Below are 230,686 nucleotides of genomic sequence, written 5' to 3'. Positions count from 1 at the left end.
TCGAAAACGCCGCCCGTGCCGCCCGCGCCGTGCTCAATACCGAACCCGGCCGGGCCAGCGGCAACGTGGTCAGCGCACGCAAAGGCGGGGCCACGCTGATCATCGAAGTCAGCGGCCGCGCGGCGCATGCCGGGGTCAACCATGCCGACGGGGCCAGCGCCATCGAGGCCCTGGCACGCAAGATCGTCAAGCTGCATGCCTTGACCGATTACCCGGCCGGCATCACCACTAACGTTGGGCTGATATCCGGTGGTACGTCGAGCAATACCGTCGCGCCCAGCGCCTGCGCGCGGCTGGACGTGCGCTTCATCGAACTCAAGCACTGGGATCGGATCTTCAGCGCAATCCAGGCCATCGTCGCCGAAGAAGAACTGATCGGCACCCGCGCCGTCCTCAAGGAAGCGACGACCTTTCTACCGATGGAAGCACGCCACAGCGAACGACTGCTGCACCTCTACCAACAAAAAGCACTGGCACTGGGTTTCAGCGTCGAAGGCGAATTCACCGGCGGTTGCGCCGACTCCGGCTTTACCGCGAGCCTGGGCGTTCCAACCCTGTGCGGGCTCGGCCCAGTGGGCGGCAAGGTCCACACCGATCGTGAATACCTGGAGCTGGACACCCTGGTACCTCGCGCCCTGGCCCTGGTGGCGACCATTCTGGCGGTCGGCGACAGCGTTTGAGGTCATGGTTTTCTACGCGTCGCCGAGGTCAGGGTATCCGACAGGTTCACAGGCAGCTCCTGGCGCTGTCGGGTATCGTTTCAAGGTGACGGGAATGGCTCACTCGGGCGAAGTTTTTGACCTGTTCTACTGCTGCAATCACCGAACATTCGGCCGACCCGTCTGGCGCTATGGAGTAGAGGCATCGCTTACCCATGGAAAGGCTATGCAATACACGTTCATCCAGTTCACCGAGCACGACAAAAGAACAGTCACTCCTGGTCACTTGCACATCAACGCGCTTGCCAGGCACGGTGTCCACATCATCGACATGGAGCAGCGCAACATTGTCAAAACAGCTGAACCCTTGATGAATCAAGTCAATATGAGCGCTATCAAGTCCGCACACGATGACCACGATGCGCGTGCAACTTGATGGCTCGCGCATCCACCTCATTGCGTTGGGACGACAATCGACAGTTTGGCTCATAAGCGATGCCTTTATGGTTCCAACCGGCGAATGGACCAGGTCATTGGTTAAATGACGCCGCGTGCCTGCAACACGCTTTTCGCCAGGCTTCGGGTCGCCGCTAACACCGCCTCCACCTGTTGATCCATCTGCGCAGTGGAGGAAGCTATTGTTCCAAGTTCGACCACGCGCAACGGATGACCAAAGACGGACCCCAGCCACGTCATGCCGGAATCCGTGCCCATTTCGACATCCAGTAAAAAGCTGCCGTGGGAGACGCCGCGCAACAGTTGACTGGCATGGCACGCGTAGGCCCCGTCGGACGGCTCCGGGCTGGACCCGACCTGCAACCAATCGAGCCTCAAAGCCTCGGACTGTTTGACGGCTAGATAAGCCACCTGGTCCCACTCATCTATCGCCACATGCAGCTTGTCGATCATGTACGGGGGCAACGCGGCGCTGGTAACGATCACTACTCCGGCATCCGCCGAAGGCTCCTTGATCCAGACTGCGGATTGCGTTATCGCATGCATGGCGGTACTCCCGGCGGTTGGATAGGAGCAACGTGCTCCGGGTGGCGATTCGACGATGGGATCGTGACATTCAATATTGATGCCGACTCACCCATCGCTTCGTGAGCTCCCTGGTTATTGGCGTTAATCAGCCATTGCGAAACAGGAAGCTGTAGGCATTCAGCGCAGGCGCCCCACCCAAGTGCGCATACAGCACTTTGGAGCCTTCGGGGAACTCACCACGGCGGACCATTTCAATCATCCCGTGCATGGATTTGCCCTCGTACACTGGATCGGTCAGCACACCTTCCAGGCTCCCGCACAAACGAATGGCTTCCAGCGTGCCTTCGTTGGGCAAACCGTATTCCGGGTAGGCAAAACGTGTATCGAGCACCACATCGTCTTCGGTGATCTCACGGCCCAGTTCCACCAACTCTGCGGTGTGCCGGGCGATACGCAGGATCTGTGCCTTGGTTTGCTCCGGCTTGGCCGAGGCATCAATGCCGATAACGTTCTTCGAACGGCCGTCCGCGGCGAAACCGACGACCATGCCGGCCTGGGTACTGCCGGTCACAGAGCAGACCACGATGTAGTCGAACGTGAACCCCAGTTGTTTTTCCTGCTCTCGTACTTCCTCGGCAAAGCCGACGAACCCAAGGCCGCCGTAGGGATGTTCGGAACAACCCGCCGGTATCGGGAACGGCTTGCCACCCCGCGCCACCACATCGTCCATGGCCTTCTCCCAGCTGGGCCGAATGCCGATATCGAACCCGGCGGCGTCCAGTCGTACCTCGGCGCCCATGATGCGAGACATTTCGATATTGCCAACGCGGTCATACACCGCATCGGAGTAGTTCACCCAGTTTTCCTGCACCAGCACGCACTTCATGCCCAGGTGAGCGGCAACGGCGGCCACCTGGCGAGTCTGGTTCGACTGGATGCCGCCGATGGAAACCAAGGTATCGCAGCCTTGCTCGAGCGCTTCGGGAATCAAATATTCGAGCTTGCGCGTTTTGTTCCCGCCGAAGGCCAGGCCACTGTTGCAGTCTTCACGTTTGGCATACAGCTCGACCTTGCCACCCAAGTGTTCACTGAGGCGCTTCAAGGGCGTGATGGGAGAAGGACCGAAGGTCAACGGATAACGTTTAAAACGATTCAGGTTCATGACGCGGCTCCTTGATTACTGGACATCAAAGCGCCAGACCGAAAGGCAAAGGTTGCCTTCCAGGTTCTTTCAGGCGGGCTTCGATGAGTTCAATATTAAGAAGATTTCCAAAAAGATGTGTTGCAAACTTCTAGCACTTGAAGAACTATAATTTCTCGCTATAAATAGCGAACATACTTTAATTGCGAACAAACAGTCATGAACGCAACAAACACTCGCAAGAAGCCAAGCGTATCAGCCCCGGTGCCGCAGCCGCTGGATCGAACCGACCGCGCCATTCTCAAGGCCCTGCAACGAGATGCCTCCATCTCCAATGTGGCGCTGGCAGAGAAGGTGAAATTGAGTGCACCGGCGTGCCTCAGGCGCGTCGAGCGGCTCAAGCAAGCCGGCCTGATCAAAGGCATAGTCGCGCTGCTCGACAATGTCGCGCTGGATGCGGGGATGGTGGTGTTGATCGGCGTGGTGCTGGACCGCTCCACACCGGAATCCTTCGCCGCATTCGAGGCAGCCGCACAAAAAGTGTCCGGCTGCATGGAGTGCCATGTGGTGACCGGGGAGTTCGACTACTTCATGTTGATACGAACCAAGGACAGCAACAGCTTCAACCGGCTCCACGCGGAACAGTTGCTTTACCTGCCTGGGGTTCGCCAGATTCGATCGTTCATGGGCTTGCGTCAGGTCTTGTCGACCACCCACATTCCCCTTTGAAGCGTCGCTAGTCGAGCAGTCCGCCCTGCTCCCGTACGTGCTTGATGTCTCTCGAGGGCGGGGCTCCGAAACGCCGGGCATATTCACGGCTGAATTGAGCGACACTTTCATAGCCGACGCGCAACGCGGCGGTGTTCACGTCAACACGATCGGTCAACATCAGGCTGCGTGCGGCTTGCAGCCGTAACGCCTTTTGATACTGGACAGGGCTGGTGCCTGTCAGCTTGCGAAAACTGTGATGCAGCGTAGAGCTGGCCATTCCTGATCGTTCGGCGAGATCGGCCACGTGCAGCGGTTTGTCGTAGTGATGTTTCAGCCATTCAATGGCTCTCACGATGCCCTTGTCTCGGTAACCGTCGCGGGTGACGCTGCGCAACCACTGCCCTGCACCACTTAACAACAGCCGAACGCATATTTCCCGCTTGATCAGATCCGACATCAAGCCTGCTTCAAGCGGCCGTTCGATCAGCGTAGCGAGTCGAGCGAATGCATCGAGCATCTCACTCGACGCCGCGCCGGATACGAAGCCCCGTGCTTGAGTAGCCATTTCCTGCGTGGGGGGGTCCAAGGTCTGGATCACCTCGTTGAGCATGGAAAGGTTGAGCTTCAACACCACGGATAAATAGGGGGTTGCCTCGCTGGCGGCGGTAACGCGGGCCAGTGTGGGGATGTCGACCGACGTGACGAAGAACGCCCCCTGCCCGAACTCACAGGCCTCCTCGCCGAACGTGATCTCCTTCGCCCCCTGCAGAATGATGGCCACGCAAGGCTCATAAATGCAGTAAGTGGGCGTACCCAGATCAGCCATTCGATAAAAGACCAGACCTGGAATCGATGTCTTGCAGACCTCGCTCAGACCAATCTGCCGGGTGACTTTTTCGATCAGCTGCCTGAGTGCCTGGAGACGCTCGTTGGGCTGTATGGGATCGCGCAACGTCAGAGAATGCAGGTGGCCGGAACCGAACTGCGAGAAGGAACCGCTCGTCATCACATGCGCCCCTGTTTACGGAATGTTCGAGTCTGCTGAGAGTGCGTGACCAACACAAGCGCATCGGCAGGATTGTGCAAAAAATATGGCGTATTAGGGTCACCCGGCCAACCCTCGTTGTTCTAACTTCCAGTACGAATACCGGCTTCGATGATCCCGTGAAACCTCGGTCGCGAAAGGAACGTTGGATGGACAGACGAGATTTTCTTACTTACTCGGCAGTGGGTACTGTTGCAGCCGCTTTGCTGCCAGCCTCGAGTGTCGCCAGTCCGGCAGCCCCAGCGCCCTCTTTACTGACAGAGCGCGGGAGCGTGATGCGTACGGAAGGCCGGCCAGTGCGCACAGGCCTGCCCCTTAATTCACCTTCGCCTACCCTGCGATACATGACGCCTCAACGCTTTGGCATGGGCGGGACACAGATTGGCAATATCTTTGCGCCGCTCAGCGACGAGCAGGCGGGCCTGGTTCTACAGGCCGCCTGGGACGCGGGTGTAAGGCTTTACGACACGTCGCCGTTCTACGGGTTTGGTTTGAGTGAATATCGGGTAGGCCGCTTTCTGCACGGCAAAAATCCGAACGACTATGTGGTCTCCACCAAGGTAGGACGGGTTTTGACTGCTGCGGGTGGCCCGCGCGCGGACCATGCCATCTGGAAGTCACCCGCGCCCTTCAACTACCGGTATGACTACACCGCGGCAGGCGCGCGTCGCTCCGTGGAAGACAGCCTGCAGCGGCTGGGGCTGCCGCGTATCGATATCGTGTTTATCCATGACATCTCGCCCGATAACAGCGAACTGGAAGGCGGTTGGGAAGCGGCGTATCGCATTGCGCGCACAGGGGCGATGGTCGAACTTGAAAAGATGCGTGACGAGGGGCTCATCAAGGCTTGGGGCTTCGGCGTCAATACGCCGAATGCTGTGGTCCAGGCGATGGCCGGTGATGACCCGACTCCCGACATCGTGTTGCTTGCCTGCCAGTATTCCCTGCTCGAGCACGGCGATGCGTTGCGCAACACCTTTCCGGCGTTGAGCAGGAAGGGCACCAGCGTTGTGGTTGGAACACCACTGAACGATGGATTCCTGGGAGGACGCAGCCGATACAACTTCAGTTTGGATCTGCCTGCCGGAGCGGTGGAAAAGCGCGCGCGAATCATGGCGGTTGCCAAACGACATGGCATCGACATTCATACTGCCGCCCTGCAGTTCGCGGCAGCACATCCGCAAGTGTCAGCGATCATTCCGGGTGCCCGCACGCCGGGGCAGATCGTTTCCAATGTGCAGGCGATGAAGGTTGGTATCCCGGCAGCCTTTTGGGAGGAACTGAAGAGCCGGAGCCTGATCGATGCCCAAGCACCGGTCCCTTCCTGAGCAGGGTCTACGCCCGTGCAACCTGCTGATGTGGCGCTATCGTCGCTGGCCTCATTTAACCCGAAACCTATCTTCCTGGTTGCAGCAACGCTGCTGATAGCAGCCGCTTGATCTGCCTGTTCCGGTAAATAAACTGCGCACGCGTCCAACTAAAAACACTCGCCCAAGGCCGTAATAAATGAAGATACGCACGTCTTTCATGATTTTAGGCGGCCTGCTTGCGCTGTTCGGCAGTGGCTACTTACTCGCCGACACACTCGCGCTGAGCGTTCCATTGCCGGCTCCACTCCCACAGCTAAAGGTGCTGACACTCCTTATAGGTATACACCTGCTCGGCATGTGCTTCGGTCTCGGTGGGGCGACGATGCTGGACCTCTGGATCTTGCGTTGGATGCGCCGGGGCAGCCTCCCGGTTGAAATCGGACGCACCTTTCACTTCATCAGCGACGCGGTCACTATTGGACTCTGCCTCCTGTGGCTTTCAGGCTTTGGTTTCCTTGCCCTTTACGCGATGGAGTCGCCGGAAAAGTTTGAAAACCCCAAACTCTGGGCGAAAGTCATTGTGGTGATCGTCCTGACCATCAATGGAATAATCATCCACGCGCTTGTGCTGCCAGAAGCCCTACGCGACCTGAGTCGCCCCCTGCTCTTTGGCGTGTCCCGCAAAAGAGCGGCCTTGTTTCTCGCCTCCGGTGCAGTTTCGGGGGTGTCTTGGTACACGGCTTTTGCCTTCGGCATTTTTCGTGAATTAAACAACAGTGTCACCTTCACCCTGCTGGTCATCATGTGGCTTACGCTGATAGTCGCCGCCTCTCTCGCCGCAATGCTGCTCTGGTTAAACTCTGCTGCGGGAACCAGAAAACCTCCGTCGCTCAGTCATCCGACGTGAAGATAAAGACCCGCTTGGGCATTGCGTGTAACTGCAACGCTTGCCAATCACGGCAAAGCGGCCGGGTCGTCCGCACGCATAGCCTTACCTGTAGCTCGCAAGCCCGTTATGAAATCTGGCGAGAGCGTTGTTCCTCCAGAATCTTTGGCAGATTGCCTTCGATCCAGTCAACCAGGCCTTCGACATGGCGGGCTACTTCAGTTCCCATAGAGGTGAGGCTGTACTCAACGTGGGGTGGCACGACCGGATAGGATTTGCGCAGGACGAAACCATCGAGTTCCAAAAACTGGAGGGTCTGCGCAAGCATCTTTTCGCTGACGCCTCCAATCTTGCGACGCAGATCGCTGAAGCGATGCGTACCCGCGAGCAAGGCCACCAATACTAATACTCCCCAGCGGCTGCTGACGTGCTGGAGCACGACCCTCGAGGGACAATCCGGGTCGAATAATTCACCGCTGCGCAGTCGGTCGGCCACTGTTGCGGGACGGGTTGCTCCAGAGGACTCGGAATCCGGCATGCTTACTTACCTTTAGGTACGTACTTACGAAAAGTTAGTTAAGGCCCTACTCTGCCTGCTCCATCACTTTTTGTAAAAGGAACCCCTCATGATCGCCGTCACCGGAGCCACAGGCCAACTTGGCCGCCTCGTTGTCCAGCAACTCAAGCAAAAAGTACCCGCGTCCAACCTGGTCGCGCTGGTGCGCAGCCCTGACAAGGCGAGTGATCTAGGCGTGGAGGCACGTGTTGCCGACTACGACAATCCGCAAACCCTGGTCGCGGCGCTCAGCGGAGTCGACACGCTTCTACTCATTTCCTCAAGCGAAATAGGTAAGCGACTCTCACAGCATCGAAATGTCATCAACGCCGCAAAGCAGGCTGGTGTGAGTCGCGTCGTTTATACCAGTGTACTGCACGCGGATACCTCTTCATTGAGCCTCGCCGAGGAGCATCGGCAAACGGAAGCCGAGCTCACAGCATCGGGGTTGGCATTCACGATATTGCGTCATGGTTGGTATACCGAGAACTACACCGGCTTTATCGCTGGCGCGTTATCGGCCGGTGAATTTATCGGCAGCGCAGGTGACGGAAAGATTGCCGCGGCGACACGGGAAGATTTCGCCCAGGCCGCTGCCGTCGTGCTCACCCGCGACGATCAAGAGGGGAAGGTCTACGAGCTGGCGGGTGACAGCGCCTGGACGTTATCGGAACTCGCAGCCGAGGTTTCTCGGCAAACGGGCAGGAACATTCCCTACAAGAACTTGCCTGAAACTGACTACGCCTCTGCGTTAATCAATTTCGGCCTCCCGGAGCCACTCGCACAGGCCCTGGCTGGCTACGATGTCAACGCATCCCAAGGCGCACTTTTCGATGATAGCCATCAGCTTTCGACGCTGATCGGCAGGGCCACGACTTCAATTTCAGCAGCAGTGGCAATCGCTCTCAAAGGGCAATGATCGCAGGACACCGTGGCGCCGCCTCGAAGGCTACTGCTGATCTCCGAGGCGGCGGTTGGTAACGCCTGCATGCGGCATAACCACACTGTTCAAGAGCAATAGCGTGCTGCAGGTGAGGACGTGGTGTCGGTGATTCAGCCGATATCGACATTCATGGCGATGTTCCAGGTGCCGGCGCCGTTTTTAGCCAGGCCGATCATCATCAAACCAAGCCACTCGAGCGCCTGGGCCATCGGTAGGCCGCCGACATCCAACGGACGCAGCCCGAGACTCTCAAGGAGGGTCGAGACGCTCGCCTTGGCGTGCGCATCGTCCGCCGCGATGAACGCGTCGAGGCGTTTATCCTTGGCAAGTACATGGCCGAAGAGGGTATTGAACGCCTTGACGACATGCGCGCTGACCGGGGCGACCTTGGCGATTTCCTGCGCGCCGGAACTGCCGTGAGGGGTAACGAGGCCCGAGAGATCGGGAGCCACCGGGTTGGTGATATCGATGATTACCTTACCGTCTAGCGCTTTCCCAAAGTCGGCCAGTACCGCCAGCGCATGGGTGTACGGTACGGCGAGAATGACGATCTCGCCCGCCGGGGTGGCGCCGTAAGTCCCTGTGATCGCTCCGGATGCGAGCGTGTCGGCAAGCACCTGTGCCTTGGCGGGATCGCGGCTGACCACCTCGACGGTGTGTCCGGCCTTGGCGATACGGCCGCCGACAGCCGCGGCCATGCCTCCCGAACCGATGATGCTGATAGTGCTCATGTGCAGTCTCCGTTTGAAATCGGGTGGTTTTCCGTCGTTTCTGGACGGGTTACGCCGTCACTTCATCAGTCGGCCGGGAAGTAGTGACCACCATCAAGATCGGCGAAGAGTCCGGGCTGCGTCGGTTCCCAGCCAAGCAACCGGCGCGTGATGGCGTTCGATGTCGGAGTGTCCAGCGTGACCAGATTTGCAAGGAACCCGAAGTAGCCGGGCAGCATCAGCACGTCCGCGGGAATAGACACCGCCGGCAGATTCAACCGGCTGGCAATGGCTTCGGCGATCTGGCGGTACGGGATAGCCACGTCGGCGATTGCATGCCAGCTTCTGCCCGCCGCACCTTTTTCCAGCGCCAGGCGAAACACGGCGGCGAGGTCACGGGCATGCACGGCCCCCCAACGGTTGGTACCTTCTCCGGGGTAGCCGACAACCCCCTTTTCCTTGGCCAGCCCGATCAACATCGGTAGGAAGCCGGTGTTATCGGTGGAGCTGTGCATGATCTCGGGGATCCGCACGATAGAAGACCGTATGCCCTTTTCCGCAAGACCGATCACCGTGGTTTCCACGATGTTCCGAACTCGCAGGGTATTCTTGTACGGATCGCCGCCTGGAAGGGGCGGATCCTCCTCGGTGGCCGGCCGGCCCAAGCCTTCCCACCCTGGCGAGCCAACGCTTCCAGACACGACCAACGGCTTTGCGCTCCCGGACAGTGCTTCGCCATAGGCGAGCATGATCTCAAGCTCCGCGGCCGCAACAGCGTTGATCCCTCCGGTTGGAATCAGGTCCTGCCGATGCGCGAGGTGAATGACGCCGTCCGAGGCTGCGGCCGCTTCCTTTAGCCCGTCGAGATCCTCGAGATTGCCACGACGTACCTTGGCGCCGAGCGCAGCAGCCTGCGCCGCGGCCGTGTCAGACCGAGCCAGGGCAGTGACCTCATGGCCGGCGGCGATAAGCTCAGAGATGATGTACGGACCGGAATGGCCGGTGCCGCCGGTAACAAAAACATGCATATGCGTGTTCCTCTTGGGTGATGGGGTGCGGAAAAGGTGCTGGCGGACTGTGCCAGGTGCATTAACGATCCAGCGCCCCGCCGTCAGCTCAAGTCCGTCGGCGGGAAATAATGGCCGTTGTCGAGGCCTTCGATCAGACCGGGCTGAACGGGATTCCAGCCAAGAGCCTGCCGGGTGATGGCGCTCGACGCGGGCAGGTCCAGAGCGGCTACTGCCGCCAGGAACCCAAAGTAGCCCGGCAGCATTAACTCGTCCGCGGGGATGCTCACGGCGGGTATTTCCAGGCGAGCGGCTATGGCCTCGGCGATCTTGCGGAACGGGATGCCCTCGTCGCCGATCGCGTGCCAGGTTTTGCCTGCGGCTCCCTTCTCGAGCGCCAGGCGAAACAGGGAGGCAAGATCGCGGACGTGCACGGCGGGCCACCGGTTCCTGCCGTCTCCCGGATAGCCGACAACCCCCTTTGTTTTCGCGAGCATGATCAGCTGCAGCCGACCGGTTGCACTGTGCAAGAGAGTGGGAATCCGCACGACCGACGACCTGACACCCCGCTCGGCGAGGCCCACGACGGCGGTTTCCACGACATTGCGTGCCAACAGAGTGCCTGAATCGTTCGGGCCGTTAGGCAGAGCGGGATCATCCTCGGTCGCCGGGCGGCCCAGGCTGACCGGGGCGCCGATAGACGCCGCCCTGCCCGCGTTCATGGGCGTGCCGATACTGCCTGCAACGACGAGTGGCTTATCCGTGCCCGCCAGCGCTTCGCCGAACGCGAGGACGGTCGCGAGTTCCGATTCGACTAAGGCGGCGATCCCGCCGGACGGAAGCAGTTCGGCCCTGTATCCGAGGTGGATGACGCCGTCGGACTCGACCGCCGCCGCCTTGAGCCCTTCGAGGTCGGCAAGATCTCCACGACGCACCCTGGCGCCGAGCGCGGAGGCCGTGGAGGCGGACGCGTCTGACCGTGCCAGAGCTACGACCTCATGGCCGGCTGCGATAAGGTCGGGGATGACGTACGAACCGACGTGGCCGGTGCCGCCAGTGACAAAAACGAGCATGTTATTGACCCTTCTGAGCAGAGTGATACGAGACGCGCTGGTGCGATCCGGTGAACTCACTCAACGTAGGATCCATGCTGGTCTTTTCACTTGTAAAAAGCAAGTGATCAGGCGAATTTTACTTGCGACATGCAAGTGATGCTAATATCCAGCCATGAAAACGACTCTTAAAGAAGACTTTCGGTCCCATTGCGCGGTGAACTACGGCGTGGAGATTTTCGGCGACCGGTGGTCGCTCCTGATCATTCGCGACATCATTTTTGTCGGGAAGAAGACGTATGGGGATTTCCTGAAATCGGAAGAAGGAATCGCGACCAATGTGCTTGCTTCCCGACTTGCCTTTCTGGAGGAGCAAGGCGTTCTCTCGAAGGCGCCCAGCCCCGACGATAGGCGCAAGGACTTTTACACGTTGACCGAGAAGGGCCTGGACCTCATTCCAATAGTGATCAACATCGTGCTCTGGAGCGCGAAGCATGATTCGAAGTCATACGTGCGGCGCCGCGAGGAGTTTGTTGCTCGATTAACTCAAAACCCGATGCAGGTGAGCGAGGAAGTGAAAGCACTGGTCCGCAACGGCGGGTGCATCTTTCCTGAGAGTGGGGGATAAATCAGGCGACAAACGCGCCTTGTGGGGGCGCAGTTGGCACTTGTCCAAACGTATAAGCGCCATCAATCGAACTTGACCAAGTCCTTGAAGATCAGCTGACCCCAGCTATTTCCGCGCGCCTGCACAAGCATTCCACCTTCCGAAAGCCCGCCCAGTTTGATCGGCGAGAAACCGAGATTTTCCGCGAGCGCACCAATCTCCGCTGCGGCACCGTCATCGTCGCTCGCCAGGAACACCACTCTCCTGCCACCCTGTACGGCCGGGTCCTGGTCTAAAACGGCAGCGACCAAATGGTTGAAGCCTTTGACCAGTCTTGCCCCCGTAAAGGCCTGCGCGACGACCTTGGAGGAAGGTTGTCCTCCCAGTTCCTCAGGGGGCACGCCGTAGGCATTGGTCACATCGATGACAGTCTTGCCCTTCCAGGTCGACAGTGCCTTCGCGACTTCCCCGTGCGACTCGTAACGGACAGCCAAAAAGACAATGTCCGCCTCGAGGGCTTGCGCCAGTGTTTTTGCAATAATCCCGGGGCCGATCGCGGCCGTATCGGCTGCAAAACGTTGCGGATCGCGCGTGGTTGCAACGGACACTTCGATGCCTTTGCGGGCAAACGCCTTGGCAAGCGCCTGGCCGAGTTTGCCGAAGCCGATAATTGCGTAGCTCATAAAAATCTCCTTTGGTTTACCACGCCGTGCGGGCTCCGAAGAGGGAATGGAGTGACCGCTCGGGCGTAGCGAATCAGATTTGTGCCAGACCGCCATCGACGGCGACCTCACTGGCGGTCATGAAGCTGCTGTCCTGGGAGGCGAGAAACGCGGCTGCCGCTCCGATCTCCGCCGGATCGGCCATGCGCTGGAGCGGATTCATCGAGGCGAAGACCTTCATGCCCTCCTCGCCTAGCGCCGCCTTCGCGAGTTCGGTCGCCGTCGGCCCGGGCGACAACACGTTGACCCGGATACCGCTGCCCTTCAGGTCCTGTGCCCAAGTCCGCGCGAGGTTGCGCACGGCCGCCTTGCTTGCGCTGTAGACGCTGAATGCCGGGGCGCCCGTGGTGCCGGCGCTCGAGCCGGTCAGGATGATCGAACCGCCCTGCCCCATCAGCGGCAGCGCCTTCTGGACCGTGAAGATCAAGCCCTTCACGTTGGTCTCGAAGGTTTCGTCAATGTGCTCGACGGTGATCTTTCCGAGCGCAAGCGGGCTTCCCGCGCCGGCATTGGCGAAGACGATGTCGAGGGTTCCGCGCTCGGCCTTCACCGCCGCGTAGAGCCGGTCCAGGTCGGACTGATCAGAGACCGAGCCCTTCACCGCACGGGCATTGGGCCCAAGCTCGGCGATGGCCGCGTCAAGCGCTTCCTGGCGGCGGCCGAAGATGAAGACGAAAGCGCCTTCCTCGATGAAGCGCTTCGCTGCGGCGAGGCCGATACCGGTAGCGCCGCCGGTGATCACGGCGGTCTTTCCATTCAATCTGGTCATGACGTGCATCCTTGGTTGGCGTTGTACCCAAGCAGGAAATTGCTTGCTTGAGACAAGGATGCAGCGCTGATAACCTAAGGACAAGTATGCACCTTTTGGTAAGTATCAAAAAATGAAGACGACATCTGAAATCTGCGACACCGGTTGCGGGCTCAACGCCACGCTACGCATCATCTCGGGCAAGTGGAAACCGCTGGTCCTGTTTTTCCTGCGCGGCGGGCCGAAACGCTATGGCGAACTCAAGCGTTTGATCCCTGGCGTCAGCGATAAGGTGCTGATCCAGCAGCTGAAGGATCTGGAAGCCGATCAGGTGCTTGCACGCAACGACTACAAGGAAGTCCCCCCGCGCGTGGACTACACGCTGACCCCGCTCGGCCGTAGTCTGGCTGATGCGATCATCCCGCTGTGCACCTGGGGAACCGAGAACGCGGCGCAAATGGCAAGCATCTTCGCCGAGCGCGACGCGTTGGCCTAACGGGATGACGATCAGGCGACCAGCAAGGCTGAAGGTTATTGCTGGTGCATGATTGCTCCATACCGGCGCCCGTCAAAAATCGACGGTCGCCGATAGTTGCAAGGTACGCGGATACCCCGGGGAAAACGCACCATAGGAGGCCACGCCGGACCAGTACTCACGGTCGAACACGTTCTGTACCGTGGCGCGGAATGTCGTCGGCCGCCCTTCTATCTTGGTGGCGTAACGCGCACCGGCGTCAATGCGGGTCCAGGCGTCGAGTTCCTGGGTGTTGGCCTGGTTGACGTATTGGCTGTCGGTGTAGATCGCACCACCGGTGAGGGTGAAACCTTCCAGCCAGGGGGTGTCGTATTCCGCCCACAGGTTGGCCTGGATATCGGGCACGCCGACCGGCTTGTTGCCCTGGTTAGCGGCAGTCGCCGACTTGGTCAGCTCGCCATCGAGGAAGGTCACGCCCCCCATCAAACGGGTGCCGGTGGCCACTTCGCCGAACACGCTGAGTTCCAGGCCACGGTTGCGCTGTTCGGCCTGCACCGAATACACGCCATTGGCACCCAGTTCACCGGCAGGTTTCTCGATCTGAAACAACGCCAGCGTGGTCATGAAGGTGCCGTGTTCATACTTCACCCCCAGTTCGTGCTGCTTGGACTCATACGGCGCAAAGGTTTCCCCGGCATTGCTCGCCGTGCCCGGTGCCGCATCGCCTTTGCTCAGCCCTTCGACGTAGTTGTAGTAGAGGGAGACGTCCTCCCAGGGCTTGACCACCAGCCCCAGCAACGGCGTGGTGGCGTTGGCGCTGTAACGCGAGCTGACGGTGCCGGCGGCATTGTAGTTACGCGACTCGATAAACTGCCGACGTACGCCGAGGCTCAGTTGGAGACGGTCATCCAGCATCCCCAAGGTGTCGGTCAACGCCACGCCGGACAGCTCCGACTCGGAGATTCGCAGCACCTTGGGCGTGTTGATGTATTGCTTGGGCGTGTCCACCGGGTGGTAGATATTGGAGAGGATTGTGGTGCCGTTGTTGATGCCCCGCGACAGCTCATCCTGGTAACGGGTCGCCATCAGCGTGGTGGTATGGGTTACCGGGCCGGTGGCGAAGAGCCCGCGCATCCCCACATCGGCGGTAGAACGGTCGACGTTGAATTTGTAATAGCCCGGGACGTTGCTGGTGTCGCCCGCGTCATTGAGGATGCGCGGCACCTGGTCGGACATGCGTTTCACATCCGACTTGCCGCCCCCTGCATGGGCGAACACGGTGAGGTTGTCGCTCAGATCATATTCACCGCCGAGCAATGCGGACTGTTCCTTGGTATCCGACCAACCCCACTTTTGCGGCAGGCTGGTGCGGCCATTGGGGGCGGATGGCACGTCAACGCCCGGCGCGATGGTGAACGGGCGTGAGGCACCGTCGAAGCTTTCTTTCTGGCTGATGTAGTCCAGGTTCAGGCGCAGCCGCTCGCCACGATAATCCAGGGCAATCGCACCGATCCCTACGTCGCGATGCTGGTCGTTCACCGCCGTATCACCGCCCTGCAAGCTGCCGTTAAAGCGCACGCCGAACTGGTTTTCCTCACCAAAACGCCGACTGATATCCAGGTGCCCGCCCGCCTGGGAGTCTGACGCGTAGCTGCCGGTAAACCGGGTCAGGTCTTCCTCCAGCGGCCGTTTGGGAACAATGTTGATGACCCCACCCACGCCACTGTTGGGCGAGATGCCATACATCAAGGCACCCGGCCCCTTGAGCACTTCGACCCGCTCGGCGTACTCGGTAAACGCCCGGTAATTGGGGGCCACGCCATACACGCCGTCGTAGGCCAGCTCACCCAGGTTGCCTTCGCCGATGGCAAAACCGCGAATGAAAAACGAATCGACGATACCGCCGGTCTGGCCGGTCGAGCGCACCGACGGGTCGCGCTCCAGGGCATCGGCAACGGTGACGGTTTGCAGGTCGGCGAGGGTTTTGGCGGTGTAGCTGGTGACGCTGAACGGCGTGTCCATCACGTCTTTGTTGCCCATCATGCCCAGCCGCGCGCCGCGCGCCACCTGTCCACCGGGGAGGACTTCGGGCAACGCCGTCGGGCCGTTGTAGCGGCCGTCGATCGTGGTGGTGTCGAGGGTCAGGCTGGGCGTGCTGTCATCCGTGGCGGCAGGCGTTGGTGTCTCAGCCCAGGCGTTGGCGCCCGCTGCGACCATGACGAAATTCAACAGGGCGGTTCGAATAGCGAGGGTTAACGCGCGTTCACCGCAAGGCCGACTGACAACAGGCATGACGAGAGGATCCTTTCAACGAGAGAAAATGGGAATCACTCCTAATGCCAGTCGACGTGCGAAAAAGTATCACCCACTCACTTGATTTTTTTACACGACTCATTCGTACAGGCGGTCCAGCGGGATCGCGATGACCGGTAGCGCCGGATCAAACACATGCCGTGTGGTCTTGTACGGAAAGATCTCGCCGCGAGCGATGGTGTTGAAAATCCGCGCGACCTCGAACGCGTGCCCCGTGTGCCAGTGCCGTACGCACACCCGTGGGTCCGCGTAGTCGAGCTGGATGCACGGCACCCGACACAGACCCAACTGCAACGCTGCATTCAGGCGATGGTTACCGTCCATCACGATGCCTTGCGAGCGCTCGACAATGATCGGTTCCAGCCAATGCCCTGCGCGGATAATCGAGTCGCATAGCCACTGCACATTCGCCGGGTCCACCTGTTCCGATTGCAGCACTTCGCACACCGGTCGCAGCGCAATCTGATAGGTCTGCTCAATGGTCCCTTCCTGTCCCGGCAGCATGCTCAGCAAGCTCCGGTTTTGGCGACCGCTGCGTGTCGGCGGGCCATGTCCAACAGGCGTTGCGCCTGTTCGATCAGCGGCAGGTCGACCATTTCGCCGTCAACTTGCACCGCATGGCTGCCCCCGGCCACGGCACTCATCACCCGACCGGCCCAGGCCAATTGCTGCGCATCGGGTAGAAATGCGCGCTGCACCGTCGCCAGCTGCGCGGGATGGATGCACAGCTTGGCCCCGAACCCGAGGGAGCGAGCGTAAAGCGAGTCCTGGGCGACCACCGCCAGGTCGTTGATCGCCGGCGTGACTCCGTCGATCGGCGCCGGCAAACCCGCAGTGCGAGAGGCCAGCACGATGCGGTTGCGTGCGTACACAAACGCCTCAGGCACCTGGCCGCAATTGATATCCAGGGAAAAATCCAGCGAGCCAAAGGCCAGGCGTGCCAGGCCGGGAACCGCAGCAATCGCCTCCACCTGCTGCAAGCCTCTGGCCGTCTCGATGATCGCGACAATGTGCAATTGGGGTTGCCACGCCAGCAACTGCTCGACCACCCGCGCCAACGCTTGCGGCGCCTCGGCCTTGGGCAGGAATACTCCGGTGCAACGCTCGGGGTAACGCATGTCGCCCAACCACGTCAGGTCCTGGCGGAACAACGCGCTGCCGACGCTGTTGAGCCGGATAAACCGCTGGCACGCGACACTTGGCGCACTCTCCTGCCACGCCCAGATGGCAGCTCGAGCAGCGGCTTTGCTATCGGGATGAACCGCATCCTCAAGGTCCAGGATGATTGCATCCGCTCCGGCCTCAGCCGCTTTGGCAAAGCGCTCCGGACGGTTCCCCGGAACGAACAGGTAGCTGATGGGAAGCAGGGCAGTCGTGATCGGACGATCAGTGTTCATAGCAGTTCTCCTTGGCGTGCATCAGTCGTGGTTTTTGCAAAATTTTCAGGGGCCTCGGGGCGGCTGAATTGCGCCTCTGTCAGCGCCCTCGCCGATCAACGTTTAACCCCTTATTGATCAATGAATTAACAACGCTTTCAAACTTGGGACGAACGCCCGCAAGAGCGTGCAAATACACGTTCGCGCAACGCTGTTCGGCCGGGATCAATAAGAAATATTTGAAAACCTTACTTGATAATCGTTCTCGGTAGCAATATTGTTCACGCCGCCAAGAGAAACTTTTCATGACCCTAGGCAAGTCTTAACGCTCACCGAAAGTATGGCCTCGCGACATCATTTAACCATCACTCAGCGGTGAGTCAGATTAAGAAAAACGGCAGTTAGTGGCCGATCGCTACACCCGTATAAACCTTATGGAATGGGGTTCTTATGCAATTGTTTTATGAACCGATTATTACCATCAAAGCCACAGTTTCGCCTGCAGGATTCGTGTGGCATCCACCGCCAAACGCATAAGCGTTAAAAACACGACGAACGACAAGACCACATTCATCGATCTCTTCCAGAGATTTAAATATGAATGACGACGCTATAAGCGCCAGGTGATAGTTATGTCTATTGCAATAACGCGCCTCAATGAAGCGTGTACAGAAGTTCATCTTTCGAAAATGCTTAATCCATTATTGGACGCATGCATCGCACAGCTGTTACATAACCAACCCGACAAACTGCTTGAACTCGTTGCGCAACATGGCTCCCCCCTGAATCTTGTATGGCCGCACGCCTTTGCACTGAACACCGGCGCATTGCAATCCGTGCTGGAACAGCATGAAGTCCGACATGCGATCTTCTATGGCGCCAAAGCCAACAAGTCACAATGTTTACTTGGCGCAGCCAAGGCGTCCGGTATCGGCGTCGACGTTTCCAGCATTTACGAGATGCAAGCAGCACTGCGCGCCGGTGTGCCGGCCGCTCAGTTGTGTGCCACCGGCCCGGCCAAAACCGAAGATTTTCATCGGGCGCTGGTCCATGCCGGTGCACTGATCTGCGTGGATTCGCTGGAAGAGTTCGACCATTTGAAAACACTGGTCGAAGCCAGCAGCGAGGCCATAAAGGCCAGGGTTTTACTGCGTTACAGGCCTAAAGCCTGTGGGACCAGCCGCTTCGGAATGGGGGCCGCAGACCTGCTGGTGTGCTTGCACTTACTGACCGGACTCAGGGCATTTTTTGACTTCGAGGGTTTCCATTTCCACCTCGGTGGCTATGGGTTCGAATCTCGAGCACAGGCCTTTCGTGAAGTGACCGATTTCGTCGATGTGGCTCGGACGATGGGGTTGGCGCCGACCATGATCGATATCGGCGGAGGTTTGCCCATCCGCTATGTCGAGCCACACGCCTACGAGCGCTTTCTACAAAACGACAATACACCCAATCACTATTACAACCAGTCAGTGCCCAAGTCTTATTACCCTTACGGCAGCAACTTGACGGCGAGCCAATGGTTGACGTTATTTCTGGAAAGTGCCTTCTCGCCGCGGCAAAACATTGCCCAGTACTTGAAGGCCAACAGCATCACCCTGGCATTGGAGCCGGGCCGAAGTCTGGTGGACCAAGCCGCAATTTCGGTATTTCGCATTACACGCAGCAAAAAACTGGCCAATAACAAAACGGTGTTATTTGTTGAAGGCAGCAGCTTCAGTGCCTGTGAAACATGGTTCGCGTCGGAATATCTGGTCGACCCGATTTTAATCAGCGCAGCGCCAACATCCGCCACACCGATGCAAGCCTATATTGCCGGACATAGTTGCCTGGATGATGACGTCATCACCCACCGCCTGATCAACTTTACGACTTCCCCCAAGGCCGGCGACTTATTAATTTATGCCAACACCGCCGGCTATCAAATGGACTTATTGGAGAACGAGTTCCATCGTCACCCCCTGCCCCGGCGAATGGTGGCGACCTGTTGCACGTACGGTAACTACGCGTTTTCACCTGACGACTAAAGGAAGTACTTCATATGATACTGACTAAAGTTTCCGAGCTGATCGGCAATACGCCTATGTTGGGTATTTATATTCCGGGCACTGATGCCCGGCTGTTATTAAAGATAGAGAAAAACAATCCCGGCGGCAGTATCAAAGACCGCATGGCGCGCAACATGGTACTCGCCGCGCTCAAGTCCGGACGCTTGAAACCAGGAGGCGTGGTGGTTGAGTCGTCGTCGGGCAATACCGGCATCGGCCTGGCCATGGCCGCCGTCGAATTCGGCCTGCAATTTATCGCCGTGGTCGACCATCACGCGGCGCAGGACAAGATCGCGGTGATGAAGGCACTGGGCGCCGATATTCGGTTTGTCGCGGGAACTTATCGTGAAGATGAAGTCGCGGTGGTAGAGCGCCAGCGCCTGGCGGCCGAACTCGCCGAGCAGATCCCGGGGGCCGTGTTCATGAACCAGTCCGACAACGCGGCCAACGCCGGCGGCTACAGCGACTTTGTGCGGGAAACCATCGTTCAGGCCGAAGGTGTGATCGGCGCGTATGTCGGTTGCGTCGGTACCGGCGGGTCGATGACCGGGATTGCCCGAGGCCTTAAACAGCACAACCCCGACATTGTGACCGTGGCGGTGGAGCCCGCAGGTTCCATCGTTTTCGGGCATCCCGGCTATCCGTACTATCAGTCCGGTACCGGCACGCCTGCCGGGGACACAGTGGGGCTGGTGCTCGATTACAGCTGCATCGACCTGGGCGTGCAGGTCACCGACTCACAAGCCTTCGAGACCTCGCGCTATATCGCCCGCCACCTCGCCCTGCTGGTAGGCGGCTCGACCGGTGGCGCAATTTTCAAGGCCCTGGAGCTGATTCACAAAGGTGTACTGAACGGCAATGTAGTGGTGCCGATTGCCGATGGCGGCGAAAAATACCTGCACACGGTCTTCGATGATAAGTGGCTGGAGGAACGCGACTTGCTCGACCCCGGCGTCGCGTCGCAACTGGATGCCTGGCTGGGCAAGAACCACTGGCAGGAGTCCAGCTCCGCCCCGCTGCAACTGAGCGTCGCATGACCCTCTTTCGACCAAGGAGCGCCTCTGAATGAAACCGCTGAAAGTCGCCATTTGCGGCGGTGGCCGAACAGGTCATCTCAACGCCATCCTGTTCAAGCAACTGCCTGACGTCCAGGTTTCGCTGCTGACCAGCAACCTGGAAGTCGTCGACCACCACACGCGGCAGGTGCCGCTCCAGGCTCTGCTGCCGGACGGCTCCACGCTGAACGCCCGGCTGGATCGGGTGACCGCCGAGGCCAGGCCCGCCGTCGAAGACGCCGACATCGTCATCATCACGGTGCCAGCCCATGCCCGCGCCAAAACCCTGCAGGCCATCGCGCCGCATTTGAGCACGAGCAAACCGGTGTACATCGGTGCGATTCCGGGCTTCTGCGGATTCGACTGGCTGGCCGAGGCCACACTGGCAAACCACCCGAACCTGGTGATCTGGGGCATGAAGGACGTACCTCATACCGCCTTCGACCTCACCCCCGGTCGGTCGATAAAAATGGGCGGCGGCAAAAGCCAGTTATATGTCGCGACCCATGCCCGAGAATCCCAGGCGTCGCGCCAGCAGTTGCACGACATCCTCATACGCCTCTACGGCCCTTGCGTCACGCTGCTCGATCACTACCTGGAGATCACCCTGACGCCCGGCAACCCGATCATGCACAGCTCGGTGATCTACGGGTTGATCGGCCCCTATGGGCAATGGCACCGGAAGATCTTTCCCCAGCGCCTGTGCTGGTGGACGGAGTGCCCCGAACTGGGCGCCTACTTCCTGGAACGCATGGATCAGGAGAGCCAGGAACTGTGCGCGGTCATCAGTGCGCGCATGGGCGTCGACCTGTCGTCCGTCAAATCCTTGAAACAGGAAATCGTCGAGGCGTACGGCGATCAGATTCGCGACCAGAGCAGCATGTTGTCCATTCTGCGCACCAACCAGGCCTACAACGACATCCTCGCGCCCATGGTGCCAGCCGGTGATAACCGCGCCGGGTATGTGATCGAGCGTGAGAGCCGTGCGTTTAACGAAGACGTCGCCTATGGCCTGGTGCTGCTGGTGGAAATGGCCAGGCGTTTTGAACTGAAAGTGCCCTATATCGAAGAAGTCCTGCACTGGAGCGTTGCCTACATGCAAGGCCTGCGCGACTCGGCGCTGGATTACTTCCCGAGCCAATGGCCTCGCACGGCATAACCCTTTTAATGAATGATTCAACGAGCAGAGAGCTGATATGGATGACCTCAACACCTTGATCGCCTACTCCCGCAAGAACGCCCTGCGCCGGCTGATTCGTTGCTTGTTTGCGGAAAATATCCTGGATCGTTCTGCGCTGGCGTTTACCCACGACGGCCAGCAGGCCACCTACCCGCTCAAGCAGAAAGGCGCGCAGCTGTTTTTCTCCGAGATTGCGCTGGGCCCGGCCGACACGCTGGTCAATGACGGCGACGTGGTGCTGCTGACGGCCGAAGGCGTGCGCCAGGTGATCACCCGCCATCAGGACCTGCTGGATGTACTGCGCGACAGTTTCGACTTCGAGCCCAGCGACGAAGGTGTGGCCGGTCTCAAGTCGGATATGGAAAACAGCCTGCTGAACGACGCCCACGCCCGTCAGTTCCGCCAACACTGGAACGCGCGACTGGCGCAGGCCGCTCAACGCCAGGGCCTCAGCAGCCTCACCGATTACCTGCGTCGGCATGCGAGCATCAAGGACGCCGCGATCTTGCTGGATCAGTGGGGCTCGCTGGAAGGCCACCCCTACTACCCGACCTGGAAAGCCCGCCCCGGGCTGAATGACGCTGAGGTCGAGCAACTGTCTCCGGAATTCAACGCCCAGGTGCCCCTGCGGATAGCCGCCTTGCGTGCCGACATGGCCAAAAGCGAAAGCATGCCTCACGTGACCAACTACCCCGCCTGGTTCGCCAGCAATTTCCCGGCACAATGGGAGCAATGGAAAGCGGCGCTCAACGCCAAAGGCCTGGATGAAACGCAATGGCTGCCCCTGCCGATTCATGCCTGGCACTTGCAGGCCTATGTGCTCAAGACGTTTGCTGCGGAAATCGAAGAAGGCCTGCTGATCACTGAGGGGCCGGATATTCAGACGCTGCCGACCATGTCATACCGCACGATGATGCCGGTCCTGGACCACGCTGCACCGCTGATCAAATTGCCCATCGCGTTGTGGATGACCAGCGAGTTGCGCAGCCTGCAAGCCAAGTCGATCCATATGGGGCCGCGCATCAGCACGGTGATTACGCAAATCCTGGAAGCCGAAAACGGTTTCGACCAGCAACTGGAAATCTTCCCGGAAGAAATCGGCGTGCGCTATCGCCACGCAATCACCCAGGACGACGTACCGGGAAAACACCTGTCCGTGGTGTTTCGTGCCAGCCGGCAAGCGTTCGAACGCAACGATGAGCGTCTGCCAATCACGGTGGCTTCGTTGTTCACCCGTTTACCGGGCAGCGGTCGGCCGCTGTTTACCGACCTGATCGAACGCGACGGGGTGCGTGCCGACGCCGCCAGCGTAGAACAGTGGTTTCGCCACTATGCCAAGGTCGTCACCCACCCCGTGGTGGCAATCTATCTGCTGTACGGTATCGGGCTCGAAGCGCACCAGCAGAACACCATGGTGCTGTTCTCACCCGATGGCGTGCCGCGCAGCCTGCTGATCCGCGATTTTGGCGATGGCAGAACCTACGCCCCGCTGCTGGAAGAACGCGGTTATACGTTACAGCCGCATGTACAGCCTGGCATTCTGCCTACGGTATTTAGCGGCGATATCGAACCGGTGCGCATGTTTGTACTGGACGCCGCGTTCCTCACCCACTTGCATGAAATGGCCCTGTGGCTGACCAAGGAGTACGGCATGGACAACACACGTTTGTGGGCAATATTGCGCGAGGAAACCGAAAACGCCTTTGCCGCCGTGCGCGAGCGGGTCTCGCCGCAGGTGTGGGAGGTCGAGCGCCAGGCCTTTGTCGAGGATCCATGGCCTACCCGTTCGTTACTGCGTATGCATTTGATGCAGTATTCCAACTACCGTTTGCAGCACACCCTGACCAACCCGCTAGCTGCCGTTTAATCACCGAGGCCGTCTCATGTCCCAAGCAGGTGCCATCCAGGGTTCGCGTGTAAGAATCCTCATTTATCTTCTGTTCGCGATCCAGCTGGTCTCCATGGGCGCGATGGAAATGAGCGGGCCGTTCTGGCCCGTGCACCTGCGCGGGCTGGCGTCCTCGGAGTCGGTATTCAGCTTCGCCAGCATCGCCGTGTACGTCGGGCCGATGCTGGGCATCATGCTGACCAGTGCATTCTGGGGCCGTATCGGCGATCGCTACGGCCACAAGCTGATGATGATCCGCGCACTCGCGGGGTTGTCCCTGACCCAGCTCGGGCTGGCGTTTTTCAGTGACATCTGGGTCATCCTGGTCCTGCGTTTTCTGCAGGGCGCCTTTGCCGGCTATATAGCCCCGGCGCAGGCTTACGGGGTCAGTATCGAAGCGCCGTCGCGGCGGGCGCGGTTATTCGCGATCCTGCAGATATCGACCAATGTCGGCTCACTGCTCGGTGCGGTCGTAGGCGGCTTGATCCTCGATTACGCGACGTTTTTCTGGATCAACATCGTCGCCTCGGTGCTCTGTGCACTCTGTACCGTCATCGCCGCCGTGACCTTGCCGGATGTGCCTCCCGTACCAAAAAAACCGACGGCGGCCACCCGCACGCCGGTCGCCGGCACCGACAGCGTATGGCGCAGCTCTCCGCTGCTGTCGCTGCTGTGCGTCATGGGGATCCTGCTGCTGGCGCGCATGCTGCCGCAGACCTCGTTCTCGCTGTACGTGAGCTCGACGTTCGAGGTCAACAACTCCGTCGTCGGCTTGTGCTACGGGTTGCTGGCGCTGGGCTTCATCCTGTCGGCAACGGCATGGTCGCGCTACTTCGAGCATCGTTCCCAGGCAGAAACCCTGCAACGCATCACATATGTCGTCATGGGCTGCATCGCCCTGACCGCCGTGGCGGGCGTAACGCGAAGCCCCGTGGTATTTATCGTCGCCTACTTCATTTGGGGGGTGCTGCTGGGGGCGACCACCCCCGTGCTGATGGCGTTGGTCTCGAAAACCGCCGACAGCTCGCGACAAGGCTACGTACTGGGTATTGCCCAAAGCACTGCGCAGTTCGCCTCGATTGCCGGCATCTCCATCGGTGGCTTGCTGAGCCAGGTCTACGGTCTGCAATACACCTATCTTTTCGTGTGCCTGGCCTATGCAGTGGCGCTGATTCCCATGGTCGCGCTGCGGTACTGGTCGGTGTCCGCGCCTTCCAATGGCGTTGCAGGCAGCGACTGAACAAGGAGTAAGGGTTTGAACATTGAACAACTGCGTGCCGATACACCGGGTGTCGAGCATCTGATCCATTTCAATAATGCCGGTGCGGCGCTGATGCCTGAGCCGGTGGTCCAGGTCATGACCGGGCACCTGCAACAGGAGGCCCGCCTCGGCGGGTATGAAGCGGCCGCCCGATGCGCGCCTGAACTGGACAATGTCTACACCGCCATCGGGCGCCTGATCAATGCGCACCCCACTGAAATCGCAGTGGTCGAAAACGCCACCCGAGCCTGGGACATGGCCTTCTATTCACTGGCGCTCAAGCCCGGCGACGCGGTGCTGACCTCCACGACCGAATACGCCGGCAACTACATCCCATACCTGCAATTGAGGCAGCAGCGCGGGATCGAGATCCGGATCATCCCCAACGATGAACACGGCCAGGTGTGCCTCGCAGCCTTGGCGGCCATGCTTGAAGACGAGCGCGTCGCCCTGGTATCGCTGCCGATGATCGCCACCAACGGCGGGCCTGTGCAACCCGTCGAGCAGATCGGTGCCCTCGCCCGGGCGGCGGGTGTGTTATTCCTGCTGGACGCTTGCCAGGGGGTGGGCCAGGTGCCGATCGATGTGCAAAAGATCGGCTGCCATATGCTCGCCGCCACCAGTCGAAAATACCTGCGCGGGCCGAGGGGCGTGGGGTTCCTGTACGTAGAACAATCCCTGTGCCAACGCCTGGAGCCGATTTTTCTGGACCTGCATGCGGCGTCCTTGCTCACGGCAGACAGCTTTGAAATTCGTGCGGATGCGCGACGCTTTGAAAATTGGGAATGCAACGTCGCGGCCAAGCTGGGCCTGGGGGCCGCAGCGGAGTATGCGTTGGCGCAGGGTATCGAACCGATATGGCAGCGCATCCAGCACCTGGCGGGTTACTTACGCCATCGACTGACCGACGTGGCGGGTATCACCTCGCAGGACCTGGGCCCTGTAAAGTCCGGTATCGTCACCTTCAGTCATCGCCACCACAACGCCCCACAGGTGCAGCAGTGGCTCGCAGCGCAACCCAAACGCATCAACGTGAGCACTTCGACAGCAGGCTCGACCCTGCTCGACATGCAGCATCGGGGCTTGCTTGAGGTCAGCCGTGCATCGGTTCACGCTTACAACACCGAAGCTGAAATCGATTCGCTGATTGACGCCTTGATACGCCTGTCACACGCCTGATCACGGGACACGATGGCGCTTGCGCTCAAGCTGGTTTGTCAACTAGCATTGGGAATACTTCTCAATTACAAACAAATCGGCCGCCATGAGCGAAACCTCTTCCGCGAATCACCTCAATCACCTGCGCGCCATCGAGGCCCTGTACAGCGGGCATCACGGCTGGCTGTATGCCACGCTGAAGAGAAAACTGGGTAACGCCATGGATGCGGCGGATCTGGCCCAGGACACCTTCACCCGGATCCTCGCCTCACAGGTCACGGTGATTGACCAGCCACGGGCGTACTTGAGCTGCGTGGCCAAGGGCATCCTGGTCAACTGGTACCAGCGCAAGGCACTGGAACGCGCGTACCTGGATGCACTGGCGAACGTGCCTGCCCACGAAGCGCCGTCGCCCGAAGCGCACTTCATGGTGCTGGAAACCCTGCACGAAATCGACGCCATGCTCGATACCCTGGCGCCCCTGGTCAAGCGCGCCTTCCTGCTGTCGCAGATCAACGGCCTCAAGTACGACGACATCGCCGAGCAGCTGGGTGTATCGCTGATCACCGTCAAGCGCTACATGAAACAGGCCTTCGTACAGTGCCTGATGCTGGTGGAGTGAATGCTCGGTCTGCGCAGGGAGCCGCCGCTGGACCCGCAGGTACTCGAAGAAGCCGCCGAGTGGCTGATGCGCTTGAGCGAACGCGAACTGAGCGAGCACGAGCGCGCCGAATGGGAGCGCTGGAAGGTCAGCAGCCCGGAACGGGATCGCGCCTGGTCCCGTGCGCAATTGCTGCAGAGCAAGTTCGGCGGCCTGCCGCCCGCCCTGGCGATGTCGGCGCTCGACCGGCCAGACAGCCCTGAACGTCGTGCAGCACTGGGCAAGCTGGCGATCCTGCTGGCGCTGGCGCCCGCAGGTTGGGGGAGCTGGAAGCTGGCGCAATCGCAGCAATGGTCAGCGGACTACCGCACCGACGTTGGCCAGCGCCGCGAACTGACCCTGGCCGATGGCTCGCGCATCACCCTGAACACCGCTACCGCCATCGACGTCGTATTCGACGACCGCCAACGGCTTATTCACCTGCGCGAAGGCGAAATCCTGGTGCAGACCGCCGTGGACACCGCCCCCCTGCCCCGGCCGTTCCTGATCAGCACCCGCCAGGGAAGCATGCAGGCGCTGGGCACACGGTTTACCGTGCGTGAAGTCAGCCCTCGCACCCATCTTGCGGTCATCGACGGCGCGGTGCGGGTGATATTGGCCGATAACCGCCAGACCCCGCCGCTGATCGTCAATGCAGGGCAGCGCACCGACTTCTCCTCACAGACCTTTGGTGAGCTGGCGCCGACCGATCGCTACATCGGTTCATGGACCCAGGGCATGTTGATGGCCGACAAGATGCGCCTGGCGGATTTCGTCGCGGAACTGACGCGCTACCGCCGAGGTTTCCTGCGCTGTGATCCGGCCATCGCCGACTTGCGCATTTCCGGGGCCTTTCCGATCAGTGATACCGATCGCACCTTGAGCATGCTGGTGCACACCTATCCCGTGCTGGCGAACAGTCATTTGCGCGGTTACTGGGTCACCCTGTCGCCCGCCTGATCCCACGCAAAAATAAACGGCGGCCGGGGTGATACTTTTTTCGATCTCGACTGGCAAAGACAGGAACAGCCTTTTCCTCTCGTCCATGGATCATCCTTTCATGCTCGTAGCACGGCCCCTGCGTCCGGCTCGTCCGCTCAAACCGATGGTGCACGGCGTCGTGCTCAGCCTGCTGCTGGCCGGTGCCATATGCCCGGTGGCATTGGCGGAGGCACCGGCCCAATTGGATTCGGTCGCTGTGCAGGCCTACCACATCGCCCCCGGCCCGCTCGGCGCGACGCTCTCGAGCTTTGCCGTGGACGCCGGTATTGCCCTGTCGTTCCAGCCGTCGATCACGGAGGGCCTGATCAGCCCCGAACTGAACGGCACCTACTCCACGCAGGAAGCCGTCACGCGTTTGCTCGAAGGCAGCGGCCTGGAGATGGTGTTGCGCAGCGATGGCAGCTACACCCTGGTACTGCGCCGGCTGACGCTGTCGGCGACCACGGTGGAGGCTGCGCAAAAACACGCCGATAGCCTGCCGCCGGTGTACCCGGGCGGCCAGGTGGCCGAGGGCGGGCGTCTCGGCCTGCTGGGCAATACGGATGTGATGGACGCACCGTTCAGCATCAGCACCTATACCGCGTCATTGATCAAAGACCAGCAGGCGACCACCGTGGGCGACGTGCTGGAGCGCGACTCTTCAGTCCGCTCCACCGGCCAGACGGGAGGGATCGTCGACTCATTCTTTATCCGCGGCTTTCCGGTGGGCGAAGGCAACCTCGGGGAACTGGCGTTCGACGGTGTGTACGGCGTGGCCTCCAATTACCGGGTATTCACCGACTACGCCGAACGCATCGAAGTGGTCAAAGGCCCCGGCGCCCTCCTCTACGGCATGTCCCCCAACAGCGCCGTCGGTGGCGTGATCAACGTGGTCCCCAAGCGCGCCCTGGACGAGGACCTGACCCGCGTCACGGCCTCCTATGCCCAGGACCTGCAACTGGGCACCCATATCGACCTGAGTCGGCGGTTTGGCGAGGACCGGCGATTCGGCATGCGCGTCAACGGCCGCGTGCAGCAGGGTGACACTGTCATCGACAAGCAATCGCGGGATGTCGGGGTCAGTGCCATCGCCCTGGATTACCAGGGTGATCGCCTGCGCACCAGCCTGGACCTGATCAACCAGCAAGAGCAATTCGACGCGGCGTCACGGCCCTTCCTGATCGCGCCCGGCGTGCCGATTCCCCACGCCGCCAACGGGCGTACCAACGTCAGCCAGGCGTGGGGCTGGTCCAAGACCCGCGACGAGTCGGCATTGCTGGGTGGCGAGTATGACGTGAGCGACGCACTGACCCTGTTTGCCCATGCCGGCGGTGGGAAGTCGAACGTGGCACGCCTTTCCGACCAGACCCCGACCATCATCAACACCGCCGGCGACACCTCGTCGATCCCCGGCTATTACAAATTTAAAGTACGGCGCTACACGGTCGACAGCGGTGCCCGACTGCGTTTCGACACCGGGCCGATCAGCCACAGCACCACGCTGCAAGTCACGCGCTATCGCGATGAGTTGTCGCGCGGCATTATTTCCGGCCCGCCGATCCTGTCGAACATTTACCACCCTGTCTCACGACCCGAGGCCGACATTGCCACGCCGGCCACGCCGAAAGTCTCGGCGACCGAATTGTCCGGCGTCGCGGTTGCCGACACCTTGTCGATGCTCGATCAGCGCCTGCAGGTGACGGCCGGCCTGCGCAAACAGACCATCCGCTCCAACAACTACGACGCGGCAGGTGCGGTGACCACGGCTTACGACGACGGCAAGACCACGCCGCTGTTCGGCGCAGTTGTCCGGCCCTGGGAGCATGTGTCGTTCTACTACAACTACCTGGAAGGCTTGAGCAAAGGCGATATCGCTCCCGCCACGGCCTCGAACGCGGGCCAGATCTTTGCCCCCTACGTTTCACGCCAGCATGAGGTCGGGGTCAAGCTCGACTACGGCACGGTCATGTCCACACTCGCGCTGTTCCAGATCACCAAACCCAGTGGCGAGCTGTCAGGCACCACCTTTGCGGTACAAGGCGAACAGCGCAACCGGGGCCTGGAGCTGAACGTATCCGGTGAGGCCGGCCAAGGCACACGCCTGCTCGGCGGGGTGACGCTGCTGGATGCGCAACTGACCAAAAGCACGGTTGCGGCCAACCGGGGCAATACCCCGGTGGGGGTGCCGAAGGTGCAAGCCAACCTCTGGGCCGAGTGGGACGTGCCCTGGGTCGAGGGGCTGACGCTAACCAGCGGGGCGTTGTACACCGGCAGTCAATATGTGAACCAGGCCAACACCCAGCAGTTGGACCCCTGGACCCGCTTCGACATGGGCGTGCGCTACAGCACGCGCATCGCCCAGCGGCCGACGACCTTCCGCGCCACGGTACAGAACGTGTTCGACCGTGAGTATTGGTCGGGGGTCGCTTCCTATGGTGCGTTCTCTCAAGGCTCGCCACGCACCCTTCTACTGTCGACCACGGTCGATTTCTGAAACCTTCGGCCCGGCACGGCAAGCTGCACCGCCACCCGGCCCGACCACTGCAAAGGCTTTAACCATGGTTACCATTGTTCGACGCAGCCACGCCTTCGCCGGGCTGCTGCTTGCGGGTTTGTTGGGATGGGCGCTGCCGTCAACTGCCGCCGAGCCGCAGGCACCACGCAGCACCGTCACCGATTTGCTCGGGCGCCAGGTCAAGGTGCACCTGCCGGTCCGGCGCGTGATTCTCGGGGAAGGCCGTCAGTTGTACCTGGTTGCCGCGCTGGATACGCAAAACCCCATTGAGCGAATCGTCGGCTGGCGCAAGGACCTGATCCAGTCCGACCCGGACACCTATGGCGCTTACCTGCGTAAATTTCCCGCCATCGCCAAAATCCCCACCTTTGGCGGTTTTGAAGACGGCACCTTCGATATCGAGCAGGCCATCTCCCAGCGCCCGGACGTGATCATCCTCAATATCGAGGCCCAGCACGCGACCGAGGACGCCCGCTATATCGAAAAGCTCGATGCCCTGGGGATTCCAGTGGTGTACGTCGACTTTCGCAACCACCCGATGCAGAACACCGAACCGACCATGCGCCTGTTCGGCCAGTTGTCCGGCAAAGAGGCGCGTGCCGAAGCGTTTATCGACTTTCGCAATCAGCAGATCCGCCGCGTCACCGACGTGATCAACGCGCAACACCCTTCGCGCCCCAGCGTGTTCATCGAGCGTATCGGTGGCTACACCGACGATTGCTGCCTAAGTTTCGGCAATGAAAATTTTGGTCTGTTTGTCGATATGGCGGGGGGCAATAACATCGCCAGAGGCGTTATTCCCACCACCTTTGGCCAGCTGAATCCCGAGCAAGTGATCGTCGCCAACCCGGAACAGGTAGTGGTCACCAGTGCCAACTGGGAAGCCTTTGCCCCCGGTGGCCACTGGGTCGGTGTGGGCCCCGGCGCCGACATGGCCCAAGCCCGGCGCAAACTGGCCTGGTATACCCAACGCCCGGCCTATGCCGGGATCAAGGCGCAGGATGACCAGGCGTTCCATGCCATCTGGCACCAGTTCTACAACAGCCCTTATCAGTTCGTGGCCATCCAGCAGTTGGCCAAGTGGTTTCATCCGACACTCTTTACCGACCTGGACCCTGAAGCCTCGTTTCGCCAATTGCACGAGCGATTCCTGCCGGTGCCCTATGAGCCGGGTTACTTCGTGAGCCTCAAGCCATGAGTGCCGTGATCCAACGCGACACTTACCGGGCCCTGGTGCTGCGCAAACGCCTGATCCTCGGTGGCCTGCTCTTGCTGCTGTTGTGCAGTGTGCTGCTTGACCTGGCCCTGGGGCCGGCGAGCTACAGCTTCCATGAAGTGCTCGGTGCACTGTTTGCGCCGGACAGTGCGCCGGCACAGGTTCGCGTGGTGATGTGGGACATCCGCCTGCCGATCGCGCTGATGGCGGTTGCCGTGGGTGCGGCGTTGTCACTGGCCGGCGCGCAGATGCAGACCATCCTCAATAACCCGCTGGCCAGCCCCTTCACCCTGGGCATTTCCGCCGCCGCCAGTTTTGGTGCAGCCATGGGGCTGGCGTTTGGTGTGGCGCTGTTTCCGTTGGCGGCGCAGTACATGGTGCCGGTCAACGCGTTCATCATGGCCATGCTGTCGGCGTTACTGATTCACTTCCTGAGCATGCGTCGCGGGGTCACTGCGGAAACCATCGTGCTGCTGGGTATCGCCCTGGTCTTCACGTTTAACGCGTTATTGGCCCTGGTGCAGTTTTTCGCCACCGAGCAAGCCGTGGCGGCCGTGGTGTTCTGGACCATGGGCAGCCTGACCAAAGCCACCTGGCCCAAACTCGGGGTGATCTGCCTGGTGATCGTGATCACCCTGCCGATCTTTGCCAAGCGCGCCTGGGCCCTGACCGCACTGCGACTGGGTGACGACAAGGCCGCCAGCTTCGGGATCAACGTACGCAGCCTGCGTTTTCAGACGCTGATCATGGTCAGCCTGCTCGCCTCGTTCCCCGTGGCCTTTGTGGGCACCATCGGCTTTATCGGGCTGGTCGGCCCGCATATTGCGCGGATGTTGATCGGCGAGGACCAACGCTTCTTCCTGCCGGCCTCGCTGCTGACCGGCGCACTGATTCTGTCCGCCAGTTCAGTAGTGAGCAAAACCCTGATCCCCGGCGCCATCTTCCCGATCGGGGTGGTCACTTCGCTGATCGGCGTGCCGTTCTTCATATCACTGATCCTCAGCGGGAAGAAAAACACATGGTGAAGATTCAGCTGCAAGACCTGGGTGCTCGCTACGGCCAGCGCACGATCATCCGTGGCGTTACCACCGCCGCGTTCACCGGCGGCCAGGTGGTCGCGGTGGTGGGGCCCAATGCGGCGGGCAAGTCCACCCTGTTCAAACGCATGGCCGGGCTGATCGACGGGCCTGGACAGGTGATCCTGCAGGACTCGAAAAAGGGCCGGCAGGGCATCTGCTACATGCCCCAGGGCTTGAATGCCAGTGCGCGGTTGACGGTCTACGAATCGGTACTCCTGGCCCGTAAGCAACTGTCTCCGCAATGGACTGTCCACGATGACGAGTTGAACCTGGTGGACGAAATGCTCGAGGCCCTTGGCATCAGCGACTTGTCCTTTCGCAACTTGGGCGAACTCAGCGGCGGCCAGCAGCAACTGGTGTCCATCGCCCAGACCTTGGTGCGCGAACCGGAAATCCTGCTGATGGACGAACCCACCAGCGCCCTCGACATGCATCGCCAGGTGCAAGTGTTGAACTTCATGGGCGCACTGGCCCGCCAACAGCAGGTCATCGTGTTTATTGCCCTGCATGACCTGAACCAGGCGTTGCGCTTTGCCGACCAGGTATTGGTGATTGCCGACGGCACCGCCCAGGGCAGCGGCGCGAGTCATGAGGTGATCACCGAACACATGCTGCGCGAGGTGTACCAGGTTGAGGCACGGATCGAGCAGTGCAGTCGGGGACAACGGCATATTTTGATCGACGGCATAACTTGACTGCGTACCCAAGGCGAACCACAGCTTGATGCGAGAAACCGATATTTGCACCTTCACAGGTCAGGCAACGACACGCTCTGGAGCGCCGTCAGCCCAAGCAACAGGGACCCTGGCCACTGCCGACGGCGCCAGGTCACTCACGCTATCAAGTCGACCAATTTGCTCCGCAGAGAGCTGCAGTGTCAGCGCTCCAAGGTTATCGGTAAGTTGGCCAAGTGAGCGCGGGCCGATGATGGGAACCGCACCATGCGTGCCTGCCCAAGCAATGGCAACCTGGCCCGGGCTGACGCCGTGTTCACCCGCTATAGCGACTACAGCGTCCAGCGTCTGCGTGCGCTGTGCCGAGTTCTCCGGCTGGAACACACGGCCTGCGAACCCTTCAGCACGCCCGGTTTCACCTTGCCGGTACTTTCCGGTCAACATACCGCCCCCCAGGGGCGACCACGTCACGATGCCGAGACCGAGCGCATGCGATGCCTTGAACAAATCGGCCTCGGGCTCGCGATGCACCAAGCTATGTTCGAACTGCGCAGCCGCAATCGGAACGGCATGGGACAGTTCGGCCAGCGTGACCGCACGGGCGAGGCGCCAGGCGGGGAAGTTCGACAGGCCCGCGTACAGGATCTTGCCGGCACGCGCCAGGTCCTCGAAGCCTCGGACGATTTCCTCAAGGGGCGTGGTGCCATCCGGGTGATGCGCCCAGTAAATATCAATCCGATCGGTTTTGAGCCGTTTCAGGCTTGCCTCCACGGAAGCCACCATGGCCTTACGGCTGTTGCCGGTGACCAGTCGGTTCGCATTCTGCACTGCGCCACTGCTGAACTTGGTGGCGAGCACAAAATCCTCACGCCGCCCTTCCAGCAATGTACCGAGCAGTTCTTCGGATTGCCCGAATTGGTAGACGTCGGCCGAATCGATGAAGTTGCCGCCAGCTTCGGCATAAGCGTTGAACACAGCTTTGCTGGCGTCGGGATCGGCGCCATAACCCCAGCCTGTGCCGAAGTTGCCCGTGCCGAGCGCCACCTGTGAAACCTGCAAACCGGTCTTTCCAAATGATGTGTACTTCATGCTGTGCTCCGTCAATTGAATCGGCCCTGTTGTCGGGATCGACTGGGCGCATGACCGCCTTGATAGCGTTCCCCTGAGCTTTAGTGACTTTCATCTTCAAGATCTGTGTAGATAGACCAGCAGTGAAGCCTACAGCCATCATTGATGTCAATCGCAATCAAAGATCTTGACGACGAAGATTATGATCGACATCATTGAAGTACTTGCCTCACAAGGGTGCTGGCAATTCGCGCGCCCATCTGACCGCGCCCACCTGCTTTCGTCGAAGCGGGCTTGGCCTTCGAGTTTGCCGCCATGGTCCAGGAAAACCTCGCCGGGACGCGCAAGGACAAGGGCATCGTCACCTTCAACTACCCTCAGGTGGGTCGCAGGCGAACCCAAGGTTTCCAGCTGGGTCAACTGATTTAGCACAACGCACGTGGTCACCTGACCAGGAGAAGACGATGACATTCAAGGCACTGCTCGCCAGCAAGACCGGTGACACCCTTTCAACCCGCTTGGTTGACTTTGAGGACGAGGATTTGATGCCGGGCGACGTCACCGTCGCGGTCGAATACTCAACGGTGAACTACAAGGACGCGATGGCACTCAGTGGCCGGTCACCGATCATCCGCACGTTTCCGCTGATTCCGGGGATCGACTTTGCCGGTGTCGTAGAGTCGTCGACCTATCCCGGCATTGTGGCCGGCGACCGTGTGCTGGCCAACGGCTGGGGGCTCAGCCAGACTCACCACGGCGGCTTCGCCCAGAGGGCACGGGTGAGCGGTGATTGGCTGGTCAAGATTCCCGCAGCGTTTTCGGCCCGGGATGCCATGGCCATCGGCACAGCGGGGTACACCGCAATGCTGTCCGTGCTGGCACTGGAACATGGCGGTCTGACGCCTGCGCGCGGCGACATCCTGGTGACCGGCGCCAATGGCGGCTCTGGATCGGTGGCGATTGCCCTGCTGTCCAAACTGGGCTATCGCGTGATCGCATCGACCGGGCGGCTTGAAGAAGCCGATTACCTGCGCGCGCTCGGCGCGAACGAAATCATCGACCGCCACACCCTGTCCGCACCGGGCGCACCGATTTCCGAAGAGCGCTGGGCGGGCGCCATTGACTCGGTCGGCAGCCATACGTTGGCTAACGTACTGGCGCATACCCAGTATCGTGGCGTAGTCGCGGCCTTCGGACTTGCACAAGGCGCGGATCTGCCCGCCTCTGTACTCCCCTTCATCCTGCGCAACATCAGCCTTGCTGGCATTGATTCGGTCAATGCGCCTCAGCAGATACGGCTGCAGGCTTGGTCGCGCCTTGCCAGTGACCTGGATCTGGACAAGCTTGCCCGAACCTCAAAGGTGGTTGGCCTCGGCGATGTTCCTGACATCGCCAGCCGCGTGCTCGCAGGGAAAATTCAGGGGCGTACCATCGTTGACGTGAACGCGTGACGGGGCGGCGGGGTTTTCCAGTGCCACCACGCGCTCTTGTCCGAGGCGCTGCCTCTGCTGGCGAAAATCGATGATCAACCGAGGATCGACCGCCTGCTCTCTCGCACGCCCATGAAGCGCATCGGCAGGCGCGCTTGAGGTCTCCCGGACTATTGCTCGCTGCCTGGCGATACCGGCAAGGAAGCCGATATCCGGGCGTGGCAAACCTCGAGTATTTCATCGGCGAGCGGCGAATCATCCGGACACGCTCGCGACAACACCACCGCACCAACGGCATGAGCCAGTACGTCGATCATCTTCGCTCTCGTCTCGCCCGGCGCAGCGTCTTCGACGGTCGGAGACTTTTGCACCAGCGTTTGCAGCATGCGGTCTATGCCTTCGGCGAATACACGCTTCAGCTCATCCGACTGACGCGCCGCGTCTCCACACAGGGCCGCCATGGTGCAGCCCTCGCCACGCCGGTCACGGTGATCCCTCGACACGTAGATATCGATGAACGTCTGAATATCAAGCGCCTCGGTACCGGCGAGCGACCGGGAAAGACTGCCGGCTGCAGCCTCGGCCATCAAATCGGCCTTTGAGCCGAAATGCTTGTAGAAACCTCCGTGGGTGAACCCGGCGGCCCCCATGAGATCCACCAAACCTACGCCGTCAAACCCCCGCTCACGAAACAACACGGAGGCCGTCTCGACGATGTGCTCGCGATTTGCCTGCGCCTGCGCTTTGGTCACTTTCACCTGCGATACCTCGAACTTGCACAAAAAACCTACGCCCATAGTACATAGATGTTGATTGCAATCAAAATAATTGACAGTTTTGATTATGATCACCATCATAAAGACAAACCAATCCCTCTTCCGCCACAGCCACAGAAGACACCTCACATGACCGATCAAAATCTGTTTACTGCCTATACCCTTGGCTCACTGCCCCTCGCCAACCGCATCGTGCTCGCGCCCCTGACGCGCAATCGCGCCGGCACTGGACTGGTGCCCAGCGAGTTCGCCCCCACTTACTACAGCCAGCGCGCTTCAGCCGGGCTGCTGATCACCGAGGCCACCCAGATTTCGGCGCAGGCCCAGGGTTACCAAGACACGCCCGGTCTTTACACCCAGGCGCAGATCGACGGCTGGCGCCGGGTCACCGAAGCGGTGCATGCCAAGGGCGGCAAGATTTTTGTGCAGCTGTGGCACGTTGGCCGGGTTTCCCATGTGGACCTGCAACCGGGCGGTGCCGCCCCAGTAGCGCCGTCGGCGATCCGTGCCCAGACCAAGACCTTCGTCAATAACGGCTTTGCCGACGTGTCCGAGCCACGCGCACTCGAACTCGACGAACTGCCAGGCATCGTCAACGATTTCCGCCAAGCGGCGGCAAACGCCATTGCGGCCGGCTTCGACGGCGTGGAACTCCACGGTGCAAACGGTTATTTACTCGATCAATTCATCAAGGACGGCGCCAACCAGCGTACCGATGCCTACGGCGGTTCGATCGAAAATCGTGCGCGCCTGTTGCTGGAAGTGACCGCTGCAGTGGTCGCCGAGATTGGCGCGGACCGCACGGGCATTCGCCTGTCGCCGGTCTCGCCCGCCAATGGTGTGTCGAGCAGTGAGCCGCAGGCTCAGTTCGATTACATCGTCGACCAACTCAATGCGCTCGACATCGTTTACCTGCACGTCGTCGAAGGCGCGACCGGTGGGCCACGCGACGTGGCGCCGTTTGATTTCGACGCGTTGCGCCAGCGCTTCCAGAACACCTACATCGCCAACAATGGCTACGACCAAAACCTGGCCAACTCGCGGCTTGCGCAGGACAAGGCTGACCTCATCGCCTTTGGCCGCCCGTTTATCGGCAACCCGGATCTGGTGGAGCGGCTCAAGGCCGGTGCGCCGCTGTCCGCCTTCGACCCCACCACCCTCTACGGCGGCGGTGCGACGGGCTACATCGACTACCCGACACTGGCCGAAGCCAGCGCTGCCGCCAACTAGGCAGTGCCTGACCGGGCCAGGTTTTATTTGTGCACACCTCTCACTGAGTGACCGAAGCTTGTATTCGGGAAGGTCCAGGTAACTCCGTATAAATGGCGCGCTTGGTGTCGTTACCTGTGTTCTGGCACCAAACGAGCCAGCGTCGATTACAGAACGACCCCGACTGGGGGCACAAGGGGTAAGGCAGGAGCGCGTAAAAGGCTGGAAAGATGAAGTTGAATAACGATAAGTGCGACATCAATGAGTGCGTTGAATCAACCGCAGCCGCACCGCCCGATACAGGACACACAGGCCCACATCAGGATCAAGCGACACCCGCGAAATCACCGACCAGCAAAGTACCTGAAGACGCGGCTCAGCCTGTAATCGTCTGGCGTAGCTTGATGTTGCAGCAGTAACACTGCGAAGTCGCATTGCTCCGTCAACACCCGTCGCCGTGCAACCAGACATCGAGCCCGGTGCGGACAACCCGCGCGGGTGCAATCTGTACCCAAAGCCATGGTTTGCTGCATCAGATGACAACCCCTTGGAGGACTTCAAAATGAGCTATAGCCATCTAACCGCCCCTACCCTGTATATCGACGTCGATGGCGAGACATTTGCCTATCGCCGCTGGGGCAATGGCAAGACAGATCAGCCTCCGCTGTTCCTCCTCCAGCATTTCCGTGGCGGCATGGATCATTGGGACCCCATCATGACGGATGGGCTGGCGGCAGGGCGCGAGGTCATCCTCTACAACGGTCGCGGCATTGCCTCTTCTTCCGGAGAGCCGCGTAACCGAATTGAGCTGATGGCAGACGACGCTGCCGCAGTGATCCGCGCACTCGGTCTATCAACAGTCGATGTGTTGGGTTTCTCGCTTGGCGGTTTTATCGCCCAGGACCTGACACGACGCCATCCCGACCTCGTGCGCAAACTGATGCTGCTGGGTACCGGGCCTCGTGGCGGTAATCCGGACTCAGACCCTGGCGTGCTGGAGGCCGCACCACGGCCCATTCCCACAGTGGACGATTTTCTGTTTCTGTTTTTCGGTCGCTCCGAGACGGCGCGGCAGGCAGGGCTCGAGTTCTGGGAGCGCCGTCATCAGCGTGTCGACCAGGATCCACCCAGCTCTGTGCAGGTGATGCAGGCACAGATCGAAGCCCACATGCACTTTATGCCCAAGCTGGACCCAAATGATCCCTTCAATCATCTGCGCGCTATCAAACAGCCAACGTTCATCCTGAACGGCATGAATGACGTCATGATTCCAACAGTCAACTCCTGGTACATGGCCCAGAACATCCCGAACGCCCAGTTATTCCTGTACCCGGATGCGGGCCACGGCGCCCAATTCCAATGCCCTGAGCGCTTTCTGAAACACGCCATCGCGTTCCTCAGCGAATGACAACTTACGGAGCCAGCACATCATGCTGAAGTTTAAATTTTTGTTGTGGGCGCTGACCAAGCTGTTACAGCGAGCCATCAAGAAAAACCCCGGCTGCGCAAAATTTGTTAATGGCAAGTCGTTGGTCTTTCAGATTCGAACAGAGGATGGCGTGGGTCGCTACTTCACCGTTGCGAACGGAAAGATAAAATCCGCCGCAGGTTTAACGCAAAAGCCGGCATTCACGCTGTCGTTCAGAAACGCAGAAAGAGGCTTCGCCATTCTGTCGGCTAAAGACAGCAAGGATGAATTCCTGACGGGCTTGCGTACAGGCGATCTGAAAATCAGCGGTGATTTTGTCGAGGTGATGTGGTTCCAGGGATTAACAGAATACTTGCAGCCGGCTAAAGACCCCGCGCAGGTCTTTTCACGACGCCTTGCATCGTGCGGCTGCCGATCATCACGATTCGGGCGCCGGGGTGCAGCCTGGCGTGCAGGGTGTTGACCAAATGGCTCGCCGCCGCCACGTGAACCTGCCACATGGCTTGGCCATCCTGCGGCTGCAACTGCCCCAACGGGGCGGTACGCATGAAACCTGCCGCGTGGACGATGGCATCCACCGTTTCGATGGGCTGCAAGGCTTGATCCAAGGCCTGCAAGTCACTCAGATCGCATTCAGTCCAGTGAAAGCGCGGATGGTCGATAACGGCAGCGCGGCGACTCAGCCCCTGCACACGCCAGCCTTCTGCCAGCAGGCGTTGCGCGCTGGCCATTCCAGGCCCAGTCGCCAGCGAACGTATTCGCCAGCGCCTGGGCAGGCCATCGGTTTACAGCGCCGGGGGTTTAGGGAATGCGCCGCGGGCGTGTTCGTAGGCCTGGGCAACGCGCAGCGCGAGGGCGTCCTGGAAGCGCGGAGCAACGATCATCATGGCGACCGGCAAACCGTCCGCAAGCCCCGCCGGGATCGATGTCGCGGGGTGCCCCGTGAGGTCAAACGGCGCGGTATTGGCGAGCATGTCCAGTGCACTGTGCACGTACTCCTCGACGGAGGCGTCCGCGGCGGTCAACGGCGTGGCTACGAAGGGCATGGTGGGCATCACCAATACGTCAAAATCCTTGAATGCCTCGTCGTACTGGCGCGTCAGTTCCGGTACCAGCATCCGCGCCTTGGCGTAGTAGGCGCCATGCAGTTTTTTCAGGCTGTAGTGACCGGTCAACGCAACCGCTCGCACGCTACTGGACAATGCATCGGCGTGTTCGCGGCGTTTTTCGCCGAAGTAACTCATGATGTCCGGGTCGTAATAACCGTCGACGTTCATGCCGTAGCCATTGCCCTGCAACATCTGATACGCCGCGCCGTCAGTGGCAATCACGTTCCACAGATCCAACGCCACGCCGGTGTGCCACGGAGCACTCGCTTCGCCGACGCTGGCGCCCAGGCTTTCAAGCTGGGCAACCGCCGCCTTGACCAGGGCGTCCACCTGCGGCTCGGACATTCCCGGGATCGCAAAACCTTCTCGCAGCAAGCCGATTTTCAAGCCGGCTACGCCCTGCTCCAGCGTCGCGAGGCAGTTGACCGCTGGCGGATTTTTTTGCCGGGAATCAAGCCCATCAGCCCCCGCAATGACATCGAGCATCGCTGCCACATCGCGTACGTTATTGGCCATCGGGCCCACATGGTCGATGGTCCGCTCAATCGGAAAAGCGCCGGTGTAAGGCACCAGGCCGTAAGTCGGTTTGTGCCCGACGATGCCGCTCCAGGCCGACGGCATCCGGATCGAACCGCCCTGATCGCCGCCGATGGCCATGTCGACTTGGCCAAGCGCCACCAGCACCGCACTGCCGCTGGACGAACCGCCTGCGTTGCGCGTCAGGTCCCAGGGGTTTTTAACCGGGCCGCTGGCGGAGGTAAAACTTGCCCCGGAAAAACACAAGTCTTCACACACCGACTTGCCCACCACCGTGGCCCCGGCCGCCAGCAAGCGTTTGACCACAGTGGCGTCTTCGGACGGGATATAACCGTCCAGGCTTAATGAGCCGTTAGCCATGGGCACGCCAGCCACCGACACATTGTCCTTGATGACCACCGTCTTGCCGGCCAACGGGCCTTGCGCCGCGCCGACGATTCGGGCTTTCACGTACCAGGCGCCGTGCAGGTTGTCTGCCTCGGCGGCTTTGTTGTATTCGCGTTCAGGCGGTTGCTGCGCGACGTTGGCAGCGTAGAGCGCATCGATGGCTTCGTAGGAATTCAACGTTTCATCGGCCAGGTTGAGGAAGGCCTCCATCTGGCTATCTGTCAGGTGATAACCGTGGTCTTCGGCGGCAATCAGAAAGTCGGCTTTGCCGGGGCGTTTTACGGACATGGTGTTCTCCAAATGACGTTAAGAACCACCCGATCTCGGGCGATCATTGACGCGTGCCGCCCGTGCCCACTGCACAGGTTACGGCTCGCTCCGGAGGACTCCATTGTCCACGCCGGTCGCCACGCGGTGATCCATACCTGCCAAGGGAGGCGTATGGCAAACGTCCACGCAGAAGAGGATCAAGCCCTCACAAGCTTGATGCTCAAAGGCTGTTCAGGAACAGGCTTGTCGGAACAACTCATGGGCCTTGACCAGCGCTTCGGCGATTTTTTCCACCGGTTCGCGCTTGGCCATGGCTTGGTCTCGCAAGGCGTTGTAGGCATCGGTCTCCGACATGCCCTTGGTTTCGATAAGGATTATTTTCGCCTGCTGCACGGTGCGCATGACCGCCATGCGCCCTTCCAGGCGCTTGACGTGTCGTTCCCGTTCGCGGGCCTTGCGTGACTGACTCAGCGTGATCGCCAAAGCGGTCAGCAACCCGAACGACTTCACGGGCGAAGGAATGACAGAGCAAGCGTTCAACTGCACCAATGCCTCGACGATGATCGGGTTCTCATAGGCAATCACCGGAATGATCGGCGGCGTGCTGGCGTGCAACAGCCATGGTGTGTTGGTCGACAGGCTTTCCGGCGACACCGCCAATACGATCACGTCCGCCTCGGCGCTCAAGCGCTCCGGGATCGGCCATTGCACACGCACCTGACAACCGATGCGCTGCAGCTGCTCGATCAGGTTGCGTCCATCCTCGTCATCCGGGTGCATCACCAATACGCTGACGTCGCGCAGGTCCTTGATACCTGTGGCGCTGTCGTTGCGCAGGCGTTTCTTGGCGGCGCGCAAGGTCATGGACGTCTCCCCACCGAGCCGGACCATTCATTGAAATTGGGTGCAATGGCGTAAGGGTCAGGCTTGAGTGCACTCTGGCTTTCGTAAAGGATGTCGAATTGGCCCTCGACGTTGGCCCGGCCAATCCGCGAAAACAGGTACGTGTGGTGATTGTTGGCATCGACCCGAATGCGTCCTTGTGGCGCTTCGAATTCCAGCCCGCGCATGGCCTGCAGCACATCCTCCACTTGCGTGCTGCCAGCTCGAACGATCGCCTTGGCCAGCAAGTGCACCTGAAAGTACGCCGCCTCCCAGCAACGGTCAGTGACCTGGTGTTGACCAAACAACTCGCGGTATTGGGCGATGCATTGGCGGTTGGTCGGCGTGTCCACCGACTGAAAATACGTAGCCGCCGAAATATGTCCCGCCCCCAGGTGAATCCCCATTTGCTGGATGTCGGTTTCGCTGGTCGTCAGGCTGGCAATCGGCATCACCGAGGGGTCAAAGCCTGCATCGGCGTAGGCCTGGTACAAATGCCCCATGGTTTCGCCGACGACCGTCGAGAAAATAAACGAGGGCTTGAGCTCCCTGGCCTTGACCATCAGCTTGGCAAAATCTTCCGGACGTGCGTTTTTCAGCGGCAGGTAATACTCGCCCAGCTTGGTGCCGCCACGCTCGTACAACAGATCGCTCATCAAGCGATTGGTTTCGTACGGGTAGACGTACTCGGAACCGATCATCAACACGCGATTGCCGAAGTTGTCGAGCATGTAATTGCCCAGCGGCAGGGCATTGTGATTCGGTGTGGCGCCGGTGTAGATGATGTTGCGCGAATACTCGAAACCTTCGTAATACACCGGGTACAGCAACAGGGCGTCGTAGCGCTCGACAATCGGCAGTGCCGCCTTGCGTGCGGCCGAGGTGTAGCAACCAAAGAAAAACCGCAGGTGTTCTTCGCGGATCAGCGATTCGATGTGCATGGCGTACAGCGCAGGCGTTGAATCGGGGTTACGGGTGATCAACTGCAGCGGGCGACCACCGACCCCGCCTGCCGCATTGATCTGCGCAATTGCAAACTGCGCGCCGCGCATCGTCGAGCCCTCGGCAGCCGCCGTGACACCGGTATCGGAAAACAGACCGCCTATGCGGATCGACTGGTCAACCATGCCTATAAACCTTGTTCAACGTGAGAAAAGACACCCGCTCGTGGATGGGGGTCTGGAGGCCTGTGCAAATAATGATTGAGCGAGACGCCGTATAACAAAATGGCTGCTCTCAGGCGGGTTGTGCCTGGGGCTGGCGCGACAACACTGTCAGGGCCAGTCATGCGAGGGGCCTTCCACACCTGCCGAGGATGGGCGTGTGACAAGGGACCCTGCGAGGGTGTTGCCTGTCGCTCATGCAGATAGTGGGCCACACGCAATGGGCGAGCTGCACCCGCGGCGCCGGCCGGTTTCAATCCTTGCCGTGGAGCCCATCCATGCCGCCCACACGCTCACGGTATTGGTGCATTTAGGGTGCATTCGCGCCAAAGCAGCGCAGGCCAGTGACACGCGGCAATAGATGCAGGCGTCACTCGCACGCCCCTTCGACTGCCCGGAAAACGCCCTGGTCGCAATTGGCACTGCCCTTGCTATAACTCTCCAGAGACATCGCGCCAGCTGTTTGCCCTACGCCCCCTTGGCAAGTAGGGAAGCACCTCGCGTACGACTGGATCGGACACAGCTGTCCCGCCAGATTCGGCACAAGAAGCCTGATTTCCCGACTATTGATTTAGCCGGGATGTCGGGCTTTTTTTATTCCTGGAGAGAAGTGAATGCACAACGACAAACGCCGTTTGATCAAGCATGCCCTGTTGCTGGGCGCCTTCAGCCTGTTGCCGTTTTCCCTGGTCAGCCAGGTGCAGGCAGCCGAGACCGTGAAGGTCGGCATCATCCACTCGCTGACCGGCACCATGGCCATCAGCGAGGCCTCGGTGGTGGATGCGGAAAAACTCGCCATCGACGAAATCAACGCCAGCGGTGGCGTGCTCGGCAAGACCATCGAACCGATCGTCGAGGACGGTGCCAGCGATTGGCCGACCTTCGCCGAGAAGGCGCGCAAGCTGTTGGAAAACGATCACGTTGTCGCCACTTTCGGCGCCTTCACCTCGGCGTCGCGTAAAGCGGTGTTGCCGGTGTTCGAACGCAACAAGGCGTTGCTGTATTACCCGACATTCTATGAAGGCCTGGAAAAATCCCCGGCCATCATCTACACCGGCGCCGAAGCGTCGCAGCAAACCCTGGCAGCCGTCAGCTGGTTGATGGCCAACAAAGGCAAGACCGTCTACCTCGTGGGCTCGGACTACATCTGGCCGCGCACCACCAACAAGCTGGCACGGGCGTCGGTGACCAAGCAGGGCGGATCCATCGTCGGTGAGGATTACCTGCCCCTTGGCAACATCGAGTTCTCCTCGGTGATCAACAAAATCAAGGCCGCCAAGCCCGACATCGTGCTGTCCACCATCGTCGGTGGCTCAAACGTGGCGTTCTACAAACAGCTCAAGGCCGCCGGCATCGACAGCAGCAACCAGACGCTGATGGCGCTGGCCGTCACCGAAGAAGAAGTCACCGGCATCGGCGCCGAAAACCTCACCGGCTTTCTCACCTGCATGAGCTACTTCCAGAGCCTGAAAAACCCGGTCAACGAGAAATTCGTCGCCGCCTTCAAGGCCCGCTATGGCGATAAACGCGTGGTCGGCGACCCGATGGCGGCCGCGTACACCGCCGTGTACCTGTGGAAGAAAGCCGTGGAAAAAGCCGGCAGTTTCGACGTCCCGGCCGTGATCGCCGCGTCCTCGGAGCTGACCCTCGACGCGCCTGAAGGCGAGGTCAAGGTCCACAAGGACAACCACCACCTGTGGAAGCGCGCGCGCATCGGCACCCTCAACGCCCAGGGCCAGGTTGACGTGATCTACGAGTCCGCGCCCATCGAGCCCAACCCTTTCCCGAAACTGTGATGCAGGGTCGGGCGCGATCTGACTCGCGCCCTCTCCCGCCCACGCGGTCCGCCAACGTGCAGCGACAGGTAGCGACGCAATGACTTTCGATATTTTGGTGATGCAGGTCTTCAGCGGGTTCTCGCTGTTCTCGGTGTTGGTGCTGATGGCCCTGGGGCTGACCATCGTGTTCGGCCTGATGGGCGTAATCAACATGGCCCACGGTGAGTTGATGGCGATGGGGTCTTACATGACCTATGTGACCTCCGTGGTGTTTGCACGCTACTTTCCCGACTACATGGGCTGGTATTTCGTGATCGGCATCGGCGTGGCCTTCGTGGTGACCTTCGCGTTTGGTTTCTTGCTCGAACGCTGCTTTATTCGCTTCATGTACAACCGCCCGCTCGACACGCTCCTGGCGACCTGGGGCCTGTCGATCGTGCTGCAGCAGGTGTTCCGCCAGGTCTTCGGGCCCAAGGAAGTCAGCGTGCCCACGGTGCAATGGCTGCAAGGCGCGTGGAAGATCAGCGAAGGCCTGGAACTGCCGCTGAATCGGATTTTCATCATCGGCCTGACACTGGTGATCGCCGGCGCCGTGTTTCTGTTTTTGTACCGCAGCCACTGGGGGCTGCGCATTCGCGCGGTGACCCAGAACCGCGCCATGGCCGGGGCAGCCGGCATTAACACCGCCCGTGTCGATGCGGTCACGTTTGCCCTGGGCTGCGGGCTGGCAGGGATCGCCGGCAGCTCGTTCACCATGCTGGCCTCGACCGGCCCGGTCAGCGGCCAGCAGTACCTGGTCGACACCTTCATCGTCGTGGTGTTTGGCGGGGTGGAGAGTTTGCTGGGCACCTTCCTGTCGGCCTTCGCCATCGGCCAGACGCAGATTTCGCTGGAATACCTCACCACCGGGTCCATGGCCAAAGCCATCACGCTGCTGGTGGTGATCGTGCTGCTGTTCTTCCGCCCCAACGGCTTGTTCGCCGCGAAAGTGAGACGCTGAGATGAACGATATGACTGAGACGCCCCTCACCCGCCCCAACACGTCGACGCAGACCACGCGCCGGCTGCGCAACAGGTTGCTGCCGTTGCTCGAGCGCCACAGCCTGGTCTGGCTGTCGCTGCTGTTGCTGGTGATATTGCCCCTGAGCCTGGGCGACTTTCGCCTGGGCCTGGCCGGCAAATACCTGAGCCTGGCGTTCTGCGCCGTGGGCATGGTGATGATCTGGGGCTACGGCGGGATACTCAGCCTGGGCCAGGGCATCTTCTTTGGCCTTGGCAGCTACATGATGGCGATGTACCTGAAACTTGAAGCCACCGCCAACGACGAAGCGGCGAGCGCGCTCGCCGCCTTCTACGGCTCGGCGTTGCCCGACTTCATGATCTGGAACAGCGTCGACGCGCTGCCCTGGTGGTGGAAGCCTTTCGAGTCGGCGACATTCACCTTTGCCGCGATCCTCGTCCTCCCGGCATTGCTCGCGTTTGTGTTCAGCTACGCGTATTTCAAGAAGCGCGTGGGCGGCGTGTACTTCTCGATCATCACCCTGTCGTTGGCGGCGATCATGTCAATCATGATCATCGGCCAGCAAGGCTACACCGGCGGTGTCAACGGCCTGACCGACTTCAAGACCGCCTTTGGCCTGAGCCTGCAAACGCCTCAAACGCCCTGGATTCTGTACCTGATCACCACCCTGTTGCTGCTGGGCTGCGTGGCGTTGTGCGGGTTCATCCTGCGCAGCCGGCTGGGCAAAGTGGTGGTGGCGATCCGTGACCGTGAGGACCGCGTACGGTTTTCCGGCTACAACACGGCGCTGTTCAAAGCGTTCATCTTTGCCGTGGCGGCACTGATCTCGGCGCTCGGCGGGGTGATGTTCACCCTACAGGTCGGCCTCGCGTCGCCGTCGCTGGTGGGCATCATTCCTTCGACCGAAATCGTGATTTACGCAGCCCTCGGCGGGCGTCTGTCGCTGGTCGGTGCGGTGTACGGCACGCTGTTGATCGGCGTGGCCAAAACCTACCTGTCGGAAAATTTCGTCAACTTCTGGCAGTACTTCATCGGTTTCCTGTTCATGGGCGTGGTGCTGTTCTTGCCGACCGGGCTGGCCGGTTTGCTGCAACGCCTTGGCCACAACAAACAGGAGGTGCAGTCATGAGTGGCCTGTTGCTGAGTGTCGAAGACCTCACGGTGTCGTTCGACGGTTTCAAGGCAGTGGACAGCCTTAATTTCTACGTCGAAGAAAACCAGGTGCACGTGGTGATCGGGCCTAACGGCGCGGGCAAGACCACCCTGCTTGACATGATCTGCGGCAAAACCCGCCCGAGTGCCGGCAGCATTCGTTTCAAGGACCTGCAACTGGCCAACATGATCGAATACCAGATCACCCGCGCGGGCGTCGGGCGCAAGTTCCAGAACCCTTCGGTGTATGAAGACCTCACCGTGCGCGAGAACCTCGACATCTCGTCGCCCGGCAAACGCGGCATTTTCAACTGCCTGTTCGCCCGCAAAGACCCGGCCCTGCAAGCAGAGATCGAGCAGACCGCCGAGATGATTTTCCTGCAGGACCAGTTGGGGCGCAAAGCCGGGCTGTTGTCCCACGGGCAAAAGCAGTGGCTGGAGATCGGCATGCTGCTGATGCAGCGCCCGGAACTGTTACTGCTGGACGAGCCGGTGGCCGGCATGAGTGCAGGCGAGCGAGAAAAGACCGCAGGCCTGCTCAAGCGCATCGCCAAGGGCCGCGCCATGGTGATCATCGAGCACGACATGGAGTTCGTGAAGTCAGTGGCTGACAAAGTCACCGTCCTGCACCAGGGCAAAACCCTGGCCTACGGCTCGATGGATCAGGTGCAAAACGATCCTCGCGTCATCGACGTCTACCTGGGGCACTGAGCATGCTGACCGTCAATAACCTGAACGTGTATTACGGCGACAGCCATGTGCTGCGCAATCTCGACCTGACCCTCGCACCGGCCGAGTCCCTGGCGATCATGGGTCGCAACGGCATGGGCAAGACCACCCTGCTCAGAAGCCTGGTGGGCATGCTGCCGGCGCGCAGCGGCAGCATCACGCTGGCGGGCCGGGAACTCACCGCCAGCAAGAGCTATGAGCGGGTCGCCGCCGGGGTGGGCTTCGTGCCGCAGGGGCGGATGATTTTTCCGTACCTGACGGTGGAGGAAAACATCCTCACCGGCATGCAGGGCGCCCCTGCCGCACCGATTCCCGACTACATCTACGAGTACTTCCCGGTGCTGTTCGAGATGCGTCGACGCAAGGGCGGCAACCTCTCCGGCGGCCAGCAACAACAGCTGGCGATTGCCCGCGCGCTGGTCTCCAACCCCAAAGTGTTGATCCTGGATGAGCCGACCGAGGGCATTCAGCCGTCGATCATCAAGGACATCGCCCGGGCCCTGAACCTGCTGAAAAAAGAACGGGGATTTTCGCTGATCGTCTCCGAACAGGTGCTGTCGTTTGCGATGGCGGTGGCCGACCGTTACCTGATCATCGAGAAAGGCGAGTTCGTGCACAGCGAGGTCCGCGAAACCGTCGACCGCGAGCGCATCCTGCGCTACCTGACCATCTGAAACCGGACCTGGGAGTACACACCATGTTGATCCTCGACCGCATTCTGGGCCAGGCCAGCGACCCTGCCCTCGCCGACCGTTTGCATGACCTCAGCCACGCAGGCCTGGTCGAAACCCTCAGCCTGTCGGCCAGCGACATTCAGCGTCATCGCCTGCGCATGGCCAGTGATCGCGGCACCGACTGTGCGATTCGGCTGGAGCGCCATCAGCAGCTGCGTAACGGCTCGGTGCTGATGCTCGACGGTCAGCGCGCCATCGTCGTGCACATGCAGGACGTGCACTTTCTCGACCTACAACCGCGGGACGCTGCCGCAGCGCTGGAGCTGGGGTATTTCGCCGGCAACATGCACTGGACCGTACGCTTTGCAGGCACTGCGTTACGGATCCCGCTGAATGGCCCGGAGGCCGACTACCTCGAGCGTCTGGCGCCGCTGCTCGCGGACGGCCGGGTGCTGCGCCTATGAACACCGCACCGGCCGAGTTGCGCAGCAGCCTGTTGGCGCTGCAACAGGCAGACAGTTTTTTCCCCGGTGGCGCGGTTGCCTGGTCATGGGGGCTGGAAACGCTGGTGGCCGATGCGCGCCTGGGGCAGAACGCCGCGATGACCGACCCAGTCCCTGTCAGGCGCCGTCAGCGCGGCCTGCAGAATGATCGCAGCGTTCAGGTGCGGGCCTTCGTCGAAGGTCAATTGCGCCATCGCTGGAACAGTTTTGACCGGGTGTTTTTATGCGCCGCCTGGCATGCAGCGGCTGACCTCACCACCCTGATGGACCTGGACAGTCACATCGAGGCCCTGACCCTGGCCGAGGAACTGCGCCAAGGCTCGCGTCGCGTCGGCCAATCGTTGCTGGGCGTGCATGTCGCGCTCGGTACCCCCGGCGCTGCCGCTTACCAGCAACACGTGCTCGCCCGGGCAACGCCGGGGCATTTGCCGGTGTTGCAAGGGTTGCTGTGGCAACAACTCGGCATGCAACTCGAGCACTGCCAACTCGCCGCCGCCCATGGGCTGTGCACCGGACTGGTCAGCGCCGCTGTGCGCCTGGGCGTAATGGGGCATGTGGATGCGCAGCGGGTACTCACCGACATCCAGCCCTTGCTGCTGCAACTGCTTGCTCAGGCGCCGCTCGCCCTCGACGACGCCAGCGGCTTCACGCCCATGGCCGAGATCGCCGTGATGCGGCACGAAACCCAGGACCTCCGTCTTTTCGCCAATTGAGGTGGCAGGCACGAAAACGCCTGCTGCCGACACAGGAGCTTGAACATGCTGCTGACGCCCACCGAACTTGAGCGGCTGACGCTGTACACCGCCGCCGAACTCTCGCGCAAACGCCGCGCCAAAGGGCTGCGCCTGAACTTTCCGGAAGCCTCGGCGCTGATTGCCGATGAAATCCTCGAAGGCGCCCGTGAGGGACGCAGCGTGGCCGAGCTGATCGGTTTCGGCTCGACACTCCTCAACACTGACGACGTCATGCCTGGCGTGGCCGAGCTGCTGCCGGTACTGCAGGTGGAAGGTACGTTCCCCGATGGCACCAAACTGGTCACCGTGCATCAGCCGATTCGACCCGGCCGGTTGCCGTTGGCCGTCATGCCGACGCCTGGCGAAATCATCTCGCCCAAGGGCGATATACAACTCAACAGCGGTCGCCCCACGTCCACCGTACGGGCCATCAATACCGGCGACCGGCCGGTGCAAATCGGCAGTCACTACCACTTTTTCGAAGTCAACAAGGCGCTGGATTTCCCGCGCGCCGCCGCCTTCGGCATGCACCTGGACATTCCTGCGGGCACCGCCGTGCGTTTTGAGCCGGGGGAGCTGCGCGAAGTGCAGCTGGTGCAATTCGGCGGTACGGGGGACATCCACGGTTTCAGCGGTTTGACCAATGGCAACCTGCACGATCCGGCCTGCAAAGCCATCGCGCTCGATCGAGCCCGCGCACAACAGTTCAAGGGGGCGTGACCCATGGCAACGATGACCCGCAAGGAATACGCCGCGATGTACGGCCCCACCACCGGCGACGCCGTGCGCCTGGGGGATACGTCGCTGCTGGCCGAGGTGGAATTCGACTACGCGGTGCCCGGCGATGAATGCCTGCACGGCGGCGGCAAGACGCTGCGCGACGGCATGGGCCTGATGCCGGGGCATGACACCGCAGACGGCGCGCTGGACATGCTGATCTGCAACGCGCTGATCATCGACCCGGTGATCGGCATCGTCAAAGGCGACATCGGCATCAAGGACGGCAAGATCGTGGCCATCGGCAAGGCCGGTAATCCGCAGGTCATGGACGGTGTCCATGCGCAGCTGATCTGTGGCGTCGCAACCACCGTGCGCGACGCAGAAGGCCTGATCGTCACGCCGGGCGGGATCGACGTGCACGTGCATTTCGACTCGGCGCAACTGTGCGATCACGCGCTGGCGGCGGGCCTGACGACGCTGATCGGCGGCTCGCTCGGGCCGATTACCGTGGGGATCGACTGCGGCGGCGAATGGAACGTCGGCAAGATGCTGCAGGCCTCTGAAGCCTGGCCGATCAATTTCGGCTTTCTCGGCAGGGGCAATTCCAGCAAGCCGGAATCGCTGCTCGGCCAAATGCGCGGTGGCTGCCTGGGATTGAAGATCCACGAGGACTGGGGCGCGATGCCCGCCGTGATCGATACCTGCCTCAAGGTGGCCGATGAATACGACTTTCAGGTGCAGTTGCACACCGACACCCTGAATGAATCGGGTTTTCTCGAAGACACCCTGGCCGCCATCGGCGACCGCACAATCCACATGTACCACACCGAAGGCGCAGGCGGCGGCCACGCCCCGGACATCATCAGCGTGGCGGGAAAATCCAACTGCATCCCCTCCTCGACCAACCCGACCAATCCGTACACCGTCAACACCTTCGACGAACACCTGGACATGATCATGGTCTGCCATCACCTCAATCCGGACGTGCCGGAAGACGTGGCGTTCGCCGAATCCAGAGTGCGTCCGCAGACCATCGCCGCCGAAGACATCCTGCACGACACCGGCGCAATTTCGATCCTGGGTTCCGACAGCCAGGGCATGGGGCGCATCAACGAGGTGATCTGCCGCACCTGGCAACTGGCCTCGAAGATGAAAGACCAACGTGGCCGTCTACCGGAAGAAAAAACCGGATTGGGCGACAACGAACGCATCAAGCGTTACATCGCCAAGTACACGATCAACGCTGCGCGGGTGTTCGGCATCGACAGTTACATCGGCTCGCTGGAGCCGGGCAAGCTCGCTGACCTGGTGCTGTGGCGGCCGGCCTTTTTTGGCATCAAGCCGGAGCTGGTGGTCAAGGGCGGTTTTATCGTGCATGGCGTGATGGGCGACTCGGCAGCCTCGTTGTACACCTGCGAGCCGCTGATCATGCGCCCGCAATGGGGGGCCTTTGGTGAGGCCAAACAGGCACTGTCGGTGAATTTCGTCAATCGCCTTGCGGTGGAGGCCGATACCGCTGAGAAACTGGGCCTGAAAAAAGCCCTGTTGCCGGCCTTCGGCACCCGCACGCTGCGCAAGTCCGACATGCTGCACAACGACGCCTGCCCGGACATTCGCGTCGACCCCCAGACCTTCGATGTGTACGCCGACGGTGTGCGCCTGACCTGCGAGCCGGTCAGCGAAGTGCCCCTGGCCCAGCGCTACATGCTGCGCTGATCACAGCCAATAAAAGGAACCTGCTAATGAGCACTGCATTCAACGCCGCACCGCAGCCGCAACCCCACCCCGGCGCCGCGCGCGTCGGGATCGGCGGCCCGGTCGGCTCGGGCAAGACTCGCCTGCTGGAGCAACTGATTCCGCGCTTCATCGCGCGCGGCACCGAGCTGGCCATCATCACCAACGACCTGGCGACCCGCGAGGACGCCGAACGCGTGCAGCGCAGCGGCCTGATCGACCCACAACGGGTGCTCGCGGTGGAAACCGGCGCCTGCCCGCATACGGCGATCCGCGAAGACCCGACGCTGAACCTGCAAATGGCCGACGAGCTGGAAGCGCGATTCGAGAACCTGGACCTGATTCTGATTGAGTCCGGCGGCGATAACCTGGCCTCGACCTTCTCGTTGGATCTGGTGGATTACTGGATCTTTGTCATTGATGTCGCCGGCGGCGATGACATCCCGCGCAAACGAGGGCCTGGCGTGTTGAGCTGTGATCTGCTGGTGGTCAACAAATATGATCTGGCGCCCTATGTGGGCGTGGATCTGCCACGCATGCGTCGCGAATCAGCCGAAGCCCGCAACGGCCGGCCCGTGCTGTTCACCAACTGCGCGACGGGTGACGGGGTCGACGCGGTCGTCGACGCCATCAGCCGCGCCGTGTTGTTTGACCGACCATGAACGCGCCGCAGGAACTGTTTCGCCCGTTGATTGCACCGCCCAAGGCATCGTCGCAGGTGCAGGCCCGGATTGCCTTCAGCAAAGCGCCGTCCGGCGCCAGTTATATCAGCGAACAGCACGTGGGCTATCCCTTTCATCTGGGCCGCACCCTGAAGCTGCCGGACGACCCGAAAGGCATGGCCGCCGTGTATGTGCAGTCGTGCTCGGGCGGGATTTTCGCAGGCCAGGATTTGCGGATGCGCCTGCATGCCGGGCCGGACACTCAAGTGCATGTCAGCACTGGCGCGGCGACGGTAGCCCACAGCATGCTCGAGCAATCGGCACGGCAGACCGTCAGCCTCACCGCCGAACACGGAGCGCTACTGGAGTACCTGCCCATGGCGACGATCCTGTTTCCCCAGGCAAAACTGCACAGCCAGGTAAGGGTGAATCTGCACCCGGGCGCCAGGGTGATGCTGTGCGACGCGTTTTGCCTGCACACCCCCCAGGACAGTGCCGGCCTCTTCGATGTCTACCGCGCCGACCTGGAAGTGCGCTGCCCGGCAGGCCGTTTGCTGGCCGGCGATCGCCTGGCGCTGAACGGGCAAGACCTGCTGCGGCAATTACCGGGCGTCAGTGGTGCCTTCCAGACCCTGGCGACATTCATGCTCGTGGGTCAGGGCTTGCCTGTCGAAGCGCTGAAAACCGCATTGCGCAATGCCCTGCCCACTCACCCCGACAGCTATCTGGGTGTCAGCGCACTACCCAACGATTGCGGGTTTTCATTACGCATCATGACCCTTGATGCCGTGTCACTGCGCAACAGCCTTCACATAGCCTGGGCGTGTGTACGTGAGCATCTGACCGGTGTGGTACCGCGTATGCGCCGCAAATGAGGAGTGACGATTGCAACCCACGCCGGCTGACGGCGTTCAGCGATTTTCTGTTCGACCGCTGGCAGGAGGCGCCGTGGGATCAATGACCTCATTCGCCGCAGCCGATGCATCGTAGGCATCTCGAACAGCCGCTAAGTTTCGTAGGAAATTTTGTAGGTCTTGCCTATCCGCTCGACATGTGCAAATCCAAGCTCGCCAAGGTGGATACCCGCGATAAGAATCTTGTCCGAGCGCATGGACCCCTTCGTCCTGGGGGCGGATTCGATGCTGCCATCCATTTCGAGCACCCAGCCTGGACGGGTATGCGGACTCACCACCTTTTGCATGAAGTGCTGGTTCCTGTTTGTCATCCTGCATTGCTCCAAGAGAGCACAGGAGCAGCAACACTGGACATGCTTCCACGCCTGCACCGACGGCAGAACCCGGATGCCTGGCAGCGCTATTCCCTGGAAACGGGGATCCCACTTACCAATCCAGCGATTGGTGCGCGCTACGATCTTCACGGCATGTTGATCGAGGCGGCATTGGCCGGCCTCGGAGTTGCGCTGGTCCCGCGTCTTTACGTTGAAACTGAACTGGCGTTAGGACGTCTGGTCGCTCCGTGGCCAGGGGGGAAAACCATTTCCAAAACCTTCTGCCTCATCCTCCCCGAGCCCATCGCATTGAGCAGAGAACCAATACAAGCGTTTGCTCAATGGATGCTGGACGAAGCGAAGAAAGCAACGACGGTTGAGTCGTAGGGAACCTCCTTTTGCAGGCCTGCCACCAGGTTGTCCCATACGCTTTTATGTATGCATCGATGCATGCAAATTAGATACCGACCGCAACGTGGCCTTACGTACCACAGTTATATCGAGTGTGAATCAAGATCTGTGTTGAAGGTGGCGTTGTCGCCGCTCCCTCAATCGCTCCTCGTATCCAGCGCACCGCTGCGGCAGTCTCGCCAACGAAATCATGAGAGATAACATAATCCATGACGCCGGACTCAAGCATCGCCCGCGTATGAACCGTAAGCTCATGACCGACAAAAATAGGCCGATCCTCAACCGCAATGGTATCTATCGCTTGAGCAACGCCCCGATTGGCGCCGGCCACGTTGTAGATGGCTGCCGGGTAGTAGTGCTTGGAAAAATAACGCGTCAATTGCTCAGTAGTGGTATAGGGGCGATCATCGGAAATCACCCGCTCGTCGATCTTCAGATAGGGAAACTCCGAGCGAAGCACCCTGCGAAACCCCATCTCCCGCTCTTGCTGGCAGCGAAACGGCACACTGGTCACTAACAGAATTTTTGCCGGCTCCTTGGGTAACGCATTGCCTATCAGTAGCCCGGCGACACTGCCTGCCGCATATTGATCGTTGCCTACGTAAGCGCTTCGCCCGGAATTAGGCAGGTCGGTGGTCAGGCAAACGACGGGGATACCCAGGCTGCACAGTTTGCGAATCGCTCGGTTGATCGCCGGATGCTCGCGCGATACGACAATCACACCATCCGCTGAGGCCCCCTCAGCCTGAACCTGATCAGCAAACGCGGCGGGATCGACCTGGTTAGTCGGTACATAGTAGCCATGCACGACGACACCAGGTGTCGAGGCGTTCACCACTGTCTCGGCGCCGGCCAGCGTCGCATTGAAGGTTTCGCCCGAGTCGCAGAATAGCTTGATCTGCAACGTTGCCATGCCGTCAGCCAAATCTTTCTTTAGCTTATCCAGCGCCGCCAGCACTTTCAGACGAGTATTTTCCCGTACGCCGGGGCGGTTATTCAGCACACGATCGACGGTCGCTGCCCCGACCCTGGCCACCTTAGCGACCTGTTGAACAGTGGGGCCCTTCCATAAGCGCGCCGATGTTTGCATGGTCATATAGCCAGCCCTTTTTTGATGTTATTTACACCATATACACATTGCTGATGATTGTTTTCAAGAGCAATGACAGGCATCAATGCATCTTCGAATTTGAGGTGTTTTACATCATAAACCGCCTATGGCGCTGCTTGATGATTGCTTTTTCGGTGCTAATAATCGAGGCATAACAAACACAACAAACCGCCAGGATCGCCCCATGAGTAACTCGACCCCACCGGTTGATTTCGACCGCCACGGCTACGCCGCTTGTGCCCCATTGTGCACCTCCTTTCTCAATCAACACGCTCGCGAGTTCGACGCCGCGTTGATGACTTTCGCCCATTGATAGGTAGTTGAATATGAGCATACGAATCGCCGTTATCGGCGCAGGGATTATGGGGGAAGATCACGCCCGCATCATTGCCCAGGACCTTCCGGGAGCCACTTTGCATGTGGTGTGTGATGCGTCGCCAGAGCGAGCGAAGCTGATAGCTGACCGTTATGGCGCCGCTGACGTTTCCACTGATCCACTGTTCACGCTTTCAAGGTCCGATGTCGATGCAATCATCATCGCCAGCCCGGACGAAACCCATGCGGTCCTGACCATGGCAGCCATTGATGCTGGGAAACCTGCACTGTGTGAAAAGCCGCTGTCTCAAAGCCCGGACCAGTGCCTGGCGGTCATCGACAAAGAGGCCTCCCGGGGTCGCCAATTCGTGCAACTGGGCTTTATGCGCCGGTTTGACCCTTCGTACAGGGAAATGAAAAGTGCATTGAGCGACGGCGTGATCGGTCGGGCTGTGATGATGCACAATTTCCATCGCAACGTAGAAGCTCCCGCCAACTTCAGCGGGCAAATGGCGATCAGTAACTCCGCGCCTCATGAATTCGATGTGGCACGTCACGTGCTCGATACTGAATACGTTGCCATTTCAGTGTTCCAACCCACCCACACGTCTAAGGACGGCGTCGGCGCCCCGGTATTCATGGTGCTGGAAACCCGGGAAGGACATCTGGTGAACATCGAAATCAACAACAACGCCCATTACGGGTACGACGTCCGTGGCGAGCTGGTGGGCGAGCGGGGTTCCGTGCAACTGGCCACCCCCGTACATGCTCGCTTCAACACCTGTCTTCAGGGTTTTGAACGGTACGCTGCCGATTGGCGGCCGCGTTTCGCCGACGCCTACCGCCTGCAGAACAAAGCATTCGTGGAGTTCATCACCACAGGAAGGTTCCCCGTCCATGCTGCGAGTGCCTGGGACGGCTATTGCGCAGCCATTGTCGCTCAAGCTGGCATCGAGGCGCTCAATCAGCGTCGCCGGGTCGTTTTGCCGACGCTGGAAACACCGCCCCTCTACCGATCGAGAGAAGGAGCTGCGTCATGAAGCTGGGATTCGTCACCGATAGCCTCGGTCACCTGCCATTGCGGGAGATGCTCAAGCAGGCGGAACGCCTGGAAGTGTCGGGCCTGGAGATCAACACCGGCGGATGGTCGACCGCACCACACTTTAACTTGGCACAGATGCTCGCCAGCGCCGACGACTGCAAGGCACTCAAACGCAGCTTCCAGGAGCACAATCTGGAAATCATTTCCCTGAACGCCAACGGCAACCCTTTGCATCCTACACAGCCCGAACAAGGCCAATGCCTCCGGGACACGATACGCGTAGCCGGTGAACTGGGAGTCAAGACCGTCTGCACCATGTCTGGCTTACCGGAAGGTCGGGCCGGCGACAGGATGCCGAACTGGGTAGTTGCCTCATGGCCTCCCGAAACCCAGACAATGCTGCGCTATCAATGGGAAGAACGCCTGCTGCCCTTCTGGAGCGAGATCGCTGATCTGGCCAAGGAAAATGGTGTGGAGCGTATCGCGTTGGAATTGCACGGTAACCAATGCGTCTACAACGTCCGTTCGCTTCTGAAACTACGCAATGCGATCGGACCGGTGATAGGCGCCAACCTGGATCCCTCTCATCTGTTCTGGATGGGCGCTGATCCGCTGGTAGCCGCCGAGGCACTGGGCGATGCCATCTACCACGTACATGCCAAGGATACCTTGCTTAATGCGCCAGTCCAGGCCGTGGACTCACTCCTGGAAAATGGCTCATTGATGGATATCTCATCCCGTAGCTGGTCCTACATCACACTTGGATTCGGCCACGGCGAGCAATGGTGGAGGCAGTTCTGCTACCGCTTGAAAATGGCTGGCTACGATGGCTGGCTATCGATTGAGCATGAGGACGTTTTACTCAACAGCCTCGAGGGCTTGGAAAAGTCCGTAAGACTGCTAAAGAGCGTCATGCCGGTTGCCGCCAGCGATTTCAAACCCCAGTCCATCTGAATCGCACCACGAGAAAAAGCCAATGTAATTCCATATTAAATCGCTCACCGCAATGGCGAGTGAGCCTCCCCATGAGTTTCAGTCAGGAATATCACAATGACAATTAATTCCTACGGAAATACGGCAGACACTTCAGTCGCCTATGTAAGTCCTGAAAAACGCCAGGCACAGCGCTACCTGCAAAAAGTGACTTGGATCGCCACATTTGGCGGCCTGCTGTTCGGCTTCGATACCGGCGTCATCAATGGCGCCCTGCTCTACATGAAGGATGACCTGGGCCTGACGCCATTTACGGAAGGCTTGGTCGCCAGTGCCTTGTTGATCGGCGCAATGATGGGGGCGCTGTGCAGCGGTCGCTTATCAGACCTCAAGGGGCGCCGCCGTATCATTCTTTTCCTCGCCGTGCTGTTTTTTCTTGGCGCATTGGCTTGTGCGCTGGCGCCCACCCTCAATGTCATGGTGGCCGCCCGCTTCACGCTCGGGTTAGCGGTGGGCGGCGCATCGGTCGTCGTGCCGGCGTATCTTGCAGAGATGGCTCCGTCCAGCATCCGCGGTCGCATCATTACCCGTAACGAGTTGATGATCGTCACCGGGCAATTCCTGGCCTTCACCACTAACGCCACATTGGGCAATTTGTTCAGCGATCTCGATGGTGTGTGGAGATGGATGCTTGCCTTGGCAACCCTGCCAGCAGTGGCACTCTGGTTGGGAATGCTCTACATGCCCGAAAGCCCGCGCTGGCTGGCAACCAAAGGCCGCTTCAGAGAGGGCCTGGAAGTACTGAAACTAGTACGGGAAGAGTACTATGCCAAGGCTGAAATGGAGGCCATTACCCAACAGATCAGCAACGAACGATTCATCAAAAAAGGTGGCTGGCGCGACCTGTCTCAAAAGGGCGCGCGACGAATCTTTTTGATTGGCATCGGTATCGCTGTTACGTCGCAGCTGACCGGAGTCAATTCAATCATGTACTTCGGCACCCAGATCCTCACAGAAGCAGGCCTGGAACAACGTAGTGCACTGATCGCCAATGTCGTAAACGGCGTTATCTCGATTGGCGCAACGTTCGTGGGTATTGCTCTGCTGGACCGCGTGGGCCGTCGCCCAATGATGCTGCTCGGTTTCACCGGCACCACATTGTCTTTATTGTTGATTGGCCTGGTTTCAGTTTTTGTCGACCCCTCCGTTACCCGCGCCATGCTCATTCTCGGAGCCATGGCGATGTTCCTTGCCTCCATGCAAGGGCTGATCGGGCCTGCTTTCTGGGTACTTTTGGCAGAAATTTTCCCAATGCGCATCCGCGGCGGATGCATGGGTATGGCTATCGCGGCCTTCTGGTTGACCAACGTGATGATCGGCATGTTCTTTCCAACGCTGGTTGCGACGATCGGGATCGGCCAAACCTTCTTTGTATTCGTGGGAGCAGGACTTCTGTCCCTGACCTTTGTCGCAGTGTGGGTACCGGAGACACGAGGCAGCACGCTCGAAGAGATTGAACAGCGGTTGTATGGTTAGACGAGATCGAGTATGACGCGCCCATGACCATGGTTCAGTTTCGACGAAAAATCCCTCGACATGAAAATCGCGCAGTCGCCGGCCGACGACTCCCCCTGAACGGAGCCCGCTAAAAAGGATGCGTATCTTGAATCGCTTATCACCACCGCCGATGTCTGCGCAAGAAACCCAGCGCACTGTCGATTGGGCAATCATGTCACGGCGCAGCATCAGGGCCTTTTTGCCGACAGCCGTGCCCCATGAGGAAGTCGAAGCGATTCTGGATGTCGCACGCTTCAGTGCCTCGGGTGTGAACATGCAGCCCTGGCAAGTGCACGTTGTAACCGGTGAAGCGAAAGAGCGCCTGTCAATGGCCATCAGCGCGATCGACAACGACCCACGACTCAGCAGCGATATGCAGGAGCCCTACGCCTACTACCCGAACGAATGGATCACGCCTTACATCGATCGCCGGCGCAAGGTGGGTTGGGACCTCTACGGGCTGCTTGGGATTGCCAAAGGTGAAAAACAACGCATGCACCAACAGCACGGGCGCAATTACCGGTTCTTCGACGCGCCGGTTGGCTTGCTGTTTACCGTGGACAACGTGTTGGAGCAAGGCAGCCTTCTGGACTACGGCATGTTTTTGCAAAACATCATGCTGGCGGCACGCGGGCGGGGGTTGCACACGTGCCCGCAGGCCGCCTTCCTCAAATACCACAACGTCATTTCAGAGATGTTGAGCATTCCCGCCGACCAGATGCTGGTGTGTGGCATGAGCCTTGGCTATGCCGACCCCAAGGCCGTTGAAAACACTCTGGTAACAGCCCGGGAACCGGTCAGCGCTTTCGCCGTTTTTCACCATAATAATAAGGAGACCCACCCATGATCAGTGATGCATACGCAGCCAGGGCATCGGCGTCGGGCCATTGGGCGTTTTGCAGTAGGGACTTGAACACATACAGACGATTGCGACGAGTCAGGTGTTCTTCGACACGTAAATCAAGGCTTCACCCAGCAACGGATCGCGGCTAACCTTGGCCACCGGCCAAGCCTGCGATCCGCGCTTGCCGAACATAATGATTTCGGAAGCTGCTGCCACCATGGATATTTCTTCGACGCCTTCTCCGCCTGCCAGTAACAAGGAAAATACCGGTGGGCGCGTACAGGTCATCGACCGCTCGATTGTACTGCTGCGCACCCTCTCGGGGCTCAAGCATGGCGCCAGCGCTCTGGACCTGGCGCGGCTGACCGGTATAGACCGCACCACCATTCATCGCCTGCTCAAGACCCTGACCCACTGGAGCCTGATCGAGTCCCAGGGCGGCACCTATCGCATCGGCCCGGAATGCCTGATCTATTCGGCGGCGTACCTGAACCGCCTGAACCTGCGCAAGATCGCCCTGCCCTACGCCATCGAGTTGCAACGGGTGATCGGCGAGCGCCAGGCAATCGTGTCGCTGTCGGTGCCGGTAGGTGACCAGGTGGTGTTGATCGAGCGGATGTGGACGCCGACCACGCCGCTCAACGTGATTGTCGACCTCGCCGACCAGTTCCCCATCGACGGCAGCCCCAGCGGGCGTGCGGTGCTCGCCACCTACAGGGAGGCGGCCGCGCAGGCGATCCTGGGCGAAGCGCGGTATGCCAAGGTACGGCCGGCGTTGGAGTTGATCCGCAGCCAGCAGGACTTCGCGTTTGGCCATGGCGAGTTCAAGCCAGGCCTGTCGTCGGTGGCGTTTCCGATACGCGTGGAAGCCGGGCAGGCCATTGGCGCGGTCGTCGTGGCCGGGCTTGAGATGGAAGACGAAACCCACCCCGGCTCGTCCCTGGCCAGCCATGTGCGCCGCGCCTGTGAAGGTATCGCGGCGCAGTTGGGCAACCTTTAGGGCCTGAGGCCCAGGGCGGCGAGCAGGCGGTTTTTCTGCACCTTGCCGTAGTGGGAGCGCGGTAGTTCGTCGATGAAGTAAATGCGGCGCGGCACCTTGTAGCGCGACAAGCCCGCGCGGCAGTGGTCCATCAACTGCTGCGCCGACAGGTCTTGCGAACCCCCCAATACCACGGCTGCGCACACTTGCTCGCCCCATTCCAGGTCCGCCAGGCCAAACACGTGGGCGTCCTGCACGCCGGGATGGCTCAGCAGGTTCTGTTCGACTTCACCGGGCTGCACGGATTTGCCGCCGCTGCGGATGATGTCCTTGCAACGCCCCAGCACGCGCAGCAGCCCATCGGCACCAATGCGCCCGAGGTCACCGCTGCGCAGCCAGCCGTTGTCCAGGGTCTTGGCACTGAGGCCCTCGAGCTGCCAGTAACCACTCATCAATTGCGGCCCGCCGAGCAGAATCTCGCCCACACCGTTTACGTCCGGTTGATCGATGCGGATCGCAGCGCTGAACAACGGTCGACCCACCACGCCTTCGCCACCGTCGCCGGCCGCGCGCACCGTCGCCATTTGCGCGGGCGAGAGGTAGCAACTCCAGGGCGCTTCGGTCATGCCGTAGAGCACGCCGATGCGTTCACTGAACAGGCTGCATGAGCCTTCCAGCACTTCGCCGGTCAACGCGGCAGCGCCGACATCGAGGCTCTTGAATACCGGAAGATCGGCCGCTGCAGGGCCGGTTTCGCGCAACAGACGCAGTAATTGCGTTGGCACCAGGGAACTGAACGCCACCCGGTACTCAATAAGCTGCGCGATGAATGCCTTGCCGTCGAAGCGACCACCCAACACCACTCGGCCGCCGCTGAGCAAATGGGCCAGCACCGCCACCGCTGCAATCGGCCATAGCGGACGGACGTTGAGCAGTACATCGCCGACCACGGCGCCCCGGCCCATGACGATGTTCTGCAACACCGCGCACAAGCTGGCATGCCGATGCATCACCGCCTTGGGCGTGCCGGTGGTGCCGCCGGTGTAGTTGAGCGAGGCGAGTGCCTGGGGGGATTGCGCCGGGCGTGGGAGGATGTCGACGGGGCTGGATTCGGTGACGGTATGCAGCGGCAGGCAACGGATGCCCAAGCCTTGCGCCACACCGGCGTACTGCTCGGAAAACAGCAGCAAGGCAGCGCCCGCGTCCTGTAGCTGAGCAAGCAATTCGTCAAGCGCCAGGGCCGGGTCCAACGGCACGCGCACGCGGCCGCTGGCCATGCAGCCATAGTCGGCCAGCAGGTAGTCGATGCTGGCGTCGGCCAGTAAGGCCACCCGCGCACCGACCGGGATTTGCAACCGATCCAACGCTTGGCCGACGCCGCTGAGGGCGCGGTCCAATTCGTCAAACGTGAGGGTGCGAGCACTGGCCGGTTCGTGCAGTGCGATGTGGTCCGGCCATTTAAAGGCCGCCTGGCTGAGCAGCGTACTGATGTCCATGCTTACCACCCGCTCAACACAATGCGCCCATTGACCTGACGCGACTCCAGCAGCGCATGGGCCTCAGCCACTTGGTGAAACGCCAGCACCCGGTCGATCAGCGGCTTGACCTGCCCGCCCTTGATCAACGCCAGTGCCAGGCGCACCTCTTCCAGCGTCGCGCTGCCCGAACCCTGCACCCGCAGGCGTCGGCCGATCAACAGCCCCGGGTTGATCGGCACACTGGCGGGCGTCACATTGCCCAACACCACCACGCGCCCTCCGAGGGCCATGCTGCGCAGGGTGTCTTCGAGGGTGCTGCCGAGGTTTTCCATGGCAACGTCCACGCCGCGTTTGCCGGTGAGTTTCCAGACCTCGGCGCTGTAGCTGCCGCTGCTCACAATCACGTCATCGGCGCCCAGGCTGTGGAGAAAGTCACGCTTGTCCGCACTGCCCGTGACGGCAATGACCCGCGCGCCCGCTGCCTTGGCCAATTGAATCTGATGGGCGCCCAGGCCACCGCTGGCGCCATTGATCAACACGCTTTCGCCGGGTTTGAGCGCGGCCTCGCCGTGCAAGGCGCGCACGCTGGTGCCGATCGGGCAGGACGCCAAGGCGGCCTGGATGTAGTCCAGACCGTCGGGCAGTTCGATGGCGGAGATCGCCGGTACTCGCAGGTATTCGGCATAGGCGCCTTCAGTATCCACCGATGGCAGGCCCAGGGCCCGGCACAGATCCTGGCGACCGCGCAGGCAGTCACGACACTGACCGCAAAAGCGTCGCTGGTAAACCACCACCCGGGCGCCGACCGTCAAGTGGCGCACACCCGCGCCCACCTCAACCACTTCACCCGCTACTTCATGGCCCAGTACCACGCCGGTATGGGCTCCCGCTAACCGCCCGGCGCGATGCAACAGGTCGTGATGGCAAACCCCTGCTGCCGCGACCTGGACCAGCACTTCACCCGCACCAACCTGCGGGGTCGGCACCTCCTCGACCTGCAATTGCTCCGGCCCGCCGAAGGCTTTTAGAACTATGGCTTTCATTTTTTATAACCGTTTTTGACCCGATAAGAATATGTTCATATAACAAACATATTGTTTGCATTGTGCACATCGATTAAGTTTTCCTCACTTTGACGCAGACCTCAAGGGGCAATCGCGTCTTTCTTTCTCTCTCAATGAAAAGCACACCATGACAGTCGAGTACCAAGCTATTGGCGAAGGAATTCTGGTCGTCACCCTCAACCGCCAGGAGCGCCTGAACGCGCTGGACAGCCAGGCCAAGCATGAGTTGGCCGAGGTTTGGCAACGCGCTCAACACGACCACGCGGTGCGCGCCATCGTGCTGCGCGGTGCCGGCGAGCGGGCGTTTTGCGCCGGCTCCGACCTCAAGGAAATCGACGCCACCGGCGAGACGGTCAGCAGTGACGTCTTGGCTCGCGCCCTGCCCGGCGTCGGCAACGACCTGAGTAAACCGGTGATTGCCGCGTTGCACGGCCACACCTTGGGCCTGGGCATCAGCCTGGCGATTCATTGCGATTTCCGTATTGCGCGGCATGACACGCGGTTCCACTTTCCGGAAGTGCAGCACGGCATGTTGTCGGGTTTCAGTGCGATCACCCTGCCCAGCCTGATCGGCGAAGCAGCGGCCCTGGACATCATGCTCAGCGCGCGCAAGTTCAACGCCCAGGAGGCGCTGGCCATCGGCCTGGTCAATCAGGTGGTGGACGACGCCTACGCCAGCGCGCTGGAACTGGCCGCACGCCTGGCCAGCCATTCATCTAAGGCCGTGGAATGGACCAAGACCTTGCTGCTGGCCGAACGCAAAGGCCGACTGACGCGGCAGATGGCACTGGTCGACCAGGCCCGCCAGGACGTGATGCTAGGGCGCGATGCGAAGGTGTAGCCCCCACCCCTATAACTAGAAACAGCCAACACATAAGCCTCCCCAGTACTGTCAGGAACTCCCACCATCAGGAATGGAAAGCGGCACCTAACCATTGGAGCCTCACCATGTCTCGCCCTTACACCCGCTTTCGTCCCAGGCTCAGCCTGCTGACTGTCGGCATCCTCGGGCTGTGCGCCCAACCGGCAGCCCACGCTGAAGAGAACCCGTCACGACCGTCGGCGGCCAGTGACACCGCCCTGCAAACCGTGGTGGTCACCGGTGCCCGGGACAGCGGTCGCACCGTGGCCAAGAGCCTGGCGCCGATCGATGTGATCAGCGCCGACGACCTCGCCCGCTCCGGTAAACAGAACCTGCGCGACGCCCTGGCCGCCAGCGTACCGTCCTATACCAATGCTGCAGGGTTTACCGGCGGCACCGGGTTGTCGGTCAAGTCCGCGACTTTGCGCGGCCTGGGCGGTAACCATGTGCTGGTGCTGGTCAACGGCAAGCGCCGCCACAATACGTCGCTGATCTTTGTGCAGACCGCCGCCACCTCAAGCGGCCAGTCGCCCGCCGACCTCGACCTGATCCCCATCGCCGCGGTGGACCACGTGGAAGTGCTGCGCGACGGCGCGGCGGCGCAATACGGTTCGGACGCGATTGCCGGGGTGATCAACATCATCCTCAAGACCAACCGCTCCGGCGGCAGCGGCAGCGCCCTCTATGGGCAGTACGCCAACCGTGTGGGCGGCAAGGGTAATTTCGGTGCGCGGGGCCAGGGCCAGATCAACCAGGGCTTCGAGCTGCCCAATGACGGCTTTTTCAGCCTCAGCGCCGATATCGGCCTCCAGGAAAGCTCCAACGTGGCCGGCGCCGTGCCGGACCGCACCAGCATCTATTTCCGCCAGAACGGCCAGCCCGACCCGCGCGAAACCAGCGAAAGCCGCTACCGCCAGCAACTGGGACAGCCCCGTTCGCAAACCTATAACTTCGGCTACAACGCCGAACTGCCGCTGAACGAGGACTACACGCTGTACTCGTTCTCCACCCTCAGCCACCGCAACTCCACCAGTTGGGGCACCTACCGCACCGCCAACTCGCCGCAGAACATTGTCTCGGTGTACCCGGACGGTTTCTCGCCGCGTTTCGTGGTGGAAGAAGACGACTTCCAAAGCGTGTTCGGCGTGCGCAACGACGACCTGCTGGGCTGGGCTTGGGACCTGAGCAGCAGCTACGGCTACAACAACGCCAACACCCGCAACGAACGTTCGCTGAACCCGTCCCTGGGACCAAACAGCCCTCAGGATATGGACGGCGGCAACCTGATCGCCAGCCAATGGACCAATAACCTCGACCTGACCCGTGCGTTCGATACCGGGCTGTTTGCCAAGCCGCTGAACGTCTCGACCGGCCTTGAGTTCCGCCGCGATGGGTTCGAGATCCAGGCGGGCGAATACGCCTCTTATGCCGATGGCGGCTACGTGTTCCCCACCGGCAGCCCACTCGCCGGCCAACGCCCCAACCCCGGCGCGCCAGGGTTGGTGGGTTTCACCCCGGCCGACGCGCACAACTACTCACGCACCAACACCGCAGGCTACGTCGACTTCAGCCAAAGCCTGACCGACCAATGGGACGTGAGCCTGGCCGGGCGTTTCGAGCACTACAGTGATTTCGGCGACACCGGCAGTGGCAAGTTCTCCACGCGTTACGCGTTCACCCCGCAATTCGCCGTGCGCGGCACCGTGAGCAACGGCTTCCGCGCGCCGTCCCTGCAACAGCAGTTCTATTCGTCGTCGCTGACCGCCTGGCGCACCAGTCCGCTCACCGGGCAACTGGAGCAGGCCACCACGCGCTACGTCACCGTCAACGACGCCGCCGGCCAGGCCCTGGGCGCCAAGGAGCTCAAGCCTGAACGCTCGATGAACTACAGCCTCGGCTTTGTCGCCACACCGACCGAGAACCTGGACATTACGGTCGACCTGTACCAGATCGACATCAAGGATCGCATCCTGCAGACCAGTAACCTGCAAGGCACGGCGGTCTCCAACGTGCTGGCCGCCCAGGGCCTGAACCCGAACCAGATCGTCTCGTACTTCGGCAACCTGGCCGATACCCGCACCCGTGGCATCGACCTAGTGGCCGACTACCGCTATGACCTGGGCCGCTACGGCAAGACCAAATGGACCTTGCTCAGCAATCAGAGCCTGCAGACCATCGAGAAGATCAAGGAGCCCGCAGCACTGGCCGGCACCGGCGTCAGCGTGATGGGCCGTGACCGCCAGGGCAACCTGACCTCGGCCTACCCGAAAAACACCACGTCGCTGAATGCCGCCTGGCAACTGGGAGATTTTGAGGTGAATCTCAAGGAAACCCGCTATTCCAAGGTCACCGGGCGTAACCAGATTTCGGCCAGTCGCGATGAAAAAATTCGCCCGGCATTCATCACCGACCTGAGCGTGGGTTACTGGTTGAGCGACGCGGTGAAAGTCACCGTCGGCGGCGAAAACATCTTCGACCGGCGCCCGCAGCAACTGAATGACGAGGCCAAGCGCTTCTACTTCTTCCCCACCGACAACCCCACCTACAGCTGGTACTCGCCCTATGGCCTGGAAGGCGCCTACTACTTCGCTAAAGTCGACGTGAGCTGGTGATGACGAACTTCGAACGCCCGCAGGCGACCTTCGACCAACGCCTGTATCGCAAACTGGCGTGGCGGATCATGCCGTTCCTGTTCCTGTGCTTCGTGCTCAACTGGCTGGACCGGGTCAACATCAGCTTTGCGCATTTGCAGTTCAAGACCGACCTGAACATCAGCGACGCCACGTTCGGCATCATCGTCGGGGTGTTCTCCATCGGTTACCTGCTGTTCGAGATTCCCAGCAACCTGCTGCTGGAAAAGATCGGCGCGAAAAAAACCATGATGCGCATCATGGTGCTGTGGGGACTGGTGACCATCGCCACCGCGTTTGCCCAGACCCCGGCGCAGTTCTATGTGCTGCGGGTGTTGCTGGGCGCCGCCGAAGCCGGATTCTTCCCAGGGGTGATCCTGTACCTCACCTACTGGTTCCCGGCCAGCCACCGCGCGCGCATTACCTCGCGCTTCATCATGGCGATTGCGGTGTGCGGAATTATCGGCGGGCCGCTGTCGACCAGCATCATGGCGCACTTCGCCGGTATCGGCGGCTTTACCGGCTGGCAATGGCTGTTCGTGATCACCGGCATTCCGCCGGTGCTCGCGGGGTTGTTCGCCTGGTACTGGCTGGACGACAAACCGGCGTCGGCCAAGTGGTTGAGTGCGGATGAAAAACGCGCCATCGAACAGGCCCTGGCGCGTGAACGGCTACAGCGCAAACCCGGTGGGCATTCGCGTTTTGTAGAGGCGCTGAAGGATCGCAAGGTGTGGTTTATCACCCTGGCCTACTGCCTGACCATCATGTGCACCGGCAATGTCACCAACATCTGGGCGCCGTCGATCATTCGCGATTCCGGGGTCAGCAACCTTGGGCAACTGGGCTTGCTCTCGGCTTTGCCCTATGTGATCGGCGTGTGCGTGATGCTGTGGGCGTGCCGCCACTCGGATGTGAATCAGGAGCGACGCTGGCACTTCGCGCTGGGCGGCCTCACGGCGGCGCTGGCAATGCTGGTGCTGCCCAACTTTCTGTTCAGCCCGTACTCGGCAATCGCCGTACTGACCCTGATGACCAGCGGCTACCTGGTGGCCACGGCGATTTTCTGGACCATCCCAACGTATTACCTGTCGGACCACGCCAAGGCCGCAGGCCTGGCGCTGGTCAACTGCTGCGGGCAGATCAGCAGCCTGCTGACGCCCATCATGATCGGTGCGATCAAGACCTCCACCGGCAGCATCAGCCTGGCGCTTTATATCGTGGCGGCGCTGGTGGCCTGCGGCACCTTGATCCTGTTGCTCGGCGTCCCGCGCAGCGCTCTGCGCGACGCTTCCTGACCTCTTTGATGGACCTTTCCATGACCGATTACCTTGCCCTCGCCCACCAACTCGCCGCGCAGATCCAACCCGGTGCCGCCGAACGCGACGCCGGCAGAATCCTGCCTTATGCGCAGCTCGACCTGATCCGCGAATCCGGCCTGGGCGCCGCCCGGGTCCCCACTGAGCTGGGCGGCGGCGACGTCAGCCAACTGCAGGTGGCACAGATTTTCATCACCCTGGCCAAGGCCGATCCGAGTGTGGCCCAGGCGCTGTTTCCACATTTCGCCACGGTCGAGCACCTGCGCCTGATCGCCAACTCCGACCAGCAGCGCGAGTACCTCGGTGCCTTTGCCGAGCGCCAGTTGTCATCGGGCGCGATTGCCGAACGCAGCGGCACCTTTCGCGGAGAAATCCACACGCGCCTGGAGCGTCGCGGCGATCAACTGGTGCTCAATGGCAGCAAGTTCTACAGCACCGGTTGCCTGTTTGCCGACCTGCTGAAGATCCAGGCCGTGGACGAGGCCGGCAACGCGGTCTACGTGATGCTGCCCGCCGATACCGCCGGGATCACCCTGCTGGATGACTGGGACGGCATGGGCCAGCGCGTCACCGCCAGCGGCAGTACCGTGCTGGACAATGTGCCGGTGCGCCCCGAGCAAGTGATCCCGTTGGCGCAGTGGTATCAACGCCGCAACTATGTCGGCGCCAGTGCGCAACTGATCCACTGTGCCCTGGATGTCGGCATCGGCCTGGCGGCCTTGGATGACGCGGTAGCGTGGGCGCGCACTGGATCGCGACCGGTGCGCGAAAGTGGCGTGGACCAGGCGCGCCACGACCCGTACATCCTGCACACCCTCGGCGATCTGGCCGCGCGCATCCATGGCGCCGAAGCGCTGGTGGAGAAAGCCGCCGGGGCGGTCGACCTGGCCGCGCGCACGCAGTTGCAGGGGCTGGCGCAGGGTGAGGAACTGGAAGCCATTTTGGTAAAGTCCTCGATTGCCGTGGCCGAAGCCAAGATCGCCTCAACCCGCGCCGCCCTCTTCGTGTGCGAGCGCCTGTATGAAGTCGGTGGCGCAGCCACCACCCAGTCGCGCTACAACTTCGACCGTCACTGGCGTAACGCACGCACCCACACCACCCATGACGCCCTGGCGTACAAGTACAAGGCAATTGGCGATTATTTGCTGAACGCGAAAGCACCGCCGATTGCGTTTACTTATTGAGCCCTGGATATGTTGAAGCTACCGATTTCCCTGCTGCTGCTGTCCGGCTCCGTGTCGGCCGCCGAGCCTTGGGACGACCTGGACGCGCAGATCAGCCAGGCATTGCCCGGCGTGATAGAGCTGCGCCACGCGATTCACCAACAACCCGAGCTGGGCAATCGCGAGTTCCACACCGCCGAGCGCATCGCCCAACGCCTACGGGAACTGGGGCTGGAGGTGCAGACCGGCATCGCGCATACCGGTGTCATTGGCATTTTGCGTGGTGGCAAACCTGGCCCGGTGGTCGCGATTCGCGCCGAACTGGACGCGCTGCCGCTCACCGAGGAAACCGGCCTGCCGTTCGCGTCGACAGTGCGCAGCAAAGATGAAGGCGCTGACTTTCGCAGCCGTGGCAAGGACGTCGGGGTGATGCACGCTTGCGGTCACGATGCGCATATGGCGATGGCGCTAGGGGTTGCCGAGGTGTTGGCGGCCCATCGCGAGCAGTTGCCGGGCACCCTCAAGCTGATCTTCCAACCGGCCGAAGAAGGGCCGCCGCTCGGCGAACAAGGCGGCGCGCAATTGATGATCAAGGACGGCGCGCTGCAAAATCCCGCGCCGGCGGTGATCTTCGGCATCCACGTAACTGCGGGTACGGCGGGGACTTTCACGCTCAGCCGGCAACGCACCACGGCGGCAGCCGACACCTTTGTCGCGCGCATCATCGGCCGCCAGACCCATGCGGCCTTCCCGTGGACCGGCATCGACCCTGTGCCCGTCGCCGCCCAGGTGATCCTGGCCTGGCAGACCATTCCCAGTCGCCAATCCAACCTCAGCCTGTTACCGGCGCCGGTGATTTCCGTGGGCCGTATCGAAGCCGGGGACCGCCACAACATCATCCCCGCCGAAGTGCGCCTGGAAGGTTCGATTCGCACCGTCAGCGATGAACAGCGCGAGGACGTGTTGCAGCGCATGACCCGCACCGCCGAGCACATCGCCGAAGCCTCGGGGGCCACCGCCAAGGTGGACTACCTGCCGGGCAATTACCGCGCCGGCTACAACAACACTGCGTTGGTCGACCAGTTGATGCCGGTGCTGCAACAGGTGTCGACCACGCCAGTACGGATCGACAACGGCACTTACGGTGCCGATGACTTCGCTGAATACGCCCGCCAGATTCCGGGGATTTTCATGCGTATGGGCGTGACACCGCCTGCGCTGGAGGGCAAAAACGTGTGGCCTACCCATTCGCCGGGCTTCCAGGTGGATGACCCGAGCCTGGCGGTGGGGATCCGGGCACTGAGTCGGATGACGTTGAGCTACATGATTGACGCTCCTCGGTTGTCGCCCTAGGGGCCGGAACGGTGAATTCAGACCGCGCTGCGGTTATATCCATAGCAATAAAGGATATTGGTATATACCAGATCACTCCCTTATAAATCGCTTCCATCAAAAGACGTTGGACTGGAGTGGCAAGCGATGGTGTCGGTAAAGGTAATGCTCGAGTACTTCCATCCCTGGCCGAATTCGGCGGGTTTGTACCTGGCGCGGGAGCGCGGCTGGTATGAAGAGCTGGGCCTGGATGTGGAATTGGTGGTGCACGACCCCTACCGTGGCGACACCCTGCAGCACCTGCTGGCCGGTGCGGCGGATTTTGGCGTATTTCCCAGCAACCGCCTGCTGGTGCGCCGTGCCCTGGGCCAACCGTTGCAAGGCATCGCGGCGATCAACCATGCGGGCCTGGAGTCGATCCAGACCCTCACCGATTCCGGCATCCGTCGCCCGCGAGATCTGGTCGGCAAGCGCCTGGCCCTCAACCCGACACCACGTGGCCTGGCCATGGTGCGCCACTTGGTGAGCCGCGACGGAGGTGACTTCGACGCGGTGATCCTGGTGGACAGCGGTGTGCGCGAACTGCGCCCCGAGCAGCTCGCCGAAGGTATCGCCGACGCCAGTTTTGGCGGTTACTGGGCCTGGGAAGCGTTGATGCACAGTCCCATCGAAGCGGCGCGCCGCGTGGTGTTGCCGGTGGACGACATCGGCGCTCCGGCCTATCACAGCTACCTGCTCGGCACCCACGAACGCACCCTCGCCGACAAACCTGAAGTGGTGCGTGATTTCCTCGCGGCCACCGCCCGCGGTTACCTGGCCGTGGCGCAGGATCCATCGATTGCCCTCGCCGCCTACGAACACACCACGCCGTATTTCCCGGCCGAATTGCTAAGTGCCTCGCTGCATAAAATCGCCCCGACATGGCTACATGAAGGCCGCTGGGGTGAGCAACGCCAGGCGCTGCTGGCCCCCTACGCTGAATGGCTGCACGAGCATGCGGTGCTCGACAATCCGCACGTGTGGCAAGGCGCAACCAGCAACGCTTATCTGCCCGAGGTGAGCGCATGAATCCCCAACGCACCGCTCATGGCCTGGGGCTGGAGCCGGTTGCCGCCGACTGGCCGGCCCTGCACGAAACCGACATCGCACACCTGCTGCGGGAGTACCCGCAACTGGGTCCGCTGCATAGCCTGCATTGGCATAGCCCACGGCCGTTTTCCGCCGCCGGATTGATCACCACCGGTAACGCGACGCTGTTCGTCAAACGACATCACCAACGGGTGCGCCAAGCCGCGTGGCTGCACGAAGAACACCAACTGATCGCCCACCTGCATCGCCGGGGCGCCCCGGTGGCGGCGGTAGTGCCGAATCGACATGGCGCAACGGCCACGGTGCAAGGCGAGTGGACCTATGAAGTGCACCACGTTGCCGAGGGCCTGGACCTGTACCGCGATGCGCTGTCGTGGTCGCCGTTCCAGAATCTTCAGCATGCCTTCGCCGCCGGCCAGGCGTTGGCCCGTTTGCATCAGGCCGCCGAACACCATGAAGCGCCCCGACGCCAGACCCATGTGCTTCTGGCCAACGCACGACTGATCGGGCAGTCTGCGCCCCTGGAAGCCATCGCCAATATCGCCAGCCCTTACCTGGCAGGCAAGGATTGGCGAGCCCAACTCAGCGAACTGTTGTTGCCGTGGCACAACGCGTTGTACCCGTTACTACGTGAACAACCACCGTTGTGGACTCACAACGACTGGCACGCCTCCAACCTGTTATGGAATGCTGACGGTAGCGTTTCGAGCGTGCTGGATTTCGGCCTGGCCGACCGCACCTTCGCCCTCTTCGACCTGGCCACGGCCATCGAACGCAACGCCGTGCCCTGGCTGGAACTGGACACTGGCGGTGCGGCTCGCGCCGATCTCGACAGCGTCGATGCGCTGCTTACCGGTTATCACCAGGTGCGCCCGCTGGGCGCGAAGGATCTACATACCCTCAGCGCCTTGCTGCCGTTGGTGCATGTAGATTTCGCGCTGTCCGAAGTGGCGTATTACCAGGATGTGGTGGGCTCCACGGCCAGTGCAGATGTGGCGTACTACAGGTATCTGCTGGGCCATTTGCGCTGGTTTGCCGGGCTGCAAGGGCAACGTCTGCTCGGCCATATCCGACGTAAAACCGTATGAGTATTCTGGTCGATAGCCAATGGCTGCAGGCGCATCTGGACGACCCTGGAGTAGTGGTGCTGGATGCCACCGTCGTGCTGCCCTCACCCGAGTTCGATGGCGATTACCGCGTCGATAGCGGTTACGACGGCTGGTTGCAGGCACATATCCCAGGCTCGCGGCATGCCGATCTCTTTACTGAACTGGCGGACACCCAGGCCAGTTTCAGCTTTGCCCTGCCGCGCCCCGAGGCACTGGTGAACGCCCTGGCAAACCTTGGCGCAGGCGAGGAAAAAGCCGTGGTCATCTATGACCGTGCCGACGGCTTCTGGGCCGCACGGTTGTGGTGGATGCTGCGTGGAGCAGGTATCGACGCCAGGGTGCTGGATGGCGGTTTCAACGCCTGGCGTGAAGCCGGCCTGCCTGAACACAGCAGCTCTGCCAAGCCGATAACGCCTGTGCCCCCTTGGTCAATCAACCCACGCCCAGAGCTATGGATTGACCGCGGCGGCGTAGAAGCAATCGTCGCTGGCAACGCACGGGGACAACTGATCTGCGCCCTCGGCGCGGCCCTTTTTGAAGGTACCGCTGCCACCCGCTACGCCCGACACGGGCATATCCCCGGCAGCCTTAACCTGCCGGCCCGCCTGCTGTTCGACGCCCACGGCCGCTACCTGCCCAAGGATGCCCTGGCCCTGGCGATTGGCCCCACGCTGCTGCACAGCGAAGGTCCTTTGATCCTGTATTGCGGCGGCGGTATCTCCGCGGCTGCCAACGCGTTGGCCCTGACCCTGCTGGGTCGCCAGGACATCGCGATCTACGACGGTTCCTTGCAGGAATGGGCCGCCGACGCACGTTTACCAATGACTACCGGAGCAGCTCCGGCCTGACGCCACTTTCGGCGAATTCGGCTTTTTCATCACGAACTGGCAACCCGTCCGTTGCGCAGCGCCGGGCTTCTTTGCGCCCGATAAAAGCGTACGGCAATGGCCGGCAGACCTTTGGAGCGCTCTTTATATGGCTACACCTTACCGTCACACGCTGCTCGCCCTGAGCATCACCCTCGCCGCTGCGGCGGCCCATGCCCAGGATGCGACGCTGGACACCGTCACCGTCGTCGGCCAGGAAACCACCGACTATCAGGCAAAAAAAGCCGCCGTGGCCGGCTTCGATAACGCGCCGTTGCTGGACACCCCGGCGTCCGTCGCCGTGATCACCGAAGCGCGCCTGAAAGACCAGCAGGCACGCCTGCTCAGTGAGGTGTTGAAGAACGACGCCTCGGTGGGCGACAGCTATGCGCCGGTAGGCTACTACGAGAATTTCGTGATCCGTGGCTTCGCCCTCAACCCGGCCAGCAGCTACAAGATCAACGGCCGCACCATCACCGGCGAGCAGAACGTCGCGCTGGAGAACAAGCAGCAAGTGGAAGTGCTCAAGGGCCTGGCCGGTTTGCAAAGTGGCGTCTCCGAGCCCGGCGGACTGGTCAACTACGTGAGCAAGCGCCCGGAAAATGTGCGCTCGGTGACGGTGTCGACCAACGAACAGGGCGAGCGTTACCTGGCCACCGACATCGGTGGCTGGCTCGGCACCGAGCAGCAGGTGGGCGTACGCATCAACCTGGCCCACGAAGACATTCGCTCCTACGTCGACCACGCCGACGGCAAGCGCGACTTCGCCTCCTTGGCGCTGGACTGGAACATCAGCCCCAACGCCCTGCTGCAACTCAACGCCGAGTACCAGGACCGCGAGCAGCGCTCGGTGCCGGGCTATCAATTGCTCGGCGGCACCGACGTGCCGCATCACGTTTCGCCCAAGGACCTGCTGGCGTACCAGAGCTGGTCGAACCCGGTGGGCATCCGTTCCCTGAACCTCGACGGGTTGTTCGAATACCGCTTCAACGACGCCTGGAAGGCCAGCTTCAGTGCCTCCCGCAGCCGCGTGGTGATCGACGACTACAGCACCTTCGCCTGGGGTTGCTACGGTGCCGCCAGTTGCGCCAATACTGCTGTGCCCAACCACTTCAGCGCCGAGGGCGACTATGACATCTCCGACTACCGCAGCCCGGACGACACCCGCCGCAACGAAGAGGCCCAGGCTGCGCTCAATGGTCAATTCGACACCGGTTTCCTCAAGCATGACCTGACCTTCGGCACCACCGCGTTCCGTCGCCTGGTGGACCGGCGCACGTCGGTCAACGCGTATATCGGCGAGGGCAATATCTACCAGCCGTCACCGGTACTGGAACCCTACGACGGCCCGCTTGGCCACACCTACCGGCGCCTCGACAGCCGCCAGTACGGCCTGTTCGCCAGCGACCGCATCAGCTTCAACGAGCAGTGGCAAACCATCCTCGGCGGGCGCCAGGTACGCCTCGATGAAGAGACTTACAACCAGGCCGGCGCCACCACTCGGCACACCCAGCGCAGCCTGTTCCTGCCCCAGGTGGCGCTGATCTATAAACCGCGCCCGGACACCTCGTTGTACGCCAGCTACAGCAAGGGCCTGTCCCTGGGTGGCGAGGCCGCGTGGTTCAGCAGCAACGCCGACGAGGTGCTGCCGCCGACCACCTCGCGCCAGCTGGAGGTGGGGGTCAAGCGTGACTTCCAGCGCCTGAGCCTGACCGCGGCGCTGTTCCAGATCACCCAGGATTTGCAATACAACCGACCGAACGACGACGGCACCATCACCTTCGTGCAGCAAGGCAAGCAGAAAAATGTGGGCCTCGAATTGTCCGCCAACGGCCACCTGACTTCCGACCTGCAAGTGTCAGCCAGCGTTGCAGCGATCCGCGCCCGGGTCAGTGGCAGCGGCACCGATGACTATGACGGCCACCAGGCAATCAACGTGCCCAAGCTGCGCGCCAGCTTGCACGGCGACTACAGCATTCCCGGCGTCCCTGGCCTGGCCTTGCTCGGCGGGGTGCAATACAGCGCGAGCAAATACGCCAACCGCGAAGCTACGGTGAAGGTCGACGACTACGCGGTGTTCGATGTGGGCGGTCGCTACAGCACCAAGGTGGGCGATTACGCCACTGTGCTGCGCCTGACTGTCGACAACCTGTTCGACAAACGCTACTGGCGCGATGTGGGTGAATCCGCAGGCGACGGCTACCTGTTCCTGGGTGCGCCGCGCACGGCGCGGCTGTCGGCCACCGTCAATTTTTAAGGCCGAGCGTTACCCTGGCCGACCAACGCAAGCGCCAGCTCAAGCAACAGGCGTTGCACCTGGAAAATTGGTTTTTGAGAGAACCCTATGTCGCCACTCGAAATCGTCGCCGTACTCTTCAACATCGTCGGGGTCTGGCTCACCGCACAACGGGTGCGCTGGTGCTGGCCCGTCAGCGTGGTCGCGGTGTTGTTGTATGCCTGGATCTTCTTCGATGTGAAGCTGTATTCGGACATGCTCCTGCAACTGGTCTTTGCCGTGCTGCAAGGCTATGGATGGTGGCGCTGGAGCACCGGCCGCGTTAATGCCGGCAAGGTGCGGGTGGAACGCCTGCCGCTTAAGGAAGCGTGGCGGCACGTGCTCGCGGGCGTGATCGGAGCCGTGGCCCTGGGTGCGGTGATGCACCACTTCACCGACGCCGCCCTGCCCTGGCTGGATTCGCTGCTCACGGCCTTCAGCCTGGTCGCCAGCCTATGGGCGGCGCGCAAGTACGTGGTCAGTTGGTGGCTGTGGATCATGCTGGACGCGGCCTATGTGGGCTTGTTCCTGTACAAGGACCTGCAACTGACCGCTGCGCTGTATGCCGGTTTTGTGCTGCTGGCCGCCTACGGTTTGCGTGCCTGGCAACGTGACCTGCAGCAGCAGGAGCATATAACCAAAGTGTCGGTTCACAGCGTTTAATATCATTAAACACAAAGCGTTTATCACGTTTAAATATAAACAAACGCCCGGCTGTTCTTAGGCAGCAGACCCGCCCCCCCCGCGTGTCCCCCAACCTTTTTGCCCGCAGGAAGCACCATGTCCGATCCCACCCCGCTGTTATTCGGCCTTTATGAACAAGCCAGTGTCGGCTGCGGCGGCGCGCCCAGCCTGTGGACCCACCCGGCGGATGAACGGCTGAACATCAACACTCTCAAATACTGGTCGAACCTGGCCCGCACGGCGGATGAAGCTAACCTGGACCTGATGTTCTTCGGCGATGTGCTGGGCTTTTACGACGTCTTTGGCGGCTCTGAAGCGATGGCATTGAAATGGGCCGTCGAAGCCCCCGCCAACGACCCGCTGACGATCATTCCGGCGCTGGTGGCCCTCACCGAAAAACTCGCGTTTGGCGTCACCGTCACCACCAGCTACGAGCACCCGTTCACCCACGCCCGACGCTTCAGTACGCTGGATCATTTGTCCGATGGGCGCATCGGCTGGAACATCGTCACCTCGTACCTGTCCAGCGCCGCGCGCAATTTCGGCCTGGAGCAGATGATCAAGCACGATGACCGCTATGAGCGCGCCGAAGAATTCCTGGAGGTGGTCTACAAGCTCTGGGAAGGCAGCTGGGCGGATGACGCCGTGGTTGCCGACAAACGCTCGCAGACCTATGCCAATGGCGCGCGGGTGCGCCCGATCCAGCACGCGGGTGAACATTACCGCGTCGCCGGCCCGCACCTCAGCTCGCCATCGCCACAGCGCACGCCGTTGCTGATCCAGGCCGGCTGGTCGGCACGGGGCCGGGAGTTCGCGGCCAAGCACGCGGAACTGGTGTTTATCGCCAAGTCCAACCCGCTGGATATCCGCCAGGGCCTTGAAGATATCTGGCGCCAGGCCGAGGCCCGTGGCCGTCAGGCCGCCGATGTGAAGTCGCTGACCGTGCTGCGCATCGTCACCGCTCCCACCGCCATCGAGGCACAGAAAAAATACGACACCCTGCAAAGCAACTATCACCTGCAAGCACAGTTGGTGAGCTATGCCGGCGACACCGGCATCGACATCAACCGCTACGCCGACAACGAAGCGCTGTCGACCCACACCGAAGGCATGACCTCCTACGTGATGCGACCCGATGGCAGCGGCAAACCGTTGACCGCAGGCGAGGTGCGCCAACGCTTTGCCAATGTCACCCGTGGCAGCGACCTGATCCTGGTGGGCACCCCGGAGCAGATCGCAGAAAAGATCGAGGAGCACGCACGCATCTCCGGCACCAGCGGCTACATGCTCAACCCGCTGATCAGCCCAGGTTCGTTGAATGACTTCGTCGAACTGGTGATCCCGGCCCTGCAAAAACGCGGGCTGTACCGCACCAACGCGCAAAGCGGCACACTGCGCTCGCGCCTCAGCGTCGATGGCAGCGATCGCCTGCCAAGCTCGGCCCATGGCGCGTCGTTCCGCTTTGCCTGAAGCCTGCGTGGGACCAGGTGACCTGCACCAACAGGAACGGTAGAGTCACCCCCACGCCATGCCTGCACACGGAACCCCAGGATGCCTTTCGACCCTATTTCCCCGCACTACCAGCGTATCCGCGAACAGATCGCCAGCGACATCGCCGCAGGTAGGCCCCAGGCCGACGAGAAATTCCCCTCCGAGCGGGACATGATCGAACGCTTCGGCTGCACCCGCGTCACCTTGCGCCAGGCCCTGCAGCAGCTGGAAGCAGAGGGCCTGGTGTATCGGGAAAATCGCCGGGGCTGGTTTGTCAGCCCGCAGCGTATCCGCTACGACCCGACGCGCATCAGCGGTTTTATGGATTACGTCAGTGCCCAGGGTCGCACACCGCGCACCGAGTGCCTGCACGCCGAACTGCGCCCGGCTGGCCCGTGGCTGGCCAAGCGCATGGGTTTGGCTTCGGTGGATGAACCGGTGTTTTTCCTGCAACGCCGCCGCTGGATCGATCGTCGCCCGGTGCTGCTGGAATTCAACGCGCTGCTGGCCAGCTGGTGCCCAGGCCTGCTGGAAGCCGACCTCAATACCTCGCTGACCCAACTGCTGCGCGAGCGGTTTGCACGGGTGCAATCCCGCTGCGAGCTGGAGATGCACATCGGCACGGTGAATGAAGAACAGGCCGAGCTGCTACAACTGTCGCCGGGTTCCACCAGTGTGTACCTGGAGCGTTTGAATTTCGGTGAGGACAACCGGCCGGTGGAATTCGACCAGGAATTCTGGCGCCCGGATGCGTTGTCGATTGTGATGGAGACTCGGTATCCGGGGACTCACTGAGACGTCAACACGTCGCTGACAAGTCCAGTGCAGTTGATATTTATTACTTCTTGTCGAAGCATCCTGCTGAGTAGCCCAGCGGTCGCGCATAAACGTCAGTCCGGCTGTGAAAAGCTGTCGAATCCACTAAGCCGCAGAGAAGAACGCCACTTTAGCGGTAAGACGATCCGCTAAATCTGATAGCTCGATGCTGGATGCTGCCACTTGGCGCGCGCCATTGGCCGACTCAACCGTCGAGCCATGAATGCGGTTGATGTTTTCAGCGACCTCGTCGGTCACGCTACTCTGCTGCACGGAGGCACTCGCGATCTGGGCGTTCATATGACTGATAGCGGCAACCTGCTCACTGATCCTTGCCAACGCCTCCTGCGCACTGCGTGTTTGTGTGACCGTTTGGCTCGCCAGCTCACAACTATCGCGCATGGTTTGAGATGCTGTTTCGGTACCCGATTGCAACGTACTGATCATCTCTCGAATTTCTTCGGTCGACTGCTGTGTCCGGTTGGCCAAAGAACGTACTTCGTCAGCTACCACCGCAAATCCACGCCCGTGCTCGCCAGCTCTAGCAGCCTCGATAGCTGCGTTCAAAGCAAGCAAATTGGTTTGCGAGGCGATGGAGTTGATTACGTCGATCACTGACGCAATATTTTCACTATGTTTGGACACCTGGTTCACGGTAGCAGTCGTTTGCTCGAGGGTTAATGCCAGCTGTTCGATAGCAACCGTGGTGCTTGCAACCAATTTGTTCCCACTTCCCACGTCAGTATCAGCCAACCGGGAGGCATCAGCTGCCTGCGCGGCATACCCGGATACTTCATTAACCGTCGCCGCCATTTGCATGATGGCTGCGGCTACCTGCTCGGCTTCGCGGTTTTGCAAGCTGGTCTGCTCATTATTAGCCGATGATGCGGCAGACAACTGGGTGGCCGAGTAATTGACTTCTTGGGCCGCCTTGCGTACTTGACGAATGGTCTCTGCGAGATGGCCCAGCGTGTCTTTCAGGACGCCCATGACACTGCCGGGATACTCTGTGGAAATCGTTTGATTCAGATCACCAGCTGCCAGTCGCTCGATGGCCAATGCAACGTCTGTGGGCTCAGCACCCAGCGTGGATTTAACAAAGCGAATAAGTACAGCCGACAACGTGATGCTCAGCAGCAGGGCAATACCTGTCGCGATAAGCATCAGCATACTGAACTGGCTGGCGGTTGCCTGCACTGCGCCCAACTTCGCCTTGATTGATACTTCCTCGTAGTCGATCAATGCATTGACGCGCTTGAGCCACTCACTGTAATCCAAAGACGTTTGACGCATCAGCAGCGCCTGAGCCCCTGGTATGTCACCCGCCTGGCGCAAGGAGATTACCGCCCTGGTGGAGTTAAGGGTTTGTTGTTCGATGTCCTTGATAGCGCTCAGTAATCGAACCTCCTCGCCAGTTACGCTTGCGCCCTTGAACAACTGATCCATTGGAGCTGCCGAGTCAGAGTAGGCCTTTTCCAAGGCTGAGACTTCCGATAAGTGTTTTGCCAAATCCAAATCAGTCGTTACCAGCACGGCATCCCGAATAGCGATGGCACGGTTATGGACACTGCCTCGGAAATTGATTGCGTAGCGCTGCACCTTTGCGGCATTTTCGCTTACGTCGCCCAAGGTGGAGTCAATGAACGCGACGCGGTGAATGCCGATGGTGGTTATCAATATGAGCAGCGCCAGGATGGCCGCGAAACTAAGCCCTATGCGTGTGGCCAACGAAAGCGTTTTCTTCATGGAGATCTCGGAAACATGACCTGTACAGGCCTGTGTTGATTTGGAAGACGCGAACGGTGCTACCGGCCCATTACGCTTAATGCCTCTACGATACGTAGACGCAGAATGGTCATCTAGTTAGTAATACGCACGGCCATGATAGCTCATGGCTATCATGGCCGTGCGTATGCTTCACAGTGGGCCTCGCGAGTTAGACAGCAGGTACCGAGGCAGAGAGCGTATGGGCAAACGTCGCGCCCGAGGAGCTTCACCGGAACCGTACTTAGCGAGCAATCATCCCGGCAGCTTGTTCTGTTGCTTCAGTCGTGCGAGTTGCGAGCTTGCGAACTTCGTCTGCAACGACCGCAAAGCCACGGCCCGCTTCGCCCGCGCGCGCCGCCTCAATTGCCGCGTTGAGCGCCAAGAGGTTTGTCTGGCTCGCAATGCTCTGAATAGTCCCAACGATTTGCGATAATTGAGCAATGTTGTTCTCAAGCGTCCGCTGATGCTTGACCTCTGCCTGTCGTAACGCCTCCTGCTCATGCTGCAAATGGACATCCACAAGGGCACCTACTACCCGAAGCGGTGAGCCGGAGGAGTCGCGCCGAGTCTGACCTCTAGCTCTGAACCACCGATACTCGCCGCTCTTCATCTTCAAGCGATACTCGATGTCAAAGGGCGTTTTACCAGAACGGTCGCTTAGGTGAGCACCAAAGGCGTTGAGGCTTTGCTCCTTATCGTCCGGATGCAGCCTGGACGCCCAGCTATCCAAAACATCCGGGAACTCCTCCACCGTTTCAAAGCCGAGCAATCGCCGGAACTGAGGAGACCACCAGAAAGGGTTCTTTGGATTTACCGGGTCTCCCGAGATAACTTCCATATCCCACAACCCGTCCGAGAGCATCTCCCTGGCCAGTTCAAATCTGGTGATGATTACGTCGTGCTCCTGGTCACGCTCAAGCTGATCATGGATATCACGCAGAGAACCAGCTACACGTATAGGCATGCCGCGATCATCCCGTAGAGTTTCTCCTTGGGCATAGAACCAACGGTATGAACCGTCTTTCATCGCGAGCCGATTTTTCACTTTATAAGGTGTGTGCCCGGACTTATCGTTCAGATGGCGGGCAAAAGCATCAAGAGTGGCTTGCTTGTCCTGCGGATGCAGGCGATCAGCCCAACTGGCTAAAACATTTGGGAAATCGCGCTCATCTCTGAACCCCAGAAGGTTTCGTAGTTGCTGAGACCACCAAAAGCGATTTTTAGGGTTCACGGGGTCGCCGGCAACTACTTCCATATCCCAAAGCCCCTCGCTAGAGGCTCGGTTCACAAGATCAAACCTGACCTCATGCGCAGAAGCGGACAACGCGGCCTCGCGAAGCAGCTCACGGGCTGCTTCCAATTCATGCTCAAGCTCGGATATACGGGACTTGGAGCCGCGATCAAGTGAGTCAAAAGTCCTCCAAGCACCAAGAACTGCAGCGCTTTCAGCGCACCCGTCTACTTGTGGCGGTACTCCGCAAGTGATTGCAGCTACCAGTTGTTGAATAGCGCGACGATCACGGCGCCTTTTGAAGAAGATAGTCATGACGATTGGACTCATAGATGTTGCGGGCCCTATCCATGGCACCTTGCCATCTATATCGTCATGAACGAAAAAAACTGTACACAGATTTTATACTTGTACATATTTATCCAACGATTATTTTTAAGCTCGACGAAAACCTTTGACTGATCCTTTCACTGGAATGAGTAAGCAGTCGATCAGAGGTAACCGTGCGGTAGACACGTATTGACGAAATCATCTTAGGCGGAGTATTTACGAGCTTTTGGTGTCCGGGAGAGAGCCTTTGGTCAGATGCTTCGCCGCCCAGATAAGGCAGAGCCTCGCGGGCCGCATCTGCGAACCGAGTAGTACTGTTCGCTCCTTGCCGTTGTCTTTTGGAATGCGCTTTCCCGTAGAGGTGGCAGGAAATACGACCCTGAACACAACCGGTTCCAGATGCGGTAGAGGTTATGATCGCGTTGCCGATCAAAGTCCGTGTGCTCTAACGCATTACGCACAGAGCGACGTAAACCGATTCAGTGTGCGTCCGAATTCAAGACTCTCATTCAGGACTTAAAAACACTGGATTATGCTGGATTTCAGGGGTTCTTGCCGGAACGAAAAAAGGACCCGAAGGTCCTGATTTCAATCGCTTGCAGAATTCAATGGAACTCTGTAGCGCAATATTTGGAGCGGGAAACGAGACTCGAACTCGCGACCCCGACCTTGGCAAGGTCGTGCTCTACCAACTGAGCTATTCCCGCTTGGTGATGCGCATTCTATAGAATCCTCAGCACCCGTCAACCCCTTGATTCAAAAAAGTTTTATTTCTTTTCAACGGTGGTGCGCAGATGCGGCCAGGCGGCGCGCAGATATTGGAGCATCGACCACAGGGTCAGGCCCGCGGCGATCAGCAGCAAAGCATAACCCGTGAGGACCCAGAACGAGAAGTCCGACGGATTGGCCAGCAGAATGACCAGCGCAAGCATTTGCGCGGCGGTTTTCCATTTGCCCATGTTGGACACGGCCACGTGGGCGCGGGCGCCGATTTCGGCCATCCATTCACGCAGGGCCGAGACGACGATCTCGCGGCCGATGATGACCGCTGCCGGCAGGGTCAGCCACAGGTTGCCGTGTTCCTGCACCAGGAGGACCAAAGCGACGGCCACCATAAGCTTGTCGGCCACCGGGTCGAGGAACGCGCCGAAAGGCGTGCTTTGTTCCAGGCGGCGCGCCAGGTAGCCGTCGAGCCAGTCGGTGGCGGCGGCAAAGGCAAACACTGAACTGGAAGCCAGATAACTCCATTCGTACGGCAAATAGAACAACAAAATGAAAATAGGGATGAGCAGGACGCGTAGAACGGTGATCAGATTAGGGATATTCATCGGCACAACTGGCTACGAGGTGGAAAGGCATTCTATTCGCTATGCAGATTCGCATAAATCAGCTCAGCGAGCTTTTTACTGATACCGGGTGCTTTGGCTATCTCGTCAATGCTGGCACGGGACAGCTCCTGCAAGCCACCAAAATGTTTAAGCAAGTCGCGACGCCGCGTCGGGCCTACCCCTGCCACCCCTTCCAGGGTTGAGGTTCGCCGGGTTTTGCCACGGCGGGCGCGGTGGCCGGTAATGGCGAAACGGTGGGCTTCGTCGCGAATCTGTTGAATCAAATGCAACGCGGGTGAGTCGCCCTTCAAAGTGAACTCATGGGCGGCATCATTCAAGTACAACGTCTCGAAACCCGCCTTGCGCGTCGTGCCCTTGGCCACGCCCAACAGGATCAGGTCAGGCACCGCCAGCTCATTGAGCACGTCGCGGGCCATGGACAGCTGGCCCTTGCCGCCGTCGACCAGGAGGATATCCGGCAACTTGCCCTCGCCATCCTTCAACTTACTGAAGCGGCGCGTGAGGGCCTGATGCATGGCGGCGTAGTCATCGCCGGCGGTGACGCCTTCGATGTTGTAGCGCCGGTAATCGGACTTGATCGGCCCTTCCGGCCCGAACACCACACAGGATGCCACCGTGGCCTCGCCACTGGAGTGGCTGATGTCGTAGCACTCCAGGCGCTGGGGCGGCTCTTCCAGGTTAAGGACCTCAGCCAGGGCGTCAAAGCGGGCGGCGACGTGCTGCCGGTTGGCCAGGCGCGCGCTCAGGGCTTGCTCGGCGTTGGTCACCGCCAGTTGCTGCCAGCGTGCGCGGGTGCCACGCACGCGGTGGCTGATGTCCAGCTCGCGGCCGCGCAATTCGTGGATGGCTTCGATCAACGCGGGGAAGTCTTCGTGCACCACATTGACGATCAACTCCGACGGCAGGTCGCGCTCGGGGCTGCTCACGTAGTATTGGCCCAGGAAAGCGGCCATGACTTCAGCGACCTCCTCATCAATACCGGTCTGCGGAAAGAAGTTCTTGCTGCCCAGCACTCGCCCACCGCGCACGCTGATCAGGTGCACACAGGCACCGCCCGGATTGACGAAGGCCGCGATCACGTCGACGTCGCCGGTGCCGCCTTCCATGCTTTGCTGGTCCTGGACACGGCGCAGCAGCGAAATCTGGTCGCGCAGCTCGGCGGCCCGTTCGAAATCCAGGGTGCTGGCCGCCTGCTCCATGGCAGTGGAAAGCTCATCGGTGAGGGCATTGCTGCGCCCTTCGAGGAACATCACCGAATGGCGTACATCCTCGGCGTACTCCGCCGGCTCAACCAACCCCACACAGGGCGCCTTGCAGCGCTTGATCTGGTACTGGAGGCAGGGCCGGGTGCGGTTCTTATAGAAGCTGTCCTCGCACTGACGCACAAAAAAGGTTTTTTGCAGCAGGCTCAGGCTTTCACGAATGGCCCCGGCGCTGGGATAAGGCCCGAAGTACTTGCCCTTCGCTTTCTTCGCCCCACGGTGAATGCTCAGGCGTGGGAAGTTGCCGTCGGATAAAAACACATAGGGATAGGATTTATCGTCACGCAGCAGAATGTTGTAGGGCGGCCGCCATTCCTTGATCAGCGTCTGCTCAAGCAGCAGCGCTTCGGTTTCGTTGGCGGTGATGGTGGTTTCGACCTGGGCGATACGGGCCACCAGGGCGGCGGTTTTCGGCGCGAGACCGGTCTTGCGAAAGTAGCTCGCCAGACGGCTCTTGAGGTTTTTGGCTTTGCCGACATAAAGCAGGCGCGCCTCGCTGTCGAACATGCGGTACACGCCAGGGCGGCCACTGCAGGTTGAGAGAAAGGCACTCGGATCAAACGGTGTGGTCATGTCAGGCGCTGGCGTCCACCATGCCGTGGCGCACCGCGAGCAGGGTCAATTCAACATCACTGCTGATGGCGAGCTTCTCGAAGATGCGATAGCGGTAAGTGTTGACGGTCTTGGGCGACAGGCACAGCTTGTCGGAGATCGTCTGTACCTTCTGGCAACCGACGATCATCAGGGCAATCTGGATTTCCCGCTCCGACAGCGCATCAAACGGCGAGTCGCTGGTGGGCTGGAAGGACTTGATAGCCAATTGCTGGGCGATCTGCGGGCTGATATAGCGCTGGCCGGCAAACACCAGGCGAATGGCCTGGACCATTTCCGCCAGGCCCGCACCTTTGGTGAGGTAGCCGGCAGCGCCAGCCTGCAGCAGACGTGTCGGAAACGGGTCTTCCTCGCACACAGTCACCACCACGACCTTGATGTCCGGATGACTGCGCAGCAATTTGGTCGTCGCGCCAAGACCGCCGATGCCAGGCATCTTGACGTCCATCAACACCACATCGGGTTTCAACTCCCGGGCCTTGATCAGGGATTCCTCGCCTGACTCGGCCTGACCGACTACTTGCAGGCCATCGATGTCAGCCAGCATTCGTGTAATGCCTGTACGAACGAGATCATGGTCATCGACTACTAGCACCCTAATCAAGCAGACACCTCGCGAAATGGTCTTATAGGTTGCTGAACACCTTAGCAAAAAACCAAGGCACAGACCTAATAGCACGCGTCATATAGAGAGAGATTGATTGAGCGACAGCCAACCGCCGGGCGGCGGATGGCTCAATTTGCTGGGCGAAGGGTCAGGAATCCTGGGGCTGTGGCTTGGGTTTTCCATTCATCGCAATCGAATGCTCGGCCAACGTCGAGGTCAGGCGACGGATCGCAGCCTGGTCTTCCTTGAACATTGCGCGATAGTCCCCGAGGACTTTTTCTTCAATCTGGCTCAGATTCTCCAATTGAATCGGCGTGGCTGCGCCGGTCAACACGTAAAGCACATCCACGCCTCTTTCGGCGACACGAGACAGGTAATCCGCTTTAGGCGCACGCCCTCCACTTTCATATTTACCTTGTGCGTTGGCTTCAACGCCTCCGATTTCACCAAACACTTTTTGCGACAGGCCAAGTCGCTCCCTTTCTTGCCGTAAACGCGAACCGATTCCACTCATTTGGATGTATGATCCTATTTGGCACACCCCAAGAGGTGACACATTCATCTCTTATTAAACAAACTTGAACGGTTTTGAACTATGCCCGGAATCCGTACCGCTGCACAAGCCAAGGCCTGGCTGGAACATCAAGGAAAGTCAGTTCAAGCGTTCGCCCGTGAACATGGCGTAGATCCGGCAACCACCTATCAAGTGCTCGCTGGGCGCAAAAAGGGACGGCGTGGGGAAGCCCATAAGGTAGCGGTCCTTTTGGGCATGAAAGAAGGGATCATCCTTGCTGAGACGGGAGACCTGAACAACGATCAGGAAGTCGGCGCCTGAGGCCAGTATGCGCTTATAAGGAGTGGGTGCACGTTTTAGCTTGAGCGACAAACACGCTCCATACGCCAGAAGTAGTCTTCTTCACCTACGATGCTGAGCCCCATGCGCTGATAGAGCCTCCTGGCCGGGTTGGTCTTGAATACGGTCAAACGCAACAGTCCCAACGTTTGCGCCTTGAGCGCCATCTGCTCCAACACCCAGCCACCCGCGCCCAACCCGCGATACGCCTCGAGCAGATGCAACTCGCGAATATAGAGGGCCCGGCTGTCGCGGCTCAGGCTGATAAAACCCAAGACCCTGTCGTCTCGGCAAATCAGCCAGTTTTCCCGACCGGCCCAGGCCGTATCAAAGCCTTCGTTGGACCACCACAACCCGTACTGCACGTAGTAGCGGGCCATGGCCTCGTGGGTCAACTTCCGCGCAAAGGGCAGGTCCTGGTCCGTTGCAGCGCGCAGGTGAAAAGCCATTAGAGAGCCGTCACGTGGCTGACCCAACTCCCGCCATCGCGACGGGCAATCAGCAACGCATCCCCCACGCCAGGTACAGCAGCAAGCAAACGGCCATTGGCGGCCCAGATCGCACTGCGACCGGCGCAGGCCCAGCCACCCGATGGGCCGCCATGATTGGCCATCAACACCAGCAGGCCATGTTCAACGGCATAGCCTTGGAGCAGCGCACTGTCCGTGGCGTAGCCGCCCTCACTGATCAACACCCCGGCGGCATACACCGTGGCGCCCGCTCGCGCCGCGGCACGGGGATGGCTGGCCTGGGAAAAATCTGCGCACACCGCCAGCGCAATCCGCTCATCCCCACGTTCAAGGACCGCACCGCCCTGCCCTGGGACAAACACAGCCTCTTCGCCGGCATGCAGATGCTGCTTGGTGTAGACCGCCAGGGAGCCATCCGCTCCGAGCACCAACGCACCGATCAGCACGCCCGCCTCTGGCGTCAGTCGGATCGGCATTCCCACCACCGCCGTCATTCGCAGCTCACACGCCATCTCGCGCAGGGGGGCCAGCACCTTGTCCTCTGGTGCAATCGCTAATTCAGCGGCCAGCGACGGCTCATACCCCGTCAACGACAACTCGGGGAACACCAGTAATTGCACACCCTGTTCCGCCGCCGTGCGCATAAATGCGAGGTGCCGTTCAATATTGGCCGGGACATCGCCCGCGATGGAAATGGATTGAGCAGCAGCAAGGGTGAAGGCAGTCATGGTCGCGTCCAAGCAATCAGTATCAAAGTGCAAACAGCATATCGGCACTCCCCCCATAGTCGTAAGTCCCCCACCGCAATAGAAATTACTGATTGAATCTGCCTGCGTGCCTCGAGTAAGCTCCCTCCATACATTTGGAGACACACCATGTTGCAACTCACCCACACTCAGGTTTGCCTTGCTGCCAGCGCCCAGCGCTCGGTGTCGGCTACCCGCGTGAACGGTTCGAGCGCACTGGTCAGCTTTTATTTTGGGTATTGGTTTAGCCACTGGCGCGCCTGATACCTGAAATCGGCGCCCACTTACCAAGGGGTCGCCTACCAGAGAAATCTAACCCCCGGTCGGCTCCCCGACCGGGGGTTTTGTTTTTTCAGGTCTCCATAAACCTTTCAACTTGATCAAGAACACTTAAGGGAATCACGACATGAACTACGCCACCTATTACCGCTACGACCTGTGCACTGCCTGGCGATTTAGCCAGCTCCGCTCGGGACAGCCTGCCGCCTCCGATCGGTCACCTATCGGTGGCAAACCAACACACATCGCCGATACGGCGAATTGTCGAACACCCCAGTAGGCCGAGCGCGCGGGAATAGCCCGCCGCTTGCCCAGGAAACCTTGAATATGAACTCCTCCGTCGCCGCTCTGCCCCTCTCTGCCTTGAACAGTGCCAATGAAGCCCTGACCCAGCGCCTGCCCAGCTCGCTTGAGCTCAAGCACCAGTTGCCCCTCAGCCCCTTCCTCAACGAACAGATCCACGCCCACCGCCAAGCCGTGCGCGCCATCCTCAATGGCGAAGATTCACGCTTGCTGGTCATTGTCGGTCCGTGCTCGATCCATGACCCGGAATCGGCCATGGAATACGCCCGCAACCTGAAGAAGCTGGCCCTCGACGTCGGCGACCAGATGCTGCTGGTGATCCGCGCCTACGTCGAAAAACCCCGCACGACGATCGGCTGGAAAGGCCTGGCCTACGACCCTCGCCTGGATGGCAGCGATGACATGGCCGCCGGCCTGACCCTGTCCCGCGAGCTGATGCGCGAAATGCTGCGCCTGGGCCTGCCGGTCGCCACCGAGTTGCTGCAACCCATGGCCGCCGGTTACTTCGATGACCTGCTCAGTTGGGTGGCGATTGGCGCGCGTACCACCGAGTCGCAGATCCACCGCGAGATGGCCAGCGGCCTGGGCATGCCCGTGGGTTTCAAGAACGGCACCGATGGCGGCGTCGCGATTGCCTGTGACGCCATGCGCTCGGCGTCCCACCCGCACCGCCACTTCGGCGTCGACAGCCAGGGCCATCCGGCGATCATCCAGACCCCGGGCAACCCCGACACCCACCTGGTGCTGCGCGGCGGGCATCACGGGCCGAACTACGATGTGCAGAGCGTGGCGCGGGTAAGACACGACCTGGCCAAGTCCAAGGTCACCCCGCGGATCATGGTCGACTGCAGCCATGCCAACAGCAACAAGGACCCGCTGCGCCAACCGGCCGTGTTCAACGATGTGCTGGAGCAACGCTTGCAGGGCGATACCTCGCTGATCGGCATGATGCTCGAAAGCCATTTGTTCGAAGGCTGCCAGCCATTGAGCCCGTCGATGAAATACGGGGTGTCGGTGACCGATGGCTGCCTGGGCTGGACCGCCACCGAGCAGTTGCTGCGTGCGGCTGCCGAGCGCCTGCGCGCTTAAGGCTGATCGATCGAGGCGCTGCTGCCGCAGGTACAGCGCCTCATGAGAACCTGCGGCCCACAGGCCATTCGTGACGTGCAGGCAAGAGTCCTTTTCGGCGTCGACGGTGTTTCCGAAGCAACGACGAGGGGATACTCAACGCCATTGCCTACGGCCCTATTGGAGTTACCGATGTCTACCCTCACGCCAAAAGTCCCTGCCTTCGGCCTCGGCACCTTTCGCCTGCAAGGCCAGGTGGTGATCGATTCCGTCAGCACCGGCCTGGAACTGGGCTACCGTGTCATCGACACCGCGCAGATCTACGAAAATGAAGCAGACGTTGGCCGGACCATCGCCGCCAGCGGCATCCCGCGGGACGAGTTGTTTATCACCAGCAAGATCTGGATTGCCAACCTTGCTGAAGGCCAACTGATCCCAAGCCTCAAGGAAAGCCTGCGCAAGCTCGAGACCGATTACCTGGACCTGACCCTGATCCACTGGCCATCGCCGGAAGACCAGGTGCCCGTCACCGAATTCATGGAGCAGTTGCTGGAAGCCAAACGCCTGGGCCTGACACGCCAGATCGGTGTTTCCAACTTCACCATCGCCCTGATGAAGCAGGCCATCGCAGCCGTGGGTGCCGAGCACATCGCCACCAACCAGATCGAATTGCACCCTTATCTGCAAAACCGGCAGGTTGTGGATTTCGCCACCGCCAACGGTATCCAGATCACCTCATACATGACCCTGGCCTACGGTGAAGTGCTCAAGGACCCGGTGATCCAGCAGATCGCCGAGCGCCATCAGGCTACCCCGGCGCAAGTGACCCTGGCCTGGGCCATGCAATCGGGCTATGCGGTCATCCCGTCCTCAACCAAGCGTGCCAACCTGCAAAGCAACCTCAAGGCCCTGCAACTGACCTTGAGCGCTGCTGACATGGCGCACATTGCCGGGCTGGAACGGGGCCAGCGCTTGACCAGCCCCAAGGGCATCGCGCCGAAGTGGGACTAAACCCCCGCCACCGGTGTGCGGGATAACTCGCGCAGCCATGGCAACACCCGCAGGCCGGCAGTGGCCTCGGGTGGGTCGATGATGTCCATGAAGTGTTCGAGATTGACGTTGTCCGGCACGCCGGGCAGCCGCACCAGCACCGCCGGCGTTACGCCTGGATGCGCGCCCACATCCAGGTGATCGTAGACCAATACATGGCGCACCTGGGGCTGGGGCCCACGGGCCTGGGCCGTCAGCCCCGCATTGATGATCAGCACGTCGAAGGGTTCGGCCGGGATGGCCGTGAGTATCTGGACTTCCTCGAAGGTTTGTACCGGCACGATCCGGTGGTACCCCAACTGATTGAGCATTTTTTCGATGTACAACCGTTGCAGGTGCTGTTCATCGGCAATCAGGATGGTCAGTGCTTTGTTCGGCATGGCAAACCCCTGGGCAGGCAGCGCTCGTCAGTGAGCGAGGCCCATTTTCCAGACATATACCGAAGACAAAATCAGGCATGTTCCCCCTTCGCGTAGGAGTTCTCCCAAATCAACCGAATGGCCAGCTCCCGCAGTCAAGCCTGATTGCCATACCGGCCCAGGCTGTGATGCAACTGTTCGATGGCCGAAGCAACCGCCTCTACCGCAGCGTCCGATGCATCGCTGTCATGCCGCTCACACACGCTTTCCAATGTCTCGCAGCACGTGATCAACACCTGAGCCTTGACCATGCGCGCGCCCCCTTTAACGCGGTGAGCCAAGTCATGGAGCTTGGCGAAATCAGCCGGCGATTTCAGGGACGGCAACAGCGCACGGTCTTCCTCGAGGCTCTTGAGCAACGGCGTCAGCAGCTCGTTGAGAGCATCCTTATCACCCTGCGTCAGCATGATCAGTGAACTTAAATCAAACGCCACTTCCACTTCATCCGTTAGCGCGCCAGCGGTCCGTGATGCCAAGGCCAGGCGCAAGTCCTCAAGCCCGGTCGGCTTGAACAGGCAACCGTCCATGCCTGCTTGCCGGCAGCGTTCGGCTTCCTGCGACAAGGCATTGGCGGTGAACCCGAGGATCAGGCACGGCGCCAGCCCACGCTGGCGTTCCTGTGCGCGAATATCACGCGCCAATGCATACCCGTCCTTGAAGGGCATATTGCAATCGGTGATCACGCCGTCAAAATGCCCGGCCTGCCACAGTGACAATCCTTGGGCGCCGTCCTCGGCCAAGGTGATGCGATGCCCCAGGAAACTCAGCTGTCGAGCCAGCAACAAGCGGTTGGCCGGGTAGTCATCCACCACCAGGATATTCAACCCGAGCGCTGGCGGAACATGCGGGACCGGTACATTGGCTGGCACGGCCGAGGTCAGCGCCAACGTCAACGTCACATCCACCCGCGTGCCCTTGCCCAGCACACTGCTCAAGTGCAATTGACCGCCCATCATCTCGCACAGGTTGCGACTGATCACCAACCCCAGGCCCGATCCGCTTCGCGCCGGCTGTTCGTTGTTGCTGCCCTGGATAAAGGGGTTGAACAAACGCTGCTGATCTTCGGCACTGATGCCAATACCCGTATCCTCCACCCACAACCGCAGGTGCAACTGGTCGTCGGCCAACACCGGTGCACCCTGGGCGCCCAGGCGCACCTGGCCCGAGGCGGTGAACTTGATCGCGTTACCCAACACATTGGACACCACCTGCTTGAAGCGCAGCGGGTCAACCAGCACCGGCCGGTCGATCAACGGGTCGAGCTCCACCTGCAGCACCAGGCCCTTGTCCCGCGCCAGCCCCTCGAACACCCGCGCCACTGAGGCCAGCAGTTCGTACAGATTGGCCGGCTCCAGGCTCAGGGACAGGTGGCCGGATTCGATTCGCGCAATGTCGAGAATATCGCCGATCAACTCCAGCATGCTCCGGGACGCAACCGACGCAACCTCCAACGCATCGCGGTCAGCCACGCCCTGCTCGGCGTTCTTCAGGGCCAGTTCGATCATGCCGATCACCGCATTCATGGGCGTGCGAATCTCATGGCTCATGGTCGCCAGGAAAGTGGTCTTGGCACGGTTTGCAGTGTCGGCCTCCTCCTTGGCCACCTGCAACTGCCCCAGCAAGCGCTGGCGCTCGCTGACATCCACCCAGCCGGCGATCATGCCCACGACGCTGCCATTGCTGTCACGGTACGGGAGCATCCATTGGTAGATGGTCAACACCTCGCCGCCGGGCACCTTGAGCACACGGTCATGAACCTGCGGCTCGCCCAACTCCATCAAACGCAAATAGTCGGCATGGAACGACTGGGCCTGGGGCGCGTTACCCGTGTCGGTTTCCACCACGGTCTTACCGATGACGTCTTCCAACTTGAAGCCGAACACATCCAGGTAGGCGTTATTGCAGGCCATCAGGCGGCCCAGGCGATCGCGCACATAGATCGGGTGCGGCGTGCCGTCGATCAACACACTCATGAACCGCATCTGGTCGCTCAACGCACGTTCGGCCTGGGCGCGCTTGCGAATCAGGCTGCGCAGGTAGAACACCCATCCCAGGGTGACCAGCAGCAGCAGCGCGGCCAAGCCAAACCCCTGGAGGATGATGTTGCGGTGACGTGTCCAGTAGTTGTCCTCGATGATGATCTCGCTGCGCCAATGGTTGGTCAGCTCGTCCATTTCTTCTGGCGTAATGCTCAACAACGCCTTGTCGAGGATCGAGTACAGCTCCAGTTGGCTGCGGTTGACCCCAAAGGTCACGCGCGCAGGCTCGCTCCCGATAGTGCTGGTGATGCGTAGCCGCTTGCGGTAATTACGGGCGATCATGTAGCGCGCGCTGATCAGTGAAACCGCGGTCGCATCGACACTGCCGTTGACCACCAATTCCATGGCCTGCTCCGGGTTCTCCACGTCGACAAACCCGATGCCTGGGTAGTCCCGGCTGATTTGCGCGGCCAGGCTGTTGCCGCGAATAAGCGCCATGCGTTTGCCTGGCATATCTTCCAGGGTCACCAGATGCTCGTCGTGGGTGCGCACCACCAACACATAAGGACTGGACAGATAAGGGCGAGTAAAACGGATCTTTTCAGACCGCTCGACACTCGGCGTGACGACCGCCAGCATGTCCACGCGACCGGTACTGGCCTGTTCAATTTGCCGGGGCAGCGAACTGCCCCGCTCCACGTCAAACTTCAAACCTGTGCGCAAACTGATGCGCGACAGCACCTCGGCGCTCAACCCTTCGAATTGCGCTTGTTCGTTGAAAAAAGACAACGGCACGAACTTGTCGAGCACCGCCACTTTCACCCGCGGATGCTTCTCCAGCCAGCGCTGTTCACTTGCGCTCAAGCGCAGTTGCTCCGCCTCCAGGAATCCGCTGCCACCGGCACTCCAACGGCGCAGGATTTCCATTTGCTCGCTGGCCGTAACGGCAGCCAGCGCGGTGTTGATGATGCCCAACAGGCGGGTATTGTCCTTGGCGAATGCAAACCCGAAAGGGTTGACCTCCAATGCGGAAAAATCCGCCATACGCACGTTATTAAGGTAGTTCTTGTTGATCAGATAGCGGGTGCTGATGGCGTCACCCAGGTACACATCCGCCTGGCCGAACGCAACGGCACCAAGCGCTTCGAAGGTCGAGGCAAACAAGAGCAATTGCGCATCGGGGTAAAAGGCCTGGACGGCCTCAGGCTGCATATAGTGGTAGAGCATCGCCAGGCGCTTGCCTGAAAGGTCAGCCTTCAGCGCCTGGTTTTCTCCCGCACGCGTCACCAATGCGGGTTGGTCGTTGGCGTAGGATCGGGACAGCACCAACTCCGGGTCGGCCGCCTCGAACCCGTTGGCCGACCCCACGAAATCCACTGCGCCCGCCTTGAGCGCGTCGATCACCTCATCGCGGGTGTCGTAGCGCTTCACGTCGATGGTGATATTCAGCGCCTGGGCAACCAGTGCCGCAAAATCGGCCGTGATGCCTTCAAGCTCCTGGTTGTTACTCAGGTCAAAGGGCGCGTAGTCGGGCGCCGACACCCCCATCGTGAGTGTGCGGCGCTCGCGCAACCAGCGCCAGTCGGCTTCGTCCAACACCAGGGAAGAGTTTTCAAGGGTGGAGTGGCCCAGAAGTTTCAGATCGTGCGGTTCCTCCAGGGCCATCACCGCCCACGGCAACAGCCCCATCAGCAGGATGGCCGCGCGTTTCACACGCCGGGAGGTGACCATTTCAGATCAGATGATTGCGCTGGGCGAACTTGGACAGATGCACCACCGACGACATACGCAACTTCTCCTTGAGCCGCGTCTTGTAGGTACTGATAGTCTTGTGGCTCAACAGCATGTCGTCGGCAATATCCTTGTTGCCCAGGCCCAGCGCCAGCTTTTGCAGGACGGTCAATTCGCGATCGGATAGCGCCTCCACCAACTCCTGCTCGGTCGATTGCAGGTCGTCGCGACGCACCGAACTGGTGGGCAGGCTGGGGAAGCAACTGTAGCCGGACCTGATCGCCCTGATCGCCTTTTGCAGCTCATCCAGCTCACCGGTCTTGGCGACAAACCCCATCGCCCCGGCGCGCATGCAGCGAGTGGAAAAAAACACCGCCAGATACGAGGTCAGCACCAGGATCCTGCAGGGCAACTCCAGTGCCTTGATCCGGCTGATCACCTCCAACCCACCGAGCTTGGGCATCGCCAGGTCGAGAATGACCAGGTCCGGACGTTCTTCACGAGCAATCTGCATGGCGTCAGCGCCGTTCCCCGCTTCGTAGATGGTATCGAAGCCTTCCTGCTTCAACAGATACTTCACGGTGGCGCGTATAAAAGGGTGATCATCCACGATTAAAGCTTTGTTGCTCATAAGACTCCCCTGGGAAGATCAGTACGCTTACATATCACGCGAGACCCCACTACCTGTGAAAAGTAACAGTTCCGACAAGCGGCACTGATTACTCGGTCAAACACCTCAGGCAGTACAGGCCCCTCCTTTTGAAAAACACAGTAAACATGTGAAGCCACGCCTTAATTCCTGAACAGGCGCAAGCGCGCAACCTTAGCAACCGCGTGCTTTTTCAAATGAAGGGATAATCTCGACTAAATGTAGGACTTTTCCTCAGAGTCCTCCAGAAGCTACTCGGTGGTGCTGGGGCTCCAGAACGCCTGTACCACCAGGGTCGACCGGGAAATACGTGCCACCAGGGCGTCCAACTCGTCACCGTCTACCGAGGTCACCGCCAGTGTGGCTTCGATTTCAACCTCCTCGGCGCCGAACGGTCGTACATCGACATCGCTGGCCGGGTAGTTACAGCGCGCCAGTTCAGCTTCCAGCAACGCCAATACCGCGGTTTGCTGGGTACGCCGGGCAATCACATAGAGGATGTTGGTGACCTCCGCCGACACCACATCCAGGGGTTGGCGGTTGATGTTATTGACGATGGGCCGCAGCAGCGTGTTGGCCGCCAGCACGAACAGCGTGCCCAACAGCGCCTCGAGGACCAGGTCGGCACCGGCGCACGCCCCCACCGCCGCCGACGCCCAGAGCGTGGCGGCGGTGTTGAGACCGCGCACATTGCCTTCTTCACGCATGATCACACCGGCCCCCAGAAAGCCGATGCCCGATACCACATACGCCACCACCCGCACGGCGCCTTCCGCACCGCCGAGGCGGTTGGCCATGTCAACGAAAATCGCCGCGCCCACCGCCACCAGTACGTTGGTGCGCAGGCCCGCCGTGCGTTGGCGGTACTGGCGCTCGAAGCCGATCAAGCCACCGAGGATAAAGGCAGCGGTGAGGCTGACCAGGGTATCGACCAGGGAGTTGATGTTGATGTTGTCGATTGCTTGCATGGGAAACCGTCCCTGTTCATTGCCAGCCAAACTTACGGATGTAGTAGCCCTTCACCGCCTGGGTCAGCGCCATGTACGCCAGCAGGATCACCGGCAGGAACACAAAGTACAGCGACGGCAGCGCCTGCAATTTGAAGTAATGCGCCAGCGGCCCCATCGGCAGGAAGATCCCCACGGCCATGATCACAGCGGTCATCACCATCAACGGCATCGCCGCGCGGCTTTGCAGGAACGGGATTTTCGGGGTGCGGATCATGTGCACGATCAGCGTCTGGGTCAGCAGCCCCACCACGAACCAGCCGGACTGGAACAGCGTCTGGTGGTCAGGGGTGTTGGCATCGAAGACATACCACATGAGTGCGAACGTGGTGATGTCGAAAATCGAACTGATCGGCCCGAAAAACAGCATGAAGCGCCCCACATCCCCTGGCTGCCAGCGTTGTGGTTTGGCGAGCATTTCCTCGTCGACGTTATCGAACGGAATCGCGATCTGCGAGATGTCATACAGCAGGTTTTGCACCAGCAGGTGCATCGGCAGCATCGGCAGGAACGGGATAAACGCACTGGCCACCAGCACCGAGAACACGTTGCCGAAGTTGGAACTGGCGGTCATCTTGATGTACTTGAGCATATTGGCGAAGGTGCGCCGGCCCTCCAGCACGCCCTCCTCCAGGATCATCAGGCTCTTTTCCAGCAGGATGATGTCGGCGGCTTCCTTGGCGATATCCACCGCGCTGTCCACCGAAATCCCAATATCCGCCGTCCGCAGCGCCGGCGCGTCATTGATGCCGTCCCCCATAAAGCCCACCACATGCCCGTTGGCCTTGAGCAGGCGCACGATGCGTTCCTTGTGGCTGGGCGTCAGGCGGGCGAACACATTGGTGGTTTCCACGGCCTTGGCCAACTGGGCGTCGGTCATGTCCTCGATGTCGTTGCCCATCAACAGGCCCTGTTGCTCCAAGCCCACTTCGCGGCAGATCTTGGCGGTGACCAGCTCGTTGTCGCCGGTCAGCACTTTGACCGCCACACCATGGGCTTTCAGCGCCTTGAGAGCGGGCGCAGTGCTTTCCTTGGGCGGGTCGAGGAACGCGACGTAGCCGATCAGCGTGAGGTTGTTTTCATCCGCCAGGCTGTAAGTGTCGCGCCCCGGGGCCATCGGTTGCGCAGCCACGGCTACCACCCGCAGGCCTTCTTCGTTGAACGCGGCAGTGACCTGGCGAATGCGCGCCAGCAGCTCGTCGGTCAGCGCTTCGTTGACATCACCATGACGCACGCTGTTGCACACCGAGAGGATCTCCTCCACCGCACCTTTGCAGATCAGCAGATGCGGCCGGTCCTGCTCGGCCACCACCACCGACATGCGGCGGCGGTTGAAGTCGAACGGGATTTCATCCACCTTCTGGAACGCGGTGCCGACCTTCAGTTCGCGATGCACCTCCACGTGCTCCAGCACCGCCACGTCCAGCAGGTTTTTCAGGCCGGTCTGGTAGTAGCTGTTGAGGTAAGCCATCTCCAGCACATCGTCAGACTCTTCGCCCCACACATCCACATGACGCGCCAGGAAAATCCGGTCCTGGGTCAGGGTGCCGGTCTTGTCGGTGCACAGCACATCCATCGCGCCAAAGTTCTGGATCGCATCCAGGCGCTTGACGATGACCTTCTTGCGCGACAGGAACACCGCGCCCTTGGCCAGGGTGGACGTGACAATCATCGGCAGCATTTCCGGGGTCAGGCCCACGGCGATCGACAGCGCGAACAGCAGCGCTTCGGTCCAGTCGCCCTTGGTGAAACCGTTGATGAACAACACCAGCGGTGCCATCACGAACATAAAGCGGATCAACAGCCAGCTGACCTTGTTGACGCCGTGCTGGAACGAGGTGGTCGCACGGTCGGTGGCCGTCACGCGTTGGGCCAGCGCACCGAAATAGGTGCTGTTGCCGGTGGTCAGAATCACCGCCGTCGCGGCGCCGGACACCACATTGGTGCCCATGAACAGGATGTTCTCCAGGTCCAGCGGGTTGCGGGTGTTGGTGTCGCGCTGCTGGGCGAACTTCTCCACCGGCATCGATTCACCGGTCATCGCCGCCTGGCTGACGAACAGGTCCTTGGCGCTGAGCACGCGGCAGTCGGCGGGGATCATGTCCCCGGCAGAGAGCACGATCAGGTCGCCCGGCACCAACTGCTTGATGGGCAATTCGACGCGCTTGGGATCATCGCGGCGCAGCACCGTGGCGGTGTTGCTCACCATGGCTTTCAAGGCATCGGCGGCCTTGTTGGACTTGGCCTCCTGCCAGAAGCGTAGCAGGGTCGAGAGCACCACCATGGAGAAAATCACCGTGGCGGCCTTCATGTCTTCGGTCAGCCAGGAGATCACCGCCAGCAAGGTCAGCAGCAGGTTGAACGGGTTCTTGTAGCAATGCCACAGGTGCACCCACCACGGCAGCGGCTGCTCGTGCTCGACTTCATTGAGGCCGTATTGCACGCGCAGGGCATCGGCTTCCAGGCTGCTCAAGCCCTCGGTATGGCTGCCCAACGTACCGAGCAATTGCACGGCACTGCTATTGGCCGCGACCACCAGGGTTTGCGCCAGGGTGGGCGGCACTTCGCGGCTGACGCTGGCATCGGTGACGGTTTCGAGCATCGCCAGGCGACGGAAATGCCGGGCGATATGCCGGGTCCGCAGGAAGCCGGCGAAGAACTCTTTCAACAGAGTGAGGTTCATGGTGTGTTACTCCTGCGCGAGGAAAAAACCGTCGTGCAGGTACTGCCTGCCCCACCGCGCCCGCTTCGTAGGCACAGTCAGCCCGGCCCGCCCGCCGTAAAAGGCAGGCGCGTCCGTAGCATCCCGAGGCTAATCGGGTGCTGGTCAGCGTCGATGAGAGGGATCGCACAGGGGCCAGGACTGGCCGCTGTCGGGATGCCGCTTCTCGCTAGGTGGCGAGACAACGGCATCGAAAAAAATGCGCGTTATCTTGCCAAGTATGTGCCGGTTACCGAGACCGGCCGACAACTGTCACTCGAACAAGTACCCACTGAGGGTCTCCGCTATTGATGAAAACGCGCGAAGCTTACGCCCCGATTTAAGGAGAGTAAACCGTAGGAAAGTTTCCATATGGTGAATAAGAAGATTCTTCAGGGAGGGTTCAGGAACCCCCAGCCTGAAGCCGCCGATGCTTGAATGTGAGGTGGCAGCTGCGTACGAGGTGGTGGGCCAGGTTTTTGCGAAATTAATCGTCCCGCGTCAGCACTTCCAACAACTCAATCTCAAAGCGCAGATTGCTGTTGGGCTTGATATGCGCGCCCATCGACCGTTCGCCATAGGCCAGGTGCGCCGGCACAAACAACCTGCGCACCCCGCCGACCTGCATGCCCATCAACCCCTGGTCCCAGCCCTTGATCACCCGCCCGGTGCCGATCACACACTGGAACGGCTTGCCCCGCTCCCAGGACGAATCGAAGACCGTACCGTCTTCCAGGGTGCCGGTGTACTGGGTGGTGATCAGTGCGCCCTTGACCACGGCTTTACCGGTGCCTGGGCGAGTATCGGTGATCTGGAGTTCGTCGGGGCTCATGGTGGTTCTCGTTGAAGGCGTAAAGGCTGGGGTTTTCCCAGAATCGGTGGGGTTTGGCAAGTGCAGGAACAGTCGCAGCCGTGACATTTCCCTTTAACTCGCAGGACGTTTCCGAGAGAATCCCAAGCGCTTGCGTCGCTCAAGCGAGGGAGCTTGCTTCCGTTGGGCTGCGCAGCGACCCCGTGGCTTTAGTACTGCCCCCCACAAAAATCCCGTAAATATAGCGTCGGCCCGACTTGAACACGCCATAAGCCGATACAGAGTGCTCGCTTGTGCTTACTTACGCAGAGAGCTCACGCAGCGCTGCCGTCGCCAAAAAACCTGACCGCGATGCATAGCGATGATCCTTTTGCACACGCTCGTCAATCCGCTGCAAGAGGTGTTCCGGCAGAGAGGCATTGAACCGCACTGATTTCCCCAGATAAGGCGTGAGGTCAAAGTCGACTATCGCCCAGACACCACCGGCAAAATCCGGATTACCCAAATGGGCATCAACCTCCAGCGCCTGAGGAAGCTGTTCCTGATCGGCAACCAGGCCTTCGAGGTGGAGAGCCAATGCCTCACGTACATTGTCCAGCGCTTCGGAAAAAGACCCGCCCGCCGAGAAACACCCCGGCACATCAGGGACGGTCACGCTGTAATCCGAATCAGCATCTTTGTGTACTACCACTGGGAATTTCATTGTTCCTCCTCTGACCGAGCCCGTGGGAGCTCGCCCAATTCATCCAGCAGGCAATTATTTGAGACCGGCTGATTTGAGAATACTGTGCAGAGTGCCCTTGGCAATCTCTGACTTGGGATGAGGGACGGTGACTCTTCCCCGCTTCACGGGGTGCTTGAACTGATGATGACTGCCCTTCACCGCCACCTCAAACCAACCATCCGCAACCAGCAGGTCAATCACCTCTCGACTTCTCATCGCCTCACCCTTAGGTGTGTATATTACACACCGCCAAATGGCAATGCGTTTTTTGTACACACGAGACACACCAATAAAAAAGCCCGCTCTACCGTCAAGCGGGCTTGTGTGACGTAATGATGACGGTGTCCAAAACCCTTATGCCAGCGCACTAGTGTGAGTTTTTGTGCCCCGATCTTTTGTCGACCATGCTTTCGGTCATGCGCCTGGTGGACTGTTGCTTCAGCTCATCGACCTTTTGGATGGCCTGCTTATAAGCCTGGCGTAATTGTCGACGATGTGGCTCGCTTCCTCTTTGCTATTGCAGGTACGGGCGGCAACGATGTTGACCACCGCGTCTCTATCCTCCGCCTTCAACGCAGGTTCACCAGAGGCTTTCACACGCTCGAACCATTGTTTCAGCGCGTCGCCCGCTTGAGCAGTACACCGTGCAGGCCACCACGATCCTTTTACAGTGATTGACCGTCTCAGTCTGGCGAGCCAGACACCCGCTCATCCTCGCGCAAAGGCACCAGGCCATCTGGTGCATTCGCACCCCACGCCGCGCAATTACCCTGCACTATCCTGACACCGGGCTGTCGTACTTCCATGCGCCTAAAACCCGGAGAAACCATGACCCAGGATGTCCTCGCCAAAGAAACCAATCGCCGCCAACTGCAGCAGATCATCTCCGGGCTGTCCGACGGGATCATCCTGGCCGAAGTCGACCAGACCATTCTCTGGGCCAATGAAGCCGCGCTGGCCATGCACGGTGTGGAGGACGTCACGGCACTGGGTGCCAATACCCAGGAATACGCCGAACGGTTTAGCCTGCGCTATCGCAATAATCATCCCTTGCCCCTGGAGAATTACCCCCTCGCCCGCGCGGCGGCAGGCGATGAATTCAGTGACGTGGTAGTGGAGGTCATGCCCACCGCCGATGAAGAAAAAACCTGGGTGCACCGCCTACGCAGCCTGGTCATCAGCGATTCCCACGGCACGCCTGAATTGCTGGTGCTGATCCTCAGCGACGCCACCGAATGGGCCAGCGCCGAACAGCGCTTCGAGAAAACCTTCAACGCCAACCCGGCGCCGGCGGTGATCTGCCGCCTGAGCGACCTGCGCTATATCAAAGTAAACCAGGGCTTCCTGGAGATGACCGGCTACACCCGTGACCAGGTGATCGGCCGTTCAGTGTATGAACTGGACGTGCTGGAGCATGCCGAACGCAGGGAGCTGGCCGTTCAGCGCCTTGGGGAAGGCGCGACCATCCCGCAGATGCAGGCCGAGCTGAAACTGCCCGGAGGCGGCAGCAAACTGGTGATCGTCGCCGGCCAGCCGCTGGACATGAACGAGGAAGACTGCATGCTGTTTTCCTTCACCGACCTGGAGCCACGCCGCAAGGCCGAAATCGCCCTGCGCCAGAGTGAAGAGCGCTTCGCCAAGTCGTTTCGCCTGACGCCTGTGCCCACCTTGGTGTGCAGCGCCGCCAACCGCCAGGTGGTGGATGTCAACGAAGCGTTCATGACCATTACCGGGTACACCAGCGAAGAGCTGATCGGTAAATCCATCGAAGACATCAACTTCATCGACAACCAGGAGGCGGCCGCGCAGTTGTTCGCCACCCTGGAGAAAGCCGGCAACCTCGATGGCCAGGACCTCAAGGTGCGCAAGAAAGGCAACGAGGTCATCGACTGCGTGGTCTCGGCAGACACGGTGATCATTGAGGATGTGCCCTGCTATCTGCTGGTGATGATGAACATCACCGAACGCAAGCGCTCGGAGCTGGAGTTGGTGGCGGCCATCGAGGAAGTGATGCAGGACGCGTCCTGGTTCAGCCAGACCCTGATCGAGAAACTGGCCAATGCCAAGAGCGTCAACAGCCCCAACCTGCCGAACGTGGCCTTCACCGACCTGACCGCCCGCGAGCGCGATGTACTCGGCCTGATCTGCGAGGGCCTGGCCGACAAGGAGATCGCCTCACGCCTGAAATTGGCGCCCAACACGGTGCGTAACCATGTGGCCACGGTGTACTCGAAACTGGGGGTGCATAGCCGTAGTGCAGCGATTGTCTGGGCCCGTGAACGCGGGCTGTTTGCCGGTGAACTGCGGGTTAAGAAAACCCGATAAAAGTGCAAATGCACTAGTGCGGTTAGTGCGAATTCGCCTTATCCCGCGCAGTTCCAATCCCTAACCTTCAGGGTGTGAGTACAGGGCTTTCAACCTGTGCCGTCGTAAAACGACACCCTGAAGGAACCCACATGTTTACGCTCTCTCAACTGCGAAATTGCATCGAAGAAGGCCTCGCGCCGCTGACATGCGAGTTCACCCTGTGCCGGGATGCGTCGCTGACCCTCAAGGTCTACGACGCCGACACCGGCCGGGTGGACCTGGTGGTGACGGGGATCAGCACCAACCGGCTGCAGACCCCGCAAGACGTGGAAAAGATGGTGGAAGAACTGCGCTACGAACTGCAAAGCAACAACATGGGCAAGGTCACGCTGGAAGACGCGCCTTCAACGACGAACCAATGAAATAGAACACCCCGCCCGCGACGATGAACGCCCCCAGCATGTAGAACATGTAATGGGCCGGCAGGCTGGCCAGCACCAGCCCGCACAACACCGGCCCCAGCGCAGCCCCCAGGTTTGACAGGTTCTGCGCCCCGTAGTACATGCCGCGCAGGTGGTCCGGGGCGATCCGGTCGATAAACATGTATTCGGCCGGAAACACGATGATTTCCCCCACGGTAAATACCGCCATCGCCAGCACCCACCAGAGCACGCTGGTGGACAGCGCAAAACCAATCAAGCCCAGCATGAACATGCCCAGGCCGGCGATCAGCCATTGGCTGAGGTAACGGTGGGAAATACGTCGACCAATCACGTACTGCAAGGCGATCACCAGCACGGCGTTGGTGGTGAGCACGGCGCTGATGACGGTGTAGGTGTATTCAGGGCTGGTGGTGGTGACCAGGTACTGCGAGAGGTAGGCAGTAAACTGGCCGAACACCACGGCGCTGAGCACACCACCGAGGGTGAAGCACACCAGGCGATGGTCACGCAGCAGCACGCGGCCGACGGCCAGGAACGGCACCGGCTTTTGCGTCACATCGATGGTCGCCAGGGTGCGATCGCCCCAGCGCCAGTACAGCAGGAAAAAACCCGCCCCCAACAACGCCGACAGGATGAACGGCAGGCTGATGTCCAGCTTGGCCACCATCGCCCCAAAGAACGGCCCCGCGGCATAGCCGATATTGGTCAGGGTGTACTTGATGGAAAACACTTCACTGCGCGCATCTTCCGGCAGCAAGCTGGCAAAACCGGCCTTTACCGCAATATCGATGACCGCGTAGGCCAGGTTGATCAGGATCAGGCAGCTGTAGAACGCCCAGATGTTCTGCGCCAGCACCGTACCGATAAATCCCAGCCCAAACAGCACGCTCAACCCCAGCAACAGTCGATAACTGTTGATGCGGTCGACCAGAAAACCGCCATATACGCTGAGCAGCGAGCCAAGGATCAACGAGCTACCGATCACCAGCCCGACCTGGGTGATGTCTAGGGCAAATTGGCGGGTGAGGTAGATCACCAGGTAGGGAAAGGTAATCGCCTTGGCCAGCGTCAGCAGCAGCGTGGCGGACAACAGCAGGTTCACGGCGCGGGGGTAGTTTCTTATTGTGGCAAGCATCCTGCTCTCTTTCGTCTAAGGTAACGCGGTCTTGATGGCCGGTTACCTTAACGCAAGAGCGAGGAAAAAACGCGGGTCATTTCTTGACGGGTGTGATCTCCAGGATGGTGCCGTTGGTGGTTTTGAGCAGCACGAACCTGTCACCCACACGGGCCCACTGGCTGTCGGCCTCAGGCTGCTTGAGACCGCGTTTCTTCCAGTCGCTGACCGCCGACTCCTTGCGCATCAGGATGTCCGGGGCACGGTCGCCTTCTTTCAAATCACGGGTATTGATGTTCGAAGGCTGCACGGTTTCCTGGGGAGTATCGCCGGCCTGCACGACAAAGCTGGCGGTGGACAGGCTGGCGGCGACCAGGACACAGGCAGCGAGGGTTTTGGACTTCATGGGTACTCCTTCAATGAATGATGCGTACCCAGGTTCCGACCGCAGGCGCATGAAATCATTCAGCCTGTTGAACCTTGATCGCCTGTGATGAGCATAGGTATCTACACAACTTTTCAGACCCTGACAAATCTCCCTGTGGTGAGCGGGCTTGTCCCGCGTTGGGCTGCTACGCAGCCCCCAAAACCAGCCGCTACAGAGTGTCTGATACACCGCGTCTTCTTTAATGGGGCTGCTACGCAGCCCAACGCGGGACAAGCCCGCTCGCCACAGGGTATTCACTGGCTTACGCATCTCGCCCATTGCCGCCATGAAATAAATCCTGTAATTTTTCATGAAATTATTAGATATAAATTTCATGAACCAGCAAGAAGAACTCGACGCCCTGGCGATCCTTATCCACGACCTGCGCAAGTACAAGAAGCTCACCCTCGCCCAACTCGCACAGAAGATCGAGCGTTCGGTGGGCTTCCTGTCCCAGGTGGAACGGGGTTTGTCGCGTCCGACCGTGGCGGATCTTACCGCCATCAGCCATGCCCTCGATGTGCCCACCACCTATTTCTACAGCCTGTCCAAACCCAAGGCCGTGAGCTGGGTCACCCGTCCCAACGAACGCCGCACGGTGTATTACGCCAACGGCATCACCGACATCCTGGTGTCCCCCAGCATGAATGGCGCCTTCTCGATGCTCGATAGCCTGCTGGCACCCGGTGCCAACAGCGGTGAACAAACCATGAGCGACCGCGCCGAGCAGGCCGGTTTTGTGCTGGAAGGGGAATTGACCCTGTGGGTAGAGGGCGAGGCCGATTCAGTCACCCTCGGCCCCGGTGACAGCTTCCACCTGGCCAGTTTCGCCCACTGCCGCTACGCCAACCTCACCGACCTGCCCGCCCGCGTGCTGTGGGTTTACAACTAGGAGCAACACCCGTGAAAAGCCAAGCCTCCACGTTACTGGCCGAAGTACGGACCTTTCGCCAGAACCATCCCGACGTGCGCTATGTCGACCTGATCGCCCTGGACATTCCCGGGCATTTCTACGGCAAGCGCTACCCCATCGAGATGCTGGAAAAAGTCGCCGCCGGCAGCCCCTTGAAGCTGCCGCAGAACGCCGTGCTGCTGGGGGTTCAGGGCGGGCTGTTCAAGATCGGCGACTACTGCTTCCACGATGGCGACCCGGACGCCAACCGTCGCCTGGTACCGGGCACACTCAAGCCGGTGAGCTGGGAGTCGCAGCCGCTGGGGCAGATGTTGATCACCTCGGACGGTACCGAGGCGCCGATCGAATTCGAACCTCGCGAAGTTTTGGCCAAGGTGCTGGAGCGCCTGCACCACAAAGGCATTCACCCGGTGGTGGCCTTCGAACTGGAGTTCTACCTGTTCGACAAAAAACTCGACAACGGCCTGCCGCAATTCGCCCGCGACCCGCTCAGCGATGACACCGACGACCAACCCAACCTGCATATCGAACGGCTGTCGCGCTTCAGCGAGGTGCTGGACGACATGGCGCAGACCGCCAAGGACCAGGGCATCGACATCACGGTGATCACCGCCGAACTCGGCCCCGGCCAGTTCGAGATCAATTTCGGTCACCTCGACGACGGCCTGCGCGCCGCCGACTGGGCGGCCCTGTTCTGCCGCAGCACCCGCGGCGTGGCGCTCAAGCACGGCTACCGCGCCAGCTTCATGGCCAAGCCTTACCTGCAATTTCCCGGCAGCGGCATGCATGTGCATGTCAGCCTGTACGACGGTGCGGGCAACAATGTGCTCGCGGCGCACCAGCAGCAACCCCTGCGCCACGCCGTGGCCGGTTGCCTGGAATTGCTGCCCCACTGCATGCCGATCTTCTCGCCCAACCACAACGCCTTCCGCCGCCTGGGCGGTACGGTCAACGCGGCCACCCGCGCCTGCTGGGGGTTTGAAGACCGCGATGCATGCGTGCGCATTCCCGACTCCGACCCGCGCAACCTGAGGATCGAACATCGCCTGGCCAGTGCCGACGCCAACCCGTATCTGGTGCTGGCGGCGATCCTGGTCGGCCTTGAACATGGCCTTGAAGCCAGGCAAGAACCTATCGCGCCACTGAACGAGGACCGCAATAGCGGCACCGATTTCCCTGTGGAAATGCTCGATGCCGTGCGCGCCATGCAGCATCAGCCGGTAGTGCGCGATAAGCTGGGCGCCGAATTTGTCGACGTGTACTGCGAGAACAAACGCCAGGATCACCTGGCCTTTCAACAAGAAATCCATGCGCGGGAATACCGCTGGTTTCTCTAACGACGGAATAACCGATGACCGACCAAAGCGCCCCGGCCCTCAAGGACATCTTCAACGTCGAACGCCTGGAACACATCGCCAGCCAGATGACGGCGGTGTACCCGGCGTTCGACGCCAAGGGGTTTCTCAAGCACGCCAAGGCCGGGCTCGCCGAGTTATCGGTAATGCAACGTGTGGCGCGAGTCAGCGAAAGCCTGCACGCAGTGATCCCGCTGGACTATGCCCAGACCCTCAAGCTGCTCTACGCCCTGGCCCCGCGCCTGAACAGCGGGTTTGTCAGCCTGTGCCTGCCGCACTACGTGGCGAGCTACGGCCTGGATGACTTCAAGCGCTCCATGGCCGCGCTCAAATACTTCACCCCCTTCGGCTCGGCTGAGTTCGCCATAAGACCCTTCTTGCTCCACGACTTCGAACGCACCCTGGCGGTCATGCAAACCTGGTCGCTGGATGACAACGATCACGTGCGCCGCCTCGCCAGCGAAGGCTCGCGCCCGCGCCTGCCGTGGTCGTTTCGCCTGGCCAAGGTGCAGGCCAACCCCGAGCTGTGCGCGTCGATCCTCGACAACCTCAAGGCCGACAGCAGCCTCTACGTACGCAAATCCGTGGCCAACCACCTCAACGACATCACCAAGGACCACCCGGATTGGGTGCTCAGCCTGATCGAAGGCTGGAACCTGGATAACCCGCACACCGCCTGGATCGCCCGCCATGCGCTGCGCAGCCTGATCAAGCAGGGCAACACACGCGCGCTGACGATCATGGGCGCAGGCGCCAAGGCCGAGGTGAAGCTCCATCACCTGAGCGTGACGCCGGCGGTGATTACCCTGGGCGAGCGGATCAACCTGTCATTCAGCCTGGAATCCACCGCTGCCACTGCACAGAAACTGGTGGTGGACTATGCCATCGATTACGTCAAAAGCGCCGGGCACAGCGCGACCAAGGTGTTCAAGCTCAAGGCATTTACGCTGGGCGCGGGTGAACGGCAGAGCATCCGCCGCGAGCAGCATATTCGCGCGTTGACCACGCGCAAGCACTATCCCGGCAGGCATGCGGTGCATGTGCTGGTGAATGGAGAGCGATTGGGCAGTGCCGAATTCGAATTGCGCGATTAACCCGATGTCACCCACACCACAGATCACTGTGGAAGGGTTTCATCCGTTGGATTCGCCGAGCAACAGTGGCTGCTCCCGCGCGCACAATTCCACCACGTAATCCCACAGCACCCGCAACCGCACCGACTTGTGCAACTCCCGGCGCGAGCTGATCCAGTAGCTGCGCTGGATCCCCTCCCCCGGCAGCAACGGCACCAGCTGCGGGTCGCCCGACGCCATGAAGCACGGCAACACCGCAATCCCCAAACCGGAACGCGCGGCCTGGTGCTGGGCGATGACGCTGGTGCTGTGGAACACCACCTTGGGGTTACGGCAGAAGCTGCTGAGGAACTTCAGCTCCTGGCTGAACAGCAGGTCGTCGACGTAATCGATCCATGAATGGGCCGCGAGATCTTCGCGTTTTTCAATCGGTGGGGTGCGCGCCAGGTAGGCACGGCTGGCATAGAGCGCCAGGCGGTAATCGGTGAGTTTGCGCGTGACCAGTTGATCGACGCTGGGGCGCTCAAGGTGGATGCTGATTTCCGCCTCGCGGTTGAGGATGCTGACGAAACGCGGCACGGCAAGCAGTTCCACTTCCAGGCCGGGATAACGCTCGAACAGCCCGCCCATGCGGCCGGCGAGGAACATCACCCCCAACCCTTCGGCCACCCCGAGGCGGATCTTGCCCAAGGGCGCAGCGGCGTGGGTCAGTTCGTCCTCGGCCAGCAACGCGACGTTTTCCATGGCCTCGGCGTGTTTGAGCAGGGCTTCGCCGGCGGGGGTCAGTTCGTAGCCCTGGGCGTGCTGCACGAACAGCGCGGTGCCGAGGCTCTTCTCGATGGCTTCGATATGCCGGGCCACGGTAGCGTGCGTGGTTTTCAGGCGCTGCGCGGCGGTGAGCAGGCGGCCGCTGCGCTGCAACTCCAGAAAATACCGCAGGTCATTCCAGTCGAACATGTCGCCTCCATTGCATGGCCCGGATAGCGCTGTTTAAAAACGCACAGCAGCTGGGTAAAAACTAACATTTTTAAGACGAAAACTAACAACTAGGATGGAGCCAATAAGAAAAACAAGCGAGACCTCAGATGCCCATTGCAGCTGCTGAATACGATTATGTGGTAGTAGGCGCCGGCCCCGCAGGCTGCCTGCTCGCCAATCGATTGTCCGCCAACCCCGCCCACCGCGTGCTGCTGCTTGAAGCCGGTGGCCGCGACAACTACCCCTGGATCCATATCCCCGTCGGCTACCTGTTCTGTATCGGTAACCCGCGCACCGACTGGTGCTTCAAGACCGAAGCACAGGAAGGCCTGCAAGGCCGTGCGTTGAGTTACCCACGGGGCAAGGTGCTCGGCGGCTGCTCGTCCATCAACGGCATGATCTACATGCGCGGCCAGGCCCAGGACTACGATGGCTGGGCGGCGGCAGGCAACGGTGGCTGGGCCTGGAAAGACGTGCTGCCACTGTTCAAGCAGAGCGAAAACCATTTTGCCGGCAGCTCGGAATTCCACAGTGACGGCGGCGAATGGCGAGTCGAGCAGCAGCGGCTGCATTGGCCGATCCTGGACGCCTTTCGGGACGCTGCAGCGCAAAGCGGCATTGCCACGATCAGCGACTTCAACCAGGGCGATAACGAAGGCTGCGGCTACTTCCAGGTCAACCAGAAGGCCGGGGTGCGCTGGAACGCGGCCAAGGCGTTTCTCAAGCCGATCCGCCAGCGGCCCAATCTCACCGTGCTGACCGAGGTCGAGGTAGACCGCGTGGTCCTGGAAAACGGCCGCGCCTCGGCGGTGATCGGGCGTCAAAACGGCCAGCAAGTGAGCTGGAAGGCCCGCAAGGAAATCGTGCTGTGCGCCGGCTCCGTGGGCTCGCCGGGCATCCTGCAACGCTCGGGTATCGGCCCGTCCAGCGTGCTCAAGCCGCTGGGTATCGACGTGCGGCATGAACTACCAGGCGTCGGCGGCAACCTGCAGGATCACCTACAGCTGCGGCTGATCTACAAGCTGGAAAACGCCCGCACCCTGAACCAGATCGCCGGTACCGTATGGGGCAAGATGGGCATGGGCCTGCGCTACCTGTACGACCGCAGCGGTCCGCTGTCGATGGCGCCCAGCCAGCTCGGCGCATTTGCCCGCTCGGGCCCGGAACAGACCTCGGCCAACCTCGAATACCACGTGCAGCCGCTGTCCCTGGAGCGCTTTGGTGAACCACTGCATGGGTTCCCGGCGTTTACCGCCTCGGTCTGCGACCTGCGCCCGCAAAGCCGTGGCCGCATCGATATACGCTCGGCCAATCCGGCGGATGCGCCGCTGATCCGGCCCAACTACCTCAGCCACCCGGAGGACCTGCGGGTGGCCGCCGACGCGATTCGCCTGACCCGACGCATCGTCGCCGCACCGGCCCTGAGCCAGTTCAAGCCGGTGGAATACCTGCCGGGTGATTCGCTGCAAACCGAAGAACAACTGCACGAAGCCGCTGCGCGTATCGGCACGACGATCTTCCATCCGGTCGGCACCTGCCGCATGGGCAGCGATAAAGACGCGGTGGTCGACGCCCAGTTGCGCGTGCATGGCGTGCCCGGCCTGCGTATCGCCGATGCCTCGGTCATGCCGCGCATTACCTCCGGCAATACCTGTTCACCGACGCTGATGATCGCGGAAAAAGCCGCGCAGCTGATCCTTTCGCCGAACACAAGGAGTCTCGCCCCGGAGAAAGAACTGGTTCATGCAATCTGAATAGCGGCGCCAAACCTGGCGCCGACAGTGGAACAACAATAAATAATCACTGTGAGGGCTTCCCGATGTCAGAACATGCTCAAACCCTGGGCTCGGCCACCAACGCGAGCACCGGTAACGAATCAAGAAAAGTCATCTTCGCCTCGTCCCTGGGGACGGTGTTCGAGTGGTATGACTTTTTCCTCTACGGCGCCCTGGCGGCGGTGATCAGCAAGCAGTTCTTTGCCGGGGTCAACGACACCACGGCGTTTATCTTTGCCTTGATGGCCTTTGCGGCCGGCTTTGTGGTACGCCCGTTCGGTGCGCTGGTGTTCGGCCGCCTGGGCGACATGATCGGGCGCAAGTACACGTTCCTGGTGACCATTATCCTGATGGGCGTGGCGACCTTCTGCGTCGGCCTGCTGCCAACCTACGCCAGCATCGGCATCGCGGCGCCGATCATCCTGATCGTGCTGCGCATGCTGCAAGGCCTGGCATTGGGCGGCGAGTACGGCGGTGCGGCCACCTATGTGGCCGAGCATGCGCCGGCCGGCAAACGCGGCCTCAACACCAGCTGGATTCAATCCACCGCGACCCTCGGTTTGCTGCTGTCGTTGCTGGTGGTGCTGGCATGCCGGTACTTCACCGGCGATCAGTTCGAAGTCTGGGGCTGGCGTATACCGTTCCTGTTCTCCATCGTGCTGCTGGGCATCTCCACCTGGATCCGCATGAGCCTGCATGAATCGCCGGCGTTCCTGAAGATGAAAGAGGAAGGCAAGGCCAGCAAGGCGCCCATCCGTGAATCCTTCGGCAAGTGGGAAAACCTCAAGGTCGTGTTGATCGCCTTGTTCAGCATCAACGGCGGCCAGGCGGTGACCTTCTACGCGGCGCAGTTTTACGTGTTGTTCTTCCTCACGCAGTTCCTGCGGATGGACCCTGCCCTGGCCAATATGCTGCTGATTATCAGCGTGGTGATCGGCGCGCCGTTCTTTATCTTCTTTGGCTGGCTGTCCGACAAGGTGGGTCGCAAACCGGTGCTGATGCTTGGCTTGCTGCTGGCCACTGCGCTGTACTTCCCGATCTTCAAGGGCCTGGCGCACTACACCAACCCGGCGATGGACCAGGCCAGCCGCCAGGCACCGATCACCGTGCTGGCCGACCCGGCCACCTGTACCTTCCAGTTCGATCCGGTAGGCAAGGCAAAATTTGACAGCCCGTGCGACAAGGTCAAGACCTTCCTGGTCAAGCAAGGCCTGCCCTACAGCAGCGCCGCCGCCCCGGCCGGCAGCCCGGTGCAGGTCAGCGTGGGTGAAGTGCGCATCGACGGCTTCGACGAGGCAGCGCTGCGCGGTGCAGTGACCCTGGCCGGCTATCCGACTTCGGCGGATGTGGCCCAGGTCAACAAGGTCATGGTGGTAGTGCTGATCGTGGTGCTGATCCTGATCGCCGCCATGTGCTATGGCCCGCTGGCGGCGCTGATGGTGGAGCTGTTTCCAACGCGTATTCGCTACACCTCGATGTCCCTGCCCTACCACATCGGTAACGGCTGGTTTGGCGGGTTCCTGCCGACCGTGTCGTTTGCGCTGGTGGTGTACACCGGGGATATCTTCTATGGCTTGTGGTACCCGGTGGTGGTGACGGGGGTGAGCCTGATTGTCGGATTGTTTTGCCTTAAAGAAACGCGGCATGTGGATCTCGACAACAATTAAACCGATCGCCTGAACACAGGAGATCCCTTGTGGGAGGGGGCTTGCTCCCGATAGCGGTGGTTCAGTCACAGTTGCGTTGACTGATATGGCGCTATCGGGAGCAAGCCCCCTCCCACATTTATCCCGGCACCGCTTACACGAATTGCTGTACATCCATACAGATAATAGTTGCTCAAATTCCTCTGACTGAGCATCCTGCAAAGCATCAACCCGATCTGATGTGATGACCATGCGGCTGTACCTCTGTGAAAAACCCTCCCAGGCCAAGGATATTGCGGCCGTGCTCGGCGCCAGTCGCCGCGGCGACGGTTGCTGGTTGGGCAATGGGGTCACCGTCACCTGGTGCATCGGCCACCTGCTGGAAACCGCCCCGCCCGACGCCTACGACGCCAAATACAAACGCTGGGTACTGGCCGACCTGCCGATCGTCCCGGAACAATGGAAGATGCTGGTCAAGCCCAAGACCGCCAGCCAGTTCAAGGCCGTCAAGCGCCTGCTGGGGGAAGCCCAGGAACTGGTGATCGCCACCGACGCCGACCGTGAAGGCGAGATGATCGCCCGCGAACTGGTCGAGCATTGCCGCTATCGCGGGCCGATCCAGCGGCTATGGCTGTCGGCGCTGGACGATGCCTCCATCCGCAAGGCCCTGGCGGCGCTCAAGCCCGGCGCCGAAACCTTCAGCCTGTACCACTCGGCCCTGGGCCGCTCCCGCGCCGACTGGCTGATCGGCATGAACATGAGTCGCCTGTTTACCCTGCTGGGGCGTCAGTCCGGCTATCAGGGCGTGCTGCCGGTGGGCCGGGTGCAAACACCGACCTTGCGCCTGGTGGTGGACCGCGACCGCAGCATCGCCGATTTCGTGCCCGTGGCGTACTGGGCCATCGATGTGGACCTGCGCCACGAATCCATGACGTTTACCGCACAATGGCGCGCGACCGAGGATGCCTGTGACGACCAGGGTCGCTGCCTTGACCCGCAGTTGGCCCGGGACGCTGCCGACGCCATGAGCAACGCCGCCGGCGCACGCCTGATCAAGCTGCGCACCGAACGCATGCGCGAGGTGGCCCCCCTGCCCTTCGACCTCGGCACCCTGCAGGAAATCTGCTCGAAGAAGCTCGGCCTCGGCGCCCAGGAAACCCTGGATATCGCCCAATCCCTCTACGAAACCCACAAGGTCATCACCTACCCCCGCAGTGACTGTGGTTACCTGCCATTGAGCCAGCACAGCGAGGCGCCGAAGATTCTCGCCGCATTGGGCCGTGGGGATGCGGCAGTCCATGAGCTGATGCCCCATATCGATCCCCAACGCCGCTCACGGGCCTGGAACGATGCCAAGGTCAGCGCGCACCACGGCATCATTCCCACCGGCGCCGGCAAGGACGTCGGCCAACTCACCGGCAAGCACCGTGCGGTCTACACCTTGATTCGCGCGCGTTACCTGGCGCAGTTCCTGCCCAACCATGAATACGATCGCACCCAGGCGGATTTCGACTGTGCGGGCCAGGCGTTGCGTGCAGTGGGCAAAGTGGTGATCGAGCCGGGCTGGAAACGTGCCTTGCCCGAAGCCCTGGCCCCGGCAAAGGGCCGTGAAGCACCGGCGCCCCAGGCCTTGCCGACACTGGTGCAGGGCCAGGATTACGGCGTGGCCAAGGTCAACCTCAAGGACCTGTGGACCCAACCACCCAAGCCCTTCACCGAGGGCGACCTGATCAAGGCGATGAAAAACGTCGCCAAGCTGGTGGAAGACCCGCTGCTCAAGCAAAAGCTCAAGGACACCACCGGCATCGGCACCGAAGCCACCCGTGCGGGGATTATCCAGGGGTTGCTCGACCGCGGTTACCTGGTGAAGAACGGCAAGGCGCTGTCGGCCACCCCGGCAGCCTTCAGCCTCATCGACGCGGTACCCCGCGCCATTGCCGACCCTGGCACCACCGCGATCTGGGAGCAGGCGCTGGACATGGTGCAAAGCGGTGAGATGAGCCTGGAAGAATTCGTCGCCAAGCAAGCGGCGTGGATGAGCAAGCAAGTGGCGCGTTGCAACGGCATGCGCATGACCATCACCGGGCCGGCCAGCCCGGCAGGCCGAGGTGCTGCGCCGTGGAAAAAGAAGCGCAAGGCGGCCCCTCGCAAGACCGCCACTGGCCCAGAGCGCGCCAGGAAACCGAAAAAAACCGGGTGAAAGGCGAAAAAAACCGGCGAATGACGTTTTTCGACGGGTTTAACGCCGCATTGGACCTTGCCCCGACGCGGGCCGTCTAGGATTCTGTAGGGGATAACAACAACACCGGAGTGGCCGCCATGAAAACCGTCGCACAATTGCTCAAAGCCAAGGACCAGAAAAACCAGGACGTCCACACCATCCAATGGGACCACACTGTGTTTGAGGCGCTGGTGCGGATGTCGGAGAAAAACGTCGGCGCCTTGCCGGTGGTCAAGGAAGGCACGGTGGTAGGGATCATCAGCGAACGCGATTACGCACGCAAAATCATGCTCAAGGGCCTGTCGTCGGTCACTACAAAGGTCCATGAGGTCATGAGCTCGCCGGTGATAACCGTCGATACCCATAAAAGTGTCGAAGCGTGCATGAACATCATGACCGACAGTCACCTGCGCCACCTGCCGGTGGTCGAAGACGGCAAACTGCTGGGCCTGCTCTCCATCGGTGACCTGGTCAAGGAAGCCATCGCCGAACAGGCAGACCTGATCAAGCAGTTGGAGCAGTACATCCGCGGCGAATAGGGGACCCCATGCTCGACACCCTGGAACATCAACAGGACCACCTCGACACCCTGCACCGCGCCATGGCCGAACGGCGCTTCCTGGTATTGACCGGTGCGGGCATCAGCACGTCCTCGGGAATCCCCGACTACCGCGACAGCGAAGGCGTGCGCCGGGGCAAGGCGCCGATGATGTACCAGGAGTTCCTCGCCACCGCCCAGGCGCGGCGGCGCTATTGGGCACGGGCGATGCTGGGGTGGCCGAGGGTACGTATCGCCCAGCCGAACAACGCTCACCGGGCACTGGCGACCTTGCAACAACGCCAGCACATCAGCGGCCTGATCACGCAAAACGTCGACACCTTGCATGACCAGGCCGGCAGCCATGACGTGATTGAACTGCACGGCAGCCTGCACCGGGTGCTGTGCCTGGATTGCCAGTTGCACAGCACCCGCGACCTGATCCAGCGCCAGATGGAAATCGATAACCCGTACCTGGCCCAAGTCCATGCGGTACAGGCGCCTGATGGTGACACCCTGCTTGATCCCGCGTTTGAAGAGCGCTTCCAGGTCCCCCGCTGCCCCCATTGCCAGGGTGAGCGACTGAAACCGGACGTGGTGTTTTTTGGCGAGAACGTCGCACCGGCGACGGCGGCCAGGGCGATGGCGGCGGTAGCGCATGCCGAGGGGCTGCTGGTGGTAGGTTCATCGCTGATGGCTTACTCCGCATTTCGCCTGTGCAAGGCAATGGTCGAACAGGGCAAACCGGTACTCGCCATCAACCTGGGCAAGACCCGGGGTGATGAGTTGTTGCAGGTAAAGATCGAAACCTCGTGCGAACAGCTTCTGCCCTTGTTGGCAGACCGCCTGCAGTCAACCCCTCCTCAGCCATAGCGACCGTCCAGCGCAAAAAATGACGCTCGAGTCACGCATTTGCCGTATCTCCCCATAGCCACGACGAATTATGTAGTGATCAAAAATAATCACTACATAAGCGTTGACGTAACCTTTTTGTCCTTGCATGATCTAGACGTCTCCCGGATCGGGAGCGTTGGTAACAAGCGTTTTGAACAAGCTCGTCTGACCGCCGAGCTGTTTTTTCCGGATGTGCACTGCCCACAAGGCAGATTGATGGAGCTGACCGACCCGAAAGGATCGGTACAAGGCGCTCAAATGCGGCTTGTCTTCGTTATGAAACCATTGCGTAGCAGTTCATCAGCAAGACTACATGCATCAGGTTCAAGACCCTGCCCGTATTCGGCAGACCGTCACTGACGCCCGGTTTTCCAAGCCGGAGACAACTAAGCAGTTTTAACGGAATCAACTGATAGATCGCCAACTGGTCAAGGGGCTTACACATGAATCTGAACAACCAACCAACTATCGATGAATTGGCTGAGATGTTCGCAGCGCAGAAAGACACACTCGACGACCATATCCTGTGGATTGGCAAATCGGGCGAAGTGCAAATCGACTGCCTGGCGCCCCACACCGAAGAAGCCGAGTTCGACCGCAATAACCGTGAACTGGCGGCGCGCCTGAAGATGTACCGCCGTGGCCAGGGTTATGTCGGCAAGAAGGCCGCGGCCGATCGCAACTTTATCGAGCAAGTATTCCACACACTTAATACCGAATGGCAGAACCTCAAAGGCCAATCGCAAGTTAAAGTGATTGATAGATACTGCTGATAACAGTGCACCTTTAAATTTAAGCCCGCTGGTTTATTCGAGCGGGCTTTTTAATACCTGTTTTATAACACCGCCGGAAACCTGCCCTTCCCCGCCTCATCGCGAAAAATATCAAACAATACCTGCGCCGCCGCCGACAGTTCATGCCCAGGCTTGGTCAGCACGCCAATCGGCCGCTCGATCACCGGATCGGTCAAAGTGATGCAATGCGCCCCCGCCTCCTGCATCTGCTGCGCACACAAGGCGGGTACGGCGCTGACACCCAGGCCGCTGGCGACCATCTTGCCCACGGTTGCCAATTGATGGCTTTCCAACGCCACCGGCAACTTCATCTTCAAGGCCCCCAGGTGCTCCTCCAGCATCACCCGCACCGTGGAAGGCCGCTGCAACGTGATGAACGGGTGCTCCAGCAAGGTTTTCCAGTCGACCTCGGCACACTGTGCCAGCCGTGAATCACCGGGCACCACCGCAATGAAGCGGTCCAGGTACAACGGCGTAAAGGCCAGCGACGAGCCTTCCGAGGGTTCAAACGCGACGCCCAGTTCCACATGGCGGTCGCGAACCATCTCCAGCACTTGCTCGTTGATCAAGTCATGCACCGTCACGTTCACCTGGGGGTAGCGTGCGCGGAATATCTTCAGGATCGGCGGCAGCAGGTTGCCGGCAAACGACGGCATCGCCGCCACGGTCACCCGCCCGCGTTGCAGGGTGAACAGCTGACGCAGTTCGTCCTCGGCATTGTCCCAATCGGCCATCAGCCGACGGGCCAGGGGCAGCAGGGATTCGCCCTCGGGCGTGAGGGCCACGTTGCGCGTATTGCGGCTGAACAAGCGCCCGCCCAGCCCTTCCTCCAAGCCCTTGATGGTCAGGCTCAACGCCGATTGAGAGAGGTGCAGGCGCTCGCAGGCGGCGGCAAAACTCAGGCTTTGGGCCACGGCCAGAAAGGCACGCATCTGTTTAACGGTCATGACGCTACTCCGGGCGGCGGGTTGACTATGCTGTTTTCTAAATCAATCAACCTTAAAAAACAACTTAACAAATCAATCCGCCGGCGCAACACTCGATTCATTGGCTGGCCCACAAACAATAAAAGAGGTGCATATGGCAGGTTTCGATAAACGCGTGGCTTCCTACGAGGAAGCACTGGCAGGCCTGGAAGACGGCATGACCGTGCTCTCCGGTGGTTTCGGCCTGTGCGGCATTCCGGAAAACCTCATCAATGAGATCAAGCGCAAAGGCACCCGTGACCTCACCGTGGTTTCCAATAACTGCGGCGTCGACGGCTTTGGCCTGGGCGTGCTGCTGGAAGAAAAGCAGATCAGCAAGGTGATCGCTTCCTACGTCGGTGAAAACGCCCTGTTCGAGAAACAATTGCTCAGCGGCGAAATCGAAGTGGTCCTCACCCCCCAAGGCACCCTGGCGGAAAAAATGCGCGCAGGCGGCGCCGGTATCCCCGCCTTCTTCACCGCCACCGGCGTCGGTACTCCGGTTGCAGAAGGCAAGGAAACCCGCGAATTCAACGGTCGCCCGTACCTGATGGAAGAATCCATCACCGGCGACTTCGCCATCGTCAAAGGCTGGAAAGCCGACCACTTCGGCAACGTCATCTATCGCCACACCGCCCAGAACTTCAACCCGCTGGCCGCCACCGCCGGCAAGATCACCGTGGTCGAAGTCGAGGAAATCGTCGAACCGGGCGAGCTGGACCCGGCGCAGATCCACACCCCTGGCATCTACGTCGACCGGATCATCTGCGGCACGTTCGAGAAGCGCATCGAACAGCGCACCGTGCGCAAATAATCCGCTCCCAGCCCGAACAATAAGGACTCCTAAAATGGCTCTTACCCGCGAACAAATGGCTCAACGCGTCGCCCGCGAAATGCAGGACGGTTTCTACGTCAACCTGGGCATCGGCATTCCGACCCTGGTGGCCAACTACATCCCCGAAGGCATGGAAGTCATGCTGCAGTCGGAAAACGGCCTGCTCGGCATGGGCCCGTTTCCTACCGAAGACACCATCGATGCCGACATGATCAATGCCGGCAAACAGACCGTGACGGCGCGCATCGGCGCCTCGATCTTCTCCTCCGCCGAATCCTTCGCGATGATTCGCGGCGGCCACGTCGACCTCACCGTGCTTGGCGCCTTTGAAGTGGACGTACACGGCAACATCGCCTCATGGATGATCCCCGGCAAACTGGTCAAGGGCATGGGCGGCGCCATGGACCTGGTGGCCGGTGCGGAAAACATCATCGTGATCATGACCCACGCCTCCAAGGACGGTGAGTCCAAGTTGCTCAGCCAATGCAGCCTGCCGCTGACCGGTGCCAACTGCATCAAGCGTGTACTGACGGACCTGGCGTACCTGGAAATCGAAAATGGCGCTTTTGTCCTCAAGGAACGCGCACCTGGCGTCAGCGTTGAAGAGATTGTGAGCAAGACCGCCGGTAAACTGATCGTCCCGGACCACGTTCCAGAAATGCACTTCCAGTGAGGACAGACTCCATGCAAGACGTCGTGATTGTTGCTGCCACCCGCACCGCCGTGGGCAGCTTTCAAGGTTCACTGGCCACCATTCCAGCACCGGAGCTGGGCGCCGCCGTGATCCGTCGCCTGCTGGAGCAGACCGGTCTGGACCCAGCCGAAGTGGATGAAGTCATCCTCGGCCAGGTACTCACCGCGGGTTCCGGCCAGAACCCTGCACGCCAGGCCTCGATCCTCGCCGGACTGCCCCACGCCGTGCCGAGCCTGACCCTGAACAAGGTCTGCGGCTCGGGCCTGAAAGCCCTGCACCTGGGCGCCCAGGCCATCCGTTGCGGTGACGCCGAGGTCATCATCGCCGGCGGCATGGAGAACATGAGCCTGGCACCGTACGTACTGCCTGCTGCGCGCACGGGTTTGCGCATGGGCCACGCCAAGATGATCGACAGCATGATCACCGACGGCCTCTGGGATGCATTCAACGACTATCACATGGGCATCACCGCCGAGAACCTCGTGGACAAATACGGTATCAGCCGTGAAGCCCAGGATGCTTTCGCCGCCGCGTCCCAGCAGAAAGCCACCGCCGCCATCGAGGCCGGGCGTTTTGTCGATGAGATCACGCCGATCCTGATTCCCCAGCGCAAGGGCGACCCGATTGCCTTCGCCGTCGATGAGCAACCTCGCGCCGGCACCACCGCCGAATCCCTGGCCAAGCTCAAGCCGGCGTTCAAGAAAGACGGCAGCGTCACCGCCGGTAATGCTTCCAGCCTGAATGACGGCGCCGCTGCGGTGCTGCTGATGAGTGCCGACAAGGCCAAGGCCCTCGGCTTGCCGGTATTGGCCCGTATCGCCAGCTACGCCAACGCGGGCGTCGACCCAGCAATCATGGGCATCGGCCCGGTTTCAGCCACCCGCCGCTGCCTGGACAAAGCCGGTTGGAGCCTGGCCGACCTGGACCTGATCGAAGCCAACGAAGCCTTTGCCGCGCAATCCCTGGCGGTAGGCAAAGAGCTGGAGTGGGATGCGGACAAGGTCAACGTCAACGGCGGCGCCATCGCCATCGGCCACCCCATCGGCGCCTCAGGCTGCCGCGTGCTGGTCACCCTGCTGCATGAAATGATCAAGCGCGATGCCAGGAAAGGCCTGGCGACCCTGTGCATCGGTGGCGGCCAGGGCGTAGCCCTGGCCCTCGAACGCAGCTGATAAAAGAGCAACACGGAAAAGGCCCGGCTCCACGAAAAGCCAGGCCTTTTCTTTATGCGGTTTCCCTGAAGAAACACAGTCCAAATGTGGGGGCTTGCCCCCGATGAGCATGGGTATCAACACAACTTTGTCTAAACGCTGCCTCCCCCGGCAGAAAGGGCTTTTGTGGCGAGCGGGCTTGTCCCGCGTTGGGCTGCGAAGCAGCCCCAAAACCAGCCTCTACAGAGTGTCAGATACACCGCGTTCTTCTTTAGGCGCACGGTAATCCACTCCGCGACCACCATCAGCCCTGCAAATCCTGCACGATACTTTGCGTTAATTCTCCGGACCCGCTTTAATCGCCACCAATGTCCCCCGCACACCTCAAGGAACTGCAATGCGCCATCCGGACGGCACCCTTCAATCGCTTCGCGCGCCCCTGTTGATCCTGTTGGCCGGCCTGGCCCTGCTCGGCTGTTCACCCAAGGACCACTCCCGCGCCACGGTGATCAATGGCGAACAAGGCCGGGCCGGTGCGCAACTGGCCTATGAGCACGAACTGACCCTGGCCCTGCCCGGCGCCCTGCTCGCGCCGCGCATGCAAGCCACCCGCGAGGCCTGTGAGTCGGCGCGGTTTGGCGCGTGCAATATCCTTGGCATCACCGAAGACAGCAACGGCGGCGAGATCATCCTGCGGATCGTGCCCACCGGGGTCGAACCGATGGTCGCCATGGCCGCTGAAGGCGGCAAACTCGGCCAGCGCATCACCACCGCCGAAGACCTGGCCGACGCGGTCGCCGATGTACGTCGCCGCCAGGATCGCCTGCAAGCCCAGCAACAGCGCCTCGATGAACTTGCCAAGCGCAAGGACATCAGCGTCAGCGACCTGATTGCCTTGAGCAAGGAGCAGGCGGGCATTGAAAACGAACTGCAGGAACTCGCCCAGGTTGCCGCCGGCCAGCAGCGTCGCCTGGATACCAACCGCGTCACCCTCAACTTCCGCTCTGCCGACGGCGCCAACCAACCGTCACGCTTCAGCCGGATGTTCAGCAACCTGGGCACTAACCTGGTGGACGGCACCGCAGACGCCCTGGAACGCGCCAGCTATGTGCTGCCGTTCGTAATCCTGGCGTTTCCGGTGGTGTGGTTGTGGGTGTGGCTGTGGCGCAAATTTGTCCGGCGCCGCAGCTGATCAGCGCCTCATACAGCGCTGGTACCGCTCATCCACGCGCTTGGCAAACCACGCCGTGGTCAGGTTGCGGGTGATCTTCGGGCTTTTGAGCACGATGCCCGGCAGGATCGCACGGGGCATCGGCTTGCCGGCGGCCTGGTCGGCCAGGGCAAACACGCGTTTGTAGAGGGTGGAATCTTCAAAGTCCAGCTGTTCGCCCTGTTCCAACTGGCTGCGGATGCTGGGGTTGCGCATGTCCAGCTTCGCGCCCAATGAGCGCACCGCCAATTCGGTGGTGCCTGGCAGCAATGAGCCGTAGCGAATCAAATCCCCGTCCAGCGCCAACTCAGTGCCCGACGCGCGGCTGACCGCCGCCTGGAACGCCGCATTACGGCTGGCGTACCAACCCGCATTGAAGTCGGCAAAGCGGTACAGCGGCTGGTCATAGCTCACCGGGTAACCGAGCAAATGGGCGATACCGAAGTACATGCCGCCGCGCCGGGTGAAGACTTCCCGACGAATCGTGCCATCCACCGTGTAGGGATAACCCCGCGCCTGTTTCTGGGCGAAGTCGATACTGACCTGCATGGGACCGGCGGTGTGCACCGGATTGAAACCGCCAAACAGCGTATTCCCCAACGGCACCATGCTGATGAAATCATCGAAGATGCCACTCAAGTCCTTCTCCGTACGCGCGGCATTCAAGCGGTCGGCATAGGACTTGCCGGAGGGCGAGCGCAGTTGCAGGGCGCTGCGCACCACAAAAGCGGGCACATGCACCTTGGCGGCACGGCGCAGGATTTCTTCCTGGGCGATCTTGCCCATGTTGGGCACGGGCGGGTCGACCTGATAGGTGGACTCCTGCTCGGTCACCGCCAATACGGCACAGATATTCTCGGTACTGGGGTAGATCTTTTGAGTGTCAAAGGCGGTGTAGATGTCCTGGGCCCAGCCGTTGCGGTCTGGAACCTTCGCCGGGAGCAAACGCACGATCTCGGCCTTCACCTCGGCTTCGCTGCGCGCTGGTTGCTGCGGGCCGCGTGACGTGGAACAGCCGGCCAGCACCACCAATGAGGTGAGGCAGAGGATCAGGCAGCGTGGGGACATGGGGCTTCCTTGAGGACGATGGGCCAGGCGTTGCGGATATGGACCGGTAAGTCTAACGCGGGTTCGACGATTCGCCTTCTCGCCAGCCGGGGCCGAACGTGACAGGATCTGTCATTCCACATTCGTACACGGAGTTTGAATGCCATGCTCAGCCTGAACTTCCTCGTCACCTGCCTGATTGTCGTACTGATCCCCGGCACCGGCGTGATCTTTACCGTGTCCACAGGCCTCACCGCTGGCAAGCGCGCGAGTGTGTTCGCCGCGCTGGGTTGTACGGCCGGTATCCTCCCGCACTTGCTGGCATCCGTGCTCGGCCTTTCCGCACTGCTGCATACCAGCGCGCTGGCCTTCGAAGTCCTGAAATACGCTGGCGTCGCCTATCTGTTGTATCTGGCGTACGCCACCTGGCGTGATCGCTCGGCCTTCGCCATGAATGACGCACCGGCAGTCGCCACCGCGTGCAGTTTGATGCTGCGCGGTTTCCTGCTGAATATTCTCAACCCCAAACTGACCATTTTCTTCCTGGCCTTCCTGCCACAGTTCGTCACGCCCGGCAGCACGGCACCCGCCGTGCAAATGCTGGTGCTGAGCGCGGTGTTCATGGCAATGACATTTGCAGTGTTTGTGATCTACGGCCTGCTGGCCAACGAGTTTCGCCGCGCGGTAATCGAGTCGCCGCGGGTGCAGAACTGGCTGCGCCGCAGTTTTGCGGCGGCGTTTGCAGGGCTGGGGTTGAACCTGGCGTTCGCGCAGCGCTGAAGGCTTTTTGATACGTCGCCAAAAAGGGACGATAGCCGCTGAAACCTCCCACGTAACGGCAAGATAAGCTCTACAGCCCCTGCCTGAAAACCGCTGCAAAGTCCCTCGCCTGAATACACAGTGCGAGGGATTGCAGATGGTTGTTTTCGTTAAAGCCCCGGTTGAAGGGGCGGCGTCTTGAACCCGGCCATCGGCAGGCTGGCCCTGACCCCGATGGATGTGAAGACGGTCGACGTTGAAAGCGTCTTCCGTGACTTTCGCGAATGCCTGAATACGTTCGATGACTGGGCGCAAAGCTTCTGGCGCTTCTCGGCGCTGGAGGTCGAGCAGGTCTTCAAGGTCGGCGATGAGGTGGCGCTGGTTGCGCCGATCAATCGCTCAATCATCCCCAGCAGCACCGTCGCCACGTGCCCGGCCAATGGCACCCTGACGCTGGTGCATATGTTCCAAAGCACGCGCTTCGTGCCCATCGGCGACACGCCGGTGATGCTGCAGCGCGTCGATCCCAATGGCGGCCCATTGGGCGAGCCGATCCACAAGACCATCGGCCCCAGCGGCCTTCTCGAAATCACCGAGTGTGATCGCAACCAGCCGTACCGAATCAGTTTCTACCCCAACGTTTCCAGGGATCACGTCCAGGCGCTGTATGGGTCTTATCAGTCGGTGATCGCGGGGTTGGAGGCGCGCCTGCGTGAAGAGTGGGCCCGCACTTTCCAGGACCAGTGGAAAGACTATGCCGAAGCCAAGCCCCTCGATCGGCGCCGAATGCTGGAAGCAGCGTTTTTCAGCGGCCTTGGAAAAGCCCTCTTCAATTTGTGGGACAACATTACGCAGTTGTCTGACCTGCTGGCGGACCTCAAGCCCAACAGCGAAAAGCTGTTGGCCTACCTCTCCCAGGCCGAACTCGATGAACTGCTGAGGCTCGGCAACGACACGATTGCCAATGGTTTGCTGGTGCTCAGCGATGAGCCGCTGTTGTTTATCTACCTGTCGGCGATGGTCAGTTGGATGCGCCTGCTGCCACCGCCGCAGATGAATGAACTGTGGGGTGAGATCACTGGCGAGGTCCTGATCAATCTGCTGTTGATTCGTGTATTGGGTGCGATGGGGGTGGTGGCGCGGCTGGGGGCCCAAGTGCTGAGCGCTATCAAATCCAAGCGCGCGCGGGAGTTGTTGGAGTTGCTGGCCAGGCAGCTTGTAGAGCCGGGGTTGGCGCCGCATGTCGAAGCGGTGAAGCCTTTGCTGCTCGGTGGCCCCGCGACAGAGATCAAGACTGTGCCGGTTGCGCCGTTGAAGACGGGGGAGAATGTGGTTTCGAACCCGGTGTCGGCGGTTCGTAACAAGACACAGAAGACCGTGTTGGTCAGGCAGGAGCCTGTCGATGATGTGCCTGCTGTATCGACGAATCCGAAGGGCGATGCGGCAGCGGCTTCGGATAAGACCGTCACCAACGGCTGCCCGGTGTCGATGGTTTCCGGGGAGGAATTGCTCACTCTCACCGATGGCACGTTGGATGGGATCTTGCCGTTCGAGTGGACCCGGCTGTATCGCACCAGTGCGGTGGAAGTGGATGTCGGGTTGGGGTTTGGCTGGAGTCATTCGCTGGCGCATCGGCTGGTGGTGTCGGGCGATTCGGTGGTGTGGACGGACCATGAGAATCGCTCGATTGGGTTTCCACTGCCGACTGTTGCTCGACCTGCAATCACCAATAGTTTGGCCGAAGCCGCGATCTATTTAGGGTCTTCGCCGGATGAACTGGTGCTGGCCCAGGCATCACGGTTCTATCACTTTCGCGACGGGGTGTTGGTCTCCATCAGCGATGCGTATGACAACCGGCTGCGGATTTCTCGGGATTATTTGGGGCGCATCGAGCGGCTGGATAACGGCGTCGGGCGTTCGCTGTTCCTGCGCTATGCGTTCGGCCACATCGTCGCGGTGGACTATCAGATTCAGCGCGCCAAGGGGCATGAACCCTTCGAGTGGGTGACCGAGCAGACCGTTGTTTCCTACGACTATGACGACCTGGGACGGTTGGTTTCGGCGACCAATGCGGTCGGCGAAAGCGAGGTTTATCGCTACGACGAGCAGCACTTGATTCTTGAGCGTGGGCTGGCCGGTGGGGCGAGTTTCTTCTGGGCGTGGGAACGGGCTGGCAAGGCCGCGCGATGTGTTCGGCATTGGGCCAGTTTTTCCCAGATGGATACGCGGTATGCCTGGGGGGACGACGGCCGTGTCACGCTGCACAACGCCGATGGCAGCCAGGAAGTGTACGCCCATGACGACCGGGCGCGGCTGGTGCAGCGGATTGATCCGGACGGTGCCCAGCATTTCAAATCCTACGATGCCAAAGGCCGACTGACGGTTGAGCAGGACCCGCTGGGGGCGGTGACGGCGTATCAGTACGACGAAGCCGGACGTTTGGTGGCGTTGTTTCCCGGGGATGATGAGCCGACGTCCTACGAGCATGACAATGGCTTCGTACGGGTTATGCGCCGTGGTGAGGCGGTCTGGAAGTACGAGCGCAATGACCAGGGCGATGTCATCCGCAAGATCGATCCCGATGGTCATGTTACGGATTACAGCTACGACCAATACGGGCAACTGGTTGGGGTTTGGTACCCGGATCACAGTTGTCAGCGGCTGGTGTGGAATGAGCGCGGACAGTTGCTTGAAGAGCAACTGCCGAATGGCGGGATCAAGCGTTATCGCTATGACGATCTTGGCCGGCAGGTGGCGCGCGAGGATGAGCATGGCGCGCTGACCCAGTATCAGTGGGACAGCGTGGGTCGCTTGGTTCGCGTGGTGCTGCCCGGTGGGGCGTGTCGGGAATACAGCTACAACCCCTACGGCAAAATCACCGCCGAACGCGATGAGCTGGGGCATGTCACCCGCTACGAATACGCCAACGGCCTGCACCTGATCAGCTGCCGTATCAACGCCGACGGTAGCCAGGTCAAGTACCGCTACGACAATGCGCGATTACTGCTGACCGAGATCGAAAACGAAGTTGGCGAGACCTACCGACTTGCTTATCACCCCAATGGCCTGATCCAGCAGGAAACCGGGTTTGACGGGCAGCGTACGGCCTACGTCTACGACCTCAATGGCAACCTGCAGGAAAAGACCGAACACGGCGACGATGGTAGTCAGCTCGTTACTCGCTACGAGCGCGATCACGCCGGGCGCCTCGTACGAAAAACCCTGCCTGATGGCAATAGCGTCGATTACGCCTACGACCGTCAGGGCAACCTCCTCAGCGTCGATGACGGCCACTGGGCGCTGGCCTACGAATACGACCGCCAAAACCGCCTCACCGCCGAACATCAGGGCTGGGGCACCTTGCGCTACGGCTACGACGCCTGCGGCCAGCTTCAACACCTGCGCCTGCCCGACAACAACCGGCTGGTTTTTAATCATGCGAAAGGCGGCCACCTCGCCACCGTCGAATTAAACGGCGCGCTGCTGACCTCTCATCTGTTCAAGGCCGGCCAGGAGCACCAGCGCCAACAAGGCCAACTCCTCAGCCACTACCACTACGACGACCAGCACCGCCTCCATGCCCACGCGATCACCCAGCAACAAGACCACCTTTACCAACGCCAATACGACTACGACAAAACCGGCAACCTCACCCGCCTGCTCGACACCTGCAAAGGCGAACACCACTACCACTACGACCCACTAGGCCGCCTCACCCGCGCCGACCACTCCCAAGACCTGCAGGAACGCTTCGGCCACACCCCGGCCGGCACCCTGCTGATGCAAGACCGCCCCGGCCCCGACATCGTCGCCGGCAACCGCCTGATGATCCAGGGCGACCGCCACTATGACTACGACGCCTTCGGGAACCTGATCCGTGAACGACGCGGCAAAGGGCATCAACTCGTCACCGAATACCGCTACGACTGCCAGCATCGGCTGATCGGCATTACCCAGCCCAACGGCCAAACCGCGAGCTATCGCTACGACCCGTTTGGGCGGCGTATCAGCAAAACCGTGGACGGCCTAACCACGGAGTTTTTCTGGCAAGGCGACAAGCTGATTGCCGAGCACCATTCGGACCGCCATCGCAGCTATCTTTATGAACCCGACAGCTTTCGCCCGCTGGTTCTGTTGAAAGGCTTTGGGCCGCAAGACACCAAAGCCTACCACTACCAACTCGACCACCTCGGCACACCGCAGGAACTCACCTCTCCAGACGGCGACATCGTGTGGTCCGCCCACTACCGCGCCTACGGCCAGATCAGCCGACTCGACAAAGGCACAATCGACAACCCGCTGCGTTTCCAGGGTCAGTACTTCGATCAGGAAAGCGGACTGCACTACAACCGCCATCGCTACTACAATCCAGATATTGGGTCTTACCTGACGCCGGATCCGGTGAAGTTGGCGGGTGGGATCAACGCGTACCAGTACGTGCCCAATCCTACTGGGTGGATTGATCCGCTGGGCTTAAGCACCTGCCCTGGTGACGAATGCAAGCCTAATGCTCCTCCTATTTTTCCGAAGCCTAGCGTTAATGAAGGGGCGCCCGCTCTACCTCAACTGCCGAGCACTCAGCGACAGGCGAAAATAGATGAACTGACAGAGGTTAATGCAAAACAAAAAGTACTGGGTTGGGAGCAGGAATACGATATGCACTCGGTTGAAAAGCATGGCCCAGAGATACCAGACAACGCTTTAAGGCAACGATCTATTGATGGAACGAATCCAACCACAGGGGAGAGGGAAACTATCAGTTCCAGCTCCCAATTTAAAACCTGGAGAATGCAGCTTCACGCTCTAAACAAAGCCATGGGTAGGATGCAAAGCAATTCACCATCTCCTACAGGTCTTGATGGAGCGGGTAACCCAGTGGTTATAGTCGAGCTACCCGGAGCTGGACGAGGCTACAAACCTAACCGGCGGGACGCAAACGATCCTAAGTACATTGAAAATATGGACAGAGCGGAGGTCAGATTTGATATAAACAATCCAACTCGGCCATTTACCGCATTCCCTAAGTGAGCAGACAATGCTGAAATGCCCATTCATGAATACAACTTACACTCCTAATATTTCTCATATATTGGGAGCCTTATCAATATACGACCTTGAGGATACAGTTGGCAAAGAACTATGGAAGTACGACCCTAACAATGAGAAAGACAGAGAGATAATTATTATTTCTTTTGTCCTGAAGAAACTTATGTATTTGTCATACAGACATCGCTTCGTATTGATGTCTGCACTCCGAGATGTGCTAGACAAACCCGACTTTGACTTTTCGAAAGAATTCGAAAGCGATTACGACGAATACATAACTATGGCTTGGGACGAAACAGAAATCGCCGACCCTAGAGGCTTCTTCGCCGATATCTACCGTTTAGCCAATGAGGTCTGGAAAGACGACCTGCAAAAAGCCAGCCTCGAAGACCAGTCAACGTGGTAGCGCCACCATTCTCCCTGACACCCCGACGCCCCCTGTGGCGAGCGAGCTTGCTCGCGTTGGGCCGCGAAGCGGCCCCAGTCAAGGCAATACGGTGTTTAAGGTAGATTGGCGGTGTCTGGTTTAGGGCTGCTACGCAGCCCAACGCGAGCAAGCTCGCTCACCAGGGGGGTTACGTTGCCCTTAGATCCCAGCCAACGCCAAGTCCATAGCAAAGTAAGTAAAGATCAAATCCGCCCCCGCACGCTTGATCGACCCCAACGTTTCCCGCACAACCCGATCCTCATCGATCGCTCCCGCCTGGGCGCCGAACTTGATCATCGCGTATTCGCCGCTGACCTGGTACGCCGCCACCGGCAGGCGCGAGGCTTCGCGGATGTCGCGGATGATGTCGAGGTAGGCACCGGCCGGCTTGACCATCAGTGCGTCCGCGCCTTCCTGTTCGTCCAGCAGTGATTCGCGCACGGCTTCGCGGCGGTTCATCGGGTTCATCTGGTAGCTTTTGCGATCGCCCTTGAGCGCGCTGCCGCCTGCTTCGCGGAAGGGGCCGTAGAGGGCCGAGGCGAATTTGGTGGAGTAGGCCATGATCGGGATGTGAGTGAAACCGGCTTCATCCAGCGCACGGCGGATGGCCTGGACCTGGCCGTCCATGGCGGCCGAGGGGGCGATCACGTCGGCCCCGGCGCGGGCAGCGGCAACGGCCTGCTTGCCGAGGTTGACCAGGGTCGCGTCGTTGTCGACATGGGCGCCGTGCATCACGCCGCAGTGGCCGTGGTCGGTGTATTCGCAGAAGCAGGTGTCGGACATTACGATCATGTCCGGCACCGCGTCCTTGATGATCGAGGACATCCGCGAGACCAGGCCGCGTTCCTTCCAGGTGTCGCTGCCGTTGGCGTCCAGATGATGGGACACGCCGAAGGTCATCACCGACTTGATACCGGCACGGGCATAGCGCTCGATCTCGGCAGCCAGCTTCTTTTCCGGGATGCGTTGCACACCGGGCATGCTGGTGATCGGCACGAAGTCGTCGATTTCTTCTTCGACGAAAATCGGCAGCACCAGGTCGTTGAGGGTGAACTCGGTTTCCTGGAACAAGCCACGCAGCTCCGGGGAGCGGCGCAGGCGGCGTGGGCGGGCTTGGGGGAACTGGCTGGTCATGGCTGTCCTGAAAAAGTGGCGGGAAATCTTTGGGGCGAAAGCTTATGCCCCAAGGCCCCGGCAGCACAAATGCCCAGGGGCCAACAGTGTATTGCGGGGGCCGTAATAATGTATTGATCTAGAGCTGTAGACGCCCTTCGATGCACACCGCAACGGCGCCGCCGACCCAGATTTCATCACCCTGGCGCTCGACGCGAATACGCCCCGCACGCCCCATGGCCGTGCCCTGGCTGACCACGTAGCACTCAGGTGCGAGTCCTTCGCTGAGCAGCCATTGCGCGACGCCGGCATTCAGGCTGCCGGTGGCCGGGTCTTCCTGGGCCCCGTCGCCTGCGACAAAGGCACGCACCTCAAACTGCGCGTCCACGTCGTCAGCCGGGTTGCAAGGAGCAATCACGCCGACGGCCAGCCCAAGCAGCTGCGAATAGTCCGGCTGCAAGGCCAGGACCTGATCACGGTCAGCCAGCATCACCGCGAGCCACCCCGCGCCATTGTCGACCCACTGGCTGCGCACAATGGCCCCCGGCACCAGGCCCAACCCCAGGCGAACGCGCTCCAGCAACGCGGAGTCCACAGCGCCGGCGCGCATCAACGGCGGTGCAATAAACGCCAGTTCATCGCCTTGACGACGAATACGCACCAGGCCGATTTCACACTCCTGGATAATCTCTTCGCCTTGGGGCACCCCACCCGCCTTGAGCCACGCATGGCAACTGCCCAGGGTCGGGTGCCCGGCGAATGGCAGCTCCTGCAAGGTCGTGAAGATCCTCACCCGGTAGTCCGCCCGAGCATCGCGCGGTGTCAGCAAAAACGTGGTTTCACTGAGGTTTGTCCATTTGGCGAAGTCAGCCATCTGTTGGTCGCTGAGGCTGTCGGCGCCCAGCACGACGGCCAGCGGATTGCCCTTGAGCGACACGCTGCTGAATACATCCAGTTGTTTGAAATCGAAAGTCGGCATGTGTCAGCTCGGAATATTCAGGCCACGGATGACCGCCGGCCGGGCGACAAAGCCGTCCAGCGCGCGCAGTACGTTAGGGAAGTCGGCAATGCCGACCAGATCGCCCGACTCATAGAAACCGATCAGGTTGCGAATCCAGGGGAAGGTGGCGATGTCGGCGATGCTGTAGTCGTCGCCCATGATCCAGGTGCGGCCGAGCAGGCGTTTTTCCAGCACGTCCAGCAGACGACGGGATTCGGCGGCGTAACGGTCGCGGGGGCGCTTGTCTTCGTAGTCCTTGCCGGCGAACTTATTGAAGAAACCCAGTTGGCCAAACATCGGACCGATGCCCCCCATCTGGAACATCAGCCATTGAATCGTTTCATAACGTGTCGCCGGATCTTCGGAAAGCAACTGGCTGGATTTTTCCGCCAGGTAGATCAGGATTGCGCCTGACTCGAACAGCGCCAACGGCTGACCCGCCGGGCCGTCGGGGTCGATGATCGCGGGGATTTTGTTGTTGGGATTCAGGGACAGGAACTCGGGGGAAAACTGGTCCTGGGTCTCGAAACTGACCTTGTGCGCCTCATAAGGCAAGCCCAGCTCTTCGAGCATGATCGAGACTTTTACCCCGTTGGGCGTGGGCAACGAGTACAGTTGCAGGCGCTCCGGATGCTGGGCGGGCCATTTGCTGTTGATCGGGAACGCGGCGATCGGGTTCATCGGGAAACTCCCTGGCGGAAAGCCCCCATGATAATCATCTGTCCCACGTCCTGCATGGGTCATCAATGCGCAACATCAGCGGGCTATTATCCCCCGTGGGCGAACCAATACGCCCGCGTGCACTCTTAAGTGCGCTCAAACGGTGAATGGAGGCACCTCGCTATACCGACACGGAACACCCGCAGGACGCCCCAGGCGTCATTGGGGCCAGGCTTGTCCGCCTTAACGTGACGCACGAAGACTCGAACCCATAATGACGATCAAGCCTCTGCGCCTTGTGCAACGACTGAAACACTACGCCTACATCCTGTTGCCCCTTTTGCTGGTGAGCGGCGCCATGGTTGCTGCCCTCGACGCCCGGGAAAGCCGCGCCCAACCGGTGGATGGAGTGCAAACCCTGGTGTTCCTGCGCCACGCCGAGAAACCGGCCGGCGGCCTGGGCCAACTCAATTGCCAGGGGTTGAACCGAGCAATGAACCTGGCCACCCTGCTGCCGGAAAAATTCGGCAAGGCCAACTTCGTGTTTGCCGCCAACCCGACGCGCAATGTCGAGGAAGGTGAGCTGGACAACTCCTACAGCTATATTCGCCCGTTGATGACCATCAGCCCCAGCGCCATCAAGCTGGGCCTGCCGGTGAACATCAAGTTCTCGGCCAACGACACCAGCGACCTGGCCGACGAACTGGTGGAAGACAAATACCACAATGCCACCATCTACACCGCGTGGTCCCACGGCTACCTGCCGGAGTTGATCAACAAGGTGGCCAGTGAGGCCTCCGGCGAAAAACACACGATTACCGACGACTGGTCCGGCAGCGACTACGACACGCTGTACGTACTGACGCTGACCTGGCACAACGGCAAAGCCTCCCTGCTCAGCCGCAACTACAAGCAGGGCCTGAACGACGGTGAAGAAACCTGCCCGCAGCCAACACAGGTGAGTGCCGATAGCTGAGGGCGTATGATGAACCGCTATTGACTCATCTGCGGACCCTCCCCCATGCCCAACCTCGCCTCCACCCAGCCCGTCCGGGGCTGGTCGTTCTGGTGGAAACCTGCCCTCTTCCTACTGGTAGCCTGTGTCGGCCTCTACTACGTGAAGTGGTCGCCCTACTACTTCAAGGCGTTTGTTGCCGCTGACAACCACAGCATCGGCGCCTCGATCCTCAACGATCAACAAAGTTCGCCATTGGCGGCAGCGCTGGCCTACGCCCAGGTGTATTTCCTGGCGATCTGGAAAGCTGCGGTACTGGCGGTGATCCTCGGCTCGTTGCTGCAAGTGCTGATTCCCCGCGACTGGTTACTGCGCCTGTTTGGTCGTGCCGGCCTCGGCTCGACCTTGCGCGGCGGGCTGTTTGCCTTGCCGGGGATGATGTGCAGTTGCTGCGCGGCCCCCGTCGCGGCAGGTATGCGCCGCCAGCAGGTGTCGGTGGGCGCGGCGTTGGCCTTCTGGATTGCCAACCCGGTGCTGAACCCGGCCACGCTGGTGTTCATGGGCTTTGTGCTGGGCTGGGGCTTTACCGCCTTGCGGCTGGTGGCGGGCATTGTGCTGGTGGTGGGTGTGTCACTGGTGGCACAGCGCATCGCACGGCCGGACCAGGTGCCGGAAGTTGCCTTGGACGCGGTGGCCGAGGCCAGCCAGGTCGAAGCACAACCCTTCTTCAGTCGCTGGCTGCGTACCCTGTGGCAGCTGTTCTGGAGCACCATACCGATCTATATCCTGGCGGTGCTGGTGCTCGGTGCCGCACGGGTGTGGCTGTTCCCCCACGTGGACGGCGCCATGGCCAACAGCCTGGTGTGGCTGGTGCCCCTGGCGATTGTCGGCACGCTGTTTGTGATTCCTACAGCGGCAGAGATCCCAATCGTACAAACCATGATGACCCTGGGCATGGGCACCGGCCCGGCCGTGGCCTTGCTGATGACCCTCCCCAGCGTGAGCCTGCCGTCGCTGTTGATGCTGCGCAAGGATTTCGATGCGCGGGTACTGGTGACGGTGGCCGGGCTGACCATGCTGATGGGCGTGGTGTGCGGGTTGATCGGCGCGCTTATCCTCTAAGGGCGCGCTCGCGCAGATAGGCCGTGACGGCGCCCTGCTCTCCCGCAAACTCGATGCGTGCGCCTTTGCTTTCACGCTGGAAGGCGTACATCGGGTCGTAATACTCGCGCAACAGCCCTTCAATCCAGGCGCGATGCAGGTCCACGGCGCCGCTGCGCAGCTGTTCCGCCAGGGCATCCTGCATGATCGCCTGTAACCGCTGGAAACGCTCGCCGCCCAGGCGCTTGTGGATATTGGCCAGGCCCTGGGTCAGGCGTTCGGCAAACAACGCCTGGCCCTGTTCACCAAACACCGCGATAAATTCTGCACAAAGGTCAATCACGTAATCGCGCAGGATGCGCTCGACACGGCCTTCGACGCTGTCTTCCAGCCACACCATCGGAAAGGTCTGCATGCCCTTGTGCAACGGCAACGGCAGCGCGCAGCTGCCGATCATGCGGCTTTCATCCTCGACCACGAACTGCTCGATACCGCCCGCGCGTTTTTTCAGCAGGTCCACCGCCAGGCGGTTTTCGAAGTCGATAGTGGAGGGTTGCGCCGTGGCGCGTTTGCCGAAGCTGGAACCGCGGTGGTTGGCATGGCCTTCCAGGTCCAGGGCGTTGCGCAACTGGCCCAGCACCTCGGTCTTGCCGGTGCCGGTCATGCCGCCCAGCAACACGAAATCACATTGAGCTGCCGCCTGGTCAAGGGTATCCAGCAGGAAGGTCCGCATGGCCTTGTAGCCACCGCCGACCCGCGGGTACTCGATGCCGGCTTCGGTCTTCAACCATTGCTGCACGATCTGCGAACGCAGCCCGCCCCGGAAGCAATACAAGTAACCATCAGGATTGGCCTGGGCAAACCGTGCCCATTGTTCGATACGCTCAGCCTTGATCGCCCCCGACACCAACTCATGCCCCAGCACAATCGCGGCTTGCTGGCCCTGCTGCTTGTAGCAGGTGCCGACGCGCTGACGCTCGTCATCGGTCATCAACGGCAGGTTGATCACGCCAGGGAACGCGCCCTTGGCGAACTCGACCGGCGCGCGGGTATCCATCATCGGCCGGTCGTTGAGGAAAATGTCGCGGTAATCGGTGATGTCAGTTGCCATCAAACCACCTCTACCGCGTGGGTCTGTCGCTCAACCAATTGGCCGATCGGCTCAAGGCTCAAGCCCAATTCAGCCGCCGTCGCGCGGAACTCGGCGTCGCCTTCAGGGGTGACCGCGATCAGCAGGCCGCCGCTGGTCTGCGGGTCGCACAGCACGCGTTTGTGCAATTCCTGCAGACGCCCGACCTTGCTCGAGTAGCTGTCGAAGTTGCGCAAGGTGCCACCCGGCATGCAGCCCTGGTCCAGGTAGTCCTCGATCCCGGGCAGACGTGGGACTTTGTCGTATTCGATACGTGCGGTCACAGCGCTGCCGTCCGCCATCTCCACCAAATGGCCCAACAGACCGAAACCGGTGACATCCGTCATTGCCGTCACACCGGCCAGCTTGCCGAAACGGCTGCCGGGTTTGTTGAGGGTGCACATCCAGTCACGGGCCAGGCCGATATCCGCCTCACGCAACTTGCCCTTCTTTTCGGCGGTGGTGAGGATGCCGATGCCCAACGGTTTGGTCAGGTACAGACGGCAGCCCACAGTGGCGGTGTCGTTGCGCTTCATATGGCGCTTTTGCACGATGCCGGTGACGGCCAGGCCGAAGATCGGCTCGGGCGCGTCAATGGAGTGCCCGCCCGCCAACGGAATGCCGGCTTCGTCGCACACCGAGCGGCCGCCACGGATCACTTCACGGGCGATCTCCGGCGCCAGCACGTTCACCGGCCAGCCAAGAATGGCGATGGCCATCAACGGGTCGCCGCCCATGGCGTAGATGTCACTGATGGCATTGGTGGCGGCGATGCGGCCGAAATCGAAGGGATCATCGACAATCGGCATGAAAAAGTCAGTGGTGGAGACCACGCCGCGCTCATCGTCGATGGCATACACCGCCGCGTCGTCGCGGGAGGCGTTGCCCACCCACAGGTTGGGGTCAAGGTTCTGCGCACCGCTGCCCGCCAGGATCACTTCCAGCACCTGGGGCGAAATCTTGCAGCCACAACCCGCGCCGTGGCTGTACTGGGTAAGGCGAATCGGCTCGTTCATGGTGGACCTCAAGCTATCAAGTGGGCGGATTCTAACAGACAGCAAAAGGCCGGCTGGGCTCTTGTGAGCACAGCCGGCCTTTGGGGTTGCAGCATTACTGCCGGGCAGCGAGCAGACGCTTGTGACGGTTGCGCCGAGCGATGTTCAGGCACTCGATGGCGGCCGAGAAGGCCATGGCCGCGTACACGTAGCCTTTAGGCACATGGGCACCGAAGCCTTCGGCGATCAGCGTCATGCCGATCATAATCAGGAAGCCCAGGGCCAGCATCACCACGGTCGGGTTGTCGTTGATGAACTTGGCCAACGGCTCGGCCGCCACCAGCATCACGATCACCGAGGTCACCACGGCGATGATCATGATCGGCAAGTGCTCGGTCATGCCCACGGCGGTAATGATGCTGTCGATGGAGAACACCAGGTCGAGCAACAGGATCTGCCCGATGGCTGCGGCAAAGCCGATGGCCACGACATTACCGGTACTGGTCTTCTCTTCGGGCTCAGGGTCCATGCTGTGATGGATCTCGGTGGTGGCCTTCCAGACCAGGAACAGGCCACCGGCGATCAGGATCATGTCCTTCCACGAGAACGCCTGACCGAGCACTTCGAACACTGGAGTGGTCAATTGCACGATAAACGCAATGGTGCTCAACAGGCCCAGGCGCAACACCAGCGCCATGCTGATACCGATGCGTCGCGCCTTGGCCCGATGTTTCTCCGGCAATTTGTTGGTGAGGATCGAGATAAAGATCAGGTTATCGATGCCCAGCACGATTTCCATCACGATCAAGGTAGCCAGGGCAATCCAGGCGGTAGGGCTGGCGGCCAGTTGTAAAAGGTAATCCATAGGTCAGTCCTGACGTTGTGCTGGGGAGATTAGGTTTCTTTGGTGTTCGATTCAGACTCGTTTTCTTCCTGATCATCCTTTTTCTGTGGATTGATCAGGCCGTTTGTCGCTTCACTCAATGCCTGCTCGGCAGCTTTCTGGGTGTCATCGATGGCTTGCTTGGCCGACTCGGTGGCTTTGCCCATGACCTGTTGCGCGCTTTTTTCGACCTGATCGCAACCGCTGATCATCACCAATGAAAGCGCAAGCAACGATGCCGCGCCCAGGGAATTGAGTTTCATCATGTCTTCCTCGTTAGAACCATTGGGTCCAAATAGTGGCCCCGCGATAGCGAGGCATTCTATGCAGGCAAACAGTTCAGGAAAATTCGTATTTTTCTCGCGTATACTTCGGTTTTTACGAAGTGACGATCATCATGCTCAATTACCGACAGTTGCATTACTTCTGGGTAGTGGCCAAGACCGGCAGCATCGTGCGCGCCTGCGAGCAGCTGAACCTCACGCCCCAGACCATCAGCGGGCAGATCAGCTTGCTGGAGCAAACCTACGGGATTGCGCTGTTTCAGCGGGTAGGCCGCCAGCTTGAACTCACCGAAGCCGGGCGCCAGGCCCTGCCCTATGCCGAACAGATGTTCCAGACCGGCAATGAACTGGAGGCGATGCTGCGCGCGCAGCCCAATGAGCAACAGATCCTGTTTCGGGTCGGTGTGGCGGATGTGGTGCCCAAGTCCATCGTGTACCGGCTGATCGCGCCGACCATGGAATTGAGCGAGCCCCTGCGCATTACCTGCCGTGAAGACAAACTCGAGCGTTTATTGGCCGACCTGGCGATCCAGCGCCTGGACCTGGTGATCTCCGACAGCCCCATGCCCTCGCACCTGGATATCAAGGGCTACAGCCAGAAACTGGGGGAATGTGGCATCAGTTTTTTCGCCACCCAGGCATTGGCTGACAGGTACGCCGGTGACTTCCCACAGTGCCTGCACGGCGCGCCCCTGTTGATTCCCGGCGCGGAAACCGTGGTGCGCAGCCGCCTGCAACGTTGGTTTGCCGAGCAGCAGATCCAACCCAGGATCATCGGCGAGTTCGATGACAGCGCCTTGATGCAGGCCTTTGGCCAATCCGGCAGCGGGATCTTTATCGCGCCCAGCGTGATCGCCGATGAAGTAGTGCGCCAGTACGGCGTGGCGTTGATTGGCCAGACCGATGCCGTCACCGAGTCGTTCTACGCGATCTCGGTGGAACGCAAGGTCAAGCACCCCGGCATCGTGGCGATTACCGAAGGTGCACGGCGAGAGTTGTTTACCGCCCTGCCCTGAGCGTTCAGGCGTTGGACGCGACCGCTTGCCTGGCGGTCATCAGCCACAGCGCCAGCAGGATCGACACCAGGATAAATCCGGAAGCGGCAAAGCCCAGGCTGCCGAGGCCGAGGGTGTCGATCACATGCCCGCCGACCATGGCCCCCAGGCCAATGCCCAGGTTGGCCCCGGCGATATTCAACGACGCCGCAAACGCCGGCGCATGGGGTGCGGCCTTCATCAGCCGTACATGGCTGACCAGGAACAGCGCCGCCTGGGTCACGCCCCACACCGCCATCGCCGCCAGGCCGACCGTGGAATGGATCGCCGGTACCAGCGCGACCATGCCGGCGATCATGAAACCGCAGAACACCATCGAGGCGATCAGCGGGTGACGGTCCACCGCACGCCCGCCCAGGGAGTTGCCGATCAGCCCCACTGCGCCAAAGCCCATCAGGCACCAGCCCACCAGCGTGCCGTCGAAACCGGCCAGGCGCTCAAGGATATCCGCCAGGTAGGTATACGCCGTGAACATGCCGCTGAATACCAGGACCGACAACAGGATATGGCCTTGCATCAGCGGGTTGCGCAGGATCTTGAACTGCGAGCGCAACGACACCTGGTCGTTCTTCGGTTGGGTCACCGGCAGGTAGATAAACAGCAGCAAGGCCTTGGCCAGCGCGACCACGGCGAGGATCGCAAACGCGGCGCGCCAGCCGAACATATCGGAAATCAGCGTGCCCACTGGAATCCCGAACACCGTGGCGCAGACGATGCCGAAGCCGATCTTCTCGATGGCGCGCCCGGCGTATTCGGGGCCGACAATATCCACCGCGGTTTCACTGGCCAGGGCCCAGAACACCGGCAGGCCCAGGGCCGGGATCAAGCGCGCCAATGCCATCACCCAGATATTCGGCGCCAATGCGGCCACGGTATTGGCCACGCCGAACAGGAGCAGGATGCTGATAAACAGACGCTTGCGGGGGAAACGGGCGCAGTACGCCGTCAGAAACGGACCAAAGGCCGCCACGGTAAACGCAAACAAGGTCACCAGCAGGCCGGCCTGGGACACGCTGACGTTGAGGTCCCGGGCGATGGACGGCAACAGGCCGACGATAACGAATTCTGTGGTCAGAACGGTAAAACCGGCGGCCGACAGCAGCAGGATGGGAAACAGCATGAAAACTCCAGAAACGACGACATCAACGACAGCCCGAAGGGCCCGCTGACGGAGAGGAAAGGTGAGAGGGGAGAATCTTAACAGAGTATGTCCGGCTTTTGCGAAGCCCCGGTGACCCAATGCCGCAGCGGCCGGGACAGGTCCAGCAGCATGCTAGACTTCGCGACCTGTTTCCTACAGACCTTTCTGCCTGCATTGCTGCGCCCTTAAAAAAACTAGAGACAACCTTTATATGACTGCTGCCCCTTCCCTTTTCCAACGCCTGGCCCGCATCAGCCTGGTCACGCAAATCGTCATCGGCTTGATCGCCGGCATCCTGCTGGCCCTGCTCTTGCCGGAGGCGGCCAAGGCCACCGGGTTTATCGGCAAGGTATTTGTTGCCGCGCTCAAAGCCGTGGCGCCGATCCTGGTGTTTGTGCTGGTGATGGCGTCGATCGCCAACCATAAACACGGCCAGGAAACCCATATCAAGCCGATCCTGTTCCTGTACCTGCTGGGCACCTTTGCCGCCGCCGTGGTGGCGGTGATTGCCAGCATGTGGTTTCCCTCATCGCTGGTGCTCGCTACCCATGACGCCACCGTGAGCGCTCCCGGCGGCATCGGCGAGGTCTTGCAAAGCCTGCTGTTGAGCGTGGTGGACAACCCCATCAGCGCACTGATGAACGCCAACTTCATCGGCATCCTGGCCTGGGCCATTGGCATGGGCATTGCCATTCGCCATGCCGGCGAAACCACCCGCACGGTGCTCGACGACCTGTCCAACGGCGTGACCCTGATCGTGCGCGTGGTGATCCGCTTCGCCCCGCTGGGTATCTTCGGCCTGGTAGCTTCGACACTCGCCACTTCGGGCTTCGGAGCCCTGCTCGGCTACGCCCACCTGCTGGTGGTGCTGATCGGCTGCATGCTGTTCGTGGCACTGGTGGTCAACCCGGCCATCGTGTTCTGGAAACTGCGCCGCAACCCGTTCCCGCTGGTGCTGATGTGCCTGCGCGAAAGCGGCATCACCGCGTTTTTCACCCGCAGTTCGGCGGCAAATATCCCGGTGAACCTGGCCTTGAGCAAACGCCTGGGCCTGCATGAAGACACCTACTCGGTGTCGATTCCACTGGGCGCTACGATCAACATGGCCGGCGCTGCGATCACCATCACCGTGTTGACCCTGGCGGCCGTGCACACCTTAGGCATTGCCGTGGACCTGCCGACTGCCGTGCTGCTCAGCGTGGTCGCGGCGATCTGTGCCTGCGGCGCGTCGGGTGTGGCCGGCGGCTCGCTGCTGCTGATTCCCCTGGCATGCAGCCTGTTCGGTATCCCCAGCGAAATCGCCATGCAGGTGGTGGCCGTAGGCTTCATCATCGGCGTGCTGCAGGATTCGGCGGAAACCGCGCTCAATTCCTCCACCGATGTGCTGTTTACCGCGGCCGCGTGCCTGGGCAAGGAAACGCAGCCGGTTTAAAACCGCCAACGTAAAAAAGCCCGACGCCGTTCTTCAATGAAGAACGGCGTCGGGCTTTTTGGTAATGGCTCATTGGGCTTTACGTGCCACGTGTTGGCTCGCAACCACGACAAACATTATGTAACACTGCCAACAGATGCCTCGGTCGATAAGGATTGTTCACCGCCATGCTCGGACAGCACCCCCTGATTCAAAAACTGTACGACTTCGTATACGCCGAACAGGCCGCCAACTGGCAAAAACTTCAAGAGGTATGGGAACGTCCCTTGAAGGACAAGTTGCTGCAGGGCTGGACACAGGGCTTCGTTCGACTCGAACGGGGCGATACAGCCAAATTACTGTGGGCCTACCTCGACGACAACGAATCGCGCTTTCGTGCAGGTGACTTGCTGCGTCTGCATCTGGGCGATGCCCAAGGCCCGCTGCTATGCCAGGCCATGAAGTTCGAAAAGGAAGAGGACGATCGCTGGCTTCTCAGTTCGGATCAGGCAATGCTCATCTGGGAGAGCTATCAGGAAGGTGTTTGCTACGCGGACCCTGATGGCATGGACCTGACGCCGAAATATCTTCAAACCTTGCAGGATATTGAGAGCGACGTACACGGTAACAACGCGATTCTTCCTTTGCTCGGAGATGCTCCCAATATCGGCTTCCATGACGCAGACCTCGAGTACGCCGAGCAGATCGCGCTCAAAGAGGGCTGCAACCAGAAACAAGCCGAGGCCGTGGGTTTTGCCTTCGGGGCTGAACAGGTCGCCTGCATTCAAGGTCCACCCGGTACCGGCAAGACCAGAGCCCTGGCCCTGATCGCTCAGTTGCTGGTCGAGCGCGGCGAACGGGTGTTCGTCACTTCGCATACACACATGGCCATCAACAACGCCTTGAGTAAGATTGCTGCGCGCGATGTGCCGACCGTCAAGGTCGGTGGCCGCCGGGAAGACCTCGACAAACACGTGGATTGGGCAGCCGAACCGGCCAGATGGGAAGGGATGCCAGAGGCAGGTCAAGGTTATGTGATTGGCGCCACGCCTTTTGCAACGTGTTCCTCGTTGTCCAATTACAATTTCGACACGGTGATATTCGACGAGGCCAGTCAGATCACCGTACCTCTCGCCCTGATGGCGATGCGCAAGGGCAAACGCTTTATTTTCATCGGCGACCAGAAACAACTTCCCCCCGTACTGCTTTCTCGCTCGGTTCTGTCAAAAGAATCCATGTCTGTGTTCGCCCGCCTGACGGCTCAGGATGCCGATCACACGGTAATGCTTGAAGAAACCTACCGGATGAATCGCTGGCTGACCCAGTGGCCCAGCCAAATGTATTACGGCGGGCGATTACGCGCCGCCGGGCGAAATAAGGACCGTCTCCTGTCGCCCGTTCATCAGGCAGATGTCAGCGAAGCGCTTGATCCGCAAACCTGCGCGGTGTTCATCCCGACGCAGGACGCAAAAGCGCGGAACCGCAACCCGGCAGACGCCAGATGCGTCGTCCAGTTGTGCCGGCAAGCGCACGACATGGGGCTGCCACTCCATGAAATCGGGATCGTGACGCCTTACCGTGCTCAGGGTCGAGCCATTCGCAAGGCGCTGGCCAAACAGTTCGGCAGCGAGGCCGCCAGTACAATCGTCGCGGATACCGTCGAGCGTATGCAGGGTCAGGAGCGGGAGTTGGTGATCCTGTCCCTGTGCAGTGGCGACGAAGCGTTTATCAGTGCAATCGGGACATTTTTCTTTCAGCCTGAGCGCCTCAACGTTTCCATCACACGCGCGATGACCAAGCTGATCATCATCGGGCCGGAGCTGCAGCACGGGATCATCTGTTCCAGCGAAGCCGCACAGGCCTGGGCTGAGCAATACCGCCAGTTGATCAGCCAATGCCATAAGGTAAATTTCCCGCTATGACTCTTTTCATACCCGAATGGCAGCGCAGCAGCGGCTCCCAGCAACAGTGCAAGCGGGTACTCAAGAAGCTTGAGGATGACTACGTCGTCCGCAAATGCCTGACTCAAGACAGCTGGGCACCGGATTTTTTCCTGCAGCGCGGTGAGCTTGAGTGGCTGGCGCTGATGGTGTGCGAGTTGCCGTACGATACGCTGGACCCGGACCAGCTGTTTTTGACCGCAGAGCAGACAGCATTCAGCCAGATGCTGGAGAAACTGGGAACATTCGAAACCCAGGCCGGTATCCCGGCCATGCGCAAGATGGTGGTGATGTGGGGCTGCGACTCCGAGCAAAGTAAAATCCTCTGGTCACGGCATTGCGAAGGTCGGGGAATCTGGCTGATGTCGAAGAAGACGTTCCTTGAGTCCGGTGCAGAACAACTGCCCAAGCTGCTCAAGGCACTGTCTTCGGAAACCCGGCAGACCCTTATGGGCCGTTACTTTTCCGAGGCCGAAATAGCCGGGCTCCGCTCAACACGCCGTCAGTTTTCGCGCGACAACAGTGCCCGCACGCTGCGCTACTTTCTGGACCCTCAGCAAGAGTGGGCCAGCAAGCTCGACCTGGACCTTCCGGATGAGCAAACGGAAATGGCGGGGGATTTTTCCGTGCGGCTGATCAATGGTGTAGCGGGCAGCGGCAAAACGCTTATTGCTGCCAGTCGCGCCTATATCCTGGCCAGGAAATTCCCTGACCAGCAGGTTCTCATGCTGATTCACAACGTTCCTGTCGTGAAAGATCTGAAACACCGCCTGCAGCGCGTCTATGGGGAAATCCCCAAGAACCTCACCATCATGACGGCGCTGGGCTGGATCTCAAGGCAATGGAGGGCGCTGTTTAAAGAAACACTGAAGATGCCTAAGTTCACTACCGAAGCCATAGGCCTTATTCAGCATTTTCGCGACACGGAATACCGGGAACTGAAACCGGACAATAACCAGTTGCTTGATGAGTTCAACTTTATAAACGACAACGTCGTCATCGACGAGCCTGATTATCTCAAGGCAGAGCGGGCAGGCCAGGGCTTTGCGCTGCGCAAAGAGGAGCGACAACAGGTCTGGGCGCTGTACGAACGGGTGACCAAAGCCCTGTTCAATCAGCATGGGCTGCGTTTATGGAGCTCTCTGCCCCGTGACCTGTGCCTGGCCAATCGCCCAGACACGCTGGAAGCCTATCAGCACATTCTGGTGGACGAGGCGCAGTTCTTCGCACCATCTTGGTTCCAACTGATCAAACTCACCCTGGAAAAAACCGAGGGGACGCTGTTTTTATGCGCTGATCCGAATCAGGGCTTTCTGAAGAGCCGCCTTAGCTGGAAACGAGTCGGCCTGGATGTGGCGGGCAAGACCAAAAAGCTGCGCAAATCGTATCGCACCACCCAGGCCATACTAAGCGCTGCCAGCCAGATGCTGGCCGATATTACACAGACCGATCCGGACGAGTATCTGCAACCAGACTTCGACGGTATGGAAGCAGGTACACCGCCGCTGTTTGTTCTGTCGCCCTCTCCACAGGATGCCGTTGTCCAGGCCTGCAATGAAATTGGAGCGCATCGGAACAGCTATGAATTACCGTTGTCGGCAATGTTGCTGCTGTATGGCAAGGGCATAGACAAAGCGTTGTTAATGAAAACCCTGAAGAAGAGTTTCGGCACCGAGCGAATCTGGGACATGAATGATCCAGACGTCATACCCGGTCATGATGAAACGCTGCGAATCGCGACGGTTGAAAGTGCAACCGGACTGGAAGCCAACGTAGTGTTTCTGGTTGGGCTGGAAAAATTGCTCAGGATTATCGAGCAGAAGGCTGGCATCACGGCGGACGAGCTGGAACAGAATGCTCGCAAGCTGTATATGGCGATGACTCGCGCAGGCCAACGGCTTGTGCTGATCTCGTCTACCCCGCTGCCGGAGAAAATTGCGGGGGTGTTTGTCCACACCGGGATGGAATAAAAAACGCCCAGGGCCATTCGGCAAAGAACAGCTCCGGGCGTTTTTCCGATGCCTGGGCTTAGAAAGCGCCCATGTAGTCACGCTTGCCCACTTCCACACCGTTGTGACGCAGCAAGGCGTATGCGGTGGTGACGTGGAAGAAGAACTGCGGCAGGCCGTAGGTCAACAGGTAGGACTGGCCGCTGAAGCGCTTCTCTTTCGGCGTGCCTGGGCGGGTGATGATCTCGATGCCTTCCTTGCCGTCGACTTGCTCGGGCTTGATGGTGTCGACAAACGCCAGCACCTTGGCGATCAGCGCTTGCAGATCGGCGAAGGTGACTTCGGTATCTTCGTATTTCGGCACTTCGATCTCAGCCAGGCGTGCGGAAACGCCCTTGGCGAAGTCGACGGCGATCTGCACCTGGCGCACCAGTTGGAACATGTCCGGGAACAGGCGTGCTTGCAGCAAGGCGTTGGGTTCGATGTTCCTGGCGGTGGCGTGGGCTTCGGCTTTGTTCAGCACATCGCTCAGGGCGCTGAGCATTTGCTTGAAGACGGGGATGGAGGCGGCGTACAGGGAAATAGTCATGGCAGTCTCATGGGTAGTGGCAAGGTTGGAACCAGCGGCGATTATAGACACGCCAGGCGCTTGTCTTTTATTTTTTCCGGCTTAGGCTAGTGCGTTCACTGCATAGGGAAAGCGCGATGACCGCCGAGCACGACACCGACACCCCTGAGCCGCGCCTGAACAGCACGGAAATTCGCGTCCTGGGTTGCCTGATCGAAAAACAGGCGACCAACCCGGAAACCTATCCCCTGACCCTCAACGCCCTGGTCCTGGCCTGCAACCAGAAGACCAGCCGCGAGCCGGTGATGAACCTGAGCCAGGGCCAGGTTGGCCAGAGTCTGCGTGCGCTGGAAGGCCAAGGCTTCACGCGCCTGGTGATGGGCAGCCGCGCCGACCGCTGGGAGCATCGCGTGGACAAGGCGCTGGAACTGGTGCCGGCCCAGGTGATCCTGACCGGGCTGCTGTTCTTGCGTGGGCCGCAGACGGTCAACGAACTGCTGACCCGCAGCGGGCGCATGCATGACTTCGAGGATGCCGAGCAAGTGGTGCACCAACTGGAGCGCCTGATTGCCCGCGGGCTGGCGCTGCTGGTGCCGCGCCAGGCAGGGCAGCGGGAAGATCGCTACACCCATGCGCTGGGGGATCCGGCGGACATCGAGGTGATTATCGCGGCGCGGGGAAGCCCGGTGGAGCGCTCTGCCGGCGCAGTCTCGCTGGATCGTATCGAAGAGCTTGAAGCACGAATTGCAGCTCTGGAAGAGCGATTGGCGCAGCTGGAACAGGCATGACTCGGTAAAAATGTGGGAGGGGGCTTGCTCCCGATAGCGCTGGGTCAGTCAACACTTTCATTGCCTGATACACCGCTATCGGGAGCAAGTCGAATCGTCGCACCGCCCCTCCCACATTTAGAGTAGAGCAGCAGCGGCCTTCAGTTGCGGGCGAAGGCTACGGCCGCCTGGAACTGTTCATCCGTAGGCCGCACGCCGGTGTACAGAACGAATTGCTCCAACGCCTGGATCGCAATCACCTCCAACCCGGTGATCACCCGCTTGCCGTTGGCCCGTCCACGCACGATCAGCGGCGTTTCGGCGGGGATCGCCACCACATCGAAGACAGTGTCCGCGGCATCCACGGCCTCCGCGTCGAACGCCAGGGCATCCGCCTCGGCCCCGCCGGTCATGCCGATAGGCGTCACGTTGATCAGCATCTGTGGGCGCAAATCGCCCAGTTCCGCCTGCCACTCATACCCCAGGTTCTGCGCCAACGCCCGGCCTGCCGCTTCGTTACGCGCCACGATCACACCATTGGCGTAACCGCCATCCCGCAAGGCGCTCGCCACGGCCTTGGCCATACCGCCGCTGCCACGCAAGGCGAAGGTCGAATCCTGCGGCACGGCGTGTGTCTTGAGCAATTGTTCGACGGCGATGTAGTCGGTGTTGTAGGCCTTGAGATGGCCATTGGTATTGACGATAGTGTTCAGGGAGTCAATGGCTTGAACCGAATCGTCCAGTTCGTCCACTAAGGCAATGGCGGCCTCCTTGAAGGGCATGGACACCCCGCAACCCCGGATGCCCAACGCGCGGATACCACCTATCGCGCCGGGTAAATCCTGGCTGCTGAAGGCTTTATAGTAGAAGTTCAGCCCCAGCTGTTCGTACAGGTGGTTATGAAAACGCAAGCCAAAATTCCCAGGGCGGGCCGACAGCGACATGCACAGTTGGGTGTCCTTGTTGGGGTGCATCTGCATGGATAACTCCTTTGAGTAAGCAAATCGGTACAGACCTTACACAACCTTTACCTAGCGGCCGTGCTGTTTTTCAGAAATACGTTGTCTTAAAAGTATCCCCGCGACATTACTTGAGTCTATTGATTGCAGACCACAAGCGCAGGGGCTAACCGAGGAATGACCATGATTCGTACAATCCCCAAGATCGCCTTGCTGGTAGGTGCACTCGCTATGGCAGGCCAAGCCTCCGCCCATGGTGGTGGATGGGGTGGCCCAGCCGTCTTGGGTGCCCTGGTCGGCGCCGCCGTAGTGGGCTCCGTGGTGGCCAGCCAGCCCCGTGAGGTCTATGTGCAGCAGCCGGTCTACGTGCAACCGCAGCCGGTGTATGCCGCGCCGCCGCCCGTCTACTACGCACCACCGCCACCGGTGTACGTGCAGCAGGAGGTCTATTACCGCCCTGCGCCGGTCTACTACGGCCCACCGCGCGGCTACTATGGCCCGCCCCACGGCTATTACCGCCGCGGCTGGTAAGTCTCAACCGTCAGCTATGCAACAGGCCTCGCCCACCCGCGGGGCCTTTTCTTGTGGGTAACGTCCGGATTTATCCTGCCAAGGTCGCTCTGAGGACAATGGCCGGGCTGCAATCCCACATGCTTAAGGTCGAAAGTCTACTTGCCCGAACGGGGCTCACGCTGTCATGTTTGTGTCACGCCACACTCCCACTATCAATCCTGTCCACTCCATAACAACAAGGACGACTGACCATGCCCACACAAAATCCGCACCGCACCGCTGGCCTGTGTACGTCCAGCAAGGTCTACAGCGCGCTCACGGAGCTCAAGCACCTGGAAGGCCACCGCAGCGCCAAGTTCCTCGCGCTGCTGGCGGAAAACCTGGTGCACAAAGGCCTGCTTAATGAGCAGGAAGTGGTGAGCATGCTCGATCAAGTGGTCGACTGAAGCCTTTTGTTGATGTCGACTATCGAGCCGGATGATTTTTCCTGAGCGCCTGTGCCCCGTAAGGTGACCTCCATAGCGATTGGAGGTCCTTATGCCCACTGTTCAAATCATGTCCGTCATCGGCAGCGCCGTCCCTGCCCCGCTTCGAGAGCTGGGTTTATTGGCTTGCTGGTACGTGGTGCGCGACGGCGAAGCCATCAGCGGCCCGCTGACGTCCCTGTCTGCCGCCGAAAAACAACTGCAGCGAGCCTCGAACTTCCGCCTGCACGCCTGAGACTCAAGGCAACGGCAACTTGACCCGCGGCTTGCTCTCGACAAACAACGCCCAGCTGGACATGAACAACGCCGCCACCAGCGGCCCGATCACGAACCCGTTGAGGCCGAATACCGACAGGCCGCCCAGGGTCGAGATCAGGATCAGGTAGTCCGGCATCTTGGTGTCCTTGCCCACCAGGATCGGGCGCAGCACATTGTCCACCAGGCCGATCACAAACACGCCGAACAGGCCCAGCACCACACCCTGCCAGATCGAACCGCTCAACAGGAAGTAGGCGGCCACCGGCCCCCACACAATGCCCGCGCCCACGGCCGGCAGCAGTGACAGAAACGCCATCAGCACCGCCCAGAGCAACGCACTGGGAATGTCCAGGAACCAGAAGATCAAACCACCCAGCGCCCCCTGGGTCACGGCCACCAGCACGTTGCCCTTGACCGTGGCGCGCACCACCCGATTGAACTTGAGCTGCAACCGACGCTTCTGCGGCTCGGCCAACGGCACCGCCGTGCGGACCTTGCGCACCAGTTCCGGGCCGTCCCGCAGCAGGAAGAACAGCAGGTACAGCATGATGAAAAAACTCACCAGGAAATCAAACGTGCCCTGACCGAAGCTGAACGCCTGGGTCGCAAAGAACTGGCTGCCCTGCATGGCGCTCTTGACGATCTTCTCGCGCAGCCCTTCCAGGTTGCCCATGCCGAAGCGGTCCAGCAGGTGCTGGAAGTACGGCGGCAGGAAGTTCTTGAACTGCTCGATATAGCCGGCCACGTCCAGCTTGCCGCTCTCGACGTTTTTGTAGAGCGTGGCGCCCTCTTGCACCAGCAATGCACTGGTAATGATCACCGGCAGGATCGCGATCACCAGGCACACCATCAAGGTGGCCAGGGACGTCAGGTTGCGGTTCCAGCCGAAGCGCTGCTGCAGGCGACGTTGCATCGGCGCAAAGATGATGCCGAGGATCACCGCCCAGAACACTGCACCGTAGAACGGCAGCAATATCCAGATAAAGGCGACGGTCACCAGGGCCAGCAGTAGCAGCAGGGTCTTGAATTGCAGGTTGGTTTGATTCATGTCCGATCCATGTCAGAAAAGCAGGCCGCGCGTCTGCGTCCAGCTGCTTAGTCCACCGCAAATCCCGGGAGTGCCATCTTTGTTGCGGTAAGCGTAGACCCAGATCAATAAAGCCCGGCACATGTTGGGCTACGCTCGCGGCCTTTTGCGATCCGATCCCCATGCCTCTCGTCCTTGCCCCCGAACTGCTCGCCCCCGCCGGCACCCTGAAAAACATGCGCTACGCCTTCGCCTACGGCGCCGATGCGGTCTACGCCGGCCAGCCGCGCTACAGCCTGCGGGTGCGCAACAACGAGTTCGACCACGCCAACCTGGCGCTCGGCATCCAGGAAGCCCACGCGCTGGGCAAGCGGTTCTACGTGGTGGTGAACATTGCGCCACACAATGCCAAGCTCAAGACCTTTCTCAAGGACCTAGCCCCGGTGATCGTTATGGGCCCGGATGCGCTGATCATGTCCGACCCGGGCCTGATCATGCTGGTGCGCCGGCACTTCCCGATGATGCCGATCCATCTGTCGGTGCAGGCCAATACGGTGAACTGGGCCAGCGTGGAGTTCTGGCAGCAGCAAGGGATTTGCCGGGTGATCCTGTCACGGGAGCTGTCCCTGGAAGAAATCGGCGAGATTCGCCAGCAGGTGCCGGCCATGGAGCTGGAAGTGTTCGTCCACGGTGCCTTGTGCATGGCCTATTCCGGGCGCTGCCTGCTCTCGGGCTACATGAATAAACGTGACGCCAACCAGGGCACCTGCACCAATGCCTGCCGCTGGAAATACCAGGCCACTCCGGCGGTAGAAAACGCCACGGGCGATATTGTTCAGGTGTATCAACCGGAACCCACACTGGGGATCGGCGCGCCCACCGACCAGGTGTTCCTGCTGCAGGAAGCCAACCGCCCCGACGAACAGATGCCCGCCTTCGAGGATGAACACGGCACCTACATCATGAACGCCAAGGACCTGCGCGCCGTGCAACATGTGGAGCGCCTGACCCACATGGGCGTGCATTCGCTGAAGATCGAAGGCCGCACCAAATCGCATTTCTACTGCGCCCGCACAACCCAGGTGTACCGCCAGGCAATCGATGATGCCGTGGCCGGCCGTGCGTTTGACCGCAACTTGATGACCGACCTGGAATCCCTGGCCCAGCGCGGCTACACCGAAGGTTTCCTGCGCCGCCATGTGCACGACGAATACCAGAATTACCAGAACGGCAGCTCAGTGTCCGAGCGCCAGCAGTTTGTCGGCGAATTGACCGGCGAGCGCCGCGGCGAACTGGCCGAGGTCAAGGTGAAGAACCGCTTTGCCATGGGTCATCACCTGGAGCTGATGACCCCCGCCGGCAACTTCCACTTTGACCTGGCCAGCCTGCACAACGCCAAGGGCGAAGCCATCGATGTGGCGCCGGGAGATGGGCACACGGTATATGTGCCCCTGCCGACCGAAATGGACCTGCGCTTCGGTTTGCTGATGCGCGACGTCTAACGGGTCGCAGCACAGAACCGGTGGATCGCCTCGCAGGCCTGGCGCAACGAGGCGTCGTCCAACGCGTAGGCGATGCGCAGGTACGGCGCCAGCCCGAACGCACTGCCGGGCACCACGGCCACGTGGGCTTCGTCGAGCAAGGCATCGGCCACGTCTTCGTCGGTATGCAGCCGCTTGCCGGCCGGCGTGGTGCGGCCCAGGAGACCGGCGCAGGACGCAAAGGCATAGAACGCACCGTCCGGGTTCATACATTCCAATCCCGGGCTGGCGTTCAGCAAGGCCACTACCAGGTCACGGCGCTGCTCGAATACCGCCCGTGACTGCTGGATAAAGTCCTGCGGGCCGGTCAATGCAGCAATCGCGGCCTGCTGGGAAATCGCACTGGCCCCCGACGTCTGCTGGCCCTGGAGTTTTTCCATGGCGGCCAGCAACCAGCGCGGGCCGGTGGCGAAGCCGATACGCCAGCCGGTCATGGCGTAAGCCTTGGACACGCCATTCATGGTCAGCACCCGTGGCGCCAGGCGCGGCTCGACTTGCGCCAGGGTGTGGAAGGTTTGCCCGCCGAACAGCAAGTGCTCGTAGATATCGTCTGCCAGCACCAGCACATGGGGATGTTTCAACAGCACCTGCGCCAGGGCCTGCAACTCCAGCCGGCTGTACACGGCGCCGGTCGGGTTGGACGGTGAGTTGAGGATCAGCCAGCGCGTGCGGGGGGTGACCGCCTGCTCCAGCGCCGCCGCGGTCAGCTTGAACCCCTGCCGGGCAGCGCACGGCAAAATCCTTGCGGTACCGCCGCACAGTTCAACCATTTCCGGGTAGCTGACCCAATACGGCGCGGGCACGATCACCTCGTCGCCCGCATTCAAGGTGGCGGCCAGGGCGTTGTAGATCACATGCTTGCCGCCGTTGCTGACCAGGGTGTCCTGCCAGGTGACGTCCAAGCCGTTTTCGCGACGGAACTTCTGCGCCACCGCTTCACGCAATGCACGCACTCCGGCGACCTGGGTGTAACGCGTATGGCCGTTACGGATTGCATCGATACCTGCCTGGCGGATGTGTTCCGGGGTGTCGAAATCCGGCTCCCCGGCACACAACGAGATGAGGCTTGCGCCCTCGGCGCGGCGTGCGGCCACGCGGTCGATGATGCGGTAGGTGGCAGACGGTCGGGCCTGGGCCAGGCGCGTGTTCAGGCGTTCAATGGTCATGCGTCCTTCCTCTGCAAAGTGTGATAGCCCAGAGACTCACGCGCCTGCCTGAGTGTCCTCCCGGCCTCGATCTGCGCGCGGATCCGGGCTTCCACCGCCTCGATCTGCCGGGCCGTACGCGCGACCTCCTCGGCACGGGCACGCGGCACCACCAGTACGCCATTGGCGTCGGCCACCACGATGTCCCTCGCACACACGCGCGCGCCGCTGATCGCCACCGGCTGGTTCACCGCCAGCACTTCCACACGGTCCTTGCCGGTGCGCATATAGCGGCCCTTGGTGAACAACGGATAGCCGTCGCCGAGGGCTTTGCTGACATCCCGGCACACCCCGTCGATCACCGTAGCGGCAATGCCCCGGCTGCCTGCGTACTGGGTCATGATGTCGCCCCACACCGTGCAATCGCTGCGCCCGGCGTTGGCGATAACCACCACATCCCCCGGCAGCACGTCTTCGATAAAGTCACCGACCGAGCCCGGCGGCATGCTCGCCGGGACGTATTGCACGGTAAACGCCGGGCCCACCACGGTGCCCCGGTAGTTATCCAGCGGTGCGATGCCCAGGCATTGGCCGGCAATCCCGAGTTTATCCATGGCATCCGACACACCCGGTGTATCGAGCCCGGCAAACAGGGCGACAAGGTGTTGATCGTTCATCGGGCAGGCTCCACGCGGATGGCTTCGAAGTGGCTGTCGTGCATCACATCGGCCACCGAACGGCCGCTGCGCACGGCCTCGACCATGCCGGCTTCACGGGCGGCGATGCGCTCACCCAGGTCCAACACCTGCTCGATAACGGCAGCGGGGATGAACACCGTGCCGCAGCGGTCGGCAATCACGAAGTCGTCCTCCGACACGTTCACACCGCCCACGCTGACAGTGACGCCGGAATCGACCTGCACCACCCGGTTGCGCGCGCTGATCATGGTCACGCCACGGCCATAGACCGGGTAGCCGATGGACGCACTGCCGTCGATGTCGCGGCTGCAACCGTCGATCACCGAGCCACGAATGCGCCTGGCCACGGCGGCATTGGCGATGATGTCGCCCCAGCAGGAGATACCCTCCAGCCCACCGGCGATCACCAGCACACGGTCGTCGGTGGTGATCGCGTCGATCACCGGGGAAATCAGGTGCACGGCGGGCGCGGCGTCAGTCTTGGGCGCCAGCTTGACCGTGCTGGCCCGGCCCACCACCTTGGGGCAGTCCCACAACGGGCGGATGCCCACCACCGCCCCCGGCAGTTGCAGGAAATCCAGTGCGTCGGAGACCGTATTGGTGTCGAGTTCAGCCAGGCGCTGAAGCGGGTCGGGAAGTGGCATGAGGTGAGCCCCTGTGGTGAGTGGGGCTCAAGTCTCACTGAGGGGCGGTGATAGGTATATTCGTATTAACGGTGGATAACCATACGCTCAACCTATGAGGATCAGATCCTGAACTGGCCGACCAATTGGCCCAAGCGTTGGCCCAGATCCGCCAGACTGCGCGAAGTCTGGGCGCCCAACTGGGTTTCATCGGCCACGCTGTCCACCGCCACGGCGATCTGATGCACACTGCGGTTGATCTCTTCGGCAACGGCAGTCTGTTCTTCGGCGGCGCTGGCAATCTGCGCGTTCATCGAGTTGATGGTGCCGATCAACTGGGCCATGGTGTCCAGGGACGCCCCGGCTTCGTTGGCCTTGGCCGAGGTGCCGTCGCCGGCATCGCTGGAGCGGCGCATGGCATCCACGGCCGCTTCGGTGCCTTTTTGCAGGCGGTCGATCATGCCCTGGATTTCCTGGGTGCTGGTTTGCGTGCGGCTGGCCAGGGCGCGCACCTCGTCGGCGACCACGGCAAAACCGCGCCCGGCCTCCCCTGCCCGCGCGGCCTCGATCGCAGCGTTGAGGGCCAGCAGGTTGGTTTGTTCGGCAATCGAGCGGATCACGCCGAGCACGCTGACAATCGACGACACGTCCTGCTGCAGGCTGTCGAGGGACACACCGCTGCTGCGGATGTCATTCACCAGCGCATGGATCTGCGCGATGCTGCCGTCCACCACGCGCTTGGCGGCCTGGCCTTCGGCGTCGGTCTGTTGCGCGGCCACGGAGGCGCCCTGGGCACTGCGCGCCACTTCTTGCGCTGCGGAGGACATCTGGTTGATGGCGGTGGCCACCTGGTCGGTCTCGTGACGCTGGCGTTCCATGGCCTGCTCCGAACGCTGGGCCTGGTCGGACACCTGGCTGACCAAGCCGGTGAGTTGGGTGGTCATCTCGGTGATCTGGCGCACCAGGCCATGGATCTTGTCGACAAAGCGGTTGAACGCGCCAGCCAGGTCGCCCAGTTCGTCCTGGCTGGTGATGGCCAGGCGGCGGGTCAAATCGCCTTCACCGGCAGCGATGTCGTCGAGGTTGGCTTTCATCAAATGCAGCGGGCGCAAAATGGTGTTGGCCAGCAGCATGCCGACGGCGGCGATCACCAGCAACACCACCACGGCCACGCCGAGGATGCTCAGCAGCACGCCTTCCATGCGTGTTTTCACTTTGGCTTCGACCACCGCCACCTGGGCTTCGATGCCATCCAGGTTCACCGAGGTGCCGATAACCATGTCCCACTTAGGCAGGTATTCGGTGTAGCCCATCTTGGGCACCAGTTCGGTCTGGCCGGGCTGGGTCGAGCTGTATTGCAGGTAGTGGGTGCCGTCCTTGCCGACCTTGACCAGGTCGCGGTTGACGTAGACACCGTTGGGGTCACGGTTGTCCTTGAAGCTCTTGCCCACGCCGTCGGGGCTGTTGCCCTTGAACAGGCGGATGGTCTCGGAGTCGTAGCCGAAGAAGTAACCGTCCTTGCCATAGCGGGTGTTGGACAGCAGCTTGACCACCTCGGCCCGCGCCGCCGTATCGCCGGGGGCGGCGGCGTCATAGAGCGGCTTGATGGTGGTCATGGCCACTTCCACATAACTTTGCAGGGTGGCCTTGGCGTCGTTGAGCAGGCGCTGGCGGGTTTCATCCACCTCGTTGCGCGCCTGGCCCTGGAGGATCCACACGGTGGTCAGGCTGATGACCACGGCGAACAGCAACACCGGCACAACGGCGAGGGACAGGACTTTGGCCTTCAGGCTCAGACGCATGGCTTTTCTCTCTTATTGGGCGACTTGAGAGGTTATCGGCCAGCGCCGGTGAATCTGTAGATCAGAGCGTCATCGCCGCCAACCAGCCAAACGCCAGCAACGGAAGGTTGTAGTGCAGGAACGTCGGCACCACGGTGTCCCAGATATGGTGATGCTGGCCGTCGATATTCAGGCCGGAGGTCGGGCCGAGGGTGGAGTCCGAGGCGGGCGAACCGGCATCACCCAGCGCCCCGGCGGTGCCGACGATGCACACGATGGCCAGCGGGCTGAAGCCCAGTTGTACACACAGCGGCACGAAAATCGCCGCCAGGATCGGCACCGTGGAAAACGACGAGCCGATGCCCATGGTCACCAGCAGCCCCACCAGCAACATCAACAACGCCCCCACCCCACGGCTATGGCCGATGAACGCCGCCGAGGTTTCCACCAGCGAGCGTACGTCGCCGGTGGCCTTGAGCACTTCGGCAAAGCCTGACGAGGCGATCATGATGAAGCCGATCATCGCCATCATCTTCATGCCTTCGGTGAACAGGTCGTCGGTGTCGCGCCAGCGCACGATGCCCGAGACCGAGAAGATCAGGAACCCGGCCAGGGCCCCGATGATCATGGAGTCCAGCCACAACTGGATGATGAACGCCGAGGCAATCGCCAGGCCGGCCACCAGCAGGGTCAGGGGGTTGTACTGCACCGCCACTTGCTCGACCCGCTCGATTTTCTCCAGGTCATACACGCGCTTCTTGCGGTAGCTGATAAACACCGCCACCAGCAACCCGACCACCATGCCCAGCGCCGGCAGGCTCATGGCGTGGGTGACGTTGACCTGGCTGATGTCCACGCCGCTCTTGGCCACGTTGGCCAACAGGATCTGGTTGAGGAAGATATTGCCGAAGCCCACCGGCAGGAACATGTACGGCGTGATCAGGCCGAAGGTCATCACGCAGGCGATCAGGCGGCGGTCCAACTGCAATTTGGTCAGCACATACAGCAGCGGCGGCACCAGCAACGGGATAAACGCGATATGGATCGGCAGGATGTTCTGCGACGCAATCGCGACCACCCACAGCAGGCCGATCAGCAACCATTTGACGTGGTTGCCGCCGCTGGCTTCCTGACGGTCGACCAGCAGCAAGGCCTTGTCCGCCAGGGCGTGGGCCAGGCCGGACTTGGCAATCGCCACGGCGAAAGCGCCGAGCAAGGCGTAGGACAAGGCCACGGTCGCCCCCCCTCCCAAGCCACCGTTGAACGCCTTGAGCGTGGCCTCGATGCCCAGGCCACCGGTCAGGCCGCCCACCAGGGCGCCGACAATAATGGCGATGACCACATGCACGCGGGACAGGCTGAGCACCAGCATGGTGCCGACCGCGGCGATGACTGCGTTAATCATGGTTACCTCAAGCAGAAACATAAAAACAGGCATACCCGCGCCCGGGCGGCCATCGGATGGCAGCCGGCGTGCAGGCTTGAAGGAGGTCTTATTAGAGGGCGCGCACTGTGCAGCAGGTCGCGCCCCATGTCAAAAAACGGCGCCGCTTTCAGGTTTAAATTGATCGTTTGAATAAAGAAAATGCCAGATCGGCCGATAACCGTGCTCTATGTGTTTTCAGGTAAGGATGTGCCGATGTCCCTCAGACAGCTCTCCATTCAATGGAAAATCACCCTGCTCGCCGGCCTGTGCCTGCTGGGGATCGTGACCCTGCTGGTGGGGTTGTCGTTGTACCGCATGGCGCAGAGTTCCGAGCAGGTCAAGGCTTCCAGCATGCAAATGCTCGATGAAGCGGCCCAGGCTCGCATCGAGGCCCAAGGTGAGGTGCAGGCCGCGGGCATCCGCCGGCAATTCATGGACGCCTATCAATATGGGCACGGGTTTTCCCGCCAGGTCCTGTTCCTGCGTGAGCAAGCCGAAAAACGCTTCCTCGACGCCTTTGACACCCGTGAAGACCTGACCCGCCAGGTCAAGGCCGCCCTGCAGGCCAACCCGGAACTGCTGGGGCTGTCCCTGGTATTCGAAGCCAATGCGCTGGATGGCAAGGATGAGTTGTTCGCCGGCCAGGCCGAACTGGGCAGCAACGACAAGGGCCGCTTCGCCCTGTACTGGTCGCAGCCGACGCCGGGCACGCTGACGTCGATGGCACTGCCGGAAAGCGACATGTCCGACACCCGCGTCGGCCCCAGCGGCGAACCGGCCAACGCCTGGTTCACCTGCCCGCGCAGCACCCTCAAGCCGTGTGTGATCGAACCGTACTTTTATGTGATCGACGGGCAAAACGTGCTGATGACCAGCATCGTGTTTCCGTTGACGGTCAATGGCAAGGTGATCGCTTCGCTGTCGGTGGACATCAACCTCAACAGCCTGCAGGCCGTGAGCCAGCAGGCCAGCCAGAAGCTGTATGACGGCCAGACCCAGGTCAGCATCCTCAGCCCCACCGGTTTGCTTGCCGGCTACAGCGCGGACGCCAGCCAGTTGAGCAAACGCCTGGATCAGGTCGATACGCAAAACGGCGCGCAATTGATCAGCGCCCTGGCCGGCGGGACACAGACCCGCAGCCTGCGCACCGACCATCAACTCAAGGTGCTGGCGCCGTTCGCACCGATTCCCGACGGCAAGCCATGGGGCGTGTTGCTGGATGTGCCGGAAAAAGTCCTGGTCGGGCCGGCTGAAGCACTGAAGGCCCAGATGGACGCCGATAATACCCGCGGCACCCTGCTGGAATTGGGCTTGGGCCTGCTGGCCGCCGTGATCGGCCTGATCCTGGTCTGGCTGATGGCCCGCAGCGTCACCCGACCGATCCTCGGCGTGGCCCATATGCTTGAAGACATCGCCAGCGGCGAAGGCGACCTGACCCGCCGCCTGGCGTATGACAAACAGGACGAACTGGGCCAACTCGCCGGCTGGTTCAACCGTTTCCTCGACAAGCTGCAACCCATCATTGCCGAAGTCAAACGCTCGGTGCAGGACGCCCGTGGCACCGCCGACCAGTCCGCCGCGATTGCGACGCAAACCAGCGCCGGCATGGAGCAGCAGTACCGCCAGGTCGACCAGGTGGCCACCGCCTCCCACGAAATGAGCGCCACCGCCCAGGACGTGGCCCGCAGCGCCGCCCAGGCGGCCCATGCCGCGCGGGAAGCCGACCAGGCTACCCGCGACGGCCTGACAGTGATCGACCGCACCACCACCAACATCGGCCAACTGGCGGCCGATATGAGCACCGCCATGGCCCAGGTCGAAGGCTTGTCCGCCAACAGCGAGAAGATCGGCTCCGTGCTCGAAGTGATTCGCGGCATCGCCGAGCAAACCAACCTGCTGGCGCTCAACGCGGCAATCGAAGCCGCCCGCGCCGGTGAGGCCGGCCGCGGGTTTGCCGTGGTCGCCGACGAGGTACGCAACCTGGCACGGCGGACCCAGGAGTCGGTGGAGGAAACCCGCCTGGTGATCGAACAATTGCAAAGCGGCACCGAAGAGGTCGTCGGTTCCATGGGCAACAGCTATCGCCAGGCCCAGGGCAGTGTCGAACAGGTCGGCGAGGCCGTTACCGCCCTGCGCCAGATCGGCGATGCGGTCACGGTCATCAGCGACATGAACCTGCAAATCGCCAGCGCCGCCGAAGAGCAAAGCGCGGTGGCCGAAGAGATCAACCACAATGTGGCGACCATTCGCGATGTGACCGAGTCGTTGTCGGAACAGGCCAATGAGTCGGCGCGGGTGAGCCAGGCGTTGAACAGCCTGGCGAATCAGCAGCAGGGGTTGATGGACCAGTTCCGCGTCTGAGGGTCGAAGACAAGTCCAATGTGGGAGGGGCTTACTGTGGTGAGGGGGCTTGTCCCCCGACGGGTTCACTGAAGATCCATTGGGGCTGCTGCGCAGCCCAACGCGGGCGGTGCGACGATTCGACAAGCCCGCTCGCCACAGAAAGCCCCTGTCACATTTTGATCTACGGCGTGTCAGCCATGGCGTTTAGGTAATTCGATCAGCGCCTTGAGCCCGCCCAGCTCGCTCTCCTGCAACTGCAACACCCCGCCCCACACCTCGACAATGTCGCGCACGATCCCCAGCCCCAGGCCATGGCCGTCGATCTGTTCGTCCAGGCGTGCACCCCGGCTGAAGACCTGGTCACGCTGGGCCTCGGGAATCCCGGGACCGTCATCTTCCACCGCCAGCAGGTAAGCGTGCGGCGTCTCGCTGACGCTCACGCGCACCTCTGCATCCGCCCATTTGCAGGCGTTGTCCAGCAGGTTGCCGAGCAGTTCCAGCAAATCCTCACGGTCCCAGGGCAATTGCAGCCCCGCCGCGACGTGGTAGCTGAGGTCCAGGTGCTCGCCATGGATCATGCTCAAGGTGGCAAGCAGGCCGGGCAGTTCTTGTTCACAGTCGAACAAGGCACCCGGCAGGGTTTCGCCGGCCAGCCGGGCGCGATTGAGTTCACGGTTGAGGCGTTGTTGCACCTGCTCCAATTGTTCGCGCAGCAGTTTGCTCAGTTCGGGGTGATCCTTGAGCGCCTCGCTCGAGGCTGCGCTCAACAGCACCGCCAGCGGGGTTTTCAGCGCATGCCCAAGGTTGCCGAGGGCATTGCGCGAGCGCTTGAGGCTGTCTTCGGTGTGGGCCAGCAGGTGGTTGATCTGGGCGACCAGCGGTTCCAGTTCCAGCGGCACCTGGGTGTCGAGTTGCGAGCGTTGGCCTTGTTGCAGTTGGGCGATCTGGTTACGCGCGTTTTCCAGCGGGCGCAAGGCGCGACGTACGGTGACTCGCTGCAAAAACAACACCAGCAGCAGTGCCGCCAGCCCCAGCACCAGGCCGATCCGACGCATCAGGCGAAAACTTTCCCGCACCGGGGTGTAGTCCTGGGCCACGCTGATGGAAATCGATTGGCCAAAGCGCTTGTAGTCCGAACGCAGCACCAGCAATTGCTGGCCTTCGGGGCCCAATTGCAGGTTGCCCTTGAGCCCGGCCTCCGGCAGTCGGGGTAATTCCTGATCCCACAACGAGCGGGAGCGCCAGTGAGTGTCGGCAAAATCGATGCGGAAGTAATGCCCGGAAAACGGCCGCTGGTAGGCCGGCGACAGGCGCTGCTCATCCAGTTGCACACCGTTGGGCCCGCGTACCAGGGCGACCAGCAGGTTCTCGGCATCGTTGCGCAACCCGGCTTCCAGGTAGCGTTGCAAACCGGCCTCGAACAACCACAGGCTGGTTTGCGCCAGCACCACGCCGACGATCACCATCACGCTGATCAGGCCCAGGCTCAGGCGGCGCTGAATCGATTTCATGCAGGGCTGGCGCCAAACCGGTAACCCTGGCCGCGCCGGGTTTCGATCACGCTGCGGCCGAGTTTGCGGCGCAGGTGGTTGACGTGCACTTCCAGCACGTTGGAGTCGCGCTCGGTCTCGCCGTCGTACAGGTGCTCGGCCAGGTGGCTTTTCGAGAGGATCTGTTCGGGGTGCAGCATGAAGTAGCGCAACAGGCGAAATTCTGCGGCGGTCAGTTGGATCTCGTCGCCATCGCGCAACACGCACTGGCGGCCTTCGTCCAGGTGCAGGCCGGCAGCCTGCAAGGTGGGTTGGTTGGCCTGCCCGTGGGAGCGGCGCAGCAGTGCCTGGATGCGCAGGTGCAGCTCTTCGGGGTGAAAGGGTTTGCTCAGGTAATCGTCGGCACCGGCCTTGAGCCCTTCGATACGCTCGGCCCAGGAATCGCGGGCGGTGAGGATCAACACCGGGGTGGCCAACGCGGCGGCGCGCCATTGCGCCAGCACCTCAAGGCCGGGCAAACCGGGCAGGCCGAGGTCGAGGATGATCAGGTCGTAGGGTTCGCTGCGGCCCTGATACGCGGCGTCACGGCCGTCGGCCAGCCAGTCGACCGCATAACCCTGGCGCTGCAGGCCGGCCAGCAGTTCATCGGCCAGGGGTACGTTGTCTTCCACCAGGAGCAGGCGCATCAGTCTTCCTCATCTTTGATCAGTACACCGTTGGTGGCGTCGAGTTTGATCTCGCGCACCACGCCGTCGGTGGTCACCAGTTCCACTTCGTAGGCATATTGGCCGTGCTTTTTCTCAAGCTCGGCTTCCAGCAGGCGCGAGCCGGGATACCGCGCCATGGCCTGCTGCAACAGGTGCTCCAGAGGCAGGATCACCCCCTGCTGGCGCAGCGCCAAGGCTTCGTCCTGGTTGAGGTCGCGGGCCTGCAAGCCTGAGCAGAACACCACCAGCACCAACGCCACTCGACTGCCGGCGCGTAAATTTACCTTCATTACGTATCCTGATGATTCTTGAGAACCTGCCCGGTGAGCGCGTCCAATTCGACCTCCCATTCAATGCCGTCGGCATCTTGCAGTTCGACTTCATAGACATACTTGCCGTAAGCCTCGTCCAGGTCGGTGTCCAGCAGTGTTGAACCGGGGTGCAGGGCCTGGGCTGTGGCTTCGAGCTGGTCGAACGCAACAATTGTAACAGTGGCGGGCACGATCAGTGGTTTGTCGGGGTCCACGGCTCCGGCCCGGGTCGCCGTGGAGGCGATGATAGCGGCGGCGACCAGAGCAGTGAGGCGTTTCATGATGAGTCTCCGTTACACGATGTTTTTCCTACACCGGCCACGGTAGCGGCTGCAACTTAACTGAAACTGAATTGCCACCATGGCAATTTCCAGCACGTGCGACAGGCTACGATGCTTATTCAGGATTCACGCGGTATCGTTAACGTTTTTCGCGAGCACGCTTGCGCCTGCACCTCGCTTCAACAGAGACCGGTATGACAGCCATCCACATCAAGTTCCCCGCCCTGACCCTCAAGGCCGGCAAACGCGCCTTTGCGCGCATTCGCGAACAGGGCCTCAAGCCTGCGGATGTCGGCATACTCCCCGGAGCGGCCGGCGGCCCCAAGGCGCTGGGGATCCAGGGTCTGGACCTGGCGCTGTTCGGCGACTGGCTGCCGCGTGCGCCACGGGAGCGGGCGCTGATCGGTGCATCGATCGGTTCCTGGCGGTTTGCCAGCGCCTGCCTGCCCGACCCGGTGCAAGGCCTGCTGGACCTCGGCCGCCTGTACAACGAACAACGCTTTGCCAAAGGCGTGACCATGGCCGAAGTCAGCCGCAGCTGCCAGCGCATGCTCGACGACCTGCTGGCCGGCCGCGATGCGCGGGTGCTGGACAACCCCGACTACCGGCTGAACATCATGGTGGTCAAGAGCCACGGCCTGCTCGCCGATGACCATCGCGGGCGCCTGGGTTTGGGCCTGTCATCGGTGATCGCCGACAACCTGCGCGGCCGTGCACGGCTGGCACGGCATTTCGAGCGACTGATCATCCACGACCCGCGCCAGGCACCGCCGGTGCACCCGCTGAAGGATTTCCCCTCGCGCTTCCTTGCGCTGGACATGGGCAACCTGCGCCAGGCGCTGCTGGCGTCCGGGTCGATCCCCATGGTGATGCAAGGCGTGCGCGACCTGCCCGGAGCCGGCACCGGCACTTACCGCGACGGCGGCCTGCTGGACTACCACCTCGACCTGCCCTACCACGGCGACGACATCGTGCTGTACCCGCACTTCACCGACCGGGTCATCCCCGGCTGGTTCGACAAGGGCCTGCCATGGCGGCGCAGCAACCCGCACGGCTTGCAGGATGTGTTGCTGCTGGCGCCGTCCAAGGACTACCTGGCCCGCCTGCCCCACGGCAAACTGCCGGACCGCAGCGACTTCAAGCGTTTCATGGGCGACGACCCGAGCCGCAACAAGTACTGGCAAACCGCGATGAGCGAGAGCCGGCGACTGGGGGATGAGTTTCTGCAACTGGCCGATAACGGTGGCCTGGGCGAGCGCTTGCAGGCGCTTTGACCCAGCGGTATGCGCGGCATGGGATCAAGCTGTTAAACTCGCCGCCTGCCAGATACCTGACCGAGCTGAAAATACTGTGGAAATCTTCAAAGAGTTTACCTTCGAGTCCGCCCACCGCCTGCCCCACGTACCGGAAGGCCACAAGTGCGGGCGCCTGCATGGGCATTCGTTCAAGGTGGCGATCCACCTGAGTGGCGACCTGGATCCCCATACCGGCTGGATTCGTGACTTCTCGGAGATCAAGGCGATTTTCAAGCCGCTCTACGAACGCCTCGACCACAACTACCTCAATGACATCCCAGGCCTGGAAAACCCCACCAGCGAAGTGCTGGCCAAGTGGATCTGGACTGAACTCAAGCCGCTGCTGCCGGAGCTCAGTGCGATCCGTATCCACGAGACCTGCACCAGTGGCTGCATCTATCGCGGCGAGTAAGCCTGCGCTGTTAAAAAACCACCCTTGCGGTGGTTTTTTTGTGCCTCCCGTAGCACCCTTCCACCCTTGCCCTTCTTCGCGACCGAGGAGATGTCCATGGAAACTACCTGGCTGGCCCAGGCCAAACGCTTGCAAGCCTTGGCCTCCACGGGGCTGCACTTTTGCACCGATGATTTCGAGCGCGAACGCCTGGAAGAAATCGCCGAGATTGCCCACAGCATGCTGGCGCAGCTGGGCAATGTGCCCCTGGAGCGCATCACCGGGCTGGTGTCGGATTTTGCCCAGCGCTATTCGACGCCGATGATCGACGTGCGTGGCGCGGTGATCGAGGGTGAGCGGATTCTGCTGGTGCGCGAGGCCACCGACGGTTGCTGGGCGCTGCCCGGTGGTTATGCCGATATCGGTTTGTCGGCGGCGGAAAACATCATCAAGGAAATTCGCGAGGAAGCCGGGCTGAGCGTTACTGCGCGGGCGCTGTATAGCGTCACCCACAAGGCCAAGGGGCTGTACCGGCCGGATGTGCGGGATTTCTACAAGTTGTATTTCCTGTGTGAACGGGTGGATCAACTGGCGCCGGTGGCCGGGTTCGAGACCACCGAGGTGGGCTTTTTCAGCCTGGACGAGCTGCCGCCGCTGTCCCGTGGACGCACCATCGAAAGTGATCTGGAGGCAGCGTTCGCCTTTCATCGCGGCGAGACCACGCAGACGCTGTTCGACTGATCCAATTTGTATCACTGCTGCACCGCTTTCGTGCCCGACTGGGCACAACGAACACTCCCGCCTGCGTTCCCCGCCTGTTTGGCTATAAATACTGTGCACAGTGCACAGCGGCGACCGTGCGCCTGTCACTGCCGGTGATTTGGCACGCCCGGTGCCACAGGCCTGCGTTACTCATTCAGGGAGCACGCACATGACGCAGCAAGAACCGGGCAACGATTACCCCTTAAGCGAAGTCCCCATGCATGCGCGCAAAGGCCTGGCGTCGACCGCCATGGTGCTGCTGGGCTTTACCTTTTTTACCGCGACCATGTTTGCCGGCGGCAAGCTCGGAGTGGCGTTCAGTTTCACCGAGATGCTCGGCGTGGTGGCCCTGGGTAACCTGCTGTTGGGTATCTACGCCGCAGGCCTGGGTTACATCGCGTTCAAGAGCGGGTTGAACTCGGTGTTGATGGGCCGCTTCTGCTTTGGCGAGGTGGGCAGCAAGCTCAGTGACTTGATCCTCGGGTTCACCCAGATCGGCTGGTACGCCTGGGGCACCGCCACGGCGGCCGTGGTGCTGGGCAAGTATTTCGAGCTGAGCCAGGGCAGCGTGCTGGTGTTGATGGTGCTGTTCGGCCTGGTGTTCTGCGCCACGGCCTACGTGGGCTATCGCGGGCTGGAGATTCTTTCCTACATCGCGGTGCCGGCCATGGGCCTGTTGCTGTTGCTGTCGATGTGGGTCGCCACGGTGAAAGTCGGCGGGCTGGACGGGCTGCTGGCGGTGGTGCCGACCGGCGAGCTGGATTTGTCCACGGCGATCACCCTGGTGTTCGGCACGTTTGTCAGCGGCGCCACCCAGGCCACCAACTGGACGCGGTTTTCCCGCTCGGCCAAGGTCGCGGTGCTGGCCAGCCTGATCGGGTTCTTTATCGGCAATGGTTTGATGGTGCTGATCGGCGCCTATGGCGCGATCGTCTACCAACAGCCCGACGTGGTCGAAGTGTTGCTGCTGCAAGGCTTCGCCATGGCGGCAATGGCCATGTTGCTGCTCAATATCTGGAGCACCCAGGACAACACTATCTACAACTTCGCCGTGGCCGGTTGCAACCTGCTGCGCACCAAGCGGCGCAAAACCGTGACCTTGGCGGGTGCGGTGATCGGCACCTTGCTGGCGTTGCTGGGCATGTACGACATGCTGGTGCCGTACCTGATCCTGCTGGGCACGGTGATTCCGCCGATTGGCGGAGTGATCATGGCGGACTTCTTCTACCGCTGGCGCGGCCACTACCCGCGCCTGGCGGATGCGCGCCTGCCGGCCTTCAACTGGGCCGGGCTGGTGGCGTACGCGGTGGGTACCGTGCTGGCGTTCAACTCGCCGTGGGTCGCGCCGTTGGTGGGCATCGCTGCCGCGTCGCTGACCTACGTCGCGCTCACCGCTGTGCTGCGCGTGCCTTTGGCTGATGCCCGGGCATGAGCCTGACCATTGCGGAGGTACTGGCGTTGCCGGGGCTGGAATCCATGCGCCTGCGCGCCGGCGCTGCCGCCCTGGATAACGTCGTGCGTTGGCCTTATGTGGCGGAAAACAGCGGGATCGCCGAGTGGGTGCTGGGCGGTGAATTGGTGTTCGTCACCGGCATCAACCACCCACGGGATGAGGCCAACCTCCTGCAACTGCTGGACGAAGCCTGCCAGCGTCAAGTGGCCGGGTTGGTGATCCTGACGGGAGCGGCGTATATCCAGGCGATTCCCCAGCGCTTGCTCGACGCCGCCGAAGCCGCCGGCATGCCGCTGATCGAGCAGCCCTACTCGCTGAAAATGGTGCTGGTGACCCAGGCGATTGGTTCGGCGCTGATCCAGTCCGAGCAACTGGGACGCTCGCGGCACGACGTGCTGGAGCGCTTGCTGAGCGGGGATTATCAATCCCTGGATTTGCTGCTGCATCGGGCCGTGCAATTGAATATGCCACTGGCCGGGCATTGGCAGGTCGCCCAACTGCAATTAGAAGGCAGTGAGCTGCTGTTTGCCCAGGGGGACGCGGCACAGGTGGAGGCACAGCTGGCGCGGCAACACGACGCTATCAGTCGGCGCTTGCGTCAACTATCGGCGGTACTGCCGGTACTGGGGCGCGCCGGACAATGGACCCTGCTGCTGCCTGCACCGGATGCCGTCACGGCCTTGGCCAACCGCCAGCAACTGGCCAACTGGCTGAACCCGCTCAACCTGCGCCTGGCGCCGCTGAAATTGTTTATCGGCCTGAGCGCCGCTGCACACCCACCCGCGCGCCTGGCCCAGGCGCAGGACGAAGCACGCCAGGCATTGGTGGCCGCACGACGCTTCAGCGAGCGTGCCGGGCTGTGCGTGTATGACGAACTGGGCGTGCTCAAGCTGCTCAGCGGTGTGCGTGATCGCGCCCTGCTCGACCAGTTCCTCAATGAACGCCTGGGCCCGCTGCTGCGTCACGACCTGCACCACGGCCCCAGCCTGATGCCGACCCTGGAAGCCTGGTTTCACGAGAATGGTAACCTTGTGGCTGCCGCCCAGCGCCTGGCCTTGCACCGCAATACCCTGACACACCGTGTCCAGCGCATCGAAGCCCTGTGCGGTCTGACACTGGATAACGCTTATGACCGCCTGGACATCGGCATCGCCCTGATGATCTGGCGGCTGTCTGCCTGATTGTTTTTAGCCAAGAGGAACTTGCCCATGCACATCATCAACGCCCGCCTGCGCAACCGTGAAGGCCTGCATGATCTGCACCTGGAACACGGCCGGATCGCCAGCATCACCCCACAAACAACAGCGCCGGCAGTGGGGCCCAATGACCTGGACGCAGCCGGCAACCTGGTGATACCGCCCTTCGTCGAACCGCATATTCACCTTGATGCCACCCTCACCGCCGGCGAACCGCGCTGGAACATGAGCGGCACCCTGTTCGAAGGCATCGAGTGCTGGGGTGAACGCAAGGCCACCATCACCGAGGAAGACACCAGGACACGCGCCAAAAAGACCATCCAGGCCCTCGCCGCCCACGGCATCCAGCATGTACGCACCCATGTCGATGTCACCGACCCCGGCCTCACGGCGCTCAAGGCCATGCTGCAAGTGCGCGAAGAAAGCTCGCACCTGATCGACCTGCAAATCGTCGCCTTTCCCCAGGAAGGCATCGAGTCGTACCGCAACGGCCGCGAACTGATGGAAGAAGCCATTCGCCTGGGCGCCGATGTGATCGGCGGCATCCCCCACTTTGAATACACCCGCGACCAAGGCGTGAGTTCGGTGAAGTTCCTGATGGACCTGGCCGAACGCACCGGCTGCCTGGTGGATGTGCACTGCGACGAGACCGACGACCCGCATTCACGCTTCCTCGAAGTACTTGCCGAAGAAGCCCGCAGCCGCGACATGGGCGCCCACGTCACCGCCAGCCACACCACGGCCATGGGTTCCTACGACAATGCCTACTGCGCCAAACTGTTCCGCCTGCTGGGGCACTCCGGGATCAGCTTCGTCTCTTGTCCCACCGAAAGCATCCACCTGCAGGGCCGCTTCGACAGCTTTCCGAAACGCCGCGGTGTCACACGGGTCAACGAGCTGCTGGAGGCCGGCATGAACGTATGCTTTGGCCAGGACTCCATCGTCGATCCCTGGTATCCGCTGGGCAACGGCAACATCCTGCGCGTGCTGGAAGCCGGTTTGCACATCTGCCATATGCTCGGCTACCGCAACCTGCAAAGCGCCCTCGACCTGGTAACCGACAACAGCGCCAAGGCCATGGCCCTGGGTGACCGTTACGGCCTAGAAGCCGGGCGCCCGGCCAACCTGCTGATCCTCTCGGCCGACAGCGACTACGAGGTGATTCGCAGCCAAGGGCTACCGCTGTACTCGATTCGCCACGGCAAGGTGTTGATGAAGCGCCAGCCGGCGCAGGTGGAGTTTGTCTAAGCACCCAGGTCAGACGATCGAGTCGAGATCCAGCGGTTGCACCCTCCCCAGCTCACTCTGCGCAGCGGGAGGGATGCTCGCGACCTGAGGCAACGCCTGGTTTTCACGATGGAGGAACCAGCGCTTGAGACTGGGTTGCAGGTTGGAGGAGTGGCTATGGCTGCCGTAGACATCACGCGCTTCAAGACGACGCCAGCGCAGGGTTTGCAGGCGTTCGCGACTGGTGTGCAGGCGGTCGATCTCAGCGTTCAGCGGCTCATGGTATTCATAGGCACGGTCGTTGGCCGGGCGCTGTCGAGTCAGTTCACGCCGCTTGTCTTGCAGTTGCTTGCGCATGGTCGCAAGGGCATGGTCGAGCAGTTCAAACTCCCGTTGGGTCACCAGAGGACCATTGCTATCCACAGCCTGTTGCCAGCGACGCAACGTCGCCCAGGCGGCGGGGATGTAGCTGGCGGTCATGAAATGCTGTTTGTATTGCACCAACTGTTTGATCAGGCCTTCGCGATCGGGCATGTCACCGCGCGTTTGCCAGGCTCGGTTGCGGCCGGCTTCTTCAATGGACTCGCAGCCCGGCCTCCACAGCACGGAGGAATGCGTACCGTCCGGGAGCACGATGGGCATGAAGTGCTGTTGATCGCCGTGGTGTTGGTAGGGGTTGCCGCCAATACGCACCAGGCCGGCGGCGAACAACAGCCCCCGGCCGTGGGGGCGCTGAATAGCGTGACGGCACCGGGGATCCAGAGTTTGGCGGTGGTGTTCATCCAAGGGGCCGGGACGCTGGGGACCGGGTCGTTGTGGTTGACGATGCGGTGGTGCACCAACGTGGAAGCGCCGGCGGTGAACTCGGCGTCGGCGGCGCGGGGGGCGCCGTAGGTGTAGAGGAGGATGTTGTAGTGAGCGTCGGGAATTCGGCGCAACCCCTCAGCCAAGAGCAACGCGATGGCGCCGCCAAGGCTGTGACCGCATATAACTATTCGTTGCCCGACATGAAACTGGTCGAGGTATCGCAGCACGAAGTTACGTACCGCTCGGTAAGCCTGATAAAACCCCTCATGCGCCTTGCCTACGCCATCGATGAAGGGTACTTGATGGGCGTTGGCATCTCGCAATCCATCAGATGGGCTGGCGGTGCCACGCACCGCAATCAGGATGACCTCATCGTGGTGGGTTATGAAAGCCTGGGTATCAGTACCGCCTTTTTCGTCATCAAAGAAGTGCAAATGCGCAGGGTGTTCCTGTTTTTCCTCCAGCTCCGGACGATTTTGCGGATACAGCTCAGGATCGAAGGGAAGAATTTCAAAACGCCATGAGTAAGGTACATCCTCATAAAGCGGATAAAAACGTCGCACTTGCTCCGGATCAACTCGCCAGGCTTGGTGAAACCCAGATAGTTGTTCAGCAAACAAATTTCCAACACTGGGATCCAGTGGAAAGCGCACTTGATCAAATGGTTTGTCTGAGGGCTCCTGGCCAAAATCGCAGTAACTCAACGCCGCAAACAGTGCCAATTGGTACAGATTCAAGGCACAGAAGCGGTCCTCCGTGGATAGCATTGGACGCAGGGCTCGCAGTGGACGTACTTCGAGAACGGTGTGATTGCTCGGGAACAACACGACCCCTGATAAGGAGGGTTGGGACGGACCGAACCCCAGATCAGCCATCATTTTTAGTGCATGGCGTTTGGGGCGGTAGGCAGTGGGTGTCACGGCAGGTAGATGGGAGCCCTGACGAACCAAGTCGCTCACTTCAACCTGATAAAAGTGGTCAGCTTTCTGCCGCGCAGAATTGCTCTCGGTTTGCTCACCGCTGGATTTTGAAAATTTCGTTTGTTCCGCTCTGACCTGAAGGTCGGTGATGGGTAACGGATACTTTTCTCGCCTCTGCAATGTCGAATAGTAGCTCCCCAACTCCTGATACATAGCATCGAAAACCAGCACGACAGGACCACGGCAGTGCCCCTCTAATCGTACAAAACCATCGCCATTCAAACGGCCCGCGTATCGCTGCCCTGCACTGTCAACAATTTCATACTTGAGCCCTCCATAAGCTTTCCCGTCGCCGGACTCGTCCACCAGACAAAAACTCAGCCAGTCTCCACGCACCGTACAGGCGGGCATTTTTTCGTTAAAAAACGGTTTTTTCCATTGTTCCATCGTCATGCCTGAACATCCTTATTCACTGCAACTTGGATATATGTCACATACACGCCCATCGGGCATTTTGAAGGATTTGAAATCTGTAGTGTTCCCCTCACAAAACGCGTACTGGTCCTCAAAACTTTTGCCTCGACAGCGTTTCCATCCTTGAGGAAAACGAATCCAGTTATCGCCCATATAAGGTCGCTCCTCACTAATGAGGTTCAGCTGTATCAGTACTTTTTTCCCACCCAACTCATCTCGCGAAAAAACACCGTTGGATCTTTGCCCTGTAGCGCCCAGCGAATTACATTTGAGAACCTTTCTGATCGCATGTATCGGCCCCACAGTCCGAAACAACCACTGACATTGCCAAGACAGTTCTTGAACTCCCGACTCCGGCATTCCAGGCCTATCACCCTCCAGACGATCCCGAATCGAAATCCCCGCAATATCCCCCCAACATCCGAATCCCGAGTACCCCACTTAGCGTAAAAATCAAACTCCACACTGCGTAATACCAGCGGACACCCCTGTACCGTTTCACTCAGCGCTAACTCATAACTCGCCCGACTTGCCACCGGCTTGTACTCGGTAAAAAAGACCTTACGCTCCGGCCTCTTGCCTCGGCGCCTTGGCAAGGTGCAGGTCTCACCCGTTGCGGGCCCATAGTTGGCGGCCGTTTTAAGTTTAAATTCCGCTGGTAAATCCACCTCCAACGTAAAGTGATCTACCGGTTTCATCGCACACCCCGAAAGTCCCGCCATCGCCAGTGCAAGCAGCACGCCCCATACACGCTTACTCATCCTTGTTCTCCAACATGTGCCACTGCTGCTTAACTCGCTCAAAGTGATCCTGCGGTGTTTCTCCAACCATCGGCTGCCAACGAATCACACTGCTGCGGGTGGCCTCTTCCAGCCGTCGCACGACCAGGAACTCCAGTTGTTCCGGGCCGCTCCATCGCCAGGCGCGAGCCTGTTCAAGGACCTGGGTCAGCCAAACCCTGGGGTCTTGGAATTCAACCAATGCCGCCAGGTCTTCACTGCGTTCAGCCAGCAGGTAACGCAGGATATTGGCGTGCAGGATGGCGCTGGCATTCGGGTTGGGCGTGTTCAGCCAGGGGGCTGGCTCGGGCACCGGATAGTCACCGGGGGCAGGGTTGTCGCCACAGTGCCAACTGCCTTCATGCCAGTAGCACACACTGATCAGTGGGCCGAGGAATGCCGGCCAGTGTTCAAGGCCCAGATGGTTCAGTGCGCGCGCTAACGTACGATTGTCGTGAAGGCGGTATAGCGTCCGGTTATTCTCCGGTCCGACCAGCAGCCGGACGCGCCAATGCCGGGACATGTCTGTCAGGTCCGCATTTGGCAAACTGCCCAGCCAGCCCCAATTCATCTCAGGCTCTTGCAGAAGATCGAGCAGCGCGGGCTCCCCTACCTGATCCAGTAACAGGATCACGGGGCCGGCCGTGGCCATTTCCGCCAGTGGGGTTTGTGCGTAGAGGTGGCAGTACGCTGGAAAACCGCGTGCCGCCAACATTGGCTGGCACGCTGCATTATTACCCTCAAGCATCAGGCACAGCCTGTGCCCTGCCTGCTGCTGTTGGCTCATCCATCGGTTTGGAAGGTTTTCCATCAGGCTGCCCTCCCGCCGACGGTGCAGAGGCCTTCGCGGCAGCCCTCGCATAGCGGGCAGAAGTCCGCATCCAGTTGCCTGGCCAAGTGCATGATAGCGCCCTGTGTGGCGGAGATTTTCGGGCTCTGCGCGACCAACAGGGTGTTCGCCGACCCGGTCGCGGACGGGGTTCCACCGAGGGTGATGGGCCGACTGCTGAAAATGCCGCCTGCCTGGATCACCAGGTGCTCTCCACCGGCCTTGAAACTCAGTTGTACGCCCGCGTCGATCACCAGGCTGGCGCCGGCCTTGAGATGCACCTGTTGCCCGGCTTCAATCACCAGGGTTTGCCCGACATAGGTCCGGCTGTCGCCTTGCACGTCCAGATGGTCGCTGGCCTTGAGCACAACCTTGCGGTCACCGGTGACTTGACGATGCTCCTCGCTTTCCAGGTGCACCGTACTTATCCCTCGAATGATCTCACGCCGCTCACCAGCCACTTCCAAGCGACTGTCATGCCCCACCTGCTGCTCCAGGTCCCGCTGGGCACGAAGGTAGATAAGTTCCTTGCCACGGCGGTCTTCCAGGTGCAATTCGTTGCCGCCGCCTCCGCCCGGGGTGCTGCGACTGCGCAAAACGCTGCGGGTCTTGTGTTGCGGCAAGGAATAGGTCGGCATGTGCAACGCATTGGCCAGGCAACCGTTGATCAGCGGCTGGTCCGGGTCGCCTTCCAGGAACGTCACCAGCACTTCCATGCCCACCCGCGGGATCATCGTTGCGCCAAACCCGTCTCCGGCCCAGCCAGATGCCACCCGCACCCAACAACTGCTTTTGTCATCGCTCTTGTCCAGTCGGTCCCAGTGAAACCGTACTTTCACCCGGCCGTATGCATCGCAATGCACCTCCTCACCGACAGGCCCGGTCACCGTGGCGGTCTGGGTGCCTTGGAGGGTCGGCTTGGGGTGCTTGAGAGGGGGCGATACGGTGCACTCCAGGGTGTGGCGGTGAAACGGTTGCGATACCCCTGGAATGCATCCACCTCCTCACCAGTCGCATCCTCCAGCACCTGCGGTTGATAACCCTCGTGACGGACCGAAGTGATCAACCATAAATCATTGCAGGCCGGATCCGGATGGTCGTGCAGCTCAAGAAAATGCCCACTGCGCAGCACCGCTTGGTCGCTCTTGCCCAATGCCCGATATCCGCCGATCTGAAGGCGCTCCAACCCCCTGCGCGCCAGGCGAGCCCCCGTGCATGGCCGGTAAACCCAGCCGGATAGCGGTAGTCCTCAAGTTGCGCTGAGGCAGAACCCGCAGTGTCTTGCAGGCATAAGGACGGATGCTCGAAGTCATGATCACGACGCACCGTTCGCTGGCTGCGGGTCGCCAGGCGTACGTCGAAACGCTGGATAACCCGTGTCTCGGCCAGCGGGCCGCCAGCAGGTGAATAACGCTGCGCAGGCAGGCGCTGAAATACGGTCTGGTCGTCGCCAAACACCAGCACATGCTGGTGCTCGCTGTGACGGAAGTGGTAGTGAATGCCCTCCTCTTCACACAGCCGCTGGATGAAATGCAGGTCGGTTTCCGCGTATTGCACGCAGAACGTACGCGGTGGGTAGACCACCGGCCCCAACTCAAAGGCATAGCGGTCGGCCAGGATGCCGTGGTGTTCGAGGACTGCCGCGATGATCTGCGGAACACTGCGCTGCTGGAAAATCCGCTGGTCGCGTCGATGGGCAAGGTAGGCGAGATGCGGCGCCAACGTCAGGTGATAACGGGTGAGCCGCCGCCCGGGATCATCGCGGCCAATCGCGTAAACCTGCCCGTGCAGGCCTTCATTGGCGTCGCCAAACGCCAGGTAGGCGGGCTGGTGGAGCAGTGACTCCAGGTCCAGTGAAGGGTTTTCGCTGACCACCTGCACCTGGATGAAAAACGGCTGATCAAGCACCTCCTGACCGTTGAACGCCAGTACTTGAAAGTCAGTCTTTATGCCAGGAAGGATTAATTTGAAACGTGACGAAATAAACGCGTTAACCATCCGTTGTTACCCGCCAATATCGATAGTTATTACCGGACTGAGATACTTCCCCCGTCAACCATCAAATAAGTTGCCGAGGAAAAGCGCCTGAACGCCTTGAAGCTTAGCGTTTTCAGGAAAAAATCGGCCCCCAGAAAATAAAAAAGAAGTTTCGTACGACTGAGATTGAAGTGTCTTTTACAAAATAATAAATCGAGCCAATGAGCCACTTCTTAAACATAAGAAATGCCCTACACCAACTTTTATCTGATCAATTAATTAATAGCGAAACAGCTGACACCCACTCAGGGCGTCAATTGCTCAAAAGACTTCATGTCCGAGGCCGTGCAGTCCCGAACAGACTGACGCTCAGCAGCGTATCGACCTGGGTATGCAAACGTACCGGCGCAGTGCCACCCGGCATCACCACCGCAACTTCACCACCCTCAACCCAACCCGCTCGCCACGCCGCACAGGCCACGGCACTGGCGCTGGTGCCGGAGGATGCCGTGGGGCCCTCTCCCCGCTCGAACACCCGGGCAACAACCCGGTTGCCGGATTGCCTGGCGACCCATTGCAAATTGACTCCGGCCAAGCATGGCTCGCCGCTTCCTGCCGGGGGGCGAAGGCAATCGCCTGCAACGGTTCGAACAGCACTGGCTGTTGCATCTGCAGATTGTCCGGCAAGGCTGACAGGTGTTCGACCAGGGTCACACAATGAGGATTGCCCACACGCACAAACTGACTGTACGCCCACTGTGGGTTGATCGCCGCCAACGCCTTCACATGGCTCAGTTCAATGCCGTCCTGGAACACCTGCTCAACCCCCTGTGCCCCCACGACCGACGGCCCGAACCCGGGCAAACCCAATGCCAGCCAGAATCCGGAGCGGTGTCCATAGACCGCAGGCTCGACCCGAGTCAGCACTGGCGACACCCCGTCAGGCTGGTCATGATGCACACGCAAGTCACAGGCCTCGGTCATCAAGCCCTGCTCAGTAAGCGCCTGGGCAAAAATCGTCAACCCGTTGCCACTGCGCTCGGCCAGGGAGCCGTCGGTGTTCACGATCAACAGGTCAAACGGCGGCTCGGCCTGGAACGGGCCCACCAGCAAGCCATCGCAGCGGTGGGCCTTGGCATTGGCCGGGCGCGGCGTCGAGCCCCACTCGCATTCGGACCTTATGGCCGATGCAGCCCACGCCTCGCGAGTCCTCGCGGCCTGCGCCGCGCCGTTGGGCACCTCGATGCCCTGTTGTCGTAAAAACGCCGGGCTGGCGACCCCGTAAATGTTGCCACGTGCGTCATAGAACTGGGTCATGGCGCCACTTGCCTTGCACTCTTCATCGATGCGTCCGCTCGGTTGCCTACAGGATTGGGCCAGCAGCGTATTACACCATGCAGGGTGTGTGGGAGGCGGTCTGGAAGGTGGTAATCCACCATGAGAAACCCGGGGTTCACCAGTTCCCACAGCAATTACACACCTTCCAGAACGCCTCCCGCGACACCCCGTGTGTGGTTACCCACGCCCATAGCGTTCCCGAATTGTAAAAAAAATTCAGCGCCGCTTATCTTGAGGGGAACCCGGCTCGCCCCTCAAGGCCTGATGTGCAAGGATGTCGCGCCGGACATCGTTCGTTGAACGCTAAACCAAGGATTTTTCATGACTGCCATCCCCACCTCTGCGCCCGTGGTTCCCGGGCGCCTGGAGCAAATGTCGACCCGCATCGCTTTCTTCATCGCCGGCTTCGGTATCGCCGCCTGGGCGCCCTTGGTGCCCTATGCCAAGGCGCGCGCAGACCTGAGTGAGGGCACGCTGGGTCTGTTGCTGTTGTGCCTGGGGGTGGGTTCGATCATCGCCATGCCGGCGGCGGGCGCATTGGCGTCGCGCTTTGGCTGCCGGCGGGTGCTGACCGCCGGTACGATCATGATCTGCCTGGCCTTGCCGATGTTGGCCACGGTCAGTTCGATTCCGCTGCTGATGGCCGGTTTGTTCCTGTTCGGTGCCGGCCTGGGCACAGTGGATTCCACGGTCAACTTGCAGGCGGTGATTGTCGAACGAGCCAGCGGAAAAACCATGATGTCAGGGTTTCACGGGTTGTTCAGCCTGGGGGGATTGTCGGCGCGGCGGGTGTCGCCGGGCTTCTGGGGCTGGGCCTGTCGCCACTGCAGGCGACCTGGGTGGTGATCGCTGTCATGGTGGCGGCGCTGCTCAAGGCCGGCCCCCACCTGTTGCCTTATGGCAGTGAAAGCTCGGGGCCAGCCTTTGCGGTTCCCCATGGCGTGGTGCTGTTTATCGGCTGCCTGTGTTTTATTGTGTTTTTGGCTGAAGGCGCGGTGCTCGATTGGAGCGCGGTGTTCCTCAGCGCCGAGCGCGACCTGGATGAAGCCTACGCGGGGCTGGGCTACGCGGCGTTCGCCTTGACCATGACGGCGGGGCGATTGACCGGTGATGCCATCGTACGGCGCCTGGGCGCTACATGGGTCATCGTGGCCGGTGGCGCGCTGGCTGCGGCCGGTATCTTCCTCGCCACGCTATCACCCGCCTGGGAAATGGCGCTGTTGGGTTACGCCCTTGTAGGGGCCGGCTGCTCGAATATTGTTCCGGTGCTTTACACCGCCGTCGGCAAGCAAAACGTCATGCCGGAACACATTGCCGTACCGGCCATTACCACCCTGGGGTATGCCGGCATTCTGACCGGGCCTGCCGTAATCGGGTTCATTGCCCATGGCAGCAGCCTGGCAACCGCCTTCCTGTTGATCGGAGTTCTGCTGGTAGCGGTGGCGGTCAGCGGGAAAATACTGCGGGTATGAACGAAGAACAACATGAGCCTCTTGAATCGTTCAAGAAGCTCATTCACGCCTGGGCGATTTATTTCCCCTTCTCTTCCTTGTCGTTTTGCAACCAGCGATCAATGCTGTAGTTCTTCAACCAGCCATCATCGTTGTGGCTGCCGAAAATGTTGGTTCCGTTCGCCTTGGTGCTGTCCAGCGAAGCCAGCAGCCCGGGGCGTTCGACCAGATTCTTGGCCATGTATACCTGCTGCTCGCTGTATTTCTTCTTGGGGAACCCAGTGGCCATATCTCGCACAACCTGACCATTTTTGTCTGTTTCGTCAGGGTCCTTGCTCATCTCGATAATCGTCTCTTTCTTCACATACCGGTGCTTCTCGAAAAAAAAGGTGCGGTCTTCCGACGTGTCCCGCAAGTCATCAAACATGCCCCTGAACGCCTGGACCACCTGTGCGTCGGTTTTCGCATGGTAGGGGTCGGCGCTCTGAGTGTTGGGGTTGGTATTGCCAATCATCAAACCGGCGGCTTTGTCCAGGCTGTCCGGGGTGATTTCACCGCCCTTGCCAACAATCGAGTCGCCCAGTCGTGGGCGATTGAGTATCTCCCTGGCAAGCATGATTGTACGTTCGGGGACCTTGCTCTCGCTGGGTTGCTCTTTGGCGATGTCCGTCAATGACCTCAGGGTCAGTCGGCCATCTTTCTTGAAATCACCCAGCATGGAAAAGACGTTGTTCAGTTGGGTCGCCAGCAGGTGGTCATCCGAACTGACATAGGGGTTCCCTACATTCGTCATGCCCCCGTAGAGGTTTTGACCGTCGAAATGCCGCTGGGCACCGTTCGCGAACCTACCATCAAATGAAGGCTGCGGCGTGGGGAGCGATTTGCCCAGCGCGCTGGCATCTACCCCATATCGGGCATGGCCGTTCCCCGGCGCTGTAGTCAACCCAGATGGGAAGCCCCTTAGATTATTGATCCCGTAACTCATAGTTCATCTCCAGCATAGTTAGATTCCGTGGAAGCCAGCGATTAAGTGGCTCTCGGAAAACAGTGGTTCCGGAGAGAGGCTAAATGGACTCCAGTAAAACTTGAGTGTTTGTAACCGCACGGCAGCATCAACCTAGTTTCTGCTTTCGCCACCAAGCGGTCAGGCCATTGAGCAGGCCGGCGTTTTTCAGTGCAGTCGTATTGTCATGGGAGCTCTTTTCCTCCACCGGCAGGCCGCGGAAAAAGTCACCCGCAACGGGCGCCTGGAATTTGTGCTGGCCGACGAAAGCCTTCATCCGCTGGGCTTCGGCCGCATGTACATTCGAAGGGGCAAAGGGATCGCGCGATGCGGCGTCCCTCTCCAACACCGTGGTGTCCTCTGCAGGGGGGTTGCGAAAATGCTCTTGGCAACTGGGCTGGGATGAACGAAACGAGGTTGAAGTCATTGGTTAGCCCTCACTCAGAATCTGAAAACCGCCGGAGTTGATTGATTCCGGTGGATAAAATCTATGTGGTGAATTGGCGTAAACAGTTCCTGAAAGGATGGATGCAGGCGCCGCATCCGATTCGCGGCGCCTGGGTGTCGCTCAGCGGAACAGAAAGTAAAGCCCAGCCCAACTGATCCTATCGTCACCAGGCCTGCTGTGCAGGTCATCCATATCCCTCAGTACCTTACTGCGTTTTAGAATTTCCTTGGACAACTGGATCAGGTAATCCCTTTCAGAGTCGCCCGTCAGGTTTTCGTCAGCCAGGTTTTTCAAGTCGTTGACGTGCAGTTCTCGGTCCGAGTGGGGGCCTTTCAACTTCTCGAAATACTTGAGCATCTCATCGGCCAATTCCGCGTCAGTCTTGTACTTGAAGTAGCTTTGTCCGTGGATAACCGCGTTCACATTATTCCGGTCGATCAGACCATCGAGTGCACCGGTCGAGGTGTGCCGGTCAAGCGCGCTCATCAGTTCCGGACGTCGCAGCAGTTCTTTGGCCAGGCGAATGTTCTCATTGGTGCTGGGAAACGGGGACCACCCTTTATTCGCCATCGCTCGAATGCTGTCGGCGCTGATATACCCAGGGTTCCTGGGGTCCCTGAAGGCATTGAAGTTGTCACGCAACTGCACGGCCAATTGTTCATTGTTCTTGAGGGAATAATGCGGATCAGGCCTGCCTGGCACGGTAGGGAAAGGGCGTGGCGGTGGGTTGCTGATGACAGGCAGGGGGCGGTGTGGAGGATTGCTCCAACCTGGATGGTGCGGTGGTCGCCCCCAACCCAACCATGGGTTCACCCAATGCCTGACCTGATCCAGTAAGCCCGACTGCGCAGGAGCGGTTTTCTGATGGGCCACCGGATCTGCAACACTATTACGCGCTGTCGCCGGCGATTGACTGCCGAACACTGGCCCGGCCACGCTTTCCCGGGACTGGAAGCTGACGTTTGCAGCGTTTTGACCGCTGAAGGAGGGTGCGGCCGGTGCCGCAAGACTGTTGTTTGCCGCAGGGCTGGATTTGACCTGCGAAGGATCAGGGTTTGATGAAGTGGGTACGGGTGTATCGAGCATCGATACCGACATAAGTTTCTCCAATACGGTGAGCGCAATCTTCAGCCGGGCGCTTCAACCATGAAGTCGAAGCTTGTCAGCTAGCCCATGTGTGGTTTTTTGTCGGAATTGGTTCCTGATCAAGCAGCAAGATGCGCCGAAACAGTGTAGGAAATGGGCAGAAGAATCGCAGCCCGGCCAAGGACTGCGATATTTCCAAACCGGAACGAATCAGAACCCGACGCTGGCCTGAACGAAGAACGTCCGCGGCTCGCCCAGGTACAAGCCGGCATTGTTATCACTGGAACGGGTGTAGTGCTGCTGGTCGAAGATGTTTTTCACGCCGACGCCCACCTTCAGGTTCGACAACTGTTCGCCGAAGTCATAACCGCTGCGCACATTGACCGAAACATAACCTGGAATATCGCCGAACTGCCCGTCCGCCGAGCCTTGGGTGACGTAAGTGCTGGTGGTACCCGGTGCGCGTTGGCCGGACTGGGCGTACACATCCAGGTTGTGGGTCCAGTGATTGATGTCGTAGCGCAGGCCCAGGGTGGCCACCTCACGGGAGTACAGCGGCAGGTCACGCCCCTTGAAGGGTACATCGCCTTCGGAGGTGGCTTTGGTGTAGGTGAAGCCGGCATTCGCCGTAAGGCCGTCGAGGCGCGGGTCCAGGTTCGACAGGTCGTAGTGGGCCGAGGCTTCGATACCCGTGTGTTGGGTAGCGCCGAGGTTGGTCCAGCCCACATCGTTGCTGACGTATTGCAGTTCATCCGAGAAGTCGATGTAGAAGAAGGTCAGCTCGCCGCCCCACACGCTGTCGTTGTAGCGTGTCCCCACCTCGTAGGTCTTGGCTTTTTCCGGGTTCAGGCCGTTGGCGGTCTGGTCGCCGGTGCCGCCCTGCCCGAGCTGGAAGTATTGCAGGCTGCCAAACGAGGTCTCGTAGTTGGCGAACAGTTTCCAGGCATCGGACACGTGGTACATCACGCTCAGTGCCGGCAGCGGTTCGTTGTTGTGGATCTCGCGGCGTTTTTCCTGAGTGCGAGTGCCGTTCAACGCAACCACCGGGCGGTCGTGCCATTCGGTGCGGATGTCTTCGAAGCGAATACCCGGGGTAATGGTCCACTTGCCGATATCGACTTTGTTATCGATATAAAAGGCGTTGGCCTCGGTGCCACCGGTGCGGTCCTGGTAGACATGACCATCACTCTGCCCGCCCGGTGTCGGTACGTTATTGACCAGGTTGAGGCTGGTGGCCTGCTCGTGCATGCCTTCCTTGAGGTAGCGATAACCGACGCTGACTTCCTGGGTGCTGGGGCCTACATCGAACACATGGGACACCCGTGGTTCAATGCCGAAGGTGTAGTAGGTGCGCGGGTAGGAACCGAGGGTTTTCAGGTCGCGGTTGGCGATGTTGCTGCCACGGAAACTGTCGGAATAGTAGGTCAGCACTTCGGCCTGGGTGCGGTCGTCGATCTGCCGGATGTACTTGAAGGACACGTCCTTGCGGCGGCCGCTGAAATTGTCCCAGTCACGCACCGATTGGTAGGGGTTGGCATCGAACTGCTTCTGGGTCAGGCCACCAGGCATGTCGGCGCTGGCGTCGTAATAGTGGAAGTTCAGCGAGAAGTCGTCCTGGTCGGTCGGCGCCCAGTGGGTCTTGAAGATCACGTCGTCGATATCGTTGCCGTTGTTGCTGTTGCGATAGCCGTTGCCATTGACCCCGGAGTACAGCAAGGCCGCGCCGATGCCGTTGTCGGCCGTGCCGCCGAGAAAAGCGTTGTCAATGTGCTTCCAGCCGCCGTGGGCCGAGGTTTGCAGGGTGCTGCCGACTTCGCCGGAGAATTTCTCGGGGATCGCACGGGTCACAAAGTTGATCACGCCACCGACGTTCTGTGGCCCATAACGCACGGAGCCGGCGCCGCGTACCACGTCGATGCTGTCCAGGTTACCGGCGGAAATCGGCGCCATCGACAATTGTGGCTGGCCATACGGGGCGAACGCCGCCGGTACGCCGTCGATCAGCACAGTGGAGCGTGGCGACAGACGCGACGTCAGGCCGCGTACGCCAACGTTGAGGGAAATATCACTGCCGCCAGTGCCGTTGGCTTCCTGCACCTGCACGCCGGGCACGCGGCGCAGTACGTCGCCGACGTTCATTGCGCCCTGCTCGACCATGGCTTCGCGGCGGATCACCGTGCGCGCGCCGGGGTGGTTCTGCACCACTTCGGCGTCGGCATCGCCGAGCCAGTCACCGACCACCTTGATATCGGTGGTGCCCAGTTCCAGAGGCGCGCCGGCCTCGCCGGTACCGTTGCCCAGCGGGCGCAGGGTCACGGAGCCCGCATCGATCTGGTAGTCCAAGCCGCTACCTTGCAAGAGCTGGCGCAGGGCCTGTTCTGGGGAAAGGTTGCCGTCTACCGCCGGCGCCTGCTTGCCGGCGACCAACTCGGGGCTGAAGAACACTTGCAGGGAAGTCTGCTGGCCCAACTGGCTCAGCGCCGCGCCCAAGGGTTGGGCCTGGATATGAATACCCTCGGCAGCGTAGGCCAGAGGCAGGGAGGCGCTGATAGCGAGCACCAGCGCCAGAGGCACCCAGTGGGAGATTTTATTGTGATGGGCGGCAAGTTTTTTCACGTCGAACCTAGTCCTGTGATCGCAAGAGTGCACGGCTGTTAATACAAACCAGTTGCAGTTGCAGGAGAAGACGAAGAACTCGGAAAAAACCTGAATCTCAGCGTGAAATAATTTCCTGGCTGCCGTCCGGCAAGGTGCGCAGGGCCACGGGCAGGATATGGGGCAAGGCCTTGAGCAAGGCATCGGTGTCATTGGCCTTGAACACGCTGGTCAGTCGCAGGTTGCCAACGGCGGGTGTGCTGACGCGCAACGGGCGCTCGCGATAACGCGACACCTCACGGGCGACTTCACCCAGGGATGCGTTGTTGAACACCAGTTTGCCGCTGCGCCAGGCCGTCAGTTCCTCGGTATTCACTGCGTAGGACGCTGCCACCAGGCCTTGGTCATTGATATGCGTCCCCAGCCCCGCCGTCAGCGTCACCCCCTCGTTCGGTGAGCGCCCTTGCACCTTCACCGTACCGGCCTCGACCACCACACGGGTCTGGTCGTCATCGCGACGCACATCAAAGCGCGTGCCGGTGACCGTCACTTGCCCTGCACCGGCGGCGACCACAAAGGGACGGCGGGTGTCATGCTCGACACTGAACATGGCCTCGCCCTGCTTGAGTTCAACAGTGCGGCGGCCTTTTTCGTAGTGCACCGAGACAACACTGCGGCTGTTCAAATCCATCGTCGAGCCGTCGGGCAATACCACCTGGCGATGCTCACCCAGGCGCGTGCTGAAATCGGCCCGGTAGGGCTTCGGATGATCAAGGCCGCTGAACAAGCCGAGCCCCAAGGCCACGGCAACCACACTGGCCGCGACGGCGTAACGCAACACGCCACGACGTTTTGGACGCTCGGCCGGCGCCTCGCCCAACGCCTGCAAGCGGGCCTTGGGCACCAGGTCGGCGGCGCTCCACAGGCCTTGCAGCACATCGAATTCATATTGGTGCTCGGGCTTTTCACTGCGCCACGCATCGAAACGCTCGCGCTCGGTGGCGTCCAACCCAGCGTCTTGCAGGCGTACAAACCATTGCGCGGCTTCGTCGCGGGCACGGTTATCCATCATGGAAGGTCCTGTTTCAGAGCGAGCGTGTGTCATGGTGCCATCGCGTCCAGGCGGTCACGCAAATGCCGCAGGGTGCGGATCATATACTTTTCCACCATGTTCTTGGATAAGCCCAGGCGCTCGGCGATCTCCTGCTGGGTGAGGCCCTCGATCTTCTGCCAGATAAAGATCCTGCGGCAGTTGAGCGGCAACTCGGCCAATGCCCGCTCGATGGAGTCCGCCAGTTGAATCGCGTGCATGAAATGCTCCGGGTCATCGCCATCGGGCTGGCTCTGATCAAAGGCTTCCAATGCCATGGCTTCCCGCCGGTCTTCGCGTCGGTAGGCGTCCACGGCGATATTTCGCGCAGTTTGATGCAGATAAGCGCGCGGTTGCTCTACCTGGGAGGCGGTTGTCTCCAGCACTCTCACAAAGGTGTCATGGGCCAGGTCCTCGGCCTGCTGACGGTTTCTCAGGCGGCGCGTCCAGGTGCCGATCAACTCTTCGTAGTGCTCGAAAAAGCCTGTTCTGCGGGGCGGCTGAGGGATCATCGCGAGGGCACTGGGGAGGCGGGGCGTGAATAGTAATGCTTCCTATTAAGTGGAGCAATTGCTACCCGTCGACCGCGCCACTGCCTGGAAACTAAAGCGCCTGTTTAAGGCGACTCAATTTCTCCCGGCTGCCGCACACGCTCATCTGGCACCATTTGCGCAGTTTGTTCTTGGAGATATCTAGGAATAGCCAATCACAGTCGGTGGCCGTGCAGCACTTCAGCACGCGAAGATCACCGGACACCAGCAACTGCGTGGCCTCGATCGCCAGGCGCCCGATCAACATTGCACTCAGTTCCTGGGCAGAGGTGCAGGTTTTCCACGCCCAGGCCGGCGTCCCGTCAACCGTGCGCAGAACCCGCCAGGTGGTGCCTTGCTGGAAATTCAGGTTGATCTGCTGCAAGGCGTCATCGGCCGCAGCATGGCGCAAGGACAATGGATAAAACACGGCATACAGGCATTCGCGGAACGCAATGATGGCGTCCAGATCCGGCTGGTAGGAAATAGGCGACTCAAACACCATGGCCTTGTATTCAGCGAACTCCTGGGCAGAGATCAGCGAGGCGTGCAGCGCCCATTCAAAGAAAAACTGAAAACTGGTGAGCCGCTCTTCCATGACCTTGAGTGGGGAACCAGGGCGGCGGCCGTTGGTGGTATTGATGAAGTCCAACACCTGGGCCCCGCCGATCAGACGGATGGATTTTGCAGTGCCGGTGAAATGCGTCATGCCTGCTCCTGAAAAAACGCGGTATGCCTGCGATGGCGCAGATTACCTTGTTTTCTGAAGGTGCAGGCACCGCCACCGCGGCGCAAAGACCAGCGGCTATGTGCGCCCGTCGTTGCGGGCCATCCAATCGAGAATAGTCGCGACAGACTGTTCGACCGACAGCGCCTGGGTGTCCAGGTGCACTTCCGGAAAGATCGGCACGTCGTAGTTCGAATCAATCCCGGTGAAATGTTGGATCAGCCCCAGGCGGGCTTTTTTATACAAGCCTTTAGGGTCACGTTGTTCCGCCGTTTCCAGCGGCGCGTCCACATGCACCTCGACAAAATGCTCATTGCCGACAATGGCGCGCGCGTAATGCCGGCTGGCCGCCGACGGCGAGATCAGCGCCACGATCACCACCAGCCCCGCGTCCAGCATCAAGCGCGCCACTTCGGCGACCCGCCGGATATTCTCGTCGCGGTCGCTGTCGGTAAAACCCAGGTCGCGGCACAGGCCGCTGCGCACCGAGTCGCCGTCAATGATGCAGGTCAAGCGCCCCTGCGCCTGCAAGGCCATGTCCAGCGCATCGGCAATCGTCGACTTGCCGGCCGCCGAGATGCCCGTCATCCAGATGACCAAGGGCTTCTGCCCCATACGCGAGCGTTCCGCGCCGAGATGGCTGAACGCAAACGCATGCAGATTCCGCTCTGGACGTTCCGCAAAATGACTCATGGCCGCTCACCCTCCGTCACCGCCACAGGCGGTTTACCCAACAGGAACACCATCACGCATTGCACGAACAGCAACAGCGCAACCACCCAGTAGACGGTCGCGAACGAGCCGGTCAGGTCCTTGGAAAAACCGCCCAGGAAGTTGCCGCACACGCCCCCCAGGCCGATCAGCACATTGGCAATGCCGAATGCCTGGGTCAGTCGGCTGACCGGCACGATTTGCCCGATGTAGCTGGGGACAAGCCCGAAGATGGGGTAGAACGCCAGGGCAAACAAAAATGCCGCCAGGTAGAACAGCGGGAGGCTGTTGAAACTGAACACCAGGGTGGCGGCCAGCCCCGCACTCAGAAAGCACATGGCCAGCGACGCCCTGACGCCCACCTTGTCGGCGATCCACCCCACCAGAAAGCCCGAGGCCATGCCCACCGCGCCAATGGTGGTCCAGACAAACCCGGCGTCCTGCACCGACACCCCCAACTCATCCCGCAGGAACGGAGCCAGGTAAGTCTGGAACGGCAACAGCGCCATCCCGTTCAAAAACGCAATGGCCCAGGTCAGGTACAGCGAGCGACTCAACCACGGTGCTTGGCTGTCGAACGCCGTCGAACGCGGCCCGGAAAAACCGGCGTCCTTGTCCGCCACCAGGTTGCGCAGCAGAAACCAGGCCACCACGCACAGGGCCACCGAGATCAGGCCCGCGGTGAGCCAGATCGAGCGCCAGCCACCCTGCAGGGTGAGGAACGACACCAGCAAGCCATTGATGAACACGCCGTAGCTGGTGCCGCTGGAAATCAGCCCCATGACCCGCGAGCGATTACCCGGGCTGAAGCCCTTGGTGACAATCTCCGCCAGCGGGATGTACACCGAGGCCGAGCAGCCGCCGAGCAAAATCAACAGCGCCCCGGACAGCCAGATACTGTTGCTGACACTCAGCCCCAACAGCGCCAGGGAGGTCATCAGCGTCGACACCAGGCTGATTTTCCAGCCTTCGAAAAAACGACTGATGTAACTGGTGACCGATGAAAACAGCAGGAAGCCGATCTGCGCACCGCCGGTGATCAGGCCCACCGTGGTGTAGTCGAAGCCGATGTCGCGGCGCATGTCCACCACCAGGTTGGCGAACAGGTAAACGCCAAACCCGTAGGTACTGGCCACGAACCCGGTCAACACCACCGCCAGCACGACGCTGTCCAACGGGCGCGCGCTACTGTGTACCAGTGTGCTCATCAGGTACTCCTTAAACGGCGCGTGCGGTGTGGATGACAAAATCACAATTCATCATGTCGTAGTCACGCTGGAAATCCCCGTAACTCTCATGGGCGCAAAACCCGGACTTGAGCACCTCCCCCTTCAACTCGCCCGGCAACAGCGGATAGACCTGCAACCGGTACTGCTCGGCGTCATCAAAGGAGTAGATGAACTCACACACGTGCTCATCCACCTGCCCAAGGCCGACGGATGCCTGCGTGCCGCAGTAATAGTAATTACCGCTGGATTTGAACTTGCCTGCGCGAATGGCAAAGAAGTTACGTTGATCCACAATCAGCAAGCCGCCCGGATTGAGCAATGCCCTGAATCTCTCCAGCACCTCCAGCCGTTCATGGGCTGCAAACACATGGCACAACGAACTGCCCAGGCACACCACGGCATCGAAGCGCCCCAGTTCGGCGGGATCGAGGGACTGCCAATCCCGGTAGTGCGATTCGATCGCCAACCCACGTTGCCGAAAATTCTCCCGAGCCTTGGTCAACATCGTGCTGCTGCCGTCCGTGGCGACGACATCGAACCCCGCCTGCTTAAGCTGGACCGCATGAAAACCACTGCCCGTGGAGACGTCGATCACCGACTTCACGCCGTGCTGCTTCAGCAGGTTTTCAAAGAACCCGTTCTCCCCCGCCTTTCTTTTGTCCCAATCGATCAAGTCATCCCAGCGTTCGACGAATTTTTTCGAGTATTGCGTGGCGTAACTGGCGACTTCGCTGTGCTTGTGCCGCGACATTTGATTCATCACACACCTACCAGGTTGAATGTTTGAAAGACAGGTATTTGCTCGACAGCTCGTGGGCAAACTCGGCGGACTGTTCGATGGACATGGTTTTCTTCGAGTACCCCAGCATCGCCTGCATCACGGCCATGCATTGCGGGTTATAGGTGACCGAGCCATCGCAATGAATTTCATCGATGCCATCCTGGCTCTGGCAGATGGTATTGATGCGCACCGCTTCGTCCTGGGGGCAGTCGGCGCTGAACTGCACCTTGATCTGCCCCTCCTGCAGCCACACCGGATAGCCGCCCGGCAACCCCAGCGGGCCGGGCGCGTGCACCAGCACCGGCGTGGGCGAAAACAGCCCTTCGATCACGGTGACGGCCGAGCACGCCGTGAGGAACTGCCCATCGATACCGCCCAGGCGGCGGAACTCGGATTTAACCGTGGAAAAAATCGCTTCGGCCGGCAGGTGGGCCGCAGCCGGGCGGTCGCGCACCTCATACAACAAGCGGTAGCTGGCACGCGGGGGCAAGCCGCCGCGCGGCACGTAGTGGCTGAAATAGTGCTGGGCATACAGATGCACCTGCACATCGGCGGGCGCACACTCCAGCAGCCGCGCGATGGAAAATCGCAGCGCCGGGATCAGGTTGGCTACATTGCCCACGCCAATATCCGGCGCCAGCCCGACCCTGGCCAGGATCGGGTTGACCGCATCGGGAAAGGCCGCGTTGACCGTCCTGGCCGCGATACCGGAGGCTTTCACCGCCTGCATCAAGTGATGCATCAGCGTCAGGTGCATGGGCAGCCAGGGGCCGAACTGCGCCTGGTCGAGCTGCTCGAACGAGAGCCTGGGCAACCCGGTGATCACCCGCCACGACTGCAACGACGCGCAGTTCACCACCAAGTCCGGCGCCTCTGCACGCAGCACCTGGGTGACCCGGTCGATATCGGTGAGGTCGGCGATCACCGGCTTGATCGTGATGTCTTGCCCCAACTGTGCACACGACAGTGCCACCAGGTTGCACAGCCGCACGGTCGCGTCTTCATTGCGCCCCAGCACCACGAATTCAAAGGCATTTTTCGGCCCGAGAATCTTCAGGATCTGCAGGCACAGGTTGCCTGCGCCCACCAGCAGCAGTTTCTTCTTGGGGGCTGACGGGCTCATCGTGGGTAGGCTCCGTTGTCTACCGGAATGACCTTGCCGGTGACATGCCGCATGGCATCGCTGATCACCAGCAAAATGACCTCGGCAACACCGCCGGGCAGGATCGGTTCCTTGAGGATCTCCTGGCGCGCGTACTCGGCGCGGCGGTATTCAGGGATGGTGTCGTAGATGGCGGTGTCATGGATCAGCGCCGGCGACACTGCGTTAACCCGCACGAACGGCGCGAAATTCCAGGCATTGGCTTTGGTCAGGCCGATCACCGCCGCCTTGGTGGCGCCGTACAAGGCATCGCAACTGCCCACTTCGCCGGCCACCGAGGCGATATTGACGATGCTGCGCGGCGCCTCGTGTTTCATCTCCCGTTCGGCGAAGTCTTTGGAGAGATAGACCAAGGCCTTGAGGTTCACAGTCAGGATTTCGTCCACTTCGGCATCGGAATAGGCGTAGACGCTTTTGCCGTGGTAAATACCGGCGTTATTGATTAATGCATGAATAGTTGCGTGACGCTCGTACAGCGCAGGGATAAACCCCTTGATCAGCGCATTATCCGAAAAATCCGCGACATGGGTTTCCAATACATCCGCCGTATAAGTGCGCTGTAACGCACGCAGGCCTTCGGCATCCTTGTCGGCACCAATAACGAAATAACCTGCCTGGATAGCCTTTTCCACAGTAGCCCGGCCGATCCCATTGGCCGCACCGGTGACAATCAACTTTTTCATACAACAATCCTTATTGGCAAAATTCATTCATGCGTGCGTAGAAGGGTCGGTGGTATTCGTAAAAGGCTTTTAATTTTGGCGACCGATCGAAAGCGTCCATATCGATAGCAGGTTTATCCGGCAGAGCAATGCGTTCACTGTTCTCCGCCGCCACATGCCAACTTCTCCAGGTTTTCCACTGTCGTGGACATTCGCGTTTCCATGTCATGGCGTGGGGCAAAAATTCAATCTGCAAGTAGTCACACAGTTTACGAATGACACGCTCCGGCTCGGCGGCAAGGTCATCGGCATTAATCACATAAGGCACTTTTCCGATGAGTTTGGTGACCACACAAAAAATCTCGTACAAGGCTTTATGCCCGATGGCCTGCACGGGCATATCGGGGTGTACCCGGTGATGGGAAATAATGCTGCTGGCAGGTTCGCGAATAATAAAAATATTGTGTTGTTGCGCCAGGAAGTCCCGGTCAACTTTCAAGTCATCCAGGCAGTGGTAACACATGTCTTTGTGAAAGACATTGGTACTTTCCCGGGCCTTGAGCAGTTGCTCTTTGATGCCTTGATAGGTGGTGGGCAAACTGTGATCCCATTCATCCGAAGGAATCACTGAATCTGCGGAAAACGCCATATGGGCAAACGGCTCGTGGAAGACCTCAAAATCCCCCCGCTCGATAAACACCCGTTCCAACACGGTGGAACGGGAACGCGGGTGCGCCCATAACCCGACCATCTTGTTCATGCCAGCACCCCGTACTCAGCCGCCAGGATGGCGTTGAGCGAGCGTGCGAAAGGCTTCGTCACCGGACACAGGCGCACGCAGTAATCGGTCAGGCGCCGATGCGCGCTGTTGGCCTCGTTGCAGGCGTTGATAAACGCCTCGTGATTGCCAAAGTCGTAGGGCTCGATGCTGTCGATGAAATAGGCTTCGCAGAAGTACGGAATGCGAATGAGCCGGGCGAACGTCTCAGCCGGCGCCTGCTGGGGTTCACAGGCGGGCGCCACCGGTTTGCCGTGGCTTTCACGCTCGATCAGAAACTCCACCACCTCCGGCGTCAGCGTGTAGCACGTGGTGGTCAGCCCGGTCTTTTCCAGGTGCCAGCAGTGCTTGTGGCCACGCTCGTCAACGTCGACCTTGATACTGGAAAGCAGGGTCTTGACCGGCACCTTCGAGGCCGCGACCAGGGCCTGGATCTGCTGGTAAATCATCAGCTCGGCCCAGCGCATGTCCTCCGGGCCCAGCGCCAGGCCACGCTCGGCGGCCTGCAAGGCGAACTCGGGCTGGCAGGAAAAACGCCCGATCATAAAGGTGATCACATACTTGCAACGGCCGGTGTCGACGCCATTGCGGAGGGCGCAGGCGATGCCCCGCTCTATCGCCTGGATACCGGCCTGGAACTGCGAAACGGTGAAGCAGAACGTGATGTTGACCGAAACGCCTTGGGCCACCAGGTGTTCGATCGTCGCAAAACCCTCCAGGCTGCCCGGCACTTTCACCATCACATTCGCGGCCAGGCGATGCAGCTCCAGGCCCCGCGCGGTCATGCGTTCGCTGCACCGCACGTCCGACGGGTCGACCTGGGCGCATAGCCAACCATCGGCCTGAGCCGATTGCACCCACAGCGGCTTGAGCATCGAGGCGCCTTCTGCAATCACTTCGTTGTACAGCTGCTTGCGCAATTCCCCGGGAGACAGGCTGGCCAGATTAAAACGCGACGACCAATACTCTTTCTTGTCGAGGATCGCCGCCGTCACCAGCCGGGGGTTGGTGGTCACACTGCTGAAGCCCCAGGGCTGGGAGAGATCCTGCGGCATCAACTGTTCGATATGGGCGGCGGCAGCCGGGTACTTGTCCAACAAATGCTGTTTATACGGTGCGTACACCACGGGCGACGAATCCCACCACACTTCCGAACGTGGATCATTACGTTTAAGTCGCTCTATATAACCCAGTGTGCCCACAACACTTGCTCCTTGAGTAACGTGATCAATGAGGGTCGGTAACTCACGCATATCGGCAAAAGGTAACGCGCCGGCTTCGGCCAATATTCGATGTCGAGATAACGGACCAAAACCCAGGACTTTTATAGTGGCTGCCACGGCGGCTTGAATCCCTGTGACACTGTCTTCAATCACCAGCGCATCACAGGGTTCAACGCTGTAAGTTTCACACGCCGTTAAAAACACCAGCGGATCAGGCTTCCAACGCCCCAATTCATAACAACTGAATATTCGCCCCTCGAAATAAGGCAACAACCCCACAAGGCGTAAACACTGTTCTATCTTATTGCGCGGCGCACTCGAGGCTACGCAATAGGGAGTTTCCAGCACTTCCAATACGTCAAGTATCCCATCAGTCGCTTTCACATTAAGCGTCAATGCTTCCAGCGCTCGAACTCGGAAGTCCTCTTCAAACCGAGGGGGCAAACAAATACCCAATAACGGTTCTACTTCGCGCAGGCAATCGGCAATCTTCCTTCCACGAAAGTGCTCAATGAAATACGCACTATCCAGTGTCTTGCCGTCCTGTACGTGAGCATTAAGCATGCCGATCAATACAGACAGGGTGATCTCTTCGCTTTGGACAAGTACACCGTCGCAATCGAAGATGACTAACTTAGGCAACGGCGTAGCTCCCTGCTCTGGTAGTTCCCCTATAGCTGCCGATAAACACATAGGCATCTCTTATAGGTGACTCCGCATGACTTCCGAACTACCAGCGGAACGGGTTGAGGTGTGCTTATAAGACACGGGGCAAAAAACCCTGTCAAACGCTTTTTAGCGGTTTTTTAGTATCTTATGGTTATTTTTTATTCTTCTGTTATTCCATTTTTCACCATGGTTGTAGTCGCTAATTTCACACGGCTGAACTTCCGTTGCGCACCGCCAGTCAGCTACTTGAACTCACGAATTCAAGGTCGGGTGGGCAATGCATATCTCGTTGGAGCAACAAGTGGCGCTGGTAACGGGCGCCAGTTCCGGTATCGGCGCCGGTGCGGCCAGGGCCCTGGCGCAAGCCGGCGCTGCGGTGGTGCTCAATTACAACAGCCAGGCCGCGCCCGCCGAGGCCTTGGCAGAGCAGATCAACGCCGAGGGCGGCCGGGCGATTGCCATCCGCGCCGACGTGTCGAAAGAAGCCGATGTGGAACGCCTGTTCGCAAAGACCCTCGAGGCGTTCGGCCATCTGGACATCCTGGTGGCCAACTCCGGCATGCAGAAGGACGCCGCCGTGGTCGACATGACCCTCGACGACTGGAACGCCGTGATCGGCGTCAACCTTACCGGCCAGTTCCTCTGTGCCCGTGCGGCCGTGCGTCTCTTCAAGCGCCAGGGCATCCGTGAAGGCGTATCCCGGGCCGCCGGCAAAATCATCCACATGAGCTCGGTGCACCAGTTGATCCCCTGGGCCGGGCATGTGAATTACGCGGCGTCCAAGGGCGGCGTTGAGATGCTGATGCGCACCCTCGCCCAGGAGGTCAGTGAACAGCGCATCCGTATCAACGGCATTGCGCCGGGGGCGATTCGTACGGCGATCAACCGTGCCGCCACCGAAGGTGCGGCGGAACAGGCGCTGCTCAAGTTGATCCCCTATGGCCGGGTCGGCGATGTGGAGGACGTGGCCAACGCCGTGGTATGGCTGGCCAGTGACGCCTCGGATTACGTGGTCGGCAGCACCCTGTTCATTGATGGCGGCATGAGCCTTTACCCGGAGTTTCGTGACAATGGTTGATTTGAAAAACGAACCACAAAGCGCCATCGATGCCCACGGCATCATCGGCGACATGCGCAGCGCGGCGCTGGTGAACGATAAAGGCAGCATCGATTTTTTCTGCTGGCCGGAGTTCGACAGCCCGTCGATCTTCTGCTCACTGCTCGACACCCCCGATGCCGGCACGTTCCAACTCACCCCGGACCTGCCCAATGCCCGCCGCGAACAGATCTACCTGCCCGACACCAATGTGCTGCAAACCCGTTGGCTCAGCGATGACGCCGTGGTGGAAATCACCGACCTGCTGGTCATCAGCGAAGAAATCGACGACTTACCCCTGCTGATTCGCCGCGTACGCGTGGTCAGCGGCACGGCCACCCTCCACCTGCGCTGCGCCGTGCGCCATGACTATGCGCGCGCCTCCACCGAGGCGAGCCTGGATAACGCCAGCGTCTGTTTCAACGCCGATGGCCAGCCGGGCATGCGCCTGTGCGGCAGCCATCCGTTGCAGATCGAAGATAACGCCGCCGTGGCCCGCTTCACCCTGGGTCAGGAAGAAGGCGCCGAGTTCGTACTTGGCGGCCAGGACGATGAGCGTGTGGCGGGTGTCTGCACCGACCTGGCCCTGGCCCACACCTTGAAGTTCTGGCGCGGCTGGATTGCGCAGTCGAACTACCGCGGGCGCTGGCGCGAAATGGTCAACCGCTCGGCCCTGGCCCTCAAGCTGCTGACCTCGCGCAAACACGGCGCAATCATCGCCGCGGCCACCTTCGGTTTGCCGGAAACGCCTGCGGGCGAACGCAACTGGGACTACCGCTACACCTGGATCCGCGACGCCTCGTTTACCGTCTACGCGTTTATGCGCCTGGGTTTTGTCGACGAGGCCAACGCCTATATGCGCTGGCTCAAGGGCCGGGTCAGCGATTGCTGTGGCCAGCCGACCAAGATCCATATCCTCTACGGCATCGACGGCCGCCAGGAGCTGCCCGAAACCGCGCTGGAACACCTCGGCGGCCACGGCGGCGCCAAGCCGGTGCGCGTCGGCAATGGCGCGGTCGACCAGGTCCAGCTGGATATCTATGGCGAGTTGATGGACGCGGTGTACCTGGTCAACAAGTACGGCGAAGCCATCTCTCACGAGGGCTGGAAACACACGGTGGAAGTCGCTGACCAGGTGTGTGAAATCTGGAACCAGAAAGACGTGGGCATCTGGGAAATGCGCGGCGAGCAGCATCACTTCCTGCATTCGCGGCTGATGTGCTGGGTGGCCCTGGACCGTGCGATCCGCCTGGCCTCCAAGCGCTCGTTGCCGGCGCCGTTTGCACGTTGGGACCAGACCCGCCAGGCGATCTATGCCGATATCTGGAGCAACTTCTGGAACGAAGAACGCGGGCATTTCGTGCAGCACATCGGCAGCACCGCCCTGGACGGTTCGATGCTGCTGATGCCGCTGGTGCGTTTTGTCGCCGCCACCGACCCGCGCTGGCTGAGCACGTTGCAGGCGATCCAGAAAAGCCTGGTGCGCGACGGCATGGTCTACCGCTACCGCAACGACGACAACGCGATCGACGGCCTGCAAGGCACCGAAGGCGCATTTGCCGCCTGCTCGTTCTGGTACGTCGAATGCCTGGCCCGCGCCGGGCAAGTGGAGAAGGCCCACCTGGAATTCGAACAACTGCTGCGCTACGCCAACCCGCTGGGCCTGTATGCCGAAGAGTTCGACAGCCAGGCCCGCCACCTGGGCAATACACCCCAGGCGTTGAGCCATCTGGCGTTGATCAGCGCGGCGACGTTCCTGGACCGCAAGCTCAGTGGCGAGAAGACGACCTGGCAGCCCTGAGGCGCCCTGCCCTGCCTTTACAGGCAGGGCATCCCGTCATGTCTTTCGACTAGAGTTTCAACACCTGACAGGAGCCCACCATGACCATCACCGCCCCCCTCCTCTACGTGCGCACCTCCATGCTCGATGTGGCGTATGAAACCCACGGCCCCATCGACGGCGAGCCTGTGATCCTGCTGCATGGTTTCCCTTACGACCCACGCGGCTATGACGAGATTGCGCCGGTGCTGGCCGAACGCGGCTACCGGGTGCTGGTGCCGTACCTGCGCGGTTATGGCCCTACGCGGTTTATCAACGCGCAGGTGATGCGCTCCGGCCAACAGGCAGCGCTGGGCAAGGATCTGCTGGATTTCATGGATGCGCTGTCGATCCCGCGCGCCACCCTGGCCGGGTATGACTGGGGCGGGCGCGCCGCGTGTATCGTCGCGGCGCTGTGGCCCGAACGGGTACGCGGGCTGGTGACCGGCGATGGCTATAACATCCAGGACATTGCCAGGTCGCGCCAGCCACGGGCTCCGGCGACGGAGCATCGGTTGTGGTATCAGTTCTACTTCCACACCCAGCGCGGTGTGGACGGGCTGACGGCCAATCGCCGCGAACTCTGCCAGTTGTTGTGGTCACTGTGGTCGCCGTCCTGGGCCGAAGGGCCGGGGCTGTATGGGCAGACGGCGCCGTCATTCGATAACCCGGACTTTGTCGAGGTGGTGATTCACTCCTATCGCCATCGTTTCATGTATGCGCCTGGCGATCCGGCGCTGGAAGCCATCGAGCAGGCCCTGGCGCGGCAACCGGTGATTGCGGTGCCGAGCATTTCGCTGTGCGGTGCCGACGACGGCGTGGGCCCGCCGCCGCAAGAGGATGACGACGTGGAGCATTTCAGCGCTTTTTACCGGCGGGAGGTGTTGCCCGGCGTGGGCCACAATATTCCCCAGGAAGCACCGCAGGCCACCCTCGACGCCCTGTTTGAATTGCTCGCCTAGGCCACCGGCGAGAACCGCTCGCGGTAGGCCTGGGGCGTCACCGACAAGGCCCGCATAAAGCTGCGGCGCAAGGTTTCTTCGCAGCCGAAACCACACTGCACGGCGATGCGCTTGATCGACGTGGTGCTGTCGGCCAGTTGCCGGCGCGCGCTTTCGACACGGATCAGCTCCACCGCGCGCGCGGGCGTCTGGCCGGTTTCGGCGCGGTAGTGGCGCACGAAGCTGCGCTCGCTCATGCCGGCCTGGGCGGCGAGGGTCGGGATACTCAGGTCGAGGGTCAGATGCTCGGCTATCCAGGCATGCAGCTCGGTGAAACGGCTGCCGCCCTTTTGCAGGGACAGGGTCACGCTGAATTGCGACTGGCCGCCGGGGCGCTTCAGGAACACCACCAGGTGCCGCGCCACTTCCAGGGCCACGGCGCGGCCCAGGTCTTCTTCCACCAGAGCCAGGCACAGGTCGATGCCGGCGGTCACACCGGCGGAGGTCCATACCGCGCCCTGCTGGATAAAGATCGGGTTGGGCTCCACGGTCAGCGCCGGAAACTTGCGCGCCAGTTCTTCGCAACGGGTCCAGTGGGTGGCGACGCGGCAACCATCGAGCAAGCCACTGGCCGCCAGCAAAAACGCACCGGTGCACACCGAGGCCATGCGCCGGGTGTGCCGGGCTTTTTCGCGCACCCAATCCACCAGCGCAGGCTTTTCAGCGGCGCCGTACACGCCCCAGCCACCCGCGATCACCAGGGTGTCGCAGGGCTGGTCGACCGCAGGCAACGGCTCGGCCACCAGCGCCAGGCCGGCGGAGGTCATCACCGGGCCGGCCTGGTCGGCGATCACCGTGACCGCGTAAGGCAACGGCACGCCACGCTGGCGCGCCAGGTCATTGGCCGACGCAAACACCTGCAGCGGCCCGGTGACGTCGAGCACCTGGGCATTCTCGAAAGCGAGTACGTGGACAATTCTGGGCATGGTTGGCGTGATTCGTGGGTTCAATGGCGTACTCGCCAAAGCCTAGGCCGCTAGAGTGAGGTCGTCTACCCCTTTCTCGGAGCTTCATTCATGACCTTGCAGATCGGCTTTCTGTTGTTCCCCGGCATTCAGCAACTGGACCTGACCGGCCCCTATGACGTATTGGGTTCGCTGCCGGATGTAAAGCTGCACCTGGTATGGAAGGACCTGGCGCCGGTCACCTCCAGCACGGGCCTGGTGTTCACGCCAACCATGACCTATGCCGACTGCCCGACGCTGGATGTGATCTGCGTGCCCGGTGGTTCCGGCGTGGGCCCATTGATGGAAGACCCGCAGACCCTGGACTTCCTCAAGGCCCAGGCGCAGACCGCGCGCTACGTGACCTCGGTGTGCACCGGCTCGCTGGTGCTCGGCGCGGCGGGGTTGCTGCGCGGGCGCAAGGCGACGACGCACTGGGCCTACCACGACATGCTCGCCCCGCTCGGCGCCATCCCGGTACAGGAGCGCGTGGTGCGTGACGGCAACCTGTTCACCGGCGGTGGCATTACCGCCGGTATCGACTTTGCCCTGGTGCTGGCGGCGGAGCTGTACAGCGAAGCGGCGGCGCAACTGGTGCAGTTGCAGATTGAATATGCGCCGGCGCCGCCGTTCGATTCGGGTCGTCCGGACACAGCGCCTGCGCATGTGCGGGAAGAAGCCAACAAACGCACCGCCGAATCGCGCAGGGTGCGCGGTGAAATCGTCGCGCGCGCAGCAGCACGGCTGGGCTGAGCCTGTACCTGTGGTGAGCCAGCTTGCTCGCGCTGGGGCGCGAAGCGGCCCCAAGCTTTGGAGGGGCTGCTGCGCAGCCCCGGCGCGAGCAAGCTCGTTCACCACAACAAGCTCGTTTGGCCACAGACCGCTTGCTCGCCGCACAATCCCTTCACCCCATGGGGTCAGGTTGGGCGCGACATCAGCGCCAGGCGCACCGCCAGCACGCTCAGCACCGTCACCAAGCCCCATTTCTGTAGCCAGGCGCCTTTTGGGCGCCTGGCGAAGAAGCGGCTCAGCGCCCCGCCGAAAATGCCCAGCAGCAGGTGAAACACCCCAGCGATCAAGGTGAGCACGCCGCCCAACAGCATCAACTGCACGGCGATGGAGCCGGCCTGCGGCCGTACGAACTGCGGCAAAAACACCACAAAAAACAGCAACGCCTTGGGGTTGAGCAGGCTGTTCAGCATGGCCTGCAGAAACACCCGGCCAAGGGGCACGCGGTGTAGGGAGGCAGGGTCCAGCCCAGTTTTTTTCTGCAGCGTCTTGAACACCAGCCACAGCAGGTAGACCACACCCGCATAGCGAATCACGTCAAAGGATGGCGGCCAACTGGCGACCAACGCCGTCACCCCGGTGGCGGTCAATGCGGTCAGCAACACGTCAGCCACACCGATGCCCAGGGCCGAGGCCACTCCCCCACGCCAGCCGTGGGTGACGCCATGACTGATCACAAAGGCCATGTTCGGCCCCGGGGATAACAGCAACAACAGCACAGCACCTGAAAAAACCGCCAGGGTCCCAAGGTCGATCATGCTCAGCCCTCCACCGGGAAAAACCTGCACATTAGTGCGTGGGCCTGGGGCGAACAAAAAATTGTGCTGGATACATTGTTCATCGGCAATTGCGAATGGCCACGACCAGCGTCTAGAATGCGAAACATTATCAATTAAGACGGCTGCGCCAGGATGCCCATGTCGAGCGATCACCCACTGGACCATGCCGCCATCGGCCAGCTTTATCACACCCATCACTCCTGGCTGCGCGGCTGGTTGAGCCGACGTACCGGTTGCCGTGAACGTGCCGCCGACCTGGCGCAGGAAACCTTTGTGCGCCTGCTCAACGCACGCAAACAGCAGGCCGTGCTGCAGCCGCGCGCGTACCTGAGCAGCATCGCCCGCAGCTTGATGATCGACCAGTACCGACGCCGGGAATTGGAGCGCGCCTACCTCGAAAGCCTTGCGCATTTCCCCCAGGCCGACGTGCCGTCGGAAGAAACCCGCCTGCTGATTCTCGACAGTCTGGAACGCATCGACCGCCTGCTCGACCAGCTCAAGCCGCGGGTGCGTGAAGCGTTCCTGCTGGCGCAACTGGACGGCCTGACCTGCGCGCAGATCGCCCTGCGCCTCGGGGTGTCCAAGGCTACGGTGGAGCGTGACCTGTCCAAGGCGCTGCACGCCTGCTATCGGTTGCGCTATGCCGACCTCTGACCCTCGCCTGGTCGACCAGGCTATCCAGTGGATGATCAAGCTGCGCTTCAACGTCGCCGACGACGCCAGCACCGCTGCGTTCGAGCGCTGGCTGCACACCAGCGCCGAACACCAGCAGGTCTGGCAACGGGTGGCGACGATGAATGATGAGTTCAGCCACCTGCCCGCGCAGGTCGGCCGCCACGCCCTGCACGGGGCGCGTCGACGTATCAGCCGTCGCGAAGGGTTGAAGCTGCTCGGCCTGGTGGCCGGTGCGGCCGGCCTGACCTGGTTTGGCCGCGACTGCACCCCGCTGCCCGCCTTGATGGCCGACTACCGCACTGCCACCGGCGAACGGCGTTGGGTGGCATTGAACGACGGCAGCCGCATCCAACTGAACAGCGCCAGCGCGTTCGACACGGCGTTTACTCAGGAGCGGCGCCTGGTGCAGTTGCGCCAGGGTGAAATACTGGTCAATCCCGGTGCCGACAACCGGCCCTTCTGGGTACAGACCCGTGACGGTTACCTGCGCGCCCTCGGCACGCGCTTCCTGGTGCGCGAAGAGACCCAAGGCACCATGCTCGCCGTGCGGCAGGGCACGGTGGCGGTGTTTGCCGACAACCACGCCGCCGGCGCGCGCCAAGTGATCAACCCCGGCGAACGGGTATTGTTCGACCGCAGTGGCATTCGTTCTCTCGCCGCCAATGGCCTGGACCCTTGGGCCTGGAGCGAAGGCGTGATCAGCGCCCGGGACATGCGCCTGGATGCTTTCCTCGCCGAACTGGGCCGCTACCGCAACGGCCTGCTGCGCTGCAGCGAAGCGGTGGCCGGATTGCGGGTGTCGGGCACTTATCAGTTGGACGACACCGATGAGGTGCTGGGCCTGGTAGCCCACTCACTCAAGCTCGATGTCACTTACCGCAGCCGCTACTGGGTGACCGTCACCGCCCGCGTTTAACATTCGAAAATAAATGAGGTGAATTCTCATTGCCGCTCGACCTGTAAGGAAAGGCCGATCAACAGGCCGGTTCTGTTCACTTCCTTCAGGAGCATCCCGCGGTCATGCAAGCGTTCCCCTTCCCACGTTCACCCCTCAAGCACGCGGTGCACGCCGCCTTGCTCGGCGCCTGCCTGAGCTGCGCAACCGCGCCGCCGTTCGCATGGGCCGAAACGCCGGCCAGCGACACCCAGGCCCGCGACTGGAACATCGCCGCCGGTTCCCTGGCCACCGCACTGGACCAGTTCGCCCGCCAGGCCGGCGTCAGCCTGTCGTACGACGCCACCAGCGTCGCCGGCAAGACCAGCCAGGGCCTGAGTGGTCGCCTGGACCGCGAGCAGGCGCTCGGCCAGTTGCTGCGTGGCCAGGGCCTGCAAGCCCAGCGCCAGGGCAACAGTACCTGGCTGCTGTTGCCGCAAGTGGCCGACGGCGGCGCGCTGAACCTGGGCGCCACCACGGTCACCGGTGAGCGGTTGGGCGCCACCACCGATGGCACCGGTGCCTACACCACGGGTGCGGTGACGATCGGCAAGGGCGAGCACAGCCTGCGGGAAACGCCGCAATCGGTGAGTGTGATGACCCGCCAATTGATGGATGACCAGAACCTCACCACCATCGATGACGTGATGGAACGCACGCCCGGGATCACCACTTACGAATCACCCATGGGCGGCAAATATTTTTATTCCCGTGGTTTCAAGATGCTCGGCCAGTACCAGTACGACGGCGTCCCCCTGGACATGGGCAAGGACTACGTGCAGGCCGACAGCTTCAGCGCGAACATGGCGATCTACGACCGCGTCGAAGTGCTCAAGGGCGCGGCGGGCATGCTCAAGGGCGCCGGCACCGCCAGCGGCGCGGTGAACTTCGTGCGCAAGCGGCCCCAGGCCAAGCCCACCACCAGCCTGTCGCTGTCCGCCGGCACCTGGGACAACTACCGCGCCGACGTCGACACCGGCGGCCCACTGAATGACAGCGGTACGGTGCGCGGCCGCGCGGCGATCAGCCAACAGAATCGCGGTTCCTACATGGACATTTCCAAGCGCCAGGACCAGGCGTTCTATGGCGCCCTGGATGTCGATCTCAGCGCCGACACCACCCTGGGCTTCGGCGCCAGCTATGAAGACGTCGACGCCACACCGTGCTGGGGCGGCCTGCCGCGCTATGCCGACGGCAAAAGCGCCCACCTCAGCCGCTCCACCTGCCTGGGCCAATCCTGGAACGACTGGCAAAGCCGGCGCACCACCTTCTTCGCCGACCTCACCCATCACTTCAACGATGACTGGAAACTCAAGGTTGCGGCCGTGCACAGCCGCAACCTGCAAGACACCAAATACGCCGCCAGCGAAGGCACCATTGCCTACGGCAACCCGACGCCTACGGCCAACTCCTATGCGGCGCTGATGGACTACGACCACAAGGACTTCGGCCTCGACGCCTATGTGGACGGCAAGTTCGAAGCCTTCGGGCTGGAACACGAACTGATCCTCGGTGCCAATGGCAGCCGTGGTACCCAGGACGATGTGTACGCGATCCAGAACCTGCCCAGGCGCCAAGGCATCTACCAACCCGACCACCATTTCCCGGAGCCGGCCAACAGCACCTTCTGGCCGAACATGTATCGCGGCGGCACGGTGAAGGAAACCGCCACCCAGTACGGCGCCTACACCACCTTGCGCCTGCGCCTGGCCGAGCCGTTGATGTTTATCGTAGGCAGCCGCGTGAGCTGGTACGAGAACCGTCGCCAGTCCAACAACCTGGCCTGGGGCGAGTGGGCCTTGCAGGATGCCCGCACCCGGGAAACCGGTGAAGTGACGCCGTTTGCCGCACTGATCTACGACCTCAATGAGCACCTGTCGGTGTACGCCAGCTACGCGGATATCTTCCAGCCGCAAAGTTCCTATGCCACGCTCGATGGCGCCGCGCTCAAGCCGAAGATCGGTGACAACTACGAGCTGGGTATCAAGGGCGAATGGTTCGACGGGCGCCTCAACAGCTCCCTGGCGCTGTTCCGCGCCGTCGAGAAAAACGCGGCCGAATCCGATTACATCGCCCAGTGCCCGACCTCCGCCGACGGCTATTGCTACACCGACAGCGGCAAGGTGCGCGCCCAGGGCGTGGAGGCGGAAATCAGCGGTGAAGTGCTCGAGCGCCTGCAGGTATCCGGTGGCTACACCTACACCCAGACCAAGTCCCTGAAGAACATCGATACCGCCCTGGAGGGCGGTACGTCCAACACCTACGTACCTCGACACATGCTGCGCATGTGGGGCGACTACCAGCTCGACGGCGCCCTGTCGAAATGGAGCGTGGGCACCGGCGTCAACGCCCAGAGCAGCAATTACCGCGTGCAGACCATCAAGCTCGAACAGGCCGGTTACGCAACCTGGAGTGCCCGTGTGGCGTACCGTATCGACGACACTTGGACCGTCGCACTCAACGGCAACAATCTGTTCGATAAAAGTTACTACAACACGGTGGGTACAGCCTCCTGGGGTAACTTTTATGGCGAGCCACGAAATTTTACGGTGAGTTTGAAAGGCAACTTCTGATCTGGCGAAAGTCCCGCAGGCAGGGCACTTCGTGCGCCCTGCCACCCCCTCTTTGTCCCCCCTTCCTACCGCCTTTGAAAAAAGGTTTTTCCTTTATGCAGGAAAAATCCTGCATTTGTTTCTACACTCAAAAACACACCCAATCACCGCTTACCCGGACAAGGAATGTCAATAAAATGCCGAACAAAACACTGATAAACCTGTCTGCCCTGCCACCTCCGCACCATCGTCAATTCATTGACAAATTGATTAAGGGAACACTCCTGTAGTCACTACCCCCGCGAATTCCCTTCAAATGGATAGCCGCATTTGAATTGATAGTTGCGTATTACCCAGAGTAGCCATAGTTGGAAGTGCCCTCTAAAGCAGTTCGCTGCTTTATTGAACAAACATCCAAACAATAGCTCTGGCGTGCAATGAGGGATGTTTTATGCGAGAGAAGTCGTCCGTCGACAGCCTGTTTTTAACGCGCGCCGGTTTTGTTGAGTTCTTTGTTGTTTTCGTCAAGTTCATACATGGCCTGAGTGCCATTTTGCCCCCGCTGATCCTGGTGATGTTCATCGACCCGATGGACCCTGAACTGCGCGGGCACTTCCTCGGCCTGCTGGTATTTTTCGCGGTCCTGACGATCATTCTGTTCCAGGCCCTGGGCATCTATTCCGAAGAACTGTTCAGCAACCGGCTGCGCCTGAAAACCAAGGTCAAGGCATGGTCGGCGGCGTTTTGCATCCTGTTGTTCATGTACCAGATCCTGCAGTTTTTCCCGCAATTGACCCCGCGTAACCTGGTGGCCTGGTACGTCGCCAGCCTGGGCTTGTTCTGCCTTGAGCGCCTGCTGATGCTGCGCCTGTACCGCAGCCTGATGCGCAAGGGCAAATACCTGCAACGTACGGTGATCCTGGGCTTTACCGACACCGCCATGCACGTCGCCGATCACCTGCAACGCAACGGTGATATCCGCTCCGGCCTGATCGGCTTTATCGACGATCGCACCGAGCGGATCCCCAAGGAATTGAGCAACCTGCCCCTGCTGGGCAACACCCGTGACCTGGAGAAACTCATCCGCGCCGAGCAGGTCAACCAAGTGATGATCTGCCTGCCCTGGGCCGCCGAGCAGCGCATCCACGGGCTGGTCAATCGCCTGCGGCAGATGTCGGTGAACGTGATGCTGGTGCCCGACATGGCCGCCCTGCGCTATGGCCATAGCCGTATCACCGACGTGGGCGGGATCCTGATGTTCAACACCTCGCAATTGCCGTTGCGTGGCTGGTCACCGGTGATCAAGCGCCTGGAGGATGTGCTGCTGGCCAGCCTGGCGCTGGTGACACTGTCCCCTGTGATGGTCGCGACGGCAATTGCGATAAAGCTCGACTCCAAAGGGCCGATCCTGTTTCGCCAGAACCGCTTTGGCTACAACGACAACGAAATCCGCGTGTTCAAGTTCCGCTCGATGTACACCGACCAGAGCGACTTCACCGCCGAACGCCAGACCACCCGCCAGGACCCGCGCATTACCCGGGTGGGGCGCATTATCCGCAAGACCAGCATCGACGAGCTGCCGCAGTTGTTCAACGTGCTGCTGGGCAACATGTCCATGGTCGGCCCGCGCCCCCATGCCACGGCGACCAAAGCCGCCGGCATTCCCTTCGAAGTGGCGGTGAGCGAGTACAGCTCGCGCCACCGCGTGAAGCCGGGGATTACGGGCTGGGCGCAGATCAACGGTTACCGGGGTGAGACCGACACCCTGTTCAAGATCCAGAAACGTGTCGAGTACGACCTGGAGTACATCTCCAAGTGGTCGGTGTGGTTTGACCTGTACATCGTTTTCATGACGGTCCCGGCCGTCCTTTCCACCAAGGAAGTCTATTGATGAAGACCCTCAACGGATTAATTCCCTGCATCGTTTCCGGTGGTTCGGGCACTCGACTGTGGCCGGTGTCGCGGCAGAACATGCCCAAGCCGTTCATGCGCATGCGCGATGGCCAGAGCCTGCTGCAAAAAACCTTCCTGCGCGCGGCCAAACTGCCCGGTGTGGAAAGCGTGCTCACGGTGACCAACCGCGACCTGTTGTTTCGCACCCTCGACGACTACCGCGGAGTGAACAACGCCCGCCTGCCCCTGGACCTGCTGCTGGAACCGTTCGGTCGCAACACGGCGGCGGCCATCGCCGTGGCGGCCCTGCATGTGCAGGAGCATTTCGGCGGCGACGCACAGTTACTGGTAATGCCCGCCGACCATCTGATCCTCAATGAAGTGGCGTTCGCCGAGGCCGTGACCCAGGCCCGCGACCTGGCCGAAGCCGGCTACCTGGTGACGTTCGGCATCCAGCCTGACCACCCGGAAACCGGTTTTGGCTATATCGAGCAAGGCGAGGCGCTGAGCCATGGCTACCGGGTCAAACGCTTCGTCGAGAAACCCGACCTGGCCACCGCCCAGGCCTACCTGGACGGCGGCAAGCACTTGTGGAACGCCGGCATGTTCTGCTTCAAGGCCAGCACCCTGGTGGATGAGCTCGCCACCCATGCACCCGACGTGCTGGAGGCCGCACGCGCCGCGCTGGAGCACAGCCAGAGCCTGCAGAACACAACCTCGCGCCAACGTGAACTGGATGCGGATGCGTTCGGCAGTGCGCCGGATGTTTCCATCGACGTGGCCTTGATGGAAAAGTCCCGGCAAGTGGCCGTGGTGCCCTGTGACATTGGCTGGAGCGACATCGGGTCCTGGGAAGCGCTGCGCCAGCTCACCCCCAGCGATGCCCATGGCAACCAGGTCAATGGCGAAGCGATTTTGCATGACGTGCACAACTGCTACATCGACTCGCCCAAGCGCGTGCTGGGCGCCGTGGGGGTACGCGACCTGATCATCGTGGATACCCCCGACGCACTGCTGATCGCCGACGCCCACCGCAGCCAGGATGTGCGCTATATCGTCGCCGAGCTCAAGCGCCAGAACCATCCGGCGTACAGCCTGCACCGCACGGTGACCCGGCCGTGGGGCACCTACACCGTGCTGGAAGAAAGCAGCCGCTTCAAGATCAAGCGCATCGTGGTCAAGCCGCTGGCCTCGCTGTCGTTGCAGATGCACCATCACCGCAGCGAACACTGGGTGGTGGTCAGCGGCGCGGCACAGATCACCAATGGCGACCGCGAGTTCCTGATCAACGCCAACGAGTCCACCTACATTCCCGCTGGGCACAAACACCGGCTGACCAACCCCGGCATCATCGACCTGGTGATGATCGAAGTGCAGAGCGGCGAGTACCTGGGCGAAGACGACATCGTGCGCTTCGACGACATCTACGGCCGCGCGCCTGCCGAGGCGAAAAAATGACATGCGCACTTCATTGATCATCCCCACCCGTAACGCCTCCAGCCACCTGGCACGCCTGCTGCCCGCGCTGAAGATGCAAACCCTGCAACCTGACGAGATGCTGGTGGTGGACAGCGCCTCCAGCGATGACACCGTGGCGCGCTTTCGCGCGTTCGGCGCGCGGGTCGAGGTGATCGACGCCCGTGACTTCAACCACGGCGGCACCCGCCGCTGGGCCAGCGAACAGGTGGGTGGCGACGCGCTGATCGTAATGACCCAGGACGCCATCCCGGCGACGCCCGAGACCTTTGCCAACCTGCTCGATGAATTGCAGCAGGACCCGCTCAACGGCGTGGCCTATGGACGGCAATTGCCTCACCCCGATGCCGGCGTGCTGGGCGCGCAATCGCGGCACTTCAACTACCCGGAACACAGCCGCAGCAAAAGCCTGGCCGATGCACCGGAGCTTGGGATCAAGACCTGCTTCAGCTCCGACTCGTTTTCGGTGTACCGGCGCAGTGTGTTGCAGGCCGTGGGTGGCTTCCCTGCCGACGTGATCGGCAGCGAAGACGCCTTTGTGGCCGCACGCATGCTGCTCGACGGCTACAAGGTGCGCTATGCCGCCACCGCGCTGGTGCATCACTCCCACGATTACAAACTCATGGACGAGTTTCACCGCTACTTCGACATTGGCGTGTTCTACGGCCGCGAGCCGTGGATCAAGCAAGCCTTTGGCGACGCGGGCGGCGAGGGCAAACGCTATGTGCTGGCCGAACTCGCGGCGCTGCGCAAAGCCGGCGCCTTGCACCGCGCTCCCGAGGTGCTGGTGCGCAGTGCGTTCAAACTGCTCGGTTACCGCCTGGGCCATCTTGAACGCCGCCTGCCGCTCGCCCTCAAGCGGCGCATCAGCATGTTTCCCGGTTATTGGAGGTGAGCAGCATGACCCACAGGAAGTCCCCCTTGATGAAGCGAAGCGTGCTCGCCCTGGCCATGCTGGCCCTGGCCGCCTGCAATACCCCGGCGCGTATCGAGCCACCGGACAGCAAGACCGTCGAGGACGGCAAGCGCGCCCTCGACCAACTGGCCCAGCTGCCACCGGCGGTGGAACGCATCCGTATCGGCGACCAGTTGCGCATCGTCCGCGATGCCGGCGAGATGCCGACGCTGTCGGCGTTCAACGTCAGCACCATCTACGAGCTGACGCTGTACACGGTGCAGACCGACGGCAAGATCAACTACCCGTTCCTGGGGCCGATCCAGGTTGCCGGGCGCCAGCCATCGGAGCTGGCCACCCAACTGACCCACGAGCTCGCGGCGACCTACCGCGAACCCCGGGTGACGGTGAACATCAACCAGGCGCCGAGCAACTCGGTGATCGTCGGTGGTGCGGTGAATAACCCCACGGCGGTGCAGATCGCCACGGCCAACACCCTGGAACAGGCGATTGTCGGCGCCGGCGGAGTCAGCCCGGCGGGCAACGCGAGCATGGTTGCGCTGCTGCGCGAAGATGCCCAGGGCGCCTATCGTGCTTACTTCCTGGACTTCAGCCAGCTCCTCAAGACCGGCGCCAACGGACGCAAGCCGGTGCGCCTGCAACGCGGCGACGTGGTGTTCGTGCCCAAGTCCAACGTCGGCGAGCGCATCCAGGGCGTAGACACCTACATGAACCAACTGATCCCGTTCACCAAGTCCATCGGGGTCGGCTACAACTACACGCGAACCAGCGGCGGCAGTAATTAAAGGAGCGACATCCCATGATCGAGATCCGTTCTTTTCGTGATCTGCTACGCCTGTTCTTCATCTTCCGCCACGAGTTCAAACTGGCCGCCATTGCGGCGCTGGTGATCATTCTGCTGGGGGCTTTCCTGCTGCCGGCCAAGTACGAATCCACGGCGCGCCTGCTGGTCAAGCCAGGGCGTGATTCGACCTTGCCCATCGAGATCAGTAACCGCCAGGCGCTGGTGATGCCCAGCACCCAGCGCGACCCGATTGTCGACGAGGAGCGTCTGCTCACCGGGCGTCCGATTGTGCGGGCGGTGGCCGAGCACTACCTGGAAGTGATCAGTAACGCACCGCCACCGGAAGGCTTCTGGAAGCGCACCAAGTACTACGTCAAGAGTGGCATAGGCGCGGTGTTCGATGGCATCCGCGTGGTACTGGAAACTGTCGGCGTGGTGGAAAAAACCACACCGGTGGAGCGCCTGGCGGCGGGCCTGGAAAAGAACTTCGAGGTGAGCCACGCGGCCGGCTCCACGGTGATGGACATCAACTTTACCTGGGGCGACCCGGAGATAGCCCAGGCGGTGGTCAAGGACTGGGTCGAGACCTATGTCAACGAACGCACCCAGGCCCTGGGGCGCAAGAGCCTGTACGTCTTCTATGAAGGCCAGGTAGCCACCAGCGCCACCGAGATCCAGAGCTACAAGCAGCAGATCCTCACGCACCTGAACCAGATCGGCGCGGCGAGCATCACTGATCGCCTGGAAGACTTGTCCGAGCGCATCAACGTACTGCGGGGCGAAACGTTCAACACCACGCGCCTGATCGCCTCCTCCGACAGCGCCATCCAGAGCACCCGCACGCAGCTCAAGAGCCAGCCCAAAGAAGTCACCACCGTGCGCCAGATCGCACTGAACCCCCAGCAGCAGGACTTGCGTCGCCTGCTGAACCAGAAGCTGCTGGAAAAGGCCGACATGATGCGCACCTACACGGACAACGCGCCGCCGGTCAAAGCCCTGGATGCGTCGATCCGCGCAATGCAGGCCCATGTCGCGAGTGAAAGCAACACCGTGCAAAGCTCGGAAAACCGCGCGCCCAATACCCTGGAAATCCACTTGCAGCGAGTACTGCTGGATGAGTCGAGCAACAACCTCGCGCTGCGTACCCAACTGACTCAACAACAGAAACAACTGGCCAACCTCGAAGCCCAGCGCAAGCAAGCCCTGGAGATCGAACCGGAACTGACACGCCTCGCCCGGGAGCTGGGCGCCGCCGAACGCAACTACGCGCTGTATGTGGACAACCTGGAGAAATCACGCATCGACCGTGAACTGGATAACAGCCAGATCAGCAACATCGCGGTGATCGAAGAGGCCACCCTGAACCCCGGCCGTATCTTCCCCAAGACCCTGGTGATGCTGGTGCTGGCGGTCCCATTCGCCCTCGTCGTCGGCCTGCTGGTGATCTACCTGTGCTACCTGCTCGACCAGCGCATCCACGATGGCGGCCTGGCGGAACGCAAGTTCGGCCTGCCGCTGTGGACCACCTTGCCCGAGCTGGACACCAGCACCGCCCAAAGCACCAACGCGTTCAATGCGAGCATCTACCGGCTGTACGGGTTGCTGCAGTTGGAGCGCATCGCCGAGCAGGGCCTGACCCTGGGGCTGACCTCGGCACGTCATGGCGAAGGGGTGACCTTCGTGGTGGAACAACTGCGTCAGTTGCTGCAGGAAAACGGTATCAACGTGCGTGTGGGCGGCGCCGAACCGGCGGCGCCAGGTGAAGTGGTGCTGCTGGACGCCTCGGCGCTGCTGGATAACCGCGATGCGTTTATCAACCTGCGTCGGGCCGACCTGATTGCGCTGGTGGTGGAAGCGCAGAAGAGCACGGTGCCGGTGGTGGAGCACGCGCTGTCGATCCTCAACACCGCGTTCGGCAAAGTCGACGGCATCATCATCAACCGGCGCAAATTCGAAGTGCCGGCCAAGGTGCTGAAAACCATCGCCAAGTACCGAGGGGCATTCTGATGCGCGTCGCCCTGCTCGCCCCGTTGCCGCCGGAGAAAAATGGCATCGCCGACTACGCGAACCATTTCCGCACGGCACTGGAACAACTGGAGGTGACGGTGCTGACGCCGTTGGCCGGGGTGGCGGGCAACAGCGAGGCGATCAAACAGGCCATCGGTGGTTTCGACTGGCACAGCGTGGACCTGGTCCACGCCGAGCTGGGCGGCGGACGGCTGGGGGAGTTCCTGGCCCTGCGCGAATTGCGCAAGGCCTACCCGGCACTGCCCTTGACCGCCACGGTGCATGATCCGGAACGCATCGTCTGGCGGCGCGAGCGCTTGCCATTCCCGTTGAACCTGCTGGAGCGCTTGCCCAGCCCGATGCCACAGGCGGCAGTGGTGCTGGCCGATCCGCTGACCTTGCGTGAAGAGCGCCAGGTCGCCGCCGGCTTGACCCGCTTGATCACCCTCACCCGCCTGGGCGCCGAGTGCCTGGGCCAACGCATGCAACTGCCGGCGGGGAAAGTCGCGGTGATCAACCATGCCAATCTGGCGATTCCATCGGCGCCGTTGCCGCCCTTGGATACGCTGCGCCTGCTGTACTTCGGGTTTATCTACCGGGGTAAAGGCATCGAAGACCTGTTAGACGCCCTGGCCGGCGTATTCAAGCAGGCCCCCGAATTGCGTGAGCGTGTGCGCCTGACCCTGGCCGGTGGCACCGCCGCCGAAATGGCGTTTGGCGCGGGTGGTAATTACCTGGAGCAGTTGAACCGCCAGATCGCCGAATTCGGCCTGGCGGACGCTATCGACTGGCGGCTGAACCTGCCGGCCGACGAGATTGCCCAGACCATCCAGGCCCACCATGTGATGGTGCTGCCCTATCGCGAATCGAAAAAACTCGGCCTGCTCGGGCGCCAGCGCGGTACCAGTGGCGCGCTGTCCTGGGCTGCCGCCTGCGGGCGTGGGGCGATTACCTCCGACGCTCGCGCGTTTGCCGAGGAAGTCGCCAGCGGCAACGGTGCCATCTACCCCGAAGGCGATGTGGATGCCCTCAGCGCGCAACTGCTGCGCCTGGCGCGCACGCCGCTGCTGGCCCGGGAGTGGGCCGAACGCGCCGGCGAAATCGGCCGCGAGCGCTTATGGCCGTTGACCGCGCAAAAGTTCAAGGCTCTGTTTGAGCAAGCCATCGAGGGCGGCCGCCATGGCGCGTAAACGCACCTACGTCGCCACCCTGGTCGTAGTCGCCGCCCTGGGCCTCACCGCGTTTTTGTGGGGGCGCCAGGCCGATGCCGAGAGCCATGTGCTCAAGGGCAACAAAACTGTGGTGTGGAAGGATTTCCTCGGGGTGAACGCGCAGTTCCTGTGGTTCGCCCCTGAGCGCTATCAGAAGCAGATCGACCGTCTCAAGGCGCTGGGCCTGGAGTGGGTACGCCTGGATTTGCATTGGGACCAGCTGGAGCCGGTCGCAGGGCAGTACCAGGTTGCGACGCTGGATCAGCTGGTGGGCAAACTGCAGGACAACCAGCTCAAGTCGGTGTTCTACCTGGTCGGGTCGGCGCCGTTCGCCACCACTGCGCCGGTGGGTGCGCCGTATCAGGACCAGTACCCGCCGAAAGACCCGAACGTGTTCGCCAACCGCATGGCGCTGTTGGCCCAGCGCTATCCCAGTGTCGACGCCTGGCAGGTGTGGAACGAACCGAACCTGCTGGGCTTCTGGCGCCCGGCAGCCGACCCGGCCGGCTACGCCGCACTGCTGACCACCACCGCCGCCGCGTTGCGCGCAATGAACCCGAGCAAACCGGTGGTGGCCGCCGGCATGGCATTCTTCAGCGAAATGCCCAACGGCCAGAGCATGTTCGATGCCCTCGGCGCCCTGGGCGTCGCCAGCCTCAATACCGTCGTCTCGTACCACCCTTATACCCAATTGCCCGAAGGCAACGACCCGGCCAACCTGGACTTTATCGCCAGGACCACCACGCTCAACCAGGCCCTGCGCAGCGGCGGCGTGCAGACCCTGTGGAGCACCGAATGGGGCTGGTCGACCTACACCGGTCCCAAAGACGCCCAGGACATCATCACCCCACAGGCCCAGGCCGATTACGTGGTACGCCGCCTGGCGCTGATGAGTGCGCTGGATTACGACCGGATCTTCCTGTTTACCCTCAGTGATCTGGACCAGCGCGCCAGTGTGCGTGATCAGTCTTACGGTTTGCTCGACATCGACGCCAACCCCAAGCCGGTCTACACCGCGCTGAAAAATTTCCTCGACGTCAGCGGTCCGACGCTCACCCCCGGCGATCCGCCCAGCGCCGATCAGTTGCCCGACGGCCTGTTCAGCATCGGCTGGACCCGCGCCGACGGGCGCAAGCTATGGTTCTTCTGGGCGGCCGGGGGCGGCAACGCACACCTGCCCAACCTGGCCAGCGCCACCCTGTATGACCCGCTGCGCGGTACGCAAACCCCGGTAAGCGGCACCCACGGGCTGACCGTCATGGTCAAGCCGAACCTGCAAATTCTGTTATGGGAGTGAGGCCCGCCATGCGCATTTTATGGATCCTGCCCTACTCGCCCTGGCCCGCCACCAGCGGCGGCAAGACCCGCCAGTTCCACCTGCTGCGCAGCCTGGCGGCGCGGGGGCATCGGATCACCTTGCTGCTGCATGACAAGCATCCGGTGTCCCCTGCCGACCGCCAGGTGCTGGAAGCGTTTGTCGAACAGTTGATCATCCTGCCGCGCCGCCCGTTGCGCAGCCTCAAGACCCTGGTGGCGGGGCTGTTTGCACCCTACCCGCTGCTGGCCAGCGTGAATGGGCTGGCGGGCGAGTTGCAGGACACCTTCAACTGGTTGCTGGGTGAGCAGTGGGACGTTGTGCAGATCGAGCACAGCTACAGTTTCCAGCCTTACGAAGATGCGCTGGCGCGTAGATCACAGCCCTTTGTGCTGACCGAACACAATGTGGAATCGGCCCTGGGCGCGGCCACCTACGACCGCTTGCCGCGTTGGTCGCTGCCGTTCATTCGCTACGATCAATGGCGCTATGCCCGCTGGGAACGCCGGGTGATGCGCCAGGCCGCGCAGGTGGTGGCGGTCACTCAAAACGATGCGCACGTCCTGGAAAAAATCGCCGGCAAACCCGTACCGGTGGTGGTCAATGGCGTGGACTGCGACCACTTTGCCGCCGCCCATCCCGACCCGTCGACACGCCGTGTGCTGTTCCTCGGTAACTATGAATACGCGCCGAACGTGGACGCCATCGAATGGGCCCTGGATGAAATCCTGCCCAAGGTCTGGGCGCGCTGTGCGGATGCGCGCATGAGCGTGTGCGGCTTCGGCATGCCCGGCAGCTGGCGCGAGCGTTGGAAAGACCCGCGTATCGAATGGCAAGGCTTCGTGCCCAACCTGCTGGACCTGCAATCGAGCTGTTCGGTGTTCCTGGCGCCGTTGCGCCATGGCGGCGGCTCCAAGCTCAAGGTGCTCGAAGCCCTGGCCGCCGGCCTGCCGCTGGCCAGCACCGAACAAGGCGTGTCGGGGTTGGACCTGGTGGAAGGCCTCGACTACCTCGGTGGGCAAAGCGCCGACGACCTGGCCGATGCCGTGGTGCGCCTGCTGCAATGCCCTGAAGCCGCCGCGCCCATGGGTGAGGCAGGCCGCGCCTACGTACGCCGCGCCCATGACTGGAGCGTCGCCGCCAGCCAATTGGAGCAGGTGTACGCCACCCTCGTGCCGCTGAGCCAGAGGGAGCCCGCATGCGTATAGGCCTGGATTACCGCACCGTCGGCACTTCGCCGCAATCGGGCATCAGCCGCCAGGTGTATGCACTGGAAAGCGCCCTGCACACCTTGCCGGGCATTGAGCTTGAACGGTTTACCGTGGCACCACTGGGCGATGAAACGCGCCTGCAGGCCCACTGCCCGGCGTGGGGCTGTGCCAAGACCGCCATGCACCAGCCGCAGAATCGTCTGCGCTTTGAGGCCGGTTTTCTGCCGCGCGCCTTGCGCGAGGAGCGTATCGACCTGTACATCAGCACCTTCAACATGGGCCTGCCCTTGCCGCCCAAACCGAAAGGCTTGCGCACCGTGGTACTGCTGCATGACCTGTTCCAGATCACCCTGAACAACTACCATGCCAACCGCTTGAAGGCGCTGATCTACAAGACCAGCGATCGCCTGTCGATTACCTACGCGGTGCACAGCGCCGACCGCGTGTGGACGCCGTCGCAATACAGCGCCGATGAAACCGCACGGCTGTTTCCCAAGGCGGTGGGCAAGATTCGTGTGCTGCCCAATCAGGTCGATGGCTTTGCCGGGCTGGTGGCGGACCTGAGCCGGCATCAATTGCCCGAGCGCTACTGGCTGCTGGTGGGCACCCGCGAGTTGCGCAAGAACGTGCCGTTTTTGGTGGACGCCTGGCAGCAGGCGCGGCGCCAATCCCCTTCGGTGCCGGAGTTGGTGCTGGTGGGCAGTTTGGAACACTTGCCCGAAGCCCAGCGCACATTGCCGGGGATTCGCGCCCTGAGCGGCGTGTCGGACGCCGAGTTGCAGGGGCTGTACCGCCAGGCGTCACGCCTGTGGCAGCCGTCGTATGCCGAAGGCTTTGGCCTGCCGGTGATCGAGGCCCTGAGCGTCGGTACGCCGGTGGCGGTGGCGAGCGGCACTTCGCTGGATGAAATCACCCCGCCGTCGGCCCCGCGGTTTTCGCCCACCGATGGCCCGGCGCTGGTGCAATTGATGCTCAGCCTGGGCGCGCGGCCGGATGAAGACTGCGCCGAGCAACGGCGCCTGTGGGCGCAACGTTTCAACCATCATGCTTATCGCCAGCGCCTGGCCGAACTGATCGAGGAACTTCAGTGAGAGTGAACCTGGCAAGCCTCGTCGCGATCCTCTTCGGCCTGCTGTTTGGCGCCCTCGCCCTATTGCTGTCGCCGGCCAAGGCGTTCCTGGCCGTGGTCGGCCTGGCGGGGGCAGTGACCATCCTGCGCTTTCCGTTGTGGGGGCTGTTGCTGTTCGCCATGATCGCCACGTTCATGCCGTACTCGACTATCAACCTGGGGATCCGCAGCACCGTCAGCGAAGCGATCCTGGCCCTGACCTGGGGCGCGGTGCTGTGGCACAACTTCCTGGCCCGCCTGCCGGACACCCCAAGCCTTACCCGCCGCCCCACCGACCAGATGCTGCTGTGGCTGATGCTGTTCAGCGTGTTCCCGTTTATCGTCGGCCAAGTCACCGTCCACGCCGACAGCAGCGGCGTGGCCAACTGGCTGCGCTGGTTGCTGAGCCTGTCGGCGGTGTTCCTCTGCGCCAGGTTGCTGGTGGACCGCAAGCAGCGTGAATCCTTGGTGATCGCCCTGTTGCTGGGCAGCCTGGCGATGCTGGTGCTGTCGATTGCGGTGTTCGTGCGCACGCGCTCCGGGGCCGGCATTGCGCCGATTCTGGCGTTGTTCAACTACGGCAATTTCGACATGTTGAAATTCGGCCTGGAGGCCATGTCTTCGCGCATGGGTTCGCCGTGGATGCACCCGAATGCCATCGGCGGGATCATGGCATTGCTGCTGCCCCTGGCCTTCTGCTTCGGCGTGACCGAACAGGGCTGGAAACGTGCGCTGGGCCTGGGCGTCGCCTGCCTGGGCGCGGCGGCGTTGCTGTTGGCCAGCAGCCGCGGCGCGATGGTCAGCCTGGCGTTGGTGCTGCTGTGGATGGCTACGCGCCGCGTGCCCTACACCGGGCGCCTGCTGATGATCGGCGCGGCGCTGACCGTGGCACTGGTAATGGCCTACCCACCGTTGCAGGAACGCCTGGCGACGATTTTCTCGTCGGACAACGCCAGTACCGAAGTGCGGTTCGACGAGTACCGCATGTTCCCGCAGGCGGTGGTGTCTTATCCGTTCGGGATCGGCTTCAAGGTTGACCCGCCGGTACCGGGCACCCACCTGCTGGGGATCTCCAACCTGTGGCTGAACTTCATCTACAAGACCGGCATCGTCGGCATGCTGTTCTTTGTGGCGGTGACCGTGCGCTGGTGGCGTGAGGCGCGTCCGCAAAAAGGCCCGATCCGCCTGACCAAGGATAATGCCCTGTGGCTGGGCACCACCGGCGGGATTCTGTCGGCGCTGGTCAGCGGCCTGTTCGACCACTACTTCAGTTTTGCGGTGGTGATGGTGGCGTTGTTCTGGCTGATGGTGGGCATCAATGTGCTGGAGGCGCGGCGGTTGTTTCCGGCGCGGCTGCCGCAGGTGAAGACCGTGGCCTACCGCAAACACCTGCCTGATGGGGCACGGCCCTGATGCTCGGCTCCGCCGCCTGGCTGACCCTGGCGACCCTGGTGGGCCTGTGCCTGGGATTTGCCCGTGAATGGTTGCTGGTGGCGGCCTGGGGCGCCGGAGAGCGCAGCGATGCCTTCCTGATCGCGCTGTTTTTGCCGGAAGCGCTGCGCATGTCGTTGGCCGGCGGTGTGCTGAGCGCCGCTGCGCTGCCGTTGTACCTGCAACGCAAGCATGGCGAACGCCTGGAGTGGCTGGCGGTGCTGTTCCCGGCGTTGCTGCTGATCGCGCTGGTCATCAGCCTGCTGCTGACGCTGTTGGCGCCGTGGCTGGTGCAAGTGCTCGGCCCGGGATTGGCCGACACCGCCACAGTTTTGGCCAGCAGCAACCTGCAGATCGTCGCCTGGTGTGTGCCGGGCTTGATGTTGCATGGGCTGTTCAGCATTCCCTTGCAGGCCAGCGAACGTTTTGTCCTCGCGGGGCTGGGCTCGTTGCTGTTCAACCTGCCGCCGGTGACGTACCTCGCCCTCGCGGGCACCACCAGCCAACCGCACGCGCTGGCCCTGGCCTGCCTGGCCGGCAGCCTGTTGATGCCGCTGGCGCTGTTGCCGTCGATGTGGCGCCAAGGCTGGCGGCCATGGCGCTGGCAACTGAGCGTCGCACCCTTGCGGGAGCTGGGCCAGCGCATCGGACCGCTGTTGCTGAGCAATGGCGCCAGCCAGGGGTTGGCGCTGATCGAGCGGCTGGTGGCATCGCTGCTGGGCGAAGGCGCGGTGACCTGGGTCAACCTGGCGCGCAAGCTGATGAACCTGCCGCTGATTGCGCTGATGAGTCTCAACCAGGTACTGCTGGGCATGATGAGCCGCCGTCAGGGCGATGAGCGCCTGGCCCTGCTCAAGCGCGGCCTGGAAACCGCCAGCGTGCTGACCCTGCCTGCCGGTGTCGGCCTGGTGGCGGCAGCCCCGAGCCTGGTGGCATTGCTGCTGCCCAAGCAATCGGCGGATTCGCCGTTGCCGCTGCTGCTGGCCTGGTTTGCCGTGCCGTTGGTGTTCGGCGCCTGGAACGCCTTGCTCGCGCGCTATGCCTACGCCGCCGGCGATACGCGCCAGCCACTGCGCTGCGAGTTGCTGGGCAGCCTGGTCAACGTGTTGTTGCTGGGAGCGCTGCCCTGGGTGTTTGGCCTGGCCGGTATCCCCTTGGCCGCACTGGCCGGCGTGCTCTACACCGCACTGTTGCTGATGCAGCGCCAGGCCTTGCTCGACGCCCTGCCCTGGGCCCGGCACTGGCTGCTCAGTGCACTGCTGATGGGGCTGGCGGCGCTGATGCTGTTTGGTATTGAGGGCGTGTGGCTGCAACTGGGGCTGAGCACCCTGGCGGGCGCCGTGGTACTGCTCGGCATGGGGCTGTGGCTCAAGCCGTGGCGCAAGGCATGAATGATCGATCGGGAGCACTCAGGTGAAAAATCGCTGGATTCAAATGGATATCGCCAAGGGCATCGGCATCCTGGTGATCGTGTACGCCCACAGTTGGTTTGTCGCCACGTCGCCGGACTTGATGTACCCGATCCTGGCGTCGTTCGTACTGCCGTTGTTCTTCTTTCTGTCGGGGGTGTTTTTCAAGCCTGAACAGCCGTTTGTCGAGATGGCGGTGCGTAAGGCCGACGGCCTGCTCAAGCCGTTTTTCTTCACCATGCTGGTGTATGTGATCGTGCGCGATGTGCTGCGCGGCCAACCGCTGCTGCCGGATATCGGCGGCGTGCTGTACGCCTCGGTGGACACCATCCCGTGGCAGGCGCTGTGGTTTTTGCCGCACTTCTGGGTGGCGATCCTGTTCAGTTGGGCCGTACTGCGGCTGATCCAGCGCCTGCCGCTGGCGGTGAGTTGCGCAGTGATGCTGGTGCCGCTGCTGATCGGCATCTGGATGCTGCCGTGGTTCTGGCAACTGCCGGTGACTCTCGGCGGGCAAACCTGGGTGCTGCCCGGCCTGCCCTTCAGCCTGGATATCACCCTGATCAGCAGCGCGTGTTTCGTCTACGGCTACCTGCTGCGTGACTGGCTGCGTACCCATGCGGGGTCACTGCTGACCCTGCTGGTGTCGGTGGCGCTGTTCGCGGTGGTGTTCCTCTACCGGGGCGACACCATGGACCTGGCGCAGCGTCGCTACGACCACTGGCTGTGGACCAGCCTGCTGGCGGTGATTGGGGTGTACCTGTGCTGGGCGTTGGCGCGGGTGCTGATGGCATCGGCTCTGATCACCCGGGTCATGACCTACATCGGCCAGTCGACCCTGATCCTGCTGATCTTCCATGGGGAGATCCAGCACAAGACATTCGACTTGATGGAGCGTCTGGGGCTGCACGCGTTTGTCGCGGCCTGTATCGGCTTTGTGGTGGCGGTGGTGGTGCCGTTGTTGATCGGGGAAGTGATCAAGCGGGTGGCGTTCCTGCGGTTTTTCTACTTTCCATTTCCGCTGCGCAAGGCTGCCAGATAACGGTAGGAGCGAGCGTGCTCCTACCGAGTATCAGGTTCAGTCATCCAGTTGTTGCGCGGCGGGCTTGCCGGCGTGTTTAGCCGGCTTGGCGCCCTTGGCCGGAGCCGGAGCAACGGGCTCGGGTTCCGGGGCGGCGGCGGTTTCTTTCTCGGCCATCGGCATCTGGTCGATGGCGCTGAAAAACTCTTTCAAGTCGAGGCTATCCGGCGGCACGGTCTTCTCGACTTTCTTCTCGCCATCCTTGCCCACCAGGATCACTTTGGTGCCGCTGCCGGCGCCCAGTTTGAGGGCGCGGATCAGCGCATTGGTCTCGGGCGGCGTGAGCTTCTTGTTGTCCTTGGGGTCCTTGGCGAACTTCTCCCCTTCGGCACCGATGCTGCCGAACTTAACGGTGTAGAACACCATGCTGCGCTCTTCAAAGGACTGCTTGGTGGCAGGCTCGTCCAGTTGTTTCTTGAGGGTCGCCAGTGTGTCGTTGCCGGAATCAAGCTCCACCACCACCAGTGGCCGGGCTTTGCCCAGGTCCTGCTTAAGCGGGTTGATATCATCAGCAGCCAACAGCGGCCCCGTAAAAGCCATCAAGGTAGCCAGGGTCAGCGACCGGATGAGCATGCGCACCTCCTTTGAATTCCATGCAGGGTTCTTGAGTTTCATGTCTGCGACAGTCAAATTCAAGGATGATTCCTACACCGCGTTCAGAAAGCGTAGGCCAGGACGCCCGCTCCGCAAGGACTTGGCGGCGACAAGCCGCATTGTTTCCTTTGATTGCGGAAACATTACGAGACCTTCCAGCCCGGCCAATGGCGGGCAAAGACAGGTGCCATGATCGGGTCGGCATCCACCTGCGCCAGGGTCTGGGCAAAGCCTGGCGCCAAGGCAGTCAAGGCCTCACGCGCCTCATCCCAGCGCGACACCGCCGCCGCCATGATGCCCAACGCATTCGGTGCGCCGTCGGGCGCGAACAGCTGGCCGGCAAACTGTTCGGCAAACACCACCCAGGCCTGATGCAGATAGCGGCGCGTGCCCGTGACCAATTGCGCCAGCACCACCTCATCGACGTTGCCCAGCCAGCGTTGCGGGTAGTCGATGATGCCGATCGCCGAATAACAATTGGCCGCGATGTACACCAGGCCGCGAATGATCTGGTCACGGTCGCCGCCCAGCAGATGCGCATCGGGAAACGCCAGGCCCAGGTGGATCAGGATCGCGGCACTTTCCGTCAGCACCTGCCCATCGGGTGTGACCAGGGTGGGCACCTGTTTGAGCGGGTTGATACGGGCAAGCTCGTCGCTGCCCTCGCCGTCGGCCCAGGAGGCGGCGTCGACCCGTCGCCAGGGTACCGCGCACCGTTGCAGGGCGATTTCGATCATGCAGGAGCCGGATTCGTCGATGCCATAGAGTGTGTACATGGGCCTTTCCTCCTATCGTTGCAGTTTCGCCTGCAAGTTGACCTTCACCTGCGGCCATTCCGAATCGATGATGCTGAAACGCACCGAGTTGCGCTTGCGCCCGTCGGGCATGATGCGTTCGTGACGCACGATGCCTTCCTGCACGGCGCCCAGGCGCAGAATCGCAGCACGGGACTTTTCATTGAGTTCGTCGGTGGTAAATTGCACGCGCACGCAGTCCAGCACTTCGAACGCGTAGGTCAGCAGCAGAAGCTTGGCTTCGGTGTTAATGGCGCTTTTTTGCGTGGATTGCGCCAGCCAGGTATGGCCGATCTCCAGCTTACGATTGACCCGATCGACCTTCCAGAACCGCGTGCTGCCGACCACCTGGCCGGTGTCGCGACGCACGAGGGTGAAAGGGATCATGCTGCCCGCCTCGCGCCCGGCCAAGGCGGTGGTGATGTAATTATCGACAGTATCCGGGCCCGGTACGTGGGTGACCTTGAGGTTCCACAACTCGCCATCGGCCGCAGCAGCAAGCAAGGCGGCCGCGTGTTCGCGTTGCAGGGGTTGGAGTTCGACCGTGGTGCCGGTCAGGGTGAGCAGGGTCATGGAGCGCTACGCCGTCTGGTGATCATCAGAGGCCAAGAGTGCAGGCTCTCACCAGGGTGAATCAAGGATTTTAGAACAGACCCATTTGCCCGCCGACCAGGGTGCTGAAATCGTCACTCACGAACGGCAGTATCGCATCCGCGACCGGTTGCAATTGCCGGGTGACGTAGTGGTCGTAATCAATCGGCGCCTGGCGTACTTCCAGCGGTTCGGGGCCGTTGACGCTGATCACGTAGCGGATCCAGCCGCCGCGCTGGTACTGGCGCGGGCGCCCCAGGCGGTCGTTGTATTCATCGGCCAGGCGCGCCGCGCGTACATGGGGCGGCACGTTGCGCTCGTAGTCATCCAGTTGACGGCGCAGACGTTTGCGGTAGATCAGCAGTTCATCGAACTCGCCGCTCAAGGTGCGGCGCACGTAGTCGCGTATGTAGTCCTGATGGGGCTGGCGGTGGAAGATGCGCTGGTAGAGTTCCTGCTGGAACCGGCGGGCCAGGGGCGACCAGTCGCTGCGTACGGTCTCCAGGCCTTTGTAGATCATCTCTTCGCTGCCGTCGGCATGTACCACCAGGCCGGCGTAGCGCTTCTTGCTGCCCTCCTCCGCGCCGCGAATGGTCGGCATCAGGAAGCGGCTGAAGTGGGTTTCGTATTGCAGCTCCAGGGCACTTTGCAGGCCGAACGCGCTGTGCAGGTGCTCGCGCCACCAGGTGTTGACGTGCTTGACCAGCGCCTGGCCGATACGGCTGGCGTCGTCCTGGGAATGCGCGCTGCCGAGCCACACGAAGGTGGAGTCGGTGTCGCCGTAGATCACCTCATACCCCTGGGCTTCAACCAGTTCGCGGGTCTGGCGCATGATCTGGTGGCCGCGCATCGTGATTGAGGAAGCCAGTCGTGTATCGAAAAAGCGGCAACCGCTGGAACCGAGTACGCCGTAGAACGCATTCATGATGATTTTCAGCGCTTGGGACAGCGGCGCGTTGTGCTCACGCTTGGCCTCTTCGCGACCTTCGGAGACACGCGCAACGATGGCCGGCAGGCAGTGCCGAGTGCGAGAAAAGCGTGCACCGCGAAAGCCTTCGACGGAGTCGCTGTCGTCGGGGTGCTTGAGGCCTTCGATCAGGCCCACCGGGTCGATCAGGAAGCTGCGGATGATCGACGGGTAGAGGCTTTTGTAATCGAGCACCAGCACCGATTCGTAGAGGCCGGGGCGCGAATCCATGACAAACCCGCCGGGGCTGGCCTGGGGCGGTTTGTCGCCCAGGTTCGGCGCGACGAAGCCCTGGCGGTGCATCAGCGGCATGTACAGGTGGGTAAATGCCGCTACCGAGCCGCCGTTGCGGTCGGCCGGCAACCCGGTGACGCTGGCGCGCTCGAGCAGGAACTTGAGCAGCTCGGTCTTCTCGAAAATCCGCGTGACCAGCTCGCAGTCCTTGAGGTTGTAACGCGCCAGGGCGGGCTTGTCCTCGGCGAACATACGGTTGATTTCGTCCATGCGTTGATACGGTGTGGAGATGTCCTTGCCCTCGCCGAGCAGGGTTTGCGCGACGTTTTCCAGGCTGAAGGATTCGAAGCTCCAGGTGGCCGAACGCAAGGCTTCGATACCGTCGATGATCAGGCGCCCCGCCGCTGCGGCGAAGTAATGGTTGCGGCTGCCGTGTTCGCGCCAGGCCATGGGCTCATCGCCGCGACCGAGCATCAACGGCACGTTGAGGCGCTGGGCATGTTCGTGGAGTACGCGAAGGTCGAACTGCACCACATTCCAGCCGATGATTGCATCGGGGTCATGGGTGGCGAGCCATTGGTTGAGGCATTCGAGCAGTTGGGCGCGGGTGTCGCAGTAGTCAAGCTTGAAGTCCACCGCGTCGGTCTTGTTCGGCGGGCCGAGCATGTACACCTGGCGTTCGCCGCAGCCTTCGAGGGCGATGGAATAGAGGTCGCCCTGGGCGGTGGTCTCGATGTCCAGGGACACCAGCTTGAGCGGTGGGCGGTAGTCGGGCGCGGGCTTCATCTGCGCGTCGCACAGGGTACCACCGGCATCCGGTGTCCCCCCGAACCAGACCGGAGCGGTGATGAAACGCTCCATCATGTAGCGTTCCGGCGGGCGCACATCGGCTTCGTAGACATCGACACCGGCGGCGCGCAGGCGTTTTTCCACGTCCATCAACTGGCGGTGCTGGCGCGTGTAGAGGCCCAGGACCGGGCGGTGATGGAAATCGCAGAGTTGCAGCGGGCGCAATTCGATATCGCGTTCACCTTTGAGCAACCAATCCAGCGGCTTGCGATGGGCCTCGGGAATAAACATCACCGAGGTCTGCACGGGTAGGCGGATAAACCGTGGCCCCTGGTCTGTGGCCAGCCAGAAACTGACCTCCGTGCCCGCCGGGGTGTCGCGCCAATGCCGGGTCAGGACAAAACCCTGCTGTAAATCCACCGTACCGCACCTCTGGAATAGCTTTCAGGCGTTGATTCTACGCGGCATCGGCGCAAACGCAGCAGGTAAACGCGCACGCAGACTGCAATCTGACAAATTTGTTGCATGCCGTTAATAATAATTACTATCATCTGCGCCGGAGTCGTATTCGCGCAGTGAGGAAGCGCAACGCCTGTTGCCCCTCTTCTCACATTGACGGTTCGCCGTCAGGATCGACCATGCCCACCCGTAGCCCATTCGCTGTGCCGTTTCGCCCGACCTTGCTCGCCCTTTGCTGTTCCCTGAGCCTTGCCGCCCATGCTGCAACCCCAGTCAACCCGCAGGATGCGAACAACCGTCAGGACGGCAGCACACTGGAATTGGGTGCCACCACTATCAACGCCGACGGGCCCGCACCGGGTGCCCTTCCCCCCGTGTACAGCGGCGGCCAGGTGGCACGCGGTGGTCAATTGGGAGTGCTGGGCAACCAGGACATCATGGACGTCCCCTTCAGCATGGCCTCCTATACCGAAAAATTGATTCGTGATCAGCAGGCCGAGACCGTCGGCGATGTGCTGCTCAATGACTCGTCGGTGCGCCAGGCGTCGGGGTATGCGAACCAGGCGCAGACCTTCATGATCCGTGGCCTGCCGTTGAACGGCGATGACATTTCCTACAATGGTTTGTACGGCATCCTGCCACGTCAGATCATCTCTACCGACGCCCTGGAGCGTGTGGAAGTGTTCAAGGGGCCCAACGCGTTTATCAACGGCGTGACACCGGGCGGCTCGGGGATCGGCGGCGGCGTGAACCTGCAACCCAAGCGCGCCGATGATGTACCGCTGCGTCGCTTCAGCACGGATATCAGCAGCGATGGCCGTGTAGGCGAACACGTGGATATCGGCCAGCGGTTCGGCGAAGACAATCGTTTTGGTGCACGGGTAAACCTGTCGCAACGCGAAGGGGATACCGGTATTGACGATGAAAATCAGCGTTCCAAACTGTTTGCCCTCGGCCTGGATTACCGCGGCGATGCTTTGCGCGTATCGAGTGATTTTGTCTATCAAAAGCAGCGCATCAACGGCGGGCGCAATTCGGTATTCCTGGGTACCGCCACCCATGTACCGGATGCGCCTTCAGCAGACACGAACTATGCGCCGAGCTGGAGCAGTACCAACCTTGAAGACACCTTGGGGATGCTGCGCGCCGAGTATGACCTGAACGAAAACTGGACGGCTTATGCCGCAGCCGGTGCCAAACACAGCCGTGAAATGGGCCAATATTCATCGGTGACCCTGACCGATAACCTCGGCAATGCCACATCCAGCCGCTCGACCATCGCGCACGAAGAAGAGAACTCCAGTCTCATGAGCGGCCTGAACGGCAAATTCCAGACCGGCGCCGTCAGCCATCGACTCAACTTCGGCCTCGCGGGCATTTGGACTCAGGCACGTAACGCCTATGTCTTCAACGGCTCACCGAGTGCGACCAATATCTACGCGCCTGTGACTGGCGCACCACCGACCCTCAACAACCCGCGCAATACTCCGGGTACCGATTTCAGCGACCCGACCATTACCGCCAAGACATTCGTGCGCAGCGTAGCCGTCTCCGACACCGTGGGCTTCTTCGATGACCGCCTATTGGTGACCGTCGGCGCACGTCGCCAGCAGATGGTGGTTCAGGGTTACAACTACATGAGCGGTACACGCACCGCCAACTATGACGAATCAATCACCACGCCGGTCTACGGCATTGTGTTCAAGCCATGGGAACACGTGTCGGTGTACGCCAACCGCATCGAAGGCTTGGCCCAAGGACCGGTTTCCCCGCTCGTGGCAGGCACCCGCACTGTGATTGGCGGCGGGCAGGCCTATGCGCCCGCTCGCTCCAAGCAGATCGAAGCGGGCGTCAAAGTGGACATGGGTACCTATGGCGCTACCTTAGGGGTTTATCGTATCGAGCAGCCTGGAGCAGGTTACTCGGAGGTCGTCGATGCAACCACCGCACGCTACGTTCGTGAAGGCCAGCAGATCAATAAAGGCGTCGAATTGAATGTCTTCGGCGAACCGGTCAGCGGCCTGCGTTTGCTGGGTGGTGTGACCGTGATGAAGACCGAACTCAAGGACACACAGAACGGTGCCAACGATGGCAACCGCGCCATTGGTGTACCTTCCTTCCAGCTCAACGCGGGCGTGGACTGGGATGTTCCCACCCTGCAAGGCGTGACCCTCAACGGGCGCATGCTGCGCACCGGTGGCCAGTACGCGGATGCAGCCAACAACTTGAGCCTGCCGGCCTGGAACCGCTTCGATATAGGCGCGCGCTATACGTTCACGCTGGACCAGCGTGATGTAACTCTCGGGGTTACTGTGGAAAACGTCGCTAACGAAAAATACTGGGAGTCGGCTCAGGGCGGGTTCCTGAGCCAGGGCGATCCTCGCGTAGCCAAGTTGTCCGCGACGGTGGATTTCTAACCGTCAGGCCATTCCCCCGTGAACATTGGGAACGACAAAGACGGGCATCCGTTAATGATGCCCGTTATGCGGCTCACGCCCTACGTGCTTTGCTCAAATAGTTTTCGATATTGCCCATCTGATCGTCCCAGCCACGGGAGTTCATCTTGAAGGCCTTTTGCCTACGAGCCTCCGGCACCGCGTTGAAACCGGATTCAACCACTCGCAGCAAAATGCCCGGCGCCCGATCCTCAATGGTGAATTCCACCAGTGTCGGGGTTTCCTTGTCGTAGTCGACGCCCTCTTCCACTGCGAAGGGGTGCCACCAGAAAGAGAACAATGTTTGCGGCAGGATGCGTTCGATTTTGGCTTTCCAGATCACGTGTTCGTAACCTGGGTAGGTAATCGGCGCCTCTATGGTTTCCCCTGCCACAAAGGCTTTGCCCTTGAGGGCGATACCAAACCAATTACCGAATTGCTCGGCATGGGTGAGTGCTTCCCAGACCTGTTTACGTGAAGCGTTCAGCAGAACTTTTCGCTCAATGCGATCTAATACGTGCATAAGTCACCTCCTCCATTGACAGTAGGCGACACCAAATAATGCGCAACCTCAGGTTGTAAGCAATCATGATGACCCCGTCCTTGAACCGGCAATACGTTTATGACTGACCCATTGAATGGAAGTTGCTTCTGCAAAGGTGTCCGCTATCAGGTGGACCAGTTGGACATGCCTATCAGCCACTGCCACTGCGCAAGCTGCCGCAAAATACATGCGGCACCGTTTGTCGCCACTGCAGGCGTAATGCGCGAACATTTTCGCTGGACGCGAGGGGAGGAACTGCTGGCGTCCTTTGAATCTTCGCCGGGCAAGCTCAGGCATTTCTGCTCGCGCTGTGGCTCACATCTGATAGCAGAACGTGGGCATCAGCCCCATGTGATCGTGCGGGTGGCGACGCTGGACGATGATCCGGGCGTCAGGCCCACCTCGCACATCTGGATGGCCCATGATGTGCCCTGGCTTGCCCATGAAGGCATCGAGCAATGGGACGAGTGGAAGGCATGATTTAGACGTGGGGGTCACCTGGCGCTTTTGCCGGCGTCGCATATTGCGGCTTCAGGTGACCGTCTTGGTCGAGTAGCCAGGCATCCATGATTTGCCGCACCACCGGACCCGCGACGCGACCACCGGCCTCACCGTTTTCGATCATCACCGAAATCACTATCTTCGGGTGTTCGGCCGGAGCGAAGCCAACGAACAACGCGTTGTCACGGTGGCGTTCCAGGGTCTTCTCGCGGTTGTAACGCTCGCCTTGCTTGATCGCAACCACTTGCGCGGTACCGCTCTTGCCGGCAATGCGATATTGCGCCCCTTGTGCGGCGGCCCGGGCGATACCTCGTGGGTCATGCATCACCAGTTGCATACCGTGGTTGACCTGCTCCCAATCACGCGGATCTTTGAGGACGACGTTGGGCATTGGATTCTGGTCTACCGGCGGCTCACCATTGATCGTCTTGGCCAGGTGAGGCCGATTCCACACGCCTTTGTTGGCGATCAACGCCGTGGCCTGGGCCAATTGCAGCGGAGTGACTTGCATGTAACCCTGGCCAATGCCGAGGATCACGGTTTCACCAGGGAACCAGGGTTGGCGCCGTGTGGCGCGCTTCCATGCCTGGGATGGCATCAAGCCGGCGGACTCTTCGAACATGTCCAGGGAGACTTTCTGACCCAGGCCGAACTCGGCCAAGTAGTCATGCAGGCGGTCAATGCCGAGCTTGTGAGCTAGGTCGTAAAAGTAAGTGTCGTTGGAACGCATGATGGCAGCGTCCATGTCTACCCAGCCGTCGCCGCTGTGGTTCCAATTGCGGTATTTGTGGTCAAAGTCGGGGAGCTGGTAGTAACCGGGGTCGAATACACGGGTCTGTGGGGTGACGACACCGCTGTCGAGACCAGCGATGGCCACTTCCGGCTTGATGGTCGAACCTGGCGCATAGAGCCCTCGGAGGACGCGGTTGAAGAGCGGCCGGTCAATGGAGTCGTGCAGCGCGGCATATTCCTTGAAACTGATGCCGGTGACGAACAGGTTCGGGTCAAAACTCGGCTTGCTGACCATGGCCAGCACTTCACCGGTTTGCGGATCGAGGGCAACCACCGAGCCACGGCGATCACCCAGGGCCTCTTCCGCAGCCTCCTGGAGCTTCACGTCGAGGCTCAGGACGATATTTTTGCCAGGGATCGGGTCGGTGTGCTTGAGCACACGGAGTACGCGGCCCTGGGCATTGGTCTCGACCTCTTCGTAGCCGACATGACCATGCAGTTCGGACTCGTAGAAACGCTCGATACCGGTTTTGCCGATGGACTGCGTGCCACGGTACTCCACCGAGTCGAGGGCTTTGGATTCTTTCTCATTGATCCGCCCCACATAACCGATGGAGTGGGCAAAGTGCGCACCCAGCGGGTAGTGACGGACGAATTGCGGCTCTACATCTACTCCTGGCAGGCGGAACTCATTCACCGCCAGCAATGCAATTTGCTCTTCGGTCAACTCGTAAAACAATGTCACGGGAACGAATGGGTGGCGTGCCTGCTTCAGAGCCTTGTCGAACAGTGCTCGGTCTTCGACAGGCAGGTGCAGCAAGTTGACGATGGCGTCGAGCTCGCCCTTGAGGTCAGTGGTGCGCTCGCGGGTGATGGTCAGGTTGTAGCTGGGTCGGTTATCGGCAAGCAGCACGCCATTACGGTCATAAATAAGGCCACGCGTCGGAGTGATGGGCAGCACGTGGACACGGTTGTTTTCAGAAATCGTGGAGTGGTAGTCGAACTGTACGACTTGAAGGAAATACATACGCCCTACCAGCGCACACGTAATGCCTATCACCAACAACGCACAAGCGAGCAGGCGCTTGTTGACCAGGCGGTTTTCTTTTTCGTGATCTTTAATCGGTATAGGTTCAGGCATTTCTACAGCATCTCGTTGAAGAAGGTCGACGCCGCATCCTGCGATGAAAGATCAGTCCTTGAGAAATGTGCTGCACCATACCAAAAATGCAGAAACACTTTGCATTGAATTCCCCAACGGCACTCTGAAGTGAGTTCCCTCTCGATGGGTACGGCGATACGGCAGCTGCCCTTGACGATACTCAACAGCTCATCCGCCTAGGCGTACCCACTTTTCGACCGCCCAAAACAAAACCCCATCTGCTTTCGCAAATGGGGTTTCGGAATTTAATCTTGACGATGACCTACTCTCACATGGGGAAACCCCACACTACCATCGGCGATGCATCGTTTCACTGCTGAGTTCGGGATGGGATCAGGTGGTTCCAATGCTCTATGGTCGTCAAGAAATTCGGGTACTGAGTCGTGGCCAGCTGGCCTCGCTTCAGCAAATTGGGTATGTGACAGCTGTCGGTGTTTTGTAAGATCTCGAACTTTCGGTTCATTGCGTCTTCACACACCGCAATCTGGCCTTTCGACGCAAATTGCTTGGGTGTTATATGGTCAAGCCTCACGGGCAATTAGTATTGGTTAGCTCAACGCCTCACAGCGCTTACACACCCAACCTATCAACGTCGTAGTCTTCGACGGCCCTTCAGGGGACTCAAGGTCCCAGTGAGATCTCATCTTGAGGCTAGTTTCCCGCTTAGATGCTTTCAGCGGTTATCTATTCCGAACATAGCTACCCGGCAATGCCACTGGCGTGACAACCGGAACACCAGAGGTTCGTCCACTCCGGTCCTCTCGTACTAGGAGCAGCCCCTCTCAAATCTCAAACGTCCACGGCAGATAGGGACCGAACTGTCTCACGACGTTCTAAACCCAGCTCGCGTACCACTTTAAATGGCGAACAGCCATACCCTTGGGACCGGCTTCAGCCCCAGGATGTGATGAGCCGACATCGAGGTGCCAAACACCGCCGTCGATATGAACTCTTGGGCGGTATCAGCCTGTTATCCCCGGAGTACCTTTTATCCGTTGAGCGATGGCCCTTCCATACAGAACCACCGGATCACTAAGACCTACTTTCGTACCTGCTCGACGTGTCTGTCTCGCAGTCAAGCGCGCTTTTGCCTTTATACTCTACGACCGATTTCCGACCGGTCTGAGCGCACCTTCGTACTCCTCCGTTACTCTTTAGGAGGAGACCGCCCCAGTCAAACTACCCACCATACACTGTCCTCGATCCGGATAACGGACCTGAGTTAGAACCTCAAAGTTGCCAGGGTGGTATTTCAAGGTTGGCTCCACGCAGACTGGCGTCCACGCTTCAAAGCCTCCCACCTATCCTACACAAGCAAATTCAAAGTCCAGTGCAAAGCTATAGTAAAGGTTCACGGGGTCTTTCCGTCTAGCCGCGGATACACTGCATCTTCACAGCGATTTCAATTTCACTGAGTCTCGGGTGGAGACAGCGCCGCCATCGTTACGCCATTCGTGCAGGTCGGAACTTACCCGACAAGGAATTTCGCTACCTTAGGACCGTTATAGTTACGGCCGCCGTTTACCGGGGCTTCGATCAAGAGCTTCGCGTTAGCTAACCCCATCAATTAACCTTCCGGCACCGGGCAGGCGTCACACCCTATACGTCCACTTTCGTGTTTGCAGAGTGCTGTGTTTTTAATAAACAGTCGCAGCGGCCTGGTATCTTCGACCGGCATGGGCTTACGGAGCAAGTCCTTCACCCTCACCGGCGCACCTTCTCCCGAAGTTACGGTGCCATTTTGCCTAGTTCCTTCACCCGAGTTCTCTCAAGCGCCTTGGTATTCTCTACCCAACCACCTGTGTCGGTTTGGGGTACGGTTCCTGGTTACCTGAAGCTTAGAAGCTTTTCTTGGAAGCATGGCATCAACCACTTCGTTAACTAAAAGTTAACTCGTCATCAGCTCTCGGCCTTAGAATCCCGGATTTACCTAAGATTCCAGCCTACCACCTTAAACTTGGACAACCAACGCCAAGCTGGCCTAGCCTTCTCCGTCCCTCCATCGCAATAACCAGAAGTACAGGAATATTAACCTGTTTTCCATCGACTACGCTTTTCAGCCTCGCCTTAGGGACCGACTAACCCTGCGTCGATTAACGTTGCGCAGGAAACCTTGGTCTTTCGGCGTGGGTGTTTTTCACACCCATTATCGTTACTCATGTCAGCATTCGCACTTCTGATACCTCCAGCAAGCTTCTCAACTCACCTTCACAGGCTTACAGAACGCTCCTCTACCGCATCACTTACGTGATACCCGTAGCT

General features: G+C 60.9%; 200 protein-coding genes, 1 tRNA gene, 2 rRNA genes and 12 pseudogenes (2 of these 215 cut by a window edge). 117 read left to right on the top strand and 98 right to left on the bottom strand.

Features of this window, described 5'->3' with window-relative positions; genetic code table 11:
* Positions 1-680, top strand: partial view of a M20 family metallopeptidase gene (locus tag NIBR502773_RS26010; protein WP_115487972.1) — the 3' portion only. The gene continues 475 nt to the left of window position 1, outside the view; only the last 680 of its 1,155 coding nucleotides appear in the window; its start codon lies beyond the left edge, outside the window; its stop codon occupies positions 678-680.
* A 46-nt stretch (positions 681-726) separates the two neighbouring features.
* Here the strand turns inward: NIBR502773_RS26010 and NIBR502773_RS26005 are convergent, their stop codons facing one another.
* The 3 genes from NIBR502773_RS26005 to NIBR502773_RS25995 all read right to left on the bottom strand — a co-directional run bounded on the left by NIBR502773_RS26005 (position 727) and on the right by NIBR502773_RS25995 (position 2,805).
* Entirely contained in the window at positions 727-1,149 is a 423-nt protein-coding gene (locus tag NIBR502773_RS26005) for a hypothetical protein (RefSeq protein WP_141157291.1), read from the bottom strand.
* A 47-nt stretch (positions 1,150-1,196) separates the two neighbouring features.
* Positions 1,197-1,661, bottom strand: coding sequence for a transketolase (locus NIBR502773_RS26000; protein ID WP_115487970.1), 465 nt, complete (start codon positions 1,659-1,661; stop codon positions 1,197-1,199).
* Between the two features lie 127 nt (positions 1,662-1,788).
* On the bottom strand, positions 1,789-2,805 hold the full coding sequence (locus NIBR502773_RS25995) for a 1-aminocyclopropane-1-carboxylate deaminase (protein ID WP_065926117.1): 1,017 nt from the start codon (positions 2,803-2,805) through the stop codon (positions 1,789-1,791).
* Between the two features lie 198 nt (positions 2,806-3,003).
* On the opposite strand from NIBR502773_RS25995, the gene NIBR502773_RS25990 reads away from it, so the two are divergent.
* A complete protein-coding gene (locus tag NIBR502773_RS25990) occupies positions 3,004-3,513 on the top strand; it encodes an Lrp/AsnC family transcriptional regulator (protein ID WP_141157290.1) in 510 nt (169 codons plus the stop codon).
* A gap of 7 nt (positions 3,514-3,520) precedes the next feature.
* On the opposite strand, the gene NIBR502773_RS25985 is transcribed toward NIBR502773_RS25990, so the two are convergent.
* Positions 3,521-4,501 carry an AraC family transcriptional regulator gene (locus tag NIBR502773_RS25985; protein ID WP_168209012.1) on the bottom strand — a complete coding sequence of 327 codons (981 nt, stop codon included), beginning with the start codon at positions 4,499-4,501 and terminating at the stop codon, positions 3,521-3,523.
* Between the two features lie 188 nt (positions 4,502-4,689).
* On the opposite strand from NIBR502773_RS25985, the gene NIBR502773_RS25980 reads away from it, so the two are divergent.
* Positions 4,690-5,868 (top strand): aldo/keto reductase, encoded by a 1,179-nt coding sequence (locus tag NIBR502773_RS25980; protein WP_141157289.1) that lies wholly within the window; start codon positions 4,690-4,692, stop codon positions 5,866-5,868.
* A 178-nt stretch (positions 5,869-6,046) separates the two neighbouring features.
* Positions 6,047-6,757, top strand: a complete 711-nt coding sequence (locus tag NIBR502773_RS25975) for a hypothetical protein (RefSeq protein WP_177414155.1) — start codon at positions 6,047-6,049, stop codon at positions 6,755-6,757.
* Positions 6,758-6,863: 106 nt separating this feature from the next.
* On the opposite strand, the gene NIBR502773_RS25970 is transcribed toward NIBR502773_RS25975, so the two are convergent.
* Positions 6,864-7,274, bottom strand: a complete 411-nt coding sequence (locus tag NIBR502773_RS25970; protein ID WP_141157288.1) for a helix-turn-helix domain-containing protein — start codon at positions 7,272-7,274, stop codon at positions 6,864-6,866.
* 88 nt (positions 7,275-7,362) lie between these two features.
* On the opposite strand from NIBR502773_RS25970, the gene NIBR502773_RS25965 reads away from it, so the two are divergent.
* Positions 7,363-8,211 carry an SDR family oxidoreductase gene (locus tag NIBR502773_RS25965; RefSeq protein ID WP_141157287.1) on the top strand — a complete coding sequence of 283 codons (849 nt, stop codon included), beginning with the start codon at positions 7,363-7,365 and terminating at the stop codon, positions 8,209-8,211.
* A gap of 134 nt (positions 8,212-8,345) precedes the next feature.
* Here the strand turns inward: NIBR502773_RS25965 and NIBR502773_RS25960 are convergent, their stop codons facing one another.
* The 3 genes from NIBR502773_RS25960 to NIBR502773_RS25950 all read right to left on the bottom strand — a co-directional run bounded on the left by NIBR502773_RS25960 (position 8,346) and on the right by NIBR502773_RS25950 (position 11,025).
* Positions 8,346-8,966 (bottom strand): NADPH-dependent F420 reductase, encoded by a 621-nt coding sequence (locus NIBR502773_RS25960; RefSeq protein WP_141157286.1) that lies wholly within the window; start codon positions 8,964-8,966, stop codon positions 8,346-8,348.
* A gap of 65 nt (positions 8,967-9,031) precedes the next feature.
* Positions 9,032-9,973 carry an SDR family oxidoreductase gene (locus NIBR502773_RS25955; protein WP_141157285.1) on the bottom strand — a complete coding sequence of 314 codons (942 nt, stop codon included), beginning with the start codon at positions 9,971-9,973 and terminating at the stop codon, positions 9,032-9,034.
* Positions 9,974-10,056: 83 nt separating this feature from the next.
* A complete protein-coding gene (locus tag NIBR502773_RS25950) occupies positions 10,057-11,025 on the bottom strand; it encodes an SDR family oxidoreductase (RefSeq protein ID WP_141157284.1) in 969 nt (322 codons plus the stop codon).
* 154 nt (positions 11,026-11,179) lie between these two features.
* On the opposite strand from NIBR502773_RS25950, the gene NIBR502773_RS25945 reads away from it, so the two are divergent.
* On the top strand, positions 11,180-11,632 hold the full coding sequence (locus NIBR502773_RS25945) for a helix-turn-helix domain-containing protein (protein ID WP_115487961.1): 453 nt from the start codon (positions 11,180-11,182) through the stop codon (positions 11,630-11,632).
* Positions 11,633-11,694: 62 nt separating this feature from the next.
* Here the strand turns inward: NIBR502773_RS25945 and NIBR502773_RS25940 are convergent, their stop codons facing one another.
* Positions 11,695-12,294, bottom strand: a complete 600-nt coding sequence (locus NIBR502773_RS25940; RefSeq protein ID WP_115487960.1) for an NADPH-dependent F420 reductase — start codon at positions 12,292-12,294, stop codon at positions 11,695-11,697.
* A gap of 73 nt (positions 12,295-12,367) precedes the next feature.
* Positions 12,368-13,102, bottom strand: coding sequence for an SDR family NAD(P)-dependent oxidoreductase (locus NIBR502773_RS25935; protein WP_065939582.1), 735 nt, complete (start codon positions 13,100-13,102; stop codon positions 12,368-12,370).
* 112 nt (positions 13,103-13,214) lie between these two features.
* Between NIBR502773_RS25935 and NIBR502773_RS25930 the strand changes: the two genes are divergently transcribed.
* Complete coding sequence (locus NIBR502773_RS25930) at positions 13,215-13,577, top strand: helix-turn-helix domain-containing protein (RefSeq protein ID WP_065939581.1); 363 nt, start codon at positions 13,215-13,217, stop codon at positions 13,575-13,577.
* Positions 13,578-13,649: 72 nt separating this feature from the next.
* Here NIBR502773_RS25930 and NIBR502773_RS25925 read toward each other — a convergent pair whose 3' ends face one another.
* The 3 genes from NIBR502773_RS25925 to NIBR502773_RS25915 form a co-directional block, all read right to left on the bottom strand.
* Entirely contained in the window at positions 13,650-15,848 is a 2,199-nt protein-coding gene (locus tag NIBR502773_RS25925) for a TonB-dependent siderophore receptor (protein ID WP_141157283.1), read from the bottom strand.
* 99 nt (positions 15,849-15,947) lie between these two features.
* Entirely contained in the window at positions 15,948-16,373 is a 426-nt protein-coding gene (locus NIBR502773_RS25920) for a ParB N-terminal domain-containing protein (protein WP_257228072.1), read from the bottom strand.
* Between the two features lie 2 nt (positions 16,374-16,375).
* Positions 16,376-17,266, bottom strand: coding sequence for a CoA ester lyase (locus NIBR502773_RS25915; RefSeq protein ID WP_065939578.1), 891 nt, complete (start codon positions 17,264-17,266; stop codon positions 16,376-16,378).
* Between the two features lie 611 nt (positions 17,267-17,877).
* On the opposite strand from NIBR502773_RS25915, the gene NIBR502773_RS25910 reads away from it, so the two are divergent.
* The 12 genes from NIBR502773_RS25910 to NIBR502773_RS25855 all read left to right on the top strand — a co-directional run bounded on the left by NIBR502773_RS25910 (position 17,878) and on the right by NIBR502773_RS25855 (position 32,961).
* Positions 17,878-19,272, top strand: coding sequence for a Y4yA family PLP-dependent enzyme (locus NIBR502773_RS25910; RefSeq protein WP_253488748.1), 1,395 nt, complete (start codon positions 17,878-17,880; stop codon positions 19,270-19,272).
* Positions 19,273-19,286: 14 nt separating this feature from the next.
* Complete coding sequence (locus NIBR502773_RS25905) at positions 19,287-20,330, top strand: PLP-dependent cysteine synthase family protein (protein WP_141157282.1); 1,044 nt, start codon at positions 19,287-19,289, stop codon at positions 20,328-20,330.
* Positions 20,331-20,358: 28 nt separating this feature from the next.
* Positions 20,359-21,507 carry an NAD/NADP-dependent octopine/nopaline dehydrogenase family protein gene (locus NIBR502773_RS25900; protein ID WP_141157281.1) on the top strand — a complete coding sequence of 383 codons (1,149 nt, stop codon included), beginning with the start codon at positions 20,359-20,361 and terminating at the stop codon, positions 21,505-21,507.
* A gap of 37 nt (positions 21,508-21,544) precedes the next feature.
* Complete coding sequence (locus NIBR502773_RS25895) at positions 21,545-23,395, top strand: IucA/IucC family siderophore biosynthesis protein (protein WP_141157280.1); 1,851 nt, start codon at positions 21,545-21,547, stop codon at positions 23,393-23,395.
* A gap of 16 nt (positions 23,396-23,411) precedes the next feature.
* The gene (locus NIBR502773_RS25890; RefSeq protein WP_141157279.1) at positions 23,412-24,656 is read left to right on the top strand and encodes an MFS transporter; all 1,245 of its coding nucleotides are present in this window, start codon (positions 23,412-23,414) and stop codon (positions 24,654-24,656) included.
* A gap of 15 nt (positions 24,657-24,671) precedes the next feature.
* The gene (locus NIBR502773_RS25885; RefSeq protein WP_141157278.1) at positions 24,672-25,856 is read left to right on the top strand and encodes an aminotransferase class V-fold PLP-dependent enzyme; all 1,185 of its coding nucleotides are present in this window, start codon (positions 24,672-24,674) and stop codon (positions 25,854-25,856) included.
* A gap of 85 nt (positions 25,857-25,941) precedes the next feature.
* On the top strand, positions 25,942-26,457 hold the full coding sequence (locus NIBR502773_RS25880) for a sigma-70 family RNA polymerase sigma factor (RefSeq protein WP_090404572.1): 516 nt from the start codon (positions 25,942-25,944) through the stop codon (positions 26,455-26,457).
* Positions 26,458-27,435, top strand: coding sequence for a FecR domain-containing protein (locus tag NIBR502773_RS25875; protein ID WP_141157277.1), 978 nt, complete (start codon positions 26,458-26,460; stop codon positions 27,433-27,435).
* Between the two features lie 100 nt (positions 27,436-27,535).
* Positions 27,536-29,950, top strand: coding sequence for a TonB-dependent receptor (locus NIBR502773_RS25870; protein ID WP_141157276.1), 2,415 nt, complete (start codon positions 27,536-27,538; stop codon positions 29,948-29,950).
* Between the two features lie 64 nt (positions 29,951-30,014).
* Positions 30,015-31,169 (top strand): ABC transporter substrate-binding protein, encoded by a 1,155-nt coding sequence (locus tag NIBR502773_RS25865; protein ID WP_141157275.1) that lies wholly within the window; start codon positions 30,015-30,017, stop codon positions 31,167-31,169.
* Positions 31,166-32,212 (top strand): iron ABC transporter permease, encoded by a 1,047-nt coding sequence (locus tag NIBR502773_RS25860; protein ID WP_141157274.1) that lies wholly within the window; start codon positions 31,166-31,168, stop codon positions 32,210-32,212. Before NIBR502773_RS25865 ends, NIBR502773_RS25860 begins: the two co-directional genes overlap by 4 nt.
* Positions 32,206-32,961 (top strand): ABC transporter ATP-binding protein, encoded by a 756-nt coding sequence (locus NIBR502773_RS25855; protein ID WP_027603401.1) that lies wholly within the window; start codon positions 32,206-32,208, stop codon positions 32,959-32,961. Before NIBR502773_RS25860 ends, NIBR502773_RS25855 begins: the two co-directional genes overlap by 7 nt.
* A 60-nt stretch (positions 32,962-33,021) precedes the next feature.
* Here NIBR502773_RS25855 and NIBR502773_RS25850 read toward each other — a convergent pair whose 3' ends face one another.
* On the bottom strand, positions 33,022-34,029 hold the full coding sequence (locus NIBR502773_RS25850) for an aldo/keto reductase (RefSeq protein ID WP_027603400.1): 1,008 nt from the start codon (positions 34,027-34,029) through the stop codon (positions 33,022-33,024).
* A gap of 273 nt (positions 34,030-34,302) precedes the next feature.
* On the opposite strand from NIBR502773_RS25850, the gene NIBR502773_RS31065 reads away from it, so the two are divergent.
* Both NIBR502773_RS31065 and NIBR502773_RS25845 read left to right on the top strand, forming a co-directional pair.
* Positions 34,303-34,437, top strand: coding sequence for a hypothetical protein (locus NIBR502773_RS31065; protein ID WP_257228071.1), 135 nt, complete (start codon positions 34,303-34,305; stop codon positions 34,435-34,437).
* A 35-nt stretch (positions 34,438-34,472) separates the two neighbouring features.
* Positions 34,473-35,459 carry an MDR family oxidoreductase gene (locus NIBR502773_RS25845; RefSeq protein ID WP_141157273.1) on the top strand — a complete coding sequence of 329 codons (987 nt, stop codon included), beginning with the start codon at positions 34,473-34,475 and terminating at the stop codon, positions 35,457-35,459.
* A 149-nt stretch (positions 35,460-35,608) separates the two neighbouring features.
* On the opposite strand, the gene NIBR502773_RS25835 is transcribed toward NIBR502773_RS25845, so the two are convergent.
* Positions 35,609-36,196 (bottom strand): TetR/AcrR family transcriptional regulator, encoded by a 588-nt coding sequence (locus NIBR502773_RS25835; RefSeq protein WP_141157872.1) that lies wholly within the window; start codon positions 36,194-36,196, stop codon positions 35,609-35,611.
* Between the two features lie 147 nt (positions 36,197-36,343).
* Between NIBR502773_RS25835 and NIBR502773_RS25830 the strand changes: the two genes are divergently transcribed.
* The 3 genes from NIBR502773_RS25830 (at position 36,344) to NIBR502773_RS25820 (ending at position 39,315) form a co-directional block, all read left to right on the top strand.
* Positions 36,344-37,444, top strand: a complete 1,101-nt coding sequence (locus NIBR502773_RS25830) for an alkene reductase (RefSeq protein WP_141157272.1) — start codon at positions 36,344-36,346, stop codon at positions 37,442-37,444.
* Positions 37,445-37,985: 541 nt separating this feature from the next.
* Positions 37,986-38,831, top strand: a complete 846-nt coding sequence (locus tag NIBR502773_RS25825) for an alpha/beta fold hydrolase (RefSeq protein WP_115487948.1) — start codon at positions 37,986-37,988, stop codon at positions 38,829-38,831.
* A 22-nt stretch (positions 38,832-38,853) separates the two neighbouring features.
* Positions 38,854-39,315, top strand: coding sequence for an SCP2 sterol-binding domain-containing protein (locus NIBR502773_RS25820; protein ID WP_141157271.1), 462 nt, complete (start codon positions 38,854-38,856; stop codon positions 39,313-39,315).
* On the opposite strand, the gene NIBR502773_RS25815 is transcribed toward NIBR502773_RS25820, so the two are convergent.
* The 4 genes from NIBR502773_RS25815 to NIBR502773_RS25800 all read right to left on the bottom strand — a co-directional run bounded on the left by NIBR502773_RS25815 (position 39,215) and on the right by NIBR502773_RS25800 (position 43,164).
* Positions 39,215-39,583, bottom strand: coding sequence for an NAD(P)-dependent oxidoreductase (locus NIBR502773_RS25815; RefSeq protein ID WP_141157270.1), 369 nt, complete (start codon positions 39,581-39,583; stop codon positions 39,215-39,217). The two genes, NIBR502773_RS25820 and NIBR502773_RS25815, sit on opposite strands and share 101 nt — an antisense overlap.
* A gap of 54 nt (positions 39,584-39,637) precedes the next feature.
* Positions 39,638-41,173, bottom strand: a complete 1,536-nt coding sequence (locus NIBR502773_RS25810; RefSeq protein WP_115487946.1) for an amidase — start codon at positions 41,171-41,173, stop codon at positions 39,638-39,640.
* Positions 41,174-41,386: 213 nt separating this feature from the next.
* Positions 41,387-42,019: an ANTAR domain-containing response regulator gene (locus NIBR502773_RS25805; protein ID WP_090404594.1), complete on the bottom strand. Its 633-nt coding sequence runs from the start codon at positions 42,017-42,019 to the stop codon at positions 41,387-41,389.
* A complete protein-coding gene (locus NIBR502773_RS25800) occupies positions 42,016-43,164 on the bottom strand; it encodes a transporter substrate-binding domain-containing protein (protein WP_115487945.1) in 1,149 nt (382 codons plus the stop codon). Before NIBR502773_RS25800 ends, NIBR502773_RS25805 begins: the two co-directional genes overlap by 4 nt.
* A 650-nt stretch (positions 43,165-43,814) precedes the next feature.
* Between NIBR502773_RS25800 and urtA the strand changes: the two genes are divergently transcribed.
* The 11 genes from urtA (at position 43,815) to NIBR502773_RS25745 (ending at position 53,782) form a co-directional block, all read left to right on the top strand.
* Positions 43,815-44,996 carry an urea ABC transporter substrate-binding protein gene (gene urtA / locus NIBR502773_RS25795; protein ID WP_065926081.1) on the top strand — a complete coding sequence of 394 codons (1,182 nt, stop codon included), beginning with the start codon at positions 43,815-43,817 and terminating at the stop codon, positions 44,994-44,996.
* A gap of 79 nt (positions 44,997-45,075) precedes the next feature.
* On the top strand, positions 45,076-45,978 hold the full coding sequence (gene urtB, locus NIBR502773_RS25790; protein WP_141157269.1) for an urea ABC transporter permease subunit UrtB: 903 nt from the start codon (positions 45,076-45,078) through the stop codon (positions 45,976-45,978).
* Position 45,979: 1 nt separating this feature from the next.
* On the top strand, positions 45,980-47,128 hold the full coding sequence (gene urtC / locus NIBR502773_RS25785; RefSeq protein ID WP_141157268.1) for an urea ABC transporter permease subunit UrtC: 1,149 nt from the start codon (positions 45,980-45,982) through the stop codon (positions 47,126-47,128).
* Positions 47,125-47,862 carry an urea ABC transporter ATP-binding protein UrtD gene (urtD, locus tag NIBR502773_RS25780; protein ID WP_027603387.1) on the top strand — a complete coding sequence of 246 codons (738 nt, stop codon included), beginning with the start codon at positions 47,125-47,127 and terminating at the stop codon, positions 47,860-47,862. The genes urtC and urtD overlap by 4 nt, the downstream gene beginning before the upstream one ends.
* Positions 47,863-47,864: 2 nt before the next feature.
* Positions 47,865-48,554 (top strand): urea ABC transporter ATP-binding subunit UrtE, encoded by a 690-nt coding sequence (gene urtE, locus NIBR502773_RS25775; RefSeq protein ID WP_027603386.1) that lies wholly within the window; start codon positions 47,865-47,867, stop codon positions 48,552-48,554.
* A 23-nt stretch (positions 48,555-48,577) separates the two neighbouring features.
* The gene (gene ureE / locus NIBR502773_RS25770; protein WP_115487942.1) at positions 48,578-49,018 is read left to right on the top strand and encodes an urease accessory protein UreE; all 441 of its coding nucleotides are present in this window, start codon (positions 48,578-48,580) and stop codon (positions 49,016-49,018) included.
* Positions 49,015-49,770, top strand: a complete 756-nt coding sequence (locus NIBR502773_RS25765) for an urease accessory protein UreF (protein WP_115487941.1) — start codon at positions 49,015-49,017, stop codon at positions 49,768-49,770. The genes ureE and NIBR502773_RS25765 overlap by 4 nt, the downstream gene beginning before the upstream one ends.
* Positions 49,771-49,815: 45 nt before the next feature.
* Positions 49,816-50,511, top strand: coding sequence for an urease subunit beta (locus tag NIBR502773_RS25760; protein ID WP_115487940.1), 696 nt, complete (start codon positions 49,816-49,818; stop codon positions 50,509-50,511).
* A gap of 3 nt (positions 50,512-50,514) precedes the next feature.
* Positions 50,515-52,227 (top strand): urease subunit alpha, encoded by a 1,713-nt coding sequence (gene ureC / locus NIBR502773_RS25755; protein WP_141157267.1) that lies wholly within the window; start codon positions 50,515-50,517, stop codon positions 52,225-52,227.
* Positions 52,228-52,253: 26 nt separating this feature from the next.
* Complete coding sequence (gene ureG / locus NIBR502773_RS25750; protein WP_027603381.1) at positions 52,254-52,907, top strand: urease accessory protein UreG; 654 nt, start codon at positions 52,254-52,256, stop codon at positions 52,905-52,907.
* A complete protein-coding gene (locus NIBR502773_RS25745) occupies positions 52,904-53,782 on the top strand; it encodes an urease accessory protein UreD (protein WP_141157266.1) in 879 nt (292 codons plus the stop codon). Before ureG ends, NIBR502773_RS25745 begins: the two co-directional genes overlap by 4 nt.
* A 131-nt stretch (positions 53,783-53,913) precedes the next feature.
* Here the strand turns inward: NIBR502773_RS25745 and NIBR502773_RS31060 are convergent, their stop codons facing one another.
* Entirely contained in the window at positions 53,914-54,108 is a 195-nt protein-coding gene (locus NIBR502773_RS31060) for a hypothetical protein (protein WP_257228321.1), read from the bottom strand.
* Between NIBR502773_RS31060 and NIBR502773_RS25735 the strand changes: the two genes are divergently transcribed.
* Complete coding sequence (locus NIBR502773_RS25735; protein WP_257228070.1) at positions 54,085-54,522, top strand: LysR substrate-binding domain-containing protein; 438 nt, start codon at positions 54,085-54,087, stop codon at positions 54,520-54,522. The genes NIBR502773_RS31060 and NIBR502773_RS25735 overlap by 24 nt on opposite strands.
* Before the next feature lie 94 nt (positions 54,523-54,616).
* Here NIBR502773_RS25735 and NIBR502773_RS25730 read toward each other — a convergent pair whose 3' ends face one another.
* On the bottom strand, positions 54,617-55,642 hold the full coding sequence (locus NIBR502773_RS25730) for a LacI family DNA-binding transcriptional regulator (RefSeq protein ID WP_027603379.1): 1,026 nt from the start codon (positions 55,640-55,642) through the stop codon (positions 54,617-54,619).
* A 199-nt stretch (positions 55,643-55,841) separates the two neighbouring features.
* Here NIBR502773_RS25730 and NIBR502773_RS31055 point away from each other — a divergent pair, with 199 nt between their 5' ends.
* The 5 genes from NIBR502773_RS31055 to NIBR502773_RS25710 all read left to right on the top strand — a co-directional run bounded on the left by NIBR502773_RS31055 (position 55,842) and on the right by NIBR502773_RS25710 (position 60,351).
* Entirely contained in the window at positions 55,842-55,970 is a 129-nt protein-coding gene (locus NIBR502773_RS31055; protein ID WP_257228069.1) for a hypothetical protein, read from the top strand.
* Positions 55,971-55,983: 13 nt separating this feature from the next.
* Positions 55,984-57,012, top strand: coding sequence for a Gfo/Idh/MocA family oxidoreductase (locus NIBR502773_RS25725; RefSeq protein WP_141157265.1), 1,029 nt, complete (start codon positions 55,984-55,986; stop codon positions 57,010-57,012).
* Positions 57,009-57,968 (top strand): sugar phosphate isomerase/epimerase, encoded by a 960-nt coding sequence (locus NIBR502773_RS25720; protein WP_141157264.1) that lies wholly within the window; start codon positions 57,009-57,011, stop codon positions 57,966-57,968. The genes NIBR502773_RS25725 and NIBR502773_RS25720 overlap by 4 nt, the downstream gene beginning before the upstream one ends.
* 96 nt (positions 57,969-58,064) lie before the next feature.
* Positions 58,065-59,483 carry a sugar porter family MFS transporter gene (locus NIBR502773_RS25715; protein WP_141157263.1) on the top strand — a complete coding sequence of 473 codons (1,419 nt, stop codon included), beginning with the start codon at positions 58,065-58,067 and terminating at the stop codon, positions 59,481-59,483.
* 118 nt (positions 59,484-59,601) lie between these two features.
* Positions 59,602-60,351, top strand: a complete 750-nt coding sequence (locus NIBR502773_RS25710; protein WP_177414154.1) for a nitroreductase — start codon at positions 59,602-59,604, stop codon at positions 60,349-60,351.
* Between the two features lie 90 nt (positions 60,352-60,441).
* Here the strand turns inward: NIBR502773_RS25710 and NIBR502773_RS31050 are convergent, their stop codons facing one another.
* A complete protein-coding gene (locus NIBR502773_RS31050) occupies positions 60,442-60,567 on the bottom strand; it encodes a hypothetical protein (protein ID WP_256592556.1) in 126 nt (41 codons plus the stop codon).
* Between NIBR502773_RS31050 and NIBR502773_RS25700 the strand changes: the two genes are divergently transcribed.
* Positions 60,566-61,348: an IclR family transcriptional regulator gene (locus NIBR502773_RS25700; protein ID WP_115487934.1), complete on the top strand. Its 783-nt coding sequence runs from the start codon at positions 60,566-60,568 to the stop codon at positions 61,346-61,348. The two genes, NIBR502773_RS31050 and NIBR502773_RS25700, sit on opposite strands and share 2 nt — an antisense overlap.
* Here the strand turns inward: NIBR502773_RS25700 and NIBR502773_RS25695 are convergent.
* Entirely contained in the window at positions 61,345-62,823 is a 1,479-nt protein-coding gene (locus NIBR502773_RS25695) for a class I adenylate-forming enzyme family protein (RefSeq protein ID WP_141157262.1), read from the bottom strand. The genes NIBR502773_RS25700 and NIBR502773_RS25695 overlap by 4 nt on opposite strands.
* A 2-nt stretch (positions 62,824-62,825) precedes the next feature.
* Complete coding sequence (locus NIBR502773_RS25690; protein WP_141157261.1) at positions 62,826-63,848, bottom strand: alcohol dehydrogenase catalytic domain-containing protein; 1,023 nt, start codon at positions 63,846-63,848, stop codon at positions 62,826-62,828.
* 148 nt (positions 63,849-63,996) lie between these two features.
* On the opposite strand from NIBR502773_RS25690, the gene NIBR502773_RS25685 reads away from it, so the two are divergent.
* From NIBR502773_RS25685 to NIBR502773_RS25630, 12 genes are all read left to right on the top strand, one after another.
* Entirely contained in the window at positions 63,997-64,710 is a 714-nt protein-coding gene (locus NIBR502773_RS25685) for an enoyl-CoA hydratase/isomerase family protein (RefSeq protein WP_141157260.1), read from the top strand.
* A gap of 107 nt (positions 64,711-64,817) precedes the next feature.
* On the top strand, positions 64,818-67,343 hold the full coding sequence (locus NIBR502773_RS25680; RefSeq protein ID WP_141157259.1) for a TonB-dependent siderophore receptor: 2,526 nt from the start codon (positions 64,818-64,820) through the stop codon (positions 67,341-67,343).
* Entirely contained in the window at positions 67,343-68,656 is a 1,314-nt protein-coding gene (locus tag NIBR502773_RS25675; protein ID WP_257228068.1) for an MFS transporter, read from the top strand. The genes NIBR502773_RS25680 and NIBR502773_RS25675 overlap by 1 nt, the downstream gene beginning before the upstream one ends.
* 20 nt (positions 68,657-68,676) lie before the next feature.
* Positions 68,677-69,861 carry an acyl-CoA dehydrogenase family protein gene (locus NIBR502773_RS25670; RefSeq protein ID WP_115487929.1) on the top strand — a complete coding sequence of 395 codons (1,185 nt, stop codon included), beginning with the start codon at positions 68,677-68,679 and terminating at the stop codon, positions 69,859-69,861.
* 9 nt (positions 69,862-69,870) lie between these two features.
* Positions 69,871-71,193, top strand: coding sequence for an amidohydrolase (locus NIBR502773_RS25665; protein WP_115487928.1), 1,323 nt, complete (start codon positions 69,871-69,873; stop codon positions 71,191-71,193).
* Between the two features lie 126 nt (positions 71,194-71,319).
* Positions 71,320-72,240 carry an ABC transporter substrate-binding protein gene (locus NIBR502773_RS25660; RefSeq protein WP_115487927.1) on the top strand — a complete coding sequence of 307 codons (921 nt, stop codon included), beginning with the start codon at positions 71,320-71,322 and terminating at the stop codon, positions 72,238-72,240.
* Positions 72,237-73,349 (top strand): phosphotransferase, encoded by a 1,113-nt coding sequence (locus NIBR502773_RS25655; RefSeq protein WP_115487926.1) that lies wholly within the window; start codon positions 72,237-72,239, stop codon positions 73,347-73,349. The genes NIBR502773_RS25660 and NIBR502773_RS25655 overlap by 4 nt, the downstream gene beginning before the upstream one ends.
* Complete coding sequence (locus tag NIBR502773_RS25650) at positions 73,346-74,218, top strand: sulfurtransferase (protein WP_141157257.1); 873 nt, start codon at positions 73,346-73,348, stop codon at positions 74,216-74,218. The genes NIBR502773_RS25655 and NIBR502773_RS25650 overlap by 4 nt, the downstream gene beginning before the upstream one ends.
* 127 nt (positions 74,219-74,345) lie before the next feature.
* A complete protein-coding gene (locus NIBR502773_RS25645) occupies positions 74,346-76,493 on the top strand; it encodes a TonB-dependent siderophore receptor (RefSeq protein WP_141157256.1) in 2,148 nt (715 codons plus the stop codon).
* 87 nt (positions 76,494-76,580) lie between these two features.
* On the top strand, positions 76,581-77,174 hold the full coding sequence (gene pnuC, locus NIBR502773_RS25640) for a nicotinamide riboside transporter PnuC (protein WP_115487923.1): 594 nt from the start codon (positions 76,581-76,583) through the stop codon (positions 77,172-77,174).
* A gap of 117 nt (positions 77,175-77,291) precedes the next feature.
* Entirely contained in the window at positions 77,292-78,665 is a 1,374-nt protein-coding gene (locus tag NIBR502773_RS25635) for an LLM class flavin-dependent oxidoreductase (RefSeq protein ID WP_141157255.1), read from the top strand.
* Positions 78,666-78,746: 81 nt separating this feature from the next.
* Positions 78,747-79,481 (top strand): UTRA domain-containing protein, encoded by a 735-nt coding sequence (locus NIBR502773_RS25630; protein WP_115487921.1) that lies wholly within the window; start codon positions 78,747-78,749, stop codon positions 79,479-79,481.
* Between the two features lie 126 nt (positions 79,482-79,607).
* Here NIBR502773_RS25630 and NIBR502773_RS31435 read toward each other — a convergent pair.
* From NIBR502773_RS31435 to NIBR502773_RS25595, 8 genes and pseudogenes are all read right to left on the bottom strand, one after another.
* Positions 79,608-80,129: pseudogene (locus NIBR502773_RS31435) on the bottom strand (methyl-accepting chemotaxis protein); the annotation flags it as partial.
* Between the two features lie 1,414 nt (positions 80,130-81,543).
* Positions 81,544-81,687, bottom strand: a pseudogene (locus NIBR502773_RS31430) (methyl-accepting chemotaxis protein); the annotation flags it as partial.
* 153 nt (positions 81,688-81,840) lie between these two features.
* A pseudogene (locus NIBR502773_RS31425) lies at positions 81,841-82,524 on the bottom strand (PAS domain-containing protein); the annotation flags it as partial.
* Between the two features lie 937 nt (positions 82,525-83,461).
* Positions 83,462-83,537, bottom strand: a tRNA-Gly gene (locus tag NIBR502773_RS25615).
* A gap of 60 nt (positions 83,538-83,597) precedes the next feature.
* Positions 83,598-84,158, bottom strand: coding sequence for a CDP-diacylglycerol--glycerol-3-phosphate 3-phosphatidyltransferase (gene pgsA, locus NIBR502773_RS25610; RefSeq protein WP_027603207.1), 561 nt, complete (start codon positions 84,156-84,158; stop codon positions 83,598-83,600).
* Between the two features lie 32 nt (positions 84,159-84,190).
* On the bottom strand, positions 84,191-86,014 hold the full coding sequence (uvrC, locus tag NIBR502773_RS25605) for an excinuclease ABC subunit UvrC (protein WP_027603206.1): 1,824 nt from the start codon (positions 86,012-86,014) through the stop codon (positions 84,191-84,193).
* Between the two features lies 1 nt (position 86,015).
* Positions 86,016-86,657 carry a UvrY/SirA/GacA family response regulator transcription factor gene (gene uvrY / locus NIBR502773_RS25600; protein WP_003190387.1) on the bottom strand — a complete coding sequence of 214 codons (642 nt, stop codon included), beginning with the start codon at positions 86,655-86,657 and terminating at the stop codon, positions 86,016-86,018.
* Between the two features lie 151 nt (positions 86,658-86,808).
* Positions 86,809-87,174, bottom strand: coding sequence for a helix-turn-helix domain-containing protein (locus NIBR502773_RS25595; protein ID WP_027603205.1), 366 nt, complete (start codon positions 87,172-87,174; stop codon positions 86,809-86,811).
* 81 nt (positions 87,175-87,255) lie between these two features.
* Here NIBR502773_RS25595 and NIBR502773_RS25590 point away from each other — a divergent pair, with 81 nt between their 5' ends.
* On the top strand, positions 87,256-87,495 hold the full coding sequence (locus tag NIBR502773_RS25590) for a DNA-binding protein (RefSeq protein WP_065947535.1): 240 nt from the start codon (positions 87,256-87,258) through the stop codon (positions 87,493-87,495).
* A 35-nt stretch (positions 87,496-87,530) separates the two neighbouring features.
* Here the strand turns inward: NIBR502773_RS25590 and NIBR502773_RS25585 are convergent, their stop codons facing one another.
* Together NIBR502773_RS25585 and NIBR502773_RS25580 are read right to left on the bottom strand one after the other, a co-directional pair.
* Positions 87,531-87,962, bottom strand: coding sequence for a GNAT family N-acetyltransferase (locus NIBR502773_RS25585; protein ID WP_141157253.1), 432 nt, complete (start codon positions 87,960-87,962; stop codon positions 87,531-87,533).
* Entirely contained in the window at positions 87,962-88,711 is a 750-nt protein-coding gene (locus NIBR502773_RS25580) for a carbon-nitrogen hydrolase family protein (protein WP_115487917.1), read from the bottom strand. The genes NIBR502773_RS25585 and NIBR502773_RS25580 overlap by 1 nt, the downstream gene beginning before the upstream one ends.
* Before the next feature lie 147 nt (positions 88,712-88,858).
* Between NIBR502773_RS25580 and NIBR502773_RS31035 the strand changes: the two genes are divergently transcribed.
* The 3 genes from NIBR502773_RS31035 to dkgB all read left to right on the top strand — a co-directional run bounded on the left by NIBR502773_RS31035 (position 88,859) and on the right by dkgB (position 91,390).
* Positions 88,859-88,993, top strand: coding sequence for a hypothetical protein (locus tag NIBR502773_RS31035; RefSeq protein ID WP_257228067.1), 135 nt, complete (start codon positions 88,859-88,861; stop codon positions 88,991-88,993).
* Positions 88,994-89,335: 342 nt separating this feature from the next.
* The gene (locus tag NIBR502773_RS25575) at positions 89,336-90,400 is read left to right on the top strand and encodes a 3-deoxy-7-phosphoheptulonate synthase (RefSeq protein WP_027603201.1); all 1,065 of its coding nucleotides are present in this window, start codon (positions 89,336-89,338) and stop codon (positions 90,398-90,400) included.
* Positions 90,401-90,571: 171 nt separating this feature from the next.
* The gene (dkgB, locus tag NIBR502773_RS25570) at positions 90,572-91,390 is read left to right on the top strand and encodes a 2,5-didehydrogluconate reductase DkgB (protein WP_141157252.1); all 819 of its coding nucleotides are present in this window, start codon (positions 90,572-90,574) and stop codon (positions 91,388-91,390) included.
* Here the strand turns inward: dkgB and NIBR502773_RS25565 are convergent.
* From NIBR502773_RS25565 to NIBR502773_RS25530, 8 genes are all read right to left on the bottom strand, one after another.
* Complete coding sequence (locus NIBR502773_RS25565; RefSeq protein ID WP_098479920.1) at positions 91,387-91,809, bottom strand: chemotaxis protein CheY; 423 nt, start codon at positions 91,807-91,809, stop codon at positions 91,387-91,389. The genes dkgB and NIBR502773_RS25565 overlap by 4 nt on opposite strands.
* Positions 91,810-91,943: 134 nt before the next feature.
* Positions 91,944-95,558 (bottom strand): transporter substrate-binding domain-containing protein, encoded by a 3,615-nt coding sequence (locus NIBR502773_RS25560; RefSeq protein ID WP_141157251.1) that lies wholly within the window; start codon positions 95,556-95,558, stop codon positions 91,944-91,946.
* A gap of 1 nt (position 95,559) precedes the next feature.
* Entirely contained in the window at positions 95,560-96,189 is a 630-nt protein-coding gene (locus tag NIBR502773_RS25555) for a response regulator transcription factor (protein ID WP_115487913.1), read from the bottom strand.
* A gap of 269 nt (positions 96,190-96,458) precedes the next feature.
* Positions 96,459-97,175, bottom strand: a complete 717-nt coding sequence (locus tag NIBR502773_RS25550) for an MgtC/SapB family protein (RefSeq protein ID WP_141157250.1) — start codon at positions 97,173-97,175, stop codon at positions 96,459-96,461.
* Positions 97,176-97,191: 16 nt separating this feature from the next.
* Positions 97,192-99,897 (bottom strand): magnesium-translocating P-type ATPase, encoded by a 2,706-nt coding sequence (gene mgtA, locus NIBR502773_RS25545; RefSeq protein ID WP_141157249.1) that lies wholly within the window; start codon positions 99,895-99,897, stop codon positions 97,192-97,194.
* Positions 99,898-100,402: 505 nt separating this feature from the next.
* Positions 100,403-100,747, bottom strand: a complete 345-nt coding sequence (locus tag NIBR502773_RS25540) for an FKBP-type peptidyl-prolyl cis-trans isomerase (protein ID WP_065926228.1) — start codon at positions 100,745-100,747, stop codon at positions 100,403-100,405.
* Positions 100,748-101,027: 280 nt separating this feature from the next.
* Entirely contained in the window at positions 101,028-101,429 is a 402-nt protein-coding gene (locus NIBR502773_RS25535; RefSeq protein WP_065947540.1) for a type II toxin-antitoxin system HicB family antitoxin, read from the bottom strand.
* Between the two features lie 54 nt (positions 101,430-101,483).
* On the bottom strand, positions 101,484-101,666 hold the full coding sequence (locus NIBR502773_RS25530; protein ID WP_115487910.1) for a type II toxin-antitoxin system HicA family toxin: 183 nt from the start codon (positions 101,664-101,666) through the stop codon (positions 101,484-101,486).
* 612 nt (positions 101,667-102,278) lie between these two features.
* Between NIBR502773_RS25530 and NIBR502773_RS25525 the strand changes: the two genes are divergently transcribed.
* Together NIBR502773_RS25525 and NIBR502773_RS25520 are read left to right on the top strand one after the other, a co-directional pair.
* On the top strand, positions 102,279-103,775 hold the full coding sequence (locus NIBR502773_RS25525; protein ID WP_065942144.1) for a PAS domain S-box protein: 1,497 nt from the start codon (positions 102,279-102,281) through the stop codon (positions 103,773-103,775).
* Between the two features lie 131 nt (positions 103,776-103,906).
* Positions 103,907-104,179 carry a DUF1652 domain-containing protein gene (locus NIBR502773_RS25520; protein ID WP_027603187.1) on the top strand — a complete coding sequence of 91 codons (273 nt, stop codon included), beginning with the start codon at positions 103,907-103,909 and terminating at the stop codon, positions 104,177-104,179.
* Here NIBR502773_RS25520 and NIBR502773_RS25515 read toward each other — a convergent pair.
* A complete protein-coding gene (locus NIBR502773_RS25515) occupies positions 104,142-105,335 on the bottom strand; it encodes an MFS transporter (RefSeq protein WP_141157248.1) in 1,194 nt (397 codons plus the stop codon). The two genes, NIBR502773_RS25520 and NIBR502773_RS25515, sit on opposite strands and share 38 nt — an antisense overlap.
* 76 nt (positions 105,336-105,411) lie before the next feature.
* Complete coding sequence (locus NIBR502773_RS25510) at positions 105,412-105,720, bottom strand: RcnB family protein (RefSeq protein ID WP_027603185.1); 309 nt, start codon at positions 105,718-105,720, stop codon at positions 105,412-105,414.
* 355 nt (positions 105,721-106,075) lie between these two features.
* Between NIBR502773_RS25510 and NIBR502773_RS25505 the strand changes: the two genes are divergently transcribed.
* The 3 genes from NIBR502773_RS25505 to NIBR502773_RS25495 are packed head-to-tail and all read left to right on the top strand — an operon-like array spanning position 106,076 to position 109,103.
* Positions 106,076-106,633 (top strand): helix-turn-helix domain-containing protein, encoded by a 558-nt coding sequence (locus NIBR502773_RS25505; RefSeq protein WP_027603184.1) that lies wholly within the window; start codon positions 106,076-106,078, stop codon positions 106,631-106,633.
* An 11-nt stretch (positions 106,634-106,644) separates the two neighbouring features.
* On the top strand, positions 106,645-107,991 hold the full coding sequence (locus tag NIBR502773_RS25500) for a glutamine synthetase family protein (protein WP_141157247.1): 1,347 nt from the start codon (positions 106,645-106,647) through the stop codon (positions 107,989-107,991).
* A 14-nt stretch (positions 107,992-108,005) separates the two neighbouring features.
* Entirely contained in the window at positions 108,006-109,103 is a 1,098-nt protein-coding gene (locus tag NIBR502773_RS25495; protein WP_141157246.1) for a DNA alkylation repair protein, read from the top strand.
* A 39-nt stretch (positions 109,104-109,142) separates the two neighbouring features.
* Here the strand turns inward: NIBR502773_RS25495 and NIBR502773_RS25490 are convergent, their stop codons facing one another.
* On the bottom strand, positions 109,143-110,039 hold the full coding sequence (locus NIBR502773_RS25490) for a LysR family transcriptional regulator (RefSeq protein ID WP_027603181.1): 897 nt from the start codon (positions 110,037-110,039) through the stop codon (positions 109,143-109,145).
* A gap of 128 nt (positions 110,040-110,167) precedes the next feature.
* Between NIBR502773_RS25490 and NIBR502773_RS25485 the strand changes: the two genes are divergently transcribed.
* From NIBR502773_RS25485 to NIBR502773_RS25460, 6 genes are all read left to right on the top strand, one after another.
* Entirely contained in the window at positions 110,168-111,814 is a 1,647-nt protein-coding gene (locus NIBR502773_RS25485) for a GMC family oxidoreductase (protein ID WP_141157245.1), read from the top strand.
* Between the two features lie 65 nt (positions 111,815-111,879).
* On the top strand, positions 111,880-113,502 hold the full coding sequence (locus NIBR502773_RS25480) for an MFS transporter (RefSeq protein WP_065942138.1): 1,623 nt from the start codon (positions 111,880-111,882) through the stop codon (positions 113,500-113,502).
* A 229-nt stretch (positions 113,503-113,731) separates the two neighbouring features.
* Complete coding sequence (locus tag NIBR502773_RS25475) at positions 113,732-115,681, top strand: DNA topoisomerase III (protein WP_141157870.1); 1,950 nt, start codon at positions 113,732-113,734, stop codon at positions 115,679-115,681.
* Between the two features lie 119 nt (positions 115,682-115,800).
* Complete coding sequence (locus NIBR502773_RS25470) at positions 115,801-116,241, top strand: CBS domain-containing protein (protein WP_027603177.1); 441 nt, start codon at positions 115,801-115,803, stop codon at positions 116,239-116,241.
* Between the two features lie 8 nt (positions 116,242-116,249).
* Complete coding sequence (locus tag NIBR502773_RS25465; RefSeq protein WP_141157244.1) at positions 116,250-117,113, top strand: NAD-dependent protein deacetylase; 864 nt, start codon at positions 116,250-116,252, stop codon at positions 117,111-117,113.
* Positions 117,114-117,577: 464 nt separating this feature from the next.
* Complete coding sequence (locus NIBR502773_RS25460; protein WP_025854475.1) at positions 117,578-117,907, top strand: hypothetical protein; 330 nt, start codon at positions 117,578-117,580, stop codon at positions 117,905-117,907.
* A gap of 62 nt (positions 117,908-117,969) precedes the next feature.
* On the opposite strand, the gene NIBR502773_RS25455 is transcribed toward NIBR502773_RS25460, so the two are convergent.
* On the bottom strand, positions 117,970-118,875 hold the full coding sequence (locus NIBR502773_RS25455) for a LysR family transcriptional regulator (RefSeq protein ID WP_065942135.1): 906 nt from the start codon (positions 118,873-118,875) through the stop codon (positions 117,970-117,972).
* 133 nt (positions 118,876-119,008) lie between these two features.
* Between NIBR502773_RS25455 and NIBR502773_RS25450 the strand changes: the two genes are divergently transcribed.
* The 4 genes from NIBR502773_RS25450 to NIBR502773_RS25435 all read left to right on the top strand — a co-directional run bounded on the left by NIBR502773_RS25450 (position 119,009) and on the right by NIBR502773_RS25435 (position 122,765).
* On the top strand, positions 119,009-119,707 hold the full coding sequence (locus NIBR502773_RS25450) for a CoA transferase subunit A (RefSeq protein WP_032886653.1): 699 nt from the start codon (positions 119,009-119,011) through the stop codon (positions 119,705-119,707).
* 34 nt (positions 119,708-119,741) lie between these two features.
* Positions 119,742-120,401, top strand: coding sequence for a CoA transferase subunit B (locus NIBR502773_RS25445; RefSeq protein WP_027603173.1), 660 nt, complete (start codon positions 119,742-119,744; stop codon positions 120,399-120,401).
* Positions 120,402-120,412: 11 nt separating this feature from the next.
* Positions 120,413-121,594: an acetyl-CoA C-acetyltransferase gene (locus NIBR502773_RS25440; protein WP_141157243.1), complete on the top strand. Its 1,182-nt coding sequence runs from the start codon at positions 120,413-120,415 to the stop codon at positions 121,592-121,594.
* Positions 121,595-121,970: 376 nt separating this feature from the next.
* Entirely contained in the window at positions 121,971-122,765 is a 795-nt protein-coding gene (locus tag NIBR502773_RS25435; RefSeq protein WP_141157242.1) for a DUF4349 domain-containing protein, read from the top strand.
* Here NIBR502773_RS25435 and NIBR502773_RS25430 read toward each other — a convergent pair whose 3' ends face one another.
* The gene (locus tag NIBR502773_RS25430) at positions 122,766-123,851 is read right to left on the bottom strand and encodes a DUF1615 domain-containing protein (protein ID WP_141157241.1); all 1,086 of its coding nucleotides are present in this window, start codon (positions 123,849-123,851) and stop codon (positions 122,766-122,768) included. It lies immediately after the preceding gene.
* A gap of 144 nt (positions 123,852-123,995) precedes the next feature.
* Between NIBR502773_RS25430 and NIBR502773_RS25425 the strand changes: the two genes are divergently transcribed.
* The 3 genes from NIBR502773_RS25425 (at position 123,996) to NIBR502773_RS25415 (ending at position 130,041) form a co-directional block, all read left to right on the top strand.
* Positions 123,996-124,610, top strand: a complete 615-nt coding sequence (locus tag NIBR502773_RS25425) for a LysE family translocator (RefSeq protein WP_141157240.1) — start codon at positions 123,996-123,998, stop codon at positions 124,608-124,610.
* A 213-nt stretch (positions 124,611-124,823) separates the two neighbouring features.
* Positions 124,824-129,617 (top strand): RHS repeat-associated core domain-containing protein, encoded by a 4,794-nt coding sequence (locus NIBR502773_RS25420; RefSeq protein WP_141157869.1) that lies wholly within the window; start codon positions 124,824-124,826, stop codon positions 129,615-129,617.
* 25 nt (positions 129,618-129,642) lie between these two features.
* The gene (locus NIBR502773_RS25415) at positions 129,643-130,041 is read left to right on the top strand and encodes a hypothetical protein (protein WP_306669971.1); all 399 of its coding nucleotides are present in this window, start codon (positions 129,643-129,645) and stop codon (positions 130,039-130,041) included.
* 180 nt (positions 130,042-130,221) lie between these two features.
* Here NIBR502773_RS25415 and hemB read toward each other — a convergent pair whose 3' ends face one another.
* The 3 genes from hemB to NIBR502773_RS25400 form a co-directional block, all read right to left on the bottom strand.
* Entirely contained in the window at positions 130,222-131,196 is a 975-nt protein-coding gene (gene hemB / locus NIBR502773_RS25410; protein ID WP_065926960.1) for a porphobilinogen synthase, read from the bottom strand.
* Between the two features lie 118 nt (positions 131,197-131,314).
* The gene (locus tag NIBR502773_RS25405) at positions 131,315-132,154 is read right to left on the bottom strand and encodes a PhzF family phenazine biosynthesis protein (RefSeq protein WP_115488740.1); all 840 of its coding nucleotides are present in this window, start codon (positions 132,152-132,154) and stop codon (positions 131,315-131,317) included.
* Positions 132,155-132,157: 3 nt separating this feature from the next.
* Positions 132,158-132,856: a glutathione S-transferase N-terminal domain-containing protein gene (locus NIBR502773_RS25400; protein ID WP_141157238.1), complete on the bottom strand. Its 699-nt coding sequence runs from the start codon at positions 132,854-132,856 to the stop codon at positions 132,158-132,160.
* Between the two features lie 253 nt (positions 132,857-133,109).
* Between NIBR502773_RS25400 and NIBR502773_RS25395 the strand changes: the two genes are divergently transcribed.
* A complete protein-coding gene (locus NIBR502773_RS25395; protein WP_065939354.1) occupies positions 133,110-133,811 on the top strand; it encodes a histidine phosphatase family protein in 702 nt (233 codons plus the stop codon).
* 45 nt (positions 133,812-133,856) lie between these two features.
* Entirely contained in the window at positions 133,857-134,912 is a 1,056-nt protein-coding gene (locus tag NIBR502773_RS25390) for a permease (RefSeq protein WP_115488742.1), read from the top strand.
* On the opposite strand, the gene mnmH is transcribed toward NIBR502773_RS25390, so the two are convergent.
* The 4 genes from mnmH to NIBR502773_RS25370 form a co-directional block, all read right to left on the bottom strand.
* Entirely contained in the window at positions 134,902-136,002 is a 1,101-nt protein-coding gene (gene mnmH / locus NIBR502773_RS25385; protein WP_065939356.1) for a tRNA 2-selenouridine(34) synthase MnmH, read from the bottom strand. The genes NIBR502773_RS25390 and mnmH overlap by 11 nt on opposite strands.
* Positions 136,002-137,036, bottom strand: coding sequence for a selenide, water dikinase SelD (gene selD / locus NIBR502773_RS25380; RefSeq protein ID WP_027603162.1), 1,035 nt, complete (start codon positions 137,034-137,036; stop codon positions 136,002-136,004). The genes mnmH and selD overlap by 1 nt, the downstream gene beginning before the upstream one ends.
* A 94-nt stretch (positions 137,037-137,130) precedes the next feature.
* Positions 137,131-137,880, bottom strand: a complete 750-nt coding sequence (locus tag NIBR502773_RS25375; protein ID WP_065926954.1) for a TerC family protein — start codon at positions 137,878-137,880, stop codon at positions 137,131-137,133.
* A 29-nt stretch (positions 137,881-137,909) separates the two neighbouring features.
* Entirely contained in the window at positions 137,910-138,161 is a 252-nt protein-coding gene (locus NIBR502773_RS25370) for a hypothetical protein (protein WP_027603160.1), read from the bottom strand.
* A 134-nt stretch (positions 138,162-138,295) separates the two neighbouring features.
* Here NIBR502773_RS25370 and nhaR point away from each other — a divergent pair, with 134 nt between their 5' ends.
* The gene (gene nhaR / locus NIBR502773_RS25365; RefSeq protein ID WP_141157237.1) at positions 138,296-139,198 is read left to right on the top strand and encodes a transcriptional activator NhaR; all 903 of its coding nucleotides are present in this window, start codon (positions 138,296-138,298) and stop codon (positions 139,196-139,198) included.
* A 4-nt stretch (positions 139,199-139,202) separates the two neighbouring features.
* On the opposite strand, the gene NIBR502773_RS25360 is transcribed toward nhaR, so the two are convergent.
* On the bottom strand, positions 139,203-140,357 hold the full coding sequence (locus NIBR502773_RS25360; RefSeq protein ID WP_141157236.1) for an MFS transporter: 1,155 nt from the start codon (positions 140,355-140,357) through the stop codon (positions 139,203-139,205).
* Positions 140,358-140,589: 232 nt separating this feature from the next.
* Between NIBR502773_RS25360 and sstT the strand changes: the two genes are divergently transcribed.
* The 3 genes from sstT (at position 140,590) to NIBR502773_RS25345 (ending at position 145,699) form a co-directional block, all read left to right on the top strand.
* A complete protein-coding gene (gene sstT / locus NIBR502773_RS25355) occupies positions 140,590-141,810 on the top strand; it encodes a serine/threonine transporter SstT (protein WP_065939360.1) in 1,221 nt (406 codons plus the stop codon).
* A 167-nt stretch (positions 141,811-141,977) separates the two neighbouring features.
* Complete coding sequence (locus tag NIBR502773_RS25350; RefSeq protein WP_141157235.1) at positions 141,978-143,711, top strand: DEAD/DEAH box helicase; 1,734 nt, start codon at positions 141,978-141,980, stop codon at positions 143,709-143,711.
* Complete coding sequence (locus NIBR502773_RS25345) at positions 143,708-145,699, top strand: 3'-5' exonuclease (protein ID WP_141157234.1); 1,992 nt, start codon at positions 143,708-143,710, stop codon at positions 145,697-145,699. The genes NIBR502773_RS25350 and NIBR502773_RS25345 overlap by 4 nt, the downstream gene beginning before the upstream one ends.
* A 58-nt stretch (positions 145,700-145,757) precedes the next feature.
* On the opposite strand, the gene NIBR502773_RS25340 is transcribed toward NIBR502773_RS25345, so the two are convergent.
* Positions 145,758-146,267, bottom strand: a complete 510-nt coding sequence (locus NIBR502773_RS25340) for a DUF1993 family protein (protein WP_027603156.1) — start codon at positions 146,265-146,267, stop codon at positions 145,758-145,760.
* A gap of 116 nt (positions 146,268-146,383) precedes the next feature.
* On the opposite strand from NIBR502773_RS25340, the gene NIBR502773_RS25335 reads away from it, so the two are divergent.
* Complete coding sequence (locus NIBR502773_RS25335; RefSeq protein ID WP_065926946.1) at positions 146,384-147,034, top strand: YceH family protein; 651 nt, start codon at positions 146,384-146,386, stop codon at positions 147,032-147,034.
* A gap of 140 nt (positions 147,035-147,174) precedes the next feature.
* Here the strand turns inward: NIBR502773_RS25335 and NIBR502773_RS25330 are convergent, their stop codons facing one another.
* Positions 147,175-147,993, bottom strand: coding sequence for a shikimate 5-dehydrogenase (locus NIBR502773_RS25330; protein ID WP_141157233.1), 819 nt, complete (start codon positions 147,991-147,993; stop codon positions 147,175-147,177).
* A 156-nt stretch (positions 147,994-148,149) separates the two neighbouring features.
* Between NIBR502773_RS25330 and NIBR502773_RS25325 the strand changes: the two genes are divergently transcribed.
* The 3 genes from NIBR502773_RS25325 to NIBR502773_RS25315 all read left to right on the top strand — a co-directional run bounded on the left by NIBR502773_RS25325 (position 148,150) and on the right by NIBR502773_RS25315 (position 149,205).
* A complete protein-coding gene (locus tag NIBR502773_RS25325; RefSeq protein ID WP_027603153.1) occupies positions 148,150-148,503 on the top strand; it encodes a hypothetical protein in 354 nt (117 codons plus the stop codon).
* 233 nt (positions 148,504-148,736) lie between these two features.
* Positions 148,737-148,931 (top strand): hypothetical protein, encoded by a 195-nt coding sequence (locus tag NIBR502773_RS25320; protein ID WP_027603152.1) that lies wholly within the window; start codon positions 148,737-148,739, stop codon positions 148,929-148,931.
* A gap of 91 nt (positions 148,932-149,022) precedes the next feature.
* On the top strand, positions 149,023-149,205 hold the full coding sequence (locus NIBR502773_RS25315) for a hypothetical protein (RefSeq protein ID WP_141157232.1): 183 nt from the start codon (positions 149,023-149,025) through the stop codon (positions 149,203-149,205).
* A 3-nt stretch (positions 149,206-149,208) separates the two neighbouring features.
* On the opposite strand, the gene NIBR502773_RS25310 is transcribed toward NIBR502773_RS25315, so the two are convergent.
* Positions 149,209-150,276, bottom strand: a complete 1,068-nt coding sequence (locus tag NIBR502773_RS25310) for an AI-2E family transporter (RefSeq protein ID WP_027603150.1) — start codon at positions 150,274-150,276, stop codon at positions 149,209-149,211.
* A 161-nt stretch (positions 150,277-150,437) separates the two neighbouring features.
* Here NIBR502773_RS25310 and yegQ point away from each other — a divergent pair, with 161 nt between their 5' ends.
* On the top strand, positions 150,438-151,757 hold the full coding sequence (yegQ, locus tag NIBR502773_RS25305) for a tRNA 5-hydroxyuridine modification protein YegQ (protein WP_141157231.1): 1,320 nt from the start codon (positions 150,438-150,440) through the stop codon (positions 151,755-151,757).
* On the opposite strand, the gene NIBR502773_RS25300 is transcribed toward yegQ, so the two are convergent.
* The 6 genes and pseudogenes from NIBR502773_RS25300 to NIBR502773_RS25280 all read right to left on the bottom strand — a co-directional run bounded on the left by NIBR502773_RS25300 (position 151,754) and on the right by NIBR502773_RS25280 (position 157,445).
* Entirely contained in the window at positions 151,754-152,962 is a 1,209-nt protein-coding gene (locus NIBR502773_RS25300; protein ID WP_115488749.1) for a pyridoxal phosphate-dependent aminotransferase, read from the bottom strand. The genes yegQ and NIBR502773_RS25300 overlap by 4 nt on opposite strands.
* Positions 152,959-153,618, bottom strand: a complete 660-nt coding sequence (locus NIBR502773_RS25295; RefSeq protein ID WP_027603147.1) for an RraA family protein — start codon at positions 153,616-153,618, stop codon at positions 152,959-152,961. Before NIBR502773_RS25295 ends, NIBR502773_RS25300 begins: the two co-directional genes overlap by 4 nt.
* The gene (locus NIBR502773_RS25290) at positions 153,615-154,283 is read right to left on the bottom strand and encodes an RraA family protein (RefSeq protein ID WP_115488751.1); all 669 of its coding nucleotides are present in this window, start codon (positions 154,281-154,283) and stop codon (positions 153,615-153,617) included. The genes NIBR502773_RS25295 and NIBR502773_RS25290 overlap by 4 nt, the downstream gene beginning before the upstream one ends.
* Positions 154,284-154,384: 101 nt before the next feature.
* A pseudogene (locus tag NIBR502773_RS31420) lies at positions 154,385-154,975 on the bottom strand (methyl-accepting chemotaxis protein); the annotation flags it as partial.
* Between the two features lie 315 nt (positions 154,976-155,290).
* Positions 155,291-156,064, bottom strand: a pseudogene (locus NIBR502773_RS31415) (cache domain-containing protein); the annotation flags it as partial.
* Positions 156,065-156,125: 61 nt separating this feature from the next.
* On the bottom strand, positions 156,126-157,445 hold the full coding sequence (locus NIBR502773_RS25280) for a Na+/H+ antiporter family protein (protein WP_166655334.1): 1,320 nt from the start codon (positions 157,443-157,445) through the stop codon (positions 156,126-156,128).
* Between the two features lie 183 nt (positions 157,446-157,628).
* Here NIBR502773_RS25280 and NIBR502773_RS31410 point away from each other — a divergent pair.
* Together NIBR502773_RS31410 and NIBR502773_RS31405 are read left to right on the top strand one after the other, a co-directional pair.
* Positions 157,629-158,924 (top strand): annotated as a pseudogene (locus NIBR502773_RS31410) (chemotaxis protein); the annotation flags it as partial.
* 150 nt (positions 158,925-159,074) lie between these two features.
* Positions 159,075-159,830, top strand: coding sequence for a methyl-accepting chemotaxis protein (locus NIBR502773_RS31405; RefSeq protein ID WP_373682397.1), 756 nt, complete (start codon positions 159,075-159,077; stop codon positions 159,828-159,830).
* 173 nt (positions 159,831-160,003) lie between these two features.
* Here NIBR502773_RS31405 and NIBR502773_RS25270 read toward each other — a convergent pair whose 3' ends face one another.
* Genes NIBR502773_RS25270 through NIBR502773_RS25255 form a run of 4 tightly spaced genes read right to left on the bottom strand, consistent with a single transcriptional unit; the run spans position 160,004 to position 162,601 of the window.
* Positions 160,004-161,323 (bottom strand): sensor histidine kinase, encoded by a 1,320-nt coding sequence (locus NIBR502773_RS25270; RefSeq protein WP_141157229.1) that lies wholly within the window; start codon positions 161,321-161,323, stop codon positions 160,004-160,006.
* Positions 161,320-161,988: a response regulator transcription factor gene (locus tag NIBR502773_RS25265; RefSeq protein ID WP_027603141.1), complete on the bottom strand. Its 669-nt coding sequence runs from the start codon at positions 161,986-161,988 to the stop codon at positions 161,320-161,322. Before NIBR502773_RS25265 ends, NIBR502773_RS25270 begins: the two co-directional genes overlap by 4 nt.
* Complete coding sequence (locus tag NIBR502773_RS25260; protein WP_065939374.1) at positions 161,988-162,299, bottom strand: PepSY domain-containing protein; 312 nt, start codon at positions 162,297-162,299, stop codon at positions 161,988-161,990. The genes NIBR502773_RS25265 and NIBR502773_RS25260 overlap by 1 nt, the downstream gene beginning before the upstream one ends.
* Complete coding sequence (locus NIBR502773_RS25255; protein WP_115488756.1) at positions 162,299-162,601, bottom strand: PepSY domain-containing protein; 303 nt, start codon at positions 162,599-162,601, stop codon at positions 162,299-162,301. The genes NIBR502773_RS25260 and NIBR502773_RS25255 overlap by 1 nt, the downstream gene beginning before the upstream one ends.
* Before the next feature lie 194 nt (positions 162,602-162,795).
* Between NIBR502773_RS25255 and NIBR502773_RS25250 the strand changes: the two genes are divergently transcribed.
* The 6 genes from NIBR502773_RS25250 (at position 162,796) to codA (ending at position 168,946) form a co-directional block, all read left to right on the top strand.
* On the top strand, positions 162,796-163,875 hold the full coding sequence (locus NIBR502773_RS25250) for a hypothetical protein (protein WP_065939376.1): 1,080 nt from the start codon (positions 162,796-162,798) through the stop codon (positions 163,873-163,875).
* A 76-nt stretch (positions 163,876-163,951) separates the two neighbouring features.
* Entirely contained in the window at positions 163,952-164,308 is a 357-nt protein-coding gene (gene queD / locus NIBR502773_RS25245; RefSeq protein WP_003237990.1) for a 6-carboxytetrahydropterin synthase QueD, read from the top strand.
* A 96-nt stretch (positions 164,309-164,404) separates the two neighbouring features.
* Positions 164,405-165,028, top strand: a complete 624-nt coding sequence (locus NIBR502773_RS25240) for an NUDIX hydrolase (protein ID WP_027603137.1) — start codon at positions 164,405-164,407, stop codon at positions 165,026-165,028.
* Between the two features lie 190 nt (positions 165,029-165,218).
* A complete protein-coding gene (gene codB / locus NIBR502773_RS25235; protein WP_141157228.1) occupies positions 165,219-166,481 on the top strand; it encodes a cytosine permease in 1,263 nt (420 codons plus the stop codon).
* Positions 166,478-167,683, top strand: coding sequence for a PucR family transcriptional regulator ligand-binding domain-containing protein (locus NIBR502773_RS25230; protein WP_115488759.1), 1,206 nt, complete (start codon positions 166,478-166,480; stop codon positions 167,681-167,683). The genes codB and NIBR502773_RS25230 overlap by 4 nt, the downstream gene beginning before the upstream one ends.
* Before the next feature lie 27 nt (positions 167,684-167,710).
* A complete protein-coding gene (codA, locus tag NIBR502773_RS25225; protein WP_141157227.1) occupies positions 167,711-168,946 on the top strand; it encodes a cytosine deaminase in 1,236 nt (411 codons plus the stop codon).
* Positions 168,947-168,955: 9 nt separating this feature from the next.
* On the opposite strand, the pseudogene NIBR502773_RS25220 reads toward codA, so the two are convergent.
* The 5 genes and pseudogenes from NIBR502773_RS25220 to NIBR502773_RS25200 form a co-directional block, all read right to left on the bottom strand.
* Positions 168,956-171,105: pseudogene (locus tag NIBR502773_RS25220) on the bottom strand (lipase family protein).
* Between the two features lie 12 nt (positions 171,106-171,117).
* Positions 171,118-171,887, bottom strand: a pseudogene (locus tag NIBR502773_RS25215) (hypothetical protein).
* Complete coding sequence (locus NIBR502773_RS25210) at positions 171,880-172,716, bottom strand: DUF4123 domain-containing protein (RefSeq protein ID WP_141157226.1); 837 nt, start codon at positions 172,714-172,716, stop codon at positions 171,880-171,882. The pseudogene NIBR502773_RS25215 and the gene NIBR502773_RS25210 overlap by 8 nt, the downstream one beginning before the upstream one ends.
* Positions 172,716-174,732, bottom strand: a pseudogene (locus NIBR502773_RS25205) (type VI secretion system tip protein VgrG). The gene NIBR502773_RS25210 and the pseudogene NIBR502773_RS25205 overlap by 1 nt, the downstream one beginning before the upstream one ends.
* Before the next feature lie 310 nt (positions 174,733-175,042).
* Positions 175,043-176,028 (bottom strand): annotated as a pseudogene (locus NIBR502773_RS25200) (diaminopimelate epimerase).
* Positions 176,029-176,370: 342 nt separating this feature from the next.
* On the opposite strand from NIBR502773_RS25200, the pseudogene NIBR502773_RS25195 reads away from it, so the two are divergent.
* Positions 176,371-177,521: pseudogene (locus NIBR502773_RS25195) on the top strand (MFS transporter).
* Between the two features lie 58 nt (positions 177,522-177,579).
* Here the strand turns inward: NIBR502773_RS25195 and NIBR502773_RS25190 are convergent.
* The 15 genes and pseudogenes from NIBR502773_RS25190 to NIBR502773_RS25120 form a co-directional block, all read right to left on the bottom strand.
* Positions 177,580-178,485 carry a hypothetical protein gene (locus NIBR502773_RS25190; RefSeq protein WP_257228066.1) on the bottom strand — a complete coding sequence of 302 codons (906 nt, stop codon included), beginning with the start codon at positions 178,483-178,485 and terminating at the stop codon, positions 177,580-177,582.
* Positions 178,486-178,612: 127 nt separating this feature from the next.
* A complete protein-coding gene (locus NIBR502773_RS31030) occupies positions 178,613-178,930 on the bottom strand; it encodes a type III secretion protein (RefSeq protein ID WP_257228065.1) in 318 nt (105 codons plus the stop codon).
* A gap of 141 nt (positions 178,931-179,071) precedes the next feature.
* Positions 179,072-180,049 carry a type III secretion effector protein gene (locus tag NIBR502773_RS25180; RefSeq protein WP_141157225.1) on the bottom strand — a complete coding sequence of 326 codons (978 nt, stop codon included), beginning with the start codon at positions 180,047-180,049 and terminating at the stop codon, positions 179,072-179,074.
* Positions 180,050-180,247: 198 nt separating this feature from the next.
* A complete protein-coding gene (locus NIBR502773_RS25175; protein ID WP_141157224.1) occupies positions 180,248-182,653 on the bottom strand; it encodes a TonB-dependent receptor in 2,406 nt (801 codons plus the stop codon).
* 97 nt (positions 182,654-182,750) lie between these two features.
* Complete coding sequence (locus NIBR502773_RS25170; protein WP_373682356.1) at positions 182,751-183,704, bottom strand: FecR domain-containing protein; 954 nt, start codon at positions 183,702-183,704, stop codon at positions 182,751-182,753.
* 29 nt (positions 183,705-183,733) lie between these two features.
* Positions 183,734-184,234, bottom strand: coding sequence for a sigma-70 family RNA polymerase sigma factor (locus tag NIBR502773_RS25165; RefSeq protein WP_115488768.1), 501 nt, complete (start codon positions 184,232-184,234; stop codon positions 183,734-183,736).
* 91 nt (positions 184,235-184,325) lie between these two features.
* On the bottom strand, positions 184,326-184,961 hold the full coding sequence (locus NIBR502773_RS25160) for a CGNR zinc finger domain-containing protein (protein ID WP_141157223.1): 636 nt from the start codon (positions 184,959-184,961) through the stop codon (positions 184,326-184,328).
* Between the two features lie 96 nt (positions 184,962-185,057).
* Positions 185,058-185,672: an adenylyl-sulfate kinase gene (cysC, locus tag NIBR502773_RS25155; RefSeq protein WP_141157222.1), complete on the bottom strand. Its 615-nt coding sequence runs from the start codon at positions 185,670-185,672 to the stop codon at positions 185,058-185,060.
* Positions 185,669-186,898, bottom strand: coding sequence for a nitrate/nitrite transporter (locus tag NIBR502773_RS25150; RefSeq protein ID WP_141157221.1), 1,230 nt, complete (start codon positions 186,896-186,898; stop codon positions 185,669-185,671). Before NIBR502773_RS25150 ends, cysC begins: the two co-directional genes overlap by 4 nt.
* Positions 186,899-186,908: 10 nt before the next feature.
* On the bottom strand, positions 186,909-187,679 hold the full coding sequence (locus NIBR502773_RS25145; protein ID WP_115488771.1) for a bifunctional 2-polyprenyl-6-hydroxyphenol methylase/3-demethylubiquinol 3-O-methyltransferase UbiG: 771 nt from the start codon (positions 187,677-187,679) through the stop codon (positions 186,909-186,911).
* A 7-nt stretch (positions 187,680-187,686) separates the two neighbouring features.
* Positions 187,687-188,823, bottom strand: coding sequence for a hypothetical protein (locus tag NIBR502773_RS25140; RefSeq protein WP_141157220.1), 1,137 nt, complete (start codon positions 188,821-188,823; stop codon positions 187,687-187,689).
* On the bottom strand, positions 188,820-189,545 hold the full coding sequence (locus NIBR502773_RS25135; RefSeq protein WP_141157219.1) for an SDR family oxidoreductase: 726 nt from the start codon (positions 189,543-189,545) through the stop codon (positions 188,820-188,822). Before NIBR502773_RS25135 ends, NIBR502773_RS25140 begins: the two co-directional genes overlap by 4 nt.
* Before the next feature lie 10 nt (positions 189,546-189,555).
* On the bottom strand, positions 189,556-190,284 hold the full coding sequence (locus NIBR502773_RS25130) for a sulfotransferase family protein (RefSeq protein WP_027603117.1): 729 nt from the start codon (positions 190,282-190,284) through the stop codon (positions 189,556-189,558).
* Complete coding sequence (locus tag NIBR502773_RS25125; protein ID WP_141157866.1) at positions 190,281-191,504, bottom strand: transaldolase family protein; 1,224 nt, start codon at positions 191,502-191,504, stop codon at positions 190,281-190,283. The genes NIBR502773_RS25130 and NIBR502773_RS25125 overlap by 4 nt, the downstream gene beginning before the upstream one ends.
* A gap of 171 nt (positions 191,505-191,675) precedes the next feature.
* Positions 191,676-192,218, bottom strand: a pseudogene (locus NIBR502773_RS25120) (HAD family hydrolase); the annotation flags it as partial.
* Between the two features lie 253 nt (positions 192,219-192,471).
* Here NIBR502773_RS25120 and NIBR502773_RS25115 point away from each other — a divergent pair.
* The 3 genes from NIBR502773_RS25115 (at position 192,472) to NIBR502773_RS25105 (ending at position 196,071) form a co-directional block, all read left to right on the top strand.
* The gene (locus tag NIBR502773_RS25115; protein WP_141157218.1) at positions 192,472-193,272 is read left to right on the top strand and encodes a glucose 1-dehydrogenase; all 801 of its coding nucleotides are present in this window, start codon (positions 192,472-192,474) and stop codon (positions 193,270-193,272) included.
* Positions 193,265-195,091 carry a glycoside hydrolase family 15 protein gene (locus NIBR502773_RS25110; protein WP_141157217.1) on the top strand — a complete coding sequence of 609 codons (1,827 nt, stop codon included), beginning with the start codon at positions 193,265-193,267 and terminating at the stop codon, positions 195,089-195,091. Before NIBR502773_RS25115 ends, NIBR502773_RS25110 begins: the two co-directional genes overlap by 8 nt.
* A gap of 80 nt (positions 195,092-195,171) precedes the next feature.
* Positions 195,172-196,071 (top strand): alpha/beta fold hydrolase, encoded by a 900-nt coding sequence (locus tag NIBR502773_RS25105; RefSeq protein WP_141157216.1) that lies wholly within the window; start codon positions 195,172-195,174, stop codon positions 196,069-196,071.
* Here NIBR502773_RS25105 and NIBR502773_RS25100 read toward each other — a convergent pair.
* Entirely contained in the window at positions 196,068-197,036 is a 969-nt protein-coding gene (locus NIBR502773_RS25100) for a GlxA family transcriptional regulator (protein WP_065939402.1), read from the bottom strand. The genes NIBR502773_RS25105 and NIBR502773_RS25100 overlap by 4 nt on opposite strands.
* Positions 197,037-197,126: 90 nt before the next feature.
* Between NIBR502773_RS25100 and inhA the strand changes: the two genes are divergently transcribed.
* Positions 197,127-197,807, top strand: a complete 681-nt coding sequence (inhA, locus tag NIBR502773_RS25095) for an isonitrile hydratase (protein ID WP_092489778.1) — start codon at positions 197,127-197,129, stop codon at positions 197,805-197,807.
* A 164-nt stretch (positions 197,808-197,971) separates the two neighbouring features.
* Here inhA and NIBR502773_RS25090 read toward each other — a convergent pair whose 3' ends face one another.
* Complete coding sequence (locus NIBR502773_RS25090) at positions 197,972-198,601, bottom strand: LysE family translocator (RefSeq protein ID WP_141157215.1); 630 nt, start codon at positions 198,599-198,601, stop codon at positions 197,972-197,974.
* Positions 198,602-198,760: 159 nt separating this feature from the next.
* Here NIBR502773_RS25090 and NIBR502773_RS25085 point away from each other — a divergent pair, with 159 nt between their 5' ends.
* The 15 genes from NIBR502773_RS25085 (at position 198,761) to NIBR502773_RS25015 (ending at position 218,583) form a co-directional block, all read left to right on the top strand.
* On the top strand, positions 198,761-199,276 hold the full coding sequence (locus tag NIBR502773_RS25085; RefSeq protein ID WP_053132260.1) for a sigma-70 family RNA polymerase sigma factor: 516 nt from the start codon (positions 198,761-198,763) through the stop codon (positions 199,274-199,276).
* A complete protein-coding gene (locus NIBR502773_RS25080; protein WP_141157214.1) occupies positions 199,263-200,213 on the top strand; it encodes a FecR domain-containing protein in 951 nt (316 codons plus the stop codon). Before NIBR502773_RS25085 ends, NIBR502773_RS25080 begins: the two co-directional genes overlap by 14 nt.
* 104 nt (positions 200,214-200,317) lie before the next feature.
* A complete protein-coding gene (locus NIBR502773_RS25075) occupies positions 200,318-202,804 on the top strand; it encodes a TonB-dependent receptor (RefSeq protein WP_141157213.1) in 2,487 nt (828 codons plus the stop codon).
* A 430-nt stretch (positions 202,805-203,234) separates the two neighbouring features.
* Positions 203,235-204,674, top strand: coding sequence for an undecaprenyl-phosphate glucose phosphotransferase (locus NIBR502773_RS25070; protein WP_115488783.1), 1,440 nt, complete (start codon positions 203,235-203,237; stop codon positions 204,672-204,674).
* Entirely contained in the window at positions 204,674-206,134 is a 1,461-nt protein-coding gene (locus NIBR502773_RS25065) for a mannose-1-phosphate guanylyltransferase/mannose-6-phosphate isomerase (protein ID WP_141157212.1), read from the top strand. Before NIBR502773_RS25070 ends, NIBR502773_RS25065 begins: the two co-directional genes overlap by 1 nt.
* Position 206,135: 1 nt before the next feature.
* Complete coding sequence (locus NIBR502773_RS25060) at positions 206,136-207,047, top strand: glycosyltransferase family 2 protein (protein ID WP_141157211.1); 912 nt, start codon at positions 206,136-206,138, stop codon at positions 207,045-207,047.
* 29 nt (positions 207,048-207,076) lie between these two features.
* Positions 207,077-207,853: a polysaccharide biosynthesis/export family protein gene (locus NIBR502773_RS25055; RefSeq protein WP_027603103.1), complete on the top strand. Its 777-nt coding sequence runs from the start codon at positions 207,077-207,079 to the stop codon at positions 207,851-207,853.
* Between the two features lie 14 nt (positions 207,854-207,867).
* Positions 207,868-209,859: an exopolysaccharide transport family protein gene (locus NIBR502773_RS25050; RefSeq protein WP_141157210.1), complete on the top strand. Its 1,992-nt coding sequence runs from the start codon at positions 207,868-207,870 to the stop codon at positions 209,857-209,859.
* Positions 209,859-211,049 carry a glycosyltransferase gene (locus NIBR502773_RS25045; protein ID WP_141157209.1) on the top strand — a complete coding sequence of 397 codons (1,191 nt, stop codon included), beginning with the start codon at positions 209,859-209,861 and terminating at the stop codon, positions 211,047-211,049. Before NIBR502773_RS25050 ends, NIBR502773_RS25045 begins: the two co-directional genes overlap by 1 nt.
* Positions 211,039-212,367, top strand: coding sequence for a cellulase family glycosylhydrolase (locus NIBR502773_RS25040; protein WP_141157208.1), 1,329 nt, complete (start codon positions 211,039-211,041; stop codon positions 212,365-212,367). Before NIBR502773_RS25045 ends, NIBR502773_RS25040 begins: the two co-directional genes overlap by 11 nt.
* 8 nt (positions 212,368-212,375) lie before the next feature.
* Entirely contained in the window at positions 212,376-213,593 is a 1,218-nt protein-coding gene (locus NIBR502773_RS25035) for a glycosyltransferase family 4 protein (protein ID WP_141157207.1), read from the top strand.
* Positions 213,584-214,687, top strand: a complete 1,104-nt coding sequence (locus NIBR502773_RS25030; RefSeq protein ID WP_141157206.1) for a glycosyltransferase family 1 protein — start codon at positions 213,584-213,586, stop codon at positions 214,685-214,687. The genes NIBR502773_RS25035 and NIBR502773_RS25030 overlap by 10 nt, the downstream gene beginning before the upstream one ends.
* Before the next feature lie 2 nt (positions 214,688-214,689).
* The gene (locus NIBR502773_RS25025) at positions 214,690-216,117 is read left to right on the top strand and encodes an O-antigen ligase (protein ID WP_115488791.1); all 1,428 of its coding nucleotides are present in this window, start codon (positions 214,690-214,692) and stop codon (positions 216,115-216,117) included.
* On the top strand, positions 216,117-217,526 hold the full coding sequence (locus NIBR502773_RS25020; RefSeq protein WP_141157205.1) for a lipid II flippase MurJ: 1,410 nt from the start codon (positions 216,117-216,119) through the stop codon (positions 217,524-217,526). Before NIBR502773_RS25025 ends, NIBR502773_RS25020 begins: the two co-directional genes overlap by 1 nt.
* A gap of 22 nt (positions 217,527-217,548) precedes the next feature.
* Complete coding sequence (locus tag NIBR502773_RS25015) at positions 217,549-218,583, top strand: acyltransferase family protein (RefSeq protein ID WP_141157204.1); 1,035 nt, start codon at positions 217,549-217,551, stop codon at positions 218,581-218,583.
* A gap of 36 nt (positions 218,584-218,619) precedes the next feature.
* On the opposite strand, the gene NIBR502773_RS25010 is transcribed toward NIBR502773_RS25015, so the two are convergent.
* The 4 genes from NIBR502773_RS25010 to NIBR502773_RS24995 all read right to left on the bottom strand — a co-directional run bounded on the left by NIBR502773_RS25010 (position 218,620) and on the right by NIBR502773_RS24995 (position 223,011).
* Positions 218,620-219,195 carry a DUF4174 domain-containing protein gene (locus tag NIBR502773_RS25010; RefSeq protein ID WP_027603094.1) on the bottom strand — a complete coding sequence of 192 codons (576 nt, stop codon included), beginning with the start codon at positions 219,193-219,195 and terminating at the stop codon, positions 218,620-218,622.
* Positions 219,196-219,359: 164 nt separating this feature from the next.
* Positions 219,360-219,992 carry a glutathione S-transferase N-terminal domain-containing protein gene (locus NIBR502773_RS25005; protein WP_141157203.1) on the bottom strand — a complete coding sequence of 211 codons (633 nt, stop codon included), beginning with the start codon at positions 219,990-219,992 and terminating at the stop codon, positions 219,360-219,362.
* 12 nt (positions 219,993-220,004) lie between these two features.
* Complete coding sequence (locus NIBR502773_RS25000; RefSeq protein ID WP_141157202.1) at positions 220,005-220,583, bottom strand: GNAT family N-acetyltransferase; 579 nt, start codon at positions 220,581-220,583, stop codon at positions 220,005-220,007.
* Positions 220,584-220,653: 70 nt separating this feature from the next.
* Entirely contained in the window at positions 220,654-223,011 is a 2,358-nt protein-coding gene (locus tag NIBR502773_RS24995) for a DNA polymerase II (protein ID WP_141157201.1), read from the bottom strand.
* Positions 223,012-223,229: 218 nt separating this feature from the next.
* Between NIBR502773_RS24995 and NIBR502773_RS24990 the strand changes: the two genes are divergently transcribed.
* Positions 223,230-225,467: a TonB-dependent siderophore receptor gene (locus NIBR502773_RS24990; protein WP_141157200.1), complete on the top strand. Its 2,238-nt coding sequence runs from the start codon at positions 223,230-223,232 to the stop codon at positions 225,465-225,467.
* Positions 225,468-225,540: 73 nt separating this feature from the next.
* On the opposite strand, the gene NIBR502773_RS24985 is transcribed toward NIBR502773_RS24990, so the two are convergent.
* Positions 225,541-226,008: an SRPBCC family protein gene (locus NIBR502773_RS24985; RefSeq protein WP_065939425.1), complete on the bottom strand. Its 468-nt coding sequence runs from the start codon at positions 226,006-226,008 to the stop codon at positions 225,541-225,543.
* Positions 226,009-226,107: 99 nt separating this feature from the next.
* Between NIBR502773_RS24985 and NIBR502773_RS24980 the strand changes: the two genes are divergently transcribed.
* On the top strand, positions 226,108-226,509 hold the full coding sequence (locus tag NIBR502773_RS24980; RefSeq protein ID WP_141157199.1) for a GFA family protein: 402 nt from the start codon (positions 226,108-226,110) through the stop codon (positions 226,507-226,509).
* A 1-nt stretch (position 226,510) separates the two neighbouring features.
* On the opposite strand, the gene mrdA is transcribed toward NIBR502773_RS24980, so the two are convergent.
* The 3 genes from mrdA to NIBR502773_RS24965 form a co-directional block, all read right to left on the bottom strand.
* Entirely contained in the window at positions 226,511-228,403 is a 1,893-nt protein-coding gene (gene mrdA, locus NIBR502773_RS24975; RefSeq protein ID WP_065939427.1) for a penicillin-binding protein 2, read from the bottom strand.
* 270 nt (positions 228,404-228,673) lie between these two features.
* A 5S ribosomal RNA gene (rrf, locus tag NIBR502773_RS24970) occupies positions 228,674-228,789 on the bottom strand.
* 152 nt (positions 228,790-228,941) lie between these two features.
* Positions 228,942-230,686 (bottom strand): 23S ribosomal RNA (locus tag NIBR502773_RS24965) (it continues 1,147 nt past the right edge of the window).

This window comes from Pseudomonas sp. NIBRBAC000502773 (genome assembly GCF_006517195.1).
GTDB lineage: Bacteria > Pseudomonadota > Gammaproteobacteria > Pseudomonadales > Pseudomonadaceae > Aquipseudomonas > Aquipseudomonas marginalis.
Note: the sequence above shows the minus strand (reverse complement) of the source record. Positions and strands in the feature narration are given on the sequence as shown.

Coding starts and splice junctions, on each gene's coding strand:
- NIBR502773_RS26005 (WP_141157291.1), bottom strand. CDS start 1,149: ATGAGCCAAACTGTCGATTGTCGTCCCAACGCAATGAGGTGGATGCGC.
- NIBR502773_RS26000 (WP_115487970.1), bottom strand. CDS start 1,661: ATGCATGCGATAACGCAATCCGCAGTCTGGATCAAGGAGCCTTCGGCG.
- NIBR502773_RS25995 (WP_065926117.1), bottom strand. CDS start 2,805: ATGAACCTGAATCGTTTTAAACGTTATCCGTTGACCTTCGGTCCTTCT.
- NIBR502773_RS25990 (WP_141157290.1), top strand. CDS start 3,004: ATGAACGCAACAAACACTCGCAAGAAGCCAAGCGTATCAGCCCCGGTG.
- NIBR502773_RS25985 (WP_168209012.1), bottom strand. CDS start 4,501: ATGACGAGCGGTTCCTTCTCGCAGTTCGGTTCCGGCCACCTGCATTCT.
- NIBR502773_RS25980 (WP_141157289.1), top strand. CDS start 4,690: ATGGACAGACGAGATTTTCTTACTTACTCGGCAGTGGGTACTGTTGCA.
- NIBR502773_RS25975 (WP_177414155.1), top strand. CDS start 6,047: ATGAAGATACGCACGTCTTTCATGATTTTAGGCGGCCTGCTTGCGCTG.
- NIBR502773_RS25970 (WP_141157288.1), bottom strand. CDS start 7,274: ATGCCGGATTCCGAGTCCTCTGGAGCAACCCGTCCCGCAACAGTGGCC.
- NIBR502773_RS25965 (WP_141157287.1), top strand. CDS start 7,363: ATGATCGCCGTCACCGGAGCCACAGGCCAACTTGGCCGCCTCGTTGTC.
- NIBR502773_RS25960 (WP_141157286.1), bottom strand. CDS start 8,966: ATGAGCACTATCAGCATCATCGGTTCGGGAGGCATGGCCGCGGCTGTC.
- NIBR502773_RS25955 (WP_141157285.1), bottom strand. CDS start 9,973: ATGCATGTTTTTGTTACCGGCGGCACCGGCCATTCCGGTCCGTACATC.
- NIBR502773_RS25950 (WP_141157284.1), bottom strand. CDS start 11,025: ATGCTCGTTTTTGTCACTGGCGGCACCGGCCACGTCGGTTCGTACGTC.
- NIBR502773_RS25945 (WP_115487961.1), top strand. CDS start 11,180: ATGAAAACGACTCTTAAAGAAGACTTTCGGTCCCATTGCGCGGTGAAC.
- NIBR502773_RS25940 (WP_115487960.1), bottom strand. CDS start 12,294: ATGAGCTACGCAATTATCGGCTTCGGCAAACTCGGCCAGGCGCTTGCC.
- NIBR502773_RS25935 (WP_065939582.1), bottom strand. CDS start 13,102: ATGACCAGATTGAATGGAAAGACCGCCGTGATCACCGGCGGCGCTACC.
- NIBR502773_RS25930 (WP_065939581.1), top strand. CDS start 13,215: ATGAAGACGACATCTGAAATCTGCGACACCGGTTGCGGGCTCAACGCC.
- NIBR502773_RS25925 (WP_141157283.1), bottom strand. CDS start 15,848: ATGCCTGTTGTCAGTCGGCCTTGCGGTGAACGCGCGTTAACCCTCGCT.
- NIBR502773_RS25920 (WP_257228072.1), bottom strand. CDS start 16,373: ATGCTGCCGGGACAGGAAGGGACCATTGAGCAGACCTATCAGATTGCG.
- NIBR502773_RS25915 (WP_065939578.1), bottom strand. CDS start 17,266: ATGAACACTGATCGTCCGATCACGACTGCCCTGCTTCCCATCAGCTAC.
- NIBR502773_RS25910 (WP_253488748.1), top strand. CDS start 17,878: ATGTCTATTGCAATAACGCGCCTCAATGAAGCGTGTACAGAAGTTCAT.
- NIBR502773_RS25905 (WP_141157282.1), top strand. CDS start 19,287: ATGATACTGACTAAAGTTTCCGAGCTGATCGGCAATACGCCTATGTTG.
- NIBR502773_RS25900 (WP_141157281.1), top strand. CDS start 20,359: ATGAAACCGCTGAAAGTCGCCATTTGCGGCGGTGGCCGAACAGGTCAT.
- NIBR502773_RS25895 (WP_141157280.1), top strand. CDS start 21,545: ATGGATGACCTCAACACCTTGATCGCCTACTCCCGCAAGAACGCCCTG.
- NIBR502773_RS25890 (WP_141157279.1), top strand. CDS start 23,412: ATGTCCCAAGCAGGTGCCATCCAGGGTTCGCGTGTAAGAATCCTCATT.
- NIBR502773_RS25880 (WP_090404572.1), top strand. CDS start 25,942: ATGAGCGAAACCTCTTCCGCGAATCACCTCAATCACCTGCGCGCCATC.
- NIBR502773_RS25875 (WP_141157277.1), top strand. CDS start 26,458: ATGCTCGGTCTGCGCAGGGAGCCGCCGCTGGACCCGCAGGTACTCGAA.
- NIBR502773_RS25870 (WP_141157276.1), top strand. CDS start 27,536: ATGCTCGTAGCACGGCCCCTGCGTCCGGCTCGTCCGCTCAAACCGATG.
- NIBR502773_RS25865 (WP_141157275.1), top strand. CDS start 30,015: ATGGTTACCATTGTTCGACGCAGCCACGCCTTCGCCGGGCTGCTGCTT.
- NIBR502773_RS25860 (WP_141157274.1), top strand. CDS start 31,166: ATGAGTGCCGTGATCCAACGCGACACTTACCGGGCCCTGGTGCTGCGC.
- NIBR502773_RS25855 (WP_027603401.1), top strand. CDS start 32,206: ATGGTGAAGATTCAGCTGCAAGACCTGGGTGCTCGCTACGGCCAGCGC.
- NIBR502773_RS25850 (WP_027603400.1), bottom strand. CDS start 34,029: ATGAAGTACACATCATTTGGAAAGACCGGTTTGCAGGTTTCACAGGTG.
- NIBR502773_RS25845 (WP_141157273.1), top strand. CDS start 34,473: ATGACATTCAAGGCACTGCTCGCCAGCAAGACCGGTGACACCCTTTCA.
- NIBR502773_RS25830 (WP_141157272.1), top strand. CDS start 36,344: ATGACCGATCAAAATCTGTTTACTGCCTATACCCTTGGCTCACTGCCC.
- NIBR502773_RS25825 (WP_115487948.1), top strand. CDS start 37,986: ATGAGCTATAGCCATCTAACCGCCCCTACCCTGTATATCGACGTCGAT.
- NIBR502773_RS25820 (WP_141157271.1), top strand. CDS start 38,854: ATGCTGAAGTTTAAATTTTTGTTGTGGGCGCTGACCAAGCTGTTACAG.
- NIBR502773_RS25815 (WP_141157270.1), bottom strand. CDS start 39,583: ATGGCCAGCGCGCAACGCCTGCTGGCAGAAGGCTGGCGTGTGCAGGGG.
- NIBR502773_RS25810 (WP_115487946.1), bottom strand. CDS start 41,173: ATGTCCGTAAAACGCCCCGGCAAAGCCGACTTTCTGATTGCCGCCGAA.
- NIBR502773_RS25805 (WP_090404594.1), bottom strand. CDS start 42,019: ATGACCTTGCGCGCCGCCAAGAAACGCCTGCGCAACGACAGCGCCACA.
- NIBR502773_RS25800 (WP_115487945.1), bottom strand. CDS start 43,164: ATGGTTGACCAGTCGATCCGCATAGGCGGTCTGTTTTCCGATACCGGT.
- urtA (WP_065926081.1), top strand. CDS start 43,815: ATGCACAACGACAAACGCCGTTTGATCAAGCATGCCCTGTTGCTGGGC.
- urtB (WP_141157269.1), top strand. CDS start 45,076: ATGACTTTCGATATTTTGGTGATGCAGGTCTTCAGCGGGTTCTCGCTG.
- urtC (WP_141157268.1), top strand. CDS start 45,980: ATGAACGATATGACTGAGACGCCCCTCACCCGCCCCAACACGTCGACG.
- urtD (WP_027603387.1), top strand. CDS start 47,125: ATGAGTGGCCTGTTGCTGAGTGTCGAAGACCTCACGGTGTCGTTCGAC.
- urtE (WP_027603386.1), top strand. CDS start 47,865: ATGCTGACCGTCAATAACCTGAACGTGTATTACGGCGACAGCCATGTG.
- ureE (WP_115487942.1), top strand. CDS start 48,578: ATGTTGATCCTCGACCGCATTCTGGGCCAGGCCAGCGACCCTGCCCTC.
- NIBR502773_RS25765 (WP_115487941.1), top strand. CDS start 49,015: ATGAACACCGCACCGGCCGAGTTGCGCAGCAGCCTGTTGGCGCTGCAA.
- NIBR502773_RS25760 (WP_115487940.1), top strand. CDS start 49,816: ATGCTGCTGACGCCCACCGAACTTGAGCGGCTGACGCTGTACACCGCC.
- ureC (WP_141157267.1), top strand. CDS start 50,515: ATGGCAACGATGACCCGCAAGGAATACGCCGCGATGTACGGCCCCACC.
- ureG (WP_027603381.1), top strand. CDS start 52,254: ATGAGCACTGCATTCAACGCCGCACCGCAGCCGCAACCCCACCCCGGC.
- NIBR502773_RS25745 (WP_141157266.1), top strand. CDS start 52,904: ATGAACGCGCCGCAGGAACTGTTTCGCCCGTTGATTGCACCGCCCAAG.
- NIBR502773_RS25735 (WP_257228070.1), top strand. CDS start 54,085: ATGCGGACTCACCACCTTTTGCATGAAGTGCTGGTTCCTGTTTGTCAT.
- NIBR502773_RS31060 (WP_257228321.1), bottom strand. CDS start 54,108: ATGCAAAAGGTGGTGAGTCCGCATACCCGTCCAGGCTGGGTGCTCGAA.
- NIBR502773_RS25730 (WP_027603379.1), bottom strand. CDS start 55,642: ATGACCATGCAAACATCGGCGCGCTTATGGAAGGGCCCCACTGTTCAA.
- NIBR502773_RS31055 (WP_257228069.1), top strand. CDS start 55,842: ATGAGTAACTCGACCCCACCGGTTGATTTCGACCGCCACGGCTACGCC.
- NIBR502773_RS25725 (WP_141157265.1), top strand. CDS start 55,984: ATGAGCATACGAATCGCCGTTATCGGCGCAGGGATTATGGGGGAAGAT.
- NIBR502773_RS25720 (WP_141157264.1), top strand. CDS start 57,009: ATGAAGCTGGGATTCGTCACCGATAGCCTCGGTCACCTGCCATTGCGG.
- NIBR502773_RS25715 (WP_141157263.1), top strand. CDS start 58,065: ATGACAATTAATTCCTACGGAAATACGGCAGACACTTCAGTCGCCTAT.
- NIBR502773_RS25710 (WP_177414154.1), top strand. CDS start 59,602: ATGCGTATCTTGAATCGCTTATCACCACCGCCGATGTCTGCGCAAGAA.
- NIBR502773_RS25700 (WP_115487934.1), top strand. CDS start 60,566: ATGGATATTTCTTCGACGCCTTCTCCGCCTGCCAGTAACAAGGAAAAT.
- NIBR502773_RS31050 (WP_256592556.1), bottom strand. CDS start 60,567: ATGGTGGCAGCAGCTTCCGAAATCATTATGTTCGGCAAGCGCGGATCG.
- NIBR502773_RS25695 (WP_141157262.1), bottom strand. CDS start 62,823: ATGGACATCAGTACGCTGCTCAGCCAGGCGGCCTTTAAATGGCCGGAC.
- NIBR502773_RS25690 (WP_141157261.1), bottom strand. CDS start 63,848: ATGAAAGCCATAGTTCTAAAAGCCTTCGGCGGGCCGGAGCAATTGCAG.
- NIBR502773_RS25685 (WP_141157260.1), top strand. CDS start 63,997: ATGACAGTCGAGTACCAAGCTATTGGCGAAGGAATTCTGGTCGTCACC.
- NIBR502773_RS25680 (WP_141157259.1), top strand. CDS start 64,818: ATGTCTCGCCCTTACACCCGCTTTCGTCCCAGGCTCAGCCTGCTGACT.
- NIBR502773_RS25675 (WP_257228068.1), top strand. CDS start 67,343: ATGACGAACTTCGAACGCCCGCAGGCGACCTTCGACCAACGCCTGTAT.
- NIBR502773_RS25670 (WP_115487929.1), top strand. CDS start 68,677: ATGACCGATTACCTTGCCCTCGCCCACCAACTCGCCGCGCAGATCCAA.
- NIBR502773_RS25665 (WP_115487928.1), top strand. CDS start 69,871: ATGTTGAAGCTACCGATTTCCCTGCTGCTGCTGTCCGGCTCCGTGTCG.
- NIBR502773_RS25660 (WP_115487927.1), top strand. CDS start 71,320: ATGGTGTCGGTAAAGGTAATGCTCGAGTACTTCCATCCCTGGCCGAAT.
- NIBR502773_RS25655 (WP_115487926.1), top strand. CDS start 72,237: ATGAATCCCCAACGCACCGCTCATGGCCTGGGGCTGGAGCCGGTTGCC.
- NIBR502773_RS25650 (WP_141157257.1), top strand. CDS start 73,346: ATGAGTATTCTGGTCGATAGCCAATGGCTGCAGGCGCATCTGGACGAC.
- NIBR502773_RS25645 (WP_141157256.1), top strand. CDS start 74,346: ATGGCTACACCTTACCGTCACACGCTGCTCGCCCTGAGCATCACCCTC.
- pnuC (WP_115487923.1), top strand. CDS start 76,581: ATGTCGCCACTCGAAATCGTCGCCGTACTCTTCAACATCGTCGGGGTC.
- NIBR502773_RS25635 (WP_141157255.1), top strand. CDS start 77,292: ATGTCCGATCCCACCCCGCTGTTATTCGGCCTTTATGAACAAGCCAGT.
- NIBR502773_RS25630 (WP_115487921.1), top strand. CDS start 78,747: ATGCCTTTCGACCCTATTTCCCCGCACTACCAGCGTATCCGCGAACAG.
- pgsA (WP_027603207.1), bottom strand. CDS start 84,158: ATGAATATCCCTAATCTGATCACCGTTCTACGCGTCCTGCTCATCCCT.
- uvrC (WP_027603206.1), bottom strand. CDS start 86,014: ATGACCACACCGTTTGATCCGAGTGCCTTTCTCTCAACCTGCAGTGGC.
- NIBR502773_RS25595 (WP_027603205.1), bottom strand. CDS start 87,174: ATGAGTGGAATCGGTTCGCGTTTACGGCAAGAAAGGGAGCGACTTGGC.
- NIBR502773_RS25590 (WP_065947535.1), top strand. CDS start 87,256: ATGCCCGGAATCCGTACCGCTGCACAAGCCAAGGCCTGGCTGGAACAT.
- NIBR502773_RS25585 (WP_141157253.1), bottom strand. CDS start 87,962: ATGGCTTTTCACCTGCGCGCTGCAACGGACCAGGACCTGCCCTTTGCG.
- NIBR502773_RS25580 (WP_115487917.1), bottom strand. CDS start 88,711: ATGACTGCCTTCACCCTTGCTGCTGCTCAATCCATTTCCATCGCGGGC.
- NIBR502773_RS31035 (WP_257228067.1), top strand. CDS start 88,859: ATGTTGCAACTCACCCACACTCAGGTTTGCCTTGCTGCCAGCGCCCAG.
- NIBR502773_RS25575 (WP_027603201.1), top strand. CDS start 89,336: ATGAACTCCTCCGTCGCCGCTCTGCCCCTCTCTGCCTTGAACAGTGCC.
- dkgB (WP_141157252.1), top strand. CDS start 90,572: ATGTCTACCCTCACGCCAAAAGTCCCTGCCTTCGGCCTCGGCACCTTT.
- NIBR502773_RS25565 (WP_098479920.1), bottom strand. CDS start 91,809: ATGCCGAACAAAGCACTGACCATCCTGATTGCCGATGAACAGCACCTG.
- NIBR502773_RS25560 (WP_141157251.1), bottom strand. CDS start 95,558: ATGGTCACCTCCCGGCGTGTGAAACGCGCGGCCATCCTGCTGATGGGG.
- NIBR502773_RS25555 (WP_115487913.1), bottom strand. CDS start 96,189: ATGAGCAACAAAGCTTTAATCGTGGATGATCACCCTTTTATACGCGCC.
- NIBR502773_RS25550 (WP_141157250.1), bottom strand. CDS start 97,175: ATGCAAGCAATCGACAACATCAACATCAACTCCCTGGTCGATACCCTG.
- mgtA (WP_141157249.1), bottom strand. CDS start 99,897: ATGAACCTCACTCTGTTGAAAGAGTTCTTCGCCGGCTTCCTGCGGACC.
- NIBR502773_RS25540 (WP_065926228.1), bottom strand. CDS start 100,747: ATGAGCCCCGACGAACTCCAGATCACCGATACTCGCCCAGGCACCGGT.
- NIBR502773_RS25535 (WP_065947540.1), bottom strand. CDS start 101,429: ATGAAATTCCCAGTGGTAGTACACAAAGATGCTGATTCGGATTACAGC.
- NIBR502773_RS25530 (WP_115487910.1), bottom strand. CDS start 101,666: ATGAGAAGTCGAGAGGTGATTGACCTGCTGGTTGCGGATGGTTGGTTT.
- NIBR502773_RS25525 (WP_065942144.1), top strand. CDS start 102,279: ATGACCCAGGATGTCCTCGCCAAAGAAACCAATCGCCGCCAACTGCAG.
- NIBR502773_RS25520 (WP_027603187.1), top strand. CDS start 103,907: ATGTTTACGCTCTCTCAACTGCGAAATTGCATCGAAGAAGGCCTCGCG.
- NIBR502773_RS25515 (WP_141157248.1), bottom strand. CDS start 105,335: ATGCTTGCCACAATAAGAAACTACCCCCGCGCCGTGAACCTGCTGTTG.
- NIBR502773_RS25510 (WP_027603185.1), bottom strand. CDS start 105,720: ATGAAGTCCAAAACCCTCGCTGCCTGTGTCCTGGTCGCCGCCAGCCTG.
- NIBR502773_RS25505 (WP_027603184.1), top strand. CDS start 106,076: ATGAACCAGCAAGAAGAACTCGACGCCCTGGCGATCCTTATCCACGAC.
- NIBR502773_RS25495 (WP_141157246.1), top strand. CDS start 108,006: ATGACCGACCAAAGCGCCCCGGCCCTCAAGGACATCTTCAACGTCGAA.
- NIBR502773_RS25490 (WP_027603181.1), bottom strand. CDS start 110,039: ATGTTCGACTGGAATGACCTGCGGTATTTTCTGGAGTTGCAGCGCAGC.
- NIBR502773_RS25485 (WP_141157245.1), top strand. CDS start 110,168: ATGCCCATTGCAGCTGCTGAATACGATTATGTGGTAGTAGGCGCCGGC.
- NIBR502773_RS25480 (WP_065942138.1), top strand. CDS start 111,880: ATGTCAGAACATGCTCAAACCCTGGGCTCGGCCACCAACGCGAGCACC.
- NIBR502773_RS25475 (WP_141157870.1), top strand. CDS start 113,732: ATGCGGCTGTACCTCTGTGAAAAACCCTCCCAGGCCAAGGATATTGCG.
- NIBR502773_RS25470 (WP_027603177.1), top strand. CDS start 115,801: ATGAAAACCGTCGCACAATTGCTCAAAGCCAAGGACCAGAAAAACCAG.
- NIBR502773_RS25465 (WP_141157244.1), top strand. CDS start 116,250: ATGCTCGACACCCTGGAACATCAACAGGACCACCTCGACACCCTGCAC.
- NIBR502773_RS25460 (WP_025854475.1), top strand. CDS start 117,578: ATGAATCTGAACAACCAACCAACTATCGATGAATTGGCTGAGATGTTC.
- NIBR502773_RS25455 (WP_065942135.1), bottom strand. CDS start 118,875: ATGACCGTTAAACAGATGCGTGCCTTTCTGGCCGTGGCCCAAAGCCTG.
- NIBR502773_RS25450 (WP_032886653.1), top strand. CDS start 119,009: ATGGCAGGTTTCGATAAACGCGTGGCTTCCTACGAGGAAGCACTGGCA.
- NIBR502773_RS25445 (WP_027603173.1), top strand. CDS start 119,742: ATGGCTCTTACCCGCGAACAAATGGCTCAACGCGTCGCCCGCGAAATG.
- NIBR502773_RS25440 (WP_141157243.1), top strand. CDS start 120,413: ATGCAAGACGTCGTGATTGTTGCTGCCACCCGCACCGCCGTGGGCAGC.
- NIBR502773_RS25435 (WP_141157242.1), top strand. CDS start 121,971: ATGCGCCATCCGGACGGCACCCTTCAATCGCTTCGCGCGCCCCTGTTG.
- NIBR502773_RS25430 (WP_141157241.1), bottom strand. CDS start 123,851: ATGTCCCCACGCTGCCTGATCCTCTGCCTCACCTCATTGGTGGTGCTG.
- NIBR502773_RS25425 (WP_141157240.1), top strand. CDS start 123,996: ATGCTCAGCCTGAACTTCCTCGTCACCTGCCTGATTGTCGTACTGATC.
- NIBR502773_RS25420 (WP_141157869.1), top strand. CDS start 124,824: ATGGATGTGAAGACGGTCGACGTTGAAAGCGTCTTCCGTGACTTTCGC.
- NIBR502773_RS25415 (WP_306669971.1), top strand. CDS start 129,643: ATGAATACAACTTACACTCCTAATATTTCTCATATATTGGGAGCCTTA.
- hemB (WP_065926960.1), bottom strand. CDS start 131,196: ATGACCAGCCAGTTCCCCCAAGCCCGCCCACGCCGCCTGCGCCGCTCC.
- NIBR502773_RS25405 (WP_115488740.1), bottom strand. CDS start 132,154: ATGCCGACTTTCGATTTCAAACAACTGGATGTATTCAGCAGCGTGTCG.
- NIBR502773_RS25400 (WP_141157238.1), bottom strand. CDS start 132,856: ATGAACCCGATCGCCGCGTTCCCGATCAACAGCAAATGGCCCGCCCAG.
- NIBR502773_RS25395 (WP_065939354.1), top strand. CDS start 133,110: ATGACGATCAAGCCTCTGCGCCTTGTGCAACGACTGAAACACTACGCC.
- NIBR502773_RS25390 (WP_115488742.1), top strand. CDS start 133,857: ATGCCCAACCTCGCCTCCACCCAGCCCGTCCGGGGCTGGTCGTTCTGG.
- mnmH (WP_065939356.1), bottom strand. CDS start 136,002: ATGGCAACTGACATCACCGATTACCGCGACATTTTCCTCAACGACCGG.
- selD (WP_027603162.1), bottom strand. CDS start 137,036: ATGAACGAGCCGATTCGCCTTACCCAGTACAGCCACGGCGCGGGTTGT.
- NIBR502773_RS25375 (WP_065926954.1), bottom strand. CDS start 137,880: ATGGATTACCTTTTACAACTGGCCGCCAGCCCTACCGCCTGGATTGCC.
- NIBR502773_RS25370 (WP_027603160.1), bottom strand. CDS start 138,161: ATGAAACTCAATTCCCTGGGCGCGGCATCGTTGCTTGCGCTTTCATTG.
- nhaR (WP_141157237.1), top strand. CDS start 138,296: ATGCTCAATTACCGACAGTTGCATTACTTCTGGGTAGTGGCCAAGACC.
- NIBR502773_RS25360 (WP_141157236.1), bottom strand. CDS start 140,357: ATGCTGTTTCCCATCCTGCTGCTGTCGGCCGCCGGTTTTACCGTTCTG.
- sstT (WP_065939360.1), top strand. CDS start 140,590: ATGACTGCTGCCCCTTCCCTTTTCCAACGCCTGGCCCGCATCAGCCTG.
- NIBR502773_RS25350 (WP_141157235.1), top strand. CDS start 141,978: ATGCTCGGACAGCACCCCCTGATTCAAAAACTGTACGACTTCGTATAC.
- NIBR502773_RS25345 (WP_141157234.1), top strand. CDS start 143,708: ATGACTCTTTTCATACCCGAATGGCAGCGCAGCAGCGGCTCCCAGCAA.
- NIBR502773_RS25340 (WP_027603156.1), bottom strand. CDS start 146,267: ATGACTATTTCCCTGTACGCCGCCTCCATCCCCGTCTTCAAGCAAATG.
- NIBR502773_RS25335 (WP_065926946.1), top strand. CDS start 146,384: ATGACCGCCGAGCACGACACCGACACCCCTGAGCCGCGCCTGAACAGC.
- NIBR502773_RS25330 (WP_141157233.1), bottom strand. CDS start 147,993: ATGCAGATGCACCCCAACAAGGACACCCAACTGTGCATGTCGCTGTCG.
- NIBR502773_RS25325 (WP_027603153.1), top strand. CDS start 148,150: ATGACCATGATTCGTACAATCCCCAAGATCGCCTTGCTGGTAGGTGCA.
- NIBR502773_RS25320 (WP_027603152.1), top strand. CDS start 148,737: ATGCCCACACAAAATCCGCACCGCACCGCTGGCCTGTGTACGTCCAGC.
- NIBR502773_RS25315 (WP_141157232.1), top strand. CDS start 149,023: ATGCCCACTGTTCAAATCATGTCCGTCATCGGCAGCGCCGTCCCTGCC.
- NIBR502773_RS25310 (WP_027603150.1), bottom strand. CDS start 150,276: ATGAATCAAACCAACCTGCAATTCAAGACCCTGCTGCTACTGCTGGCC.
- yegQ (WP_141157231.1), top strand. CDS start 150,438: ATGCCTCTCGTCCTTGCCCCCGAACTGCTCGCCCCCGCCGGCACCCTG.
- NIBR502773_RS25300 (WP_115488749.1), bottom strand. CDS start 152,962: ATGACCATTGAACGCCTGAACACGCGCCTGGCCCAGGCCCGACCGTCT.
- NIBR502773_RS25295 (WP_027603147.1), bottom strand. CDS start 153,618: ATGAACGATCAACACCTTGTCGCCCTGTTTGCCGGGCTCGATACACCG.
- NIBR502773_RS25290 (WP_115488751.1), bottom strand. CDS start 154,283: ATGCCACTTCCCGACCCGCTTCAGCGCCTGGCTGAACTCGACACCAAT.
- NIBR502773_RS31405 (WP_373682397.1), top strand. CDS start 159,075: ATGGAGCAGCAGTACCGCCAGGTCGACCAGGTGGCCACCGCCTCCCAC.
- NIBR502773_RS25270 (WP_141157229.1), bottom strand. CDS start 161,323: ATGAAATCGATTCAGCGCCGCCTGAGCCTGGGCCTGATCAGCGTGATG.
- NIBR502773_RS25265 (WP_027603141.1), bottom strand. CDS start 161,988: ATGCGCCTGCTCCTGGTGGAAGACAACGTACCCCTGGCCGATGAACTG.
- NIBR502773_RS25260 (WP_065939374.1), bottom strand. CDS start 162,299: ATGAAGGTAAATTTACGCGCCGGCAGTCGAGTGGCGTTGGTGCTGGTG.
- NIBR502773_RS25255 (WP_115488756.1), bottom strand. CDS start 162,601: ATGAAACGCCTCACTGCTCTGGTCGCCGCCGCTATCATCGCCTCCACG.
- NIBR502773_RS25250 (WP_065939376.1), top strand. CDS start 162,796: ATGACAGCCATCCACATCAAGTTCCCCGCCCTGACCCTCAAGGCCGGC.
- NIBR502773_RS25240 (WP_027603137.1), top strand. CDS start 164,405: ATGGAAACTACCTGGCTGGCCCAGGCCAAACGCTTGCAAGCCTTGGCC.
- codB (WP_141157228.1), top strand. CDS start 165,219: ATGACGCAGCAAGAACCGGGCAACGATTACCCCTTAAGCGAAGTCCCC.
- NIBR502773_RS25230 (WP_115488759.1), top strand. CDS start 166,478: ATGAGCCTGACCATTGCGGAGGTACTGGCGTTGCCGGGGCTGGAATCC.
- codA (WP_141157227.1), top strand. CDS start 167,711: ATGCACATCATCAACGCCCGCCTGCGCAACCGTGAAGGCCTGCATGAT.
- NIBR502773_RS25210 (WP_141157226.1), bottom strand. CDS start 172,716: ATGGAAAACCTTCCAAACCGATGGATGAGCCAACAGCAGCAGGCAGGG.
- NIBR502773_RS25190 (WP_257228066.1), bottom strand. CDS start 178,485: ATGAGTTACGGGATCAATAATCTAAGGGGCTTCCCATCTGGGTTGACT.
- NIBR502773_RS31030 (WP_257228065.1), bottom strand. CDS start 178,930: ATGACTTCAACCTCGTTTCGTTCATCCCAGCCCAGTTGCCAAGAGCAT.
- NIBR502773_RS25180 (WP_141157225.1), bottom strand. CDS start 180,049: ATGTCGGTATCGATGCTCGATACACCCGTACCCACTTCATCAAACCCT.
- NIBR502773_RS25170 (WP_373682356.1), bottom strand. CDS start 183,704: ATGATGGATAACCGTGCCCGCGACGAAGCCGCGCAATGGTTTGTACGC.
- NIBR502773_RS25165 (WP_115488768.1), bottom strand. CDS start 184,234: ATGATCCCTCAGCCGCCCCGCAGAACAGGCTTTTTCGAGCACTACGAA.
- NIBR502773_RS25160 (WP_141157223.1), bottom strand. CDS start 184,961: ATGACGCATTTCACCGGCACTGCAAAATCCATCCGTCTGATCGGCGGG.
- cysC (WP_141157222.1), bottom strand. CDS start 185,672: ATGAGTCATTTTGCGGAACGTCCAGAGCGGAATCTGCATGCGTTTGCG.
- NIBR502773_RS25150 (WP_141157221.1), bottom strand. CDS start 186,898: ATGAGCACACTGGTACACAGTAGCGCGCGCCCGTTGGACAGCGTCGTG.
- NIBR502773_RS25145 (WP_115488771.1), bottom strand. CDS start 187,679: ATGAATCAAATGTCGCGGCACAAGCACAGCGAAGTCGCCAGTTACGCC.
- NIBR502773_RS25140 (WP_141157220.1), bottom strand. CDS start 188,823: ATGAGCCCGTCAGCCCCCAAGAAGAAACTGCTGCTGGTGGGCGCAGGC.
- NIBR502773_RS25135 (WP_141157219.1), bottom strand. CDS start 189,545: ATGAAAAAGTTGATTGTCACCGGTGCGGCCAATGGGATCGGCCGGGCT.
- NIBR502773_RS25130 (WP_027603117.1), bottom strand. CDS start 190,284: ATGAACAAGATGGTCGGGTTATGGGCGCACCCGCGTTCCCGTTCCACC.
- NIBR502773_RS25115 (WP_141157218.1), top strand. CDS start 192,472: ATGCATATCTCGTTGGAGCAACAAGTGGCGCTGGTAACGGGCGCCAGT.
- NIBR502773_RS25110 (WP_141157217.1), top strand. CDS start 193,265: ATGGTTGATTTGAAAAACGAACCACAAAGCGCCATCGATGCCCACGGC.
- NIBR502773_RS25105 (WP_141157216.1), top strand. CDS start 195,172: ATGACCATCACCGCCCCCCTCCTCTACGTGCGCACCTCCATGCTCGAT.
- NIBR502773_RS25100 (WP_065939402.1), bottom strand. CDS start 197,036: ATGCCCAGAATTGTCCACGTACTCGCTTTCGAGAATGCCCAGGTGCTC.
- inhA (WP_092489778.1), top strand. CDS start 197,127: ATGACCTTGCAGATCGGCTTTCTGTTGTTCCCCGGCATTCAGCAACTG.
- NIBR502773_RS25090 (WP_141157215.1), bottom strand. CDS start 198,601: ATGATCGACCTTGGGACCCTGGCGGTTTTTTCAGGTGCTGTGCTGTTG.
- NIBR502773_RS25085 (WP_053132260.1), top strand. CDS start 198,761: ATGTCGAGCGATCACCCACTGGACCATGCCGCCATCGGCCAGCTTTAT.
- NIBR502773_RS25080 (WP_141157214.1), top strand. CDS start 199,263: ATGCCGACCTCTGACCCTCGCCTGGTCGACCAGGCTATCCAGTGGATG.
- NIBR502773_RS25075 (WP_141157213.1), top strand. CDS start 200,318: ATGCAAGCGTTCCCCTTCCCACGTTCACCCCTCAAGCACGCGGTGCAC.
- NIBR502773_RS25070 (WP_115488783.1), top strand. CDS start 203,235: ATGCGAGAGAAGTCGTCCGTCGACAGCCTGTTTTTAACGCGCGCCGGT.
- NIBR502773_RS25065 (WP_141157212.1), top strand. CDS start 204,674: ATGAAGACCCTCAACGGATTAATTCCCTGCATCGTTTCCGGTGGTTCG.
- NIBR502773_RS25060 (WP_141157211.1), top strand. CDS start 206,136: ATGCGCACTTCATTGATCATCCCCACCCGTAACGCCTCCAGCCACCTG.
- NIBR502773_RS25055 (WP_027603103.1), top strand. CDS start 207,077: ATGAAGCGAAGCGTGCTCGCCCTGGCCATGCTGGCCCTGGCCGCCTGC.
- NIBR502773_RS25050 (WP_141157210.1), top strand. CDS start 207,868: ATGATCGAGATCCGTTCTTTTCGTGATCTGCTACGCCTGTTCTTCATC.
- NIBR502773_RS25045 (WP_141157209.1), top strand. CDS start 209,859: ATGCGCGTCGCCCTGCTCGCCCCGTTGCCGCCGGAGAAAAATGGCATC.
- NIBR502773_RS25040 (WP_141157208.1), top strand. CDS start 211,039: ATGGCGCGTAAACGCACCTACGTCGCCACCCTGGTCGTAGTCGCCGCC.
- NIBR502773_RS25035 (WP_141157207.1), top strand. CDS start 212,376: ATGCGCATTTTATGGATCCTGCCCTACTCGCCCTGGCCCGCCACCAGC.
- NIBR502773_RS25030 (WP_141157206.1), top strand. CDS start 213,584: ATGCGTATAGGCCTGGATTACCGCACCGTCGGCACTTCGCCGCAATCG.
- NIBR502773_RS25020 (WP_141157205.1), top strand. CDS start 216,117: ATGCTCGGCTCCGCCGCCTGGCTGACCCTGGCGACCCTGGTGGGCCTG.
- NIBR502773_RS25010 (WP_027603094.1), bottom strand. CDS start 219,195: ATGCTCATCCGGTCGCTGACCCTGGCTACCTTGATGGCTTTTACGGGG.
- NIBR502773_RS25005 (WP_141157203.1), bottom strand. CDS start 219,992: ATGTACACACTCTATGGCATCGACGAATCCGGCTCCTGCATGATCGAA.
- NIBR502773_RS25000 (WP_141157202.1), bottom strand. CDS start 220,583: ATGACCCTGCTCACCCTGACCGGCACCACGGTCGAACTCCAACCCCTG.
- NIBR502773_RS24990 (WP_141157200.1), top strand. CDS start 223,230: ATGCCCACCCGTAGCCCATTCGCTGTGCCGTTTCGCCCGACCTTGCTC.
- NIBR502773_RS24985 (WP_065939425.1), bottom strand. CDS start 226,008: ATGCACGTATTAGATCGCATTGAGCGAAAAGTTCTGCTGAACGCTTCA.
- NIBR502773_RS24980 (WP_141157199.1), top strand. CDS start 226,108: ATGACTGACCCATTGAATGGAAGTTGCTTCTGCAAAGGTGTCCGCTAT.
- mrdA (WP_065939427.1), bottom strand. CDS start 228,403: ATGCCTGAACCTATACCGATTAAAGATCACGAAAAAGAAAACCGCCTG.